The 223,284-nt window shown below is 74.6% G+C and carries 232 protein-coding genes, 2 tRNA genes and 2 pseudogenes (1 of these 236 running past the window's edge); 139 read left to right on the top strand and 97 right to left on the bottom strand.

The window, feature by feature from the left end; genetic code table 11:
- Positions 1-265: 265 nt before the first annotated feature.
- The 4 genes from KPL60_RS23975 to KPL60_RS23960 all read left to right on the top strand — a co-directional run bounded on the left by KPL60_RS23975 (position 266) and on the right by KPL60_RS23960 (position 5,142).
- Positions 266-1,255, top strand: coding sequence for a 4-(cytidine 5'-diphospho)-2-C-methyl-D-erythritol kinase (locus tag KPL60_RS23975; protein ID WP_062400202.1), 990 nt, complete (start codon positions 266-268; stop codon positions 1,253-1,255).
- 23 nt (positions 1,256-1,278) lie between these two features.
- Positions 1,279-3,081 carry an ABC-F family ATP-binding cassette domain-containing protein gene (locus tag KPL60_RS23970; RefSeq protein ID WP_226355143.1) on the top strand — a complete coding sequence of 601 codons (1,803 nt, stop codon included), beginning with the start codon at positions 1,279-1,281 and terminating at the stop codon, positions 3,079-3,081.
- Between the two features lie 277 nt (positions 3,082-3,358).
- Positions 3,359-4,318 carry an ATP-binding cassette domain-containing protein gene (locus KPL60_RS23965; protein ID WP_226367273.1) on the top strand — a complete coding sequence of 320 codons (960 nt, stop codon included), beginning with the start codon at positions 3,359-3,361 and terminating at the stop codon, positions 4,316-4,318.
- Complete coding sequence (locus KPL60_RS23960) at positions 4,315-5,142, top strand: ABC transporter permease (protein WP_226355145.1); 828 nt, start codon at positions 4,315-4,317, stop codon at positions 5,140-5,142. The genes KPL60_RS23965 and KPL60_RS23960 overlap by 4 nt, the downstream gene beginning before the upstream one ends.
- Positions 5,143-5,163: 21 nt before the next feature.
- On the opposite strand, the gene KPL60_RS23955 is transcribed toward KPL60_RS23960, so the two are convergent.
- The 3 genes from KPL60_RS23955 to KPL60_RS23945 are packed head-to-tail and all read right to left on the bottom strand — an operon-like array spanning position 5,164 to position 10,527.
- Positions 5,164-8,256, bottom strand: a complete 3,093-nt coding sequence (locus tag KPL60_RS23955; protein ID WP_226367272.1) for a BTAD domain-containing putative transcriptional regulator — start codon at positions 8,254-8,256, stop codon at positions 5,164-5,166.
- A 49-nt stretch (positions 8,257-8,305) separates the two neighbouring features.
- Positions 8,306-9,130 (bottom strand): LLM class F420-dependent oxidoreductase, encoded by an 825-nt coding sequence (locus tag KPL60_RS23950; protein ID WP_226367271.1) that lies wholly within the window; start codon positions 9,128-9,130, stop codon positions 8,306-8,308.
- A 29-nt stretch (positions 9,131-9,159) separates the two neighbouring features.
- Positions 9,160-10,527, bottom strand: coding sequence for a dipeptidase (locus tag KPL60_RS23945; protein WP_226367270.1), 1,368 nt, complete (start codon positions 10,525-10,527; stop codon positions 9,160-9,162).
- A gap of 89 nt (positions 10,528-10,616) precedes the next feature.
- On the opposite strand from KPL60_RS23945, the gene KPL60_RS23940 reads away from it, so the two are divergent.
- Positions 10,617-12,299, top strand: coding sequence for a fatty acyl-AMP ligase (locus KPL60_RS23940; RefSeq protein ID WP_226355149.1), 1,683 nt, complete (start codon positions 10,617-10,619; stop codon positions 12,297-12,299).
- Positions 12,300-12,360: 61 nt separating this feature from the next.
- Here the strand turns inward: KPL60_RS23940 and pth are convergent, their stop codons facing one another.
- The 5 genes from pth to KPL60_RS23915 form a co-directional block, all read right to left on the bottom strand.
- Positions 12,361-12,954, bottom strand: a complete 594-nt coding sequence (gene pth / locus KPL60_RS23935; RefSeq protein ID WP_226355150.1) for an aminoacyl-tRNA hydrolase — start codon at positions 12,952-12,954, stop codon at positions 12,361-12,363.
- Complete coding sequence (locus KPL60_RS23930; protein WP_226367269.1) at positions 12,951-13,649, bottom strand: 50S ribosomal protein L25/general stress protein Ctc; 699 nt, start codon at positions 13,647-13,649, stop codon at positions 12,951-12,953. The genes pth and KPL60_RS23930 overlap by 4 nt, the downstream gene beginning before the upstream one ends.
- A 184-nt stretch (positions 13,650-13,833) precedes the next feature.
- A complete protein-coding gene (gene fmdA / locus KPL60_RS23925; protein WP_178374498.1) occupies positions 13,834-15,087 on the bottom strand; it encodes a formamidase in 1,254 nt (417 codons plus the stop codon).
- Positions 15,088-15,176: 89 nt separating this feature from the next.
- Positions 15,177-15,461: a zinc ribbon domain-containing protein gene (locus KPL60_RS23920; RefSeq protein ID WP_226355152.1), complete on the bottom strand. Its 285-nt coding sequence runs from the start codon at positions 15,459-15,461 to the stop codon at positions 15,177-15,179.
- A 97-nt stretch (positions 15,462-15,558) separates the two neighbouring features.
- Positions 15,559-16,656, bottom strand: a complete 1,098-nt coding sequence (locus KPL60_RS23915; RefSeq protein WP_226367268.1) for a substrate-binding domain-containing protein — start codon at positions 16,654-16,656, stop codon at positions 15,559-15,561.
- Between the two features lie 72 nt (positions 16,657-16,728).
- Here KPL60_RS23915 and KPL60_RS23910 point away from each other — a divergent pair, with 72 nt between their 5' ends.
- On the top strand, positions 16,729-17,214 hold the full coding sequence (locus KPL60_RS23910) for a MarR family winged helix-turn-helix transcriptional regulator (protein ID WP_226367267.1): 486 nt from the start codon (positions 16,729-16,731) through the stop codon (positions 17,212-17,214).
- Positions 17,215-17,276: 62 nt separating this feature from the next.
- Here the strand turns inward: KPL60_RS23910 and KPL60_RS23905 are convergent, their stop codons facing one another.
- Both KPL60_RS23905 and glmU read right to left on the bottom strand, forming a co-directional pair.
- Positions 17,277-18,257 carry a ribose-phosphate diphosphokinase gene (locus tag KPL60_RS23905; protein WP_226367266.1) on the bottom strand — a complete coding sequence of 327 codons (981 nt, stop codon included), beginning with the start codon at positions 18,255-18,257 and terminating at the stop codon, positions 17,277-17,279.
- Complete coding sequence (gene glmU / locus KPL60_RS23900; RefSeq protein WP_374228746.1) at positions 18,254-19,738, bottom strand: bifunctional UDP-N-acetylglucosamine diphosphorylase/glucosamine-1-phosphate N-acetyltransferase GlmU; 1,485 nt, start codon at positions 19,736-19,738, stop codon at positions 18,254-18,256. Before glmU ends, KPL60_RS23905 begins: the two co-directional genes overlap by 4 nt.
- A 344-nt stretch (positions 19,739-20,082) precedes the next feature.
- Here glmU and KPL60_RS23895 point away from each other — a divergent pair, with 344 nt between their 5' ends.
- Both KPL60_RS23895 and KPL60_RS23890 read left to right on the top strand, forming a co-directional pair.
- Positions 20,083-20,604, top strand: coding sequence for a L,D-transpeptidase (locus tag KPL60_RS23895; protein ID WP_226367264.1), 522 nt, complete (start codon positions 20,083-20,085; stop codon positions 20,602-20,604).
- 102 nt (positions 20,605-20,706) lie between these two features.
- Positions 20,707-21,150 (top strand): OsmC family peroxiredoxin, encoded by a 444-nt coding sequence (locus tag KPL60_RS23890; RefSeq protein ID WP_062400233.1) that lies wholly within the window; start codon positions 20,707-20,709, stop codon positions 21,148-21,150.
- 60 nt (positions 21,151-21,210) lie between these two features.
- Here KPL60_RS23890 and KPL60_RS23885 read toward each other — a convergent pair whose 3' ends face one another.
- Entirely contained in the window at positions 21,211-22,170 is a 960-nt protein-coding gene (locus KPL60_RS23885; RefSeq protein ID WP_226367263.1) for a Dyp-type peroxidase, read from the bottom strand.
- Positions 22,171-22,358: 188 nt separating this feature from the next.
- On the opposite strand from KPL60_RS23885, the gene KPL60_RS23880 reads away from it, so the two are divergent.
- Positions 22,359-23,387, top strand: coding sequence for an ABC transporter substrate-binding protein (locus KPL60_RS23880; protein WP_226367262.1), 1,029 nt, complete (start codon positions 22,359-22,361; stop codon positions 23,385-23,387).
- Positions 23,388-23,507: 120 nt separating this feature from the next.
- On the opposite strand, the gene KPL60_RS23875 is transcribed toward KPL60_RS23880, so the two are convergent.
- Positions 23,508-23,789: a DUF4287 domain-containing protein gene (locus KPL60_RS23875; protein WP_178374492.1), complete on the bottom strand. Its 282-nt coding sequence runs from the start codon at positions 23,787-23,789 to the stop codon at positions 23,508-23,510.
- A 440-nt stretch (positions 23,790-24,229) separates the two neighbouring features.
- Positions 24,230-24,300, bottom strand: a tRNA-Gln gene (locus KPL60_RS23870).
- Positions 24,301-24,462: 162 nt separating this feature from the next.
- On the opposite strand from KPL60_RS23870, the gene KPL60_RS23865 reads away from it, so the two are divergent.
- The 5 genes from KPL60_RS23865 (at position 24,463) to KPL60_RS23845 (ending at position 28,680) form a co-directional block, all read left to right on the top strand.
- Positions 24,463-25,737, top strand: coding sequence for a class I SAM-dependent methyltransferase (locus KPL60_RS23865; RefSeq protein ID WP_226367261.1), 1,275 nt, complete (start codon positions 24,463-24,465; stop codon positions 25,735-25,737).
- Between the two features lies 1 nt (position 25,738).
- The gene (locus KPL60_RS23860; RefSeq protein WP_062400264.1) at positions 25,739-26,578 is read left to right on the top strand and encodes a sugar phosphate nucleotidyltransferase; all 840 of its coding nucleotides are present in this window, start codon (positions 25,739-25,741) and stop codon (positions 26,576-26,578) included.
- Between the two features lie 28 nt (positions 26,579-26,606).
- On the top strand, positions 26,607-27,281 hold the full coding sequence (locus KPL60_RS23855; RefSeq protein ID WP_062400266.1) for a PIG-L deacetylase family protein: 675 nt from the start codon (positions 26,607-26,609) through the stop codon (positions 27,279-27,281).
- Between the two features lie 31 nt (positions 27,282-27,312).
- Positions 27,313-28,338 carry an NAD(P)-dependent oxidoreductase gene (locus tag KPL60_RS23850; protein WP_226367260.1) on the top strand — a complete coding sequence of 342 codons (1,026 nt, stop codon included), beginning with the start codon at positions 27,313-27,315 and terminating at the stop codon, positions 28,336-28,338.
- A gap of 72 nt (positions 28,339-28,410) precedes the next feature.
- Positions 28,411-28,680: a DUF2277 domain-containing protein gene (locus KPL60_RS23845; protein WP_226355181.1), complete on the top strand. Its 270-nt coding sequence runs from the start codon at positions 28,411-28,413 to the stop codon at positions 28,678-28,680.
- Positions 28,681-28,690: 10 nt separating this feature from the next.
- On the opposite strand, the gene KPL60_RS23840 is transcribed toward KPL60_RS23845, so the two are convergent.
- Genes KPL60_RS23840 through KPL60_RS23830 form a run of 3 tightly spaced genes read right to left on the bottom strand, consistent with a single transcriptional unit; the run spans position 28,691 to position 30,839 of the window.
- Positions 28,691-29,107, bottom strand: coding sequence for a RidA family protein (locus tag KPL60_RS23840; RefSeq protein WP_226355182.1), 417 nt, complete (start codon positions 29,105-29,107; stop codon positions 28,691-28,693).
- The gene (locus tag KPL60_RS23835) at positions 29,104-29,868 is read right to left on the bottom strand and encodes an IclR family transcriptional regulator (protein WP_226355183.1); all 765 of its coding nucleotides are present in this window, start codon (positions 29,866-29,868) and stop codon (positions 29,104-29,106) included. The genes KPL60_RS23840 and KPL60_RS23835 overlap by 4 nt, the downstream gene beginning before the upstream one ends.
- The gene (locus tag KPL60_RS23830; RefSeq protein ID WP_226367259.1) at positions 29,865-30,839 is read right to left on the bottom strand and encodes a sugar kinase; all 975 of its coding nucleotides are present in this window, start codon (positions 30,837-30,839) and stop codon (positions 29,865-29,867) included. The genes KPL60_RS23835 and KPL60_RS23830 overlap by 4 nt, the downstream gene beginning before the upstream one ends.
- A gap of 120 nt (positions 30,840-30,959) precedes the next feature.
- Between KPL60_RS23830 and KPL60_RS23825 the strand changes: the two genes are divergently transcribed.
- From KPL60_RS23825 to KPL60_RS23815, 3 genes are read left to right on the top strand one after another with little or no spacing between them, the layout of a single operon-like run.
- Positions 30,960-32,207 carry an alanine racemase gene (locus tag KPL60_RS23825; RefSeq protein WP_226367258.1) on the top strand — a complete coding sequence of 416 codons (1,248 nt, stop codon included), beginning with the start codon at positions 30,960-30,962 and terminating at the stop codon, positions 32,205-32,207.
- A complete protein-coding gene (locus tag KPL60_RS23820; RefSeq protein WP_226367257.1) occupies positions 32,207-33,838 on the top strand; it encodes an amidohydrolase family protein in 1,632 nt (543 codons plus the stop codon). The genes KPL60_RS23825 and KPL60_RS23820 overlap by 1 nt, the downstream gene beginning before the upstream one ends.
- Positions 33,835-35,343, top strand: coding sequence for a GntP family permease (locus tag KPL60_RS23815; RefSeq protein ID WP_226355187.1), 1,509 nt, complete (start codon positions 33,835-33,837; stop codon positions 35,341-35,343). The genes KPL60_RS23820 and KPL60_RS23815 overlap by 4 nt, the downstream gene beginning before the upstream one ends.
- On the opposite strand, the gene KPL60_RS23810 is transcribed toward KPL60_RS23815, so the two are convergent.
- The 4 genes from KPL60_RS23810 to KPL60_RS23795 all read right to left on the bottom strand — a co-directional run bounded on the left by KPL60_RS23810 (position 35,340) and on the right by KPL60_RS23795 (position 37,840).
- Positions 35,340-35,645: a nitrile hydratase accessory protein gene (locus tag KPL60_RS23810; protein ID WP_226355188.1), complete on the bottom strand. Its 306-nt coding sequence runs from the start codon at positions 35,643-35,645 to the stop codon at positions 35,340-35,342. The two genes, KPL60_RS23815 and KPL60_RS23810, sit on opposite strands and share 4 nt — an antisense overlap.
- The gene (nthB, locus tag KPL60_RS23805) at positions 35,632-36,291 is read right to left on the bottom strand and encodes a nitrile hydratase subunit beta (protein WP_226355189.1); all 660 of its coding nucleotides are present in this window, start codon (positions 36,289-36,291) and stop codon (positions 35,632-35,634) included. The genes KPL60_RS23810 and nthB overlap by 14 nt, the downstream gene beginning before the upstream one ends.
- Positions 36,288-36,869 carry a nitrile hydratase subunit alpha gene (gene nthA, locus KPL60_RS23800; RefSeq protein WP_226367256.1) on the bottom strand — a complete coding sequence of 194 codons (582 nt, stop codon included), beginning with the start codon at positions 36,867-36,869 and terminating at the stop codon, positions 36,288-36,290. The genes nthB and nthA overlap by 4 nt, the downstream gene beginning before the upstream one ends.
- Before the next feature lie 89 nt (positions 36,870-36,958).
- On the bottom strand, positions 36,959-37,840 hold the full coding sequence (locus tag KPL60_RS23795) for a hypothetical protein (RefSeq protein WP_226355191.1): 882 nt from the start codon (positions 37,838-37,840) through the stop codon (positions 36,959-36,961).
- Between the two features lie 188 nt (positions 37,841-38,028).
- Between KPL60_RS23795 and KPL60_RS23790 the strand changes: the two genes are divergently transcribed.
- Positions 38,029-38,853 carry a siderophore-interacting protein gene (locus tag KPL60_RS23790; RefSeq protein ID WP_226367255.1) on the top strand — a complete coding sequence of 275 codons (825 nt, stop codon included), beginning with the start codon at positions 38,029-38,031 and terminating at the stop codon, positions 38,851-38,853.
- Positions 38,854-38,860: 7 nt separating this feature from the next.
- Here KPL60_RS23790 and KPL60_RS23785 read toward each other — a convergent pair whose 3' ends face one another.
- Positions 38,861-39,607, bottom strand: coding sequence for an SDR family oxidoreductase (locus KPL60_RS23785; protein WP_226367254.1), 747 nt, complete (start codon positions 39,605-39,607; stop codon positions 38,861-38,863).
- 71 nt (positions 39,608-39,678) lie between these two features.
- Between KPL60_RS23785 and KPL60_RS23780 the strand changes: the two genes are divergently transcribed.
- From KPL60_RS23780 to KPL60_RS23750, 7 genes are all read left to right on the top strand, one after another.
- Positions 39,679-40,299: a TetR/AcrR family transcriptional regulator gene (locus KPL60_RS23780; protein ID WP_226367253.1), complete on the top strand. Its 621-nt coding sequence runs from the start codon at positions 39,679-39,681 to the stop codon at positions 40,297-40,299.
- A 207-nt stretch (positions 40,300-40,506) separates the two neighbouring features.
- Positions 40,507-44,151 (top strand): transcription-repair coupling factor, encoded by a 3,645-nt coding sequence (gene mfd, locus KPL60_RS23775; protein WP_226367292.1) that lies wholly within the window; start codon positions 40,507-40,509, stop codon positions 44,149-44,151.
- A 263-nt stretch (positions 44,152-44,414) separates the two neighbouring features.
- On the top strand, positions 44,415-45,602 hold the full coding sequence (locus KPL60_RS23770; RefSeq protein ID WP_226367252.1) for a type III PLP-dependent enzyme: 1,188 nt from the start codon (positions 44,415-44,417) through the stop codon (positions 45,600-45,602).
- Positions 45,599-49,168 (top strand): S41 family peptidase, encoded by a 3,570-nt coding sequence (locus KPL60_RS23765; RefSeq protein ID WP_226367251.1) that lies wholly within the window; start codon positions 45,599-45,601, stop codon positions 49,166-49,168. Before KPL60_RS23770 ends, KPL60_RS23765 begins: the two co-directional genes overlap by 4 nt.
- 13 nt (positions 49,169-49,181) lie before the next feature.
- Positions 49,182-50,105, top strand: coding sequence for a SurA N-terminal domain-containing protein (locus KPL60_RS23760; RefSeq protein ID WP_226367250.1), 924 nt, complete (start codon positions 49,182-49,184; stop codon positions 50,103-50,105).
- Positions 50,105-51,031 (top strand): MazG family protein, encoded by a 927-nt coding sequence (locus KPL60_RS23755; protein WP_226367249.1) that lies wholly within the window; start codon positions 50,105-50,107, stop codon positions 51,029-51,031. The genes KPL60_RS23760 and KPL60_RS23755 overlap by 1 nt, the downstream gene beginning before the upstream one ends.
- Positions 51,032-51,073: 42 nt before the next feature.
- Positions 51,074-51,811, top strand: a complete 738-nt coding sequence (locus tag KPL60_RS23750; RefSeq protein ID WP_226355199.1) for a lytic transglycosylase domain-containing protein — start codon at positions 51,074-51,076, stop codon at positions 51,809-51,811.
- Between the two features lie 12 nt (positions 51,812-51,823).
- On the opposite strand, the gene efeB is transcribed toward KPL60_RS23750, so the two are convergent.
- The 4 genes from efeB to KPL60_RS23730 all read right to left on the bottom strand — a co-directional run bounded on the left by efeB (position 51,824) and on the right by KPL60_RS23730 (position 55,617).
- Entirely contained in the window at positions 51,824-53,059 is a 1,236-nt protein-coding gene (efeB, locus tag KPL60_RS23745; protein WP_226355200.1) for an iron uptake transporter deferrochelatase/peroxidase subunit, read from the bottom strand.
- Entirely contained in the window at positions 53,056-54,204 is a 1,149-nt protein-coding gene (efeO, locus tag KPL60_RS23740) for an iron uptake system protein EfeO (protein WP_226367248.1), read from the bottom strand. The genes efeB and efeO overlap by 4 nt, the downstream gene beginning before the upstream one ends.
- Positions 54,205-54,248: 44 nt before the next feature.
- Complete coding sequence (gene efeU, locus KPL60_RS23735; protein WP_226367247.1) at positions 54,249-55,073, bottom strand: iron uptake transporter permease EfeU; 825 nt, start codon at positions 55,071-55,073, stop codon at positions 54,249-54,251.
- Between the two features lie 133 nt (positions 55,074-55,206).
- Complete coding sequence (locus KPL60_RS23730; protein ID WP_226367246.1) at positions 55,207-55,617, bottom strand: tetratricopeptide repeat protein; 411 nt, start codon at positions 55,615-55,617, stop codon at positions 55,207-55,209.
- 153 nt (positions 55,618-55,770) lie between these two features.
- On the opposite strand from KPL60_RS23730, the gene eno reads away from it, so the two are divergent.
- The 3 genes from eno to KPL60_RS23715 all read left to right on the top strand — a co-directional run bounded on the left by eno (position 55,771) and on the right by KPL60_RS23715 (position 58,364).
- Positions 55,771-57,066, top strand: a complete 1,296-nt coding sequence (gene eno / locus KPL60_RS23725; RefSeq protein WP_226355203.1) for a phosphopyruvate hydratase — start codon at positions 55,771-55,773, stop codon at positions 57,064-57,066.
- Between the two features lie 256 nt (positions 57,067-57,322).
- Positions 57,323-57,835 carry a septum formation initiator family protein gene (locus tag KPL60_RS23720; RefSeq protein WP_226367245.1) on the top strand — a complete coding sequence of 171 codons (513 nt, stop codon included), beginning with the start codon at positions 57,323-57,325 and terminating at the stop codon, positions 57,833-57,835.
- A 4-nt stretch (positions 57,836-57,839) separates the two neighbouring features.
- Positions 57,840-58,364 carry a DUF501 domain-containing protein gene (locus KPL60_RS23715; RefSeq protein ID WP_374203831.1) on the top strand — a complete coding sequence of 175 codons (525 nt, stop codon included), beginning with the start codon at positions 57,840-57,842 and terminating at the stop codon, positions 58,362-58,364.
- On the opposite strand, the gene KPL60_RS23710 is transcribed toward KPL60_RS23715, so the two are convergent.
- A complete protein-coding gene (locus tag KPL60_RS23710) occupies positions 58,361-58,951 on the bottom strand; it encodes a TetR/AcrR family transcriptional regulator (RefSeq protein WP_226367244.1) in 591 nt (196 codons plus the stop codon). The two genes, KPL60_RS23715 and KPL60_RS23710, sit on opposite strands and share 4 nt — an antisense overlap.
- Positions 58,952-59,025: 74 nt before the next feature.
- Between KPL60_RS23710 and KPL60_RS23705 the strand changes: the two genes are divergently transcribed.
- Complete coding sequence (locus KPL60_RS23705) at positions 59,026-59,997, top strand: zinc-binding dehydrogenase (protein ID WP_226367243.1); 972 nt, start codon at positions 59,026-59,028, stop codon at positions 59,995-59,997.
- Between the two features lie 12 nt (positions 59,998-60,009).
- On the opposite strand, the gene KPL60_RS23700 is transcribed toward KPL60_RS23705, so the two are convergent.
- The gene (locus KPL60_RS23700; protein ID WP_226367242.1) at positions 60,010-61,647 is read right to left on the bottom strand and encodes an acyl-CoA dehydrogenase family protein; all 1,638 of its coding nucleotides are present in this window, start codon (positions 61,645-61,647) and stop codon (positions 60,010-60,012) included.
- 87 nt (positions 61,648-61,734) lie between these two features.
- Here KPL60_RS23700 and KPL60_RS23695 point away from each other — a divergent pair, with 87 nt between their 5' ends.
- Both KPL60_RS23695 and KPL60_RS23690 read left to right on the top strand, forming a co-directional pair.
- Positions 61,735-62,688, top strand: a complete 954-nt coding sequence (locus KPL60_RS23695; RefSeq protein WP_226367241.1) for a Ppx/GppA phosphatase family protein — start codon at positions 61,735-61,737, stop codon at positions 62,686-62,688.
- Positions 62,685-63,401 (top strand): uracil-DNA glycosylase, encoded by a 717-nt coding sequence (locus KPL60_RS23690; protein WP_226367240.1) that lies wholly within the window; start codon positions 62,685-62,687, stop codon positions 63,399-63,401. The genes KPL60_RS23695 and KPL60_RS23690 overlap by 4 nt, the downstream gene beginning before the upstream one ends.
- Positions 63,402-63,606: 205 nt before the next feature.
- On the opposite strand, the gene KPL60_RS23685 is transcribed toward KPL60_RS23690, so the two are convergent.
- A complete protein-coding gene (locus KPL60_RS23685) occupies positions 63,607-64,425 on the bottom strand; it encodes a class I SAM-dependent methyltransferase (RefSeq protein ID WP_226355209.1) in 819 nt (272 codons plus the stop codon).
- Positions 64,426-64,458: 33 nt separating this feature from the next.
- On the opposite strand from KPL60_RS23685, the gene KPL60_RS23680 reads away from it, so the two are divergent.
- Both KPL60_RS23680 and KPL60_RS23675 read left to right on the top strand, forming a co-directional pair.
- Positions 64,459-64,532, top strand: a tRNA-Leu gene (locus KPL60_RS23680).
- Between the two features lie 322 nt (positions 64,533-64,854).
- On the top strand, positions 64,855-65,340 hold the full coding sequence (locus KPL60_RS23675) for a DUF3291 domain-containing protein (RefSeq protein WP_226367239.1): 486 nt from the start codon (positions 64,855-64,857) through the stop codon (positions 65,338-65,340).
- Positions 65,341-65,639: 299 nt separating this feature from the next.
- Here the strand turns inward: KPL60_RS23675 and KPL60_RS23670 are convergent, their stop codons facing one another.
- Both KPL60_RS23670 and KPL60_RS35210 read right to left on the bottom strand, forming a co-directional pair.
- On the bottom strand, positions 65,640-66,059 hold the full coding sequence (locus KPL60_RS23670; RefSeq protein ID WP_226367238.1) for a VOC family protein: 420 nt from the start codon (positions 66,057-66,059) through the stop codon (positions 65,640-65,642).
- A gap of 244 nt (positions 66,060-66,303) precedes the next feature.
- Positions 66,304-66,690, bottom strand: coding sequence for a DUF4345 domain-containing protein (locus KPL60_RS35210; RefSeq protein ID WP_226367291.1), 387 nt, complete (start codon positions 66,688-66,690; stop codon positions 66,304-66,306).
- Positions 66,691-66,908: 218 nt separating this feature from the next.
- On the opposite strand from KPL60_RS35210, the gene KPL60_RS23660 reads away from it, so the two are divergent.
- Genes KPL60_RS23660 through KPL60_RS34850 form a run of 3 tightly spaced genes read left to right on the top strand, consistent with a single transcriptional unit; the run spans position 66,909 to position 68,505 of the window.
- On the top strand, positions 66,909-67,208 hold the full coding sequence (locus tag KPL60_RS23660; RefSeq protein WP_226355213.1) for a DUF1905 domain-containing protein: 300 nt from the start codon (positions 66,909-66,911) through the stop codon (positions 67,206-67,208).
- Positions 67,205-67,645 (top strand): pyridoxamine 5'-phosphate oxidase family protein, encoded by a 441-nt coding sequence (locus KPL60_RS23655; protein WP_226367237.1) that lies wholly within the window; start codon positions 67,205-67,207, stop codon positions 67,643-67,645. Before KPL60_RS23660 ends, KPL60_RS23655 begins: the two co-directional genes overlap by 4 nt.
- A 59-nt stretch (positions 67,646-67,704) precedes the next feature.
- Complete coding sequence (locus KPL60_RS34850) at positions 67,705-68,505, top strand: methylenetetrahydrofolate reductase (RefSeq protein WP_226367236.1); 801 nt, start codon at positions 67,705-67,707, stop codon at positions 68,503-68,505.
- 238 nt (positions 68,506-68,743) lie between these two features.
- Here KPL60_RS34850 and KPL60_RS23645 read toward each other — a convergent pair whose 3' ends face one another.
- On the bottom strand, positions 68,744-69,499 hold the full coding sequence (locus tag KPL60_RS23645; protein ID WP_226367235.1) for a class I SAM-dependent methyltransferase: 756 nt from the start codon (positions 69,497-69,499) through the stop codon (positions 68,744-68,746).
- A gap of 79 nt (positions 69,500-69,578) precedes the next feature.
- Complete coding sequence (locus tag KPL60_RS23640; RefSeq protein ID WP_226367234.1) at positions 69,579-70,346, bottom strand: maleylpyruvate isomerase family mycothiol-dependent enzyme; 768 nt, start codon at positions 70,344-70,346, stop codon at positions 69,579-69,581.
- A gap of 179 nt (positions 70,347-70,525) precedes the next feature.
- Here KPL60_RS23640 and KPL60_RS23635 point away from each other — a divergent pair, with 179 nt between their 5' ends.
- The 3 genes from KPL60_RS23635 (at position 70,526) to KPL60_RS23625 (ending at position 72,392) form a co-directional block, all read left to right on the top strand.
- Positions 70,526-71,164 carry a dihydrofolate reductase family protein gene (locus KPL60_RS23635; protein ID WP_226367233.1) on the top strand — a complete coding sequence of 213 codons (639 nt, stop codon included), beginning with the start codon at positions 70,526-70,528 and terminating at the stop codon, positions 71,162-71,164.
- Positions 71,165-71,169: 5 nt separating this feature from the next.
- Positions 71,170-71,724 (top strand): dihydrofolate reductase family protein, encoded by a 555-nt coding sequence (locus KPL60_RS23630; RefSeq protein WP_226367232.1) that lies wholly within the window; start codon positions 71,170-71,172, stop codon positions 71,722-71,724.
- An 83-nt stretch (positions 71,725-71,807) separates the two neighbouring features.
- Positions 71,808-72,392 (top strand): cadmium resistance transporter, encoded by a 585-nt coding sequence (locus KPL60_RS23625; RefSeq protein WP_226355220.1) that lies wholly within the window; start codon positions 71,808-71,810, stop codon positions 72,390-72,392.
- 6 nt (positions 72,393-72,398) lie between these two features.
- Here KPL60_RS23625 and KPL60_RS23620 read toward each other — a convergent pair whose 3' ends face one another.
- Complete coding sequence (locus KPL60_RS23620) at positions 72,399-73,598, bottom strand: FAD-dependent monooxygenase (RefSeq protein WP_226367231.1); 1,200 nt, start codon at positions 73,596-73,598, stop codon at positions 72,399-72,401.
- 81 nt (positions 73,599-73,679) lie between these two features.
- On the opposite strand from KPL60_RS23620, the gene KPL60_RS23615 reads away from it, so the two are divergent.
- Positions 73,680-74,144: a MarR family winged helix-turn-helix transcriptional regulator gene (locus tag KPL60_RS23615; RefSeq protein WP_226355222.1), complete on the top strand. Its 465-nt coding sequence runs from the start codon at positions 73,680-73,682 to the stop codon at positions 74,142-74,144.
- A gap of 63 nt (positions 74,145-74,207) precedes the next feature.
- Here the strand turns inward: KPL60_RS23615 and KPL60_RS23610 are convergent, their stop codons facing one another.
- On the bottom strand, positions 74,208-74,492 hold the full coding sequence (locus tag KPL60_RS23610) for a putative quinol monooxygenase (RefSeq protein ID WP_226355223.1): 285 nt from the start codon (positions 74,490-74,492) through the stop codon (positions 74,208-74,210).
- A 64-nt stretch (positions 74,493-74,556) separates the two neighbouring features.
- Complete coding sequence (locus tag KPL60_RS23605) at positions 74,557-75,057, bottom strand: putative immunity protein (RefSeq protein ID WP_226367230.1); 501 nt, start codon at positions 75,055-75,057, stop codon at positions 74,557-74,559.
- A 45-nt stretch (positions 75,058-75,102) separates the two neighbouring features.
- Between KPL60_RS23605 and KPL60_RS23600 the strand changes: the two genes are divergently transcribed.
- Entirely contained in the window at positions 75,103-75,720 is a 618-nt protein-coding gene (locus KPL60_RS23600) for a GyrI-like domain-containing protein (protein WP_226367229.1), read from the top strand.
- 67 nt (positions 75,721-75,787) lie between these two features.
- Here KPL60_RS23600 and KPL60_RS23595 read toward each other — a convergent pair whose 3' ends face one another.
- Complete coding sequence (locus KPL60_RS23595) at positions 75,788-76,282, bottom strand: hypothetical protein (RefSeq protein WP_226367228.1); 495 nt, start codon at positions 76,280-76,282, stop codon at positions 75,788-75,790.
- Between the two features lie 8 nt (positions 76,283-76,290).
- Positions 76,291-76,890 (bottom strand): TetR/AcrR family transcriptional regulator, encoded by a 600-nt coding sequence (locus KPL60_RS23590; RefSeq protein ID WP_226367227.1) that lies wholly within the window; start codon positions 76,888-76,890, stop codon positions 76,291-76,293.
- 85 nt (positions 76,891-76,975) lie between these two features.
- On the opposite strand from KPL60_RS23590, the gene KPL60_RS23585 reads away from it, so the two are divergent.
- On the top strand, positions 76,976-77,182 hold the full coding sequence (locus KPL60_RS23585; RefSeq protein ID WP_226367226.1) for a hypothetical protein: 207 nt from the start codon (positions 76,976-76,978) through the stop codon (positions 77,180-77,182).
- Positions 77,183-77,187: 5 nt separating this feature from the next.
- On the opposite strand, the gene KPL60_RS23580 is transcribed toward KPL60_RS23585, so the two are convergent.
- Positions 77,188-77,541 (bottom strand): VOC family protein, encoded by a 354-nt coding sequence (locus KPL60_RS23580; RefSeq protein ID WP_226367225.1) that lies wholly within the window; start codon positions 77,539-77,541, stop codon positions 77,188-77,190.
- Between the two features lie 29 nt (positions 77,542-77,570).
- Between KPL60_RS23580 and KPL60_RS23575 the strand changes: the two genes are divergently transcribed.
- The gene (locus KPL60_RS23575) at positions 77,571-78,128 is read left to right on the top strand and encodes a GrpB family protein (RefSeq protein ID WP_226367224.1); all 558 of its coding nucleotides are present in this window, start codon (positions 77,571-77,573) and stop codon (positions 78,126-78,128) included.
- A gap of 9 nt (positions 78,129-78,137) precedes the next feature.
- Here the strand turns inward: KPL60_RS23575 and prcB are convergent, their stop codons facing one another.
- Complete coding sequence (gene prcB / locus KPL60_RS23570) at positions 78,138-78,929, bottom strand: proteasome subunit beta (RefSeq protein ID WP_226367223.1); 792 nt, start codon at positions 78,927-78,929, stop codon at positions 78,138-78,140.
- Positions 78,930-79,103: 174 nt separating this feature from the next.
- On the opposite strand from prcB, the pseudogene KPL60_RS35205 reads away from it, so the two are divergent.
- A pseudogene (locus tag KPL60_RS35205) lies at positions 79,104-79,466 on the top strand (nitronate monooxygenase); the annotation flags it as partial.
- A gap of 85 nt (positions 79,467-79,551) precedes the next feature.
- The gene (locus KPL60_RS34015; protein ID WP_255656479.1) at positions 79,552-80,082 is read left to right on the top strand and encodes a nitronate monooxygenase; all 531 of its coding nucleotides are present in this window, start codon (positions 79,552-79,554) and stop codon (positions 80,080-80,082) included.
- Positions 80,083-80,089: 7 nt separating this feature from the next.
- Here KPL60_RS34015 and KPL60_RS23560 read toward each other — a convergent pair whose 3' ends face one another.
- On the bottom strand, positions 80,090-80,335 hold the full coding sequence (locus tag KPL60_RS23560) for a DUF397 domain-containing protein (RefSeq protein ID WP_226367222.1): 246 nt from the start codon (positions 80,333-80,335) through the stop codon (positions 80,090-80,092).
- 174 nt (positions 80,336-80,509) lie between these two features.
- Between KPL60_RS23560 and KPL60_RS23555 the strand changes: the two genes are divergently transcribed.
- A complete protein-coding gene (locus KPL60_RS23555) occupies positions 80,510-80,806 on the top strand; it encodes a hypothetical protein (RefSeq protein ID WP_226367221.1) in 297 nt (98 codons plus the stop codon).
- 26 nt (positions 80,807-80,832) lie between these two features.
- Here KPL60_RS23555 and KPL60_RS23550 read toward each other — a convergent pair whose 3' ends face one another.
- Positions 80,833-81,057: a hypothetical protein gene (locus KPL60_RS23550; RefSeq protein ID WP_062400338.1), complete on the bottom strand. Its 225-nt coding sequence runs from the start codon at positions 81,055-81,057 to the stop codon at positions 80,833-80,835.
- A gap of 191 nt (positions 81,058-81,248) precedes the next feature.
- On the opposite strand from KPL60_RS23550, the gene KPL60_RS23545 reads away from it, so the two are divergent.
- From KPL60_RS23545 to KPL60_RS23535, 3 genes are all read left to right on the top strand, one after another.
- Positions 81,249-81,539: a hypothetical protein gene (locus KPL60_RS23545; RefSeq protein ID WP_226367220.1), complete on the top strand. Its 291-nt coding sequence runs from the start codon at positions 81,249-81,251 to the stop codon at positions 81,537-81,539.
- A gap of 156 nt (positions 81,540-81,695) precedes the next feature.
- Positions 81,696-82,517, top strand: a complete 822-nt coding sequence (locus tag KPL60_RS23540; protein WP_226367219.1) for a Bax inhibitor-1/YccA family protein — start codon at positions 81,696-81,698, stop codon at positions 82,515-82,517.
- A gap of 146 nt (positions 82,518-82,663) precedes the next feature.
- Positions 82,664-83,107, top strand: a complete 444-nt coding sequence (locus KPL60_RS23535) for a hypothetical protein (protein ID WP_226367218.1) — start codon at positions 82,664-82,666, stop codon at positions 83,105-83,107.
- Between the two features lie 63 nt (positions 83,108-83,170).
- On the opposite strand, the gene KPL60_RS23530 is transcribed toward KPL60_RS23535, so the two are convergent.
- Complete coding sequence (locus KPL60_RS23530; protein WP_226367217.1) at positions 83,171-84,391, bottom strand: acetyl-CoA C-acetyltransferase; 1,221 nt, start codon at positions 84,389-84,391, stop codon at positions 83,171-83,173.
- A gap of 112 nt (positions 84,392-84,503) precedes the next feature.
- On the opposite strand from KPL60_RS23530, the gene KPL60_RS23525 reads away from it, so the two are divergent.
- The 3 genes from KPL60_RS23525 to KPL60_RS23515 are packed head-to-tail and all read left to right on the top strand — an operon-like array spanning position 84,504 to position 87,539.
- On the top strand, positions 84,504-84,965 hold the full coding sequence (locus KPL60_RS23525) for a pyridoxamine 5'-phosphate oxidase family protein (RefSeq protein ID WP_226355236.1): 462 nt from the start codon (positions 84,504-84,506) through the stop codon (positions 84,963-84,965).
- 19 nt (positions 84,966-84,984) lie between these two features.
- Positions 84,985-86,355: a cystathionine beta-synthase gene (locus tag KPL60_RS23520; RefSeq protein WP_226367216.1), complete on the top strand. Its 1,371-nt coding sequence runs from the start codon at positions 84,985-84,987 to the stop codon at positions 86,353-86,355.
- Positions 86,356-86,393: 38 nt separating this feature from the next.
- The gene (locus KPL60_RS23515; protein ID WP_226367215.1) at positions 86,394-87,539 is read left to right on the top strand and encodes a cystathionine gamma-synthase; all 1,146 of its coding nucleotides are present in this window, start codon (positions 86,394-86,396) and stop codon (positions 87,537-87,539) included.
- Between the two features lie 15 nt (positions 87,540-87,554).
- Here the strand turns inward: KPL60_RS23515 and KPL60_RS23510 are convergent, their stop codons facing one another.
- Positions 87,555-87,782 carry a hypothetical protein gene (locus KPL60_RS23510; RefSeq protein ID WP_073577681.1) on the bottom strand — a complete coding sequence of 76 codons (228 nt, stop codon included), beginning with the start codon at positions 87,780-87,782 and terminating at the stop codon, positions 87,555-87,557.
- Positions 87,783-87,873: 91 nt separating this feature from the next.
- On the opposite strand from KPL60_RS23510, the gene ilvA reads away from it, so the two are divergent.
- Positions 87,874-89,097: a threonine ammonia-lyase gene (gene ilvA / locus KPL60_RS23505; RefSeq protein WP_226355239.1), complete on the top strand. Its 1,224-nt coding sequence runs from the start codon at positions 87,874-87,876 to the stop codon at positions 89,095-89,097.
- 124 nt (positions 89,098-89,221) lie between these two features.
- Here the strand turns inward: ilvA and greA are convergent, their stop codons facing one another.
- Positions 89,222-89,710 carry a transcription elongation factor GreA gene (greA, locus tag KPL60_RS23500; RefSeq protein WP_174525543.1) on the bottom strand — a complete coding sequence of 163 codons (489 nt, stop codon included), beginning with the start codon at positions 89,708-89,710 and terminating at the stop codon, positions 89,222-89,224.
- A 473-nt stretch (positions 89,711-90,183) separates the two neighbouring features.
- On the opposite strand from greA, the gene mca reads away from it, so the two are divergent.
- Both mca and KPL60_RS23490 read left to right on the top strand, forming a co-directional pair.
- Positions 90,184-91,134: a mycothiol conjugate amidase Mca gene (gene mca, locus KPL60_RS23495; protein ID WP_374228741.1), complete on the top strand. Its 951-nt coding sequence runs from the start codon at positions 90,184-90,186 to the stop codon at positions 91,132-91,134.
- Positions 91,135-91,226: 92 nt separating this feature from the next.
- Positions 91,227-91,538, top strand: coding sequence for a hypothetical protein (locus KPL60_RS23490; protein WP_083658998.1), 312 nt, complete (start codon positions 91,227-91,229; stop codon positions 91,536-91,538).
- Positions 91,539-91,563: 25 nt separating this feature from the next.
- On the opposite strand, the gene KPL60_RS23485 is transcribed toward KPL60_RS23490, so the two are convergent.
- A complete protein-coding gene (locus KPL60_RS23485; protein WP_226367289.1) occupies positions 91,564-92,190 on the bottom strand; it encodes a hemolysin III family protein in 627 nt (208 codons plus the stop codon).
- Between the two features lie 116 nt (positions 92,191-92,306).
- Here KPL60_RS23485 and KPL60_RS23480 point away from each other — a divergent pair, with 116 nt between their 5' ends.
- Positions 92,307-93,077 carry an isoprenyl transferase gene (locus KPL60_RS23480; protein ID WP_208818822.1) on the top strand — a complete coding sequence of 257 codons (771 nt, stop codon included), beginning with the start codon at positions 92,307-92,309 and terminating at the stop codon, positions 93,075-93,077.
- 134 nt (positions 93,078-93,211) lie between these two features.
- Here KPL60_RS23480 and KPL60_RS23475 read toward each other — a convergent pair whose 3' ends face one another.
- Positions 93,212-93,643 carry a hypothetical protein gene (locus tag KPL60_RS23475; RefSeq protein ID WP_226355240.1) on the bottom strand — a complete coding sequence of 144 codons (432 nt, stop codon included), beginning with the start codon at positions 93,641-93,643 and terminating at the stop codon, positions 93,212-93,214.
- A gap of 1,056 nt (positions 93,644-94,699) precedes the next feature.
- Complete coding sequence (locus tag KPL60_RS23470) at positions 94,700-95,149, bottom strand: hypothetical protein (RefSeq protein ID WP_226367214.1); 450 nt, start codon at positions 95,147-95,149, stop codon at positions 94,700-94,702.
- Positions 95,150-95,480: 331 nt separating this feature from the next.
- Between KPL60_RS23470 and KPL60_RS23465 the strand changes: the two genes are divergently transcribed.
- Positions 95,481-96,734 carry a DUF885 domain-containing protein gene (locus KPL60_RS23465; protein ID WP_226367213.1) on the top strand — a complete coding sequence of 418 codons (1,254 nt, stop codon included), beginning with the start codon at positions 95,481-95,483 and terminating at the stop codon, positions 96,732-96,734.
- A gap of 454 nt (positions 96,735-97,188) precedes the next feature.
- Entirely contained in the window at positions 97,189-98,469 is a 1,281-nt protein-coding gene (locus KPL60_RS23460; protein ID WP_062400360.1) for a PhoH family protein, read from the top strand.
- Between the two features lie 48 nt (positions 98,470-98,517).
- Here the strand turns inward: KPL60_RS23460 and KPL60_RS23455 are convergent, their stop codons facing one another.
- Both KPL60_RS23455 and KPL60_RS23450 read right to left on the bottom strand, forming a co-directional pair.
- Positions 98,518-99,342 (bottom strand): class II aldolase/adducin family protein, encoded by an 825-nt coding sequence (locus KPL60_RS23455; RefSeq protein WP_226355242.1) that lies wholly within the window; start codon positions 99,340-99,342, stop codon positions 98,518-98,520.
- 43 nt (positions 99,343-99,385) lie between these two features.
- Positions 99,386-100,831: a GuaB1 family IMP dehydrogenase-related protein gene (locus KPL60_RS23450; protein WP_226367212.1), complete on the bottom strand. Its 1,446-nt coding sequence runs from the start codon at positions 100,829-100,831 to the stop codon at positions 99,386-99,388.
- Between the two features lie 90 nt (positions 100,832-100,921).
- Between KPL60_RS23450 and KPL60_RS23445 the strand changes: the two genes are divergently transcribed.
- Complete coding sequence (locus tag KPL60_RS23445) at positions 100,922-101,698, top strand: UTRA domain-containing protein (protein WP_226367211.1); 777 nt, start codon at positions 100,922-100,924, stop codon at positions 101,696-101,698.
- Here the strand turns inward: KPL60_RS23445 and KPL60_RS23440 are convergent.
- The 4 genes from KPL60_RS23440 to glpX all read right to left on the bottom strand — a co-directional run bounded on the left by KPL60_RS23440 (position 101,629) and on the right by glpX (position 107,013).
- On the bottom strand, positions 101,629-103,158 hold the full coding sequence (locus KPL60_RS23440) for an ATP-dependent DNA ligase (RefSeq protein ID WP_226367210.1): 1,530 nt from the start codon (positions 103,156-103,158) through the stop codon (positions 101,629-101,631). The genes KPL60_RS23445 and KPL60_RS23440 overlap by 70 nt on opposite strands.
- 45 nt (positions 103,159-103,203) lie before the next feature.
- Complete coding sequence (locus KPL60_RS23435; RefSeq protein ID WP_226367209.1) at positions 103,204-104,433, bottom strand: EAL domain-containing protein; 1,230 nt, start codon at positions 104,431-104,433, stop codon at positions 103,204-103,206.
- A gap of 138 nt (positions 104,434-104,571) precedes the next feature.
- Entirely contained in the window at positions 104,572-105,972 is a 1,401-nt protein-coding gene (locus tag KPL60_RS23430) for a class II fumarate hydratase (RefSeq protein ID WP_226367208.1), read from the bottom strand.
- A gap of 54 nt (positions 105,973-106,026) precedes the next feature.
- Positions 106,027-107,013, bottom strand: coding sequence for a class II fructose-bisphosphatase (gene glpX, locus KPL60_RS23425; RefSeq protein ID WP_226356644.1), 987 nt, complete (start codon positions 107,011-107,013; stop codon positions 106,027-106,029).
- 217 nt (positions 107,014-107,230) lie between these two features.
- Here glpX and KPL60_RS34845 point away from each other — a divergent pair, with 217 nt between their 5' ends.
- The 3 genes and pseudogenes from KPL60_RS34845 to KPL60_RS23410 all read left to right on the top strand — a co-directional run bounded on the left by KPL60_RS34845 (position 107,231) and on the right by KPL60_RS23410 (position 109,222).
- The gene (locus tag KPL60_RS34845) at positions 107,231-108,169 is read left to right on the top strand and encodes a DUF4245 family protein (RefSeq protein ID WP_226367207.1); all 939 of its coding nucleotides are present in this window, start codon (positions 107,231-107,233) and stop codon (positions 108,167-108,169) included.
- Positions 108,170-108,270: 101 nt separating this feature from the next.
- Positions 108,271-108,387, top strand: a pseudogene (locus KPL60_RS35200) (hypothetical protein); the annotation flags it as partial.
- Between the two features lie 283 nt (positions 108,388-108,670).
- Positions 108,671-109,222, top strand: coding sequence for a hypothetical protein (locus tag KPL60_RS23410; RefSeq protein ID WP_226367294.1), 552 nt, complete (start codon positions 108,671-108,673; stop codon positions 109,220-109,222).
- A 72-nt stretch (positions 109,223-109,294) separates the two neighbouring features.
- On the opposite strand, the gene KPL60_RS23405 is transcribed toward KPL60_RS23410, so the two are convergent.
- From KPL60_RS23405 to KPL60_RS23395, 3 genes are read right to left on the bottom strand one after another with little or no spacing between them, the layout of a single operon-like run.
- Complete coding sequence (locus KPL60_RS23405; RefSeq protein WP_100879661.1) at positions 109,295-109,519, bottom strand: exodeoxyribonuclease VII small subunit; 225 nt, start codon at positions 109,517-109,519, stop codon at positions 109,295-109,297.
- Entirely contained in the window at positions 109,519-110,757 is a 1,239-nt protein-coding gene (gene xseA / locus KPL60_RS23400; RefSeq protein ID WP_226355250.1) for an exodeoxyribonuclease VII large subunit, read from the bottom strand. The genes KPL60_RS23405 and xseA overlap by 1 nt, the downstream gene beginning before the upstream one ends.
- The gene (locus tag KPL60_RS23395; RefSeq protein WP_062400380.1) at positions 110,754-111,368 is read right to left on the bottom strand and encodes a lipid droplet-associated protein; all 615 of its coding nucleotides are present in this window, start codon (positions 111,366-111,368) and stop codon (positions 110,754-110,756) included. The genes xseA and KPL60_RS23395 overlap by 4 nt, the downstream gene beginning before the upstream one ends.
- Positions 111,369-111,481: 113 nt before the next feature.
- Here KPL60_RS23395 and KPL60_RS23390 point away from each other — a divergent pair, with 113 nt between their 5' ends.
- On the top strand, positions 111,482-112,459 hold the full coding sequence (locus KPL60_RS23390; RefSeq protein ID WP_226367206.1) for a 4-hydroxy-3-methylbut-2-enyl diphosphate reductase: 978 nt from the start codon (positions 111,482-111,484) through the stop codon (positions 112,457-112,459).
- Between the two features lie 67 nt (positions 112,460-112,526).
- Here KPL60_RS23390 and KPL60_RS23385 read toward each other — a convergent pair whose 3' ends face one another.
- The 3 genes from KPL60_RS23385 to KPL60_RS23375 all read right to left on the bottom strand — a co-directional run bounded on the left by KPL60_RS23385 (position 112,527) and on the right by KPL60_RS23375 (position 115,740).
- Entirely contained in the window at positions 112,527-113,075 is a 549-nt protein-coding gene (locus KPL60_RS23385; protein WP_226355253.1) for a L,D-transpeptidase, read from the bottom strand.
- A 192-nt stretch (positions 113,076-113,267) separates the two neighbouring features.
- The gene (locus KPL60_RS23380; RefSeq protein WP_226367205.1) at positions 113,268-114,140 is read right to left on the bottom strand and encodes a DUF6542 domain-containing protein; all 873 of its coding nucleotides are present in this window, start codon (positions 114,138-114,140) and stop codon (positions 113,268-113,270) included.
- A 4-nt stretch (positions 114,141-114,144) separates the two neighbouring features.
- Complete coding sequence (locus KPL60_RS23375; protein ID WP_226367204.1) at positions 114,145-115,740, bottom strand: DNA recombination protein RmuC; 1,596 nt, start codon at positions 115,738-115,740, stop codon at positions 114,145-114,147.
- Positions 115,741-115,992: 252 nt separating this feature from the next.
- On the opposite strand from KPL60_RS23375, the gene KPL60_RS23370 reads away from it, so the two are divergent.
- Positions 115,993-116,529: a hypothetical protein gene (locus KPL60_RS23370; RefSeq protein WP_226367203.1), complete on the top strand. Its 537-nt coding sequence runs from the start codon at positions 115,993-115,995 to the stop codon at positions 116,527-116,529.
- A 71-nt stretch (positions 116,530-116,600) separates the two neighbouring features.
- On the opposite strand, the gene KPL60_RS23365 is transcribed toward KPL60_RS23370, so the two are convergent.
- The 3 genes from KPL60_RS23365 to KPL60_RS23355 all read right to left on the bottom strand — a co-directional run bounded on the left by KPL60_RS23365 (position 116,601) and on the right by KPL60_RS23355 (position 119,095).
- Positions 116,601-117,098, bottom strand: a complete 498-nt coding sequence (locus tag KPL60_RS23365; protein WP_226355257.1) for a methylated-DNA--[protein]-cysteine S-methyltransferase — start codon at positions 117,096-117,098, stop codon at positions 116,601-116,603.
- A complete protein-coding gene (locus tag KPL60_RS23360) occupies positions 117,095-118,588 on the bottom strand; it encodes an AlkA N-terminal domain-containing protein (protein WP_226355258.1) in 1,494 nt (497 codons plus the stop codon). Before KPL60_RS23360 ends, KPL60_RS23365 begins: the two co-directional genes overlap by 4 nt.
- Positions 118,589-118,657: 69 nt before the next feature.
- Positions 118,658-119,095 carry a hypothetical protein gene (locus KPL60_RS23355; RefSeq protein WP_226355259.1) on the bottom strand — a complete coding sequence of 146 codons (438 nt, stop codon included), beginning with the start codon at positions 119,093-119,095 and terminating at the stop codon, positions 118,658-118,660.
- Positions 119,096-119,275: 180 nt separating this feature from the next.
- Between KPL60_RS23355 and KPL60_RS23350 the strand changes: the two genes are divergently transcribed.
- From KPL60_RS23350 to KPL60_RS23325, 6 genes are all read left to right on the top strand, one after another.
- Positions 119,276-120,790 carry a cell wall metabolism sensor histidine kinase WalK gene (locus KPL60_RS23350; protein WP_226367202.1) on the top strand — a complete coding sequence of 505 codons (1,515 nt, stop codon included), beginning with the start codon at positions 119,276-119,278 and terminating at the stop codon, positions 120,788-120,790.
- Complete coding sequence (locus KPL60_RS23345) at positions 120,787-121,458, top strand: response regulator transcription factor (RefSeq protein ID WP_073577707.1); 672 nt, start codon at positions 120,787-120,789, stop codon at positions 121,456-121,458. The genes KPL60_RS23350 and KPL60_RS23345 overlap by 4 nt, the downstream gene beginning before the upstream one ends.
- A 25-nt stretch (positions 121,459-121,483) precedes the next feature.
- On the top strand, positions 121,484-122,557 hold the full coding sequence (gene ychF / locus KPL60_RS23340) for a redox-regulated ATPase YchF (RefSeq protein ID WP_226367201.1): 1,074 nt from the start codon (positions 121,484-121,486) through the stop codon (positions 122,555-122,557).
- A gap of 145 nt (positions 122,558-122,702) precedes the next feature.
- On the top strand, positions 122,703-123,152 hold the full coding sequence (locus tag KPL60_RS23335; RefSeq protein ID WP_226367200.1) for a hypothetical protein: 450 nt from the start codon (positions 122,703-122,705) through the stop codon (positions 123,150-123,152).
- Between the two features lie 50 nt (positions 123,153-123,202).
- Entirely contained in the window at positions 123,203-123,532 is a 330-nt protein-coding gene (locus tag KPL60_RS23330) for a hypothetical protein (RefSeq protein ID WP_226355269.1), read from the top strand.
- A 156-nt stretch (positions 123,533-123,688) separates the two neighbouring features.
- Complete coding sequence (locus tag KPL60_RS23325; protein ID WP_226367199.1) at positions 123,689-124,126, top strand: BLUF domain-containing protein; 438 nt, start codon at positions 123,689-123,691, stop codon at positions 124,124-124,126.
- A gap of 6 nt (positions 124,127-124,132) precedes the next feature.
- On the opposite strand, the gene KPL60_RS23320 is transcribed toward KPL60_RS23325, so the two are convergent.
- Positions 124,133-124,594 (bottom strand): nuclear transport factor 2 family protein, encoded by a 462-nt coding sequence (locus tag KPL60_RS23320; protein WP_226367198.1) that lies wholly within the window; start codon positions 124,592-124,594, stop codon positions 124,133-124,135.
- Positions 124,595-124,684: 90 nt separating this feature from the next.
- On the opposite strand from KPL60_RS23320, the gene KPL60_RS23315 reads away from it, so the two are divergent.
- A complete protein-coding gene (locus KPL60_RS23315) occupies positions 124,685-125,245 on the top strand; it encodes a TetR/AcrR family transcriptional regulator (RefSeq protein ID WP_226367197.1) in 561 nt (186 codons plus the stop codon).
- Between the two features lie 7 nt (positions 125,246-125,252).
- On the opposite strand, the gene KPL60_RS23310 is transcribed toward KPL60_RS23315, so the two are convergent.
- Complete coding sequence (locus KPL60_RS23310; protein WP_226355273.1) at positions 125,253-126,086, bottom strand: MarR family transcriptional regulator; 834 nt, start codon at positions 126,084-126,086, stop codon at positions 125,253-125,255.
- A gap of 37 nt (positions 126,087-126,123) precedes the next feature.
- Positions 126,124-126,936, bottom strand: a complete 813-nt coding sequence (locus tag KPL60_RS23305; protein WP_226367196.1) for a MerR family transcriptional regulator — start codon at positions 126,934-126,936, stop codon at positions 126,124-126,126.
- 49 nt (positions 126,937-126,985) lie between these two features.
- On the opposite strand from KPL60_RS23305, the gene KPL60_RS23300 reads away from it, so the two are divergent.
- Positions 126,986-127,759, top strand: coding sequence for an SDR family oxidoreductase (locus KPL60_RS23300; protein ID WP_226355275.1), 774 nt, complete (start codon positions 126,986-126,988; stop codon positions 127,757-127,759).
- A gap of 25 nt (positions 127,760-127,784) precedes the next feature.
- Positions 127,785-128,105: a nuclear transport factor 2 family protein gene (locus KPL60_RS23295; protein ID WP_226355276.1), complete on the top strand. Its 321-nt coding sequence runs from the start codon at positions 127,785-127,787 to the stop codon at positions 128,103-128,105.
- On the opposite strand, the gene KPL60_RS23290 is transcribed toward KPL60_RS23295, so the two are convergent.
- Together KPL60_RS23290 and KPL60_RS23285 are read right to left on the bottom strand one after the other, a co-directional pair.
- Complete coding sequence (locus tag KPL60_RS23290) at positions 128,053-128,925, bottom strand: chromosome condensation regulator (RefSeq protein ID WP_226367195.1); 873 nt, start codon at positions 128,923-128,925, stop codon at positions 128,053-128,055. The genes KPL60_RS23295 and KPL60_RS23290 overlap by 53 nt on opposite strands.
- 22 nt (positions 128,926-128,947) lie before the next feature.
- Positions 128,948-129,406 carry a GNAT family N-acetyltransferase gene (locus KPL60_RS23285; RefSeq protein WP_226367194.1) on the bottom strand — a complete coding sequence of 153 codons (459 nt, stop codon included), beginning with the start codon at positions 129,404-129,406 and terminating at the stop codon, positions 128,948-128,950.
- Positions 129,407-129,491: 85 nt separating this feature from the next.
- On the opposite strand from KPL60_RS23285, the gene KPL60_RS23280 reads away from it, so the two are divergent.
- Together KPL60_RS23280 and KPL60_RS23275 are read left to right on the top strand one after the other, a co-directional pair.
- On the top strand, positions 129,492-129,989 hold the full coding sequence (locus KPL60_RS23280) for an RDD family protein (RefSeq protein WP_226355279.1): 498 nt from the start codon (positions 129,492-129,494) through the stop codon (positions 129,987-129,989).
- 572 nt (positions 129,990-130,561) lie between these two features.
- On the top strand, positions 130,562-131,191 hold the full coding sequence (locus KPL60_RS23275) for a hypothetical protein (protein WP_226367193.1): 630 nt from the start codon (positions 130,562-130,564) through the stop codon (positions 131,189-131,191).
- An 88-nt stretch (positions 131,192-131,279) separates the two neighbouring features.
- Here the strand turns inward: KPL60_RS23275 and KPL60_RS23270 are convergent, their stop codons facing one another.
- The 3 genes from KPL60_RS23270 to KPL60_RS23260 all read right to left on the bottom strand — a co-directional run bounded on the left by KPL60_RS23270 (position 131,280) and on the right by KPL60_RS23260 (position 132,705).
- Positions 131,280-131,837 (bottom strand): TetR/AcrR family transcriptional regulator, encoded by a 558-nt coding sequence (locus KPL60_RS23270; protein ID WP_226355281.1) that lies wholly within the window; start codon positions 131,835-131,837, stop codon positions 131,280-131,282.
- A gap of 61 nt (positions 131,838-131,898) precedes the next feature.
- Positions 131,899-132,501, bottom strand: a complete 603-nt coding sequence (locus KPL60_RS23265; protein ID WP_226355282.1) for a thermonuclease family protein — start codon at positions 132,499-132,501, stop codon at positions 131,899-131,901.
- A gap of 48 nt (positions 132,502-132,549) precedes the next feature.
- Positions 132,550-132,705 carry a hypothetical protein gene (locus KPL60_RS23260; protein WP_226367192.1) on the bottom strand — a complete coding sequence of 52 codons (156 nt, stop codon included), beginning with the start codon at positions 132,703-132,705 and terminating at the stop codon, positions 132,550-132,552.
- 140 nt (positions 132,706-132,845) lie between these two features.
- Here KPL60_RS23260 and KPL60_RS23255 point away from each other — a divergent pair, with 140 nt between their 5' ends.
- From KPL60_RS23255 to KPL60_RS23245, 3 genes are read left to right on the top strand one after another with little or no spacing between them, the layout of a single operon-like run.
- Positions 132,846-133,337: a GNAT family N-acetyltransferase gene (locus KPL60_RS23255; protein ID WP_226367191.1), complete on the top strand. Its 492-nt coding sequence runs from the start codon at positions 132,846-132,848 to the stop codon at positions 133,335-133,337.
- Positions 133,331-133,819 (top strand): GNAT family N-acetyltransferase, encoded by a 489-nt coding sequence (locus tag KPL60_RS23250; RefSeq protein ID WP_226367190.1) that lies wholly within the window; start codon positions 133,331-133,333, stop codon positions 133,817-133,819. Before KPL60_RS23255 ends, KPL60_RS23250 begins: the two co-directional genes overlap by 7 nt.
- A gap of 47 nt (positions 133,820-133,866) precedes the next feature.
- Positions 133,867-134,286: a hypothetical protein gene (locus KPL60_RS23245; protein ID WP_226355285.1), complete on the top strand. Its 420-nt coding sequence runs from the start codon at positions 133,867-133,869 to the stop codon at positions 134,284-134,286.
- An 11-nt stretch (positions 134,287-134,297) separates the two neighbouring features.
- Here the strand turns inward: KPL60_RS23245 and KPL60_RS23240 are convergent, their stop codons facing one another.
- Positions 134,298-135,368 (bottom strand): 3-deoxy-7-phosphoheptulonate synthase, encoded by a 1,071-nt coding sequence (locus tag KPL60_RS23240; protein WP_226367189.1) that lies wholly within the window; start codon positions 135,366-135,368, stop codon positions 134,298-134,300.
- A gap of 200 nt (positions 135,369-135,568) precedes the next feature.
- Here KPL60_RS23240 and KPL60_RS23235 point away from each other — a divergent pair, with 200 nt between their 5' ends.
- On the top strand, positions 135,569-136,366 hold the full coding sequence (locus tag KPL60_RS23235; RefSeq protein WP_226367188.1) for a carbon-nitrogen hydrolase family protein: 798 nt from the start codon (positions 135,569-135,571) through the stop codon (positions 136,364-136,366).
- 43 nt (positions 136,367-136,409) lie between these two features.
- Here KPL60_RS23235 and KPL60_RS23230 read toward each other — a convergent pair whose 3' ends face one another.
- From KPL60_RS23230 to KPL60_RS23220, 3 genes are all read right to left on the bottom strand, one after another.
- On the bottom strand, positions 136,410-136,709 hold the full coding sequence (locus KPL60_RS23230) for a 4a-hydroxytetrahydrobiopterin dehydratase (RefSeq protein ID WP_062400425.1): 300 nt from the start codon (positions 136,707-136,709) through the stop codon (positions 136,410-136,412).
- Positions 136,710-136,814: 105 nt separating this feature from the next.
- Positions 136,815-137,594: an ABC transporter permease gene (locus KPL60_RS23225; RefSeq protein WP_226367187.1), complete on the bottom strand. Its 780-nt coding sequence runs from the start codon at positions 137,592-137,594 to the stop codon at positions 136,815-136,817.
- Between the two features lie 155 nt (positions 137,595-137,749).
- Complete coding sequence (locus KPL60_RS23220) at positions 137,750-138,745, bottom strand: ABC transporter ATP-binding protein (protein WP_374228740.1); 996 nt, start codon at positions 138,743-138,745, stop codon at positions 137,750-137,752.
- Positions 138,746-138,840: 95 nt separating this feature from the next.
- On the opposite strand from KPL60_RS23220, the gene KPL60_RS34315 reads away from it, so the two are divergent.
- Positions 138,841-139,668 carry an NUDIX domain-containing protein gene (locus KPL60_RS34315; RefSeq protein ID WP_308016816.1) on the top strand — a complete coding sequence of 276 codons (828 nt, stop codon included), beginning with the start codon at positions 138,841-138,843 and terminating at the stop codon, positions 139,666-139,668.
- Positions 139,669-139,746: 78 nt separating this feature from the next.
- Complete coding sequence (locus KPL60_RS23210; protein ID WP_226367186.1) at positions 139,747-140,739, top strand: hypothetical protein; 993 nt, start codon at positions 139,747-139,749, stop codon at positions 140,737-140,739.
- 255 nt (positions 140,740-140,994) lie between these two features.
- Here KPL60_RS23210 and KPL60_RS23205 read toward each other — a convergent pair whose 3' ends face one another.
- Positions 140,995-141,144: a hypothetical protein gene (locus KPL60_RS23205; protein WP_020626377.1), complete on the bottom strand. Its 150-nt coding sequence runs from the start codon at positions 141,142-141,144 to the stop codon at positions 140,995-140,997.
- Between the two features lie 124 nt (positions 141,145-141,268).
- Here KPL60_RS23205 and typA point away from each other — a divergent pair, with 124 nt between their 5' ends.
- The 10 genes from typA to KPL60_RS23150 all read left to right on the top strand — a co-directional run bounded on the left by typA (position 141,269) and on the right by KPL60_RS23150 (position 154,541).
- Complete coding sequence (gene typA, locus KPL60_RS23200; RefSeq protein ID WP_226356647.1) at positions 141,269-143,164, top strand: translational GTPase TypA; 1,896 nt, start codon at positions 141,269-141,271, stop codon at positions 143,162-143,164.
- Positions 143,165-143,316: 152 nt separating this feature from the next.
- Entirely contained in the window at positions 143,317-145,176 is a 1,860-nt protein-coding gene (locus KPL60_RS23195) for an ABC transporter family substrate-binding protein (RefSeq protein ID WP_226355290.1), read from the top strand.
- A 319-nt stretch (positions 145,177-145,495) separates the two neighbouring features.
- Positions 145,496-147,199: an ABC transporter substrate-binding protein gene (locus KPL60_RS23190; protein WP_226367185.1), complete on the top strand. Its 1,704-nt coding sequence runs from the start codon at positions 145,496-145,498 to the stop codon at positions 147,197-147,199.
- Positions 147,200-147,285: 86 nt separating this feature from the next.
- Complete coding sequence (locus KPL60_RS23185; RefSeq protein ID WP_062400435.1) at positions 147,286-148,218, top strand: ABC transporter permease; 933 nt, start codon at positions 147,286-147,288, stop codon at positions 148,216-148,218.
- 21 nt (positions 148,219-148,239) lie between these two features.
- Positions 148,240-149,214 carry an ABC transporter permease gene (locus KPL60_RS23180; RefSeq protein WP_060713202.1) on the top strand — a complete coding sequence of 325 codons (975 nt, stop codon included), beginning with the start codon at positions 148,240-148,242 and terminating at the stop codon, positions 149,212-149,214.
- 3 nt (positions 149,215-149,217) lie between these two features.
- Positions 149,218-151,296 (top strand): dipeptide ABC transporter ATP-binding protein, encoded by a 2,079-nt coding sequence (locus KPL60_RS34310; RefSeq protein ID WP_308016815.1) that lies wholly within the window; start codon positions 149,218-149,220, stop codon positions 151,294-151,296.
- Positions 151,297-151,363: 67 nt separating this feature from the next.
- Positions 151,364-152,479: a tRNA (adenosine(37)-N6)-threonylcarbamoyltransferase complex transferase subunit TsaD gene (gene tsaD, locus KPL60_RS23165; protein WP_226367184.1), complete on the top strand. Its 1,116-nt coding sequence runs from the start codon at positions 151,364-151,366 to the stop codon at positions 152,477-152,479.
- A 9-nt stretch (positions 152,480-152,488) separates the two neighbouring features.
- A complete protein-coding gene (gene mshB / locus KPL60_RS23160; RefSeq protein WP_226367183.1) occupies positions 152,489-153,376 on the top strand; it encodes an N-acetyl-1-D-myo-inositol-2-amino-2-deoxy-alpha-D-glucopyranoside deacetylase in 888 nt (295 codons plus the stop codon).
- Entirely contained in the window at positions 153,373-153,765 is a 393-nt protein-coding gene (locus KPL60_RS23155) for a hypothetical protein (protein ID WP_226367182.1), read from the top strand. The genes mshB and KPL60_RS23155 overlap by 4 nt, the downstream gene beginning before the upstream one ends.
- Positions 153,762-154,541 carry a hypothetical protein gene (locus KPL60_RS23150; protein WP_226367181.1) on the top strand — a complete coding sequence of 260 codons (780 nt, stop codon included), beginning with the start codon at positions 153,762-153,764 and terminating at the stop codon, positions 154,539-154,541. Before KPL60_RS23155 ends, KPL60_RS23150 begins: the two co-directional genes overlap by 4 nt.
- Positions 154,542-154,557: 16 nt before the next feature.
- On the opposite strand, the gene KPL60_RS34840 is transcribed toward KPL60_RS23150, so the two are convergent.
- Positions 154,558-155,556 carry a GNAT family N-acetyltransferase gene (locus KPL60_RS34840; protein WP_226367180.1) on the bottom strand — a complete coding sequence of 333 codons (999 nt, stop codon included), beginning with the start codon at positions 155,554-155,556 and terminating at the stop codon, positions 154,558-154,560.
- Positions 155,557-155,672: 116 nt separating this feature from the next.
- Between KPL60_RS34840 and fdxA the strand changes: the two genes are divergently transcribed.
- From fdxA to KPL60_RS23130, 3 genes are all read left to right on the top strand, one after another.
- Complete coding sequence (fdxA, locus tag KPL60_RS23140; protein ID WP_020626080.1) at positions 155,673-155,999, top strand: ferredoxin; 327 nt, start codon at positions 155,673-155,675, stop codon at positions 155,997-155,999.
- Complete coding sequence (gene dapC / locus KPL60_RS23135) at positions 155,996-157,099, top strand: succinyldiaminopimelate transaminase (RefSeq protein WP_226367179.1); 1,104 nt, start codon at positions 155,996-155,998, stop codon at positions 157,097-157,099. Before fdxA ends, dapC begins: the two co-directional genes overlap by 4 nt.
- Positions 157,100-157,205: 106 nt before the next feature.
- Positions 157,206-158,471, top strand: coding sequence for a CynX/NimT family MFS transporter (locus KPL60_RS23130; RefSeq protein ID WP_226367178.1), 1,266 nt, complete (start codon positions 157,206-157,208; stop codon positions 158,469-158,471).
- Positions 158,472-158,483: 12 nt separating this feature from the next.
- On the opposite strand, the gene KPL60_RS23125 is transcribed toward KPL60_RS23130, so the two are convergent.
- From KPL60_RS23125 to KPL60_RS23115, 3 genes are all read right to left on the bottom strand, one after another.
- Positions 158,484-159,452 carry a CHAD domain-containing protein gene (locus KPL60_RS23125; RefSeq protein WP_226367177.1) on the bottom strand — a complete coding sequence of 323 codons (969 nt, stop codon included), beginning with the start codon at positions 159,450-159,452 and terminating at the stop codon, positions 158,484-158,486.
- 63 nt (positions 159,453-159,515) lie between these two features.
- Positions 159,516-160,451 (bottom strand): 2,3,4,5-tetrahydropyridine-2,6-dicarboxylate N-succinyltransferase, encoded by a 936-nt coding sequence (dapD, locus tag KPL60_RS23120; protein WP_226367176.1) that lies wholly within the window; start codon positions 160,449-160,451, stop codon positions 159,516-159,518.
- An 11-nt stretch (positions 160,452-160,462) separates the two neighbouring features.
- Positions 160,463-161,167: a helix-turn-helix transcriptional regulator gene (locus tag KPL60_RS23115; RefSeq protein ID WP_226367175.1), complete on the bottom strand. Its 705-nt coding sequence runs from the start codon at positions 161,165-161,167 to the stop codon at positions 160,463-160,465.
- Between the two features lie 472 nt (positions 161,168-161,639).
- Between KPL60_RS23115 and dapE the strand changes: the two genes are divergently transcribed.
- The 8 genes from dapE (at position 161,640) to KPL60_RS23075 (ending at position 167,123) form a co-directional block, all read left to right on the top strand.
- Positions 161,640-162,713 carry a succinyl-diaminopimelate desuccinylase gene (gene dapE, locus KPL60_RS23110; RefSeq protein ID WP_226367287.1) on the top strand — a complete coding sequence of 358 codons (1,074 nt, stop codon included), beginning with the start codon at positions 161,640-161,642 and terminating at the stop codon, positions 162,711-162,713.
- A 103-nt stretch (positions 162,714-162,816) separates the two neighbouring features.
- Positions 162,817-163,599, top strand: coding sequence for a TIGR00730 family Rossman fold protein (locus tag KPL60_RS23105; protein WP_226355302.1), 783 nt, complete (start codon positions 162,817-162,819; stop codon positions 163,597-163,599).
- Positions 163,599-164,195, top strand: coding sequence for a TIGR00730 family Rossman fold protein (locus KPL60_RS23100; RefSeq protein ID WP_226355303.1), 597 nt, complete (start codon positions 163,599-163,601; stop codon positions 164,193-164,195). The genes KPL60_RS23105 and KPL60_RS23100 overlap by 1 nt, the downstream gene beginning before the upstream one ends.
- A 4-nt stretch (positions 164,196-164,199) precedes the next feature.
- Positions 164,200-165,201, top strand: a complete 1,002-nt coding sequence (locus KPL60_RS23095; RefSeq protein WP_226367174.1) for a glucosyl-3-phosphoglycerate synthase — start codon at positions 164,200-164,202, stop codon at positions 165,199-165,201.
- 35 nt (positions 165,202-165,236) lie between these two features.
- Complete coding sequence (locus tag KPL60_RS23090) at positions 165,237-165,599, top strand: DivIVA domain-containing protein (RefSeq protein WP_226367173.1); 363 nt, start codon at positions 165,237-165,239, stop codon at positions 165,597-165,599.
- On the top strand, positions 165,574-166,161 hold the full coding sequence (locus tag KPL60_RS23085; RefSeq protein WP_308016813.1) for an SRPBCC family protein: 588 nt from the start codon (positions 165,574-165,576) through the stop codon (positions 166,159-166,161). Before KPL60_RS23090 ends, KPL60_RS23085 begins: the two co-directional genes overlap by 26 nt.
- Positions 166,158-166,784 carry a DNA-3-methyladenine glycosylase I gene (locus KPL60_RS23080; protein WP_226367172.1) on the top strand — a complete coding sequence of 209 codons (627 nt, stop codon included), beginning with the start codon at positions 166,158-166,160 and terminating at the stop codon, positions 166,782-166,784. The genes KPL60_RS23085 and KPL60_RS23080 overlap by 4 nt, the downstream gene beginning before the upstream one ends.
- 171 nt (positions 166,785-166,955) lie before the next feature.
- Entirely contained in the window at positions 166,956-167,123 is a 168-nt protein-coding gene (locus tag KPL60_RS23075) for a DUF3117 domain-containing protein (protein WP_010241564.1), read from the top strand.
- Between the two features lie 82 nt (positions 167,124-167,205).
- On the opposite strand, the gene glgA is transcribed toward KPL60_RS23075, so the two are convergent.
- Positions 167,206-168,369 carry a glycogen synthase gene (gene glgA, locus KPL60_RS23070; RefSeq protein ID WP_226355307.1) on the bottom strand — a complete coding sequence of 388 codons (1,164 nt, stop codon included), beginning with the start codon at positions 168,367-168,369 and terminating at the stop codon, positions 167,206-167,208.
- A gap of 137 nt (positions 168,370-168,506) precedes the next feature.
- Between glgA and glgC the strand changes: the two genes are divergently transcribed.
- Positions 168,507-169,742 carry a glucose-1-phosphate adenylyltransferase gene (gene glgC, locus KPL60_RS23065; protein ID WP_208819300.1) on the top strand — a complete coding sequence of 412 codons (1,236 nt, stop codon included), beginning with the start codon at positions 168,507-168,509 and terminating at the stop codon, positions 169,740-169,742.
- A 21-nt stretch (positions 169,743-169,763) separates the two neighbouring features.
- Here the strand turns inward: glgC and KPL60_RS23060 are convergent, their stop codons facing one another.
- Positions 169,764-170,396, bottom strand: coding sequence for an O-methyltransferase (locus tag KPL60_RS23060; protein ID WP_226355308.1), 633 nt, complete (start codon positions 170,394-170,396; stop codon positions 169,764-169,766).
- 165 nt (positions 170,397-170,561) lie between these two features.
- Between KPL60_RS23060 and sigE the strand changes: the two genes are divergently transcribed.
- The 4 genes from sigE to tatB all read left to right on the top strand — a co-directional run bounded on the left by sigE (position 170,562) and on the right by tatB (position 174,009).
- On the top strand, positions 170,562-171,203 hold the full coding sequence (gene sigE, locus KPL60_RS23055) for an RNA polymerase sigma factor SigE (RefSeq protein WP_062400471.1): 642 nt from the start codon (positions 170,562-170,564) through the stop codon (positions 171,201-171,203).
- On the top strand, positions 171,200-171,850 hold the full coding sequence (locus KPL60_RS23050) for an anti-sigma factor (protein ID WP_226355309.1): 651 nt from the start codon (positions 171,200-171,202) through the stop codon (positions 171,848-171,850). Before sigE ends, KPL60_RS23050 begins: the two co-directional genes overlap by 4 nt.
- Before the next feature lie 119 nt (positions 171,851-171,969).
- On the top strand, positions 171,970-173,547 hold the full coding sequence (locus KPL60_RS23045; protein WP_226367171.1) for a S1C family serine protease: 1,578 nt from the start codon (positions 171,970-171,972) through the stop codon (positions 173,545-173,547).
- Between the two features lie 18 nt (positions 173,548-173,565).
- Entirely contained in the window at positions 173,566-174,009 is a 444-nt protein-coding gene (gene tatB, locus KPL60_RS23040) for a Sec-independent protein translocase protein TatB (RefSeq protein ID WP_226367170.1), read from the top strand.
- A gap of 75 nt (positions 174,010-174,084) precedes the next feature.
- On the opposite strand, the gene KPL60_RS23035 is transcribed toward tatB, so the two are convergent.
- Positions 174,085-175,488, bottom strand: a complete 1,404-nt coding sequence (locus tag KPL60_RS23035) for an amidase (RefSeq protein ID WP_226367169.1) — start codon at positions 175,486-175,488, stop codon at positions 174,085-174,087.
- A 5-nt stretch (positions 175,489-175,493) separates the two neighbouring features.
- Positions 175,494-176,480 (bottom strand): D-2-hydroxyacid dehydrogenase, encoded by a 987-nt coding sequence (locus KPL60_RS23030; RefSeq protein ID WP_226367168.1) that lies wholly within the window; start codon positions 176,478-176,480, stop codon positions 175,494-175,496.
- A gap of 96 nt (positions 176,481-176,576) precedes the next feature.
- Between KPL60_RS23030 and KPL60_RS23025 the strand changes: the two genes are divergently transcribed.
- From KPL60_RS23025 to KPL60_RS23005, 5 genes are all read left to right on the top strand, one after another.
- A complete protein-coding gene (locus tag KPL60_RS23025; RefSeq protein ID WP_226367167.1) occupies positions 176,577-177,074 on the top strand; it encodes a DUF3830 family protein in 498 nt (165 codons plus the stop codon).
- A gap of 40 nt (positions 177,075-177,114) precedes the next feature.
- On the top strand, positions 177,115-177,843 hold the full coding sequence (locus tag KPL60_RS23020; protein WP_226367166.1) for a maleate cis-trans isomerase: 729 nt from the start codon (positions 177,115-177,117) through the stop codon (positions 177,841-177,843).
- A gap of 9 nt (positions 177,844-177,852) precedes the next feature.
- On the top strand, positions 177,853-178,524 hold the full coding sequence (locus tag KPL60_RS23015) for a GntR family transcriptional regulator (RefSeq protein WP_255656450.1): 672 nt from the start codon (positions 177,853-177,855) through the stop codon (positions 178,522-178,524).
- A 63-nt stretch (positions 178,525-178,587) separates the two neighbouring features.
- On the top strand, positions 178,588-179,517 hold the full coding sequence (locus KPL60_RS23010; RefSeq protein ID WP_226367165.1) for an AEC family transporter: 930 nt from the start codon (positions 178,588-178,590) through the stop codon (positions 179,515-179,517).
- A gap of 418 nt (positions 179,518-179,935) precedes the next feature.
- Positions 179,936-181,192 (top strand): aspartate aminotransferase family protein, encoded by a 1,257-nt coding sequence (locus KPL60_RS23005; RefSeq protein WP_208819275.1) that lies wholly within the window; start codon positions 179,936-179,938, stop codon positions 181,190-181,192.
- A 73-nt stretch (positions 181,193-181,265) separates the two neighbouring features.
- On the opposite strand, the gene KPL60_RS23000 is transcribed toward KPL60_RS23005, so the two are convergent.
- Positions 181,266-182,414, bottom strand: a complete 1,149-nt coding sequence (locus tag KPL60_RS23000) for an Mrp/NBP35 family ATP-binding protein (RefSeq protein WP_062400483.1) — start codon at positions 182,412-182,414, stop codon at positions 181,266-181,268.
- A gap of 133 nt (positions 182,415-182,547) precedes the next feature.
- Between KPL60_RS23000 and KPL60_RS22995 the strand changes: the two genes are divergently transcribed.
- The gene (locus KPL60_RS22995; RefSeq protein WP_226367164.1) at positions 182,548-183,030 is read left to right on the top strand and encodes a MarR family winged helix-turn-helix transcriptional regulator; all 483 of its coding nucleotides are present in this window, start codon (positions 182,548-182,550) and stop codon (positions 183,028-183,030) included.
- A 14-nt stretch (positions 183,031-183,044) separates the two neighbouring features.
- On the opposite strand, the gene KPL60_RS22990 is transcribed toward KPL60_RS22995, so the two are convergent.
- A complete protein-coding gene (locus KPL60_RS22990; RefSeq protein ID WP_226367163.1) occupies positions 183,045-183,584 on the bottom strand; it encodes a DUF1003 domain-containing protein in 540 nt (179 codons plus the stop codon).
- The gene (locus KPL60_RS22985) at positions 183,577-184,893 is read right to left on the bottom strand and encodes a magnesium transporter MgtE N-terminal domain-containing protein (RefSeq protein WP_226367162.1); all 1,317 of its coding nucleotides are present in this window, start codon (positions 184,891-184,893) and stop codon (positions 183,577-183,579) included. The genes KPL60_RS22990 and KPL60_RS22985 overlap by 8 nt, the downstream gene beginning before the upstream one ends.
- Before the next feature lie 66 nt (positions 184,894-184,959).
- Between KPL60_RS22985 and KPL60_RS22980 the strand changes: the two genes are divergently transcribed.
- The 7 genes from KPL60_RS22980 to KPL60_RS22950 all read left to right on the top strand — a co-directional run bounded on the left by KPL60_RS22980 (position 184,960) and on the right by KPL60_RS22950 (position 193,109).
- On the top strand, positions 184,960-185,886 hold the full coding sequence (locus KPL60_RS22980; protein ID WP_226367161.1) for a PhzF family phenazine biosynthesis protein: 927 nt from the start codon (positions 184,960-184,962) through the stop codon (positions 185,884-185,886).
- A gap of 165 nt (positions 185,887-186,051) precedes the next feature.
- The gene (locus tag KPL60_RS22975; RefSeq protein ID WP_226367160.1) at positions 186,052-187,011 is read left to right on the top strand and encodes a CoA ester lyase; all 960 of its coding nucleotides are present in this window, start codon (positions 186,052-186,054) and stop codon (positions 187,009-187,011) included.
- A 77-nt stretch (positions 187,012-187,088) separates the two neighbouring features.
- Positions 187,089-188,282 (top strand): acyl-CoA dehydrogenase family protein, encoded by a 1,194-nt coding sequence (locus tag KPL60_RS22970; RefSeq protein WP_226355324.1) that lies wholly within the window; start codon positions 187,089-187,091, stop codon positions 188,280-188,282.
- Between the two features lie 166 nt (positions 188,283-188,448).
- Positions 188,449-188,970, top strand: coding sequence for a general stress protein (locus KPL60_RS22965; protein WP_062400497.1), 522 nt, complete (start codon positions 188,449-188,451; stop codon positions 188,968-188,970).
- A gap of 146 nt (positions 188,971-189,116) precedes the next feature.
- Complete coding sequence (locus KPL60_RS22960; protein WP_226367159.1) at positions 189,117-191,354, top strand: carbon starvation CstA family protein; 2,238 nt, start codon at positions 189,117-189,119, stop codon at positions 191,352-191,354.
- Positions 191,312-191,566, top strand: coding sequence for a YbdD/YjiX family protein (locus KPL60_RS22955; RefSeq protein ID WP_226367158.1), 255 nt, complete (start codon positions 191,312-191,314; stop codon positions 191,564-191,566). Before KPL60_RS22960 ends, KPL60_RS22955 begins: the two co-directional genes overlap by 43 nt.
- Before the next feature lie 154 nt (positions 191,567-191,720).
- A complete protein-coding gene (locus KPL60_RS22950; RefSeq protein ID WP_226367157.1) occupies positions 191,721-193,109 on the top strand; it encodes a methyltransferase domain-containing protein in 1,389 nt (462 codons plus the stop codon).
- A 60-nt stretch (positions 193,110-193,169) separates the two neighbouring features.
- On the opposite strand, the gene corA is transcribed toward KPL60_RS22950, so the two are convergent.
- Positions 193,170-194,276 carry a magnesium/cobalt transporter CorA gene (corA, locus tag KPL60_RS22945; protein WP_226367156.1) on the bottom strand — a complete coding sequence of 369 codons (1,107 nt, stop codon included), beginning with the start codon at positions 194,274-194,276 and terminating at the stop codon, positions 193,170-193,172.
- Positions 194,277-194,639: 363 nt separating this feature from the next.
- Between corA and KPL60_RS22940 the strand changes: the two genes are divergently transcribed.
- Positions 194,640-195,143, top strand: coding sequence for a MaoC family dehydratase (locus KPL60_RS22940; protein ID WP_226355328.1), 504 nt, complete (start codon positions 194,640-194,642; stop codon positions 195,141-195,143).
- 109 nt (positions 195,144-195,252) lie between these two features.
- On the opposite strand, the gene KPL60_RS22935 is transcribed toward KPL60_RS22940, so the two are convergent.
- Complete coding sequence (locus KPL60_RS22935; RefSeq protein ID WP_226367155.1) at positions 195,253-195,657, bottom strand: NUDIX hydrolase; 405 nt, start codon at positions 195,655-195,657, stop codon at positions 195,253-195,255.
- Positions 195,658-195,766: 109 nt separating this feature from the next.
- Between KPL60_RS22935 and KPL60_RS22930 the strand changes: the two genes are divergently transcribed.
- The 11 genes from KPL60_RS22930 to KPL60_RS22880 all read left to right on the top strand — a co-directional run bounded on the left by KPL60_RS22930 (position 195,767) and on the right by KPL60_RS22880 (position 206,816).
- Positions 195,767-195,919, top strand: a complete 153-nt coding sequence (locus tag KPL60_RS22930) for a hypothetical protein (RefSeq protein ID WP_167379107.1) — start codon at positions 195,767-195,769, stop codon at positions 195,917-195,919.
- A 4-nt stretch (positions 195,920-195,923) separates the two neighbouring features.
- Positions 195,924-196,481: a PH domain-containing protein gene (locus KPL60_RS22925; RefSeq protein ID WP_226355330.1), complete on the top strand. Its 558-nt coding sequence runs from the start codon at positions 195,924-195,926 to the stop codon at positions 196,479-196,481.
- Positions 196,482-196,691: 210 nt separating this feature from the next.
- Positions 196,692-198,251, top strand: coding sequence for an ABC transporter substrate-binding protein (locus KPL60_RS22920; RefSeq protein ID WP_226367154.1), 1,560 nt, complete (start codon positions 196,692-196,694; stop codon positions 198,249-198,251).
- Entirely contained in the window at positions 198,248-199,195 is a 948-nt protein-coding gene (locus KPL60_RS22915; RefSeq protein ID WP_226367153.1) for an ABC transporter permease, read from the top strand. The genes KPL60_RS22920 and KPL60_RS22915 overlap by 4 nt, the downstream gene beginning before the upstream one ends.
- Complete coding sequence (locus KPL60_RS22910) at positions 199,192-200,013, top strand: ABC transporter permease (RefSeq protein ID WP_226355333.1); 822 nt, start codon at positions 199,192-199,194, stop codon at positions 200,011-200,013. Before KPL60_RS22915 ends, KPL60_RS22910 begins: the two co-directional genes overlap by 4 nt.
- A complete protein-coding gene (locus tag KPL60_RS34835) occupies positions 200,010-201,665 on the top strand; it encodes an ABC transporter ATP-binding protein (RefSeq protein ID WP_226367152.1) in 1,656 nt (551 codons plus the stop codon). Before KPL60_RS22910 ends, KPL60_RS34835 begins: the two co-directional genes overlap by 4 nt.
- Entirely contained in the window at positions 201,662-203,644 is a 1,983-nt protein-coding gene (locus tag KPL60_RS22900; RefSeq protein ID WP_226367151.1) for a CocE/NonD family hydrolase, read from the top strand. The genes KPL60_RS34835 and KPL60_RS22900 overlap by 4 nt, the downstream gene beginning before the upstream one ends.
- Positions 203,641-204,252: a TetR/AcrR family transcriptional regulator gene (locus KPL60_RS22895; protein ID WP_226367150.1), complete on the top strand. Its 612-nt coding sequence runs from the start codon at positions 203,641-203,643 to the stop codon at positions 204,250-204,252. Before KPL60_RS22900 ends, KPL60_RS22895 begins: the two co-directional genes overlap by 4 nt.
- A 50-nt stretch (positions 204,253-204,302) precedes the next feature.
- A complete protein-coding gene (locus tag KPL60_RS22890) occupies positions 204,303-205,190 on the top strand; it encodes a PHP domain-containing protein (protein ID WP_226367149.1) in 888 nt (295 codons plus the stop codon).
- Positions 205,191-205,248: 58 nt separating this feature from the next.
- Positions 205,249-206,130 (top strand): PD-(D/E)XK nuclease family protein, encoded by an 882-nt coding sequence (locus KPL60_RS22885; protein ID WP_178374327.1) that lies wholly within the window; start codon positions 205,249-205,251, stop codon positions 206,128-206,130.
- Entirely contained in the window at positions 206,127-206,816 is a 690-nt protein-coding gene (locus KPL60_RS22880; protein WP_226367148.1) for a hypothetical protein, read from the top strand. The genes KPL60_RS22885 and KPL60_RS22880 overlap by 4 nt, the downstream gene beginning before the upstream one ends.
- 4 nt (positions 206,817-206,820) lie before the next feature.
- On the opposite strand, the gene KPL60_RS22875 is transcribed toward KPL60_RS22880, so the two are convergent.
- The 4 genes from KPL60_RS22875 to KPL60_RS22860 form a co-directional block, all read right to left on the bottom strand.
- Entirely contained in the window at positions 206,821-208,155 is a 1,335-nt protein-coding gene (locus tag KPL60_RS22875) for an NAD(P)/FAD-dependent oxidoreductase (protein WP_226367147.1), read from the bottom strand.
- A gap of 93 nt (positions 208,156-208,248) precedes the next feature.
- Complete coding sequence (locus KPL60_RS22870; protein ID WP_178374324.1) at positions 208,249-208,866, bottom strand: PadR family transcriptional regulator; 618 nt, start codon at positions 208,864-208,866, stop codon at positions 208,249-208,251.
- A 45-nt stretch (positions 208,867-208,911) separates the two neighbouring features.
- Positions 208,912-210,165, bottom strand: coding sequence for a hypothetical protein (locus tag KPL60_RS22865; RefSeq protein ID WP_226367146.1), 1,254 nt, complete (start codon positions 210,163-210,165; stop codon positions 208,912-208,914).
- Between the two features lie 8 nt (positions 210,166-210,173).
- On the bottom strand, positions 210,174-211,838 hold the full coding sequence (locus tag KPL60_RS22860; protein ID WP_374228739.1) for a DEAD/DEAH box helicase: 1,665 nt from the start codon (positions 211,836-211,838) through the stop codon (positions 210,174-210,176).
- Positions 211,839-212,293: 455 nt separating this feature from the next.
- Between KPL60_RS22860 and KPL60_RS22855 the strand changes: the two genes are divergently transcribed.
- Both KPL60_RS22855 and KPL60_RS22850 read left to right on the top strand, forming a co-directional pair.
- The gene (locus tag KPL60_RS22855; protein ID WP_226355341.1) at positions 212,294-212,950 is read left to right on the top strand and encodes a ferritin-like fold-containing protein; all 657 of its coding nucleotides are present in this window, start codon (positions 212,294-212,296) and stop codon (positions 212,948-212,950) included.
- Positions 212,951-213,055: 105 nt separating this feature from the next.
- Positions 213,056-213,286: a DUF3107 domain-containing protein gene (locus KPL60_RS22850; protein WP_020625913.1), complete on the top strand. Its 231-nt coding sequence runs from the start codon at positions 213,056-213,058 to the stop codon at positions 213,284-213,286.
- A 78-nt stretch (positions 213,287-213,364) separates the two neighbouring features.
- Here KPL60_RS22850 and KPL60_RS22845 read toward each other — a convergent pair whose 3' ends face one another.
- Positions 213,365-213,688, bottom strand: coding sequence for a DUF4873 domain-containing protein (locus KPL60_RS22845; protein WP_226367145.1), 324 nt, complete (start codon positions 213,686-213,688; stop codon positions 213,365-213,367).
- Positions 213,685-214,383 carry a TetR family transcriptional regulator gene (locus tag KPL60_RS22840; RefSeq protein WP_226355342.1) on the bottom strand — a complete coding sequence of 233 codons (699 nt, stop codon included), beginning with the start codon at positions 214,381-214,383 and terminating at the stop codon, positions 213,685-213,687. The genes KPL60_RS22845 and KPL60_RS22840 overlap by 4 nt, the downstream gene beginning before the upstream one ends.
- Before the next feature lie 93 nt (positions 214,384-214,476).
- Between KPL60_RS22840 and KPL60_RS22835 the strand changes: the two genes are divergently transcribed.
- Together KPL60_RS22835 and KPL60_RS22830 are read left to right on the top strand one after the other, a co-directional pair.
- Entirely contained in the window at positions 214,477-215,391 is a 915-nt protein-coding gene (locus KPL60_RS22835; protein ID WP_226355343.1) for a diiron oxygenase, read from the top strand.
- Positions 215,392-215,405: 14 nt separating this feature from the next.
- On the top strand, positions 215,406-216,317 hold the full coding sequence (locus tag KPL60_RS22830; RefSeq protein ID WP_226355344.1) for an alpha/beta fold hydrolase: 912 nt from the start codon (positions 215,406-215,408) through the stop codon (positions 216,315-216,317).
- A 30-nt stretch (positions 216,318-216,347) separates the two neighbouring features.
- Here KPL60_RS22830 and KPL60_RS22825 read toward each other — a convergent pair whose 3' ends face one another.
- The 3 genes from KPL60_RS22825 to KPL60_RS22815 form a co-directional block, all read right to left on the bottom strand.
- The gene (locus tag KPL60_RS22825) at positions 216,348-216,974 is read right to left on the bottom strand and encodes a TetR/AcrR family transcriptional regulator (RefSeq protein WP_062400521.1); all 627 of its coding nucleotides are present in this window, start codon (positions 216,972-216,974) and stop codon (positions 216,348-216,350) included.
- Between the two features lie 102 nt (positions 216,975-217,076).
- Positions 217,077-218,876, bottom strand: coding sequence for an HAD family hydrolase (locus KPL60_RS22820; protein WP_226367144.1), 1,800 nt, complete (start codon positions 218,874-218,876; stop codon positions 217,077-217,079).
- Between the two features lie 6 nt (positions 218,877-218,882).
- Positions 218,883-219,857, bottom strand: a complete 975-nt coding sequence (locus KPL60_RS22815; protein WP_226355346.1) for a hypothetical protein — start codon at positions 219,855-219,857, stop codon at positions 218,883-218,885.
- 125 nt (positions 219,858-219,982) lie between these two features.
- Between KPL60_RS22815 and KPL60_RS22810 the strand changes: the two genes are divergently transcribed.
- From KPL60_RS22810 to KPL60_RS22800, 3 genes are all read left to right on the top strand, one after another.
- Positions 219,983-221,005 (top strand): alpha/beta fold hydrolase, encoded by a 1,023-nt coding sequence (locus KPL60_RS22810; RefSeq protein WP_226355347.1) that lies wholly within the window; start codon positions 219,983-219,985, stop codon positions 221,003-221,005.
- A gap of 61 nt (positions 221,006-221,066) precedes the next feature.
- A complete protein-coding gene (gene moeZ, locus KPL60_RS22805) occupies positions 221,067-222,239 on the top strand; it encodes an adenylyltransferase/sulfurtransferase MoeZ (protein WP_178374315.1) in 1,173 nt (390 codons plus the stop codon).
- 229 nt (positions 222,240-222,468) lie between these two features.
- Positions 222,469-223,284: the 5' end (the start) of a hypothetical protein gene (locus tag KPL60_RS22800; protein WP_226367293.1), read on the top strand. It continues 1,332 nt past the right edge of the window; the window shows 816 of its 2,148 coding nt (coding positions 1-816); it begins with the start codon at positions 222,469-222,471; its stop codon lies beyond the right edge, outside the window.

Raw genomic sequence — 223,284 nt, 5'->3', positions numbered from 1 at the left:
CGGGGGAGGGGCAGCCCGGGGAGGTCCAGCCCCGGGGGGAAGGCCAGCCCGGGAAGGTCCAGCCCGGGGGAGAGCCTGCCCCGGAGGAAGGTCGGCCCGGGGAGGGGCAGTCGCGGGGGAGGGTGAGCCCCGGGTGGGGTCGAGGGGCCCGGGCGGCGGGGCGCCCCGGGCAGGTGAGTCCGGGAAGCCGGCCCGGCCGGTGAGCCCGGCCACCCCGGATGCCGGGCGGCGGCGGCCCGTCCCGCGCTGCCCGTAGGGTTGAGCGGTGCTGTCCGCCGTGCCGCGACCGGTCACCGTCCGGGTTCCCGCGAAGATCAACCTGCACCTCGCCGTGGGCGGGGTGCGGCCGGACGGCTTCCACGACCTCGTCACGGTGTTCCACGCCGTCAGCCTGTTCGACGAGATCTCCGTCGAGCAGGCCCAGGAGCCCGCGCTGGAGGTGCACGGCGACGGCGTCGCCGAGGTGCCGCTGGACGCCACCAACCTGGCCTGGCGGGCGGTCGAGCTGCTCGCGGAGAAGGCCGGGCGTGCCCCGGACGTGCGGGTGACCCTGCGCAAGGGCATCCCGGTCGCGGGCGGCATGGCGGGCGGCTCCGCGGACGCGGCGGGCACGCTCGTCGCGCTGTCCTCGCTGTGGCGGCTGGAGCTGGGCCGCGACGAGCTGTCCGAGCTGGCCGCCGAGCTCGGATCCGACGTCACGTTCGGCCTGCACGGCGGTACCGCGCTCGGCACCGGCCGCGGCGAGAAGATCATCCCCGTGCTCGCCCGGCACCGGCTGCACTGGGTGATCGCGCTGGCCCGCGGCGGGCTGTCCACGCCGGCGGTGTTCTCCGAGCTGGACCGGCTGCGCGGCGACGGCCCGATCGCCGAGCGGCCGGTCGAGCCCGTCCTGGAGGCACTGTCCTCGGGGGACCCGCGCCGGCTCGCGCTCAACCTGGGCAACGACCTGCAGGTGGCCGCCGTCTCGATGGCCCCGGACCTGCGCCGCACCCTGCGCGCCGGGGTCAACTCCGGCGCGCTCGCCGGGCTGGTGTCCGGGTCCGGGCCGACCTGCGCGTTCCTGTGCGCCGACGCCGACTCCGCCGTCGAGGTCGCGACCGAGCTCGCCGGGATGGGGGTGTGCCGGACGGTGCGGGTCGCCCACGGCCCGGCCGGCGGCGCCCGCATCGTCGACACCTCCGAGACCGGCGGCGACCACCCCCCCGACCGCGGCGGTCCCTCGAGCTCCGGCTCGTGGCCCCCGGTCCGTGCCTGACCTTCCCGACGGTGGAGACGTAGTTGCCCGAGAACCTGCTCAACCTGGAGAACGTCACCGCGCACGTGCCCGGTGACGCCAGCCGCGTCCTGCTCGACGGTGTCTCGCTCGGTGTCGAACGCGGCGACCGGATCGGCGTCGTCGGCCTCAACGGCGGCGGGAAGTCGACCCTCCTCGACGTGATCACCGGCGACCGGCCCGTCGAGGGCGGCCGGGTCAGCCGCCTCGGGGGCCTGCGGATGGCGCACCTGGTGCAGCACGACCGCTTCCCGGCCGGGTCGACGGTGCGCGACATCGTCCTCGCCGAGTACGGCGCCGACCACGAGTGGGCCGCCGACGCCCGGGTCCGCGACGTCCTCGACGGGCTCGCCATCTCCGACATCGAGCGCCCCACCGACGGCCTGTCCGGCGGCGAGAAGCGCCGGGTCGCGCTCGCCGCGGCGTTGATCGGGGAGCTCGACCTCGTCGTCCTCGACGAGCCCACCAACCACCTCGACGTCGAGGGCATCGGCTGGCTCGCGACGCACCTGACGGCGCGGCGGATCGCACTCGTCGTCGTCACCCACGACCGCTGGTTCCTCGACACCGTCTGCACCCGGACCTGGGAGGTCGCGAACGGGCGCGTCGAGTCCTACACCGGCGGCTACGCCGACTGGGTTTACGCCCGCGCCGAGCGCGGCAGGCAGGCCGACGCCGCCGAGCAGCGCCGCCGCAACCTGGCCCGCAAGGAGCTGGCCTGGCTGCGCCGCGGCCCGCCCGCCCGGACCTCGAAGCCCCGCTACCGGATCGAGGCCGCGGAGGCCCTGATCGCCGACGTGCCCGCGCCGCGCGACACCGTCGAGCTGATGGCGTTCGCGACCAACCGGCTCGGGCGCACCGTGCTGGAGCTGGAGGACGCGACCGTCTCCGTCGCCGGGCGCACCCTGCTCGACGGCGTGACCTGGCGGCTCGGCCCGGGCGACCGGGTCGGCATCGTCGGGATCAACGGCTCCGGCAAGACGACGCTGCTGCGTGCCCTGTCCGGGGAACGCGCGCTCGACTCGGGCAAGCGCGTCCAGGGCAGCACCGTGAAGATGGCGCAGCTGTCGCAGGAGCTCGTCGACCTGCCCGCCGAGATGCGCGTGCTGGAGGCCACCGAGGCCGTCGCCAAGTACGTGCGGTTCGGCAAGCAGGAGATGACCGCGTCGCAGGTGCTGGAGCGGCTCGGGTTCCCCGCGGCCCGCCAGTGGACCCCGGTCGGACGCCTGTCCGGTGGCGAGCGCAGGCGACTGCAGCTGACCCGGCTGCTGATGGACGAGCCGAACGTCCTGCTGCTCGACGAGCCCACCAACGACCTGGACGTCGACACCCTCGCCGGGCTCGAGGACCTCCTCGACGGCTGGCCGGGCACCCTGGTGGTCGTCAGCCACGACCGGTACCTCACCGAGCGGGTCTGCGACCAGGTCGTCGCCCTGTTCGGCGACGGGCACCTCACCCACCTGCCCGGCGGGATCGGCGAGTACCTGACCCGCCGTGCCGCCACCGGCCACGGCCCCGCCGGGGCCGCCCCGACCGCTCCGGTACCGGCCGGGGCGCCCGTCGCACAGGCGGCCGGGCCGAAGGCGAGCGCCGCGGAGCAGCGGGCCGCCCGCAAGGACGCCCAGCGCCTGGAACGACGGATGGGGCAGCTCACCGCGCAGGAGGAGAAGCTGCACGCCCGGCTCGCCGAGGCCGCCACCGAGCCCGGCCGGCTGATGGAGCTGGACCGGGAGCTGAAGGCCGTCGTCGCCGAGCGCGAGAGCGTCGAGCTGGAGTGGCTCGAGGCCGCCGAGCGCGCCGAGGGATGAGGGGTCTCTCCTACCCAGGTAGGAGAGACCCCGGGTAAGAGATCAGTAGTTCGACCGATCCGCGGCCCCCGGGTGCGCGGATACCGTCGTACTCGCGTCACGGCGGGCTGGGGAGCCTCGCCGGGGCGCGGGGGGAGAGACGGGCCGGTTCCGTCGCCACAGTCGGGGGGTGGCGACGGGACCGGGCTCGTGGCGGTGAGTCCGCCGCCCGCGGCTGTCACCGCGGTGCCAGCGCCGTACCAGGGCCGTGTCAGCGCCCGGGCGCACGCTCATCGGCATGAACACTCCCGCTATCGAGGTCGACGGCCTGGTCCGGACCTTCGGTGACGTCCGCGCCGTCGACGGGATCTCCTTCTCCGCCGGGCGCGGACAGGTCCTCGGGCTGCTCGGCCCCAACGGCTCCGGCAAGACGACGACCGTCCGCATGCTGGCCACGCTGCTCCCGCCCTCGGCGGGCCGGGCCGCGGTGCTCGGCCGCGACGTCGTCGGCGACGGCGCCGGGGTCCGCTCCCTGATCGGCCTCACCGGCCAGTACGCCGCCGTCGACGAGGCCCTGACCGGCCGCGACAACCTGTACCTGATCGGCAGGCTGCTCGACCTGCCGCGCCCGGCCGCGCGGGCCCGCGCCGTCGAGCTGATCGACCGCTTCGGGCTCACCGACGCCGCCGGGCGCCGCGCCGGCACCTACTCCGGCGGCATGCGCCGGCGGCTCGACCTGGCCGCGAGCCTCGTCGGGCGCCCCGAGGTGCTGTTCCTCGACGAGCCCACCACCGGGCTGGACCCGCTGCACCGCAACGAGGTGTGGGAGGCCGTGCGGCGGCTCGCCGAGGACGGCGTCACCGTCCTGCTCACCACCCAGTACCTGGAGGAGGCCGACCAGCTCGCGCACGACCTCGTCGTCCTGGACCGGGGGCGGGTCATCGCCTCGGGCACGGCCGCGCAGCTGAAGTCCCGGGCCGGCGGGCGACGCCTGCACGTGCGCCCCGAGCTGCCGCGCGAGGCGCCGCTGGTCGCCGCCGTCGTCGCGCAGGAGGCCGGCGCCGAGCCGACGGTCGAGCCGTCCGGGGAGGTCACCGCGGCCGTCGCCGACCACGGCGCGCTGCGTCGCACCGAGGACCGGCTGGTGGCCGAGGGCGTCGCCGTCGCCGAGATCGGTCTGCGGCTCCCCAGCCTCGACGACGTCTTCCTCTCCCTCACCGGCCACGCGGCCGAGACCACCTCCGGAGGCCCCCGATGACCGCCACCCTCGAGACCCCGCCCACCACCCCGCGCTCCGGCCGGGCGGCCGGCTCCGCCCCGCTGCTGCCCTCGACGGTGCGGCACGGGCTGTCGCTGGCCCGCCGCGGGATCGTGAAGACGATCCACTCGCCGGAGGCGCTGATCGACGTCACGCTGCAGCCGGTCATCTTCCTGCTGCTGTTCGTCTACGTCTTCGGCGGCGCGATCGCCGGCAACAGCACGGAGTACCTGCACTACGCCCTGCCCGGCGTCCTGCTCCAGACGGTCGTGTTCGCCTCCGCGGGCACCGGCGTGGGCCTGGCCGAGGACCTCAAGACCGGGATCTTCGACCGCTTCCGCAGCCTGCCGATCTCCCGCGCGGCCCCGCTGGTCGGCGCGATCGGCGCGGACCTCGTCCGCTACGTGACCTCCGGCGTGATCATGCTGGTGTTCGGGTTCGCGCTCGGCTACCGGACCCCGGCGGGTCCGTTCGGGATCCTCGCCGCGTTCGGGCTGGTCGTCGCGTTCGCGTTCGGCCTGTGCTGGGTGTTCACCGCGCTCGCGATGGTCGTGAAGCAGCCCCGCTCGGTGCAGGGACTGTCCGCGCTGATCATGCTGCCGCTGACGTTCGCCAGCTCGGTGTTCGTCCCGACGCAGACGATGCCCGGCTGGCTGCAGGGCTTCGTCGCGGTCAACCCGGTCTCGCGGACCGCGGACGCCGTGCGTGCCCTGCTCGACGGCGCGCCGGCGGGTGGTGCGGCGACGGTGTCGCTGCTGACGTCCGCGGGCCTTGTCGTGGTCTTCGCGCCGCTGGCCGTCGCGCTCTACCGCCGCCGCACCTGAGGGCGCGCGGAGGTCCGGCGCTCACGGTGTAGGGGGCGCGTCCCGGGGGAGGGCCCGGCCACGGTCGACCGCAGCGTCGGCCGCGGCCGGGCCCAGCCGTGCGCGGACCCCCTCCAGCGTCGCGACGACCTCGGGCAGACCCAGGTGCAGCGCCCCCCGGCGGGCCAGGGCGACGCCGAGCAGCTCACCGGCCCGCTCCGCGTCCCCCGCGTCCAGCGCCCACCGTGCGGAGGTCTCGGCGACCAGGCCGAGGATCGGCCCGTCCTCGCTGGCGACGGCGGACCGCCCGGCCTGCTCCAGCCGTTCGCGGGCGTCGTCGGGACGTCCGAGGGCGAGCAGCGCGGCCGCGATGAGCGCGTGCGTCGACGCCTCCCGCTGCAGCCGTCCGGGGCCGGGCCGGGCCGGCACGTCGGACTCCTGGAGCAGGTCCAGGGCCTCCTGCGGCTTCCCGAGCCGCAGCTCGACGTCGGCCCGGCCCCACCGCAGGCCGAAGTCCGCACGGGGGTCGTCGACGATGTCCTGGTCGAAGGCCAGGCGGAGGTGCTCGCGGGCCTCGGTCTCGTCGCCGTCGCGGGCGGCGAGCCGGGCGAGCTGCAGGTGGAACTGGGGGACGTCGTCGGCGTTGCCCAGCTCGGCGGACAGCGCGACCGCCTCGGTCCAGGCCCGGCGGGCGGCGTCGGTGTCCCCGGCGTAGTCCTCCAGCTCACCGAGTGCGAACGTCGTCATCCCGAGCCCGAAGCGGTCCCCGGTCCGGGCGAACAGCTCGTGCGCGGCCCGCAGCCGGACCCGCTGCACGTCGAGGTCGCCGGTGTTCTCGGCGTACGCGGCGATGATCTGCGACGCCGTCGCCCGCAGCCACGGCTCGCCGTCGCCGTCGGCGATGGCCACGAGCGCGGAGCGGTCACCGTCACCGAACAGCAGGCCCGTGGGCCGGGCGAGCTCGACCACCGGGTGCCGCGGCTCGGGCAGCTCCGGCCACAGCGCGACGACGGCGGCGAGCTCCGCCTGCGCCGCACCCGGCTCGTCGCCGAACCCGATGTGGACCGTCGCCCGGATCGTGCGGGCGAACGCGACCGCGGCGGCCGGCGCGTCCGCCGGGACCGTCGCGACCCGGTCGGACCAGCGCTTCAGCGACCCGAGGTCGCCGCGGACCATCCAGCTCCAGCCCAGTGCCGCGAACAGCCGGTGCGCCCGGGGACCGTCGCCGGCGTCGCCGGCGTCGACGGCGCGGTCCAGCGCGCGGACGGCCTCGCCCTCCACCCGCCGGACGACGGCGAGCTGGTCGAGCTGGTCCCCGGTGCGCAGCCGCGGCTCCCCGGGTTCCAGCACCGCGAGCAGGTGGTCGGCGTGTGCCGCGGTCACGGCGTCGTGGTCCGGCGCGTCGGCCAGCCGTGCGGCCGCGTACTCGCGGATGGTCTCCAGCATCCGGTAGCGGGTCGCACCGTCCTCGGCGCCGTCGACCGGGACGACCAGCGACTTCTCGACCAGCGCCGGGAGCAGGTCGAACGCGTCGTCGCCGCAGACGGCCTCGACGGTGCGGGCGTCGACGGGACCGGCGAACACCCCGAACCGGGTTGCGAGCGCCCGTTCGGCGGGGGAGAGCAGGTCCCAGCTCCAGTCGACGACGGCCCGCAGCGTCTGGTGGCGGGGCAGCGCGGTCCGGGCACCGGTCACCAGCAGCCGGAAGCGGTCGGCGAGCCGGTCGGCGATCTCGGCCGGGGTCATGCTCCGCACCCGGGCCGCCGCGAGCTCGATCGGCAGCGGCTGACCGTCGAGCCGACGGCAGATCTCGGCGACGGCCCGGGCGTGGGCGGCCGGGTCGAGGTCCGGCCGGACGGCGACGGCGCGTTCGGCGAACAGCCGCGTCGCCTGCGCCGGGTCCAGCGACCCCAGCGGGTGCAGGACCTCGCCCGGCACACCGAGGGGCTCCCGGCTGGTCGCCAGCACCCGCAGCCCGGGCAGCCGGGCGAGCAGGTCGTGGACGAGGTCCGCGACGTCGTCGACCAGGTGCTCGCAGTTGTCCAGCAGCAGCACCAGCTCGCGGCCGGTCAGCGCCGACACCAGCCGTGCCCTGGCGTCCGGACCACCGCGGTCCGCGACCGACAGCTCCGGCCCGCCGACGGCGTGCAGCGCGGCCGGGACCACCTGGTCGCCGCCGGTCAGCGCGGCCAGCTCGACCACGGCGACGGCCGTACCGACGTCGCGCACCGCCTCCTGCGACAGCCGGGTCTTCCCGGCCCCGCCCGGCCCGACCACGGTGACCAGCCGCGTCGAGCCGAGCAGCGCCCGTACCCGGTCCAGGTCCTTCTCGCGGCCGACGAACGAGGTCAGCGCCACCGGCCGGGTCCGCTCCGGCGGCGGCCCCGGCCGCCGTGCGGCGACCACGGTCGCGGGCGGGTCGTCGCGCAGCAGCTCGGTGCGGGTCCGCAGCAGCTCCGGGCCCGGATCGACGCCGAGCTCCTCGGCCAGTGCGGTCCGGGTCCGGTCGAGCACGGCCAGCGCGTCGGCCCGCCGACCGGTCGCGTGCAGCCCGCGGGCCAGCGCGACGGCCGTGGTCTCCCGCAGCGGCTGCTCGGCCAGGATCGCGGTGAGGACGTCCAGGCCCGCAGCGGGCAGCCCCGCCGCGAGACCGCGCGCGGCCAGTTCCTCGGCGGCGTCGGCGCGGGCGTCGGACAGCCGGGTCGCGGCGGGCGCGGCGAACGCCAGTCCGTTGAGCCCGCCCAGCGGCGGGCCGTGCCACAGGTCGAGGGCCTCGGTGAGCAGGGCGCGGGCGCGGTCGTCGTCCGGGTCGGCCGCCGCGGTCCGGCGCAGTGCGGCGAACCGCAGCGCGTCGACCTCGTCCGGGTCGACGGCCAGCAGGTAGCCGCCGGTGGCCGACCGCACCCGGTCGGCACCGATCGCGCGGCGCAGCCGGGTGGCGAGGGACTGGAGCGCGTTCGCCGTCGACGGCGGGTCGTCACCCCACAGCGCGTCGACCAGCGTCGCGGTGTCGACCGGGTGCCCGGCGTCGAGCGCGAGCCGGGCGAGCAGACCCCGCACCCGGGCGCCGGCGGGCAGCAGCTCGCGCCCGCCGGCGTCGGTGAGGGAGACGGGGCCGAGCAGCCGGATCGACATCACCGGCCATTCTGCCCCGCAACGGCCACCGGTTTCCGGCCGACCGAGGTCAGCTCGACCGCCGGACCACCTGCGCCAGCTCGTCGAGTTTCGTCAGGGTCTCGGACTCCGGCAGGGTCGGCAGCAGGAACGTGACCCGCTCGACGCCGACCTCGGCGTAGCCGGCGACGACGTCGGGGTCCGGCTTCCCGCCGAACACCGTGGTCGGCACGTCCGGCTTGCCCCGCTCGGCGAGGTCGTCGCGGACGCGGCGGATCTCGTCGTAGGAGGTGTGCGAGCGCGGGAGCCAGCCGTCGCGGACCTCGGCGAGCCGGTTCAGTGCGGCCTCGCTCTCCCCGCCCAGGTAGATCGGCGGGGTGCGGACCGGCTTGGGCCAGGAGAAGGACCGCTCGACGTCGAGGTGCTTGCCGTGGAACTCGGCCTCGTCCTCGCTCCACAGTGCCCGCAGCGCGTGCAGTTGCTCGGTCATGAGCGGCCCGCGGGTCCTCGGGTCGACGCCGTGGTTGCGCATCTCCTCGCGGTTCCACCCCGCGCCGACGCCGAACAGCAGCCGCCCGCCGGACACCAGGTCGAGGCTCGCGGTCTGCTTGGCGGTGTGGATGACGTCGCGCTGCGGCAGGAGCACGATCCCGGTGCCCAGCAGCAGGTCCGTGGTCGTCCCCGCCATCGCGGTGAGCGCGACGAACGGGTCGAGGGTGCGGTAGTAGACCCGCGGGAGGTCGCCCCCGCCGGGGTAGGGCGACTCCCGGCTGGTCGGGATGTGCGAGTGCTCGGCGAGGAACACCGAGTCGAAACCGCGTTCCTCCAGCGCCCGGCCCAGCGGCCCGGGACGGATGCCCTCGTCGGTCACGAACGTTGCGATGCCGAACTTCATGACCGGCGGGTACCCGTCGGGCCGGACCGTCACGCCCGGCCGGCGAGCCGGTCCAGCAGCAGTGCCTCCGCGAGCACCCCGCGCCCGAACATGCCCAGGTGCAGGCTCTCGTCGATGCCGTGCCAGCGGCTGGCCGGGTCCCCGACCCCGGTGACCAGCACCGCCGCGCCCGGGAAGGTCCGCGCGAACTCCGCGATGAACGGGATCGAACCGCCGATGCCGGTCTCGACGGCGTCGTTGCCGTAGGCGGCGGAGAACGCGGCGCGGGCGTGGTCGTAGACCTCGCCGGCCGAGGACAGGCTGAACGGCTCGGCGACGCCGTGGCCGGGCGTCACCGACACGTGCGCGCCCCACGGGACGTTGCCCTCCAGGTGCTCCGCGAGAGCGCGCTGGGCCTCGCGGGCGTCCTGGCCGGGAGCCAGCCGCATGCTGACCATCGCGCGGGCGCGGGGGAGCAGCACGTTCGAGGCCTCGGCGACCTTCGGCGCGTCGATCCCCAGCACCGCGACGGCGGGCGCGTGGTTGGTCCGGTCCGGGATCGAGCCGGTGCCGAGCAGCTCGACGCCGTCGAGCAGGCCCGCGTCGGAGCGGTAGGTGGCCTCGTCCGGGTCGGGCGCGTCGGAGCTGCCGCGCACCAGGCCGGGGACGGCGACCTCGCCCTTGTCGTCGTGCAGGGTGGCCAGGGTGCGGCACAGCGCGGTCAGCGCGTCCCCGATCGGGCCGCCGTAGACCCCGGAGTGCACCGGACGCTCCAGCATCGACACCTCGATGACGACGTCGACCAGGCCGCGCAGGCTGGTGGTCAGCGCCGGGACGTCGACGGCCGGGTTGGCGGCGTCGGCGATCACGATGACGTCGGCGGAGAGCTTCTCGCGGTGCTCGGCCAGGAGCGCGGTCAGCGTGGGGGAACCGGACTCCTCCTCGCCCTCGATGAACAGCACGACCCCGACCGGCGGCCGTCCCTCGTAGGCGCGGAGCACGGCGAGGTGGGTCATGACGCCGGCCTTGTCGTCGGCGGCGCCACGGCCGTAGAGCCGCCCGTCGCGCTCGGTCGGCTCGAACGGCGGGCTGGTCCACGCGTCGTCGCCGCCGGTGGGCTGGACGTCGTGGTGGGCGTAGAGCATGACCGTCGGCATGCCCTCGGGTGCGGGCCAGTGCGCGACGACGGCCGGGGCCCCGCCGTCGGCGGAGATGATCTCGACCGAGGCGGCACCCGCGTCACGGGCCAGCGTCGCGACGGCGTCCGCGGAGCGGCGGGTGTCCTCGGCGTGTGCCGGGTCGGCCCAGATGCTCGGGATGCGGACCAGCGCCTCGAGGTCCGTGCGCGCGCCCGGGAGGACGGCGTCGACGGCGGCGGAGAGCGCTGCGGGAGCGGGGTCGGTGTGCGGCTCGGCCATGCGTTCGGATGCTACGCGCGCCCGGCGCGGTCGCACCGGTCGCCGATCGTGCCGCCCCGCACGGGCGGTTCGTCGCTACATTCGGGCCCATGTCCCGATTCCTGGCGACGTTGCTGGAGTCCGCGACCGTTCCCCACGGGCTCGCCCGTGGGATGACGACGGGGGAGCCGCGCGATCCCGTGCGGCGTTCCTGGGCGGAGGTGCACGAGACGGCCCGCGGGATCGCGGACGCCCTGCGACGCCCCGGCGACGACGGCGGCCCGGCCCTGCCGTTCGGCGGCGCCGTCGGGGTGCTGGCCGGGGAGCCCGCGGCGATCGCCCCGGCCGCGCAGGCGGTGTGGCTGTGCGGCGGCAGCGTGACGATGCTGCACCAGCCGACCCCGCGCACCGACCTGGCCGAGTGGGCCGCCGACACGGTCACGACGCTGACGATGGTCGACGCCGCGATGGTGCTGCTCGGCCCGCCCTTCGACGCCCTCGCCCCGGTCCTGACCGAGCGCGGTGTCCCGTTCCGGATGCTCGACTCGCTGACCGGTGACCCGGCCGCGTTCGTCGCGGACGCCGCCGTCGCCGACGAGGGCGACACCGCGTTGCTGCAGCTCACGAGCGGTTCCACCGCGGCCCCGAAGGCGGTGCGGATCACCCACGCGAACCTGCACGCCAACATCGGGGCGATGGTGACCGCGTCCGCTCTGGACGTCGCGACCGACCGGATGGTGTCGTGGCTGCCGCTGTTCCACGACATGGGGATGGTCGGGTTCCTGACCGTCCCGATGACGGTCGGGCTGGACCTGGTCACCGTCACCCCCGCGGACTTCCTGGGCCGCCCGCGGCTGTGGGCCGAGCTGATCTCGAAGTACGGGGGCACCGTCACCGCGGCCCCGAACTTCGCCTACGCCGTGCTGGCCCGCCAGCTCGCCCGGGTCGACGACGGCGCTCTCGACCTGTCCTCGCTGCGGCTGGCGCTCAACGGCGCCGAGCCGGTGGACCCGGCGGCCGTCGCGGCGTTCACCGACGCCGGCGCCCGCTTCGGGCTGCGACCGGAGTCGGTCCTGTGTGCCTACGGGATGGCCGAGACCGCGCTCGGGGTGTCCTTCGCGCCCGTCCACACCGGGCTGAAGGTGGACCGGGTCGACGCCGAGTCCCTGGAGGCGCACCGGCGCGCCGAGCACGCGGGCACCGGTCCGGTGCGGGAGTTCCCCGAGCTGGGACCCCCGCTGCCCGGGATCGAGGTGAAGGTCGTCGGCAGCGGTGGTCGCGTGCTGGGCCCCCGGGAGGTCGGGGTGCTGCACCTGCGCGGCGACGCCGTGACGCCCGGCTACCTCACCGTCGACGGCCCGGTGTCCACCCAGGACCGCGACGGCTGGTTCGACACCGGCGACGAGGGCTACCTGACCCCCGACGGCGCCGTCGTCGTGTGCGGACGCACCAAGGACGTGATCATCATGGGTGGGCGCAACATCTACCCGACCGACATCGAGCGTGCCGCCGGTGCGGTCGAGGGCGTGCGCGCGGGCAACGTCGTCGCGGTCCGGATCCCGGCAGGCGACGGGCGGCACCGGGAGTCGTTCGCCGTCGCCGTCGAGGCGAAGGGGGCCGACGGCCCCGAGGCGGTGCGTGCCATCCGCGACGACGTGATCCGCCGTGTCGTCTCCGCGGTGGGGGTGCGGCCGGCCGAGGTCGCGGTGCTGGCGCCGGGGAGCCTGCCGAAGACGCCGTCGGGGAAGCTGCGCCGCGCCGCGACGGCGGACCTGCTCACCGCCCGCCGCTGACCCGGACGCACGGGAGCCCCGGTCCCTGTGGAGGGACCGGGGCTCCCGTGGACGACGGGGCTCAGCCCGACAGCGGGTGGAACCGGTTCTGCGCCGGCTCCAGGCCCTCGGACAGCAGGGCCTCGGCGGCGTCCGCGGCGAGGTCCAGACCGAAGTCGAGCTCCTTGTTCTCCACGCCGGAGAACCGCTTGAGCACGTAGTCCGCCGGGTCCTGACGACCCGGCGGCCGGCCGATGCCGAACCGCACGCGCAGGTAGTCCTTCGTGCCCAGCGCCTTGCTGATCGAGCGCAGGCCGTTGTGCCCGCCCTCGCCACCGCCGCGCTTGAGGCGGACCACGCCGAAGTCGAGGTCCAGCTCGTCGTGGACGACGATCACCTCGGTCGGCGGGATCGAGAAGTACTGCACGAGCCCGGCCACCGGGCCGCCCGAGAGGTTCATGTACGTCCGGGGGACGGCCACGGTCACCGGGCGACCGGCGAGCCGGCCCTGCGCGATGTCGGAGTTCGACCGCTTGTGCGCGGAGAACCGGCCGGCGCCGGCCCGCGTCGCCAGCAGTGCGGCGACGCGGGTACCGACGTTGTGCCGGGTGCCCTCGTAGTCCGGACCCGGGTTCCCGAGTCCGACGACGAGGGCCGGCCCCGGCACGGGGCTCACTTGTCGGAGGACTCGGAGTCGCCCTCGGAGTCCGCGGAACCCTCGGCGGAGTCGCCCTCGGCCTCGGCCTCGGCGGCCTGCTCCTCGTCGGACGGCTCCTCGACCACACCGGCGCCCTCGGCGTCGACCTCGGCCTCGAGGTCCTCCTCGGTCGGGGCCGGGACGACCTGCACGACGAGGTACTCCTCGTCGGTGCGCAGCTCGACGCCACCGGGGAGCCTGAGGTCCTTGGCGAAGTACTGGGTGCCGATCTCCGCGTCCTCGATGGAGACCTCGATGTTCTCCGGGATGTTCAGCACGTCGGCCTCGACCAGGACGGTGTTGAGGTCCTGGGTGACCAGCGAGCCGGGGACGGCCTCGCCGGTGACGACGACGTCGAGCTCGACCTCGACCTTCTCGCCACGCTTGATGACGAGCAGGTCGACGTGCTCGATGTAGGGGCGCAGCGGGTGCACGACCACGGTCTTGGTCAGCGCGAGCTGCGGGGTGCTGCCGTCGACGTCGAGCTCCAGCACGGCGTTGCGGCCCTGCTCGCGGACGACCGCGGCGAACTGCAGCGACGGCAGCGACAGGTGGACGGGGTCGGTCCCGTGGCCGTAGAGGACGGCGGGGATCTTGCCGGCGCGACGGGTGCGACGGGCGGCGCCCTTGCCGAACTCGGTCCGGGTCTCGGCGGGAATGCGGGTCTGGGCCACGGGAACTGCTCCTCGAACTGTCTGCGGTGGAAGGCGCGCGCGGCGAGGAGCCGACCGGGATCGGCCCACGTCGATCACGGCGGGTCAAGGTGCACCCGCCCTCGCCGCGGAGATGCCGAGAAGAGTACGCCAGGCCCGTGGCCGTCCCGGGGCCAGCCCCCGGGACGACCGCGGAACCCGCTGGTCAGGCCGCCGAGTGGGGGACGCCCTGGCCCGGGTCGATGCGGTGCGGGCCGTTCTTGCCCGGCTTGACGTCGAAGTCGAAGATCCCGGTCGGCAGGTAGACCGTCGAGCACGAGTTCGGGATGTCGACCACGCCGGACAGCCTGCCCTCGATCGGCGCCGCCCCGAGGATCATGTAGGCCTGGATCGGGGAGTAGCCGAAGTTCGTCAGGTAGTCGATCGCGTGCAGGCAGGCCCGCTGGTACGACAGGTGCGAGTCGAGGTAGCGCTGCTCGCCGTCGAGGGTGACCGAGGTGCCGGAGAACGCGATCCACTCGCTGTACTGCGGGTCGGTGTTGCCCGGCACGAAGATCGCGTTCTCGGAGACGCCGTAGGTCGCCATGCCGCCCTTGATGACGTCGACGTGCAGGTCGATGAACCCGCCCATCTCGATCGCGCCGCAGAAGGTGATCTCGCCGTCGCCCTGGGAGAAGTGCAGGTCGCCCATCGACAGGTTCGCGCCGTCGACGAACACCGGGTAGAAGACCCGGCTGCCCTTCGTGAGGTTCTTGATGTCCTGGTTGCCGCCGTTCTCCCGGGGCGGTGCGGTGCGCGCGGCCTCCGCGGCGGCCCGGTCGAAGTCGGCGCCGGTCAGCGAGCCGAGGATCGCCGAGTCCGGGTTCGGCGGCAGGGCCAGCGGCGGCACCCGCTCCGGGTCGGTGTCGATCAGCGCCTGCTCGCGGGCGTTCCAGCGGCCGAGCAGCTCGGGCGACGGCGCCGTCCCCATCAGCCCGGGGTGGACGATCCCGGTGAACGACACCCCCGGGACGTGCCGGGAGGTGGCCGTCCCGCCCTGGAAGTCCCAGATGACCTTGTAGGCGTCGGGGAACTGCTCGGTGAGGAAGCCGCCGCCGTTGCGGGTGGCGAACACGCCGGTGTAGCCCCAGCCCTGCCCGGCCAGCGGGCCGGAGTCCTCCTGCGGGATCGGCCCGACGTCGAGGATGTCGACGATCAGCAGGTCACCCGGCTGCGCCCCCTCGACGGCGATCGGCCCGGACAGCACGTGCACCCCGGCGAGCGGGGCGTTCAGGATGTCGTCGGCGGAGTCGTCGTTGTGGATGGCGCCGTCGAACCACTCGCGGCAGTCGACCCGGAACGTGTCCCCGGGCTTGACGTGGACCTGCGCCGGGATGTCGGGGTGCCACCGGTTGTGGCCGGTCAGCTGCTGGTCGGTGAAGGTCTTGGTGCTGTCGAGGGGGAAGACGTTCCTGGGCATCGGACACTCCCGGGGTCGGTGCGGACGCGGGCGGGGCGGACGGGGTGCAGCGGTCGGTGCGGCGGTCGGTGAGGCGCGGGGCGCCGCGGTCAGGGACGCGGCAGACCGCGGGTGGCGGGGTGCAGCGGCGGCCCGCCGGGGCGCAGCGGGCGCGGCGGCGGCGCGGAGACGACCTGCGGCTCGTGGGCGGTGGCCGTGGTGCGGTCGATCAGGGCCATCCGGCCGCGGTCGGCGAGGCCGACCATCGGTGCGGTGATGACGCGCGGGGACTGCTCCCCGCAGGTGGGGCAGCGCGCCGTCGCGGGGGCGCTGCCGATCGGGTGCCGTTCCTCGACGGGGCCGTCGGCCCCGCACCGGTAGACGTAGAGCGCCACGGTCGTACCTCCCGGCACGCCGGGCGACCCGACATGCATCCGAGGAAATATTTTCCTGGGAAAGTACGACCGACGGGCCGGGGTGTCAACGGACCCGTCAGAGTTGCTGGACGACGTCCCAGGCCACCCCGTCGGCGACGGCGAGGAACACCTGCTGGCGCAGGTGCCGCCCGTGCACCTCGACGGTCCCGCGCGGGCTCTCGTAGGCCAGCCCCTCGGCCACCGCGGTCATCGCCGGGACCTCGGGCGACCCGGCCCGGCGCATGAGCTCGGTCAGCAGCCGGACGCCCTCGTAGCAGGACTCGCCGAGGCTGTTGAGCACCGGCGCGTCCGGGCCGAAGCGGTGGGCGTGCGCGGCCGCGAAGTCCAGCCCCGACGCCGTGCCCAGGTCCTCGAAGTAGCCGGCCGAGGTGAGCAGGCCGCGGGTGTTCTCCGGGCCCGAGGCGAGCAGCACGTTCTCCTCGATCAGCGAGCTGAACCGCAGGATCTCCCGGTCCAGCCCGAGGGCGCAGAACGCCCGGTTGAACTCGACGGCGTCGTTGCCGATCAGCAGCATCAGGACGGCGTCGCAGCCGCTCGCCTCGACCCGGTGCAGCACGCGCGAGAAGTCCTCGGTGCCCAGCGGCACGTACATCTCGTCGCAGACCGTCCCGCCGATCCGGCGCAGGTGCTCGGTCGCGACCTGCGCGGACCTGCGCGGCCACACGTAGTCGTCGCCGACGATCGTCCAGCGGCGCACCCCGGCGGCCTCGGCGAACCAGCTCAGCGACGGGCCCAGCTGCAGGTCCGGGGTCTCCCCGGTCAGGAACAGCCCCGGTCGCTGCTCACCGCCCTCGTACAGGGCGGTGTAGGCGTAGGGCACCCGCCCGCGGATCCGGGGCGCGACGGCCTCGCGGACCGCTGAGATGTGCCAGCCGGTGACCGCGTCCACGGCCCCGGCGCTGACCAGCGCGTCGAGCTCCGCGGCGACGACGGCGGGTGGCGCGCCGCCGTCGACCGGCACCAGGTTCAGCTCCCGGCCGAGCACCCCGCCCGCGGCGTTGACCTCCTCGGCGGCCAGCGTCGCGCAGGTCTCGCAGGACGGGCCGAAGATGCCCGCCGGACCCTGCAGCGGGACGACCAGCGCCACGTTGAGCATCTCGCTCCCGCGCGCCGGCACCGCCGTCGCGCGCCCGGGGTCCGGGAACGGAGTCATGCAGGTGACGCTATCCATCGTGGCGTCGCCCACCTAGCGTCTCGTCGGAAAACGTCCGGTTACGATGCGCTCATGTCGGAGCCCGCGGAGCACGTGCGGCCGTCCGGGGACGAGTCGCTGCGCCTGCTCTGCGCGGTGGGCCGGACCCTGGACCAGGAGCTCGACGAGGCCCTGCGCGGCTGCGGGTCCGACGTCGACCAGTGGCGGGTGCTCGGCCTGCTCGCCTCGCGCGGCGGCTGCACGATGAGCGTGGTCGCCGAGCACGCGCTGCTGCTGGCGCCGCGGGCGACCAAGCTCGTGGACCGGATGACCGCGGCGAACCTCGTGCACCGCAGGCCCGACGTCGTCGACCGGCGCCGGGTGCTCGTCGTCGCCACCGAGCGGGGCCGCGCGGCACTCGCGGAGTGGGACGCCGCGGCGGCCGGGGTGCTGGACCGCTACCGGGACCTGCTGGGCACCGACGCCGCCCTGTTCGACGACGTGCTGCGCCGGCTGCAGGACGCGACCGGGCGGGCCGGGGCGCCGGGTCTGGCCGGGCTCGCCACGACCGAGGGCTGAGGCGGAACGACCGACGGCGCCCCACCCGCGGGTGGAGCGCCGTCGGCGGACGTGCGGAGTGCTCAGGCGTTGCCGTCGAACAGGCTCGTGACCGAGCCGTCCTCGAACACCTGGTGGATCGCCTCGGCCAGCAGCGGGGCGATCGGCAGCACGGTCATGCTGTCGAACCGCTTCTCGGCCGGGATCGGCAGCGAGTCGGTGAAGATGACCTCCGACGCGCCGCAGTTCGCGAGGCGCTCGGTGGCCGGGCCGGACAGCACGCCGTGGGTGGCGGCCACGATCACGTCCGAGGCGCCCTCCTTGAGTAGCACCTCGACCGCCTTCGCGACGGTGCCACCGGTGTCGATCATGTCGTCGATGACCACGCAGCAGCGGCCCTCGATCTCACCGACCACCCGGTTCGCGACGGCCTCGTTCGGCTTGAGCGGGTCCCGGGTCTTGTGGATGAACGCCAGCGGGGTTCCGCCGAGGGTCTCGGCCCAGCGCTCGGCCAGGCGCACCCGTCCGGAGTCGGGGGAGACGACGGCGAAGTTCCCGTCCGGCCGGGTGCTCTTGATGTGCTGGGCGAGCACCGGCAGCGCGAACAGGTGGTCGACGGGGCCGTCGAAGAAGCCCTGGATCTGCGACGTGTGCAGGTCCAGGGTCAGGATCCGGTCGGCGCCGGCGGTCTTGAACATGTCCGCGACGAGGCGGGCCGAGATGGGCTCGCGGCCGCGGTGCTTCTTGTCCTGACGGGCGTAGCCCCAGAACGGCATGACCGCGGTGATCCGCTTGGCCGACCCGCGCTTGAGCGCGTCGACCATGATCAGCTGCTCCATGATCGCGTCGTTGATCGGGGCGGAGTGCGCCTGGATCACGAACGCGTCGCTCCCGCGGACCGACTCCTCGAAGCGGCAGAAGATCTCACCGTTCGCGAAGGAGTAGGCGGACTGCGGGGTGACCGTGACGTCGAGCTCCTTCGCCACGTGCTCGGCGAGCTCCGGGTGCGCCCTCCCCGAGAACAGCATCATGTTCTTCTTGGGAGTGCCTGCGATCGCGCTCACCGTGCGGTGCCTCCTCGGCTGAGGTCTCTCGGGTCTGTCGTTCCGGCGGAGGTGGTGTGACCTGCGCCGTCGCTGCTGGTCGTGCCGTTCGTGGACGGGTCGCTGCCCGCCCGCTGTGCCGCCTCGGCGGCGGGGGTGCCGGGCCGCTTGCGCGGCACCCACCCCTCGATGGTGCGCTGTGCTCCACCCGACACCGCGAGCGCCCCCGGCGGGACGTCCTCGCGGAGCACGGTCCCGGCGCCGGTGTAGGCGCCGTCCCCGACCGTGACCGGGGCGATGAACATGGTGTCCGACCCCGTCTTCACGTGGGATCCGATGACGGTCCGCTGCTTGCGGACACCGTCGTAGTTGACGAACACCGACGAGGCGCCGATGTTGCTCATCTCGCCGATCGTCGCGTCCCCGACGTAGGTCAGGTGCGGGACCTTGGTGCCCGCGCCGATGTCGGAGTTCTTGACCTCGACGAACGTGCCGATCTTGCCGCGCTCGCCGAGGACGGCGCCCGGGCGCAGGTAGGCGAACGGCCCGACCGACGCGCCGGGCCCGATCCGGGACTCCGACCCGTGGGTGCGGACGACGCTCGCGCCGGCCCCGACGACGGTGTCGGTCAGCGTGGTGTCGGGCCCGATCACCGCGGCCTCGTCGACCTCGCACACTCCGTGCAGCTGGGTGCCGGGGTGCAGGACGACGTCGCGCGCGAGCCGCACGTCGACGTCGACCCGGGTGGTGGCGGGGTCGACCACGGTGACCCCGGCCAGCATCCACTCCCGCAGCACGCGGCGGTTCAGCTCCGCGCCGAGCTCGGCGAGCTGGACGCGGTCGTTCACGCCGCGCACGCGCCACTCGTCGTCGCAGCGGACGGCGTGCACCGTCCGGTCCGCGGCGACAGCGGCGGCGACCAGGTCGGTGAGGTAGAGCTCCTGCTGGGCGTTGTGCGCGGCCAGGCCCGCGATGCCCGCGCGCAGGAACGCGGCGTCGAAGGCGTAGACGCCGGAGTTGACCTCCGCGATGGCCCGCTGCTCCGGTGTCGCGTCGGTCTGCTCGACGATCCCGGTGACGGCACCGTCGGCGGTGCGCACGATCCGGCCGTAGCCGGTGGGGTCGGCGACCTCGCAGGTCAGCAGGGTGACCGCGGCGCCGTGGTCGGCATGCTCGGTGACCAGCGCGGACAGGGTCGCGGTGTCGAGCAGCGGGACGTCGCCGTAGGTGACCAGGACGGTGCCGGTCAGGTCCGCGGGGAGCGGGGTGAGGCCGCTGCGGACCGCGTCGCCGGTGCCGAGGCGCTGCTCCTGGACGGCGGTGGTGGCGGTGCGCCCGAGGGCGGCGGAGATGCCGTCGACGGCCTGCTCCACCCGCTCGCGCTCGTGTCCGACGACGACCACGAGGTGCTCGGGGGCGGTACCGGCCAGTGCGTGCACCGCGTGGCCGAGCATGCTGCGCCCGCCCAGCTCGTGGAGCACCTTCGGCGTCGACGACCGCATCCGCGAACCCGCGCCCGCCGCGAGGACGATGCCGGCCGCGACCGTCGCCGTTCCGGGTGCCGGTCGGTCACCGGTGCCGGCCCGGTCGGGTTCGGGCATGTTCGGTTCCTCCTGCCGGACTCGCCGCCCGTGCCGGGCGGAGGACGCGGGACGCGCCGTGCCGGTACGGCATCGTACGGGGACGGCCCCGGGTGACCCGGCGGGCCCGTCACGCCCGCGGTGACGTCGCCGTAAACCCAAGATCAACCCTTCGGGTGGTAACCGGTCGGGTACCGGACTCGTTCCACCGTTCAGACGACGGTGACCGGCCGGCCACCGTCCGTGATGCCGATGAGCGGAGTGCGATGACGCGCGAGGTCGAGGGACGCCGTCGGCGGCCCCGGGTGATGACGGTCCTGGCCACGGTGGTGGCCCTGGTGCTGGCCGGGCTGACCGCCGGGATGATCGGGACCGCGTCCGCGGCGCCGACGGAGTCCGACCGGGGCGGTCCGGGGCGCGCCGAGGGCACGCCCTGCTCGGCGGCCGCGCGCGCCTGCGTCGACCTCGCGAACAGCACGGCGTGGCTGATCCGCGACGGGAAGATCGAGGCCGGGCCGGTCCCGGCGTCGTTCGGGAAGAAGGGCCAGCGCACCCCGGCCGGCGTCTTCCAGGTCCAGTGGAAGAACAAGGACCACCGCAGCGCGGAGTTCAACAACGCACCGATGCCGTTCGCGGTCTTCTTCGCCCCCGGCGGCATCGCCTTCCACGAGGGCAACACCGAGACCGAGTCCGCGGGCTGTGTCCGGCTGTCCCGCGCGAACGCCGAGCGCTGGTTCAACTCGCTGCAGGTCGGCGACCGGGTCGAGGTCACCAACATCCCGCAGTGACCGGCGGCGTTTCGCGGTCCGGGGTGGCGGGAACGTCCGGGACGGACAAGACTGCCGAGTGATCGGTTGTGCAAAATCGGTCCCCACGACACGGAGGTAACGATGCCCACGCGCAGCGCCCGCACCGCATGGAACGGCTCTCTGGAGCAGGGATCCGGCCAGGTCGAGCTGTCCAGCTCCAAGGTCGGTACCTACGAGGTCAGCTTCCCCAAGCGCGCCGCGGACGACGCCGGTGGCACCACCAGCCCGGAGGAGCTCATCGCCGCGGCGCACTCCGCCTGCTACGCGATGCAGCTCTCGGCGAACATCGCCGAGGCGGGCGGGACCCCCGAGGCCCTCGACGTCTCGGCCGACGTCTCCCTCGGCCCGGACAAGGACAACGGCGGCTTCAAGCTGACCGGCATCACGCTGAAGGTCCGCGGTGAGGTCACCGGACTCGACGCCGACGGCTTCGCCAAGGCCGCGGAGGCCGCCAAGGCCGGCTGCCCCGTGTCGAAGGCGCTGACCGGCGTCGAGATCACGCTGGACGCCGCGCTGGAGAGCTGAGACCCGCACGTCGCGACGCCCCCGACCGGATCCCGGTCGGGGGCGTCGTCGTGTCCGGGGTCAGCCGTCGAGCCCGTCCAGTACCGACCGCGACGGCACGAAGAACGTGCAGCCCGTCGTCGGGGTCGAGTAGTCGAGGATGCGGTCGTGCAACGGCGGCGGGTCGCCGACGAACATCCGCCGCAGCATCGTCTCGACCACCCACAGGTGCCGGCTGTAACCGATGAAGTAGGTGCCGTACTCGCCCCGTCCCGGCGCGGCGAACGGCATGTTGTCCCGCAGGATGTCGTGCTCGACGCCGTCGTCGTCGGTGATCGTGCACAGCGTCTTGTGCGACTTCTGGCCCTCCTCGGCGTCCGGCAGCTCCACCCCGTCGAACTTGGTCCGCCCGACGATCTCCTCCTGGGTGGCCACGCTCTGTCCGCGCCAGGCGGCCATGTCGTGCAGATACCGCTGCACGACGACGTAGCTGCCGCCGGCGTGTGCCGGGTCCTCCTCGCCGACCAGGGTCGCGGCCGGGAGGCCCGCCCCGTCCGGGTTGGCCGTCCCGTCGGCGAAGTCGAGCAGGTCCCGGCCGTGCCGGTAGCGGAAGCCGGCGGTCTCGTCGACGGTGGTGACGGTGTCGCCGAAGGCCTCCAGCAGCATCATCTCGAACCGCACGATCAGATCCGTGGTGTCCGCCCGCAGGTGGTAGAGCAGGTCCCCCTCGGTGGCGACGGCGGTGTGGCTCGCGCCGGTGATCTCGCGGAACGGTGCGAGCTCGCGCGGCGGCGGCCCGCCGACGACCCGTTCCCACACCCGGTGCCCGATCCCGACGGTGCAGTGGAACGCCGCGCCGTCGGCGCCGATGCGGACGTTCTTGACGAGGTCGGAGGTCGCGGCGAGCGTCGACCGGACCCTGGCGTCGGAGTCCGGACCGTCGCCCACGCGGAGGACGAGGAAGGCAGCCGCGGCGGTGAGCGGGGCGGTGACGTCCTGGGGCTCCGGTGGTGGGACTGCGCGTTCGGTCGCGTGGGTCACGCCGCCGGAGCGTAGCGACCCCGTGGCCACGGTGGGGCCGTGACGATCCCGCCCTCCCGGCACCGCGGCATCGTCCTGTTCGGCCCCGGTCCGGACATGACCGGCGCGATCGGACGTTCGGCCCTGTCGCGCGACCGCCGTCCGTGTCACGATCACGAGATCAGGCAAGGCTTACCTATGGAGCTGACATGGCGACGGATCTCCTCCTCCCGATCGACGACGACCTGAACCGTCGGGCGTTCGTGGCCGGCTCCGCCGCCTTCCTCGGCCTGCTGGCGGCCGGCTGCGGTCCGGCGTCCCCGGCCCCGGTCGACGCCGGCGCCGGGCAGAGGTCCGTCCCGCACGCGTTCGGCACGACCGAGATCACCGGTGTCCCCGGACGGGTCGTGACACTCGGCTGGGGGCCGTCCGAGGCGGCGCTGGCGGTCGGCGTCGTCCCGGTCGCCGTCCCGCAGGGCCGGGACAACGGGGGCGACGGATCCGGACTGCACCCCTGGACCGCCGAGTACCTGCGGACGCACGACCTCCCGCGGCCGGCGGTGCTGTCCTCCGGCGCCGCCGACGAGCCGGCGCCCGAGGAGATCGCGGCGCTGCGTCCCGACCTGATCCTGGCCACCGAGGCCGGCCTCACCGCGCAGCAGTACGCGGTGCTCTCGCAGATCGCGCCGACCGTCGCGCACCCCGGGGAGGCGTGGGCGACGCCCTGGCGCGACGTCATCCGGATCTCCGGGAACGCGCTCGGCCGGCCGGCGGAGAGCGATCGTGTCCTCGCCGCGCTCGACGACCGGACGCGTGCGGCGGCCCTCGCCCACCCCGAGTTCGTCGGCCTGACGATCACCGCCGCCACGACCTACGAGGGTGCGCTGATCGTGTACACCGCGTCCGAGCCGCGCGCGCAGCTGCTCGCCCAGCTCGGGTTCGTCGTCGACTCCTACGGCGCGACCGAGAACGAGCTGGACATGAGCTTCGAGGAGGCGGGCCGGATCGACTCGGACGTGGTGCTGATGTACCACGCCACCGAGGCCGAGCGCCGCGAGTTCGAGGCCGGGCCGGTCCCCGAGCTGGTGCCACAGTTCGGCCGCGGGAAGGTGGCCTCCGTCGTCGGGGCCGCGAACGTCGCCGCCGTCTCGCCGCCGACCGCGCTGTCCTGGCCCTGGACGATCGACGCCTTCACCGCGGCGCTGTCGACGGCCGCGGTGGCGGCCGGGGCGCGCTGACCGGGGCGGTCGTCCCGCCGTCCGCGCCGGCCGGCGCCCGGGCTCCGGGGCGATCACCGGCGTCGAGATCATGCCGGCCGCCGCGTCGGGCGCTCTCTCCGGAACCCGCCGCCGGTCGGATCAGCGGTTCGCGATGCCGTCCAGGCGTAGCTCCGCCGACTCGTCGCGATGGGTTCCGGTCGTGCCGACGTGCTTGTCGCTGATCGCGGTGCCGTTGCGCACGACGTGCGCCAGCGCCATCGCGTGCCCGCGGCCGAGGTCGTAGTCGGTCTTCAGCCACTCGACGATCTCGCCGGCCTTCGTCTCGGGGCCGAAGCCCTGAGCGGTCGCCTCGGCGACCAGCTCCGCCGGGATCTTGCCGGTCTTCTTCTCGATGGCGTCGAGGTAGGCCTGAAACGACATGTGTCCATCCGTCCGGTCGGGGTGTTCTCATCCGTCGGACCGTCTGCCCGGTCGGAACTCATCGGTGCCGGTCCGGCCCGTCCCGCTGGAGCAGCCGATCTCCACCCTCGCCGGGGAACCCGGCGACGTCGATGCGTACATGCGGGCGCTCGAACGCCGCGTCGCGAGTGTGGGCGCAGTCCCACCGGTAGCTCGGTCCGGGCGCGGACGGACACCCGCTTCCCCGGCGGCTGATGAGTAGTCGCTCGGTGTGGAGGGGCGTGGCACGGCCGTGACCGTCTCTCGGGCGACGCCGTAGCGCTCGGCCAGGTCGGGCGGTGACGGCAGCTTCTCCCGCCGTGAACTTCCTCGCGCATGGACGGCCTGTCACCGGATGTCAGGAGCGGTGTGCGGTCCGGACGGGGAGACGCTGCCGTGCCGTTTCGCATGTCAGCGGCTTGCTCCGCCGCCAGGATTCGAACCTGGACCATCGGAACCAAAATCCGAGGTGCTGCCGTTACACCACGGCGGATCGTGGGGCCTGGTCATCGTGACACGTCGGCGACGCCGTCCTCGCAGCGCACCCGCCCTGCGCGCCGGCGGGGGATGACCGGGATCACGGACAAACGCCCACGAAAGGGTGATCCGCACCCCGGGCGCGGCGGATCCCCGTCGGGTTGACACACTCCCGTGCGTGCTGAACACGGATGCTTCCGGGACGACGTCGTCGATCGGGTCCGGAACCGCGTTGACGTGCCGTCTCTGTGGCACGACCGACCTGCGCAGCTTCTGCGACCTGGGCGCCACGCCGCCCTGCGAGCTGTTCCTCACCGAGCAGACGGCACAGCAACCCGAGCAGACCTTCCCGCTGCACGTGCGGGTGTGCAACTCGTGTCTGCTCGCCCAGCTGCCGCCGGAGATCAGCCCGGAGGAGACGTTCGAGGAGTACGCCTACTTCTCCTCGTTCAGCTCGTCCTGGGTGGACCACGCGCGCCGTTTCGTCGACGCGGCGGCCGAGCGCGCCGGGCTGGACACGGGTTCGTTCGTCGTCGAGGTCGCCTCGAACGACGGCTACCTGCTCCAGCACGTCGTCGCGAAGGGCATCCGCTGCCTCGGCGTCGAGCCGAGCGTGAACGTCGGCGAGGCCGCCCGAGAGAAGGGCGTCCCGACGCTGACCGCGTTCCTCACCCCGGAGACCGGCGCCCGGGTGCGCGCCGAGCACGGCCCGGCCGACCTGGTCTGCGGCAACAACGTGTTCGCCCACATCCCCGACGTCGTCGGCTTCGCGCAGGGCCTGCGCGCCATGGTCGCCGACGACGGCTGGGTCTCCATCGAGGTCCAGCACCTGCTCACGCTCGTCGAGCGCAAGCAGTTCGACACGATCTACCACGAGCACTTCCAGTACTACACGCTGCTCACCGGGCAGCGGGCGCTCGCCGCGGGCGGGCTGGCCCTGGTCGACGTCGAGCTGCTCGACACCCACGGCGGCTCGATCCGCATGTGGGCGCGGCCGGCCGACGTCGCCGGTGAGCCGAGCGCGACGGTCCGCGAGGTCCTGGCCGCCGAGGCGGCCGCCGGGCTGCACACGCCCGAGGGGCACGACGGGTTCGCCGAGGCCGTCTCCACCATCCGCGACGACCTGGTGGCGTTCCTCATCGACGCCCGCCGGCAGGGGAAGCGCGTGGTCGGCTACGGCGCCCCGGGCAAGGGGAACACCCTGCTGAACTACTGCGGCATCCGGCCCGACCTGCTCGAGTACACGGTGGACCGGAACCCGTACAAGCACGGGCGGCTAACGCCGGGCACCCGAATCCCGATCTTCGCTCCGGAGCGGATCGCGCAGGACCGCCCCGACCACGTGTTGATCCTGCCCTGGAACCTGCGCACCGAGCTGACCGAGCAGCTGTCCTACGTCCGCGAGTGGGGCGGCACGCTGGTCTTCCCGATCCCGTCGCTCGAGGTGGTCTGACGTGAAGGTCGTCCTGTTCTGCGGTGGTTACGGCATGCGGATGCGCGATGGTGCGTCCGACCTCCCGAAGCCGATGCACCCGGTGGGGCCGCGCCCGCTGATCTGGCACGTGATGCGCTACTACGCCCACTTCGGCCACAAGGACTTCGTCCTGTGCCTGGGCTACGGCGCGCACCACATCAAGAACTACTTCCTCAACTACGACGAGACCGAGTCCAACGACTTCGTGCTGCACCAGGGCGAGGTCGAGCTCATGGGCAGCGACATCAAGGACTGGAACATCACGTTCGTCCACACCGGTCTGGACTCGCCGATCGGTGAGCGTCTGCGCCGGGTGAAGGCGCTGGTCAAGGACGACGAGATGTTCCACGCGAACTACGCCGACGTCCTCACCGACGCCCCGCTGGACAGGATGGTCGAGCAGTTCGCCGGCACCGACGCCGTCGGGCAGCTGATGGCGGTGCCGCCGCAGTCGGCGTTCCACTGCGTCGACGTCGACGACAACGGCAGGCTCGAGTCGATCACCACGCTGCAGGAGATGCCGATCTGGGAGAACGGCGGCTATCTCATGTTCCGGCCGGAGATCTTCGACTTCCTCGAGAAGGACTGCGACCTGATCGCCGACGCCGCCGCCCCGCTGGCGCGCAAGGGGCGCATGTCGGCCTACCGGCACCGCGGTTTCTGGCAGCCTGCGGACACCGTCAAGGAGCGCAACGCGCTGGAGGCGGCCTACCAGAGCGGCGCGCGACCGTGGATGCTCTGGGAGTCCCACGAGACCGACCAGGACCCGCTGCAGGCCGCGATCGCCGAGATGCACCGCAGCAGCCACCAGCGCGACTAGGCCGCGATTCCGGGGGGAACGAGAGACCGTGCTGAACCTGTTGCCCGAGCGGCTGGACCGCATCCTGCTGCTCGGCGCCCACTGTGACGACATCCCGATCGGGGCCGGCGGGATGCTCCTGGAGCTGTGCCGCGCCTATCCGGGGGTGCAGGTCACCGCGCTGGTCCTCACCGGGGCGGGGTCGCTGCGCGAGGAGGAGGAGCGGGCCGCGCTGGCCGCGTTCACCCCCGGCGCGCACCTCGACGTCGTCGTCATGGACCTGCCCGACGGCCGCGTCCCGCAGCACTGGGAGCGGGCGAAGATGGCGCTGGAGGACCTGCGCAGCCGCAGCGAGCCGGACCTGGTGATCGGCCCGTCGCCGCACGACGCCCACCAGGACCACCGGACGCTGTCGCAGATGATCCCGACCGCGTTCCGCGACCACCTGACGCTCGGCTACGAGATCCTCAAGTGGGAGGGCGACCTCGCCCAGCCGACGGTCTTCCTGCCGCTGTCCGAGCCGGTGCTCACCGAGAAGATCGCCAAGCTCAACGAGCACTACGGCAGCCAGCGCGACCGGACCTGGTTCGACGACGAGACCTTCCGCGGCCTGGCCCGCGTGCGCGGCGTGCAGTGCCACGCCCGCTACGCCGAGGGCTTCCACGTCCAGAAGCTGACACTGTCCGCAGCGCCGATGGTCGGTTCCGAGCCGAACGGCTTCTGACCCCGCACACACCGCCGAGAAAGGGATATTCATGCGCGTACTGCTCACCGGGCACCAGGGCTACCTCGGGACCGTGATGGCGCCGTTGCTGGCAGCCGCGGGTCACGAGGTCACCGGCCTGGACTCCGGGCTGTTCGCGGACTGCGTGCTGGGTTCGTTGGACACCCCGGACGTCGACGGGATGGCGACCGACCTGCGGGACGTCACCGTCGACCAGCTGGCCGGGTTCGACGCCGTCGTGCACATGGCGGCGCTGTCGAACGACCCGCTGGGCTTGCTGGCCCCGGAGATCACCTACGACATCAACCACCATGCGTCGACCCGGCTGGCCCGGCTGTCGAAGGAGGCCGGTGTCGGCCGCTTCGTCTACGCCTCCACCTGCTCGGTGTACGGCGCCCAGTCCGGCGACGACCTCGTCGACGAGGACGCCCCGCTCAAGCCGGTCACCCCGTACGCGATCTCGAAGGTCCGCGTCGAGGACGACCTCGCCGAGCTCGCCGACGCCGACTTCGTGCCGGTCTCGATGCGCAACGCGACCGCGTTCGGGTTCTCGCCGCGGCTGCGCGCCGACATCGTGCTGAACAACCTGGTCGGCCGGGCGATCCTCACCAACGAGGTCACCGTGCTGTCCGACGGCACCCCGTGGCGTCCGCTCGCGCACGCCGAGGACATCGCCGGTGCGGTCGTCGCGGCGCTGGGCGCCCCGGCGGACGTCGTCCGGGCGCGGGCCTACAACGTGGGCACCGAGAAGAACAACCGGACCGTCGCCGAGATCGCGCAGGCCGTGATCGACGCCGTCCCCGGCTCGACGCTGAACATCACCGGTGAGGCCGGCAACGACCCGCGCTCCTACCGGGTCGACTTCGCCCGGGCCCGCAAGGAGCTCGGCTTCGAGGCGTCCTGGACGATCCCGGCCGGTGCCGAGCAGCTCGCCACCGAGTACCGGAACCGCGGCCTCACCCAGGACGCGTTCGACAACTCCTTCACCCGCCTCGCCGTGCTGAACCGCAGGCAGGCGGCGGGCGAGCTCGACGGGTCCATGCACGTCGTCCAGTAGTTCGCACTCGGTCGACGGCCCGTCCCGCGCTACGGTCGCGGGGCGGGCCGTCGTCGTATCCAGGGGGTGCCCATGTGCCGCAACATCCGGACGCTGCACAACTTCGAGCCGCCGGCCACGACCGACGAGGTGGACGCCGCGGCGCTGCAGTACGTCCGCAAGATCGCCGGGGCGGCGAAGCCGTCGCAGGCCAACGCCGAGGTGTTCGAGAAGGCCGTCGCCGCCGTCGCCGAGGCGACCCGGGAGCTGCTCGACGGGCTGACCACGACCGCCCCGCCGAAGGACCGGGAGGTGGAGGCGGCGAAGGCGCGGGCGCGGGCGGAGCTGCGCTACGCCCGCTGACCGTGCGGGGTCAGGACGCCGGGGCGGCCAGGGCGTCGATCTCCACCAGCATCTCGGCGTGGGGGAGCCCCACGAACACGGTGGTGCGGGCGGGGAGCGCGGCACCCTCGGGGACGTGGCGGGACACGAACTCGCCGTAGGCGTCGTTCATCGCGGAGAAGTGCTCCCGCTCGGTGAGGTAGACGCGGAACATCAGGACGTCGCCGACCGAGGCGCCGCCCGCCTCCAGGATCGCGCGGACGTTCTCCAGGGTCCGCAGCGTCTGGGCGTGCACGTCGCCCGGGGCGATGTAGGTCTTCGTCGCCGGGTCCATCGGGCCCTGCCCGGAGACCTGCAGCAGGCCGCCCTTGCGCACGCCCTGGCTGAAGGTGTGCGCGGGGGCGGGCGCGTCGGTGGTGGTCACGGTGCCGTTGGCGGCGGTGGTCATGCGGGGGGATCCTCTCGGGTCGGGCGCCAGCCGAGGTCGCGGGAGATCGTCCCGACGACGGCCAGCAGTGACGGGACCAGCTCCATCAGCTGGTCGTAGCCGGCGACGATGGTCGGCACGGACACCGACACCGCCGCGACGGCGGTTCCGGCCGGTCCGCGGACCGGCGCCCCGATGCAGTTGATCGAGGCCTCGTTCTCCTCGCGGTCCTGGGCCCAGCCCTGCTCGCGCACCCGGGCGAGCTCGGCCAGGTAGGCGTCGCGGTCGGTGATCGTGTGCGGGGTGCGGGCGAGGAAGTCGACGTCGTCGAGCACCCGGTTCCGCTCGGCCGCGGGCAGATCGGCGAGCAGCACCTTCCCGGCGGCGGTGGAGTGCACGGGTCCGCGCAGCCCGACCCGCGACGCCATGCGCACGTTGTCGAGCGACTCCAGCTTGTCGATGTAGACGATCTCGCCGTCGTCGCGCTCGGACAGGTGCACGGTGTGGCCGTGGGCCCGGTTGAACGCGTGCAGGTGCGGTGCGGCGACCGTGCGCACCTCGCGCTGGTCCAGCCCGCGCGAGGACAGCTCGAACAGCCGCGAGCCGAGCCGGTAGCGGTGGTGGTCGTCGCGGTGCACGAAGTGCTCGTCGGCCAGGGTGCGCAGCAGCCGCAGGACGGTCGTCTTGTGCACCTCGAGCGCCGTGGCGAGCTCGTCGAGCGACGCCGGGCCCTCCCCGAGGACCACCAGGATCCGCAGCGCCTTCGTCAGGCTGGTGCTCACACGGCCTCCCGGTCGGCGCTCACGCGCAGGGTCGCCCAGGCGTCGTCGTCGAGGTCGAGCAGGTGCTCGGGCAGCGGTGCGGCGGAATCGCCGGGGACGACGAGCACCGCGGCGGCACCGAGGTGGCCCCGGCGCAGGCAGCGGCCCACGTCCTCGCCGCGGACCAGGCCGGTGAGCAGCCCGGCGGCGAACGCGTCGCCCGCCCCGACCGGCTCGACGACGTCGACGACCAGCGCCGCGCGCTCAGTGACCGCGCCGTCTCGGTGCACGGCCAGTGCGCGCCGGGCGCCGTCCTTGACCACGAGCAGCTCCGGGCCGGGCAGCAGCGCGCGCAGCCGGGCCGGGTCGTCGGTGCCGAACACCCGTCGCGCCTCGTCCGCGCCGACGAGCACGACGTCGGCCCGGTCGGCCAGCGCGGCCACCGGGGCCGGGTCGCCGTCGGGCCACATCTGCTCGCGCCAGTTCACGTCGAACACGACCCGGTACCGGCGGGGACGGGCCAGCAGCGCGGCCAGCGCCGCCGCGCAGGACGCCGACACGGCCGCGGTGATCCCGCCGACGTGCACCCAGTCCGCGACGGCGATCCGGTCGCGTACCGCGGGCACCTCCAGCAGCTCGGGCCCGGCCGCCGAGGCCGCCGACCCGGACCGCCGGTAGGTCATGAGGGTGCCGCCGTCGGGCGCGGGGGACTTGGCGTAGCGGCCGGTCGGGAGGTCCGGGTCGACGCCGATCCCGCCGGTGTCGACCCCGGCGGCGGCGAGCGTGTGCTGCACGAGGGCGCCGTGCCGGTCGTCGCCGAGACGCCCGACCCACGCCACCGCGACGCCGGCCGCGGCCAGGTCGAGCGCGACGTTCACCTCGGCACCCGCGGCGTGCGCGGGTGCCCGCGGGTCGTCGACGGCGGCCGCGTCGGGGACCAGGGCGAGGGCCTCACCGAAGCACACCACGGCGCTGCGGCCCGGGGTTTCCACTGCTGGGTTCTCCTCCGCCGTCGTTGACCGATCTGTCGCGGCGATGCTAGAACAGCCGCACCGAAATACGCAACCAGCGCTGCAAAATACGCAATGCACCTGTTCAGAGGGGACAAAGGGATGCTCCGGTACGCGTCGCTCGGCGCCGAACGGCCCGGCCCGTACGCCAAGTCGGTCCCGCCGCTGCCCGGCACGGTCGACGAGTGGCTCGCCGGCGGGCCGCGGCTGTCGGACCTGGCCACACCCGTCCTCACCCTCGACCGGGCGGCCCTGCACGCCAACGCCGAGCGGATGGCCGGCTGGTGTGCCGTGCACGGCGTCGACCTCGCTCCGCACGGCAAGACGACGATGGCCCCCGCGCTGTGGGACCTGCAGCTGCGCCACGGCGCCTGGGGGATCACCGTCGCGACGCCGTGGCAGGCGCGGATCGCGATCGACGCCGGCGTGCGACGGGTGCTGCTGGCCAACGCACTCGTCGACCCGGCCGGGGTGCGCGCCGTCGCCGCCGCCCGCGACGCCGACCCGGACCTGGAGGTCCTCAGCTGGGTCGACTCGGTCGACGCCGTCGCCGCGATGACCGCCGCGGCGGGGTCCCCGGCGCGGCCGCTCGCCGTCGCCGTCGAGCTGGGGGCGCCCGGCGGGCGGACCGGTGCGCGGACCCTCGACGAGGCCGGGCGGGTGGCCGCGGCCGTCGTCGCGAGCCCGGCGCTCGTGCTGGCCGGGGTCGGCGGCTACGAGGGCGCGCTCGCGCACGACCCGTCGGCGGAGTCGCTGGCGACCGTCCGCGCCTACCTCGACGACCTCGCCGAGCTGCACCGGCGGCTCACCCCGTCCTACGGGACCGACGAGATCGTGGTCACCGCGGGCGGCAGCGCCTACTTCGACCAGGTCGTCGCCGCGCTGGCCGGGCTCGCCGACGCGCGCACCCGCGTCGTGCTGCGCTCGGGCGCCTACCTCGTCCACGACGACGGCTTCTACCGCGGCATCTCCCCGCTGGCCCGCGACGACGAGCAGCGCCCGTTCCGCTCGGCCATGCACGTGACCGCCCGGGTGGTGTCGACCCCCGAGCCCGGCCTGGCGCTGCTCGACGCGGGCAAGCGCGACGTCCCGTTCGACGAGGGGCTGCCCGAGCCGCAGCGGATCGCCGACGACCTCGGGGCGCCCTCGCGGCCGCTGACCGGCACCGTCACCGCCGTCAACGACCAGCACGCGTTCCTGCGCACCGGGGAACCGGTCCGGATCGGGCAGGTCGTCCGGCTCGGGCTCTCGCACCCGTGCACCGCGTTCGACAAGTGGCGCTGGATCCCGGTGCTGGACGGCACGGACCCCGACCCGCAGGTCGTCGAGCTCGTCCGGACGTTCTTCTGATGGGCACGCTGCTGCGCGGCGGCACCGTCGTCGACGGGACCGGCGGGCCCCGGTACACCGCGGACGTGCTCGTCGAGGACGAGCGGATCGCCGCGGTCGGGCCGGATGCGGCCGGGCGGGCCGAGCGGGTCGTCGACGTGGACGGGATGGTCGTCGCCCCCGGGTTCGTCGACATGCACGCCCACTCCGACCTGCGCCTGCTCACCGAGCCCGCGCACCTCGCGAAGGTCTCCCAGGGCGTGACGACCGAGGTCCTCGGCCAGGACGGGCTGTCCTACGCCCCCGTCGACGACGCCGTCCTGCCTGTGCTGCGCCGCGCGATCGCCGGCTGGAACGGCGACCCCGGCGCGGACTTCTTCACCTGGCGCACCGTCGCCGAGTACCTGGACCGGCTCGACGGGGACATCGCCGGCAACGCCGCCTACCTCGTCCCGAACGGCACCGTCCGCGCGCTGATCTGCGGCTGGGACGACCGCCCCGCCACGCAGGCGGAGATCGCCCGGATGGCCGACGTCGTCCGCACCGGCATGGACCAGGGCGCGGTCGGTCTCTCGGCCGGGCTCACCTACACCCCCGGCATGTACGCCGACGGCGCCGAGCTCGCCGCGCTGTGTGCCGCGGTGGGGGAGCGGGGCGGCTTCTTCTCCCCGCACCACCGCAGCTACGGCGCGGGCGCGCTGGAGGCCTACGCCGAGATGGTCGACGTCGCCGAGCGGTCCGGGTGCGCGCTGCACCTGGCCCACGCCACGCTCAACTTCGGCCCCAACAAGGGCCGGGCCGGGGAGCTGATCACGCTGCTCGACGCGGCCGTCGCCCGCGGCGTCGACATCACCCTCGACACCTACCCGTACCTGCCGGGTGCGACGACGCTGTCGGCGATCCTGCCCAGCTGGTGCCAGTCCGGCGGCCTCGACGCGGCCCGCGAGCGGCTGCGCGACCCGGCCGCACTCGCCCGGATCCGCGAGGACCTGGAGGTCCACGGCTCCGACGGCTGCCACGGCGTCGTCGCCGAGTGGGAGACGATCGAGATCAGCGGGGTCACGAACCCCGAGCTCGCCGGGCTGGTCGGGCGCACGGTCGCCGACATCGCGGGCGCGACCGGAGCGGATCCGTTCGACACCTGCGTGGACATCCTGCTCCGCGACGACTTCGGGACCGGCATCCTGCAGCACGTCGGGCACGAGGAGAACGTCCGCGCGATCATGCGCCACCCGCGGCACACCGGCGGCAGCGACGGCCTGCTCGTCGGCGCGAAGCCGCACCCGCGGGCCTGGGGGACCTTCCCCCGCTACCTCGGCCACTACTGCCGCGAGCTCGGGCTGTTCTCCCTGGAGGAGTGCGTCCACCACCTCACCGGACGCGCCGCCGACCGGCTCCGCCTGGCCGACCGCGGCCGCGTCCGGCCGGGCCTGGCCGCCGACCTGGTCATGTTCGACCCGGACACCGTCACCGACACCGCCACCTTCGCCGAGCCCACCCAGCAGGCGGCCGGCATCCCGTACGTCCTGGTCAACGGGGCCTTCGCGGTCGACGGCGGGGAGCGCACCGACGTGCTCGCCGGCCGCGCGCTGCGCCGCCGGGCCGACGGCCGGACCGCACCGGGCACCCACCCCACCGGAGGACGACGATGACCTTCCTCGACTGGCTGCAGAACGACACGGCCGGCCTGCTCACCCTCGCCGCCGTCAGCGTCGCGCTGCTGCTGCTGATGATCATGCGGCTGCGCCTGGAGCCGTTCATCGCGCTGATCGTCACCGGCGTGCTGGTCGCGCTGGTCGCGGGCGTGTCGGTCACCGACCTCGTCGGCACCCCGATCAAGGCGTCGGACTCGCTGTTCGAGACCGGGTTCGCCGGGATCCTCGGCCACATCGCCCCGATCATCGGGCTGGGCACCGTGCTCGGCGCGATCATGGAGCGCTCCGGCGGCGCGGACGCCCTGACCGAACGGCTGCTCCGGCTGTTCGGGCCGAAGGGCGCACCGCTCGCGATGGGCGTCACCGGGCTGGTGCTCGGCATCCCGGTGTTCTTCGACATCGGCATCTTCGTGCTCGCGCCGCTGGTCTACGTGGCCGCGCGCCGCGGCGGCCGCTCGCTGGTGCTCTACGCGATGCCGATGCTCGCCGGGCTGTCGATGACCCACGCGTTCCTGCCGCCGCACCCCGGACCGGTCACCGCGGGCGGGCTGCTCGGCGTCGGCATGGGCTGGGTGATCGCGATGGGCCTGCTCTGCGGCATCCCCGCCTGGCTGGTCAGCGGCGTCTGGTGGGGCTCGTTCATCGGGCGGCGGATCCAGGTCGGCGTCCCCGAGGACCTGCCCGGCGGGGCCGCCCCGGCCGCGGCCCCCGGCCCGGCCGGTCCCGCGCGCGACACCGGCGACGGCGACGGCGACACGAGCGGCGGCGGGACGGGCGGTGTCCGCACCGCGGAGACGGCCGGCCCGCAGACCGCGGTCGCGGTGGCCGCGCCCCCGTCGGTCGCGCTCATCTCCTCGATCATCGCGGTCCCGCTGGTGCTCATCCTCGCCGCGACCGTCGCGGGGGTGACGCTGCCCGAGGGCACGGTGCTCCGCGACGTGCTCGTGCTCCTCGGCACCCCGGCCATCGCGCTGACGCTGTCGGTGCTGCTCGCGCTGTACCTGCTCGGCATCCGGCGCGGGACGTCGATGGCCGAGCTCGGCCGGATCTCCGGCGAGTCGCTGCGCCCGGTCGGGATGATCCTGCTCGTCGTCGGGGCGGGGGCGTTCTTCGGCAAGGTCCTGCAGACCACCGGCGTCGGCGACGCACTGGCCGGCTCGATGACCGCGATCGGGCTGCCGGTGATCGCCTCGGCGTACCTGATCAGCGCGGCGCTGCGGATCGCCCAGGGCTCGGCGACCGTCGCCATCGTGACGACGGCGGGCATCATCGGCCCGACCGTCGCCGCGGGCGGCTACAGCCAGCCGCAGCTCGCGCTGATCGTCGTCGCCGTGTCGGCCGGGTCGATCATCGCCAGCCACGTCAACGACGGCGGGTTCTGGATCGTCGCCAAGTACTTCAACATGACGGTGAAGCAGACCCTGATGACCTGGACGGTGCTGGAGACGATCCTGTCCGTCGTCGGGTTCGCCGCGGCCGCGCTGGTGTGGGCCTTCGTCTAGGAGCGCAGCGGGTCGGCGTCGAGCGTGACCGGCGCGCCGTGCGGGGTCGCGACGGCGGCACGCAGCCAGGCGCCGGTCCGCTCCTCGACCGAGCCGCGGTCGGCGACGCCGAGCCCGTCGAGCAGGTGCTCCAGCGCGGCGAGCCAGGCGTCCCAGTAGTCCAGGCCGGTGTCCAGCTCGGCGCCCAGGGTCTCGGCGAACTCCTGCCGGTCCAGCGTCCCGGTGTCCTGCAGGGCCACGGCCAGCGCGAACGCGCTCGCCTGCCACGGCTCGTCGAAGACCGGGCCGTCAGGCGGGCTCAAGGTAGGACTCCCAGGCGTCGACGGAGACGGTCGTGGTCGGGTCGGCGTCCGGGCCCCACAGCTCGGGGCCGGTGAAGACCACGGTGTAGAGCGGCTCCGGGCACTCGCCGTGGCCGTGCGCGCGGGCGTCGGGCAGCACGTGGGTCCCGCGGTGGGTCTCGACGGTCCCGCAGCGGCCGCGGACGTAGCGGGGGAGGCGGGTGTGCCCGCGGGGGTGCATCACCCGGGCGCGCACGCGGTCGCCGGGGGCGAACCGGGGCGGGCCGGTGTCGTCGCGCTCGGTGGGGGCGCCGGTGGCCAGCACCCGGGCGGCGGCGTCGGCGTCCAGCGCGGCCGGGGCATCGGAGCGCGGGCGCAGGGAGCGCCCGGCGTCGAGCTCGTCGGCGCCGACCAGGCCGTGGGTGACCAGCAGCTTCTCGGTCGCCGCGAGCCAGATCTCGTAGTAGGTCAGGGTCAGGTAGACCGGCGGCGGGAGCGACTCGCGGGCGTGCCGGGACTCGTCGATCGACCAGCCGCCCGGGCGGGCCGCGGCAAGGGTCAGCGCCAGCACCAGCGGCTCCCAGCCCGCGTGGAACCGGACGTCCTCCGGCTCGGGCTCGACCGGCCCGAAGCCCATCGCGCCGCCGAGGTCGTGCGCGCCGTTCACGCCGACACCAGCCGGGTGCCGATCATGGCGTCGCGGGAGACGATCGCGGCGAGCTCGTCGGTGGACCAGCCGTCGGTGCCGGGCGGGCGCTGCGGGACGACCAGGTAGCGCAGCTCGGAGGTGGAGTCGTGCACCCGGATGGCGACGTCGTCGTCGAGCACGGTCCCGAAGTCGGCGAGCACGCCGCGCGGGTCCAGCACCGCCCGCGACCGGTAGGCCGGCGACTTGTACCAGACCGGGGGCAGACCCAGGACCGGCCACGGGTAGCAGGAGCACAGCGTGCAGACGACGAGGTGGTGCTCGCCCGGTGAGTTGAACACCGCGGCGAGGTGCTCGCCGCCGCGCCCGCCGTAGCCGAGCTCGGCCACCGCCGCGGTCGCGTCGTCGGCGAGCCGGGCCGCGAAGTCCGGGTCGGTCCAGGACCGGGCGACGACGTGCGCGCCGTTCCGCGGGCCGACCCGGTGCTGGTAGGTCTCGATGATCTCGTCGAGCGCGGCCGGGTCGACGTAGCCCTTCTCGACCAGGATCGACTCGAGCGCCCGCACGCGGGCGTCCACCGGTCGCAGCTCACCGCTCATCGGGACGACGCTAGCCAGGCGGGGCCGGGGCGTCGAGAGCACGACGGTCCGGCACCTCGCGGTACCGGGCCGTCGGGAGAGCGGCGGGCTCAGGCGTTCGTGAGTGCGTCCTCGAACTCCTCGGCCTTCAGCGGGGCGAGGTCGGAGACCCGCAGGAAGTCGCCCAGCGTGGTGCCGGTCGCGCCCGAGTCGACGTTGCGCGGGCCGCGGCCGGCCCGGACGTCGTCGAGGTTGATCGTGCGCAGGTCGTAGGAGAACCGGGTGACGTCGGAGGTGTTCGGCGCCGACGCGTGCAGGTGGTTCGACGAGAACATGAACACGTCACCGGACTGCCCGGCGATCCGGATCTCGCCGCGGGACTCGAAGTCCTCCAGCGGGAGCGGGTGCGGACGGGTGTCGGTGGTCTTCTCACCGGCGGCCGCGGTGCGGTGCTTGGCGACCCACTCGTCGTAGTCGTACTGGTTCGAGCCGTTCTTCACGGGACGGTCGAAGTAGTCGGTGTACATGCTCATGACGTTGTCGCCGACGACGTCGAACACCGGGGTCCAGTAGTTCACGAGCTGCTGCGGGTGGCCATACCACATGTCGCGGTGCGCCTTGTAGTTGTAGGACACACCGGCGGTGAGGAACTGGTCGGCCGGGATCACGCGCAGCCGCGGGATGTCGAAGTAGGTGCGCTCGGGGTCGACGCCGAAGTCGACGGCGAACTGCTGGCAGAGCGCCTTGGTCCGGTCGCCGTTGGTGAACTCGCGCTTGAGCGGCTCGACGCGGCGGACGAACTCGTCGACGTCCATCTCGTACTGGGCCCGCTCCGGGTCCAGGCCCTCGAAGGCCTGACCGATCAGGTCCTTGGCGTGGTCGGCGAGGGCGTTCGCGCCGCCGATCCCGCTGTAGAGGTGGAAGTCGCCCCGGAACAGGGACTCGCGGCGCGCGTCGTCGTCGATCCGGCGGTTGAGGTAGACCGTGATCACCGCTTGCTCCTCCGTGCTGGCTCGGGGGCGGAACCCGCCTGACGCCTGTCGACGCTAGCGCACACGATCGGGTGACCCTCTACGATGCGACGTAGTAGTCGCGCCGTGTGACACCGTGTCCGGAAGATCCGTTTGGTGTGGTCCGCTCCGTCGTGGTTAGCTGAGCCTCACCTATGGAGGAGGCGGCGATGTCGGTCGTGACCGAGGACCGGACGGCGGTCCGTGTGGTGGGTCTGCAGCGGCTCTCGGACGTCTTCGTCCGGGCCGAGCTCGAGGGGGAGGGGCTCGCCGGTCTCGGCCTGCCGGGCGTCCCCGACGAGGCCTGCGTCTTCCACTTCCCGCTGCCCGACGGCGGCCGCGACGACCACGGTCGCTGGTACACCCTGCGCGAGGTCAGCCCCTGCCGCACCCGCGCGTCCATCGACCTGGTCTGTCACCCCGGCGGGGTCGGCGCGGGCTGGGCCCGGCGGGCCTGCGTCGGTGACGAGATCGAGGTCTCGCACTCGAACAGCTGGTTCAAGCGCCCGGCCGGCGTCGGCTGGCAGATCCTCGTCGGCGACGCGGCCGCGCTCCCGGCGCTCGCCCGGATCGTCACCGAGACCCCCGAGGGCATCGACACCGAGGTCGTCCTGGAGATCGACGAGGTCCCGGCCGACTTCCCCGCGCGGGCGCGGGTCCGCCGCGAGCCCGCGAGCGAGACCGGCAGCCGGCTGGGGGAGATCGTCGCCGGGCTGGTGCTGCCGGACGGGCCCGGCTACGTCTACGTGGGCGGTGAGGCGTCCGCGACCCGCGCCGCCCGCAAGCACCTGCGCCACGAGCGCGGCCTGCCGCCCGGCGCCTACGGCGTGCTCGGCTACTGGCGTCGTGACGCCGACACCTTCCGTCGCACCTGGCAGGCCAACCAGGAGCGCTTCGAGAAGGCCTACGCCGACGCGGCCGCCGCCGCCGGGGGCGACGACGAACGGATGCTCGACCTCTACGAGGCGACCCTGGAGCGCGACGGGCTGCTCTGAGCCGGGCTCACGCCTGCGCCGTCGGCCGGACGACGACCTGGTTCACGTCGACCCCGGCGGGCTGTTCGAGCGCGAACGTCACGGCGCGGGCGAGCGCGGCCGGGTCCAGGGCCATCTCGTCGCGTCGCGCCCGGTAGTCCGCGCGCAGCCGCTCGTCGCCGATGCCCTCGACGAAGTCGGTTGCCACGAACCCGGGCGAGATCTCGGTGACCCGCAGCGCCGGCCCCGCCTCCTGGCGCAGTCCCTCGCAGAGCGTCCGGACGGCGTTCTTGGTGGCGGCGTAGACGACCTGGCCGGGGACGACGCGCAGCCCCGCGGTCGAGACGACCACGACCAGGTGGCCCGCCTGCTGGGCGCGGAAGACCGGCAGTGCCGCGGCGAGCCCGTAGAGGACGCCGCGCAGGTTGACGTCGATCATCTCCTCCCACTCGTCGACCCGCAGCTCGTCGAGCGGGCGGACCCGGCCCACGCCCGCGTTCGCCACGAGCACGTCGAGCCGGTCGAACTCGGCCCGCGCGCGGTCGACCAGTGCCATGTGCGCGGCCCGGTCGCGCACGTCCATCGGCACCGTGACCGCGGTCCCGCCCGCGGCGCGCACGCGCTCGGCGACGGCCTCCAGGCGGTCCGCCCGGCGGGCCCCCAGGACCAGGTGTGCCCCGCGGGCGCCGAGCTCGACCGCGGTGGCCGCGCCGATGCCCCCGCTCGCGCCGGTGACGGCGACGACCCTGCCGGTGATGGTGTCCTGCGTGTCCACGGTGTCCCCCGTCTTGAAGTGATAACCCACTTACACGCTAATGTGATAGGTTCATCACGGCAAGGAGGGGCATGGCCCGGCGCGCGACGTTCCATCACGGTGACCTGGCCGGTGCCCTGGTGCGGGAGGGCGTCGGCCTGCTCGCCGAGGTCGGCCTGCGGGGGTTCTCGGTCGCGACGCTGGCCCGCAGGCTGGGGGTGAGCACGGCCGCGCCCTACCGGCACTTCGCCGACCGCGACCGGCTGCTGGCCGCGGTCGTGACCCTGGCCGCCGGGGAGCTGGCCGACGCGATGGAGGCGGCGGCCGGACGGGCCGGTGACGACCCGGTCGCGCGGCTCGCCGTCGCGGGCGGTGCCTACGCCCGGTTCCTCGCCGACCGCCGGGTGGGGCTCGACCTCGTCTACGGGGCCGAGCTCCGGGCGCTGGGCGACCGGGAGCTCGCGGCCGTGGGGCGCCGGATCGTCGACGTCCTGCTCGGGCCGGCCCTGGAGCTCACCGACCCGGTCGCCGCGGTGCCCCTGATGGAACGGGTGGTCGCGGTCGCCCACGGCTACGGGGCGCTGGACGCGGACGGCTTCCTCGCCGACGCCCGGGTCGGGGGCGGCGGGACCGCCGAGCGTGCGGAGGCCGCGGTCGCGGCCGTCGTCCGCGGCACGGCCGGGACGTCCCCGTCCCCGGCGGGCGGCCCGTGAGGCGGGCGGGCCCGGACGTGCCGCGGCACACGGACGCCTCGGTCGGCGCCCGCGTGGGCCAGGCGTAAACTCGGAGGCCGGCACCCCGACCGGGTCGGGAGCCCTACCGCGACCCGGGCAGGGGTCTGTCCCGCCCGCGGCCGGCCCCCGTCGCCGCGCGCACCGCCAGCCCACCTCCACCGAGGAGCCAGCGCCGTCGTGGCCATCCTGTCCGGTCTGCTCACCTCCGCCCTGTCCGACGCCGGTCTCCGTGCCGCCGTCGACGCCGCCCGTGCCGCGGACACCCGCGCCGGTGAGACCCCTACCGTGCAGGTCGAGGGCCCCTCCGCGGTGCGCCCGCTGCTCGCCGCCGGGCTCGCCGAGACCTCCACGGTGCTCGCCGTGACCGCCACCGACCGGGAGGCGGAGGACCTCGCGGCCGCGGTGTCGGACCTGCTCGGCCACGGCGAGGCGCTCGATTCCGCCGCCGACACCGTGCACGACTGCGCGGGCGCGCCGGTCGTCGTACTGCCGAGCTGGGAGACGCTGCCGCACGAGAAGCTGTCCCCGCGCCCGGACACCGTCGCCCGCCGGCTGACGATCTTCCACCGGCTCTCCTCGGCGGAGACCGCCCCGCGGGTGGTCGTGACCGCGGCGCGCAGCCTGATCCAGCCGGTCGCGCCCGGGCTGGGCACGCTCGCCCCGGTGACGCTGGCCGTCGGCGAGGAGTACGACTTCGAGCAGCTCCTGGTGCGGCTGGTCGAGCTGGCCTACAGCCGCGCCGAGATGGTCACCACCCGCGGCGAGTTCGCCGTGCGCGGCGGCATCCTCGACATCTTCCCGCCGACCGCCGAGCACCCGGTGCGCGTCGAGTTCTGGGGCGACGAGGTCTCCGAGGTGCGGTCGTTCTCCGTCGCCGACCAGCGCTCGGTCGGCGAGGTCACGCGGATCGACGTGCCGCCGTGCCGCGAGCTGCTGCTCACCACCCCGGTGCGCGAGCGGGCCGGTGAGCTGGCCCTGGAGCAGCCCGAGACCGCGGGCCTCAACCGCAACCCGCTGCGCGAGCTGCTGGAGAAGCTGTCCGAGGGCATCCCCGGTGAGGGCATGGAGTCGCTGATCCCGGCGCTGGTCGGTGGGGAGATGCAGACGCTCACCGACCTGCTCCCGGACGGGACGCGGGTGCTGCTCGCCGACCCCGAGCGCATCCGGACCCGCTGCGCGGACCTCGTGCGCACCGGGCAGGAGTTCCTGGAGGCGTCCTGGCTGGCGTCCGGCTCCGGCGGCGAGGCCCCGATCGACGTCTCCGGGTCGGCCTACCGCGACCTGCGCGTCACGCTGGACCACGCGACGGCGACCGGTCGCCCCGTGGTCTCGCTGTCGCCGCTGCTGTCGGGCGCCGACGACGTCGTCGTGGCGGGTGTGCACGAGATCGAGCCCTACCGGGGCGACACCGACCGCGCGCTGACCGACCTGCGCGCGCACGTCGCCACCGGCGGCGCCGCGGTGCTCGTGCTGGCCGGGCAGGGCACCGCCGACCGCTCGCTGGAGCAGCTGCGCGAGGCCGAGGTCCCCGCCTCCGCCGTCCCGGTGCTCACCGACGCCCCGGAGAAGGGGATCGTCACCGTCACCTGCGGGCGCGTGCTGAACGGGTTCACCGCGCCGGAGGTCGGGCTGGTCGTCGTCTCCGAGGCCGACCTGACCGGCAGCCGCGCCGGGCTCGACACCGCGCCGCGCAAGACCACCCCGCGCAAGCGCAACGCCGTCGACCTGGCCGTGCTGCAGCCCGGCGACTTCGTCGTCCACAACCAGCACGGCATCGGGCGCTTCATCGAGATGAAGGAACGCACCGTCCAGGGCGCCACCCGCGAGTACCTGGTGCTGGAGTACGCCAGCTCCAAGCGCGGCCAGCCCGCCGACCGGCTGTTCGTGCCGACCGACGCCCTCGACGAGATCAGCCGCTACGTGGGCGGCGAGCAGCCCGCCGTCAACAAGCTCGGCGGCGGGGACTGGGCCAAGACCAAGAGCCGCGCCCGCAAGGCGGTCAAGGACATCGCGGCCGGCCTGGTGCAGCTCTACGCGGCGCGCCAGGCCTCGCCGGGGCACGCGTTCGGCGCGGACACCCCGTGGCAGCGCGAGCTCGAGGACGCCTTCCCCTACACCGAGACCCCCGACCAGCTCTCCGCGATCGACGAGGTCAAGCGGGACATGGAGCGTCCGGTCCCGACGGACCGCGTCATCTCCGGCGACGTCGGGTTCGGCAAGACCGAGATCGCGGTGCGGGCGGCGTTCAAGGCGGTGCAGGACGGCAAGCAGGTCGCCGTCCTCGTCCCGACGACGCTGCTCGCCACCCAGCACCTGTCGACGTTCTCCGAGCGGATGCGCCAGTTCCCGGTGACCGTGCGCGGGCTGTCGCGGTTCACCGACCCGGCCGAGGCGCGCGAGACGATCGAGAAGCTCGCCGACGGCACCGTCGACGTCGTCGTCGGGACGCACCGGCTGCTCCAGACCGGCATCCGCTACAAGGACCTCGGCCTGGTGATCGTCGACGAGGAGCAGCGCTTCGGCGTCGAGCACAAGGAGCACATCACCGCGCTCCGGGCGCACGTCGACGTGCTCACCCTGTCCGCGACGCCGATCCCGCGGACCCTGGAGATGAGCCTCGCCGGCATCCGCGAGATGTCGGCGATCACCACCCCGCCCGAGGAGCGGCACCCGACCCTGACCTACGTCGGCGCCTACGACGACAAGCAGGTCGCCGCCGCCCTGCGCCGCGAGCTGCTGCGCGACGGCCAGGTGTTCTACGTGCACAACCGGGTCAGCTCGATCGACCGGGCGGCCAAGAAGATCCAGGACCTCGTCCCCGAGGCGCGGGTCGCCGTCGCGCACGGGCAGATGAACGAGGACCTGCTGGAGCGGACCGTCAGCGCGTTCTGGCACCGCGAGTTCGATGTGCTGGTCTGCACCACGATCGTCGAGAACGGCCTGGACATCTCCAACGCCAACACCCTGATCGTCGAGCGCTCCGACACCCTGGGCCTGTCCCAGCTCCACCAGCTGCGCGGCCGGGTCGGGCGTGGTCGCGACCGCGGCTACGCCTACTTCCTGTTCCCGGCGGAGCACCCGCTCACCGAGACCGCGCACGACCGGCTCGCCACCATCGCCCAGCACTCCGAGCTCGGTTCCGGCGCGGCCGTCGCGATGAAGGACCTGGAGATCCGCGGCGCGGGCAACATCCTCGGCGCCGAGCAGTCCGGCCACATCGCCGGCGTCGGGTTCGACCTCTACATCCGCCTGGTCGGGGAGGCCGTCGCGGCGTTCCGCAAGCAGGCGGGCGGGGAGATCGGGGCCGAGCCGGAGGAGCTGCAGGAGGTCCGGGTCGACCTGCCGGTCGACGCGCACGTCCCGCACGACTACGTCGACGGCGAGCGGCTGCGCCTGGAGGTCTACCGCAAGATCGCCGAGGCGCCGGACGACGCCGCGCTCACCGCGATCGTCGAGGAGCTGACCGACCGCTACGGCGAGCCCCCGACCCCGGTGCGCAACCTGCTGGAGGTCGCCCGGTTCCGCCAGCTCTGCCGCCGCCTCGGCATCCGCGAGGTCGCCTCGGCGGGCACCCAGCTGCGGATCGGGCCGATGCAGCTGCCCGACTCCGCCCAGCTGCGGCTGCGCCGGCTCTACCCGAAGGCGCAGTACAAGGCGGCCGCGCAGGTCGTCACGGTGCCCAAGCCGGTGGCGGGCGGGCGGATCGGCGGCGCCGCGATGCGCGACGTCGAGCTGCTCGGCTGGTGCGCGGAGCTGCTGCTGCAGATCGTGCCGACCTCCACCCCGGTGCACAGCTCCGCCTCGTCTGACGCGGCCCCGACGCGGCGTTGACGCCGCGTTGATGAACACCGGGTGCTGCACGGAGGAACATCGGGTGTCGGCGTCCGTGCCGTTTCCGGGACGGAACGGGACGGACGCCGGCGAACCGGTCGCCGGAGTTGTCGGGATCAATCGCGCGACGTGGGTTCCCGTTTCTCCCGGTGATCCACGGCACCGCACGGACGTGATCCACACTGTTTTACGATCGGATCGACGGCATCCGAGATCGCCGTTTCCATCGTGAACTCCCCGTTTCCGGGAAAGAGGTGTGTCCGATGTCCGATCGCCGGCCCGTCTCCACCGATTCCGCCGAACTCTGCACTCCGTGCCTGGTGCTGGACCTGGACGCCGTCCGGGAACGGTACGCTGAATTCGGACGCGCACTTCCCGGCGCGGAACTGTTCTATGCGGTCAAGGCGAATCCGGCCCCGCGACTCGTCGCATTCCTGGTCGGCCTCGGCGCGCGATTCGACGTCGCCAGCCGGCCGGAGCTGGAACTGTGCCTGGCGGCCGGCGCGCGGCCCGCGGACATCTCCTACGGCAGCACCGTGAAGAAGGAACGCGACATCGCGTTCGCGCACCGCAGCGGGGTCCGCCGGTTCGCCGTCGACTCGGCCGCCGAGCTGGCCAAGATCGCGCGCTGCGCGCCGGGGGCGGAGGTGGTCGTCCGGGTCACCTGCACCGGCGCGGGCTCCTGCTTCCCGCTGGACCGCAAGTTCGGGTGCTCGCCGGCCGCGGCCGCGTCGCTGCTCCTCGACGCCGACGCGGCCGGGCTGCGCGCCGCGGGCGTGTCGTTCCACGTCGGCTCCCAGCAGCTCGACCCGGGGGCGTGGCGGGCCGGGATCGCCGACGCCGCGGAGGTGTTCCGCCGGGTCCGCGCCCGCGGGCTGCGACCCGACCTGCTCGACCTCGGCGGCGGCTTCCCCGCGCACTACGACGCGCAGGTCCGCCCGCTGTCGGACTACGGCGACGCGATCCGGGACGCGGTCGCCGCGGAGTTCGGCGACGACCGGCCGGAGCTGATGATCGAACCGGGCCGGGGCCTCGTCGCCGACGCGGGGACGCTCTACAGCGAGGTCGTGCTCGTGTCCGACCGGGACGGTGACGCCGGTCCGCGCTGGGTCTACCTCGACGTCGGCCGCTTCGGCGGGCTCGCCGAGACCGAGGGCGAGCTGGTCCGTTACCCGATCCGCACCGCGCACGACGACGGCCCCCGCTCCCCGGTCGTGCTGGCCGGGCCGACCTGCGACAGCGCCGACGTGCTCTACCGCAGGCACCCCTACCTGCTCCCCGACGACCTGTGCGCCGGTGACGTGGTCCGGCTGCTGCACACCGGTGCCTACACCGCCAGCTACTCCTCGGTGGGCTTCAACGGCTTCGCGCCGCTGCGCTGCGTCTGCACCGGGGACCCCGCCGCGGGCGGGTCCGGAATGTCGGTGCGTGCGGCTAACGTCGCCGTGTGAGCTTCCTGCGCCATCCCCATCTGTCGGGTGACACGCTCGTCCTGGTCGCGGAGGACGACCTGTGGACGGCTCCGGTCGAGGGCGGGCGGGCCCACCGCCTGACCGCGGACGGGGTGCCCGTCACCGCACCGCGCTTCTCGCCCGACGGCGGGTCCATCGCCTTCGCGTCCCGGCGCGACGGCGCGCCCGAGGTGTACCGGGTCGACGCCGAGGGTGGCACGCCCGCCCGGCTCACCTGGTGGGGCGAGGCGCCGACCCGCGCCGCGGGCTGGACCCCCGACGGCGCGGTGGTCGCGCTGTCCGCGCACGGGGACGCGACCTCACGGCTGTGGGCGTACGCGGTCCCGGCGACCGGCGGGGCACCGCGGCTGCTCCCGCACGGCACGCTCTCCGCGCTCGCCCACCAGCCCGGCGGACCCGCCGTGCTCACCCAGGTCGAGGGCGGGCGCGACGCGGCCCACTGGAAGCGCTACCGCGGTGGGCGCGCCGGCCGGCTGTGGCTCGACGCCGCCGGGACGGGGGAGTTCACCCGGGTCCTCGCCGATCTGGCCGGGCAGCTGGAGTGCCCCATGATCGTCGACGACGGGTCGGGCCCGCGGCTGGCGTTCGTCTCCGACCACGAGGGCTGGGGGAACGTCTACTCCGTCCCGCTCACCGACCCCGGCACCGACCTGCGCCGGCACACCGACCACGGCTCCGGCGGCGGCACCGACTTCTACGCCCGGCACGCGAGCACCGACGGGCGCCGGGTGGTCTACGAGTCGGCCGGGGAGATCTTCCTGCTCGACGACCTGTCCGCCGCCTCGCAGCCGCGCCGGATCGACGTCCGGCCCGGCGGGCCGCGGCGCGCCCGCGAGCCGTTCCGCGCGTCGCTGCCCACCGACCTCGGCCCGGTCCGGCCCGACCGCACCGGCCGCGCGAGCGTCGTGTCGGTGCGCGGCACCGTGCACCGCCTCACCCACCGCGACGGTCCCGCCCGCGCGCTGCTCGCCGAGCCCGGCGTGCGGGCCCGGCTCGCGCACCCGCTCGGCACGCACCGCGCCGTGTGGGTGGACGACGCGACCGGTGAGGATGCCGTGGTCGTGGCTCCGCTCGACCCGTACGCCCCGGCCGCCCCGGAGCGGGCGCGGTACGCCGCGGGCGGCATCGGGCGGGTCCTGGAGCTGGCCCCGGCACCGGACGGCTCCGCCGTCGCGCTCACCACGCACGACGGCAGGCTGATGGTGCTGCACACCGGCGCCGACCCCGCACCGGACCCGGCGCCCGGCCCCGACGACCGGCCCGACGACGGCGTGGTCGACGAGGCCGTCCCGGCCCGGGCAGTGGGGGAGCTGCGCGAGCTGCACCGCGGCACCGCGGGCGAGCCCTCCGACGTGTCCTGGTCACCGGACTCGGCCTGGCTGGCCTGGTGCGACCCGGCCCCCGAGGGGCTGTCGCGGATCGTGCTCACCCGGGTCGCCGACGGCGAGCACACCGAGGTCACCCCGGCCCGCTTCCACGACAGCGACCCGGTCTTCACCGCCGACGGCAGGCACCTGGCGTTCCTGTCCCGGCGGGTGTTCGACCCCAGCTACGACGAGCACTCCTTCGACCTGACCTTCGGCACCGGCTGGAAGCCGTTCCTGGTGCCGCTGGCCGCGCGGACGCCGTCGCCGTTCGGGGCGGGGCCGGACGGCCGCCCGGTGGACCCGGCCGACGAGGGCCCGGACGACCCGCCCGCCACCCCGCCGACGCCCCCGGCCCCGCCGGAGCCCGGCGACGAGCCCGAGCCGACCGGTGACGGGGCCGCCGACGGTGCGGGACGCGTGGTGGCCGCGGCGACCGGGGCCGGGGCGCAGGCCCGGGGCGGGGCGCGCGGCGGCCGTCGCCGGTCCGGGCGGGACGCCGACGAGGCACCGCCGGAGGTCGTCGTCGACGTCGAGGGGCTGGCCGACCGGGTCGTCGGCGTGCCGGTCGAGGCCGCCCGCTACACCCGGCTCGCCGCGGTCCGGGGCGGCCTGGTGTGGCTGCGGCTGCCCGGCGGCACCGGCGTGCTCGGCGACAGCCTCCCCGACGACGACGCCGAGCCCGACCGCGCCGTGCTGGAGCGGTTCGACCTGGCCCGGCGCACGGTCACCGTCGTCGCCGACCCGGCGTCGTCGTTCGCCGTGAGCGGCGACGGCACCCGGCTCGTCGTCCGGGACCGGGGCACGGTGCGGCTGCTGCGCGCCGACCGCGGCCACGCCACCGCCCCGGAGGACGACGCGGGCGGCGACGAGTTCACGATCGACACCCGCCGGCTCGTGGTCACCGTCGACCCGGTCGCGGAGTGGCGGCAGATGTACGACGAGACCGCCCGCCTCATGCGCGACCACTTCTGGGTCGAGGACATGGCCGGCGTGGACTGGGCCGCCGAGACCGCCCGGTACCGGCCGCTGGTCGACCGGGCCGGGAGCCACGACGACCTGCTCGACGTGCTGTGGGAGCTGCACGGCGAGCTCGGCACCTCGCACGCCTACGTCATGGGCGGCCGCGCCGGCGGCGACCCGACCGGGCGCCCCGGCCTGCTCGGCGCGGACCTGGAACCCGACCCCGGCGGCGGCCCGGGACGGCGGGTCCGCCGCGTCCTGCCGCCGGAGACCTCCGCGCCCGCCGCGCGCAGCCCGCTGTCCGGGCCGGGCGTCGACGTGCGGGCCGGGGACGTGCTGCTGGAGGTGAACGGACGCCCGCTCGACCCGCACTGGGGTGTCGCACCCCTGCTCGTCGCGACGGCCGGGAGCACCGTGGAGCTCACCGTGCGCTCCGGCCCCGACCGGTCCGATGCGGGCACCGTCCGCCGCGTCGCGGTGCGCCCGCTGCACTCCGAGGACGAGCTGCGCTACCAGGACCGGGTGGCCCGGCTGCGGGCCGAGGTCGCCGAGCGTTCCGGCGGGCGGCTCGGCTACCTGCACGTGCCGGACATGATGGGCTACGGCTGGGCCCAGCTGCACCGCGACCTCGCCCGCGAGACCGCGAAGGACGGCCTGCTGCTCGACGTGCGCGGCAATCGCGGCGGGCACACCTCGCAGCTGGTGGTGGAAAAGCTCGCCCGCCGCGTCATCGGGTGGGACCTGCCCCGCCACGGCGCACCCGCCACCTACCCCGAGCAGGCGCCGCGCGGGCCGGTGGTGACCCTGGCCGACGAGCGCTCCGGCTCCGACGGCGACATCGTCACCGCCGCCATCAAGCGGCTCGGGGTCGGCCCGGTCGTCGGGACCCGCACCTGGGGCGGGGTGATCGGCATCGACAGCCGCTACCGGCTCGTCGACGGCACCCTGGTCACCCAGCCCCGCTACGCCACCTGGTTCGACGACGTCGGCTGGACGATGGAGAACCACGGCGTCGACCCCGACGTGGAGGTGGTCGTGACCCCGCAGGACCGGGCGGCCGGACGGGACCCGCAGCTGGACCGGGCGATCGCGATCGCCCTGGCCCGGCTCGACGAGCACCCGCCCGCGCGGCCGCCGGACCTCGCGGGGCGGCCGTCGGCGGCCCGGCCCGCACTACCGGGTCGGCCGGGCGGGGGAGATCGGCACCACATCGCGTGAGAGGCTGACCGCCGTGCGCACTCGCAGGATCACCGCCGCCCTGCTGATCGTCGGGGCCGTCGCTGTCACCGGGGCCGGCTGCGGCACCGGACCGAGCCGGCTCGACTCCGCCGCGATCGTCGGCGAGACGTCGATCCCGCTCGCCACCGTGCAGCCCGCGATCACCTCGGTGCTCACCCGGCCCGGGCTGGTCGACGGTCTCAAGGCCCAGGGCGGGTCCGAGGCCGACATCGGGCGGGCCGTGGTGTCCCAGCTGGTGATCCGCGACCTGATCGGCCTGACCGCCCCGGAGCAGGGCGTCACCGTGTCCGACCAGCAGGTCGCCGCGGCGATCGCCCAGCAGGGCGGCGAGCAGGCGGTGCAGGAGTCGTCGCTGGCGGTCGGCGGTGCGCAGGCCGCCACCCGGGACGAGCTGACCCTGTCCGAGCTCGCCCGCCGCGAGCTTCCGCGGCTGTCGGTGACCGCGGACGTCGCGGTCGCCCAGGACCGGGCACAGGCCACCACGCTGGCCCGTGAGGTCGCCGCAGGCGGGCAGCGGGCCGAGGCGGCGCTGGCCGGTGCCGGCACCACCCAGCGCGGGCTCGCGATCCGCCCGGCCGAGACCCCGCAGGCCGCGCTCACCCCGCTGATCGGGATCCCGGCCGGCTGGGTCGCGGCGTTCCCGCTGGGCAGCGGCCAGGGCTGGGTCGTGGTCCGGGTGACCAAGCGCGACCTCGGCGCCCCCGCCCCGGGTGACGCGGTCGGCCAGCTGGACCAGCGCTCGCTGTCCGAGGCCGGGATCCGCATGCTCACCCCCACCGCGCTGCGCACCGGGGTGCAGCTCAACCCCCGCTACGGCGAGTGGGACCCGATCCAGATGCTCGCCGTGCCGACCGCCGAGGACGCCTCCGTGGTGTTCCCGGTCGCCGCGGGCAACCCGACCCCGCCCGCCCCCTGATGGCCGCGACGGTCGTCGTCTGCCCCCGGCGCGGGGCCGCACTCCCGGCCGCGGCGCTGCCGCTGCTGCGCTCCGCGACCGACGTGCTCGCCGTGCCCGGCCTCGACGCCGGCGCCGCCGCCGGTGCCCTCGACTGGACCGGCACCGACCCCGCCGAGCTCGCCGACGGCACGGTGCTGCTGGTCCCGGCGGGCCACCCCGCCGCCGCGCACCCCGGTGCGGTGCCGCCGCCCACCGGGCACGCGGTGCTCGACGCCGTCGCGGTGATGGACCGGCTGCGCTCGCCCGGCGGCTGCCCGTGGGACGCCGAGCAGACCCACACCTCGCTGCTGCGCTACCTCGTCGAGGAGTGCTACGAGCTCTACCAGTCCATCGAGGACGGTGACCGCACCGAGCTGCGCGAGGAGCTCGGCGACGTCCTGCTGCAGGTGCTGTTCCACGCCCGCGTCGCCACCGAGCACGACGGCGCCCCGTTCGGGATCGACGAGGTCGCGACCGGGCTGGTCGACAAGCTCGTCGGCCGCCACCCGCACGTGTTCGCCGCGGGGGAGCAGGTCGCCACCGCCGCCGACCAGGACCGCCGCTGGGACGAGCTCAAGCGCGCCGAGAAGCAGCGCGAGTCCAGCGTCGACGGCATCGCGACGGTCCAGCCGGCCGTCGCGCTCGCCGCGAAGCTGACCTCCCGCACCGCGAAGGCGGGGCTGCCCGCGGACCTGCTGCCCGCCGACGACGGCGCCGGCGCGGCGCTGTTCCGGCTGGCCGCGGCCGCACAGCTCGGCGGTGGTGACCCGGAGGCCGCGCTCCGCACGGCCGCCCGCGAGTTCGAGGCGCGGGTGCGGTCGGCGGAGAAGGCCGCCGCCGCGGACGGGCTCGACCCGCACACGCTGACCGCCGAGGACTGGCGCCGCTACTGGGACGGTCCCTGACCCCCACCCCGATCGGGTGATACCCGCCGGTAACGTGTGAGCGTGCGCACCCAGTCGCTGCTCGCGGCCATCGGCGGCATCCTGGCCCTGATCGTGCTCGTCTCGCTGGCGACCGGCCCGGACTTCGGGCCGTCGCTGCCCCGGACCCCGGTCGACCGGCAGTCCGCCCCGCCCGCGTCCGCGCCGCTGCCCGCGGGCACCGACGTCGTCGCGTGGGCCCGGGCGACCGCGGCCGAGGCCGACATCCCCGAGCGGACCCTGCAGGCCTACGCCAACGCCGAGCTGCGCCAGCGCGAGCGCACCCCGGACTGCCGGCTGAGCTGGGCGACGCTGGCCGGGGTCGGGCGGATCGAGTCCCGGCACGCGACCTTCCGCGGCGCCGAGCCCGGCCCGGACGGCCGCGTCGACCCGCCGATCATCGGCATCCCGCTGGACGGCACCGGCGGCACCCGCCGGGTGGCCGACACCGACGGCGGCCGCCTCGACGGCGACCCGGTGCTGGACCGCGCGGTCGGGCCGATGCAGTTCCTGCCCGGGACCTGGGCGCGCTACGGCGCGGACGGCAACGGCGACGGCGTCGCCGACCCCCAGCAGGTCGACGACGCCGCGCTCGCCGCGGCCGGGTACCTGTGCGCGAACGGGCGTGACGTCGCCGACGCCGACGACTGGTGGCGCGGGGTGCTCGCCTACAACGCCTCGGGCGACTACGCCCGCGACGTGTGGGCCGCCGCCGCGGACTACGCGCAGCGCACCGCCGCCCCCGCGCCGCCCGCCCCCTGACCCGGCCCGGGGTCAGGCGAGCAGTGCGCGGCCCCAGTGGTCGTCGCCCTCGGCGAGACCGGGCGGGACCGCGAACAGCGCCGAGCCGTTGTGCTCCAGGTACTCGCTGAGCGCGTCGGAGCGGGCCAGCCTGCGCTGCATCGGCACGTACTGGCGCTGCGGGTCGCGCACGAACGCCACGAAGAACAGCCCGGCGTCGAGGTGCCCGTGCCCGTCGGAGCCGTCGACGAAGTTGTAGCCGCGCCGCAGGATCCGCACCCCGCCGTTCTCCTGCTCGGAGGCGAGCCGGATGTGGGCGTCGTCGGCGATCACCGGGCCGGACGCGTCGGTCGCGGCCAGGTCGGCGGTGTCGAACTCGGCCTTCCCGGTCAGCGGTGCGCCCTCGCCCTTGTCCCGGCCGATGGTCCGCTGCTGGTCGTCGAGGTTGGACCGGTCCCAGTTCTCGATGTGCATCCGGATCCGGCGGGCCACCAGGTAGGAGCCGCCGCGCAGCCACTCCGGTCCCTCGTCGCCGACCCACACGTGCCGGTCCAGCAGGTCCGGCTCCTCGGCCTTGAGGTTGTTGGTGCCGTCCTTGAACCCGAACAGGTTGCGCGGGGTCGCCTGCCCGGTCGACGTCGACGACGTACGCCCGAACCCCAGCTGCGACCAGCGCACCTCGGTCACCCCGAAGCCCTCGCGGACGAGGTTGCGCACGGCGTGCACGGCCACCTGCGGGTCGTCGGCGCAGGCCTGGATGCACAGGTCCCCGCCGGAGCGGGCCGGGTCGAGCTGGTCGCCCTGGAAGCGGGGCAGCGTGGTGAGCGCGGCCGGGCGCCGGTCGGTGATGCCGAGCTTGTCGAAGAACGCCGGTCCGACACCGAAGGTCAGCGTCAGCGACGCCGCGGGCAGCCCGAGCGCCTCCCCGGTGTCGGCCGGGGCGGTGTAGCGGTTGGCGGGCAGTGCGCCGCCGTCGGCGGTCTCCTGGCCGGCCGTCATCCGCTCGGCCGACGCCGTCCAGCGCGCGAGCAGGTCGCGCACGGCGGCCCGGTCGGTGCTGGTCAGGTCGAGCGCGACGAAGTGCAGCCGGTCCTGGGCGGGGGTGACGATCCCGGCCTGGCGGTCGCCGCGGAACGCGACGGTGCCGTCGCCGGAGGCGGCCGCGTCGCCGGAGAGGCCGTACCCGGCGGCGACGCCCGCCCCGGCCAGTGCCACACCGGCACCGGTCAGGCCGAACAGTCGTCGCCGGGAGACGTGCAGCGGGCTCATGCGGTGACGGTGCCCGCGACCTTGCTGACCGGCTCGGCCAGCGCGTCGACGGCCGCCGCCATCTTCTTCGTGTCGTCCGGGGTCAGCTGGGTGTAGAGCTTGTAGCCGTCGCCGACGCGGTAGCCCTGGAGGAGCGTGTCGACGGCCTCGAAGCGCTGGTCGAGCACCGGGCCGAGCGTCGGGTCCTTCTGGTCGATCACCGGGCGCAGTGCGGCGACGGCGGCCTGCGAGCCCTCCACGTTGGCCTGGAAGTCCCAGAGGTCGGTGTGGGAGTAGCGGTCCTCCTCGCCGGTGATCTTGCCGGTGGCGACCTCGTCGAGCAGGCTCTTGGCGCCGTTGGCGAGCTCGGCCGGGGTGAGCTTCAGGCCGGGGATGCGGCCCTGGAGGTCCTTGGCGTCGGTGACCAGGGTGGCGGCGACCTGCGGGGAGTCGGCCTTGAGACCGTCGACCCAGAGGTCCTTCTCGAGCCGGTGGAACCCGGTCCAGGCGACGCCGGGGTCGCGCTCGTCGTCCTCACGGCCGTCGAGCTTCGGGTCGAGGTCGCCGAAGGACTCGGCGATGGGCTCGATCCGCTCGTAGTAGGTGCGGGCGACGGGGAACAGCGACTTGGCCTTCGCGACGTCGCGGGCCGAGACGGCGGCGGCGAACTCGGAGCTCTTGGTGACCAGCGCGTCGGACTGGGAGGACACGTAGCGCAGGTAGCCGGCGGTGGCGGCGGCGAGCTCGGCGTTGGTGTCGGTGGCGCGCTGCGCGGAGCCGGTCACGGTGAACGGGGCGCGGATGCCGTCGCCGGACATGCCCGGCTTGCAGGCGGTGGTGTAGGTGCCGCCGTCGGGGACCTCGACGATCAGGTCGCGGGACAGCCCGGGGCCGATGTTCTCGACCTCGCCCATGATCCGGTCACCGGTGGCGTAGAGGTAGAACTCGGTGACCTTGCTGCCGGCGTTGGTGATCCGGAACGTCATGTTCCCGGCGGCGGCCTCGGTGGCCGAGACCTCGCAGGCGGTGTCGGTGGCGTTGACCGTGATCGGGCCGCCGCCGCCCGGGCCCTGCGCCGTGGGAGCGGTCGAGGTGCAGCCGGCCAGCAGTGCGGCGGCGACGGTGAGCGACGCCAGGCCTGCGGCCGTGCGCGTGACGGGGGACATCGTGCGTTCTCCTAGAGGGGTCGACACCGTGGGCGGTGCGGGGTTCAGGCGTCGGCGGTGGCCGGGGCGCGACGGCGGGCCGGGCGCAGGAACAGCGCCAGGACCACCACGACGTAGACCGACCAGACGACCGCCTCGAGCACGGTCGTCTGCGGTGAGAAGTTGAAGATCCCCTTGAGCAGGGTGCCGTACCAGGAGTCGGCGGGGATCACGTCGCTGACGTCGAAGGCGAGTGTGGTCAGCCCCGGCAGGATCCCGGCCTCCTGCAGGTCGTGGACGCCGTAGGCGAGGATCCCGGCGGCCACGAAGATCAGCAGGAAGCCGGTGACGGTGAAGAACCGCCCCAGGTTGATCTTCAGCGCGCCGCGGTAGATCGCGTACGCGAGAGCGACGGCGATCGCGATGCCGATCAGGAACCCGACCAGCGGTCCGGCGGTCTCGCCCGCGGCCTGTGCGGCGGCGAAGAAGAAGATCGCGGTCTCCAGGCCCTCGCGGCCCACGGCGAGCGCCGCCATCACGACGACGGCCCACGGCCCCATCGACACGGCCCGGTCCAGGGCGCCCTCCAGCTCCCGGGACAGGGTCCGGCCGTGCGAGCGCATCCAGAAGATCATCCAGGTGACGAAGCCGACCGCGATGATCGAGAGCGAGCCGCCGAGTGCCTCCTGGGCCTCGAAGGTCAGCGCCTGCTGCGTGAGCGTCAGCCCGAGCGTGACGCCGACGCTGACCGCGACGGCGAGCGCGACGCCCGCCCACACCCGCGGCAGCTCCGAGCGTCGCCCGGTACGGACCAGGAAGGCCACCAGGATCGCCACGACCAGCGCGGCCTCGAGTCCTTCACGCAGCCCGATGAGCGCGTTCCCCAGCATGCGACCTCCTGCAGCCCAGTCACCGGTGGCAGTCGCCAGGTGAGGGTGAGCTGCCGGGCGGGAAGGCTAACCTCACCCGATCGGGCGGGGAAGTGTCGCGGGGCATTCGCCCCGGAAGATCCGTTTTCGCAGATCAGGGACGGTCGGGCGCGAGCGCGATGCGGGCCCGCACCTCGCCCAGCGCCTCCTGGTACTCCGGGCGCGGATCCATCGCCGAGGCGATCTTCAGCTGCGTCTCGGCCTCGCCGAGCCTGCCCTGACGCTGCAGTGTCTTGCCGAGTGCGAAGCGCGCGTAGTGGTCGGCCGGATCCATCTCGACGACCCGGACGAACGCCGCCTCGGCCTTCCGCAGCTGCGCCGAGTCGAGGTAGGCGCGGCTGGCGAGCAGGTGCACCGAGGCGTCGCCGGGCTCGTCCGGACCGTGTGCATCGAGGACGGGGCGGAGCGCGTCGAGCGCCTCGAGCGGGCGGTGCCGGGAGAGCAGCCGGTCGGCACGGCGGAACGCCGCGACCGGGTCCTGGTGGTTCGCACGGGGACTGCTCATGGTCACTCTTACGTTAGGTGCGATCCGGGCGGGATGCGAGGTCTTGACAGACCGCCGGTGCGGAGCAGGGTGACGCAAGCGTCCCCCGCCGGGGGCCCACCGGTGACTACGCTGACGCACCGGACGACACCCGCGATCAGAACAGGAGTCACGGTGGCGGTCATCGAGCAGGTCGGGGCACGCGAGATCCTCGATTCCCGGGGCAATCCCACGGTGGAGGTCGAGGTCGCGCTGGACGACGGCACGCTGGCGCGTGCCGCGGTCCCGTCGGGCGCCTCGACCGGCGAACACGAGGCCGTCGAGCTGCGGGACGGCGACAAGAACCGCTACGGCGGCAAGGGCGTCGAGAAGGCCGTCGCGGCCGTCCTCGACGAGATCGGGCCGGAGCTCGTCGGCGTCGAGGCGGTGGACCAGCGACTGGTCGACCAGCGCCTCGTCGACCTCGACGGCACCCCGGACAAGTCGAAGTTCGGCGCGAACGCCCTGCTGGGCGTGTCGCTGGCCGTCGCGAAGGCCGGGGCGGAGTCCTCGGGCCTGGAGCTGTTCCGCTACGTCGGCGGCTCCAACGCGCACGTCCTGCCGGTCCCGATGATGAACATCCTCAACGGTGGTGCGCACGCCGACACCTCCGTCGACGTGCAGGAGTTCATGGTCGCGCCGATCGGCGCGGAGACCTTCCGCGAGGCGCTGCGCTGGGGCGCGGAGGTCTACCACGCGCTCAAGTCGGAGCTGAAGGACAAGGGCCTGTCGACCGGCCTCGGCGACGAGGGCGGTTTCGCCCCCGACGTCAAGGGCGGCACCCGCGGGGCGCTCGACCTGATCGCCGCCGCCGTGCAGCGCGCCGGCTACACCCTGGGCACCGACGTCGTGCTGGCGCTCGACGTCGCGGCGACCGAGTTCCACGAGGCCGGCAAGTACTCCTTCGAGGGCAAGAAGATCACCGCGGACAAGCTGTCCGAGGTGTGGGCCGAGCTGGTCGACTCCTACCCGCTGGTGTCCATCGAGGACCCGCTGGACGAGAACGACTGGGACGGCTGGGTCGGCCTCACCGAGGCCATCGGCGACAAGGTGCAGCTCGTCGGCGACGACCTGTTCGTCACCAACCCGGAGCGGCTCGAGGACGGCATCGCCCGTGGCGCCGCGAACGCGCTGCTGGTGAAGGTCAACCAGATCGGCACCCTGTCCGAGACCCTCGATGCGGTGACGATGGCGCACAACGCGGGGTACCGCTGCATGATGAGCCACCGTTCCGGGGAGACCGAGGACGTCACCATCGCGGACCTCGCCGTCGCGACCGGCTGCGGTCAGATCAAGACCGGCGCCCCGGCGCGGTCCGAGCGGGTGGCGAAGTACAACCAGCTGCTGCGCATCGAGGAGCTGCTCGGTGACGCCGCCCGCTACAACGGCGAGCTGGCGTTCCCGCGCTACCAGGTGCCCGGCCAGAGCTGACGCTCCGGTCGTTCCCCCGTCGGTGACTAGGTGCCGCCCGGATCGTCTGCGGACGGTCCGGCGCGGCACCCCCACCGGTGCCCGATCGGGCGGCATGCTGGACGGGTCGCCACGGAGCGGCACGGGCGGCACTGACGGGTGAGGGAACCCGGGACGGACGGGAGGGTGCATGGCGGACCGTCGGGGACGTGGACGGGACGCTCGTGCGCGCACGACCGGCACGGGGCGTGGCCGTGCCGCGGCCAAGCCGCGGACCATGACCGCACGCTCGGCGCGGGCCCCCGCGTCGACGGGCGGCTCCGGCGCGCGGTCGCGGCCGGCCGGACCGCAGGGCGCCCGGCCCCGTCTGACCCGCGCCCGGTCCCGCGCCGGCGAGGTCGTCGCCCGCACGACCGGGCTGCTGGGCCTGTCGTCGACCAAGCGGGCCGCCATCCTGGCCATCGTGGTCTGCGCGCTCGCGCTGACCGTCGCGGTGCCGCTGCACAACTTCGTCGCCCAGCGCCAGGAGCTGGCCGACGTCTCCGACCGGCAGCAGGCGCTGGAGGCCGACGTGGCGCGGCTGTCCTCCGACCGCGCCCGGCTCTCGGACCCGGCTGAGGTCGAGGCCCAGGCCCGGTCCCGGCTCGGGATGGTCCAGCCGGGGGAGACCCCCTACGTCGTGCAGTTCCCGGCCCCGCCGGCGCCGGTCGTCGAGGACGGCCAGGCCGAGCCCGGCGTGCCCTGGTTCCACACCCTCTGGAACGACGTCACGGGCGACCCGCGACGATGAGGGCGTGAGCAGCACTCGTTCCCGTCCGCCCGGTCTGGAGCCGGGCCCGGTCGCCCAGGCCGACCTCGACGCCGTCGCCGACCAGCTCGGCCGCGCCCCGCGCGGGGTCCTCGCGGTCGCCTACCGCTGCCCGTCCGGGCACCCGGCGGTCGTGCAGACCGCGCCGCGGCTGCCCGACGGCACCCCGTTCCCGACGTTGTACTACCTGACCTGCGCCCGGCTGGCGTCGCGGATCGGGACCCTCGAGGCCGAGGGCCGGATGCGGGAGATGGAGGAGCGGCTGGCCGTCGACGACGAGCTGGCCGCCGCCTACCGCCGCGCCCACGAGACCTACCTCGCCGAGCGCGACGCCATCGAGCCGCTCGCCACGCACCCCGACGTCACGGCCGGGGGCATGCCGGACCGGGTCAAGTGCCTGCACGTGCACGTCGCACACGCCCTCGCCGCCGGGTCCGGGGTGAACCCGTTCGGCGACGAGGCCCTCGACGAGATCGGGGAGTGGTGGCGGTCCGGGCCGCCCTGCTCCTAGACCGGCTGCCCACGGTCCCGCCCGGCACGGAACGCGTCGACCGCGAGCCGGGCGAAGCGTTCCGCATCGCGTCCGCGGCTCGCCTCCGGTGCCGCGGCGAGACCGCGCCCGGCCCGCAGGACCAGGATCAGGTCGTCGACGGTGAAGTCGGGGCGCAGCGCGCCGCAGGCCCGCGCACGTGACGCGAGCCCGTCGATCATGCGCAGCAGCTCCCGCTGGTGGCCGGCGAGGAGGTCGCGGGCGGGCTCCGCGGCGGTGAACGCGTCGACGAAGCCCCGGTTCCGCACGTTCAGGGCGACGAGCCGGTGCACGACCGTGCGGAAGCCGCGCCACGGATCGTCGTCGGCGACCCCGTCGACGACGATCCGCCGGCACTCCTGCATCTCCTCGGCGAACGCCTCCCGGACCAGGTCGTCCCGGGTGGGGAAGCGGCGGTACAGCGTGGCCGGGCCGACACCGGCCCGCCGGGCGACCGCGCGCATCCCGACGTCGAGCCCGTCCTCGGCGAACAGGACGCGGGCCGCGGCGAGGATCCGGTCACGGTTGTCCTGCGCGTCGGCCCGTAGCCGAGTCGGCTCGCGATCCATCTCTCTCACTTCCACTAAGTGGACGGGTGCGTCCACTACCGTCGGAAGGGTACGCGACCAGGGAGGACCCGGAGATGCAGGCGGTCAGGATCGGCGAGTTCGGTGCCCCGGACGGGCTGGAGGTGGTCGAGGTCCCGGTGCCGCGACCCGGTGCGGGTCAGGTCCTCGTCCGGGCCGAGGCGATCGGCGTCGGAGGTGTGGACGCGGTGATCCGGCGGGGTCTGCTCGGCACCGGGTTCCCGGTGGGGATGGTGCCGGGCAGCGAGGTGGCGGGAGTGGTGACCGCGACCGGGGAGGGGGTCGACCCGACGTGGACGGGCCGCCGGGTCTGGGCCTTCACCGGTACCGGCGGTGCCTATGCCGAGCAGGTCCTCGCGGCGGTCGGCGACGTGGTCGCCCTGCCGGACGGTCTGACGGCGGCCCGCGCGGTGACCCTCGGGAGCGCGGGCCCCGTGGCGCACTTCGCCCTGGCCCACGCCCACCACGCGCCCGGCGAGAGCGTCCTGGTCCGCGGTGCGGCGGGAAGCATCGGCATCGCGACGGTGGAGCTCGCCGTGCAGGGCGGTGCGGGCGAGGTGGCAGTGACGACCTCGTCCGCGGAACGGGGGCGTCGACTGCGCGAGCTCGGGGCGACCCGGGTCCTCGACCGGTCCGGCGCGGGCGGGACGGACCGCTACGACGTGATCATCGACGTGGTCGGGGGCCCGGACGTCCCGGCGTTCCTGGACCGGCTGGCTCCGAACGGGCGGCTCGTCCTCGTCGGTGCGGTCGCCGGGTTCCCGCCCGCCGACGTGGGGTCGGCGTTGATCCGGGCGTTCCAGCAGTCGCGCTCGTTCGCCACCTTCAGCCTGGACACCGTCCCCCACCCGCGACGCGACGCGGTCCGCGCCGACCAGTTCGACGCGGCGGTCCGGGGCGGGCTCAGCACCGTCGTCGACGACGTACTGCCGCTGCGGGCCGCGGTGGAGGCGCACCGCCGGATGGACGCGGGGACCGTCTTCGGGCGGCTCGTGCTCGTGCCCGGCGACGGCCCCGCGACGGCCTGACCGCCCGGTCGGTCAGGGCGTCGCCCGCTCCAGCAGCACCCCGACGCTGTCCTTGCCCGGCCGGGTCCCGGCGGTGCGCAGCGGCCCGTCGGCGTCGAGCCGGGTCGCGAGGAAGACGTCCGCGACGGCCGTCGGGGCGTGGCGGACCAGCAGCGACCCCTGCAGGGCCAGCGCGGCCAGCTCCGCGAGACGGCGGGCCCGGCGTTCCTCCGGCGCGGCCAGCTCGGCGCGCAGCGCGGTGACCGTCGCGTCCAGCCGCGGGTCGGCTCCCGCGGCGAGGTCGATCTCGGCGAGCAGTGCCTCGACGGCGTGCGGCTCGCGGGCGATGGCGCGCAGCGCGTCGAGCGCGGTGACGTTGCCAGAGCCCTCCCAGATCGAGTTCAGCGGCGCCTCCCGGTAGAGCCGGGGCAGGTCGGACTCCTCGACGTAGCCGTTGCCGCCCAGGCACTCCAGTGCCTCGGCGACGACGGTCGAGGTCCGCTTGCACACCAGGTACTTCGACACGGGCAGGGCCAGGCGCAGCAGCGCCGTCTCACCCCGGTCGACGGCGCCGGCCAGCCGCAGCGCCAGGACGGTCGCTGCCTCGGTCTCGGCGGCGAGCTCGGCGAGGACCTCCCGCATCAGGGGCTGGTCGGCGAGCCGCGCCCCGAACGCGGACCGGTGCGCGACGTGGTGCGCGGCCTCGGTGACCGCGGCCCGCGCGGTCGCCGCGGAGCCCAGCACGCAGTCCAGCCGGGTCATCGAGACCATCTCGATGATCGTCCGGACGCCGCGGCCCTCGTCGCCGACCCGCCAGCCGACCGCGCCCGCGTACTCGATCTCCGACGACGCGTTGGACCGGTTGCCGAGCTTGTCCTTGAGCCGCTGCAGCCGGATCGCGTTGCGGGTGCCGTCGGGCAGCACCCGGGGCAGGACGAGGCAGGTCAGCCCGCCGGGGGCCTGGGCGAGGGTGAGGAACAGGTCGTTCATCGGGGCACTGGTGAACCACTTGTGCCCGGTGAGGCGGTAGCTGCCGTCGGGCTGCGGGGTGGCGACGGTGGTGCCGGCGCGGACGTCGGAGCCGCCCTGCTTCTCGGTCATCGACATGCCCGCGAGGAGGCCGTCCTTGCCGGCCGGGACGGCGAGGCCGGGCGCGTAGCGGCGGGCGGTCAGGCCGGGCTCGTAGGCGGCCGCCAGCTCGGGCGCGTGCCGCAGCGCCGGCACCGACGCGTAGGTCATCGAGATCGGGCACAGGTGACCCTGCTCCACCTGCGAGGTCAGGTAGAAGCCCGCGGCCCGGGTGACGTGCGCACCGGTGCCGGGCGCCGCGGCCCACGGGGCGGCGGCCACGCCGTGCTCGACGCTCGTGCGCATCAGCGCGTGCCACGACGGGTGGAAGGTCACCTCGTCGACGCGGTGTCCGGTGCGGTCGTGGGTGCGCAGCTCGGGCTCGTGGACGTTGGCGGCGCGGGCGTGCTCGCGGTGCTCCGCCGTCCCGATCTCGCCGGCGAGCGCCCGCAGCGACGCCGGGTCGCCCCCCTCGCGTCCGATGGCCTCGACGACGGCCGGGTCCGCGGAGAGCAGGTCGCCGTCGGCCCGGGGCGGGACCTGGTTCAGGACCTGGTGCGTGCCGAGGTCGGACACCGGGGCGGGGGTGTGCGTCGTCGCCATTACCGGAGGGTAACCCCGGCGTGCGACCGATCCCAGGCGTTCCGGCTACGGTTCGGACCGACCGTCGTCGTACCCGAAGGAGTGCCGATGTCGCGGGTTGCCGCCATCGACTGCGGAACGAACTCGATCCGGCTGCTCGTCGCCGATGTCACCGAGGCCTTCGACGGCCAGAAGGAGCTGCGCGACCTGCACCGCGAGATGCGGATCGTGCGGCTCGGCAAGGGTGTCGACGCGACCGGCCGGCTCGACCCGGAGGCGCTGGAGCGGACCCGCGTGGCGCTGGTCGACTACGCCGTCGCCGCCCGCCGCAAGGGAGCCGAGCGGATCCGGATGGTGGCGACGTCGGCGACCCGGGACGCGTCGAACCGCGAGGACTTCTTCGCGATGGTCCGCGACACCCTGGGCGTCGAGGCGGAGATCATCTCCGGCGACGAGGAGGCGCGGCTGTCGTTCGTCGGCGCCGTGGGCGACCTCGACCCCGACGACGGCCCGTTCGTGGTGACCGACGTCGGCGGCGGGTCCACCGAGGTCGTCGTGGGAGAGCTGCGCGACGGGGCCGCCGTGGTGACCGCGGCGAAGTCGGTCGACATGGGGTCGGTGCGGCTGACCGAGCGCTGCCTGCCCTCGGACCCGCCGTCGCACGCCGAGATCGACTCCGCGCGCGCGGTCGCCGCCGAGGTGCTGGCCGAGGCGTTCGCGTCGGTGCCGGTCGAGACCGCGGCGACCTGGGTCGGGGTGGCCGGGACGATCACCTCGCTGTCCGGGATCGCCCAGGAGCTGCCCGTCTACGACCGCGAGCAGGTGCACGGCTCGACGCTGACCCGCGAGGACCTGCACCGGGTCGCGGACCTGCTGATCCGGTCGTCGCGGTCGGAACGGGAGAAGCACGGCTCGCTGCACCCGGGCCGCGTCGACGTCATCGGTGCCGGGGCGCTGGTCGTGCAGGCCCTGGCCGACGAGCTGCACGCGCGCGCCGGGATCGACCGCGTCGTCGTCTCCGAGCACGACATCCTCGACGGGATCGCGCGATCGATCGCATGACCCTGGCGGTCCTGGACCAGCGGATCTCCGAGTGCCGGGCATGTCCGCGGCTGGTCGAGTGGCGCGAGCAGGTGGCCCGGGAGAAGCGGGCCGCGTTCCGCGACGAGACCTACTGGGGACGCCCGGTGCCCGGCTTCGGCCCGCCCGACGCGCGGATGCTGATCGTCGGGCTGGCTCCCGCCGCGCACGGCGCCAACCGGACCGGGCGCATGTTCACCGGCGACCGCAGCGGCGACGTGCTCTACGCCGCCCTGCACGCCGTCGGGCTGGCGTCGCAGCCGACCGCCTCCCACATCGGCGACGGCCTGGAGCTCCACGGGGTCCGGATCACCGCGCCCGTGCACTGCGCGCCGCCGGCGAACAAGCCGACCCCGGCCGAGCGCGACGCCTGCCGGAGCTGGCTGGAGCAGGAGCTCGACCTGCTCGCGCCGACGGTCCGCGGGGTCATGGTGCTCGGCGGCTTCGGGTGGCAGGCGCTGCTGCCGGTGCTCGCCGGCGCGGGGTGGACGGTCCCGCGGCCGGCCCCGAAGTTCGGGCACGGGGCGTCGGTGACGCTGGCCCCGGCCCGGCCCGACCGGGAGCCGCTGGAGCTGTTCGGCTGCTACCACGTGAGCCAGCAGAACACCTTCACCGGACGGCTGACCCCGGCCATGGTCGAGCAGGTCCTGGCGGACACCGCGCGGGCCGCGGGATTGTCGCCGACCCGACGATGAACACCATCGCCGCTGGTCGGGGCCTCTTCCGGCGTGGCTTTGCTCTGCTCACCTCTACGCAACACCCTCCGCCGCGACGCCCCGGCCCCCCGGGGCGCGTCGCGTCTCCCGCGCCGATGCCGTCGCCGAGATGCAGCTCAGCGGGGTTCCGGTACGGGTCGTCGCCCGCTGAGCTGCATCTCGCCGGGTGTCCCGGTCCCGGGACTCAGCCGGTGGTGAAGCGGTGCAGGCGCATCGCGTCCTGCATGGCGGGGACGTGCCCGGCCGCCGACAACAGCGGGCGCAGCCACACCCGCGGCTCGCGCAGGGACACCTCGTCGTAGATCGAGATGTCGTCGCGCTCGGTCAGCGACGGGTGCCGGTGCGCGAACTCCGCGGGGTTCCACGACCACCGGAACTCGGTACCGACGGCGCGGAACGTCGGCGTCCAGCGCGAGGCACGCACCGTCCACGGGGCGACGGCGTCGAACGCCAGCGTCACCGCGGGGGTGCCGGACACGACCCGGTCGACGGTCGCGTGCACGGCCTCCGCCGGGACGTACATGAACAGCCCCTCGGCGACGACCAGCGTCGGCAGCGTCGGGTCGACGGCGGACCACCAGCCGTCGTCGGTGACGGAGCCGGAGACCTGCTCGATGCTGTCGGGGAGGTCGTAGAGCCGGCGTCGGACCTCCATCACCTCGGGCTGGTCGACGTCGACCCAGCGGCACGTCGACGGCACCCCGACCCGCAACGGCCTGCTGTCCAGTCCGCAGCCCAGGTGCAGGACCTGCCCGGCGGGCTCGGCGGCGAGGAACTCCCGCGTCCAGCCGTCGAGGATCGCGGCGCGGCACACGATGGTCGAGACGTCGCCGGTGAACTGCCAGAGGCCGTGGACGTCGTGCTCGATGCGGTCCCAGACGGGCTCCGCCCACGGGTCGCCCAGGATCGGACGGCGGGACCGGGCGTCCAGGCGTCGCATGTAGAGGGTCATCAGCAGGGTCGCCGCGGCGCCCCGGAGGTCGACCTTCTCGGTGCTCGGCATGAGTCCTTCCCGCCCTGGCTACGCTGTCGCGGCGCCCCCGTAGCCCAACGGCAGAGGCAGGCCCCTTAAAAGGGTCACCGGTGTGGGTTCGACTCCCACCGGGGGCACCCGTTCCGACCGCGACTTTACGCCTCTGACCAGCGTGTTCGCCCGTCGAGGTCGTGATCTGGCTGTCCGGCTGTGACCGGCGGGAACCGGTGCCCACCGGGTGGCCGTCTCGACTAGGTGTCGACGTTTCAGTCACGGCCGGTCTCGCCGACCGCCCGGTGCTTCGACCCGCGTTCCTCACGACGGCGGCCGGTGTCGATTCAGGCCGGCCTCCGGCGGCGCGCGGGCCGACCACGCAGGCCCCCAGCAGTAGGGAGACGTCCGATCAGAGGGCGAATCCGCCTGACCCGATCACGCCTCCGTGAGTCGTACGCTGCGAGGATGCCTGAACTCGCACAGGCCAACGTCGCCAGTCTGCGCGCGCCACTCGACGACCCCAGGATGCGCGGATTCCTGACCGCGCTCGCGCCGATCCACCACCTCGCCGAGCACAGCGACGGTTTCCTCTGGCGCCTCCGGACAGGCGACGATCACGGTCTCTGCGTGATCCGCGACGGCACCGGCCCGGCCTTCCTCAACCTCTCGGTCTGGCGCGACTACCGATCGCTGCACCAGTTCGTCTACCGCAGCCGGCATGGAGACCTCCTGCGTCAACGGGACCGCTGGTTCGACACGACCCGACAGCCGTCCACGGTCCTGTGGTGGGTGACCACCGGAGAGCGACCCACCGCGGATGACGCAACACGTCGACTCCGTCACCTTCGGACGTACGGACCTACGGCACGAGCGTTCTCCCTACGGCGCCAGTTCACTGCTTCCGGTGCACCGGTTGCATCCCCTCGATCGCGATCATCCACGCCGCGGTGACGGCCACGAAGGCGCCTGCAGCGTCGCTTCGCGATGGTTCGCCACTCTTGTCCCTGTCACCGAGGAGCGATGCGGCCAGGACGAGGGAATCGGAGAGGAACGGCCGAATCACGAGATCGCGCCGCTGCTACGTGACCCGGTACGGAACAGCTGCCGCTTGACGCGCCCGTCGAGGAGCATCAGCGCAGGTCGGCGGCGCGATCACGGTCCAGCACGTAGGACCTGCGCGACGAACTGCCGACCCGGAGGAATGAGAAGGCCTGATTGTCCGGCCTTGCTGCGACGGCGCTGTGTCCCTGTCATCCATGGTCGTCGGACGAGCAGGGCCGACGCGACCCGACGCGTTGTCCCACGTCGATGCGGTTGCCGTCCGGGTCGCAGAAGACGAATCCACGCAGTCCGTAGTCAGCGTCACGCAGCCGCTTGATGATCCGCACTCCGTTGCTCGTCAGATGCTCGTAGAAGCCGGCTGCGTCCGCGACCATCATGTGCGCGACGTTGTGAATACCGGGCCGATGCCCTGTGGCGAGCGTCAGGTGCAGTTCAGCCTCGTCGCGCCGCACGATGACGAACCCGGTGGGGTCGCCGTTGGTGAACGTCACGGTCATGCCGAGGGTCTCGCTGTAGAAGCGAACTGCCCGGTCCACGTCTGCGACGGGGAGGGTTGCGGCGATTCGACCGAATTGACCGAAGGGTGCTTCTTTCATGTTCGGCTCCATGCAAGGGGCGGCAACTCGGGGCGGTGCCCGTTACAACCTGGATCCTCGACGCAGTGGCCTGTAGCCGCACCCTATCCGATCCGCCCTGGCTCACAGCCGGTCAGCCAGGTGTTGTCGAGCTTCGTGTCGAATGCGTTCCGAAGCCGGTGTGCACTCCGAGTCTCGACATCCATGTCGCCGGTCGGATGCGATCACGGGTCCAAGATCCGCGGGTCCACAGCCGCAGGCGCTCGGAGCGAGTGGGCTACTCGGACTTCTGTCGTGCGAGGAGAAGCGCCGGCGGAGTCAGAAGCTCGATCACGGTCAGTGCCTGGAACAGCGGATGGGGTCGTCCGCTCCGTCGGGCAGCGGCAAGGCGGGCGAGCCCGCCTACGAACGTCGCAGCGGCGACGCCGCGGACGACGGCCGTGCTCGGGTTCGGTTCCCGCGCCGCGGCGAGCATCGCGATCCCTGAACCGCCCCACCATGTCGCGTAGAAGCGCAACACGCTGTCCGTGCTCGCGGTCGCGGTACCGCCGCCCGGGATCGCGCGTGTGCCCCTGGCGACAACGGCTCCAGCGGTGCCGATCGCAACGCTTCCGGACCCCGCGAGCAGGCCTCGAACGATCCCACGTGCGGTAGACGCCTTCACGAGCTGCACACTTCCTCAGCTGACGGCGCGCACGCAAGATCGATCCGGCCCTCTGGACAGCGATGACCCCGCCGATGTCGAGATGATGTCGTCCGACGGTGCAGGTGCCGGCTTCCGGGGTGGGAGCCGCCTCCGATGATTCCTCGGCCCCGTGCCGGTCTCCCTCATCGTCCAGGTCGGGCAGACCCGCGGACAGCTATCCCGACAAGGAGACCCCGATGAGCGATCCCGTCGCCCCCCACGCCCTCGACCACACGTTCACCGCCACGCTCGAGAAGAGCGACGCACCGGGCGGGTGGGTCTACCTGCGCACCGACTGGTCGGCGGAGTTCTTCGCCACCCGCGGCCTGGTCAAGGTCCGGGGCACCATCGACGGCCACCCGTTCCAGAGCTCCTTCATGGCGCTCGGCGACGGGACGCACAAGCTGCCCGTGACCGCGGCGGTGCGGACGGCGATCGGCAAGCAGGCCGGGGACACCGTCACCGTCCACCTCGACGAGCGTCTGGGCCGTCGGTGACCTCCGTCGTGGCCACCGTCGGTTCCTGCACTCGCGATACTCCGGGGATGGACGAGCTGGACGCGACGGTCCGACGTCGACTGCAGAGCGACGAGATCGCATGGCTGACGACAGTGCGTCCCGACGGAACCCCTCATGTCACGCCCGTGTGGTTCGTCGTCGATCGTTCGACCTGGTGGGTCGGCTGCAACGCGACGTCGGTGAAGGTCAGGAACTGTCGCACGCAGCCGGCGGTCGCCCTGGCCCTCGACGGTGGTCGGGCACCCGTGGTGGCGGAGGGCGTCGCCACCGTCCTGACGTGCGGCTTCCCGGCCGGTGTCGTCGCCCTGTTCGACCGGAAGTACGGGTGGGACGTCGAGGCCGACGACGGCTCAGGACCCCGTGCCCTCATCGAGGTGGCCGCCACCCGGTGGCTGTTCCGGGGGACGGCCCGGTAGCGGTGTGTCGCGGCGTCGCTCGCTCCGGTTCCCGGTGACCCGGGCCCTATCGTCGGACCGTGACCGACGGATTCCGCATCATCTGCGAGATCGAGCCGCCGACCAGGCCCGACCTGACGCACGCCCGTCACCAGATCGGCGTCCTGACCCCGGTGTCGGATGCGTTCCTGATCCCCGACAACCACATCGGTCGCGCCACGGTGTCGAGCATCGCGGTGGCCAACGAGGTCCGGGCCATGGGCGGGACCAGCATCGCCTGCGTGAACTCCCGCGACCGCAACCTGCTCGGCTTCCGCCGGGATCTCCTGACCGCTGCCGCCTACGGCGTGGACCAGTTCCTGTTCGTGCAGGGTGACAAGCCGTCGGTCGGAGCCCGCACCGGGGAGCTGACCGTGCGGGCCATGATCGAGGAAGCGCGTGCGGCCACCGACCAGGAGCCGTTCGCCGGGATCGCACCCTTCCGCCTCGGGGTGACCGCCGGTCATCGTCGCCGGATGGCGTCCTGGAAGCAGGGAGCCGACTTCGTGTTCGTCCAGGTCGGCTACTCGGTCGAGGCGTTCCTGCGGTGGCGCGAGGACAACCCGACCGACCTGCCCGTCTACGCCGGCGTCATGGTCCTGGCGAGTGCCGGGATGGCGACGAGGCTGCGGGCGTCCATCCCCGACATCGAGATCCCGGACGAGCTGGTCGACCGCGTCGCGCACGGTCCGTCCGCAGGGGTCGACGCGGCGTGCGAGCAGATCCGGGCGCTGCGTGACACGGGAGCGTTCGCCGGAGTGCACCTCGTCCCCGTCAGCCGGTTCCGTGAGGTGTCGGCGTCGCTCGAACGCGAGCTCCGGAGCGGCCCGGCTTCCGCGTGACCGCGTCGGCCGAGGCCCCGGCCGCCGATGCCGGCCCCGGTCGAGCAGGTCGGTGTCCCCCCGGCCGCCGGTGTCGACCGCCGCGAGCGTCCGGAGCGTCGTGCCGACGGCCGGGTCTCCCACGAGGGTGCGCCACCCGGCGACCTCCCGGCGGAATGCGGTGGCCGACAGGGCCGGCAACCGCCGTGCCCGGGCGCCGCGTGACACGGGAGCGTCGGCCGGGCCCCGGGCCGCCCGCTCACCGCGTCGCGACGATGAGCCGGTAGCCCACGTCGAGGTGCTCCAGCCCGTCGAGGTCCGCGTGGCGTTCCTGCCACCGTCCCGTGTCGAGGTCGTCGGAGAGTCGGGCCAGTGCGGGCCCGACGACGTCGCGGGGGAGGCCGGCGAGTCCCGAGGCCGCGGCTCGGACGGCGGGGTCGAGGTAGGCGTGTGGACGTTTCCAGTGCGCCGCGAGCAGGCCGTCGACGCAGTCGGCGGGCACCGGGACGGGAACGGTCTCGATCGTGGCGCCGTGCCGCCGGAGAAGCCGTGTGACCGTGTCCAGGCAGGCCAGGTGCCGTTCACGGTGACCGATCTCGGGGAGGTAGTCCGCCACCAGCCAGAAGGTGCGTGCGAACAGGACCGGGTCCCAGGTCAGCACGACCTGCCGCCGCGCGATGCGCACGAGCTCGGCGACGCCCGCCGCCGGGTCCCGCCAGTGGTGCGTGGTGAGTACCGCCAGCGCGGCGTAGGCCGCGTCGTCCCGGACGGGCAGCGCCTCGGCCGACGCGAGCACCGCGGGCGCGGCGCCGGCGGGTCGCTGGGCGAGCATCGTGGCGGACGGGTCGATCGCCAGCACGGTGCCGGGCTGCTCGTAGGAACCGGCGCCCGCACCGACGTCGACGACACGCCGGCACCCGCGCAACGCCTCCCGGATGTGGCGGTCGATGTGCGGGTCGGTGCGGCGCTGCAGGGCGTAGCCGGTCCCGAGAACGGCGTACGGATCCGTGCTCACCGTCGACCACCTCCCGTTCCGTCGGGCCCGGCATCGCGCTCGTGTCGTCGACGCGGAAGGGACGCGGCGACGGGGCGCCTCAGCCCCAGGTGCGCACCACCGACAGCGCCGCCTCCGCGTCCGGCCCCTGCCCGGCCAGCGCCGTCGCGGACGGCTCCACCCGGCGCGCCGCGACCAGGCAGAAGTCGAGTGCGGGCCCGCGGATCGCGGTCGGGGCGTCCTCGGGACCGAAGGTCCAGGTGTCGCCGCCGTCGGGGGCGGTGAGCTCGAGCCGTACCGACTCGGGCGGGATCGCGGGACGCCCGGCCTGCGAGGACACGAAGGGCAGCGTCCGCCAGGCCAGACGGGCGACGTGCCAGAGCTGGTCGCCGTCGTGCGCGGTCGTGCCCAGGGCGTTCGCGACGTCGCGGGTGTGGATCCAGCACTCGACGATCCGCGTCGTCGCGAGGGTGCGGGCGGGCAGGTCGCCGAAGATCCACGGAAGCCGGTCGCGCGGGTCCCGGACGAGGAAGAACTCCCGGAGCGCGCCGGACGACGCGCGCCAGCGGGCCAGCAGCTGCTCCGGCGGGGCCCCGCGCTCGTGGGCGACCATGCGGTCCACCGTGTCGTCGGTCGTCCCACCCGGCGCCGGCGGGCCGCCCGCCATCCGGGCCGCCGCGGCCGCGTTGCCCTCGGTCGGTCCGGCCATCACCCACTCGTCGGCCTGGGCCAGGTGCAGGACGACGTCGGCGACCGTCCATCCCGGACAGTCCGGGGCCGGCCGGTCCCACCGGTCCGGCGTCAACGGGGTGAGCAGCTCGTCGAGGACGCGGTGCTGCTCGGCCAGTCCGGCCACGACGGTGTCCACGATGCGCTCCCTCTCGGTCGTCCGGGCATCGGCCCGTGCCGGACCGCGCCCCACCCCTCGACGACGAGCCGGTCCCGGACGACGCTAGCCAGCAGCCGGACCCGCGTCGACCGATGAGTTCCGCCGCCCCCGGCGGTCCACCGTCGCGACGCGGTCCGCGCGTTCACCGAGGAGGCCCCATGCCCCGCACCCGGGTGCACAACCTGTTCATCTCCCTCGACGGCTACGCCGCCGGCGACCACGTGACCCTCGACGCCCCGATCGGCGACGCCGGGCGGCTCTTCGCCGGGTTCGACGGGCGGTTCATCCACGGGATCGGCGGGGTGGACGCCCCCGTCACCCTGGACCGCGCCCTGACCAGCACGTGGGCCCAGGGCATCGGCGCCGAGATCATGGGGCGGCGCAAGTTCGGTCCGCAGACCGGCCCCTGGACCGACGACGGCTGGCAGGGCTGGTGGGACGACGAGCCCCCGTTCCACACCCCGGTGTTCGTCATGACCCACCACCCGCGGCCGCCGATCGAGTTCGCGAACGGGACGAGCTTCCACTTCGTCGACGGGTCGGCGCAGGAGGTGCTGACGGTCGCGCAGGAGGCGGCGGGCGACCTGGACGTCCGGCTCGGCGGGGGACCCTCGACGATCCGGCAGTTCCTCGACGCCGACCTGGTCGACGTCATGCACGTGGTGATCCTGCCGATCGTGCTGGGGCGTGGGGTGTCGCCGTGGGAGGGGCTGACCGGCGTCGAGGACCGGTTCACCGTCGAGTCGGTCGCCTCGCCGAGCGGGCGCATCCACCAGTTCTGGAACCGGAAGGTCTGACACCCGTGGGACTCCTCAGCTACTCCATGAGCATGTCCCTCGACGGCTTCGTCGAGGACCCCACCGGCAGCATCGCCTTCGGCGACCCCGACGAGGAGGTGCACCGGCTGTCCAACGACCAGACCCGGGCGACGTCGGTGTTCCTGTTCGGCCGCAACCTCTACGACATCATGGAGGACTTCTGGACCGCCCCCGAGCGGGCCGAGGGCCACCCCGTGGAGGCGGAGTTCGCGCAGCTCTACACCGCGATCCCGCGGGTGGTGTTCTCCGACTCGCTGACCTCCGTCGCGCCCGGGTGCCGTCTCGTCCGCCGCGCCGACGCCCGGGCGGAGGTGGCCCGGCTGAAGGAGGAGACCGACGGCGAGCTGGCCGTGGGCGGGCCCGGGCTGGCCGCGTCGCTGCTGGACCTGATCGACGAGTTCCGCCCGCGGGTGGTGCCGGTCGTCCTCGGCGGCGGGAAGCGGTACCTGCCGCTCGGTGCGGACCTGCGGCTGCGACTGGTCGAGCAGCGCGTCTTCGACGGCGGGACCGTGCACCTGCGCTACCAGCGCGTCCGCTGACCCGGGCCGGATCCGGTCGCGGCACCGGACAGGGCGTCCCGGAGACTCCTACCGTCCTCGTCGCCGCCACTCGGGAGCCGTCCGTGATCGCCCAGGCGGCAGCCGTGTTCGCGGCCACCAACGTCGACGACCTCCTCGTCCTGGCACTGTTCTTCGCCCGGGTCGCCGACGGGCGCCGGGGCGTGGCGGCCGTCGTCGCCGGGCAGTACCTCGGGTTCGCCGGGATCCTCGCCGCCTCCGTGGCGGGTGCGCTGGTCGCCGGGCTGCTCCCCGAGCAGGCCCTGCCCTACCTCGGTCTGGTGCCGCTGCTGCTCGGCCTGCGCGCCGCCCGGGCGGCGTGGCGCGAGCACCACGACCCCGACGACGAGTCCGGGCCCGGGGGCGGCCGGGTCGGCGTCGCGACCGTCGCACTGGTGACCCTCGCGAACGGCGGCGACAACCTCGGCGTCTACGTCCCGCTGTTCGCCACCGCGGGGACGGCCGGGATCGTCACCCACGTCGTCGTGTTCCTCGTGCTCGTCGGGGTGTGGTGCGCCCTCGGCCGGTTCCTCGCGACACGGCCGCCGGTCGCGCGGGCCCTGGCCCGGTGGGGGCACGTGGTGCTGCCCGTCGTCCTCGTCGGGATCGGGGTGCTGATCCTCGTCGAGGGCGGGGCGTTCGGGCTCTGAGCCCGGTCAGGCCACGCGGGCCGGCGCCGGCGACCCGTACCGCGCGGGCAGCGTGATCGTGTCGGCGGGCGGTGCGGCCAGCCGCTCCACCAGCGGCTGCAGCGGCGCCGACGCGGCCACCCGCAGCACCGCCCGCTGGGTCGCGAGTCCCAGTCGGCTGCTCGGGTTGGCGGCGCGGAGCTGGGTGGCCGTGACACCCTGGGCCTTCATCGCGAAGGGCCGCACGACCTGCTCGTAGCGGGCCAGGGCGGACCGGTGGTCGGAGCCGTCCGCGAGCTCCGCGGCCAGCACGTAGGCGCCGGTCAGAGCCAGGCTGGTGCCGGTGCCGAACGGCCCGGTGGACCACGCGGCGTCGCCGAGGAGGACCACCCGCCCGGCGCTCCAGCTCCGCGCGTGCACCCGGGCGATCGCGTCCATGTAGTACGGCGCGTCGAGTGCGTCGAGCACGCGCGAGGTCTGCCAGCCCGCGTCGGCGAAGGTGCGGCGCAGGACGGCCGTCCGGGACTCCGGGGCGAGCGCCTCCAGCCCGCGCACCCCGCTGAGGAAGGTCAGGGCGGCGCGGGTGGTGCCGCGGTCGTCGGGACGCAGGCTCACGCCGCGGGAGCCGGTGGCGTTGAGGACGGTCCACCAGCGGTCGTCGTCGGCCGTGCGGGGGATGGTCAGGTAGGCCGCGTAGAGGCCGAGCTCCTCCAGGACGACGTCGTCGAACACCAGGTCACGGGTGCGGGACCGGGTGCCGTCGGCGACGACGAGGACGTCGGCCTCGACGGTGCCGCCGCGCTCCAGCGTGGCGGTGACCCCCTCGGTGTCCTGCCGGACGTCGACGATGCGGTCGCCGAAGCGGTAGTCCGTGCCGGTGCGGGTGCGGTCGTGCAGCAGCCGCGCGAGCGTGCCGCGCAGGATCTCGGCCTCCGCGGTCAGACCGCGGGTGTCGTCGCGGCCCGCGGCGAACTCAGCGACCGGGCGGCCTGTGTCGTCGACGAAGCGGGTGCCCTCCTCGCGGGTGCCGGCGGCGAGGATCTCCTCCTCCAGCCCCATCCGGCGGACGACCTCGCGGGCGGTGCCGCGGACGTCGACGTTCTGGCCGTCCTCGCGGAGCTCGGTGGCCCGCTCGACGACGGTCGTGCGCCAGCCGCGGGCGTGCAGCTGGTGGGCCAGCGCCGGGCCGGCGATACCGGCTCCGGAGATCAGGGCGTGCGGGCTCATCGGGTCTCCCTCGGCGTCGTATAAGTAGAGAAACTAGCGACTAGATGGACTGGCGGCAAGTCGAGTGGTGTACTCACCCGCATGGCCGATGGTGTGCAGACGGGTCCGGACGACCTCTCGGAGCTGGGTGAGGTGACCCTCGCGGTCCGCGACCTGGTCGCCGCGACCCAGCAGCTGGCGGGCCGGACGGCCCAGGCCACCGGGCAGAACGTCACCGACATGACCGCGGTCGGCCTGCTCGTCCAGTTCGGGCCGATGGGGGTGGTCGAGCTGGGCAACCGGCTGGGGATCCGGTCGGCGTCCGCGACGGCGCTGGTCGACCGGCTCGAACGCGCCGGGCACGCCGAGCGCGTCCGCGACCGCGTCGACCGGCGACGGGTGGCCATCACCGCCACCGACGCCGCCCGCCGGGCCAACCTCGAGGCCTGGATCCCGCTTGTGCGCCGGATGGACGAGGTCTGCCGGGACCTGTCGCCCGCGGAGGCCGACGTCGTCGTGCGGTTCCTGCGCCGGCTCGCGACGACCGTCGACGGGAGCGTGCCCTGACCCGGGACGCCGGAGGCGTTCGCGAAGGCCGCACCCGCCGGGGTCGCCCGCGGCGCGTGAGCGTCAGGCGTCGCCGACGGAGGAGATGGCGTAGCGCCGCACGTCCGCGCCCAGGATCCGGGCCGCGGTGTCCCCGTCCGGCCCGGAGCCGCGGAACGCGAGCAGCTCCTCCTCCGACGCCCAGCGCTCGTAGACGTTCACCCGCGCCGGGTCCAGGGTGTCCGCGGTCAGGGCGAAGTCCAGGCAGCCCGGGGCCGAGCGCGCGAGCGCGACCGCCCGCGTCCCCTCGGCGACGAGGGCGTCCCGGTCGGCAGGGTCGGTGAGCAGGTGGCCCGCGACGATCAGCATGCAGGAGGGACCGCCGCGCGGCCCCGGACTCATCGGTCGCGCAGCGCGTCGTCCAGTGCGGTGGTCAGCGCGGCGACGCGGCTGCTGCCGGCCGCCGCGCGCGGGTAGCGGCACAGGACGTCGACCAGCTCCGGTGTCGCGCGCCGCCGCCCACGCCGTCGAGCTGCGCGTCGCCGCTGCGGGGCGCGTCGCCGTCGGCCAGTTCGACGGCGTGGGCGGCGTGCGCGGCCGCGCGCAGGATGTGGCCGACCTGGGTGGCCTTCGCCAGCGGGTGCAGGTAGGCGGACGCGGCGGCGTCCGCGGCGGCCAGCGCGGCGTGCCTGCCGGCCGGGGTGCGGGCCTCCTTCGCCGCCCGCGCCGCGTCGACGGCGGTCACCCGCTGCAGCCGCGACCGCTCGGCGCCGTCGGCGAAGGCCCACGCCGCGTCGAGCGCCGCGCGGGGGCGGCCGTCGTCGGGCCCGTCGAACAGGGGGAGGGCCTCGGCGGCGCACTCCGCGGCGAACCGGGTCACGACCCGCAGGTCGGCCATGGTGAGGGTGACGTCCCCCGGTCCGATCCGTGCCACCGCAGCACCTTCCCGTACCGCGCGCACCTCCGCCAGGATGGGGTCGTGCCGACGACGGTGGACCTCAAGCGCGAGCTGTCCTGCTACGCCGCGCGCCGCGACACCCCCGAGCTGGTCGACGTCCCCGACCTGCGGTTCCTCATGATCGACGGTCACGGCGACCCGAACACGCCCGTCTACACGGCGGCGGTCGAGGCGCTGTACCCGGTCGCCTACACCTGCAAGTTCGCCAGCAGGCGCGAGCTCGGGCGCGACCACGTCGTGATGCCCCTGGAGGGGCTCTGGTGGGCCGAGGACATGGACTCCTTCACCCTGTCCCGGGACAAGACCCGCTGGTCGTGGACCATGATGATCATGATCCCGGACTGGGTGCCCGAGGCGATGGTCGACGACGCCGTCGCCACCGTCCGGCGGAAGAAGGCGCCGGAACGGATCGACGACGTCCGGTTCGCGCCGCTGTCGGAGGGCCGCTGCGTGCAGGCCCTGCACGTCGGCCCCTACGACGACGAGGCCCCGCTCCTGCACCGCATCCACACCGAGTTCATCCCGGAGCACGGGCTGCGCATGACCGGCCGCCACCACGAGATCTACCTCGGCGACCCGCGCCGGACCGCCCCGGAGAAGCTGCGCACCATCCTGCGCCAGCCCGTCGCCGACGCGTGATCACCGGTTGTGGAGCGGAGCGTTCGCGAGGCGGTCGCTGCGCTCCACAACCGGTGATCACGGGCGCTCAGGCCGGGCGGTACCGGTAGCGCGCCAGGTAGACGCAGTACCCGACGATCCCGGCGACGAGCAGCGCCAGCACCACCCAGACCGGTCCGACCGGCAGCCGCGGCGGATCGGTGCGGGTGGCGTACACCGCCGTCACCGGGACCACGGTGAGCAGGAACAGCGTCGCGCCGAAGGTCCGGCCCATGTCCTCGGCGAGCATGTGGCGCAGCCGTCCGACCCGCTGCGGCCGCATCCAGTAGTCGCGGTGCGGCACCGACACCCGCGCCAGCGGGCCCGTCGCGACCAGGCGGTAGAGCCCGGCACCGATCCCGGCGACGAGCAGCCCGAACAGGGTGCCGAGCGTCAGGAACCAGGCGCGGCTGCCGAACGCGGTCGGCACGCCCGTGAGGTCGAAGTGCAGCGGTACCCCGTCCTCGGGCAGCTCGCCGGCCGCCCACACCAGGGCGAACGCGTAGAACACCGAACCGGCGAGGAGCGGGAACCAGGGGCGCACCGCCCGGATCATTCCGGGTCGCCGGCCGGTCCGCGCGCCGTGGCGGGGGCGAGCCGGTCGAGCATCGCGGCCAGGGTCCGCCGGGCGCGGTCGACGGGGGCGCCGTGCAGCGCGACCTCCGTGCTGAGCCCGGCCGTCAGGGCGAGCAGGGCGTGCGCGTCGGTGTCGGGGTCGGACGACCCGGCGTCGGCGACGACCCGGACGGCGAGGGCGCGGATCTCGTCGTCGCCGTCGGTGAGGATCGCCCGCGCGCGCTCGTCGACCTCACGGGTGGCGAAGGCGGCGTGGATGCGCAGCGCGTCGCGGGTCCGCGGGTGCTCACCGAGCAGCTCGTCGAGGATCGTGGCGAGGACGGTCCGGTCGCCGCCGCCCACGGCCCGGGCCCTGGCCTCGATCCTCTCCTCCATCTGCCGGTGCGACCGGTCCAGGGCGTGCAGCAGCAGTGCGTCCTTGCTGGCGAAGTAGTGCTGGACGCGGCCCATCGAGATGCCGGCCTCGGCCGCGACCGAGCGCAGTGAGACCGCCTCGGTGCCCGACCGCGCGACGAGCGCGAGCACGGCGTCGGCGATCTCGGAGCGTCGGGCGTCGTGGTCGACGGAGCGGGGCACGGCGCCACCGTAGCAATGCGGTCGCATTGACAGAGTGCGCCGGAGGCTGTTGCAATGCGAGTGCATCGTAACCCAGGGAGGGCATGTGAAGACGGCACAGAACGTCGCCGGGTTCCTCGGGGTGGTCCTCGGCGTGATCCCGCTGCTGCAGTACCTGGTCACCGGCCGGATCGGCCTGTGGTCCTTGGTGGTCGGCGACGCGCCGGCGCTGCCGTGGGCCTACCCCGCGGTCCTGCTCGTGGCCGCCGTGATCGTGGTCGTGGTGGCGGACCGGCGGGAGAAGGCGGGCTGACCCGGTCAGTCCTGCCGCGGCGAGCCGTAGCGCAGCAGGTTGTTGTCCGGGTCGTGGTGCGCGCCCTCGCGCAGCCCGTAGGAGGTGTCGACCGGTGCCACCTCGCGGCCGCCGGCCACGGCGGACCAGCGGGTGTGGAGCGCGTCGGCGTCGTCGACGTGCAGGTAGGCGCAACCCGCGGTGCGGGCCGGGTCGTGGTCGGGCAGCACCGAGACGTGAAGTTCGACGCCGCCGAGGACGGCGAAGCCGTAACCGTCGTCGTAGCGCTCGACGGTGAACCCGAGCGCCCGGTAGCGGTCCAGCCACCGGTCGAGATCGGTGGTGGCGAAGACCGGGGCGACCGAGCGCAGCGTGGACACCGAGGCAGTCTGCCCGCATGCTCGCCGCCGTGACCAGACGCCACGACGAGCTGAACCGGGCACTCGTGCAGGGGATGCGTCCGGTCGTCGTCGAGCTCGCCGAGCCCGACCCGGCCTGGCCCGCCGCCTTCGACGCGGCGGCGGCCCGGCTGCGTGCGGCGCTGGGGGAGCGGGCCCACCGGATCGAGCACATCGGATCCACCGCGGTGCCGGGGCTCGCGGCGAAGCCGGTGATCGACGTCGTCGTGGCGCTCGACGATCCCGACGACGAGGCGGCCTACCTGTCCGACCTGCTCGCCGACGGCTACGACCTGCGGGTCCGCGAGCCCGGGCACCGCTGCCTGCGCGGCGCCGTCGGGGACCTGCCGGTGAACCTGCACTGCTACGCACAGGGCAGCCCGGAGATCACCCGCTACCTGGTGTTCCGCGACCGGCTCCGCGCCCACGACGACGAGCGGGCGCGCTACGAGGCGCACAAGCGCGGCCTCGCCGGACGGGAGTGGGCCGACATGAACCTCTACGCCGACGCCAAGGGTCCGGTCGTCGAGGAGATCATCGGTCGGGCCGGCGGCCCGCCCCGGCCCTGACCCGCCGGATCAGCCGCCGGGACGCTCCGCCCGCTCGGCGAGCATCCGCTCGGTCGCCGCCCGGACCTCGTCGACGCCGATCTCCTCGACGCCGTCGGCGGTCACCGTGATCAGGTTCGGGAAGATCGCCCGGGTGAGGTCGGGGCCCGAGGTGGCGGTGTCGTCGTCGGCGGCGTCCCACAGCGCGTTGACCGCGAGCGCGATCGCGCCGGCCCGGTCGACGCCCGGATCGTGCCGCTTCTTCAGCGACGCCTCGGCGAACTGCGAGCCGGACCCGATGCCGACGTAGCCGGACCGGGCGCGCTTGATGCTGCCGGTCGGGTCGTAGGTGACGATGCGGACCGGGTCGGGGTCGGTCGGGTCGTAGCCGACGAACAGCGGGAGCGCGACGAAGCCCTGCATCGCCGCGCCCAGGTTCTCCCGCACGATGCTCGACAGCCTGCGGACCTTGCCGTCCTGGCTGATCGGCGCGCCCTCGACCTTCTCGTACTGCTCCACCTCGGCCGCGAACATCTTCAGCATCTGCAGCGCGTGCCCGACCGACCCGGCGAACCCGGCGGCGGAGGTGTCGTCGATCCCGACGACCTTCACCAGGTCCTTCTGGGCGATGAGGTTGCCGGAGGTGGCGCGCCGGTCACCGGCGAGCAGGACACCGTCGGCCCAGGTCAGGGCGATGATCGTGGTGCCGTGCGGGACGTCCAGGTCGGCGGGGACCCGCTGGGCGGGGTCGCGCGGGAGGTGCGAGGGCAGCAGCTCCGGGGCGTGGGCACGCAGCTGCTCGAGGAACGAGGGTCCGGTCATGAGGGGGAGCGGGCTCCTTCGCACTGCGGGGCGGGGACGGGGCCGATCCTTCCCGTCCGCGGCGCCCCGGTCCACCCGCGGTGCAATGGCACACTCAGGGCGGTGAGCGCACGGAGCCGGGCCGAGTCCTTCTGCACACGCCACGGGCTGCGGGTGCCCGTCCTGGAGGCCCCGATGGCCGGGGCCTGCCCACCGGAGCTGGCGGCCGCGGTGGCCGCGGCGGGCGGCATGGGTGCCGCGGGCGTCGTGAACGACACCCCGGAGGCGATCGCCGACTGGGCCGCCCGCTTCCGCGCGCTCGCCGGGACCGCGCCGTTCCAGCTCAACCTGTGGATCCCCGACCCGCCGGCCGACGACGACGTGGGCCTGCAGACCGCCTACCTCGACAGCCTGGGCGGCACACCCGCACCGGCCGGCGGCACCGGACCGTCGTTCTCCGACCAGCTCGCCGCCGTCCTGGCGGCCCGGCCCGCGGCCGTCTCGACGATCATGGGGCTGTTCACGGCCGAGCAGGTCGCCGCGGTGCACGGTGCGGGCTGCGCCTGGTTCGCGACGGTCACGACCCGCGCCGAGGCCCTCGCGGCGGAGCGGGCGGGGGGCGGACGCCGTCGTCGTGCAGGGCATGGAGGCCGGCGGGCACCGCGGGACCACCGACCCCGCCGACGCCGAGGCCGTCTCGGTCGGGCTGCTCGCGCTCGTCCCGTGGGTGGCCGACGCCGTCGGTGTCCCGGTGGTCGCCGCCGGCGCGATCGGCGACGGCCGGGCCCTGGCCGCCGCGCTCACCCTCGGCGCGAGCGCGGTGCAGGTGGGGACGGCGCTGCTGCGCAGCCCCGAGGCCGGGATCGACGACGGCTGGTCCGCCCGGCTCGACGGCCTCGACCCCACCGGCACGACGACCACCCGTGCCTACACCGGCCGGCTGGCCCGCGGCGTCGCCACCGACTACGTCCGCGCCTGGACCGTGCCGGGCGCCCCGGCCCCGGCGCCCTACCCCCATCAGCGACGCCTGGTGGCCCGCTACCGCGCGGGTGAGCCCGGCGCGGTCGACCGGGTCAACCACTGGGCCGGGCAGGCCGCCGGACGTGCGACGACCGACCCGGCGTCCGAGGTCGTCGCCCGGCTGTGGCGCGAGGCGGACCCGCTGCTGCCCTGAGCCCGGCTCAGTCGCGGAAGGGGTCGACCATGTCGTCGAACTCGCCCTTCTTGGCGCCGTCGACGAACGCGGAGATCTCGGCCGGGGTGTAGACGAGCACCGGGCCCTCGGGGTCGCGGGCGTTGCGGACGGCGACCTGGCCGTCGTCCAGGACGGCGAACTCCACGTTCTGCCCGTCGGTGGCCCCGCCGGCCGGGCGGCGCCACGTCACGGGGCCGAGATCTGCTGCGCGCGTGCCGTTCGGGTGGGACATGGAGGGCCTCCGGATGTGTCCGCTGCGTCCGTTTGACTGCGGAGAGTGTCGAAAGACTGTGCAGGCGATCTTGCATCCGCACGTGTCATCCGTGACGATGGAACGACCGACACGCTGAGGGGGTCCGAGAATGCGCCGGTCGACGCACGGATCTGCCGTCGGGTGGATGTCGTCGTGACCGCCGGACGGACGAACGAGGCCGGCGGACCCGATGTCCTCACGGTGACGTCCGTTCTCGACGGTCGTGCACACAAGGTGACCGACGCGGAACTCTGTGCACCGCACTCGATGCGGACCGGCCGGTACGCGGCGCTGTGCGGCCACCTGGTGTCCCCGGCCCCGCTGATCGACGTCGCCGGGACCCCGTGCGCCCGCTGCGTGCAGCTCGACCCGACGCCACCGGCGGAGGAGACGTCGCGGCGTCCCGCCCGCCGGCGCGGCTGGGGCCTGCGCCGGGTCCTGCCGGCCTGAGTCGTCCGGTACCGGAGCGGGACCCGTCAGCGGGCGAGCCGCTCCGGGTCGGTCTGCTCGTGGCGGCGCAGCGGTCCCCGGGTGCGCCGCTCCAGGTAGCGGCGGCCGGAGCGGGTCAGCTTGCTGAGGGTGTTGGGGCCGCGGCGTCGCTCGACCGCGTCGCCGATCTTGCCCAGGAGCCAGGCCAGCAGCGGTGCACCGACCGCCAGGAGCAGCCACACGCGCAGGTGCCGGGAGAGCAGGGCCCACATGTCCGGACCGTCCTTTCACTGGGGGCGACGGAGGTGTCGTCGCCGGAGGCGCCGACAGTAGTGCGGCCCGCCCGGGTGCGCCCGCTGCGAGGTGACGGCCCGTGACCGACCCGCCACGGGATCGTTGTACGACGCGAGGGTGGGTCCGGCTGCCCCCGGCCGGGCGCCCGCTTCTGCGAGGAGGTACGCCCGTGTTCGTTCCGGGTTCCGGCAGCGTGGTGGTCGTCGCCGTCGCGCTGCTCGTCGTCGTCGCCCTGGTCAGTCCCGCGAGCCGTCGTGCCGCGGTGGCCGCGCTCGGCTCGGTCGGACGCTGGCCCGCGCTGATCCGCGCCGAGATGCGCGGTGACGCGCCGCTGTCCGACGGGCGTGCCGACACCGCCGACGACCGTCGCTTCGACACCACGCCCGAGATGCCGGCGGTGCGTGCCGAACCGCTGCCGCCGACGTCGACGTTCCCGCAGGTGAGACACCCGGGACGGTGATCGTCGCCCGTTGTGGGAGACGGGGCTGACGCCGGAGGCCCCGGACGCGGTAGATTTTCTTTTACCAGCGGGAACCCCCGGCGCTCCCTCGGCGTTGCACACGTGTGAGGGCCTGCCAGAGGTGGGCCCCGCACACGTCCGTCGAGGAGGATCCAGGTGCGCTCCACGAGCAACCCGGCGTTCCGCAACCTGCCCACACAGCAGCAGGGCGGCTACGCCACGTTCGACCGCTCGGGTGGCGGCATGATGGGCGGGGGCGCCGCGATGGCCGGCTCCCAGTCGTCCTACGTCGACCCGACCCAGGCCACCCAGGACACGGGCCGGCCGATCACGGTCGACGACGTCGTCCAGAAGACCGCCATCAGCGCTGCCCTGGCTCTGGTCGCGGGCACCCTGACCGTGCTGTCGGGGCTGTACATCCTGGCGCTGCCCGCGTTCATCGTCGGGTTCGTCGTGTCCCTGATCGTCATCTTCAGGCAGAAGCCCAGCGCCGTCCTGACGCTGCTCTACTCCGGCTCGATGGGTGTCGCCCTCGGCGGCATCACCGGGTTCATGCAGATGGACCCGAACCTCCGGGGCATCGGCGTCCAGGCCGTGATCGGCACCGCCGGTGTGTTCTTCGGGATGCTGGTCGTCTACAAGACCGGTGCCGTCCGGGTCACCCCGCGGTTCACCAAGTGGATGATGGGCGCGCTGATCGGCGTCGTCGTCCTCATGCTGGCGAACCTGGTGGCTGGCTTCTTCACCGACGGCGGCCTCGGCCTCCGTGACGGCGGCCCGCTGGCCATCCTGTTCTCGGTCGTCGTGATCGGTGTGGCGGCGTTCAGCCTGCTGCTCGACTTCGACGCCGCGGACAACGCGGTCAAGGCCGGTGTCCCGGCGAAGTACTCCTGGTACCTCGCGTTCGGGCTCATGACCACCATCGTCTGGCTCTACATCGAGATCCTGCGCCTGCTGAGCTACCTGCGCCAGGACTGACCGGTCACCCACGACCCGGCCCGTGAGGGCCGGGTGCGGCCGGAATCGCCCCCTCCGGTCGCGCGCGCCGCGGACACCTCCGGTGTCCGCGGCGTCGTCGTGTCCGGGGGTGGCCCGGCGGGGCCGGGAGTCGTAGCGTCGGTGACGTGCCCGGGAACGACCCGGTCGTCACCGGGATCGCCATCCTCCTGGGGATCGCGTTCGGGCCCGCGGTGCTGGTGGGGCTGCTGGTGCGCCTGCCCCGCCTGGTGCGCTGGGTCGCCGCGCGACACCGCCGCCCGGCTCCGCCGCGCCCGATCGGGCCGCCGCTGGAACGGCTCGTCGCCGACCTGCGCCGCCTCGACCGGCTGCGCCGCGGGCCGCAGCCGGCCACCCGCGTCCGGCGCCTGGCGCTGCTGGCCGCCTACGACGACGTCCTGCTCGACGTCTGTCGGGCCGTCGGCGTCGAGGACCCGCCGCTGCGCGCCCACGTCGAGGCGGGCGGGACCCAGGGCGCGCTCGACGCCGACCGGGAGTTCGCCCGGCTGCGGACCGAGGCCGAGATCGAGGCCACCGGCGTGCGCATCGACCCGCCCGGCCACGCGGCCTGACCCCGTGACGCCGACGGGCCGGCCCGCGCGAGGCGGACCGGCCCGTTCGTGGGACGCCGTGGGTCAGGCGAGGTTCTCGATCACCAGCGCCATGCCCTGGCCGCCGCCGACGCACATCGTCTCGAGCCCGTAGCGGCCGCCGGTGCTGCGCAGGCCGTTCATCAGGGTCGTCGTGATGCGGGCGCCAGTCATGCCGAACGGGTGGCCCAGCGCGATCGCGCCGCCGTGCACGTTCAGCTTGGCCTCGTCGATGCCCAGGTCGCGGGCGCTGGGCAGCACCTGCGCGGCGAAGGCCTCGTTGATCTCGACCAGGTCGATGTCGTCGATCGTGAGCCCGGCGCGGTGCAGCGCCTGCTGGGAGGCCTCGACCGGGCCGTAGCCCATGATCTCCGGCGACAGCCCCGTGACACCGGTCGAGACGACCCGGGCCAGCGGCGTGACGCCGAGCTGCTCGGCCTTCGTGTCGGACATGATCACCAGGGCGGCGGCGCCGTCGTTGAGCGGGCACGCGTTGCCGGCGGTGATCCGGCCGTCCGGGCGGAAGACCGGCTTGAGCTGCGAGATCTTGTCGTAGGTGGTGCCGGGGCGGGGGCCGTCGTCGGTGTCGACGACCGTGCCGTCGGGCAGCGTCACCGGGGTGATCTCGCGCGCGAAGAAGCCGTCGGCGATGGCCTTCTCCGCGCGGTTCTGCGACTGCACCGCGAAGCGGTCCATGTCCTCGCGGGACACGTCCTTGTACCGGGCCAGGTTCTCCGCGGTCTGCCCCATGGAGATGTAGGCGTCCGGCAGGAGGCTCTGGTCACGCGGGTCGGTCCAGCTCTCGGCGCCCTTCTCCGCGGTCCCGGCGGTGCGGGCCTCGGCGTCGGCGAACAGCGGGTTGTGCGTGTCCGGCCAGGAGTCCGACGTGCCGCGGGAGAAGCGGGAGACGGTCTCGACACCGGCGGAGACGAACACGTCGCCCTCACCGGCCTTGATCGCGTGCAGCGCCATCCGGGTCGTCTGCAGCGACGACGAGCAGTACCGGGTGATGGTGGTGCCGGGCAGCGAGTCGTAGCCGAGCTGGATCGCGACGATCCGGGCCAGGTTGTTGCCCTGCTCCCCGCCGGGCAGGCCGCAGCCGAGCATCAGGTCGTCGATCTCGGCCGGGTCCAGCTGCGGGACCTGGCCCAGGGCGGCGCGGACCATCTGTACGGTCAGGTCGTCCGGGCGCATCCCGGCCAGGGAGCCCTTGTTGGCGCGGCCGATCGGGGACCGGGCCGCGGCGACGATCACGGCTTCGGGCATGGGACGTCCTCCTCCATCGCAGGTACCTCTCCATCAGACCCTACTCGTCGGTAACCGATGATCGGGAGACGGCGTGACGAAACCGTCAGGGGTCCGCGGCATGCTCTGGTCCATGACGTCGTGGGGAGACTTCCGGCGGGCCGAGCCCGCGTTCGCCGACCTGTCCGAGCGGATCCTGCGGCGAGGGATCGCGCTCGTGATCGCGACGCTGCGCGCCGACGGGTCACCGCGCGTCTCCGGGATCGAGGTGGTCCTGGACGACGCCGGCGGTGACACCGAGCTCTCCTTCGGGTCGATGCCGGGCGCCCGGAAGGGCTCCGACCTGCGGCGGGACCCGCGGTTCGCGCTGCACGCCGCACCGGCCGACCAGTCCGGCGGCGACCTCGGGGACGGCGACCTGAAGGTGTCCGGCCGGGCGGTGCTGCAGGGCCCGCTGTCCGGGCCGGTCACCGGGGACGCGTTCCGCGTCGATCTCACCGAGGTCGTCTGGACCGGGCTGAACGACGAGCGGAACCGTCTCGTGGTGCGCTGGTGGACCCCCGGTGGCGGGATGCACGAGGTCTCGCGCGAGTGAGCGGTGCGAGGATGCGTGCATGCGCTACGTCGAGCACGTCGTCGACCTGGTCGGGAACACGCCCCTCGTCCGGCTGGGAGCGACGGCCGAGGGCATCGCCCCGCCGGTCCTGGCCAAGGTCGAGTACCTGAACCCCGGTGGATCGGTGAAGGACCGCATCGCCCTGCGGATGGTCGAGGCCGCCGAGGCCTCCGGTGAGCTGCGCCCGGGCGGCACGATCGTCGAGCCGACCTCGGGCAACACCGGGGTCGGGCTGGCGATGGTCGCCCAGCGCAAGGGCTACCACTGCGTCTTCGTGTGCCCGGACAAGGTCGGGGAGGACAAGCGCAACGTCCTCAAGGCCTACGGCGCGGAGGTCGTGGTGTGCCCGACGGCGGTCGACCCCGAGCACCCCGACTCCTACTACCAGACCTCCGACCGGCTGGTCCGGGAGATCGAGGGCGCCTGGAAGCCCAACCAGTACGCGAACCCGGCCAACCCCGAGTCGCACTACCACTCGACCGGCCCGGAGATCTGGGAGCAGACCGAGGGCCGGATCACCCACTTCGTGGCGGGGATCGGCACCGGCGGCACCATCTCGGGCATCGGGCGGTACCTCAAGGAGAAGTCGGACGGCGCCGTGCGGATCATCGGCGCAGACCCGGAGGGCTCGGTCTACTCCGGCGGCACCGGGCGCCCCTACCTGGTCGAGGGCGTCGGCGAGGACTTCTGGCCGACCACCTACGACCGCGACGTCTGCGACGAGATCGTCGCCGTCTCCGACGCCGACTCCTTCGAGATGACCCGCCGCCTCGCCCGCGAGGAGGCGCTGCTCGTCGGCGGTTCCTGCGGGATGGCGACCGTCGCCGCCCTGCGGGTGGCCGCGACGCTGCCCGCGGACGCGGTGGTCGTCGTGCTGCTGCCCGACGGTGGCCGCGGCTACCTCGGCAAGGTCTTCAACGACCGCTGGATGGCCAGCTACGGCTTCCTCCCGCCGTCGCAGGGCGCGACCATCGGCGACGTGCTGCGGCGCAAGGACGGCGCGCTGCCCGCGCTGGTGCACGCCCACCCCAACGAGACCGTCGCCGACGCCGCGCTCTACCTGCGCGAGTTCGGTGTCTCCCAGATGCCGGTGGTCAAGGCGGAGCCGCCGGTCATGGCGGCCGAGGTCGCCGGGTCGGTCAGCGAGCGCGACCTGCTCGACGCGCTGTTCACCGGGCGGGCCAAGCTCTCGGACCGGCTCGAGGACCACATGTCCGAGCCGCTGCCGACCCTCGGCGCCGGCGAGTCGGTGCAGGACGCGATGGAGGCCTTCGCCAAGGCCGACGCCGCGCTGGTGCTGGAGGACGGCAAGCCCGCGGGCGTCGTCACCCGGTCCGACGTGATCGCCTTCCTCGGCGGCAACGCCTGATCCGGCCCGCACGGGCGCCGGGAGTAGCCTCGGCGCCCATGCAGGGCTTCTCCACGCGCGCGATCCACGCCGGCCAGGTCCCGGACCCGACGACCGGCGCGGTCACGACGTCGATCCACACCAGCTCGACCTACGCCCAGGACGGCGTCGGCGGGACCCGCGGGGGGTACGAGTACTCCCGCAGCGCCAACCCGACCCGGACCGTGCTGCAGGACCAGCTCGCCGCCCTGGAGGGCGGCCGGCACGCGCACGCGTTCGGCTCCGGGATGGGGGCGACGGACACGCTGCTGCGGATCCTGCTCAAGCCCGGTGACCACCTGGTCATCCCGCACGACGCATACGGCGGCACGTTCCGGCTGGTCGACAAGGTGCTGTCCGGGTTCGGCGTCGAGCACACCCCGGTCGACCTCGCCGACCACGACGCCCTGCGCGCGGCGCTGCGGCCCACGACCAGGGTCGTGTGGTGCGAGACCCCGACCAACCCGCTGCTCGGCATCGCCGACATCGCGGCGCTGGCCGGGGTGGCGCACGAGGCGGGCGCGCGGCTCGTCGTCGACAACACCTTCGCCTCGCCGTACCTGCAGACGCCGCTGGCGCTGGGCGCCGACGTCGTCGTGCACTCCACGACCAAGTACGTCGGCGGCCACTCCGACGTCGTCGGCGGTGCATTGGTCACCGACGACGACGCGCTGTCCGAGCAGATCGCGTTCGTCCAGAACTCCACCGGCTCGGTGCCCGGCCCGTTCGACGCGTGGCTGACCCTGCGCGGCGCGAAGACCCTCGCGGTGCGCATGGAGCGCCACTGCGACAACGCCGAGCGCGTCGCCGAGATGCTCTCCGCGCACCCCGCGGTGGCCTCGGTGCTCTACCCGGGCCTGCCCGGGCACCCCGGTCACGAGGTCGCGGCCAAGCAGATGCGCCGGTTCGGCGGGATGGTGTCGTTCCTCGCCGCGGGCGGGCGCGACGCGGCGCTGCGGATCTGCGCGGGCACCCGGCTGTTCACCCTCGCCGAGTCGCTGGGCGGGGTCGAGTCGCTGATCGAGCACCCGGGCGAGATGACCCACGCCTCGACCGCGGGGTCGATGCTCGAGGTGCCGGACTCGCTGGTCCGGCTGTCGGTCGGCATCGAGGACGCCGACGACCTGCTCGACGACCTGCGGGCCGCGCTCGACGCGGTCCGGTAGCGGCGCCGGGCGGGCTCAGCTGCGCGACTGCTCCGGCGACGGCGCGGGGGGCTGGACCACCGGCGGCGGCGGGATGACCAGGTCACCCGGGTCCACGCAGCCGCCGACCAGCGACCACGTGCCGTCGCCGCGGGCCTCGTAGCGGCCCGGGTCGGCGCAGCCCGCGTCGTGCACGGTCGCCACCGCGAGCGCGGCCAGTCCGGCGGCCAGCAGCAGCGGTGCTGTCGTGCGCAGACGCGTCATTCGCGAGTCCCTCCCGACACCGGGCGCGCAGGAGACGTCACGCCCGGTGAGACATCGGCGAGGTTACCCGGGGCGGTGCGAGACTGCCGGGATGGCCGCCCCCGTCATCCCCCCGGTCACCGCCGACGACGTGCTCTCCGCCCGCGAACTGCTCTCCGGCGTCGTGCGCACCACGCCCGTCGCCGGTGCCCGCGCCCTGTCCGACCTGACCGGTACCCCGGTCCGGCTGAAGTGCGAGAACCTGCAGCGCACCGGCTCGTTCAAGATCCGCGGTGCCTACACCCGCATCGCCCGCCTCTCCGACGACGAGCGCGCAGGCGGCGTCGTCGCGGCGTCGGCGGGCAACCACGCCCAGGGCGTCGCGCTCGCCGCACGGCTGCTGGGCGTGCGCGCCACCGTGTACATGCCCGAGCGGGCGGCGCTGCCCAAGGTCGACGCGACCCGCGGCTACGGCGCCGAGGTCGTGCTCACCGGCCGCACCGTCGACGAGGCCGTCACGGCCGCCACCGCGGCCGCCGAACGGTCGGGTGCGGTGTTCGTGCACCCCTTCGACCACCCCGACATCATCGCCGGTCAGGGCACCGTCGGCTGCGAGATCCTCGACCAGGTCCCCGACGCCGGCACCGTGCTGATCTCCGCGGGCGGCGGTGGGCTGCTCGGCGGGACCGCGGCGGTCCTGCGCGCCGCCCGCCCGGACATCCGGATCGTCGGGGTGCAGGCCGCGGGTGCCGCGGCCTGGCCGTCGTCGCTGGCGGCGGGTGAGCCGATGCCGGTCGGCGGGATGCGCACGATGGCCGACGGGATCGCCGTCGGACGCCCGGGCGACGTGACGTTCGCTCAGGTCAGCAGCCTGATCGACGAGATGGTCACGGTGTCGGAGGACGCGTTGTCCGCGGCGCTGCTGCACTGCCTGGAACGGGCGAAGATGCTCGTCGAGCCGGCCGGTGCCGCGTCCGTCGCCGCACTGATGGAGCAGCCCGACCGCTGGCCGGGACCGGTCGTGTGCGTGCTGTCCGGCGGCAACGTCGACCCGCTCGTGCTGCTGCAGGTCATCCGGCACGGGCTGGTCGCCTCGTCCCGCTACCTCACCCTGCACCTGCGGATGCCCGACCGCCCCGGCGCGCTCGCAGAGCTCCTTGCCCGGGTCGGTCGGCTCGGGGCCAACGTCACCGACGTCGCGCACTCGCGGATCAGCGGCGCGCTCGCGGTGGGGGAGGTCGACGTCGAGCTCAGTGTGGAGACGCGGGGGCCCGAGCACCGCGACGCCATCGTCGCCGACCTGCGCGAGGCCGGGCACGCCGTCGCCACGCCCTGACCCGCCCTGGCCCGCTGCGACCGCCCTGACCCGTTCGGAGACCGGCTCCGACCGGCTCCGACCGGCTCCGACACGCGAACGGGCCCGGCCGACCGGCCGGGCCCGTTCCGCGGGTGGTCGTGGGTCAGCCGGTGAAGGCCTCCACCGACACCAGCGTCACCTTCATGGTTCCGCCGTCGGGCAGCTGGTACTCGCGGGTGTCACCCGGCTTCGCGCCGAGCAGCGCCGCGCCGAGCGGGGAGTTCGGGGAGATGACCTGCAGGTCGCCGTGGCTGCCCTCCTCGCGGGAGCCGAGCAGGACCTTCTCGGTCTCGTCGTCGTCCTCGTAGCGGATCTCGAGGACGGTGCCGGGGGAGGCCTCGTCGGAGCTGGACGGCGCGGTGCCGACCTGGGCGGTGCGCAGCAGCTCCTGCAGCTGACGGATCCGGGCCTCCTGCTGGCCCTGCTCCTCGCGCGCCGCGTGGTAGCCGCCGTTCTCCTTGAGGTCGCCCTCCTCGCGGCGGGCGTTGATCTCCGCGGCGATGACGGGCCGGTTCTCGATCAACCCGTCCAGCTCGGCCTTCAGCCGGTCGTAGGCGTCCTGGGTCAGCCAGGTGGCCTGGGTGTCCGTCACCGTCATCAACTCCTCCAGGAAAACAGGACGTGTCACCGCCGGGACGCCTGGCGCCCGGCGGGCACACGGGGGTGGCGGCTCCGAGCGGCACGCCCCGAGTAAGGAAAAACACGACCCGCCTGCGGGTCGTGTGGGGCTCACCTTACCACGGAGCGTGCCGCTCATCGCAGCCTTTCGGTGAACGGGCGCGCGTACCGGATAGTTCCCTGTCGAGGAATATTCGCAGGTAACGGGGTTGTCGACGGCCACACCGCCGCCCCGGCCGCGGCGGCGTCAACCGTCCGTCGCAGACAGGCGCCCCGGCGGGAACAGATGGTGCGGGTGACGGCGTTGCCGATGCCGGAGCCCGTGCTCGGCGCGGTTCCTGTCGGTCCCCTCTGCCAGGATCGTCCCTGAGCACGACCTCGCCGCCCGCCGCCGGCAGACCACCGGTGCGGGACCCGAGTCCGGTGACCGTGGAGGAACCCGCCCCGATGGCTACGCAGTACACCCCGTCCGCCCCGCGCCCGGTCCAGCCGCCGGCGCCCGGCGAGCGTCCCCGGTTGATGACGGTGCACGCCCACCCCGACGACGAGTCGTCGAAGGGCGCGGCGACCACCGCCCGGTACGTCGACGAGGGTCACGAGGTCATGGTCGTGACCTGCACCGGCGGTGAGCGGGGCAGCATCCTGAACCCCGCGATGGACCGGCCGGACGTCCTGGAGAACATGACCGCGGTCCGCAACGCCGAGATGGCCCGCGCCGCCGAGATCCTCGGCGTGCAGCACGTCTGGCTCGGCTTCGTCGACTCCGGCCTGCCCGAGGGCGACCCGAAGCCCCCGCTGCCCGAGGGCTGCTTCGCCCTGGGTGACGTCGAGGAGCAGACCGCGGCGCTGGTGAAGGTCATCCGCGAGTTCCGCCCGCACGTGGTCGTCACCTACGACGAGAACGGCGGGTACCCGCACCCGGACCACATCCGCACCCACGTCATCTCGATGGCGGCCTGGGAGGCCGCGGGCGACCCGGCACGCTTCCCCGAGGCCGGGGCCCCGTGGCAGCCGATGAAGCTGTACTACGGCCACGGCTTCTCCAAGGCCCGGCTGGAGGCCTTCCACAACGCGATCGTCGAGTCCGGCCAGGAGTCGCCGTACGCGGAGTGGCTGGAGAACTGGAAGAGCGACCGGCCCGACCCCGGCACCCGGGTGACCACCAAGGTCCCGTGCTCGGACTGGTTCGGCCGGCGCGACGACGCGCTGCGCGCACACGCCACCCAGATCGACCCGGACAGCAGGTTCTTCTTCACCCCGCTCGAGGTGCAGGCCCGGGTGTGGCCCACCGAGGACTACGAGCTGGTCCAGTCCCTGGTCGACACCGAGGTCCCGGAGGACGACCTGTTCGCCGGCATCCCCGTCGAGGTCGGCGGGGAGCGCCGTCGCGCCGGATGAGGGCGCGCGGGCTCCGCGGGTAGCCTGGTCACCGGCCCCTCCCGCAGCTGCGGGGTGGTGCCGGTGATCCGGGAACCGGAGTACGGAGGCGCGTGGCGGTGCAGGTCGAGAACGTGACGGCTGTGGTGAACCAGGTCGTGACGGGCCTGCTCGTCCCGATGCAGGACCGGCCCCCGCCCCCCGGGCAGCTGCCCGAGTTCGGCAACGCGGCTCCCGCCGGGCTGGCGATCGTGCTGCTCCTGCTGCTCGCGACGGTCTTCCTCATCCGCAACATGAGCAAGCGGATCACCCGGCTCCCGGAGTCCTTCGACGGTGAGGACACCGCGGAGGGCGGATCCGACCCGGCCGGCACCGCATCCGGGACCGCGACCGACCGCGGCGAGCCGGGACCGGCCCGCTCCTGAGCCGCCGACCCGCGGACGCAGCGGGTCAGCGCAGCAGCACCAGCCAGATCGCGACGTGGTGGCAGGCCCAGGCCAGCACCGTCGCGGCGTGGAAGAACTCGTGGTAGCCGAACGTCGCGGGCCACGGGTCGGGCCGTCGTAGCGCGTACATGACCGCGCCGACGGTGTAGAGGGCCCCGCCGGCGAGCAGCAGCACGAGCGCGGCCACGCCACCGCCGGCCAGCAGCCCGGGCAGCACGAACACCGCGACCCAGCCGAGCGCGACGTAGATCGGCACCCCGACCCAGGCCGGCGCGGTCGGCCACGCGAGCTTGAGCGCGACCCCGGCGAGCGCCCCGCCCCAGACGACGGCGAGCACCCAGGTGGCGGTCGCCGCGGGGAGCGCCAGCACCGAGACCGGCGTGTAGGTGCCCGCGATGAACAGGAAGATCATCGAGTGGTCGAGGCGCTTCATCAGCCGTCGCCGGGCCGGGTCGACCCAGGTGTGCCGGTGGTACAGCGCACTGATCCCGAACAGGCCGAACGTGGTCAGCGTGTAGACGGCCGTGGCCGCGGCCGCGGAGGCCCCGACGAGCGCCCCCGCGACACTGATGAGCGCGGCGCACGCGAACACGGAACCGACGAGGCTCCACAGGTGCAGCCAGCCCCGCATACGGGGCTTGAGCGGGGCGGACGGGGCGATACTCACGCACCCCGACGTTACGGGTCGCGACGGCGGGGGTCCCGTCCGGCGGACGAACGCCACACCCGGGACTAGGCTCCCTGTACGTGGCCCTCCGAGACCTGCTCTACACGGTGTATGAGCGCAGGATCCTGCGTCAGATCGCGGGGGCCGAGCAGCCCAGGCACGTGGCGCTCATCCTCGACGGCAACCGCCGCTGGGCGCGGGAGGCCGGTCTGGCCGACCCCGCGGAGGGGCACCGTGCCGGCGCGGCGAAGATCGCCGAGATGCTCGGCTGGTGCTCCGAGGCGGGCGTCGAGGTCGTCACGGTGTTCCTGCTGTCCACCGACAACCTGGACACCCGCTCCCCGGAGGAGCTCAAGGACCTCCTGGAGATCATCGCCGGGGTCGTCGACGACCTCTCCGGCCCGGACACCCCGTGGCGGCTGCGGGTGGTCGGCGCGATGGAGCTGCTGCCGAGCAGCCTGGCCGACCGGCTGACCGCGGCGGTCGCCCGTACCAGCGACCGCGGGGGCATCCAGCTGAACGTCGCCGTCGGCTACGGCGGCCGCCAGGAGATCGCCGACGCCGTCCGCAAGATGCTGCTGACCCAGGCGGAGGCGGGACGGACGATCGAGGAGCTCGCGGAGTCGCTCGACGTCGACCACATCGCGGAGCACCTCTACACCTCCGGACAGCCCGACCCGGACCTCGTCATCCGGACCAGCGGCGAGCAACGGCTGTCGGGGTTCCTGCTGTGGCAGTCGGCCCATTCGGAGTTCTGGTTCTGCGAGGCCTACTGGCCTGAGTTCCGCCGCGTCGATTTCCTGCGGGCACTGCGCGACTTCGGCGCACGGCACCGACGTTTCGGCGGATGAACTCAGATCGACCGTAACCTCCGGCCGACTCGCTCGTTATATAGGCCCTGAAAACGGAGATCGCGGTCCCTGGAAACGGCAAAGACCCCGGGAGCGGACTCCCGGGGCCTTCCGCGCGTCGGTGACGCGAGGTCTTACTTGCCACCGCCGTGGTGCTTGCCACCGTCGATGTCGACCTTGTCGCCGTTGTCGGCGGCGTTGGTGCAGTCGACGCTGTTGTCCGACTTGACGCCCGACTTGTTGTACGCCTCGCTGAACAGACCGCCCAGGGCACCCTGGACCAGGCTGTTGCCGTTGAGGGCGGTCCCGCAGGCCTGCGGCGAGACGTTGATGTTGTTGTTGGACAGGTTCACCAGGCCGGCGCTGTTCTTCTGCGCGACGCCCTCGGAGTCCTCGACGGTCGAGGCCTTGGCCTTGTTGCCGCTGAAGTAGCTCTCGTGGGACTTGGTGTTACCGCTGTCCTTGATGTAGGTGTCGCCGCCGTGCTCACCCGCGAACGCGAGCGGGCTCAGCGCGACGAGCGACGCGGCGCCGGCCGCGGCAACGATTCCAGCCTTCTTCAGCACAGTCCGTCTCCTGTTAGTCGGAGAGCGCGCCCGACCAAGGTGCGCAACTCTCAGTACCTGTCGACGCTCGAACCAGGGAGCCCGCATCGACTGCGTGTCAATCTAACGGACGCTTTCGCGCTCGACAATCTGACCCTGCGTAATTCTTCGGGGGAGTCGGCGAACCATTCGTGTACCTGGGGATTCGTCACCGCAATCGCAGCGCGGTCGGCGTGGCGTGCGGGCGTGTCGGCGCTGCGGCGGTCGGGGCAGCGGGGTGGGAGCCGTTCGGGGGAGGCGTGCGGCCGGTGTCGACGGCACCCGGGAACCGGCTGTGCGGCCCGCCGCGCGGGTGGGCATCGCCTTCACGGGTTCGGCGCCGGCCGGGACGGTCGAGCGGGGTGGGCCTCGGAGGTGGGCCTCAGAGGTGGGCCGCGCCGGAGCGGGGCGCAGGTCGGCGGGCGAACCCGAGGTGCCGCAGGTGCCGAACCGGTGTGGGCGACCCGGTTCGGCTCCTGGTCCGGCCGCATGATCACCGGTTGTGGAGTCAGGCGTCCGCGACGCGGACGTTCCGCTCCACAACCGGCGATCATGGGGGCGTCCGACGTCCGGCGTCTCGTACGAGGTCGTGAGCGCCGGACGTAGCGCGGACGGGCCGGGACGGCGGCGGTCGACGCGGGGGCGGTCGGCCGCGGGGGGCCGTCGGGCGGCCGGGGCAGTCGGGGCGCCGGAGGTGGCCGGGCGCGAGGCCGCTGGGACGCCGGGCGACCCGATCTGTCGCGACCGACGGCCGCAGGGCGGCTGAGCGGCAGTCGCGTGCGAGGACGCTGGGAAGTCGGACGGCCTCACGGCCGCCGGCGTGAAGGAGGTCGGGCGGCAGGAGGGCCGCCGGGCGCGGGTGTCGCCGGGTGGTAGCGCGGCCGGGGGGCGAGGACAGCCGGGCACGAGGGGAGACGGGCTTCGTGCACGGAGCGTGGTCGCGCAGCCAAGGAATCGGAGTAGCGCCCGCAGGTCTCGACACGACGGGGTGAGCACGTCCGCCGGGGGTCGGAAAACGGTGACCCGACGGAATCCCGGTCACTCGGGAGTGGACTCGGGTCGGAACGCGAGAATGCCCCGGAGCAGAAGCTCCGGGGCATTCTCAGATCTGCAAGGAGATCGGCCGATCGAGTCGCCGGCGCCGGCCTCCTGGCCGCAGTTGTCCGACTGGTCGGTCGTCGAGTCGCCCGACTTGGCCTGGGCCTTGCCCAGGATGCCCAGGGCGCCGGTGACGCCGTTGAGGGCGGAGGCGTCCTCGACCGGGACCTGCACGCCCAGCACGTTGACCGGGACGTTGTTGTTGCAGGCCTGGATCGGCACGTTGACGTTGTTGCCGTTCAGGCCGGCGATGAGGCCCTTGGCGTCCTTGTCGATGACGTTCTCGGCACCGTGGTGGTGGCCGCCCTTGTGGCCGTGGTCGCCGTCCTTGTCGCCGGCGAAGGCGAGCGGGGACAGGGCGAGCAGGGACGCGGCGGAGGCCGCAACCACGATTCCAGCCTTCTTCAGCACAGTTTTCTCCTGTTGAGTCTCGAGTCCGCCCGAAGCCGGTCTCACGCGTGCCGGCACGCTGACGAGGGGGAGCCCGTACCGACTGCGAGAAAAGCTACCGCTGTTATTCCTGCGAAACAAATCTCGTGACCCTATCGAGGTACACTTTCACTGACGGTTCCGATACTCCCCAAATAGGTTGTTCCGGTCCCGTGCGACCGAGCTGTCGCGGACACGGATCGTGCACCCTGCGTGGTCGGGTACGTCCGAACGGACGCGTCACCGGCGGCCCTCGCCGTCGTTCCGCTCCGAGCCCGCCTACGCTCCGGGGATGGACCTGCTGCACGCGACGGCGGAGCTCGCGTCGCGGGTGGACCGGCTGCGGCCGGGTGTGCTGGACGGGCCGCCGCCGTACCCGTCGATCGCCCGGCGGGTGGCCGCGGAGCCGGTCCAGGACCCGGCGGCGCTGGTCGTCACGGCCGGGCGGCTGCGTGCGGAGGTCGCGGCGGCGGGGCTCCCGGACGGTCGTCGCCGGTACCTGGACGCGCTCCTGGTCGCGCTGCGGTGCCGGGCCCGGCTGCTCGCCGGCGAGGACGTCGGCTACGTCGAGCAGGTCCGCGACCTGTTCGGGGTGCTCCCGCGCCGCAGCGAGCCGGACGAGCTGCACGAGGCGCACCGCAGACTGGCGACGGTGCTGCCCGGGCGCGGCCCACTGGCCGCCCGGATGCGGGACCACCGGGCCGCCGACGTCCTCCCGGCGGAACGACTGGCCGGTGCGGTCACCGCCGTCGTCGCCGAGCTGCGTCGCCGCACCCGCGACACGCTGGGGCTCCCGGACGGCGAGCACGCCGACGTCGACCTCGTCGGCGCCCGCCCCTGGACGGCATTCACCTGCTACCGCGGCGGCCTGCGCAGCCGGATCTCGGTCGCGACGACGGGCCGGGTGCGGGCCGGGTCGCTGCTGCCGCTGCTCGCCCACGAGGCCTATCCCGGCCACCACCTGCAGTACTGCCGGGCCGAGGTCGCATCGGCGCGGTACCCGGAGCTGGCACTGCGGCTGGTCCACAGCCCGCAGGGGCTGGTCGCGGAGGGAGCGGCGGAGGCCGCCGTCGCCGTGGTGCCCGGCCCCGGCTGGGGCGCGGTCGCCGAACGCGTCCTCGCGGGCGCGGGCGTGCACCTCGACGGCCCGGCGGCCGAGCGGATCGAACGGGAGCTGGACCTGCTCGGCCGGGTCCGGCTCGACGCCGCCCTCATGCGTCACGTCGACGGCGCCGGCCCCGACGCGGTGCTCGCCCACCTGTCGCGCTGGCTGCTGGTCGACGACGACCGGGCGCGGCGCATGCTCGACTTCCTCGACCACCCCCAGTGGCGCACCTACCCGGTCACCTACGCCGAGGGCGGCCCGCTCGTGCGCGCCCGGCTCGCCACCGACCCGGAGGGCCCCGCCGCCGCGCTGGCGACGCTGCTCGACACCCCGGTCCTGCCGTCGGATCTGGTCACCGACGGTGGCGCCGCGCCCGGTCCGGAACGCGGTGGACCGCCCCCCGCCGCGGTCGGAGTACTCCGTCCGCCGCGCCTCGGCTGAGCCGAACGGCTCGCCACCGAACGAGGTGCTGATACCCGATCCGACGTCGGACGGTACCGATCACACGATGAACGGCGCGTTACGACTGTTCCATCAGGGGTCAACGTAGGGATCCGACGGAGAGTTGCTATTGACCGCACGAGGGTGACCACTAGTAGCGTCCATGACGACGGGCTGTACCCGATGCGGCCCGTTCGGGAGGCCCTGGAGTGGTGTCACACGCACCCGAGAGGGCCGGCACCCGGCCCTTGCGGGCGTGCCGGCCGGAGGACCGCCATGGTCCCTCCGCGTCGTCGCGGCCCGCACCGGGGCCGGCCGGCCCGACGCAGAGCAGGCGCGGTGCCGCGCCTGCGAGGGAGCACCCGTGACCGATCGTCGTCCCGCCCTCACCGACCCGACCTCCGCACCCCAGGGGTCCGTCGGGGACGCACCGGCAGGTACCACCCGCTGCTATGTGCTCGACACGTCCGTGCTGCTGTCCGACCCCTGGTCGCTGCAGCGTTTCGACGAGCACCAGGTCGTCCTGCCGCTCGTCGTCATCAGTGAGCTGGAGGCCAAGCGTCACCACCCCGAACTGGGCTGGTTCGCCCGGACCGCGCTGCGCCAGCTCGACGAGCTGCGCGTCAAGCACGGCCGTCTCGACGCACCCGTGCCGATCGGCGAGTCCGGCGGCACGTTGCACGTCGAGCTGAACCACTCCGACCCCACGGTCCTGCCGGCCGGGTTCCGCACCGACTCGAACGACTCGCGGATCCTGGCCTGCGCGCTGAACCTCAAGGCGGACCCGGCCGCGCCGGCGGACGTCACGCTGGTCACCAAGGACATGCCGTTGCGGGTCAAGGCCGCCGCGGTCGGTCTGGATGCCGACGAGTACCACGGCCAGGACGTGCTGTTCTCCGGCTGGACCGGGATGACCGACCTGGAGGTGACCCCCGAGGACGTCGACGCGTTGTTCCGCGACGGCGTCATCGACCACGACGAGGCCCGCGACCTGCCCTGCAACACGGGGTTGCGGCTGGTCGGGGCGTCGAACGCGCTCGGGCGGGTCACCGCGGACAAGCGGGTCAAGCTGGTGCGCGGGGACCGGGAGGCGTTCGGGCTGCACGGCCGTTCGGCCGAGCAGCGGATCGCGCTGGACCTCCTGCTGGACAACGAGGTCGGGATCGTCTCCCTCGGCGGCCGCGCCGGGACGGGCAAGTCGGCGCTCGCGCTGTGCGCCGGTCTGGAGGCGGTGCTGGAACGACGCCAGCACCGCAAGATCGTCGTCTTCCGGCCGCTCTACGCCGTCGGCGGGCAGGACCTCGGCTACCTGCCCGGCAGCGAGGTCGAGAAGATGCAGCCCTGGGCGCAGGCCGTCTTCGACACCCTGGGCGCGATGGTCAGCCAGGACGTCATCGACGAGGTCATCGCCCGCGGGCTGCTGGAGGTCCTGCCGCTGACCCACATCCGCGGCCGCTCGCTGCACGACACCTTCGTGATCGTCGACGAGGCGCAGTCGCTGGAGCGCAACGTGCTGCTCACGGTGCTGTCCCGGCTCGGGACGGCGTCGCGCGTCGTGCTCACCCACGACGTCGCGCAGCGCGACAACCTGCGCGTCGGGCGGCACGACGGCGTCAACGCCGTCATCGAGAAGCTCAAGGGCCACCCGCTGTTCGCGCACGTCACGCTGACCCGCAGCGAGCGCTCGCCGATCGCCGCGCTGGTCACGGAGATGCTGGAGGGACCCAACTCCTGAGGTGCCGGGCCCGGCCCCCGTCCGCAGCCGCGGACGGGGGCCGTGTGCTCAGTCGAACAGGTCCGGGTCGGTACGGACGACCTCGTCCCACAGCGGCTGGTAGGAGAACCAGCCGGCGTAGGGGGTACCGGTCTGCTCGGCGGTGAACCGCGCGTTGGCGTGGTCGACGAGCGTCGGCGTCCCCGCGGCCTCGGCGAGCAGCTGCGCCTGGCAGTTGCGCTCGGTCGAGATGAACCACCAGGCGGCCTCGGCGACGGTCTCACCGACGGAGAAGATCCCGTGGTTCTGGTGGAACACCATCTTCCGGTCGGTCAGGCCGCGGGCCAGCGCCCGGCCCGCCTCCGGGTCGAGCACGACCGCGCCCGCGCCCTCGTGGACGACGCCGTGGTTCTCGTAGAGGGCGCAGGCGTCCTGGGTGATGGGGTCCAGCGGGCGGCCCAGCGACGACCACGCCTTGCCGTACACCGAGTGGGCGTGGGCGGCCGCGACGACGTGCGGGTGCTCGGCGTGCACGGCCGAGTGGATGACGAACCCGGCCTGGTTCACCGGGCGGTTCCCGTGCCGGACCGTGCCGTGGTGGTCGACCATGATCAGGTCCGAGACCCGGATGTGCCGGAAGCTCATGCCGAACGGGTTGACCCAGAACATCTCCGGGTCCTCCGGGTCGCGCACGGTGATGTGCCCGGCGATGCCCTCGCCGAAGCCGAACCGGCCGAAGATCCGGAACGCGCCGGCGAGCTGCTGCTTGCGGTGCAGCCGCTCCTCGGCGGAGGTGGCGAACGTCGGTGGCGTGGGCAGACCGCCGGTACCACCGCCGCCGAGGGCGGCGGTACCGGAGCTGCTGGTGGTGGTGTCCTGCGTGGGGGCGGCCATGACCCGACCGTGCGCCGGATCACGCCCCGGGTCAAGCGGTGGCTCAGAGGCCGTGCGGGGTGCCCTCGGTGAACCCGGCGGTGGTCTGTACCCCGACGACGGAGCGCTCGTGCAGCTCGTCGACCGAGCGCGCGCCCGCGTAGGTGCACGCCGAGCGGACGCCCGAGCAGATCTCGTCGAGCACGTCCTCCACGCCCGGCCGGTCCGGGTCCAGCCGCTGGCGCGAGGACGAGATGCCCTCCTCGAACAGTGACTTGCGGGCCCGGTCGAACGCGTTGTCCCCGCGGGTGCGGGCGCTGACCGCGCGCTTGGACGCCATCCCGAACGACTCCTTGTACGCGCGGCCGTGCTCGTCGCGCAGCAGGTCGCCGGGGGACTCGTAGGTGCCCGCCAGCCAGGAGCCGATCATCACCGAGGCCGCGCCCGCGGCGAGGGCGAGTGCGACGTCGCGCGGGTGGCGCACCCCGCCGTCGGCCCAGACGACGGCGCCGCGCTCGCGGGCCGCGGCGGCGCACTCGGCGACCGCGGAGAACTGCGGGCGCCCGACGCCGGTCATCATCCGGGTCGTGCACATGGCGCCGGGGCCGACGCCGACCTTGACGATGTCGGCGCCCGCGTCGACCAGGTCGGCGACGCCCTCGGCGGTGACCACGTTGCCGGCGGCGACCGGGACCGCGGCCCCGGCCTGGTCGACCACACGGCGGACCGCGCCGAGCGCGTCGAGCATCTTCTCCTGGTGGCCGTGCGCGGTGTCGACGACGAGCACGTCCACACCGGCGTCGAGCAGGGCCTTCGCCTTCACCGCGACGTCGCCGTTGATGCCGATCGCGGCCGCGGTGCGCAGCCGGCCCGCGCCGTCGAGGGCGGGGGAGTAGATCCCGGCCCGGATCGCGCCGAGCGGGGTGAGCAGGCCCGCGAGACGGCCGTCGCCGTCGAGGCCGAGCGCCACAGCCTTCCGACCGGCGTCGAGCCGCTCGAACACATCCCGCGGCTCGGTGCCCAGCGGCAGCGCCAGCGGGTCGGGGTCGAGGACGTCGGCGAGCCGGGTGAAGCGGTCCACCCCCGCGCAGTGCGCCTCGGACACGGTCCCGACCGGGCGGCCGCCGTCGTCGACGACCACGACGGCGTCGTGGGCCCGCTTGGGCAGCAGGTTCAGCGCGTCGGCCACCGCGTCGGAGGTGCGCAGCACCAGCGGGGTGTCCCACACCGGGTGCCGGGACTTGATCCAGGTCACGATCTCCGCGACGGCGTCGGTCGCCACGTCCTGCGGCAGCACCGTCAGGGCGCCGCGGCGGGCGAGGGTCTCGGCCATCCGGCGGCCGGCGACGGCGGTCATGTTCGCCGCGACGACCGGCACCGTGGCCCCGGAGCGGTCCGGGGCGGTGAGGTCCACGTCGAACCGGGACGTCACCGTGGAACGGCGCGGGACGAGGAAGACGTCGTCGTAGGTCAGGTCGTGCTCGGGCCGGCGGTCGTCGAGGAAGCGCACGATGTCGGGATGCTACGCCCCGGGGCGTTGTCACGCGTCCGTCATGTGAGGGGAACCGCCGGGCAACCCCGTGTGCCTACCGTCGGGTACATGCCGGTGCCGTCGCCGTCCCACCACGTGCGGGCGTCCGACGCGCGCCGGCTCCGGGACCTGCTGCGCATCGCCGTCGCCGGGCGCGCGCGCCCCGGGGACCTGCTGCCCGGTGAGGACGAGCTGATGGTGCGCCACGGTGTGCCGCGCAGCGCCGTCCGCGCCGCGCTGGGGCTGCTCCGCGAGGAGGGGCTGCTGCGGCCCGGGCCGACCGCGCACCGGATCGTCGCCCGCCCGCACTACCCCGGCCGGACCGCCGTCACGGGCACGGGCACCCGGGTCCCGCGCTACCTCGAACGCACCGGGATCGCCGCGCCCGACGTGCTCGCCGACTGGCTCGGCGTCCCCGTCGGCACGCCGTGCCTGCGCACCGAGTGCGTCTCGGCGACGGCCGGCGGCGGCGCGGTGCTGGAGACCCACTACTTGGCCACCGAGGCCGCGGCGCTGCTGCTCGCGGTGCCCGGGACCGGCCCGTTCGACCGGCAGCTCGCCGACGCCGGGCTGCGTCCCGCGCGGGCCGGCACCCGGTCCGGCCCGGTGCCCGCCGACCCCGACTCGGCGGCGCTGCTCGGCGTCGCCGCCGGTGCCCCGCTGCTGGGGGCCGAACGCACCCTGACCGGCGACGACGGCCGGGTCCTCGCCGTCAGCGTGCTGCGCGCCGACCCGGCAGGCACGGTCCCGGTGGCCCGCGACGGCGCCGCGGCCGCTCAGCCCGACAGCAGCGCCCGCACCGCCTCCAGCGAGTCGGCCTCGGCCGGGGTCTTGTCCGGGCGGTAGCGCAGCACCCGGGCGAAGCGCAGCGCGACCCCGCCCGGGTAGCGGGTGCTGCGTTGCGCGCCGTCGAGTGCGATCTCGACGACGAGCTCGGGCCGCAGGTGCACCACGCCGGGCTCGCGCGCCGTCTCGTACTCCGGGAAGGTCGCGGTCTGCCAGGCCAGCAGCTCGTCGGTCATCCCCTTGAACGTCTTGCCGACCATCACCGGCTCCCCGCCGTCCGGGTCGCGGGCGCCGAGGTGGATGTTCGACAGCGACCCGGTCCGCCGCCCGTAGCCCCACTCGGCGCCCAGCACCACCAGGTCCAGGGTGTGCACCGGCTTCACCTTCTGCCAGGCCTTGCCGCGCCGCCCGGCCGCGTACGGCGCGGCCAGGTCCTTCACGACGACGCCCTCGTGCCCCGCCGACAGCGCCTCGGAGAGGACCGCGGCCGCCTGTTCCGGCGACGGCCGCCGCACCCCCGGCATCCGCAGCGCGGCGTGGGTGTCCGCGGCGAGCAGCCCGGCGAGCGCGTCGAGCCGGACCTCGGCGGGCTCGTCGACCAGGTCGCGGCCGTCGAGGTGGAGCAGGTCGAAGAAGAACGGCGACAGCAGGACGTCCGGTACCCGCTCCTCGGTGCCGAATCGGCTCATCGTGTCCTGGAACGGGCGGGGGCGGCCGTCGTCGTCGAGGGCGAGGGTCTCGCCGTCGAGCACCGCGGTGTCGCACGGCAGCCCGCGCACCAGCTCCACCAGCTCGGGCACCCCGTCGGTGATCTCGCGCAGCGTGCGCGTCCACACCCGCACCTCGTCGCCGCGGCGGTGCACCTGGATGCGGGCGCCGTCGAGCTTGTGCTCGACGGTGACGTCGGTGCCGAGCCCGGCCAGCGCGGCGTCGAGCGAGTCGCCGGGGGAGGCGAGCATCGGCCGGATCGGCCTGCCCACCTCCAGCCCGATCGCGGCGAGCGCGTCCTGTCCGCCGGTCAGCGCGGTGGCCGCGGTCTCCGGCAGCCGGCCGGACAGCATGAACGCGCGGCGCACCGCGGGCGCGGGTGCCTCGGAGGCGGCGGCGACGGCGTCCACCATCAGCCCCTCGAGGGCGCCCTGGCGCAGCTCGCCGGTGAGCAGGCGGTGCAGGAAGCGCTGCTCCTCGGTGGTCGCGGCGCCGTACAGCTCGGTGAGCAGCTCGCGGCGCCGGGCCGCCGAGCCGGTCCCCGCGGTGCCGGCCAGCTCGTCGAGCAGTGCGTCGACCCGCTCCACCGTCAGCGACGGCTCCGCCGCGGCCGGCACGTCGACGCCCGACAGGGTCCGCCAGCCGGTCCCGATCCGGCCCTGCCGGGGGACCCCGGACAGCCAGGCGACGACCGGCACGACCTCGGCCGGCGCGGCGGTGCGCAGCAGCCCGGCGAGCGCGGCGGTCTTCTCCTTGCGCGCGCGGGTCGCCCCGACCGCGGCCGAAGTGGTGACGACGTCGGTGAACAGCACGGGGTCAGTGAAGCAGCGACCCCCGACAGTTCGCGCGTCGTCGGATCAGGCGGTGCGCGCGGCCTGCGGTACCGGGACGGGGCGCGGGCCGGACGCGGCGGGCGGCAGGATCGCGCGGCGCCACAGCTCGGCGACCGGGACGACCCCGCGGCAGGTGCCGTCCGGTGCGACGACGACCAGGTCGTCGTAGCCGCGGGCCGGGTCGCCGGACAGACCGATCTCCATCGCGCGGTGCAGCGGGGTCCGCTCGTCGACGGTGCGCGGCGGGTCCGCCAGCTCGGCCGCCGGCTTCTCGGCCCACAGCGCGTGCCCGAACCTGCCGGCCAGCTGGAGCAGGACGCGGCTGCGGTCGAGGTAGCCGACCGGCCGGTGCGCCCGGTCGACCAGGACGATCCCGGCCGAGTCGGGGCGGGCGCGCAGCGCCTCGCGGGCGGTGTCGCCGACGGCGTCGTCGGGCAGGGTCACGGCCGGCACGGCGAGCCCGCGCACCGGGGGACCGGCCGGCCGGGGCGCCGCGGGGCGCTCGGGGGCGGGCGGCGCGGACCCGGTCGTGAACGGCTGCGGCGCCGCGCTCAGCAGGCCGAGCAGCTCCGCGCGGGTGGCGGGGTCGGCCTCGGGGGCGGCGCGCGTCCCGCCCAGCAGCGGGCCCTGGGCGAACGCGACGCCGATCGTGAACAGCGCGGCCAGCCTGCCCGCGTCGTGGACGCCCGTCGCGGCGACCGGCGCCCCGGCCGTGCGGGAGACCTCGATGACCGCGCGGACGGCGGCACCGGTGCCCGCGTCGAGCACCCCGCCGCAGAGGTCGGGCTCCAGCTTCACCACGTCCGGCCGGACGGCGGCCACCACCTCGGGACCGAACGCGCGCCCGGCCCCGTCGAGCCCGATCCGGAAGCCCCACCGCCGCAGCTCGGCCAGCGCCGGGACGAGGTGCTCGGCCGGCGCGGCGGCGGCGATCGGCGGACCCACCTCCAGCAGCGGGGCGACCGGGTCGGTGGCGTCGCCGAGCATGGCGCGCAGCCGGCCGCGTGCGTGCAGGACGGTGTCCGCGGCGACGTCGACCTGGATCGGGACCGTCCCGCCGTACGCGCGGGCCGACGCGACCGCGGAGACCGCGGTGCCGGCGTCGAGCTCGGCGATCCGGCGGGCGTCCCAGCCGCGGTCGCGGGCCACCACGGCCACCGCGTCGTGCGGGCGGCGCGGCACGACCTCGACCCCGGCGACGCGGCCGGTGCGCAGATCGTGCACGGGGACGTACGCGAAGCGCTGGTCGGGCATGGGTGAGTCCGTTCGAGTGACAGTGATCGACTGACGCACACACGGTGTCACGTCGATGTGGACCGAACGGGGACGCGGAGGTGAACAGCGGATGGACTGACCCGGTGCGCCCGGCCGGTGACCGGGCGCAGCCGGGGGTCAGGAGCGCTTCTCGCCGCGGGTCATCGCCAGCACGTCCAGGGCGCGGTCCAGCTCGGCCTCGGTGAGCGTCCCGTTCGCCACGTGCCCGCGCTCGATCACGACCTCGCGGATCGTCCGGCGCTCCGTCAGTGCCTGCTTCGCGATGGCCGCCGCCTCCTCGTAGCCGATCCTGGAGTTGAGCGGGGTGACGATCGACGGCGAGGACTCGGCGTACTCGCGGGTGCGCTCGAGGTCGGCCTCCATCCCGTCGACGACCTTGTCGGCGAGCAGCCGCGCCGCGTTCGCGATCAGGCGGGCGGACTCCAGCACGTTGCGCGCCATCACCGGCATCATCACGTTCAGCTCCAGGTTGCCCTGGCTGCCGGAGAAGCCGACCGTGGCGTCGTTGCCCATGACCTGCCCGCAGACCATCATCGTGGCCTCGCAGATCACCGGGTTGACCTTGCCCGGCATGATCGAGCTGCCCGGCTGCAGGTCCGGCAGGTGGATCTCGGCCAGCCCGGTGCGCGGACCGGACGACAGCCAGCGCAGGTCGTTGGCGATCTTGTAGAGCGACACGGCGACGGTGCGCAGCGCGCCGGAGGCCTCGACCAGGCCGTCGCGGGAGCCCTGGGCCTCGATGTGGTCGGTGGCCTCGGCGAGCTGCTCCAGGCCGGTCGCCTCGCGCAGCTTCGCGACCACGGCGGCGCCGAACCCGTCCGGAGCGTTGAGCCCGGTGCCGACCGCGGTCCCGCCGATCGGCAGGACGGCGAGGCGGGGGAGCGCGTCGCGGACGCGGTCGGCGCCGTAGCCGGCCTGGCTGGCCCAGCCGCCGGCCTCCTGGCCGAGGGTGATCGGGACGGCGTCCATGAGGTGGGTGCGGCCGGCCTTCACGACCTCCGACCAGTCCGCCGCGCGGCGGCGCAGCGCGGCCTCGAGGTGCTGCAGCGCCGGGACGACCTCGGTCGCCAGCGCCTCGGTGGCGGCGAGGTGGATGGTCGTCGGGAAGACGTCGTTCGACGACTGCGAGGCGTTGACGTGGTCGTTCGGGTGCACGTCGGTGCCGGCGCGGGCGGCCAGCGAGGCGATCACCTCGTTGGCGTTCATGTTCGACGACGTGCCCGAGCCCGTCTGGAAGACGTCGACCGGGAAGTGGTCGTCGTGCCCGCCCGCGGCCACCTCGTCGGCGGCCGCGGCGATCGCGCGGGCCCGGTCGTCGTCCAGTACGCCCAGCTCGCCGTTCACCCGGGCCGCGGCCGCCTTGACCAGGCCGAGTGCGCGGATCTGGGCGCGCTCCAGGCCGCGGCCCGAGATCGGGAAGTTCTCCACCGCGCGCTGGGTCTGGGCCCGCCACAACGCGTCGGCGGGGACCCGGACCTCGCCCATGGTGTCGTGCTCGATGCGGAAGTCCTCGCTCATGGGCGAAGGTCTACTCCTCCACGACCCGTCCCGCAGTGTTAAGTGAGCCTAACCTCACGGCAGCGGCGGGGCCTCGCCCTCGACGCCGTCGAAGTCGACGGAGGAGAACTCGCGCAGCTTGGTGAGACGGTGGTAGCCGTCGATCAGCCGGACGGTGCCGGACTTCGACCGCATCACGATCGACTGGGTGGTCGCGCCGCCACCCCGGTAGTGGACGCCGCGCAGCAGCGGGCCGTCGGTGATGCCGGTGGCGCAGAAGAAGACGTTCTCGCCGCGCACGAGCTCGGCGGTGGTCAGGACCTTGTCGAGGTCGTGGCCCGCGGCGAGGGCCTTCTCGCGCTCGGCGTCGTCCTTGGGCCACAGCCGGCCCTGGATCTCGCCGCCCATGCACTTCAGCGCGGCCGCGGTGATGATCCCCTCCGGGGTGCCGCCGACGCCGTAGAGCATGTCCACGCCCGAGGTGGGACGCGCGGCGGCGATGGCACCGGCGACGTCGCCGTCGGAGATGAAGGCGATGCGGGCTCCGGCCTCGCGGATCTCGGTGACGATCTGCTCGTGGCGGGGGCGGTCGAGCACGCAGACGGTGACGTCGGCGACGTCGATCTCCTTGGCCCGCGCGACCCGGCGGATGTTCTCCGCGACCGGTGCGGTGATGTCGATGACGTCCGCGGCCTCCGGCCCGACCGCGATCTTCTCCATGTAGAAGACGGCGGACGGGTCGAACATGGCGTCCCGCTCGGCGACGGCGAGCACGGCCAGCGCGTTGGGCATGCCCTTGGCCATCAGCGTGGTGCCGTCGATGGGGTCGACGGCGACGTCGCAGAACGGGCCCTCGCCGTTCCCGACCTCCTCGCCGTTGAACAGCATCGGGGCCTCGTCCTTCTCGCCCTCGCCGATGACGACGACGCCGCGCATCGACACCGAGGAGATGAGCTGGCGCATGGCGTCGACGGCGGCACCGTCACCGCCGTTCTTGTCGCCCTTGCCGACCCAGCGGCCCGCGGCCATCGCGGCGGCCTCGGTGACCCGGACCAGCTCCATCGCCAGGTTGCGGTCGGGCGCCTCACGACGGCGGGGGGTGGCGGGGCTGGCGGGCTGGCTCACGGATACGTCTCCATTCACGGGCGGCGTGCTCGTCGGCGACGTCCCCTCGTCCGGGTTCCCACGGGCGTACGGGGAGGCGCCCGGCGATCCTCGCACGCGGGACGCCGGGGGAGCAGTGATGAGCGACCGACGCCATGCCTGGGACGATGGACACGTGAGCGCACGACCTGACCCGGGAACGCCGTCGCCGGACTCCTCGGAGCCCGCCGGGCCCCCGGCTGTCCCGGACCCGGCCGAGACCTCCGGTACCGCCGGGGCCGCCGACCGGGACGCGTCCCCCGGTGGGGCGGCCTCCGCCGGTCGGGCTGCGGCCGACGAACCGGGCCCGGGCCCGGTTCCGGCGTCGGACCCGGCGTCGGCTCCGGGCGCTCGCCCCGACGCGGGTCCGGCCCCGGCCGAGACCCCGGCCGTCGCCGCGGCTCCCGCGGGTGCGGCCCGGTCCGGGAGGCCGCAGCCGCCTCCGGTGACCCGCCGGATCCCCGAGGCCGGTCCGCAGGCGATGCACAAGCCCGGGCGCGGCGACACGTCGGTGCGCGACCTGATCTGGGCCTGCCTGATCCTCGTCCCGGTCGCCCTGCTGATCTTCTCGGTCGGCGGGTCCTGCTCGTTCTCGCCCGGCACCCCGGCCGAGGACGCCGCGTCGGCCCCCACCGTCGACGCCCCGGCCCGGATCGCCGAGTACGCCCGCGGCTCGACCTTCCCGCTGCGGCTGCCGGATGTCCCGTTCCGGGTCAACTCGACCGACCGCGGCCCGGTGGAGGGCGGCGGCACCGCCGTGCGCATCGGCTTCGTCACCCCCGACGCGGACTTCCTGAGCCTGGTCCAGACCGACGGCACGGTCGAGGGGGTCCTCGCCACCGAGTCCGGTTCCGCGGGCCGCGGCGACGGCCCGCCGACGATGCGCGGCACCGTGCAGGCGGGCGGCCTGACCTGGGAGGTCTACGGCGCCGAGGGCGGCGAGCCCTTCCGGATCGCGACGTTGCCCGGCCGGCCGGAGGTCCGCGTCCTGGTGACGGGGTCCGCGTCGGACGAGCAGTTCACCACCCTGGCCACCGCCCTGACGACCGCCCGCGTCTACCCGCCCGGGTCCTGAGGACCGGTCCCACACGGGTTGTGGTTGTCCACATCGCGGGGAGTTGTCCACAGGGGCCCGGGTGGGGCCGGCGGACGGGGTGTGGCGGGCAGGGTCGGGGCATGGACCTCCTGCCCGGTACGACGCCCGTGCGGCGCTCGGAGCTGATCGCCGCGGGGATGAGCGAGGCCGAGATCCGGCAGGCCCTGGGCGCGGGGGAGATCGTGCGGGTCTGCCGCGGGATGTACCGCGGTGCCGTACTGCCCGGGGCGGTGACGGGACCCGGCGGGCGCGGGGAGGAGCTCGTCACCGCGCACGAGCGCGCCGTGCGCGGTGTGCTGCGTCGGCTCGACTCGCCCGCCGTCGTCAGCCACGTCTCCGCCGCGGTCGTGCACGGCGCCGAGACCTGGGACGTGCCGCTGGACCGCGTGCACGTCACGCGGTCGGTGCCGACCGGCGCCCGCAGGGGGGCACGACCTCGTCCTCCACGCGCTGCCCCTCGACCCCGCGGAGACGGTCCGGGTGCGCGGGCTCCCGGTCACCAGCCCCGCCCGCACCGTCGTCGACGTCGCCAGGACGGTGCCGTTCGGGCAGGCGGTCGTCGTCGCGGACGCTCTCGCCCGGCGACACGCGCTCGGGACCGCGGAGCTCCTGACCGCGGCCCGCCCGGACCGCCGTCGCCGGGGGACGGCGGCCGCGGTGCGCGTCGCCCGGTTCGCCGACGGGCGCGCCGCGGGCCCCGGCGAGTCGCGCAGCCGGGTCCTGTTCCACACCGCCGGACTCCCCGCACCCGACCTGCAGCGCGAGGTGCGTGACCCCGCCGGCCGGTGGCTCGCGACGGTCGACTTCTGGTGGGACGGCTGTCCACCCGTCGTCGGGGAGTTCGACGGCGAGATCAAGTACGGGCGTCTGCTCCCACCGGGGAGGACGGCGGGCCAGGTGATCACCGAGGAGAAGATCCGCGAGGACCGGCTCCGCGACCTGGGACTGCACGTCGTCCGGTGGACCTGGCGTGACCTGGACGACCCCGCCGCCCTCCTGACCCGCCTCCGGACCAGGCTGCCGACCCGATGACCTCCCACACCGGATCCGGCGTCCCACACCGGATCGGGACCCGTGTGGGACGCCGGATCCCGTGCGGGAGGCTCAGGCCTCGTCGTCGGACTCGGCGTCGGCCAGCTTCTCCTCGATGCGGGTGCGGGCGCCGGCGAGCTGGGCGTCGCAGCGCTTGGCCAGGGCCTCGCCGCGCTCCCACAGCGCGACGGACTCGTCCAGGCCGAGGCCGCCGACCTCCAGCGCGCGCACGACCTCCACGAGCTCGTCGCGGGCCTTCTCGTAGCCCAGGGTCTCCACTGCCGGTCGGTCGCTCATCAGGTCTCCGGGTCGGGGGTGGTGGTCACGGTGGCGGCGACGGCGCCGTCGGCGACCCGGATCCGCAGGCCGGTGCCGGCGGGCGCGTCGGCGACCGACCGCAGCAGCGGGGGCACGTCGTCGTCGGTGCGGTCGGCGAGCTGCACGATCGCGTAGCCGCGGGCCAGGGTCGCGGTCGGGCCGAGCGCGGCGAGCCGGGCACCCAGGTGCTCCAGCTCCGACGACGACCGGTCCAGCCGGCGCAGCACCGCGCGGTGGGCGGCGGCGCGGGCGTCGGCGATCTCGCCCTCCCGGGAGGTGACCATGCGCAGCGGGTCGGCCAGCACCGGCCGTCGTCGCAGGTCGTCGAGGCGGTGCTGCTCGCGGTCGACCCAGCCGTGCAGCGCGCGGCGGGCCCGGTCGCGCAGCCCGGAGATCCGCGCGGTCTCCTCGGCGAGGTCGGGCACCAGGCTGCGTCCGGCCTCGGTGGGGGTGGAGCAGCGCACGTCGGCGACGTGGTCGACCAGCGGGGTGTCCGGCTCGTGCCCGATGGCCGACACGACCGGGGTCCGGCAGGCGGCGACGGCGCGGCACAGCGTCTCGTCGGAGAAGGGCAGCAGGTCCTCGACGCTGCCGCCACCGCGGGCGAGCACGATGACCTCGACGTCCGGATCCCGGTCGAGGGCCCGCAGCGCGCCGACGACCTGCTCCACGGCGAGCCCGCCCTGCACGGCGACGTTCTCGATCCGGAACCGCACCGCGGGCCAGCGGGAGGTCGCGTTGCGGACGACGTCGTGCTCGGCCGCCGAGTCGCGCCCGGTGACCAGGCCGATGGTGTGCGGGAGCAGCGGCGGGCGCCGCTTGAGGGCCGGGTCGAACAGCCCCTCGGCGGCGAGCAGCCTGCGCAGCCGCTCGATGCGGGCCAGCAGCTCGCCGAGCCCGACCGCGCGGATCCGGTCGACGCGCAGCGACAGCGTGCCGCGCCCCAGGTAGAACGACGGCTTGCCGTGCACGATCACCCGGCTGCCCTCGGTCACGGCGCCGCCGGCGTCGCGCACCAGCGACGACGGCGCCGTCAGCTGCAGGGAGATGTCGGCGGCCGGGTCACGCAGGGTCAGGAACGCGGTCCCGGAGCGGGCGTTGACCTGGGCGAGCTGGCCCTCGACCCACACCGCGCCGAGCCGGTCGACCCACTCGGCGATCTTGCGGGCGACCGTGCGGACCGGCCACGGGTCCTCCTCGGAGGTCGTGGCGCTCAACGGTTCTCGGACACCGTCGCGATCCGGTTCGTCAGCATCGTGACGTACGGCGGCCGGTTCTCGTGTGCGGTCTCCCAGGCGAGGAGGTCCGCGAGGTCGTCGAGGCTCAGCGTGCGGAGCTTGCCGCGCAGCTGGGGCACGGTCATCGTCGGGTACTCGGGCAGCACGGCGGGCGCGGTCGCACTCGCCTCGGCCCGGTTCGACGCCGACGCCGGACGCGGCGACGCGGGCGACCGGTCGATCGGGATGCCGGTGCGGGCGGGCCGCAGCGACGACACGGTGCCGTTGCGCCCGGCCGGGGGAGCGGCGGGCGGCAGCGGCGGGGCGATCGGCTCCGGGTCGGGCAGCGAGAGGTCGGCGCCGTCGGCCAGGTCGTCGTCGAAGGTCGCCCAGCTGGGGATGTCGTCGGCGGGGCGCAGGGTGCCGAGCGCGCGGTCGCCCTTGATCGCCAGCTCGGTGATCCGCTGCTGGAGCCGCATGGACACCTGCAGCGCCTGGCTGACCGCGGTCACCGGCAGCTCGACGGCGTGCCGCGGCAGTTCTCGGGCCTGCTCGACGGCGGTCACGACGAGGCCGGCGGCGATCCGCACGGGGAACGGCAGCGGAGACATGCACGCCATTGTCCCCTGATCCGCGGCCGCCTGTCGCGCCGGGCGCGCCGGGACCCGGTCGGGCCGGTCACGTACGGCTGCCCGCTCCCGGACCGGTCCGTACCCTGGGGGCCATGTCCGGTTCTGCCAAGCAGGTCCTGCTCGCCAAGCCCCGCGGCTACTGCGCGGGCGTCGACCGTGCCGTCGAGGCGGTGGAGCAGGCGCTCGACCAGTACGGCGCCCCCGTGTACGTCCGCAAGGAGATCGTGCACAACAAGCACGTGGTGGAGACGCTGCGCGAGCGCGGCGCGATCTTCGTCGACGAGGCGTCGGAGGTCCCGGAGGGCGCGCACGTCGTGTTCTCCGCGCACGGCGTCTCGCCCGCGGTCCGCGACGAGGCCAAGGGCCGGAACCTGCAGACCATCGACGCGACCTGCCCGCTGGTGACCAAGGTCCACCAGGAGGCGAAGCGGTTCGCCCGCGAGGACTACGACATCCTGCTCGTCGGGCACGCCGGGCACGAGGAGGTCGAGGGGACCTCCGGTGAGGCGCCCGAGCACATCCAGCTCGTCGAGTCCGCCGCCGACGTCGACTCCGTGACCGTCCGCGACCCCGAGCGGGTCGTGTGGCTGTCGCAGACCACGCTGAGCGTCGACGAGACGATGGACACCGTCCGTGCGCTGCGCGAGCGGTTCCCGAAGCTGCAGAACCCGCCGTCGGACGACATCTGCTACGCCACGCAGAACCGCCAGGTCGCGGTGAAGACGATGGCGCCGCGCTGCGACCTCGTGCTGGTCGTCGGGTCGCGGAACTCGTCGAACTCGGTGCGCCTGGTCGAGGTCGCGTTGGGCGCCGGGGCCGGTGCCTCGTACCTGATCGACTACGCCCGCGAGATCGACGAGTCCTGGCTCGACGGCGTCACGACGGTCGGGATCACCAGCGGCGCGTCGGTCCCGGAGATCCTGGTGCAGGGTGTCGTGGAGTACCTCGCCGAGCGTGGCTTCGGCTCGGTCGAGGAGGTCGACACCGCCGAGGAGACGCTGACCTTCTCGCTGCCCCGCGAGCTGCGCCCGCCGCGCGGCCGGTCGCTGGGCCTGACCCCGGTGAACTGACCCGCGGCACACACGACGGAGGCCCCGGACCGACTCGGTCCGGGGCCTCACGTGTGTACGGGGGCGGTCAGCCCGCGGCGCGGTCCGCCTGGACCTGCTTCGCCGACACGACCTGCACCTGGTCGCCGATCTGCAGGGTGTCGAACCAGAGCTTCGCGTTCTCCGGGGTGAGCCGGACGCAGCCCGCCGACGGGGTGTCGGTACGGCCCTCGTGGAAGGCGATGCCGCCGTCCTGGAAGAACACCGCCCACGGCATCGGGGCGGGCTCGCCGTTGGTCATCGTGTACTCGCCGCTCTTGTGCAGCTGCTCCTTGCGGTAGACCCGCAGGGAGTGGCCGACCGGGGTCTCCTTGCCCGGGCCGCCGATGGCGACCGGGACGGGCCCGTGGGTGACCTTCCCGTCGGTGAGCAGCCAGGAGCGCTGGGTGTCCAGGTCGACGCAGGCGCGGGCCGTGACGGTGCACGGGGTGCCCTCGACGAGCGGCTGGTCCCGGAAGGCCTGCGCGGCCGGGGTCCCGGCGATCGCGGTGCCGACGCCGATCAGCGCGACGGCCGCGGTGACCAGCGCGACGACGATCGCGGGTCGCGTCCTGCGGGGGCTGCGGGTGGTCGACATGGCTCTCCAGTGGTTCCGGCGTGCGTCGGGGAGCGGCGGGGTCACGCCGTGCCCCCGATGGGAAGACGCTCGGGAGGGCAGTGGGTTGCTCCCATTGTCCGATCCGTCGTCACCCGGGCGGTCTGCGGGGTACGTTCCGGCCGTCCACCTGGGCGGATGCGTCCGGACGGCCGTGGCTGCGCCGGACGGCCGTCAGCGGGTGTCGCGGCGTGTCCGGCCGGTCGCGCCGCGTGTCGACCCGCGGTCGGGCTCGGAGCGGGAGGAGCCGGCGCGCGAGGAGCCGGAGCGCGCGGTCCCGGTGGAGCGTGCCGCCGAGCCGGTGCGGGAGACCCCGGTGCCGGTGGACCCGGTACGCCCGGTGGACCCGGTGCGGGCCGTGTCGCGGCGGGCGGAACCGGTCGGGGCCGAGCCGGTGCGGGCGGTACCGGTCGTCGAGCCGGTGCGGGCGGTGCCGGTCGTGCGGGACCGGGCCGCGGTCGTCGTCGAGGTGCCCGCTCCGCGCGGTGCCCGGGTCCGTCCGCCGGGGCCGTCGGGGTCGTACCCGCCCGGGTCGCGGCCCAGGCGCTGCCGCAGCCGGCCGACGGCGTCGTCCGGGCCGAGCCGCTGACGCAGAACGCGCAGACCGGCGACGAGCAGCACGACCAGCGTGGTCACCGCCATCGCCGGGAACGCGTTGATCAGCGGGGCCCCCGCCATGAGCAGGCTCTGCGCCGTGCCACCGCCGGACGGGGCGCCGATCAGCACCGCGACCAGCGGCACGACGACGGCGAGCAGCAGCGGCGGCTGCACGGCCGGCAGGAACAGGCTGCGCCGGCGGACCCAGGACACCGCGAGCACGCAGCCGAGCAGGTAGCAGACCTCGAACACCCGGCCGACGGTGCCGATCCGCAGCAGGTCCACCAGGACCCCGAGGGCGGTGGTGCCGACGGCCAGACCGGTGGCCGCGAGCGGCGGGACACCGAGGACCGGGGGGAGCAGGGACCGCTCACGCACCGGCCAGCCACCGCGCGCGGGGGCGGGCCCCCGGCCGGGCCGGCGGGCCGAGCTCGATCGGGCCGTGGTCACCCGGTCAGCCTAACCCCTCCCGCCACGGTGTCCCGGCCGCCTCGTCGCGTGCCGTGTCGCCGTCGCCGAACGTGCCCGGATGTGCGCCGTCGGGTCGGCCACCGCCGGATCGGGTGCCGTCCGACCGGTTGTGGTCGGGCCGCCCGAGGTCCTCCAGGGACACCAGCGAGTCCCCGGCGGAGGCGACCAGCTCGGGCGCGGAGACGCCGCGCGGGGTCCGGTCGACCGTCGCGGGCGTCCCCAGCTCGGTGTCGGACACCTGCAGCTCGGTGAACTTCCGGGCGCTCACCAGGACCCGCGCCTCCAGCGAGGAGACGGTCCGGTTGTAGCTGTCCACCACCGCGTCCAGGCTGCGGCCGAGCTTCGCGACGTGCGTGCCCATCGTCGCGAGGCGCCCGTGCAGCTCCCGCCCGAGCCGGTGCACCTGGGCGGCGTTGCGGGCCAGGGCCTCCTGCTTCCAGCCGTAGGCGACGGTGCGCAGCAGCGCGACGAGGGTGGTCGGCGTCGAGAGCACGACGTTGCGGCCGAAGGCGTACTCCAGCAGCCCCGGGTCCGAGCGCAACGCCGCCTCCAGGAACGGGTCGCCCGGCACGAACAGCACCACGAACTCCGGTGTCGGCTCGAACGACTCCCAGTAGGCCTTGGCCGAGAGCTGGTCCACGTGGGTGCGCAGCTGCCGGGCGTGCGCCGCGAGCCGCTCGGTGTGCACGTCCGGGTCCGAGGCCTCGACCGCCTGCAGGTAGGCCGCGAACGGCACCTTCGCGTCGACGACGACCTGCTTGCCGCCCGCGAGCCGGACCAGCATGTCCGGGCGGACCCCGCCGTCCTCCCCGGCGGCGGACACCTGGGTGGAGAAGTCGCAGTGCTCGAGCATCCCGGCCATCTCCGCGACCCGCTGCAGCTGCATCTCGCCCCACCGGCCCCGCACCTGCGGCGCCCGCAGCGCGTTGACCAGCGCCTTCGTCTCGGTGCCGAGCTTGTCCGAGCTCGCCGCCATCGCCCTGACCTGCTCGCGGAGCCCGGCGTAGGCGGACTCGCGCTCCTTCTCCACCGTCCGCAGCTGTCCCTCGACCCGGCCCAGCGCCGCCGAGACCGGGTCGAGCAGCTGCTCGACGGCCTTCGCGCGGGCGGCCTGGTCGCCGTCGGCCTTCGCCGCGAGCGCGGCGGTCGCCTCCTTGAGCCTGCTCTCCGCCAGCGCCACGAACGCCTCGTTGTTGCGGGCCAGCGCGTCCTGCGACAGCGTGGCGAAGGAGTCCTTCAGCTCGGCCTCGCGGCGCACCGTCGCGGCCTCGGCCCCGGCCCGGGCCTCCCGCTCGGCGCGCAGCGCTGCGGTGGCCCCCGCGGCGTCGGACTCGGCCCGCCGGGCGCGGATCGTCGCGTCGTCGAGGGACTCGTGCAGCTCCTCGACCCGTTCGAGCAGCGCGGCGCGCTCGGCGCGCAGGCCCGCCGCGTCGGCCCGGGTGGTGGCGGCGGTGTTCGCGGCGGCCCGGGCCGCCTCGGCCGCCTCGGCCCGGAACCGGGCGGCGGCCACCGACCAGACCACGGCGGCGGCGACCGCCGCACCTAGCAGCGATCCGAGGAGCAGGCTGAGGACGTCCACCCCCGCAGCGTGCACCGCACCCCTGACAGTTCCGCGTCGCCGCAGCTCAGCGGCGTGTCCGGAGCCGGGTGTTTCGTACGGGCACGCACGGGGGACGGCCGTCGGCCGGCCGGGTTGCCCCGGCGAGGCGGATGCCACGCCGGGCGAACCGGTTCGCGATGCACACGTCTTTCCCGGTGTCGGACCTTCGGGGGGCCGACGGTCCGGGCCGGGGGGCCCGGGCGCACCGCGAGAGTGAGAGAGGTACCTGTGATGACCACCCGACTCGCCCGCACCATCGGCCGTACGGCCGCCACGACCACCGCCGCCCTGGCGGTCGCCGCCGCGGCCGTGCTCGTCCCGGCCGGGGTCGCCTCGGCCGCACCCGCGACGCCGGCGGGGGACCCGGCGCCCAGCGCCTGCCGCCCGGCGAACCAGCAGGCGACCATCCACCCGGCCCCGGGCAGCGCCGGGCACCGCCACTACACGGTCGTGCTCAGCGCGGCCCCGGGCACGTCGCCGTGCCTGCTGTCCGGATCGCCGTCGGACCTGGTGTTCAGCCTGAACGGCTCGCCGCGCGCCTCCGAGGTCGCGGTGCCCTACGGCGACCAGACCCGCGCAGTCGAGTTCGGGCCGGGCGAGCCCGTGCAGTTCGACGTGCAGGTCCGCGACTCCGCCGGGCCCGCCCGGGCGAACGAGCTGGAGTTCTCGCTGCACGGTCCCGGCGGTGACATCCCGGGCAGCTTCCTGGCCCGGGGACCGATCGGCGTCGACGCCGGCATCCAGGTCGGCCCGGTCACCGAGCGCTGACCCGGGGCGCCGCCCCGGACCACCGGCCACGCGGCGGCCGCGGTGCGCGATCCGCGGCCGCCGCGGCGGTCTCAGACCGCCTCGTGCTCCAGCAGCCACCGCTTCACGGCCAGGCCGTAGCGGAACCCGCCCAGGCTCCCGTCGGTGCGCAGCACCCGGTGGCACGGGACGAACAGCGCCGCCGCGTTGAACGCGCAGGCGCCCGCCGCGGCCCGCACCGCCGCGGGGCGGCCGGTCTTCTCGGCGTAGCCGGTGTAGGTGACCGGCGCCCCCGCGGGGACGGTCCGCAACACGTCCCACGCCAGCTCCCGGTAGGGGCCGGACCGCTGGCGGACGGGCACGTCGTCGATCACCGACAGGTCGCCGCCGTGGTAGCGCTCGACCGCCTCGCCGACCGTGCCGAGATCGCCCTCGACCACGGTCGCCGGGGCCAGCGAGCGGTGCACCAGGGCGAGCAGCTCGTCGACCGAGGCGGTCCAGCCGGAGGCGAGGACGTGTCCGTCGTCGTCGACGACGGCGGTGAACGGCCCGGCCGGGGTGTCCTGTGTGGACCACGTTGCGGTACTCATGCGCTCCTCCGAGGAGTGGTGGTGGCGGCGGACGTCGCGGCCCGCCAGAGATGGGTGGCGGCGTAGGACCGCCAGGGGGCCCAGGCGTGGGCGCGCGCGGTCAGCGCCGCCTCGTCGCCGGGCAGTCCGAGCGCCTCGGCGCCGCGGCGTACCGCGAGGTCGGAGGCGAGCAGCTCGTCGGGATCGCCCAGGACCCGCATGGCCAGGTAGCCGGCGCTCCACGGACCGATCCCGGGCAGCGCGCACAGCTCGGCGCGCAGCCCGTCCGGGTCGCGCCCGGGGTCGAGGGCGAGGGTGCCGTCGGCGAGTGCGGCACACAGCCCCCGCAGCGACGACGCCCGCCGCGCCGGCCCGGCGATGTCGGCGTCGGCGAGGGTCTCCGGCCCGGGGAACAGCAGGTGCGGCCCGTCGTCGTCGCGCAGCTCGGCGGGCAGCGGCGTCCCGTGCACGGCCGCGAGACGGGCCGCGGCGGTGCGGGCGGCGGCGACCGACACCTGCTGGCCCAGCACCGTCCGCACCGCCGTCTCGGCCGGGTCGACGGTGCCCGCCAGCCGGATCCCGGGCGTCGCGGCGACCAGCGGGGCGAGTGCCTCGTCGGCGCCCAGCACGGCGTCGACGGCGAGCGGGTCGGCGTCGAGGTCGAGCAGCCGGCGCAGCCGGGACACCGCGGGCCCGACGTCCCGCGGGTCGGACGCCCGCAGCGTCGCCACCACGGCCCCGGCCCGCGCGGTCAGGTCCAGCGCGACGACGGCGGGTCCGTGCGGCAGCCGCAGCGTGCGCCGGTAGGTGCCGCCGGTGACGGTCTCGACGCCGTCGACGGCGCGGGCCGCGAGGTGGTCGAGCAGGCCGTGCGGGTCGAACGGGGACCGGTAGGGCAGCCGCAGGACCAGCGCACCCGGCGGGCCGGGCTCACGGGTCCGCGACCGGCGGGCGGCCTCGGCGCGCAGCTGCGAGGGCGGGACGCCGTAGACGGCGCGGACGGTGTCGTTGAACTGGCGGACGCTGCCGAACCCGGCGGCGAACGCGACGTCGGCCAGCCCGAGCGGGGTGGTCTCGACCAGGATGCGGGCGGTGTGCGCGCGCTGCGCGCGGGCCAGGGCCAGCGGCCCGGCGCCCACCTCGGAGGTGAGGATCCGGCCGAGCTGGCGGGGCGAGTAGCCCAGCCGCGACGCGAGCCCGGGGACCCCGTCGCGCTCGACGACGCCGTCGGCGATCAGGCGCATGGCCCGCCCGGCGGCGTCCGCGCGCAGGTTCCACTCCGGCGAGCCGGGGACGGCGTCGGGCAGGCACCGCCGGCAGGCCCGGTAGCCCGCGGTCTGCGCGGCGGCCGCGGTCCGCAGGAACTCGACGTTGCGCGAGCGCGGAGGCGGTACCGGGCAGGACGGGCGGCAGTAGATGCCGGTGGTCCGCACGGCCGTGACGAACTGGCCGTCGAACCGTGCGTCCTTGGCGGCGACGGCGCGGTAACAGGAGTCGTGGTCGAGCAGCACGGCACCGACGATGCCACTCCGCAGCCGCCGTCACTGGCGGGAATCGGTCACCGGTGTCCGGGGTCCGGTCTACGGGCAGAGCGCGCCCGACACCCATCCCTGCTGGCAGGCGAAGCGGACCTCCTCCTCGCGCGAGGCGTCCCGGTCGGGGACCCCCGACGGGCGCTCGCGGGTCCGCTCCGGGGTGGTGCGCGGCGGGTCGGCCGGGGCCGTGGTCGCGACGGGGGCGGGCTCGACCGGCTCGGGGGCCGCCGTCTCCCGCTCCCGGGTGACGCCGCCGGTGTCGTCGCGCACGACGGGTGCGCTCCCGCCCGACGGAGCCGGTGCCGGGGCCGGGACGAGCGGCGGGGGAGCGGGTGCCGGCGGGGCGGGCGCGGCCGGCGGTGCCGGGGGCAACGCGGGCTCCTCCTGGCCGGCCGCGGTCAGCGACACCGCGGACACGGTCCCGGCGGTGGTCAGGACCGCGACCCCCGCGGTCAGCAGGGCGTGCATTCCGGGCAGGCGCACGACGTCCCCCTCGGTCTCGGTCGTCGAAGCTCGGCCCGGACGGATGTGGTGCACGGCCGTCCGGGTGATGGGAGCGGTTCGACGATGGCTGTGCGTCACCTGTGCGTCGTGCGACGGAGTATGCCTTACGCCTAACGGAGCAACGACGGCGACTGACGGTGATCGTCCGCGGTGGGTGTCGTGTCCTGGCACCGGGGCGGGTACGGGATCATGGTCGTCGGCACGGACGAACTGGAGGCGATCATCGCGACCGAGGCCGTCGAGTCCGGCCCCGGGCCCCGTCGCGCCGGGCGGGCGACCGCGGCCCGCACCCGCATCGTCGGGTGGGTCCTGCTGCTCGTGCTGGCCTCGCTGGGCGTCGTCACGCTGCTGACCTGGATGCTGCTGATCGACGAGACCGACCGCCGGATCGACGGCGCGCTGAACTCCGAGATCGCCGAGTTCGCCCGCGTCACCGAGACCGGCGTCAACCCGACGACCGGCCAGCCGTACTCCTCGGTCGACGAGATCCTGCGGTCGGTGATCGCCGCCAACGTGGCACGGCCGAACGAGAAGTTCCTCGGCTACCTCGACGGGCGCTTCCGCTGGGAGTCCCGGCGGACCAGCCCGCGGGTGCTGCTGCGCGAGGACCCGGCGTTCGCCGCGCTGGTCGCCGACGTCCGCCGTCCCACCCGCGGCTCCTACCTCAGCTCGGCGGGCGAGGTGCGCTGGTCGGCGCTGCCGGTCGGGCTCGCCGGCGACCCGCAGCGCGGCGTCATCGTGATCGGCTACTTCACCGAGCGCGAGCACGACTTCGCCCACGAGGCCGCGCGGCTGATGGGGCTGGTCGGCTTCGGCACGGCGCTGCTGTCCGCGGTCGGGGCGTGGCTGGTGGCCGGGCGCATCCTGCGGCCGCTGCGCGACGTCGCCGCGACCGCCCGCACCATCACCGGGCGGGACCTGTCGCGCCGGGTGCCGCAGCGCGCCCGGGCCCGCGACGAGATCGCCGAGCTGGCCACCACGCTGAACGCGATGCTCGACCGGGTGCAGAGCGGGATGGTGTCCCAGCGGCGGTTCGTCGACGACGCCGGGCACGAGCTGCGCACCCCGATCACCATCGTCCGGGGGCACCTCGGGGTGCTCGACCCGCGCGACCCCGACGACGTCGCCGAGACCGTCGCCCTGGTCGACGACGAGCTGGAGCGCATGAACCGGCTGGTGTCGGAGATGCTCGCGCTGACCCGGGCCGAGCAGCCGTCGCTGCTGCGGACCGAGACCGTCGACGTCGGCGTGCTGACCCGGGAGCTGTTCGAGAAGCTGACCGGCCTCGCCGACCGGGACTGGCGGCTGGAGTCGGTGGCCGCGGTGTGGTGCCGGATGGACCCGCAGCGGATCACCCAGGCGGTCGTCGCGCTGGCCGACAACGCGACCCGGTTCACCGGCGACGGCGACCGGATCGCGCTCGGCTCGGAGGCGGTCGACGGGCGGGTGCGGATCTGGGTGGCCGACTCCGGACCGGGCGTCGCACCCCAGGACCGGCACCGGGTGTTCCGGCGCTTCGCGCGCGGCGACGACGCGCCCCGCTCCGACGGCGCCGGTCTCGGGCTGTCCATCGTCGAGGCCATCGCGACGACGCACGGCGGCCGCGTGCTGCTCGAGAGCACACCCGGGCACGGGGCGACCTTCACGCTGGACCTGCCGAGGAGCGAGACGTGAGCAGCCGGATCCTGGTGGCCGAGGACGAGCCGCGCATCGCGTCGTTCGTGAAGAAGGGCCTGGTCGGGGCCGGGTTCGAGGTCACGGTCGTCGCCGACGGGGCCGGTGTGCACGACCACGCCGTGACCGGTGGGTTCGACCTGCTGGTGCTCGACATCGGGCTGCCCGGGATGGACGGCTTCGAGGTCCTGCGCCGGCTGCGGGCGGCGGGCAGCGCCGTCCCGGTGATCATCCTGACCGCGCGCGACAGCGTGCACGACACCGTCGCCGGGCTGACCGGCGGCGCCGACGACTACATGGCCAAGCCGTTCCGGTTCGAGGAGCTGGTGGCCCGGATCCGGCTGCGGCTGGAGCGCGCCCGCCCCGTCCCGGACCCGGACGTGCTGACCTTCCACGGGCTCGAGCTCGACCCCCGTACCCGGCACGTGAGTGTGCACGGCCGGACCGTCGAGCTGTCGGCGCGCGAGTGCGCGCTGGCCGAGACGTTCCTGCGTCACCCGGGCCAGGTGCTGTCCCGCGACCAGCTGCTCCGGCTGGTGTGGGGGCCCGCCGAGTCGGGGGCGTCGTCCAACGTCGTGGACGTCTACGTCCGCTACCTGCGCCGCAAGCTCGGCGCCGGCTGGATCGCGACCGTGCGCGGCGCGGGCTACCGGCTCGAACCGGGCTGAACGGACCCGACTACCCTGGTCGTCCGTGTCCCTCACCCTCGGCATCGTCGGCCTGCCCAACGTCGGCAAGTCGACCCTGTTCAACGCGCTGACCCGCAACGACGTGCTCGCCGCGAACTACCCGTTCGCGACGATCGAGCCCAACGTCGGCGTCGTCCCGCTCCCCGACGCGCGCCTGGGGAAGCTGGCCGAGATCTTCTCGTCGGAGAAGATCATCCCGGCGTCGGTGTCCTTCGTCGACATCGCCGGCATCGTCAAGGGCGCGTCCGAGGGCGCGGGCCTGGGCAACAAGTTCCTCGCGAACATCCGTGAGTCCGACGCGATCTGCCAGGTCGTGCGCGTCTTCGACGACCCGGACGTGGTGCACGTCGACGGCCGCATCGACGCCGCGAGCGACATCGAGACGATCGCGACCGAGCTGGTCCTGGCCGACCTGCAGACGCTGGAGAAGGCGATCCCGCGGCTGGAGAAGGAGGCCCGCACGCAGAAGGACCGCAAGCCGGTCCTGGACGCCGCGCACGCCGCCGTCGCGATCCTCAACGAGGGCCGGACGCTGTTCCAGGCGAAGGCCGACACCGAGCTGCTGCGCGAGCTGACCCTGCTCACCACGAAGCCGTTCCTCTACGTCTTCAACGCCGACGAGGCCGTCCTCACCGACGACGCCCGGCGCAAGGAGCTCACCGAGCTCGTCGCCCCCGCCCAGGCGGTGTTCCTCGACGCCAAGGTCGAGGCCGAGCTGCTGGAGCTCGACGACGAGTCCGCCGCCGAGCTCCTGGAGTCGATCGGGCAGGACGAGCCGGGCCTGGCCCAGCTGGCCCGCGCCGGGTTCTCCACCCTCGGGCTGCAGACCTACCTGACCGCCGGGCCCAAGGAGTCGCGGGCCTGGACGATCCCGCAGGGCGCCACCGCGCCGCAGGCGGCCGGGGTCATCCACACCGACTTCGAGCGGGGCTTCATCAAGGCCGAGATCGTCTCGTTCGACGACCTGGTCGCCGCGGGGTCGATGAACGCCGCGAAGGCCGCGGGCAAGGTGCGGATGGAGGGGAAGGACTACGTCATGCACGACGGCGACGTGGTCGAGTTCCGCTTCAACGTCTGAGCCACGGCGGTCCCGCCCGTCGTCCCTCATCAGAAGGGGTGACGATCCGGCGTACACGCTGACCGTCGTCGCGCCACCCACGACACTGTGGGCCGGCCCCGGGGGGCGGGGCCGGCGTGACCGGGGCGGGGGAACGACGATGGGCATGGGCCGCTTCGCCGTGGCGGCCGTCGTCGCCGCCGTCTTCGCCACCAGCGCGTGCGCCGCCGCGTCGGGCGCCGAGCGGGCCACCACTCCGGCACCCGCGGCCGTCTCGGTGTCCGCGCCGTTCGCACCCGCCGCCGGGGTGCTGCCCCGGGCCGGGGTGGGCTCGTCCGTGCCGGTTGCGGCGGTGGACGGCGCGATCGTCGCGGCCCGCCGGGCGATGGACCGGGCCGCGGCCGCCGAGGTGCGGGCGGCGGAGGAGAGCCGGGCGAGGGCGTCCGGCGACGACTGCGCGGCACGGGCGATGGCGGCCGGCCGGTTCGACCCGTCGTGCTCGGCCTACCAGGGGTACCTCGACCCGGGCACGTCCGCGGGCCGGGCGCCGACCAGCGGCGAGACCCAGATGCAGTACCTGTGCGAGCGGGGCCTGGCGCCCCGGGGCGACTGCTGACCCGTCGCGGCACGGACGGCGCCGGTCGCCCGCGGCTACCCTGGCGGAACGTGAACCTCCTCCAGCGCATGGCCCGGGTCGTCAACACCGTCGTCACGCCGCTCGCGCGCTCCGGCCGCCTCGGCGCGATGACGGAGATCAGCTACGCCGGCCGCCGCTCCGGCACCGAGTTCCGGCTCCCCGTGGCCTTCCGGCCCGAGGGCGACGGCGGCGTCATCCGCGTCGAGCTGCCGGACCGCAAGAACTGGTGGCGCAACTTCACCGGCGAGGGCGCGCCGCTGCGGGTCCGGGTCGACGGTGCGGAACGGCCGGGCCACGGTGTGGCGGTGCGGGACGGACGGCAGGTCCGGGTGGACGTCCGGTTCGACGGGGCCCACTGACGGTCGATCTTCCGACAGGCTGTCTCATATCGCGACGCCGGAGTGTGTCCCACGCCACTACCGTCGGATCATCCGTGACGATCACCCGGGGTCCGGGCTCGTGACGGTTCCGCGCCCGACCCGGTGACGCGGCCCGACCGACACGGGGGAAGCCACATGGCCGAGCAGGTCCACCGGTTGATCTACCGCAGCCACAGCACCGTGCCCCGCGACCGCCGCGACGAGGTCCTCGCCGAGATCTTCGACGTGGCCCGGTCGAAGAACAAGAAGGCCGGTGTCACCGGGGCGCTGCTGATCTCCGACAACTGGTTCGTCCAGACCCTGGAGGGCGACGAGGCCGTGGTCACCCGGCTGTTCGAGACGATCAGGGAGGACGACCGGCACACCGATGTGGCGGTCGTCGAGTCGACGACGGCGGAGTCGCGGGTGTTCTCCCGCTGGTCGATGGCCCGCATCTCCCCGATCGGGCGCTCGGACATCCCGCTGCACGACGTCGACGGCCGCATCCGGCCCGCCGCGCCGGACCGGCCCGGGCGGGAGCAGCAGGACCTGCTCACGCGGATGCGGAACACCATCGGCGCGGACTCGGTCTGACCCGGCTCACCGCAGCGGGATGTCGACACCCCGCTCGGACTCGGGGCGCGGACCGTGGATCCGCCGCTCCGCCTCGGTGATCGGGACGTCGTTGATGCTGGCCTCGCGCCGCCGCATGAGTCCCAGCTCGTCGAACTCCCACAGCTCGTTGCCGTAGCTGCGCCACCACCGGCCGTCGGCGTCGCGGGACTCGTACTGGAACCGGACGGCGATGCGGTTGTCGTCGAACGCCCAGAGGCTCTTGCGCAGCGCGTAGTCCTGCTCGCGCTGCCACTTCGCCGTCAGCAGCTCGACGATCTCCTGCCGGCCGGTGGCGAAGGTGTCGCGGTTGCGCCACACCGAGTCCGGTGTGTACGCGCCCGCGACGCGCTCCGGGTCCCGGGTGTTCCAGGCGTCCTCGGCGGCCTGCACCTTCTGGCGCGCGGTCTCCGCGGTGAACGGCGGGTAGGGCGGACGGCCTTCGGCCACGGCTGCCTCCTCGGTCAGTCGAGAACGAGCGTTCTCGATCTGCTCCGGTAACGTAGGGAACGATCGTTCTCGATGTCAAGGAGGTCATCGGTGCCCGCGGCCATCACCGAGGAACAGGCCCGTCTCGACCGGGACGGCCTGCTGGACGCAGCGGAGCTGCTGTTCTACGAGCGCGGCATCCGGGCCGTCGGGATGGACCAGGTCAGGTCGGCGTCGGGGCTCCCGCTCAAGCGGATCTACCGCGACTTCGCGACGAAGGAGGACCTCGTCGTCGCGGTGCTCCGCCGGCGCGACGAGCGCTGGCGGGGCGACCTGGCGGCGTACGTGACCCGGGTCGGGGACCCGCGGCGTCGGCTGCTCGCCGTCTTCGACTGGCTGGGGGAGTGGTTCGCCCGGCCCGGGTTCCGCGGCTGCGCGTGGATCAACGCCTACGGCGAGCTCGGCAGCACCTCGGAGCCGGTGCTGCGCGAGGTGCGCAGCCACAAGGAGCTGTTCCACCGGCAGCTCGGGGAGTGGGCGTCGGCGGCCGGGGTGGACCCCGTCGAGCCGGTCTGCCTGCTCGCCGAGGGGGCGATGGTGACCGCGGCGATCGGCGGGAGCCCGGATCCGGCGCGGCAGGCGCGGGCGGCGGTGGCGGCGCTGCTGCCCTGACCGGCGGTCACTGCGACCAGGCCGCCGTCATCACCGTGGACAGCGGCTCCAGCTCCGCGACCAGCTCGTCGAGCTCCGCGTCGGACAGGGCCGCGTACGGCGGCGCGGCGAGCTCGTCGGTCAGCGCCTCGACGCGTGCCTTGACCTCCCGGCCCGCGTCGGTGAGCCACCCGTCGTCGTCGACCAGGCCGCGGCGCCGCAGCCCGGCCATGACCTCGGCCAGCCGGGCCGCCGGCAGGTGGTGCACCCGCCCGAACGTCTCCGGCGGGTGGATGCCCATGTCCAGCGCGGACAGCAGGTGGGCCTCGGTGCCACCGACCCGCTCGGTGAGCAGGGCGGTGACGTGCCCGTCGCCGCGGTGCTCGCGCAGCGTCGTCGCGGACTGCCACAGCCGGGTCAGCGGGTCGCCGGGGACCTCCAGGGTGCGCATGCCCGCGTACATCACCCGGCCCTCGGTGGGGGCGCTCGTCGCGGCGGTGGTGAGCAGGTCGGCGGCCCGGGCCACGCCGGGCGAGCCGGACAGCTCGGCGCCGAGGATCCGGCGCAGCGCCGCGACGCTGCCCCGTCGCCACGCGGCGAAGGACTCCTCCGGCGGGACCGTCGCCCAGGCGCTCGGGATGTGCCGGGCGGCCTCGCCGTCGGCGAAGCTGTAGAACGCCGCGTGCACGACCTCGGCCGGGACCCGGCCCAGCGGCGCGGCCCGGCTCGCGAAGTAGCCGTCCCAGTAGGTGCGGTGGCCGAGCGCGGCCAGCTCCTCGTTCGGCTCGTCGGCGAGGTAGGTGGCCAGGCAGATCGGCTCGGTCAGCCCGAACATGCGGCGTGCGGTGTGTGCGGAGGACATGACCGGTACGACCGGGCGGGCGTCCGGAACTGATCGGTCACCCGGGCCGGGTGGTGAACACCGGCCAGCCGATCTCGGTGCGCCACGCGGCGGCGTCGCCGGTGTCGCGGGGCCCGACGAGGTAGGTCTCGTGCACCGGCCCGTCGACGCGCAGCGCGTGCTCGGTCAGGTGGGCGCCCAGGGTGCCGTAGGTGACGTCGATGTCGTCGTGCGCGCCGTGGTGCACGGTCAGCGCGAGCTCCCGGGCGGGCAGCTCCAGCGGCGCCACACGGCCCGCGCGCACGGGCCGGTCGGTCGGGACGAACACCGTCATCCGTCCGGCGCCGTGGGTGAACAGCGCGTTGTCGTAGTGCCCGCCGGGCGGGCCGGCCGGACGGGCGCCCGCGGCGGCGACGGCCGCGTCGATCTCGGCCATCGCCGCGGCGTACCAGCGGAGCACGTCGTCGCCGTCGACGTGGCCGGTGACGGCGGTGACGGTGCGGGCCGGCTCGTCGCGGAACACCACCTCGGGGCGCGGCGCGGGCGCGAGCAGGCGCTGCAGGGACCCGACGGCCTCGGTGGTGGCGGCCAGGCGCCGCTCCAGCCGGGCGAGGTGCTCGGTGAGCAGCGCGGCCCGCCGGTCGACGTCGGCGCCCAGCAGCGCGACGATGTCGCGGACCGGCATGTCGAGGTCCCGGAAGCGGCGGACGACCTGGGCCCGGGGGATCTGCGCCGCCGCGTAGTAGCGGTAGCCGGTGTGCCGGTCGACGTGCTCGGGTTCGAGCAGGCCCACGTCGTGGTAGTGGCGCAGGGTCTTCACGCTCAGGTGGGTCACGGTGGCGAACTCGCCGATCGAGAGCAACGCGGTCACGGTCACGGAGTCTGGACCCTCCGGCAGGGGGAGACGCCACGGTCGGGCCATGACCGAACGGAACGAGGACCTCGACGGGCGTCGCGTGGTCGTGACCGGGGCGACCGGCGCGACCGGGGGCGCGGTGCTGACCCGGCTCCGCGACGCCGGGGCGGCCGTGCTCGGGGTCGCCCGCAGACCGACCGACCCCGCCGACACGGTGGCGGCCGACCTCACCGACCCGGGCGGGGCCGCGCGGGTCGCGGCCGAGGTGGCGCGGCGGTGGGGCCGGGCCGACGGCGTCGTCCACGTCGTCGGCGGGTCGCACGCCGCCCCCGGCGGCTTCGCCGCGCTCGACGACACCACCTGGTACGACGAGCTGGAGCTCAACCTGCTGACCGCGGTGCGGCTCGACCGCGCGCTGGTCCCGGCGATGGTCGCGGCGGGCCGGGGCGCGGTGGTGCACGTCGCCTCGATCCAGCGGGAGATGCCGCTGCCCGACGCCACGCTCGGCTACGCGGCGGCGAAGGCCGCGCTCACCGTCTACAGCAAGGGCCTGGCCACCGAGGTCGGCCCGCACGGGGTCCGGGTCAACACCGTCTCGCCCGGCTTCATCGCCACGCCGGCCGCCGACGCGCTGGTCACCCGGCTCGCCGAGGGTCTCGACGGCGACCGCGACGCCGCGCTGGGCCGGCTCATGGACTCGCTCGGCGGCATCCCGCTCGGCCGTCCGGCCCGCCCGGACGAGGTCGCCGAGCTCGTCGCGTTCCTGGTGGGCGACCGCGCGTCGGCGATCACCGGGGCCGACCACCGCATCGACGGCGGCACCGTCCGCACCGTCTGACACTGCACACACCCAGGAGGAACCGATGGACACCACCGCACTCGTCGACCGCTACTTCGCCCGGGCCGCCGCCCCCGACCTCGACGCCTACACCGCGCTGTTCACCCCGGACGCCGTCGCCGAGGACGAGGGACACACCTACCGGGGCACCGCGGCCTTGCGGGCCTGGCGGGCCGACGTGCCGCCGGTGACCTGCACCGTCGTCGACGTCGCGCCGGCCGGCGGGGCGACCCGGGCGACGGCCGACGTCGCCGGGGACTTCCCGGGCAGCCCGGTCCGGCTGGCGTTCGACCTCACCTTCCGCGGTGAGCTGATCGCGCACCTGGCGATCCACCCGGTGGGGTGACGGCGAGGGTCCAGCCGTCGACGTCGCAGCGGCCGCCGGAGCCCTCGCCCGCGGCGACGACGGTCCCGTCGGCCCGCAGTCCGAGCGTGTGCGCCGACCCGGCGGCGACGGCCACCACGTCCCGCCAGGTCCCGACGGCGCACTGCCCGAGGTCGTCGTCCCCGGCGGCGAGGACCGTCCCGTCCGCGCGCAGCCCCACCGTGTGACCGCTGCCGGCGGACACCGCGACGACGTCGTGCCATCCCGCGACGTCGCCGCCGCCCCGCCCGGTCGTCACGACCGTGCCGTCGGCCCGCAGCCCCACGGTGTGCAGGTACCCGGCGGACACCACGACCAGGTCGTGCCATCCGCCGACCGCGCACTGGCCGTACCGGTCGTTGCCGGTCGCGACCGCGGTGCCGTCGTCGCACAGCCCGACGGAGTGCCAGTCGCCGCAGCTCAGGGCCCGGATCCCGCGCCAGCCGGCCACCGCGCACGCACCCTCGGCGGCGCGGCCCGCGGCGAGCACGGTGCCGTCGGCGCGCAGACCCAGCGTGCGGCGCCACCCCGCGGCGACCGCGACGACCCCGCGCCAGCCGGCGACGGCGCACTCGCCGTCGTCGTCGCGGCCGGTGGCCAGGACCGTGCCGTCGGCGCGCAGCCCGACGGTGTGCGCGCGGCCGGTGTTGCGCGCGGTGTGGACGTTCCCCACCGCGACGGCGACGACGCCGGTCCAGCCGTCGACGGCGCACTCACCGGCGCGGCCGTCCCCGACCGCGACGACGGTCCCGTCGGCCCGCAGCCCGGCCGAGTGCCGCCGGCCCGCGGCGAGGACGCCCATGCCGCCATGATGCACGGCCGGCTCAGCCCAGCCGGCCGTGCACGGCGTCGTCGTCGACGGTCACGTCCGCCCCCAGCCCGCGCAGCACCGCGACCGCCGCGGTGTTGCCCGGGGTCGTCTCCGCGACGACCGGGCCGTCGGCGCGTGCCACGAGCATCCGCAGCACCGCCCCGCCGACCCCGCGGCCCCGCCACGGCCGGGCCAGCCAGAGCCCGGCCTCCTCGCCGTCCTCGACCGGTTCCAGCCGCGCCGCCCCGGCCACCTCCCCGTCGACGACGACGGCCCAGGTCCGCTCCACCGGCACCTCCGCCGCGACCGACCGCTCCCGGTGGAACGCGACGAACGCCGCGCGTCGCCGCGTCGTCCACCCGGGCGGACCGGGCACCGGCGGCATCACCTCGAGCGGGTCCGCCCCGGCGGCCGCCGTGTCGCACAGCGCCGCCAGCAGGGGCTCGTCGAGGCGCCTCAGTCCGATGTGCACCCGCCCAGGATCGCGGTCACCCGTCCGGTGCGACACCGGGTTTCCGGCCTGCGACGGGCCGGAGGCGCTGCCACCCTCACCGACCATGACCGTCGCGGGCGAGGCGTCCTCCGACACCCGGGTGTCGGTGCGGCGCGTCTTCCAGCTGTGTTTCGACGTGTTCGTCGCGTCGCTGGTGCTGTCCCTGCTGTGGTGGCTGATCACCTGGCTGCTGCCGGCGGGCCGGTTCCGGTACGAGGGCGAGGCCACCATGGTGCAGCTGCCCCACCTGGTGGCCGACGCCGGCGGCTGGTACTCGGTGGTCGCGGTCCTCGCGGCGCCGCTCGCGCTGTTCCTGGTGTTCGTCCTCGTCCCGGTGCGGACCGGCCGGACGCCGATGATGGCGCTGTTCGGGCTGCGGATCCGGCGCGCCGACGGCGGCCCGGTCTCGGGTGCGCAGCACCTCGTGCGCGCGCTGCTGCTGGTCCTCGACACCGCGTTCGGCGGGCTGCTGGGCCTCGTCGTGATGCTCTGCTCGCGGCGCCGGCAGCGGATCGGGGACCACCTGGCGGGCACCGTCGTCGTCCGTGCGGCGTCCGGGTGACCCCTCCCGAGGAGTGATCTGCACCGACAGCGTTACTCCGGACGGACCACGTCGTTGACCATCGTGAGGGACCGCGCCGGCGTGCGACAGCCTGGTGCGAAGTGCTGTCCAGTCCCGTGCCGTGCCGCCGTTCGGCGATCGATACACACCCGACGGCCGCACCCCGCGCGACGAACGGTCGAGTCCGGTCGCGCCGTACGGCCCATTCCCGCAGGTGGTCGCGGGTGTCGAGGGGCTACCGGGTGGGTCCGGTGGTGACTCCGGGAGCTAGAGACGCCCGTTCTGCCCCGTCGTTGCGCGGCTGTGATCCATCCCACTTCCCGGGGCCTTTCTGTAACGATCGGCGAGCTGTCGATCTTCTACGGAGAGTAGCTAAACGACACCTGACGGATAGCACTGTGTGTAGTTGATCAGCGGCGAACGGTCGGTCCGGGCGCACAGAAACAGGCATAACGCCGCTCGAACGAGGGGGTGCTCTCGCTTCGGTGATCGGCGTCCGTACGTTCTGCGGCACCGGCCAGTGACGGAGTGTCAGTGCGACGGCCGGATCACATCGCCACAGAAGGAGTGCCATGAACGCCCCCGAGACGACCCCCGCCCGTCGTAACGCCCGGCGGATCGCCACCGCCGGCGTCCTGTCCGTCCCGCTGGTCCTGGGCTCGGCCGGAATGGCCTTCGCCGGTGACTACGGCGACGGCGGCAAGCACCACGACAAGGGCCGCGACTGCGCGCCGTCGTCCGCCTCGCAGAAGGGTGGCCTGCTCGGCCTCGACGCGGCCGTCGACCCGCAGCTGAACATCGGCGGCATCCTGAACCAGGGTGCGGTCTCCCAGCACACCACCAAGCTCGACCGGTCCAACTCCGGCATCGTGCAGAGCGGCTGCGGCGCGGGCGACGCCGTGCAGGTCGACGACCTGGTCGGGCTGGGCCTGGACGTCAGCCCGTCGGCCAACATCGGCGGCATCCTGAACTCCGGCCCGGTGCAGCAGTCGACCACCACCGTCGACGACTCCAACAGCGGGATCCTGCAGTCCGGCGGCAAGCACGGCGGTGGCGGGCACGCCTCGCAGCGCGGCGGCCTGATCGACGTCGCGGCCACCGTCAACCCGTCGATCAACATCGGCGGCCTGCTGTCCAGCGGCCCGGTGTCGCAGTCCACCACCACGGTCGACCAGAGCAACTCCGGCATCGTCCAGGGCTGAGCTCCGCGGGACACCCGCGAGGCGCGTACCGCCCGGGCCGCTTGACCCGGCCCGGGCGGTACGGCCGACCGGTCCCTCCGAGCGGAGCTCAGAAGTCCCGGCGGACCAGCATCCGCCACGCCCACCCGGCCGCGACGTCGGGTGGGGGCAGCGGGTCGCGTTCCAGCCAGCTGGCCGCGACCCCGAGCAGTGTCCAGGTCAGGCCGGCGGCGAACACGTCCAGCGGCATGCCGAACGCGTCCTCGGAGATCCCCAGCCGCACCGTCGTGTCGGCGACGACCGACTGCATCCGCCGGCGCATCCCGGCCGCGGCGTCCGGCGCCGCGGCACCGCCGAGCGCCTGCCGGTACAACGGGGCGTGCTCGGCCAGATGGATGAACCAGCGCAGCAGCGCCGCGGGCGGCTCGGGCCCGATGTCGTCCATCGACAGGTCCGAAAGGTCCGCCCCGGCGTCCGCCGCCCGGTTGGCGAGCGCGTCGGCCAGCAGCATCTCCTTGTCGGTGTAGTGCTGGTAGAAGCTGCTGCGGTTCACCGACGCGTGCTCCGCGACGTCGGCGATCGTGATCGACTCGAGGGTGCGCTCCCTGGCCAGCGCGAGCAGCGCGTCCTGGAGACGTCGTCGCGTGCGCACCGCCCGGGGATCCACGCTCACCATTCTGCCGAACGGGTGACACCCGGTTGCGGCGGCCCACCGCGTCGCCGTCCGGTCAGGACGTCCGGTTGCACGGCGGCCCCCACATGCCGGCCCGCCGGTCCTGCGCGATGCGCTGCCCGGCCTCGAAGCCCGGCCGGTAGCGGCCCTGCCCCGGTCCCACCCAGCCCGCGACGAGCGCCGCGTCGGTGTAGGACTGCTGCGTCCCGACCACGAGGTACGCGGGCCACGTCGGGGCGTCCGCCGCCGGAGCGGGCAGCGTCGGGTCCGGCACCAGCGTGACCTCCTGGCCGTCGAGGAACCCCTGGGCGAACCGCTGCGCGTCGGCCCGCGCGCACGGCGGCGTCGACGCGGTGTCCACGCCGATCACCGACACCGTCACCGGACGGCCCCCGACGTCCACCACGACCGTCGCCGGGTCCACGACCCGCTGCACCCGCCCGTACAGCGTCGGGGGGCCGGTGAGCGGGCCGAGCGCGGCCGCCGCCCCCTGCTCGCCGGCCACGGCCGGCTCGTCGGTCATCCGGCCGATCGTCAGCCCCCCGACGACCCCGAGGACGACCAGCGCCAGCACGGTCAGCATCGCGATCGTGCGGCGTCGGCCGGAGGACCAGGCGGACAGGCGCGTCCGGGCGCGGTGGCGCGGTTCGGGCAGCATGACTGGAGTTCGTACCGAATCGGGCGTCCGGTTGCCTCTCGGGCGGGATCAGGGACATCCGGCCGCGGTCCAGGCCGCGGAACAGCCGGTGCCCGCGGAGGCGGGCCCGGCGATCCCGGTCCCGAACAGGGCGAGCGCGAGGACGGCGCCGGCCAGCAGCAGACGGGGTCCGGTGGGACGGGTGCGGCGGCGCGGCGCGGTCATGCCGGTCCTCTCGCCGGACAGCGGGCCGATGTTGCGCCGTCCGGACCAACCTCATCAGGATTGTCGATCGCCGGACACGCGGCGGGACCGCTCCGGCGCGCTGCTAGGTTCGGCGCCTCCGTCCGTCCGGGAGGCCATGCGTGATCACCGTCCGGGAGCTGGGGCCCGACGACTGGGAGACCTGGCGCGACCTGCGCCTCGCCGCCCTGGCCGAGGCACCCGACGCGTTCCACAGCCGGCTCACCGACTGGCTCGGCGCGGGGGAGCAGGAGTGGCGCGACCGGTTGGCCGCGCCCGGCCGGTACCTGGTGGTCGAGGTCGGCGGCCGCCCCGCCGGGCAGGTCGTGGCCGTCCCGCCGGACGGCGACGGCGTCGCCGACCTCATCGCCCTGTGGGTCGCCCCGCACGCGCGCGGGGGCGACGCCGCGACCGCGCTCGTCGACGCGGTCCTCGACCGCGCCGCCGGGTGGGGCGCGCGGACGCTGGCACTGCACGTGGTGATCGGCAACGACCGCGCCGCGGCCTTCTACCGGCGGCTCGGGTTCGTCGACCGGGGCGTCGTCGAGCGGCCCGACGGCATCAGCGAGACCCGGATGGACCGGCCCGTCGGCCGTCCGGCCCCGCGGTGCTGACCGTCCGGCCCGCGGCACCCTCCGACGACCCCGGGCTGACCCGGATCGACGCCCTGACCTGGACCGCGGAGGTCAGCCCGGCCCAGCCGCGGCCCGAACCGTTCCTCGACCGGACCCCGGTCGGGGACGTGCTCGTCGCCGACGACGACGGCGCCGTGGCCGGGTACGTGATCGTCGGGGCCGCTCCGCCCGCGATCCCGGCGCACGACCACGTCCGCTACATCGGGGGTCTGGCGGTGCACCCCGGGCACACCGGCCGCGGCGTCGGCCGCGCGCTGGTCGACGCCGCGGTGGCCCGCGCCCGCGACAGCGGCGGCAGCAAGGTCACGCTGCGGGTCCTCGGCCCGAACACCCGGGCCCGGGAGCTGTACCGCCGCTGCGGCTTCGTCGAGGAGGGCGTGCTGCGCGCCGAGTTCGTGGTCGACGGGGTCGCCGTCGACGACGTCCTGATGGCCAGGCACCTCGCTCCGCCGGGCGGCTGAGCTGCGGCGACGCGGAACTGTCGGGGGTCGGTCGTAGCGTCGCCGCCATGACCACCGCCCCGCCGTCGCCCCCGGCCTCGCCACCCGTCCCGGCCCGGGTGGCGGCCGCGCTGCGCGCCTCCTGGAGCCGCGACACGTGCGACGTCGCGGACGTCACCGACTGGACCCCGGACCGTCCGTCGCGGGGCCAGTGCGGGGCGACGGCCCTGGTCCTGCACGACCTGTTCGGCGGTGACCTGCTGCTGGCCGAGGTGTGGCACGCCGACGGCCGGCTGCAGGGCTACCACTGGTGGAACCGGCTGCCCGGCGGCGCCGAGGTGGACCTCACCCGGGACCAGTTCGGCCCGGGGGAGACGGTCCACCCGCCCCGGGTGGTCGTGCGCCCGGAGGGCCCGCCGCGGCGCTGCCGCGCGCAGTACGAGCTGCTGCGCCGCAGGGTCCTCGACCGGCTGGACGGCCCGGGGTGAGCGGCCCGGGCTCAGCGGCGGCCGCGGCGCACGGCGTCGGCGAGCGTGCCCAGCAGCTCGTCGGTGGTGCCCCAGGACATGCAGGCGTCGGTCACCGAGCGGCCGCGGACCATGTCCGGGCCCAGCTCCTGGCGTCCCGCCTCCAGGAAGCTCTCCATCATCAGCCCGGTGACGGCGCGCTCGCCGCCCGCGATCCGCTCGGCCAGCTCCGCGACGACGCCGGCCTGCCGCACGTGGTCCTTGCCGCTGTTGCCGTGGCTGGCGTCGACGACGACCCGCTCCGGCAGGCCCGCCGCACGCAGCCCGTCGACGGTCGCGGTGATGTCGGCGGCCGAGTAGTTCGGGGTGGCCCCGCCGCGCAGGATGACGTGGGTGTCCGGGTTGCCGGTGGTGGTGACCAGGCCGGCGAGCCCGTCGGCGTTCACCCCCATGAACACGTGCGACGCCGCGGCCGCGCGCATCCCGTCGATCGCGGCGCGGATGTCGCCGTCGGTGGCGTTCTTGATCCCGACCGGCATCGACAGGCCGCTGACCAGCTGGCGGTGCACCTGGCTCTCCGCGGTGCGGGCGCCGATCGAGCCCCAGGTGACCACGTCGGCGATGTACTGCGGGGTGATCGGGTCGAGAAACTCGCAGCCGACCGGCAGCCCGAGCGCGGAGATGTCGAGCAGCAGCTTGCGCGCGGTGCGCAGCCCGCGGTTCACGTCGAAGGTGCCGTCCAGGCCCGGGTCGTTGATCAGGCCCTTCCAGCCGACGGTCGTGCGCGGCTTCTCGAAGTAGGTGCGCATGACCACGCACAGCTCGCCGGACAGCTCCTCGGCACGGGCGGCGAGGCGGTGGGCGTAGTCCAGGGCGGCGTCCGGGTCGTGCACCGAGCACGGCCCGACGACGACGAGCAGCCGGTCGTCGTCGCCGTCGAGGACGTCGGTGACCGCGGCGCGGCCGCGGGTGACGGTCTCGGCGACCCGGGGGTCGCAGGGCAGGTCGTGCCGCAGCAGCGCGGGCGAGATCAGCGGGCTGATCCGCTCGATGCGGCGGTCGTCGGTCGGGGCGACCTGCAGGGGGGTGGTGCTCGCACTCATCGGAGACGGTGGTCCTTACCCGGCGGACCGCCCCGGATCACCTCGACCGAGCCGGTCTGGAATGCCGGCTCGAGGGGATGGAGGTCAGCGCGCTACGGCACCTGCCAGCCCATCCCGGGCCGGCCGGCGAAACCAGTAGTACGCGTTCAGCACGCGGCGACCGTACCCCACGCCGACGGCAGGCGTGGTACCACCGGCACATGCGGATCGCCCTCGCCCAGATCGTGTCCACCCCGGATCCCGAGGAGAACCTCGCCGAGGTGGAGCGCCGCACCCGCGCGGCCGCCGACGCCGGTGCGCAGCTCGTGCTGTTCCCCGAGGCCACCATGTGCTGTTTCGGGGTCGCGCTCGGCCCGGTCGCGCAGCCGCTGGACGGACCGTGGGCGACGCGGGTCCGTGAGGTCGCCGCGGCGGCCGGGGCCACCGTCGTCGCGGGGATGTTCACCCCGTCCGGGGACGGCCGGGTCCGCAACACGCTGCTCGCCACCGGCGGCGGTGTCGACACCCACTACGACAAGATCCACATGTTCGACGCCTTCGGCTTCGCCGAGTCCGACACCGTCGAGCCCGGCACCGAGCCGGTCGTGGTCGGGGTGGGCGGCGACGAGCCGGTCACGGTCGGCCTGTCCACCTGCTACGACGTACGCTTCCCCGGCCTGTACCAGCGCCTCGCCGACGACGGCGCCACCGTGCTGCTGGTCCCCGCCTCCTGGGGCGCGGGCCCGGGCAAGCGCGAGCAGTGGGAGCTGCTGGTGCGGGCCCGTGCGCTGGACACGGGCTCGTTCGTCGTCGCGTGCGACCAGGCCGACCCGACGACGGTCGGCCGCGAGCACGGCAAGGCGCCGACCGGGATCGGCTACAGCCTGGTCGCCGGCCCGCGCGGCGAGGTCGTCGACGCACTCGGCGCCGAGCCGGGGCTGCTCGTGGTCGACGTGGACCCGGCGGCGGCCACGACCGTGCGCGAGCAGATCCCGGTGCTGGCCAACCGGCGGTTCTGAGCCGCGTCCGGCCGTGACCGGTGCGGCGGCCGCCCGGGGCGGCTCAGCCGCCCGCGGTGCTGAGGCGGTCGGAGATCTGCGCGGCGAGGTCGACGTCCTTCGCGGTCAGTCCGCCCTCGGAGTGCGTGGACAGCCGGAACGTCAGCGTGGCGTAGCGGATGTCGATGTCCGGGTGGTGGTCGGCGGCCTCGGCGTCCTCGGCGACCCGGTCCACCACCGCGATCGCGGCCTCGAAGTCGGGCAGGGTGGCGGTGCGGACGATGGAGTCGCCGTCGCGGTCCCAACCGGGCAGCTTCTGCAGGGCGTCGGCGATCTCGGCGTCGGTCAGCGTCGGGGTGGGCATCGCCCCATCGTGGCGCAGACGGCGCACCCCGTCGCGGTGGAGGGTGTCCGAATCCTCCCGGTGGAGCAGCCCGCTCCCGGTGCGGCGGCGGCCGGTCGGGAGCGCTCAGCCGTCGCGGCGGGTCAGGGCGAAGACCACGACACCCGCCCCGGCGACGGCGAAGCCGGCCGCCCGCGCCGTGGTCGCCCACAGGGCCGACGGGTCGGCGGGGACCGCGAGGATCCCGGCCAGGACCTCGTGCCAGTGCCCGGACGGCAGGACCGGCGCGACCGGCTCCCACAGCACGGTCGCCAGCGGCGCGACGGTCAGCGCGGCCAGACCGGTCGCGACCACCCCGGCGGGTCGCCGGACCAGCGCCGACATCGCCAGCAGCAGCATCCCGAGGCCGCACAGCTGCACCGCGGCCCATCCGGTGAGCACCAGGGCCCGGGCCACGGTGGCGCCCGCCCCGAACGGGCCCGCACCCAGGGCGAGCCCGCCGCAGACCAGGGCGGAGACGACCGTCGTCGCCGCGGCGAGCAGCGAGGTCACCGCGACCGCGGCGGCCTTGAGCCCGAGCAGCCGTCCCGGGCCGACGGGGGACAGCCGCAACGCGTCGAGGGTGCCGCGGGCCCGCTCCGCGGCGAACGCGTCGGCGGCCACGAGCACGACGGGCATCCCGAGCGCGAACGCCGCGGGTTCGGACAGCGCGACCGTCAGGGTCCCGAGGGCGAAGGACAGGCGGCCGGCGTCGGTGGCGAGCGCGATCGTCGCCAGCAGCGGCACCAGCGCGGCCGCCGCGAGGACGACCGCGGTGCGCGGACGCAGCAGGGCCAGCTCCAGCTCCGAGCGGAGCAGCCGGCCGAAGGGCGCCGAGGTGGGGCGGCGTGCCGCGCGGCCGGCCATCGGTCCGGAGCGCGGGCGGGTGGAGCTCGCGGACCGCACCCGTGCCGGTGCCTCCGCGGGGGACGACCCGGTCCGGGGGAGGGGCCCGGCGGCCCAGTCGTCGTCGGGCCGGGAAGCCGCAGTGCCCCAGGTGTGCTCGGGACGCACGCCCGCGCTCACCGTCCCGCTCCGTACCCGGCACCCGCCGGGGCCGGTTCCTCGGTGAGCCGGGCGAAGAACTCCTCCAGCCGGGCGGCGGGCCGCGTCACCCCGTGCACGGCGACACCCGCGTGCACCAGCGTCGCGACGACGTCCGGCGCGGCGGGTCCGGCCGGCACGAACACCCGGTCCCGGGCTCCCGGCTCGGCGTCGATGCCCCGGGCCAGCAGGGCCGCGACGGCGCGCTCGCCGTCCGGCGTCGTCACCACCAGCGCCGACGGGTCGGAGTCGACGAGCTCGTCGAGCGGGCCGGCGCACAGCAGGCGCCCGGCCCGGAGCACCGCGACGTGGCTGCAGGTCGCCTCGATCTCCCCGAGCAGGTGCGAGCTGACGATCACCGTCGCGCCCGCGGCGTTCATCTCCGCGATCAGCCGGCGCACCTCGCGGGTGCCCGCCGGGTCCAGCCCGTCGGTCGGCTCGTCGAGCACGACCAGACGTCGCCGGGTCAGCAGCGGCACGGCCAGACCGAGGCGCCGCCGCATCCCCGAGGAGTACTCGCCGGCGCGGCGGTCGGCCGCCTCGGCGAGCCCGACCCGGCGCAGCACGGCGTCGACGGCGGCCGGGATCCGTGCCGAGTCCAGCAGCGGTTCGGCGGCCGCGGCCCGCAGGAGGTTCTGCCGGCCGGTGCGGTGCGGGTGCAGCGCGGGCGCGTCGACCAGGGCTCCGACGTGCGGCAGCACCTCCGACGCGCGGTACGGCAGCCGCCGTCCGAGCAGCTCGACCTCGCCGTCGGTGGGGGCGAGCAGCCCGAGCAGCATCCGCATCAGCGTCGTCTTGCCCGCGCCGTTGGGGCCGAGCAGCCCGAGGACCGCGCCCATCGGCACGTCGAGGTCCACCCCGTCGACCGCGCGCACCGCGCCGAAACCGCGGGACAGGCCGATCGCGCGCACGGCCGGTGGGCGGGGCGCGACGGGCGGCTCGGGGGAGTCGGCGGGGGCGGACGTCCGGTACACGGGACCCAGCGTGACCGTGCGGCGCCGCGAGCGGGCCGTTTCGGCGAGATCGGTCGGCCCGGCCGGGTGCGGGCCCGGCTGCGAGGATCAGCGGTGTGCCGGTGCTGAGCCTGGACCATCATGTGGACGGACCGCCCCGACTCGTCGCGGGGGTGCTGCGCGAATCCGTCCCCTCGGCCCGCGCGGTCGCGCGGGTGGGAGCCCGGTTCACCGCACCGTCGGCGCTGCTCGTGGCCGGGGACGAGATCCGGGTCGCGCTGCCCGGCGGGTTCCCGGCCTGCCGGACCCGGATCACCCGCGCCGGGGCCGACGGGTTGTGGTCGGAGCTGGCGGCGGGTCCCGCGGCGGTGCTGCGGCACTCGACCCGGGTCACGCCCGCGGACGGCGGCGGCAGCCACGTCCACGACGAGCTCACCTGGGAGCCGCCCCTCGGCGTACTCGGCCGCCTCTCCGACCCGGTGCTGCGCCACTACGGGGAGCGGCTGCTCCGGGCCCGCCGCGACGTGCTCGCCGAGCGGGTCGCGGAGCTGGGCCGGGCCGGGGTGGTCGTGGGGGCGGCGATCGTCCGCGACGGCAGGCTGCTCGTCGCCCAGCGCTCCTACCCGGCCGAGCTGGCCGGACGCTGGGAGCTGCCCGGCGGCGGCGTCGAGGACGGCGAGAGCGAGCAGCAGGCGCTGGTCCGGGAGTGCGCCGAGGAGCTGGGCGCCCGGGTGGTGGTCGGGGAGCGGCTGGGCACCGACCTGCCGATCGGGCGACGGGTGCTGCGGATCCACACCGCCCGGCCGGCGGCCGGCTCCCCGGAGCCGGAGGCCCGCGAGCACCGGGCGCTGCGCTGGGTGGGGCCGCACGAGGTGGCGGCCCTGGGCTGGCTCGACGCCGACCGGGCCGTCGTCGCCGAGCTGGTGGACCTGCTGCGGACCTGACGCGCGGTCCCCGGTGCCGCAACGACGATCACCGCCGGTTCGGTGGAACCGATCCGGGCCGGGCGTCGTCCAAGCCGCATGAACCGGAACGCCACCGCCCCCGTCCCGTCCGTCCTCCCGCCCGCCGCACACGGGGCGGCCCGCCGCCGCACGTCGCGCGGCACCGACCCGCTCGCCCGGCTCGTCGCCGCGCAGGACGGCCTGGTCACCCGGGCCCAGGCGCTGGCCCACGGCCTGTCCACCGACCAGGTCGACCGCAGGCTCGCCGCACGGCGCTGGATCCCCGTGCACCCCCGCGTGTACCGGCACGCCGCCCACCCGCCGAGCGAGCGGTCCCGGGTCCGCGCCGCCGCGCTCTGGGCGGGGGAGGACGCCGTGCTGACCGGCGCCGCCGCGGCCTGGTGGTGGGGGCTGCTCCCGTCCGCACCCGCGGTCGTCACGGTCACCGTGCCGCGCCGGCGGGCTCCGCGGCCGCGGGCGGGGGTCCTCGTCCGGCGCCGCGACCTGGACCCGCGCGACCTCGTCACCCACGACGGGACGGTCGTCGCCCGGCCCGCGGCCGCGGTGCTGGAGGCCGCGGCCGACCCGTCCGTACCCGGGGAGGCGCTGCTCGACCACGTGCTCACCACGGGTTCCGTCGGTGCGGCCGAGCTGATCGAGGCGCACGCCCGCAACCTCGGGGCGCACGGGTCGGGCCCGGTCGGCCGGATGCTGGCCGGGGCGTCGCGCCGGGTCGCCGTCCGGGCCCGGCACGGGCTGCGCGCGCTGCTCGCCCAGCGGGGGGTGCGGGCCTGGCGCACCGACGTCACCGTGGCCGGGGTGCTGCTCGACCTCGCGTTCCCCGCGGCCCGGCTGGCCGTCGAGGTGCACGACCCGGTCGACGCCGGGACCGGATCCGACGGCTGCGGCCCCGCGTGGCGGCGGGCCGTGCTGCGCCGGCACGGGTGGCGGACGCTCGTCGTCGGACCGGCGGAGCTCCGGTGCCCCGACGAGCTCCTGGACCGCCTCCGCGAGGCCGTGACCGGGCACCCGGCGGGGCCCGGCGGTGCCGCGGGGCGGGCCGCGGGGTGAACGACCGGCGAACGCCACCACACACGGTGTCACCGGACCACTCGGACGACTGTGATTCCGGCCATGCCGGCACCGTGCGCCGGACGCGTCGTCGCAGCGCACGGGGTGATCATGAAGGCCGGTCCGGGGTCCGGGCGCACCAAGACCCGGACCTGCCGGACGACGTCGACCGGCCTGCCGCCGTCCTACCGGACCGGCGGTGCGCACGCAACCCGAAGCGCGACGTCGTCGCAGGTCAGCGGGTCATACGTCCGTTCAGTAGATGCGCGCGATCTTGATCGCGCGGGTGAGTGCCTTACCGCTCAGATCGTCCGCACCCGCCTTGCGCAGCCGCAGTGCGACGACCGGACAGCTCTTGCACCGCTTCGGCTTGGACCGGCAGCACTTCTTCTTGACCTTGCCCATGATGAGGTCAGGCTAACCTGCGCCCGGGGCAGGGTGAAGGACTTGCAGCGGATACCGTTGAGGTGTGACCATCCCTCGTTCCGCCTCGGCCCTCGACGCTCGTTCCTCGCTCGAGAGCGACGCCGTGCCCGATCGGGCCGGCCGACCCGAGCTGCGCAACGTCGCGATCGTCGCGCACGTCGACCACGGCAAGACCACGCTCGTGGACGCGATGCTCCGCCAGTCCGGCGCCTTCGCCGAGCGCGCCGAGCTCGTCGACCGGGTCATGGACTCCAACGACCTGGAGCGCGAGAAGGGCATCACCATTCTCGCCAAGCACACGGCGGTGAACTGGCACGGCACGACGATCAACGTCGTCGACACCCCCGGCCACGCCGACTTCGGCGGTGAGGTCGAGCGCGGCCTGTCCATGGTCGACGGCGTGGTGCTGCTCGTCGACGCCTCCGAGGGTCCGCTGCCGCAGACCCGCTTCGTGCTCCGCAAGACCCTGACCGCCGGCCTGCCCGTCATGCTCGTGGTCAACAAGACCGACCGCGGCGACGCCCGGATCGCCGAGGTCGTCGACGAGTCCCTCGAGCTGCTGCTGGAGCTGGCCGACGAGCTGGAGCTCGACGAGTCGGTCACCGCGCACCTGCTCGACCTCCCGGTCGTCTACGCCTCCGGGCGCGCGGGCAAGGCCTCCCGCATCCGGCCCGCCGACGGCGAGCTGCCGGACTCCGACGACCTCGAGCCGCTCATCGAGACCCTGCTCGACGTCGTCCCGCCGCCCGCCGACGACATCGACGCCCCGCTGCAGGCGCACGTCACCAACCTCGACGCCTCCAGCTTCCTCGGCCGTATCGCGCTCTGCCGCGTCCGCGCCGGCGTGCTGCGCCGCGGCCAGCAGGTCGCGTGGTGCCGCGAGGACGGCACCACCCCGCGCGTCAAGATCACCGAGCTGCTGCGCACCGAGGCGCTGACCCGCGTCCCCGCCGACGAGGCGCGCGCCGGTGACCTGGTCGCCGTCGCGGGCATCGCCGAGGTCACCATCGGCGACACCCTCGCCGACCCGGAGTCCCCGGTCGCGCTGCCGCGCATCCACGTCGACGAGCCCGCCATCTCGATGACGATCGGCACCAACACCTCGCCGCTGGCCGGCCGCGACCCGCACCCGGGCAAGAAGCTGACCGCCCGCCTGGTGAAGGGCCGGCTCGACGCCGAGCTGGTCGGCAACGTGTCCATCCGCGTGCTGCCGACCGAGCGCCCCGACGCCTGGGAGGTCCAGGGCCGTGGTGAGCTCGCGCTGGCGATCCTGGTCGAGACCATGCGCCGCGAGGGCTTCGAGCTGACCGTCGGCCGTCCGCAGGTGGTCACCAAGACCGTCGACGGCAAGCTGCACGAGCCGTTCGAGCAGCTGTCGGTGGACGTGCCCGAGGACAGCCTCGGCGCCGTCACCCAGCTGCTCGCCGCCCGCAAGGGCGAGATGGGCGACATGGTGCACGGCGACGGCCGGGTCCGGATGGAGTTCCGCGTCCCGTCCCGCGGCCTGATCGGCTTCCGCACCGAGTTCCTGACGATCACCCGCGGCGCGGGCATCGCCAGCCACGTCTTCGACGGCTACGGCCCCTGGGTCGGCGAGATCCGCACCCGGAACAAGGGCTCGCTGATCTCGGACCGTTCCGGGCCCGTCACCCCGTACGCGATCGACCAGCTCGCCGACCGCGGCACGCTGTTCGTCGGGCCGACCACGCTGGTCTACGGCGGGATGGTCGTCGGGGAGTACACCCGCAACGAGGACCTCGAGGTCAACATCACCCGTGAGAAGAAGCTGACCAACATCCGCTCGTCGACCTCCGACGTGCTGGTCAAGCTGATCCCGCCGACGATCCTGAGCCTCGAGCAGTCGCTGGAGTTCTGTGCGACCGACGAGTGCGTCGAGATCACCCCGGAGAACGTCCGGATCCGCAAGATCGAGCTGGACCCGAACCTGCGGGCCCGTGCCCGGTCCCGCGCGAAGGCCGCGGCCAACGCCACGAAGTGACCCGTACGGCCCGTGCGCTGCGGTGTTGCGTATCGGTGAGCAGAGCAAAGCCTCGCCGACACACCGCCCCGCTGCGTATCGGTGAGCAGAGCGGAGGCGCCCGCCGGACCCCGTCCGGCGGGCGTGCCCGCCCCGGTGGGGATACTGCGGACGTGAGAGCACGTCGACGCTTCCGGGCGCTCCCGGCGCTCCTGCTGGTCGCCCTGCTGGCGCTGACGGGCTGCGCGGCGGACCCGCAGCCGGCACCCCCGCCGGAGACGAACCGCCCGACCGAGCCGGTCACCGCCCCCACCCGGGTGGTGGTCGGCGTCGACGACCTCGGGCCCGGGTTCAACCCGCACCTGCGGTCGGACCAGTCGGCGGTCACCACGGCGATCGCGTCGATGACGCTGCCGTCGGTGTTCCGGCCCGACGACCGCGGCGTGCCGCAGCTCGACACGACCGTCGCCACGTCCGCGACGGTCACCTCGCAGAGCCCGTTCACCGTCAGCTACGAGCTCAACCGCGACGCCGGGTGGTCCACCGGCGCCCCGATCGCCGCTGAGGACTTCGTCTACCTCTGGCAGCAGATGCGCAGCCGGCCCAACACGATCGGCGCCGCGGGCTACCGCGAGATCACCGACGTGCGCTCGCGTGCCGCGGGCAAGGCCGTCGACGTCGTGTTCCGCGAGCCCTACCCGCACTGGCGGGAGCTGTTCGGCAACCTGCTGCCCGCGCACCTGCTCAAGGACGCGCCGGGCGGCTGGACCGCCCCGTTCGCCAACGGGGTGCCCGCCTCGGGCGGCCCGTTCCGGCTGATGCAGGTCGACCGCCTCCGCGGCGAGGTCCTGCTCGCCCGCAACGACCCGTACTGGGCGACCGCCGCGGTCGTCGACGAGATCATCCTGCGCCGCATCCCGGCGAACTCCCTGCCGACGGCGCTGGAGAGCCAGGGCGTCGACCTCGCCCTGCCCGACGCCCGGCCGGAGATCACCCAGGCCCTCGACGTCCTGGCCCGGGGCCCCAAGCCGCCGACGGTGCAGCGCGGGCCGCGCCCGGCCGTCGAACAGCTGGAGTTCCGCACCACCGACGGCCCGCTGGCCGACCCCCGGGTCCGCGAGGGCATCGCGGCGCTGCTGGACCGCGACGCGATCCGCGAGCGCGTCAACCCCGACGCTGTGGCCGTGAACGCCTTCGGCGCCGCCCCGTCGGACCCCGGCTACGCGCCGACCGCCCCCGCCGGTGCCCCCGGCCGGCCCGATGCGGCGGCGGCCGCGGCCGCGTTCACCGAGGCGGGCTACGTCCGTGGTCAGGACGGCCGGTGGACCCTCGGCGGGCGCCCGCTCGGCGTGGTCATCGGCGCCGGGGCCGAGCGGACCGAGGACGTGAACGTCGCCCGCGTCGTGGCCGAGCAGCTCAAGGCCGGCGGCATCGGCGCGACGATCGTCGCCCCGTCGGCACCGGACCTGCTGACCGACCCGAGCGTCGCCCCGACGACGCCGACCCCGACCACCACCCCCGCCCCGGGCGCGGGCCCGGTCCCCGGCGGCAGCGCCGCACCGGTCACCACGCCCCCGGCGGCCCCGACCACGACGACCGCCGCCCCGACGACGTCCGGTTCCCCCGACTCCGGGACCCCGGTCGCCGTCGACGTGCTCGTCGCCCCCCGTGCCGCCTACGGCGCGATCGGGCCGCGACTGGACTCCGACTACGGCTGCCCCGCGGACGCGGTGCCCGGCGAGCTGCCGGGCGTGGCCTGCTTCCCCGCGCTGCAGCCGCTGCTCGACGAGCTGCTGGTCGCCGACAGCCCGGACCCGGCCGTCGTCGCCGAGGCCGAGCGGGTGCTGTGGCGCCAGCTGCCCGCGCTGCCCCTGTACCAGGCGCAGGGTCTGGTCATCAGCAACCCGCAGACCGACGCGGCCACCCGGGTCACGCCCGGCCCGATCGAGACCGGCCCGATGTCGGGCGCCCGGACCTGGGCCGAGCCGGAGGGCTCGGGCGAGCGCCCGACCGGCGACGACGACCCGAACTGACACCGACGGACGCGTCCGTTCGGACGCACTCCGCTGCTGCACGGTGACGGCGAGTGGTACGTAAGTACCAACTGTGTTGCGGCGTGCATCGAGGGCTGTGCGACGCAACGGTCCCGTTGTTACTGTCCGGTTCGGCTGCGAGCCCGTTACGCCGTTCAATGGTCACCGTTTCGCCACGATCGGCGTCGGACCTCGCTGCTGGAGGGCCGCGATTCCTAGCGTGCCTCCCGACGGGCCCCGGCACACATCCGGTGGTCCGTCGCGTCCCGGACGGGTGCGACAACGGCGTGCACCCACGACATCTCGAGAGGCACGGCAGATGAGGGGAAGAAGGGCGGCCGCCTCGGCCATCGCCCTGACCGCGGTCGTGGGGCTCGTCCTCACCGGCTGCAGCCAGCAGAGCAACACGGGGGGCAGCGGCAACACCGCCGCCGGGTTCGAGGAGACCCCTGACCAGCCGGAGGTGCCCGGCAAGCCGGGCGGCACGTTCCGGCTGGCGATCACCGAGCCGACCGCGATCGACCCGTACAACACCCAGGAGTCCGAGGGCACCCTCGTGAACCGGGCGCTGTTCACGGGCCTGATCCGGGTCAAGCCCAACGGCGACGTCTACGACGGCGTGGCCTCCAAGTGGACGCCCAACCAGAACTGCACGCAGTGGGTGTTCGACCTCAAGCCGGACCAGAAGTTCTCCAACGGCGAGGCGCTGAACTCCACCTCGTTCAAGCGGGGCTGGGAGCGCACCGCGGCCAAGGCCTCGGCGTCGGAGGTCTCGTACCACCTGGACGAGGTCCAGGGCTACGACCAGATCCAGGCCGGGACCGCCAACGCGCTGTCCGGCGTGGACGCGACGAACCCGGACCAGCTCAAGGTCACGCTGTCCAAGCCCGACTGCGAGTTCGAGCTGCGGACCTACCACCCGGCGCTGAGCCCGGTCCCCTCGACCGCGGGCGCGGCGGACAACAAGACCTACAACGACCTGCCGGTCGGCAACGGCCCGTTCAAGATGGACGGCCCCTGGCAGCACGACCGCGGCATCCGGCTGGTCCGCAACGACGCCTACACCGCGGGGACCAAGGCGAACCTCGACTCCGTCGAGATCACCATCGTCCCGTCCGGTGAGGGCGGCGGCGTGACCGCCGAGTACAACGGCTTCCAGAACGGTCAGTTCGACTGGGCGCGCATGCCCACCCCGGTCCTGAACCAGGCCAAGTCGACCTACGAGCCCCAGGGCAAGTGGCTGAACAAGAAGACCAACGGCAACAACTACCTGCTGGTCTCGGTCACCACCAAGCCGCTGAACAGCGCGGACGCCCGCAAGGCCGTCTCGATGGCGATCGACCGCAACGCGATCGTGCAGGGCGTGCTGCAGAACTCGACCTCGCCGGCCGACGCGCTCATCCCGCCGAACTTCCCGGACGCCTACACCCCTGGCGTCTGCACCGCGTGCACCTACAACCCGGACGAGGCGAAGCGGCTCGCGCAGCAGGCCGGTCTCACCCCCGGCACCGAGGTGAAGCTGCAGTACAACACCGGTGCCGGTCACGAGGAGTGGACCGCGGCGGTCAAGCAGCAGCTCGAGCAGAACCTCGGGCTGAAGGTCACCTACACCGGTGTGCCGTTCCGTGACCTGCTCGACAACGAGCAGCAGCCCGAGGCCTCCGGCCTCTGGCGCGCGGCGTGGAGCGCGGACTACCCGACCCCGGGCAACTACCTGTTCCCGCTGCTGGCCACCCAGTCGATCGGTGCCACCTCGCCGAGCGAGCCGGCCCAGGGCGACAACCGCGGCCGCTACTCCAACCCGGAGTTCGACAAGCTGCTCGCGCAGGCCGCGCAGACCCAGGACGAGGCGGCCCGCAACGACCTCTACAAGCGGGCCGAGAAGATCGCCATCGGCGACGACCTCGCGCTGATCCCGCTCTGGTTCCGCCAGCAGTCCCGCCTGGTCAACACCGAGAAGTTCGGCAACGTGAACATGGACTTCTCCGAGGACCCGACGTTCGACACGATCACCCTCAAGTGACGTCCCGCTGACGCGGCCCGCGTCCCGGTGACCCCGGGACGCGGGCCGTCGTGCGGCGTTCCCACCACACGAAAGTCCGTGCTTCCATGGGCAGATTCATCCTTCGGCGGCTGCTCCAGGGGATCCTGGTCGTCGTCGTCACCGCGTTCCTGATCTTCATCGCGACGTTCTCGCTCGGCGACCCCTTCGCCTCCACCGGGGAGAAGGTCGTCCCGCCCGAGGTCGCCGCGATCAACCGCGCCAAGTTCGGTCTCGACCAGCCGCTGCCGGTCCAGTTCGTGAACTACCTCGGCAACATGGTCACCGGCGACTTCGGTCTCGACTTCGACCAGCGGCGCCCGGTCTCCCAGCTGCTCGCCGAGACCGTCCCGAACACGATCCTGCTCGCCGTCGTCGCGCTGCTGTTCCTCGTCCTGTTCGGGGTGACGGCCGGCGTGATCGCCGCGGTGCGCCGCTACTCGTTCTGGGACGTGTTCGTCACCGTCGTCTCCACCATCGGCATCGGTGTCCCGGTGTTCGTCGTCGCGATCTTCCTGGTCGCGAACGTCTCCGGGGTCGGGCCGTTCCCGCCGGTACCGCGCAGCTTCCTGGAGGAGGTGCCCTGGTACTGGGACGTGATCCTGCCCGCGTTCACCCTCGCGATCATCGAGTCGGCGTTCGTCGCCCGGCTGATGCGGGGGTCGATGCTGGAGGTCCTGCAGGCCGACTACATCCGCACCGCACGCGCCAAGGGGCTGTCCGAGCGGACGGTCATCGGCAGGCACGCCATGCGGACGTCGCTGCTGCCCGTCGTCACGTTCGTCGGGCTCACCCTGGGCACCTACATCGGCGGCGCGATCGTCACCGAGACGGTGTTCCAGTACAACGGCGCCGGATTCCTGCTGGCCCGCGCGATCACGAACAACAACGCGCCGGTCATCATGGCGGTGGTCGTCTACAGCGTGGTGGCCTACGTGCTGCTCTCCATGCTCGTCGACATCCTCTACGCCTACCTCGACCCGCGCATCCGCCTGAGCTGACTGAGTGAGGCGATCCCTCGCATGAACCCACCACCCACCCCCGGCGCGCCGGCCACCGATCCGGCCGCCGCGCTCGGACTGCCGGGCGGCGACCCCGCCGAGGCCGTCACGCCGGCGCCCGACGGTTCCCGTCGCGCGCGGTCCAACGGCCAGTTCGCCGAGATCTGGCGGCGCTACCGCCGCAACAAGCTCGCGATGGCCGGGCTGATCATCGTCGCGTTCGAGATCGTCATGGCGATCATCTCGCCGTTCTCGACGCCCTACGACCCGTTCGAGCAGAACCTGCTCAACACGCTGCAGCCGCCGTCGTCGGCGCACTTCTTCGGCACCGACGTCCTCGGCCGCGACCTGTACTCCGGGATCATCTACGGCGTCCGGCTGGCGATGATCGTCGGTCTGTCCGTGGTCTTCTTCTCCCTCGTCCTCGGCCTGACGCTCGGTGCGCTCGCCGGGTTCAAGGGCGGCGCCTGGGACGCGGTCATCGCCCGGATCATCGACATCTTCCTCGCGTTCCCGCCGCTGGTGGGCGCGCTGGTGATCGTCCGTGCGGTCGGCGGCGGGACGCTGCCGGTCGTCATCGCACTCGTCGCACTGGGCTGGATGACGACCGCCCGGCTGATGCGCGGCCAGGTGCTGGCCCTGCGGGAGGCCGAGTACGTCGAGGCGGCCCGTTCGATCGGGGCGGGCACCCGGCGGATCCTGACCCGGCACATCCTGCCCAACGCCGTGGCGCCGGTGCTCGTGTACTCGTTCACCTCGATCGGCGTGGTCGTCGTCGCGATGGCGACCCTGTCCTACCTCGGTGTCGGCGTCCCGCCGGACGTCCCCGAGTGGGGCCGGTTGATCTCGCAGGCGTCCCAGTACCTGTCGGTGCCGGGCAAGAGCTTCCTGTGGATCTTCCCGTCCGCCGCCATCGCGATCACCACGCTGGGCTTCGCGTTCGTGGCCGACGGCCTGCGCGACGCCCTCGACCCCAAGCTGCGCGGGAGGAACTGACCCGTGACCGAGAACCGAAGCGAGCACATGCTCGAGGTCCGCGACCTGCGGGTGCACTTCTCCACCGACGCCGGTGTGGTCAAGGCCGTCGACGGCGTCAGCTGGCACGTCGACCGGGGCGAGACCCTGGCGATCGTCGGCGAGTCCGGCTCCGGCAAGTCGGTGTCGGCGATGAGCCTGATGGGCCTCGTCCCGACCCCGCCGGCGACGTTCCCCAGCGGTGAGGTGCTGCTGGAGGGCCGCTCGCTGCTGACGATGTCGGAGTCCGAGCAGCGCAAGCTGCGCGGCAAGGACATCGCGATGATCTTCCAGGACCCGCTGACCGCGCTGAACCCGGTCTACAAGGTGGGCGACCAGATCGCCGAGATGATCCGGGCGCACGACCGGCAGGCCGGCAAGGTCACCGCCCGCCGCCGCGCCGTCGACCTGCTCGGCGAGGTCGGCATCCCGAACCCGGCCGCGCGGGCGTCGCAGTACCCGCACGAGTTCTCCGGCGGGATGCGCCAGCGCGCGATGATCGCGATGGCGCTCGCGAACGACCCGAAGGTCCTGCTGGCCGACGAGCCGACCACCGCGCTCGACGTCACGGTGCAGGCCCAGATCATGAACCTGCTCGAGAAGCTCCAGGAGCAGCGCGAGACGGCGATCGTCCTGATCACCCACGACCTGGGCCTGGTCGCGGCGCACGCCGACCGGATCATGGTCATGTACGCGGGCAGGGTCGTCGAGACCGGGACCAACGACGAGATCTTCGCCGAGCCGCGGCACGCCTACACCTACGGGCTGCTGTCGTCGCTGGCGCGGATGGACCAGGCCCGGCCGGAGAAGCTGGAGCCGATCCCCGGGCAGCCGCCGAACCTCGCGCACGTCCCGTCGGGCTGCGCGTTCCACCCGCGCTGCCGGTTCGCCACGTCGTCCTGCGCGGAGAAGACCCCGGAGCTGGTCCAGCTCACCGACCGGCCCGGTCACCTGCACGCCTGCCTGCACTCCGACGAGGTCGGCGAGGCCGCCGCCACGCCGCGCGAGCCGGTCGTGCCGGGGTCCGAGGCGCACGTCGCGGAGACGGCGACCGGCGAGCCGATGCTGCGCACCGCGGGGCTGACCAAGTCGTTCCCGATCCGCTCCGGTGTGCTGTTCCAGCGCACCGTCGGTGTGGTGCAGGCCGTCGACGGCATCGACCTGGAGATCCCCGAGGGGCAGACGCTGTCGCTGGTCGGAGAGTCCGGCTGCGGCAAGTCGACCGCGGCCCGGGCGATCCTGCGGCTGCACGAGCCCACCGCCGGCAGTGTGCACATCAACGGCCGCGACGTGACCGCGCTCGGGCAGTCCGAGCTGCGCTCGGCCCGGGAGGACATGCAGATCGTCTTCCAGGACCCGTACGCGTCGCTGAACCCGCGCATGACGGTCCGGTCGATCCTGTCGGAGAAGTACGAGCTGCTCGGCGGCGAGCTCACCGACTCCACGATCCCGGAGCTGCTCGAGACCGTGGGGCTCTCGGCCGAGTACGCCGAGCGCTACCCGCACGAGTTCTCCGGCGGGCAGCGCCAGCGCGTCGGCATCGCCAGGGCGATCGCGCTCAACCCGAAGTTCGTGGTGCTCGACGAGCCCGTCTCGGCCCTGGACGTGTCCATCCAGGCCCAGGTGCTCAACCTGCTCGAGCAGCTGCAGCGCGACTTCGGCCTGACCTACCTGTTCATCGCCCACGACCTGTCGGTGGTGCGCCACATCTCCGACCGCGTCGCGGTGATGTACCTGGGCAACGTCGTCGAGGTCGCCGACCGCGACGACCTGTTCGACCGGCCGCAGCACCCCTACACCCAGGCGCTGATCTCGGCGGTGCCCGTCCCGGACCCGGAGGTCGAGCGGGTGCGGGAGCGGATCGTGCTGACGGGGGACGTGCCCAACCCGGCCGACCCGCCGTCGGGCTGCCGGTTCCGCACCCGGTGCTGGAAGCACCTGGAGCTGTCCGACGCCGACAAGGCGCGCTGCATTGACGAGAAGCCGGTCCTGGAGATCGCGTCCGGCCCGGGGCACCGGGTGGCCTGCCACTTCGCCGAGGAGCGCGCGCTGCTGCGGACCTGACCGAGCACGACCCGTCCGAGCAGGACCCCACGGCCACGACACGCCACCCGGTGCGAAACTGGGTGGCGTGTCGCTGGTTCTGGGGATCGAGACGTCGTGCGACGAGACCGGTGCCGGTCTCGTCCGGGACGGGGTGCTGCTCGGGGAGGGGCTGGCGTCGTCGGCGGACGAGCACGCCCGTTTCGGCGGTGTGGTCCCGGAGGTCGCGGCCCGCGCCCACGTGAGCGCGGTGACGCCGATGGTGCGCGCCGCCGTCGAGGCGGCCGGGGTGTCGCTGTCCGACGTCGACGCCGTCGCCGTCACCGCGGGGCCGGGGCTGTCGCCCGCGCTGCACGTCGGCGTCGCGGCGGCCAAGGCGTACGCGGCGGCGCTGGACGTGCCGCTCTACGGGGTGCACCACCTGGCCGGGCACGCCGCCGTCGACGTCCTGGAGCACGGGCCGCTGCCCGACCGCTGCGTCTGCCTGATCGTCTCCGGCGGGCACACCTCGCTGCTGGCGCTGGGCGACCTGGCCCGCGACCCCGTCGAGCACCTCGGCGACACCGTCGACGACGCGGCGGGGGAGGCCTTCGACAAGGTCGCCCGGCTGCTGGGGCTGCCCTACCCGGGAGGTCCGTCGGTCTCGAGGGCCGCACTCGACGGCGACCCGGCCGCGATCGCGTTCCCGCGCCCGATGACCGGCCCGCGCGACGCCGCGTTCGGCTTCTCCTTCTCCGGGCTCAAGACCGCCGTGGCCCGGCACGTCGAGGCCGCCCAGGACGCGGGCCGCGCCGTCCCGGTCCCGGACGTCGCCGCGTCGTTCCAGATGGCCGTCGTCGACGTCCTGGTCCGCAAGGCGCTGCGGGCGTGCGCCGAGCGCGGCGCGGACACCCTGCTCATGGTCGGCGGGGTCGCGGCGAACCGGGTGCTGCGCACCGAGATGGAGCGCGCCTGCGCGGGTGCCGGGATCACCCTGCGGGTGCCCGTGCCCCGGCTGTGCACCGACAACGGCGCGATGATCGCGGCCCTGGGCGACCTGCTGGTCCGCGACGGCGTCGAACCCGCGGGGCTGGCCGGGACCGCTGTCCCGACCGTCCCGCTGACCGGCGCGACGATCACGTTCCCCCCGGCGACGGGGGAGGCGGCGGAGTTCCCGCTGCCCGTCGTCCCCCACGCCGCGGCGGGGTCGATCATCGCCCCGTAGGCTCCCGGCGTGCCTGCTCGTCGCCTCCTGCTCGTCCACGCCCACCCGGACGACGAGACCCTGACCACCGGCGGGACCATCGCCCGCTACACCGCCGACCCCGACTGCGAGGTCACCGTGGTGACCTGCACCCTCGGTGAGGAGGGCGAGGTGATCGGTCCGGAGCTGGCCGAGCTCGCCCCGGACCGCGGTGACCAGCTCGGCGGCTACCGCATCCGCGAGCTCGACGCCGCGCTGGCCGCCCTCGGCGGGCCCCGGCACCGCTGGCTCGGCGGCCCCGGGCGCTGGCGCGACTCCGGCATGGTGCTGGCCGGGCACGGCACCCGCGCCGCGCTCCCGCCGGAGCTGCACCCGCGGGCGTTCGCCGCCCCGGAGCCGTTCGGCACCCAGCTCGCGCAGCTGCTGGAGATCATCGACGAGGTCCGCCCGCAGGTGCTGGTCTCCTACGCCTCCGACGGCAGCTACGGCCATCCCGACCACGTCCGCGCGCACGAGCTGGTCGTCGCCGCGGCGGGGGCGCGCCCGGACGTCGTCGCCAAGCTGTACTTCGCGGTGCGGTCGAGCGCGCTGCTCGACGACGGGCTCACCGAGCTGCTCTCCGCGCTCGGCGGGGACCCGGACCGCACCGGGCTGCGCTGGCCGGAGCCCGACGAGCACCCCGGCCACGACGCCGCCGCCGTCACCACCCGGGTCGACGTCGACGCCCACGACGACGAGCGGGTCGCGGCGATGCGGGCGCACGCCACCCAGATCGACGTCCGCGGCGGCGACGGCTGGGTCGCGTTCGCGATGAGCAACGGCATCGTCCAGCCGCTGCTGGGGGTCGAGGAGTACGTGCTCGCCGGCGCGCCGCCCGGCACGACGGAGTCGGATCTGTTCGAGGGGGTCGACGGGTGAGCGACGTGACGAGGCTCCCGCTCGCGCTGGTGCTGCTGGTGATCTCGCTGCTGCTGGTGGCCTTCGAGCTGATGTTCCAGATGCTCTACATCGGGCCGGTCCCGGTGCCGCTGGGCACGGTGATCGTGGTCGTCTCGCTGCCGTGGCTGATCCACACCACGGCCACCGAGATCCTCCCGACTCCGGCGGGTGCGGCCGCCCCGCTGGTCGTGTGGTTCGCGGCGGTGCTCGTGCTCGGCTTCTTCGGCCCGGGCGGGGACCTCCTGCTCCCGGTGAACTGGGAGTCGCTGCTGCTGCTCGTCGCCGGTGCCGTCACCGGCGTCGTGTCGTTCCGCAGGGCGCTCGACCGGCTGGCGGACAGCCGCGACACCCGGAGGGTGACCCGATGACGATCTCCGACGACGACCTGGTGCGGGTCCTGCGCCCGTTCGTGCGGGCCACCCGGCCGGTGCTCGAGGGGCTGCGCGAGTCCGACCCGTTCGGCCTGCGGGCCCGGGTGACGCCCGGCTCGGACCGTCCGGAGGACGCGACCGACGAGGAACGCTCGCTCGCCGACAAGATCCTCGACGCGCTGGCGTCGGTGAAGGTCCCCGGCACCTCGGCCTGGGCGGCGATGGACGTCCCCGCCCGCACCGACTGGTGGGTCTACCGGGTCGGCCGGTTCACTACGCTGATCGCCGCGATCCCCGGCCTGGGCGGGGCACTGGCCCGCACCCTGCCGGTGTCCGACGCCGTCGGCGCGGCGGGCGAGGGGTTACTGCTCGTCGCGATCGCGGGCGAGCACGGCGTCCGCTCGGAGGACCGGCTCGTCGAGCTGCTGGCGTCGGTGCTGTTCCAGCGCGAGCTCGACCTCGCCGCCCGGGAACTCACCGCGGCCGAGGACGCCGACGCCGACGCCCGCGCCGAGGAGCTCACCGGTGATCTCGCCGGCGACGGCAAGCGGGCCACGCTCAAGCGCGTCGGCAGCGCCGTGTGGCGTCTCGGACGGGCCCTGTGGGGCGTCGAGGACGAGCTCGACAAGCGTCCGCACGGCCGCTTCTACCACCAGTGGCTCGGGCTGCTGCCGGTCGTCGGCGTCGTCGGGAAGTACCTGGGGGAGTGGTCGGGGCTCAAGCGCGCCGCCAAGCAGGCCCGCGCCTGGCTGCTCCGCCGCGGGTTCGCCTGAGCCCCTGACCCTCCGGTCAGGCCGGATCCGGGGGAACCAGGTAGTGGTAGCGGTGGTGGTCGGTCCAGCCGGTGCCGCGGTAGAGGGCGAGCGCGGCGGTGTTGTCGTCGGCGACGTCGAGCATCCCGTGCCGCGCCCCGTGCGCCGCGCCCCAGGACAGCGCCTGTCCGGTGAGCCGGGCCGCGAGACCGCCGCGCCGCGCGGCCGGGACGACCCACAGCCGTGACACGTAGACGTGGGAGTCGACGACGGCGGCGCGCACCGACGCGACCGGCGTCCCGTCGGCGTCCCGGAGCGTGCCGAACCCGACCTCGACGGGGTCCGTGCTCGTCGCTGTGCTCTGCTCCCCGGGACGCAGCACCCCGGTCAGCACCGCCCACGCGGGCGCGCCGGGCCCGGGCTCCGGCTCGCCCTGGGCGGCCCACCAGTCCGGTCCGGGCGTCGCGGGCCACGGCGGCGCCGGGCCGTCGGACGCGGCGCGGGTGACGAGCACGGTGCAGGTCCCCGGGCTGTCGGCCCGCACCCAGCCCGCCTCGGCCACCCGGTTCGACCAGGGCGCGTCCACCGGGGCCTGCACCGCCGGGGCGATGCCGTGCCGCCCGGCGAACTCCCGCACGCGTTCCAGGGCGTGGTCGACCGGCATCCCCGGGTCCCCGAGGGCGAGCGCGGAGTTCGCCCGCCGCGTCCAGCCGCCGGCCGCGCGCAGCAGCCAGCCGCCCAGCTCCTCGACGACCGGTGCCGGCCAGGCCGCCGCCCGTACGCGTTCCAGCCGGTCCACCGCCGCGCGGGACGCCCGCCGGGCCGGGGCGGGCGGCACCTCCCGGACGGCGACGACAGCGTCGCGCCGCACCCGGACCGGCCCCGACCGGGTGTGGACGACGACGGCGTCGGGCCCGTCGGGCTCCAGCTCACCGACCGCGTCGGTCAGTCCGGGGCCCGGTGCGCCCTCCGGCGCGATGCGGTGGCGCAGGGCCACCCGCCGTCCTGCCAGCTCGTCGAGCATGAAGCCGACCACCTCACTCCTGCCCCGCCGGGGGGCGCGGGTTAACCTGCGGGCGTCCCAGTTTGACCGGGCGCCCCGCCACCACATGATCTCCGGGTGCCCGCTGCTCCGAGTGGAGGACCACCGAAGTGACCTACGTGATCGCCGAACCCTGCGTCGACCTGCTCGACAAGGCGTGTATCGAGGAATGCCCGGTGGACTGCATCTACGAGGGTGGACGGATGCTCTACATCCACCCCGACGAGTGCGTCGACTGCGGTGCGTGCGAGCCGGTCTGCCCCGTCGAGGCCATCTACTACGAGGACGACGTCCCCGACCAGTGGGCCGCCTACACCAAGGCCAATGTGGACTTCTTCGACGAGCTGGGCTCGCCCGGCGGCGCCTCGAAGCTGGGCAAGGTCGACCGTGACGTGGAGCCGGCGAAGAGCCTGCCCCCGCAGGAACACGACGAGTGAGCAGGCTCGACCTCCCCGATTTCCCCTGGGACTCGCTGACCGGTGCGCGTGAGCGCGCGGCGGCGCACCCGGACGGCATCGTCGACCTGTCGGTCGGCACCCCGGTGGACCCGGTCCCCGGGGTTCTGCGCGACGCGTTGGCCGGGCCGGCCGCCGCCGAGCCCGGCTACCCGACGACGCACGGCCCGGCGTCGCTGCGCGAGGCGGTCGTCGCCTCGCTGCAGCGGCGCTTCGGCGTGTCCGGGGTCGACCCGGCCGCGGTGGTGCCCACGATCGGCTCCAAGGAGCTGGTCGCGTGGCTGCCGACGCTGCTGGGCCTCGGCGCGGGCGACACCGTCGTCATCCCGGAGCTCGCGTACCCGACCTACGAGGTCGGGGCGCGGCTGGCGGGGGCCGGGCACGTCCGTTCCGACGGCCTCACCGCCGCGGGCCCGGCCCGGGTCCGGCTGGTGTGGCTGAACTCGCCGTCGAACCCGACCGGCCGGGTCCTGCCGGTCGAGCACCTGCGCAAGGTCGTGACCTGGGCACGGGAGCGGGGCGCCGTCGTCGCCTCCGACGAGTGCTACCTCGGCCTGCCCGGCGACGCCGACCCGGCGCCGCGGTCGGTGCTGCACCCCGACGTCTGCGACGGCGACACCACCGGGCTGCTGGCGGTCCACTCGCTGTCGAAGGTGTCGAACCTGGCCGGGTACCGCGCCGGGTTCGTCGCGGGGGACCCGGCGCTGGTGTCGGGGCTGCTGGAGGTCCGCAAGCACGCCGGCATGATCGTGCCGCGCCCGGTGCAGGCCGCGCTGGAGGCGGCCGTCTCCGACGACGCCCACGTCGCCGAGCAGGCCGCCCGCTACGACGCCCGTCGTACCCGTCTGCGGGCCGGGCTGGAGAAGGCCGGGCTGACGATCGAGCACTCGCAGGCCGGGCTCTACCTGTGGGCGAGCGCGGACGAGCCGTGCCGCGAGACCGTGGACCGGCTCGCCGGCCTGGGGATCCTCGTCGCTCCCGGCGAGTTCTACGGTCCCGCGGGCGCCCGGCACGTCCGGGTCGGGCTGACCGCGCCGGACGAGCGGATCGACGCCGCGGTCGAGCGGCTCGGCGCGGCCTGAACCCCACGGTCGTTGCGATGAGCAAGGACCCCGGGAGAGGATCGGCCCGGTAGCGACGACGCCGGCGCAGCGATCCGGTGAACCCGGCAGGCGAAGGAGCCGTCGAATGCAGGCACCGCGTCCCGGCGGTCCGGGTGCGCCCCGTGACGCCGGGCCCGAGGCCCCCGCGGCCCGGTCCCGGCCGGTCGTCCGGCCCGCGCTGGTCCTGCTCGGGGTGCTCGCGCTCGCGGTCAACCTGCGGGCCGGGCTCGCCGGGTACCCGCCGCTGCTGGAGACCGCGCGGGCCGACCTCGGGATCGGGGCGGGCGCGGCCGGGCTGGTGCAGGCCGGTGCGGTGCTGATGATGTCGGCGGGCTCGTTCGGCGCCGCCGCCGTCGCCGCCCGGGTCGGTCGTGAGCGGCTGCTCGGTGTCGCCGTCGCGACGATCGGGGTGGGCAGCCTGCTGCGGTCGGTCGTGGCGCTGCCCGCGCTCGTCGGCGGCTCGGTGCTGGTCGGGCTCGGCATCGGGGTGTCAGGGGTGCTGCTCACCGGGGTGGTGAAGGAGCACCTGGCCGAGCGGGCGGGCGCGGTGACCGGCGCCTACGTCGTCTCGATGATGATCGGTGCGACGGTCGCCTCCGCCGTCGCGGTGCCCCTGGCCGTCGCCCTGGGCGGTTGGTCCTTCTCGCTCGCGGTGTGGGCCGTGCCCGCGGTGCTCGCCGTCGCGGTGTGGGCGCCGGTCGCGAGCCGCATCGGTCACGCCCGTCCCTCCGCGGGCGCCCCGGGAGCGGCCGACGACGGCCCGTCGGTCGCCGAGGAGGTCCGGGTCCGTCACGACCCGTTCGCCCGCCGCATCGCCTGCTACCTGGCGGGCTCGTCGACGATCTTCTACGGCTGGCTGACCTGGCTGTCCCCGTTCTACGAGTCGCAGGGCTGGTCACCGCAGGCGGCCGGGCTGCTCCTCGCGGCGTGGAGCATCGCCCAGATCCCCGCGGCCCTGCTGTTCCCGGCCGCGGCCGAGCGCCGACGCCGGTGGCGGTTCTGGGCGGCGCTGACCGTGGTCAGCTCGGCCGCCGGGACGCTCGGGGTGCTGCTGGCCCCCGCACCGGGGACGCCGCTGCCGTGGCTGTGGGCGGTCCTGATCGGCATCGGCGTCGGCGCCGGGTTCCCGCTGGGGCTGACGGTGATCGCGTGGCGGACGCCGACCCCGGCCCGCAGCGCCGCCGTGAGCGGCTTCGGCCTCGGGATCGGCTACTTCTCGGCCGGGATCGGGCCGCTGGTGATGGGTGTGGTCATCGACTCCGCCGGGTTCCCGCCCGCGATCGGGCTGCTCCTGATCGGCGCCGTGCTGCAGGGCGTCGCCGTGGTCCGGATCGGGGACCGCCCGCGCTGAGCGGGCGCCGTCTCAGAGCGCCTCGGCCTGCTCGGCCAGGTGCTCCCACGCGGCCCACCACTGGTCGCGCAGCGCCTCGGCGCGGGCCCGCTCGCGCTCGACCAGCCGGCCGCCGACGAAGACCTCGTGGGCGTCGGGGCCGGGGCCCAGCTCGTCGAGCAGGGCGCGGATGCGGTGCTCGGCGACGCAGGCGTCCTGGTGGTCGCCCAGGACCTCCTGCAGCCCGGCGGCGGCCTTGAGCATCCGGCGGACCTGGCGGGCGTCGTCGGTGCGGGACCCGTTCTCGTCGCGCATCGCCGGCTCGACGAGCTCACCGGTGTAGCGCAGCCGCTTGGTGCGGATCCGCAGGTCGTGCAGGGTCATGTCGGGCGGGTTCGGCCCGGCCCGGCGCACCGCCTTGACGAGCTTGCGGGTCTCGGCCCGGACCAGCTCGATCAGCTCGGGGCGCGCGACCTCCTCCGGCGGCTCCGGCAGCGGAGCGGAGACGGCCTCGACCAGCGAGCGACGCAGTGCCGCGTGCCGGTCGGAGTCGAGCTCGTCGAGCATCTCGGCCCGCGCACCGACCCGCTCGGCCTCCAGCACCGCGACCAGCCGCTCACCGGCGGCCAGCTCGGCCGACGGCAGCGTGGCCACCTCACCGCGGAGGCGGTCGATCATCACGTCGAGATCGCGCACCGGGCCGAGCGCCCGGCCGAGCCGGCCGAGCTCGGCCCGCAGCAGGTCCGCCCAGGTGTGGTCGAGCAGGGGGCGGGCGGCCTTGAGCGCCGCCCGCATCCGCCGCACGGAGACCCGCATCTGGTGCAGGTCCTCGATCTCGGACCCGTCGCGCACACCGGGCTCGTGCCGCAGCATCGCGCGCAGCCGCTTGTCCAGCAGCGCGCGGACGTGCGCCACCGCCGGGTCCTGCGGTCCCGCGGTCAGCGGCTCACCGAGGTCCGCGGCGCCGTAGAGGTTCCCCGGAGGCTGCGCAGCCCCGTCCATACCCACCATGTCCCTGCCGTCCTGCTTCTGTGGGTCGTTCCGCCGCGAACCGCTGCCGGGCCGTCAGTTGGCGTGCAGCGCGGCGTTGAGGGCGATGCCGTCGCCGGTGCGGGCCAGCGCCTCGACCGCGCCGGACACGGAGTTGCGGCGCAGCAGCAGCCCGTTCTGGCCGGACAGCTCGCGCGCCGCGGTGGTGCTGCCGTCGGGCAGCGTGACCTTGGTGCCCGCGGTGAGGTAGAGACCGGCCTCGACCACGCAGTCGTCGCCGAGGGAGATGCCCAGGCCCGCGTTCGCGCCGAGCAGGCAGCGGCGGCCGATCGAGATGACCTCCTTGCCGCCACCGGACAGCGTCCCCATGATCGAGGCGCCGCCGCCGACGTCCGAGCCGTCCCCGACGACGACACCGGCGGAGATCCGGCCCTCGACCATCGACGCACCGAGGGTGCCGGCGTTGAAGTTGACGAAGCCCTCGTGCATGACGGTCGTGCCCTCGGCGAGGTGCGCGCCGAGCCGGACGCGGTCGGCGTCACCGACGCGGACGCCGGCGGGGATCACGTAGTCGACCATCCGCGGGAACTTGTCGACGTGGGTGACGGTCACCGGGCCGCGGCCGCGCAGCTTCGCCCGGGTGAGCTCGAACCCGGGCACCGGGCACGGGCCGTGGTTGGTCCAGACGACGTTGGTGAGCAGCCCGAACTGGCCCTCGAGGTTCACCTGGTGCGGCTGGACGAGGCGGTGGCTGAGCAGGTGCAGCCTCAGGTAGACGTCGGCGGCGTCGGCGGGCGCGTCGGCCAGCGAGGCGATCTCGGTGCGCACGACCTCGGTGCGGACCCCCCGCAGCTCGTCGGTCCCGACGAGGGGCGCCAGGTCGACGGCGTCGTCGGACGCGCCCCCGGCCAGCACCGGCGCCGGGTACCAGACGTCGAGGACGGTGCCGTCGGTCGTGACCGTGGCCAGGCCGGTTCCGGAAGCGCCTTCGCGGCGGTACTCGGTGCTCACGGGCCCCGAACCTACCGTCCCGCCGTCGCCCACGGCGCGCCGCGGTGGGTGCGCCGGGACACGTCCTCATGATCGGCTGCCCGTACCGAGAGCAGCAGGGCCGCAGCCTGCAGATAGCGGAGCACCGCGGTCGGCGCGAACGGCGGCGGTAGTGGGTCGGGCAGCCGACCACACGCCCGGCACCGGGCCTGCATCAGCATCCAGTGCTCGATGGTCGGCGGTGGTGGCACGGTGCGGAACTGCGCGACCCGCACCTCCCACACGCTGCGCCGACGCATCGCGTCGCGCAGCGGCCGATCCCGGTGGAACGTCTCCGGCGGTCGGGCGCAGCCGTACCGGTCGCCCCACCACTCGCCGGGCAGCGGGTCGAGGATCACGTCCAGATGCGACGGGAACCTGCGCCCCGCCCCGTCCCGCAGCTCACCCGGCGGGTCCTCCATCGGCGGCACCCGCCGGTTCTCCGCGTCGACGACGACCAGCCGCAGCCCCGCGACCGACAGGATCGCGGCCAGCGTGTCCAGCGCCGGCGCGAGCGACCGGCTCTCGATCCGGGCGATCGTCGAGGGCGCCAGCCCCGTCCGTTCCGCGAGCTCCCGCTGCGACAGGTCCGCGCTGCGCCGCACCCGCCGGACCAGGCCGGACAGATCCGGGACGACGACGTCGACAGGCGCCGGCGGCGGCTCCGCGGGCAACCGGTCGCCCTCGATGATGTCCATGCACCGACCCTGCGTCCGCGAGCCCGGAATGCACCGGTGACCTGCGAACCTGTGGACAACTCGCACACTTGTGGACACCCGGGCCGTCGCCGGTGCCGGTGATGATCGAGACGGCGGGCCCGCGGCCCGAGCGGCCGTCCGGGAGGTGGCCGTCCGTGCGTCGCTTTGCTCTGCTCACCGATACGCAGCGGGGAGGCCCGGGGACGCCCCCAGGAGGCGAACGGAGCCCGTTCAGGCCCCGACCCTGCCCGGTTCCGGGGCCGACGGGAGGGGCGTGAGAAGTGCCTGTGGGCCCGTGCTGCGTATCGGTGAGCAGAGCAAAGCGACGACCAAGGAGCCACCCCCGGCGCCGCGGCACCGGGCCGGGACGTCGATCCGGCGCCACGGGGCGGTCCGGGGTGCCCGGGGACGGCCGGGTCGCGGGGGAGGGGCGCCCGGGCGGGTCGGTAGCGTCGGGCCGGTGACGACGACGCTGCCCGCGCTGGACCTCACGTCCGACCCGGTGACCCTGACCGCCGCGATGGTCGACATCGCCAGTGTGTCCGGGGACGAGCAGCGCCTCGCCGACGCGCTCGAGGCCGCGCTGCGGACCCAGGCACCGCACCTGGAGGTGCTGCGGTCCGGTGACGCGGTGCTCGCGCGCACCGATCTGGGGCGTCCGCATCGCGTGCTGCTGGCCGGGCACATCGACACCGTGCCGATCGCGGACAACGTGCCGTCGCGCCGCGCCGACGGGATCGTGCACGGCTGCGGCACCTCGGACATGAAGTCCGGCGACGCCGTCTTCGCGCACCTCGCGGCCACGCTGGCCGAGCCGCGCCACGACCTCACCCTGGTCTTCTACGACTGCGAGGAGATCGAGGCGGAGCGCAACGGGCTCGGCCGCATCGAGCGCGAGCACCGGGATTGGCTCGACGCCGACCTCGCGATCCTCGGCGAGCCCACCGACGGCACCCTCGAGGCCGGCTGCCAGGGCACCCTCCGCGTCGAGCTGCGGACCTCGGGACGACGCTCGCACTCGGCGCGGTCGTGGCTGGGGGACAACGCGATCCACCGGGCCGGGGAGATCCTGTCGCGGCTGGCGGCGTACCGGCCGCGGTGGGTGGACATCGACGGCTGCGAGTACCGCGAGGGTCTGCAGGCCGTGCGGATCGGCGGCGGGGTCGCGGGCAACGTCGTCCCCGACGAGTGCGTCGTCACCGTGAACTTCCGGTTCGCCCCGGACCGGTCCGCCGAGCAGGCCGTCGAGCACGTCCGGGAGGTGTTCGACGGGTTCCCGCTCGTCGTCACCGACCTCTCGCCGGGTGCGCTGCCGGGCCTGTCCGCGCCAGCGGCCGCGGAGTTCGTCGCCGCGACCGGGGCCGTGCCGCGGGCGAAGTACGGCTGGACCGACGTCTCCCGCTTCGCCGCGCTGGGTATCCCGGCGGTCAACTACGGGCCCGGCGACCCGAACCTCGCCCACACCCGCGAGGAGCACGTCGCCGAGGACGCGATCACCGCCTGCACCGCGGTGCTGCGCCGCTACCTCGCGGGCCACCCCGCCTGACCGGAGCCGGCCGGCCGGGCCCGCGCCGACGACAGCGCCGACGACAGCGCCGACGACCCCACCGGCGGGGCCGGGTCGTCGCCGCCCGAATACCGTGATCGCCATGGCCGACGAGAACGCCGATCCCCGGACGCTGCACGAGAAGCAGCCCGAGAAGCAGCGTGGCCCGGTGGTGCTGCGCGGCGAACGCAGCATCGAGCCGACCACCACCGACCAGCGGCTGCTCGACTCGCGTGGCCCGGCCGACTGGGTGCACACCGACCCGTGGCGGGTGCTGCGGATCCAGGCCGAGTTCGTCGAGGGGTTCGGGATGCTCGCCGAGCTCCCGCGCGCGGCGACCGTGTTCGGCTCGGCCCGCACGCAGGGCGGCTCCCCGGAGTACGAGCTGGGCCGCGAGCTCGGGGCGCGGCTCGCCGGAGCCGGGTTCGCCGTGATCACCGGGGGCGGCCCGGGCGCGATGGAGGCCGCGAACCGCGGTGCCTCCGAGGCGGGCGGGCTCTCGGTCGGGCTCGGCATCGAGCTGCCGTTCGAGCAGGGCCTGAACCCGTGGGTCGACCTCGGGATCAACTTCCGCTACTTCTTCGCCCGCAAGACGATGTTCGTGAAGTACTCGCAGGCGTTCGTCTGCCTGCCCGGCGGGTTCGGCACGCTCGACGAGCTGTTCGAGGCGCTCGTCCTGGTGCAGACCAAGAAGGTCACCAAGTTCCCGGTCGTCCTGCTCGGCAGCGACTACTGGGGCGGCCTCTACGACTGGATCGCCAAGACCGTCCTCGCCGACGGCAAGATCGGCGAGAAGGACCTCGACCTGCTGCACGTCACCGACGACATCGACGACGCCGTCGACGTGGTCAACGAGGCCTACCACGCCTGGGAGGAGACGCACTGATGGCCGGTCCGGAGCCCGGGTTCGCCGTCTGCGTCTACTGCGCCAGCTCCGACGGCGTCGCCCCGCACTACCTCGACCTCGCCCGGGAGGTCGGCCGTGCGGTCGCCGCCCGCGGCTGGACGCTGGTGTCCGGCGGGGGCCGCAAGTCGATGATGGGTGCGGTCGCGGCCGGCGCCCGGGACGCCGGCGGCCGCACCGTCGGGGTCATCCCGCGGTCCATGGTCGAGCGCGAGTGGGCCGACCACGACAGCGACGAGCTGCTCGTCGTCGAGAGCATGCGCGAGCGCAAGCAGCAGATGGAGGACCGCGCCGACGCGTTCCTCGCGCTGCCCGGCGGCATCGGGACCTGCGAGGAGCTGTTCGAGGTCTGGACGGCCGGGTCGCTCGGCCTGCACGGCAAGCCGGTCGTGCTGCTCGACCCCGACGGCCACTGGGACGGCCTCGTCGACTGGGTCGCCGGCCTCGCCGACCGCGGGTTCGCCTCGCGGGCCCCGATCGAGCGGCTGCGCCAGGTCCGCGGCGACGACTCCGCTCCGGCCGACCCCGCCGGGCTGGCCGGCGCGGCGCTCGACGAGTGCGCCCGTCCGCTCACCTGAGCCCGTGACCCTCTCCGCCCGGCTCGCCGCCCGCAAGGACGGCCGTCGCATCGCCGTCGTCCTGCCCGCCCTGGACGAGGAGGCGACGGTCGGTCCGCTCGTCGCGGGGCTGACCCGGCTGTGCGAGGGCCCGTCCCCGCTGGTCGACGACCTCGTCGTCCTCGACTCCGGGAGCACCGACCGCACCGCGGAGTGCGCCGCCGCGGCCGGGGCACGGGTGCTCGGCCGCGAGCGGGCGGTGCCCGGCGTCCCGGTGCTGCCGGGCAAGGGTGAGGCGATGTGGCGCGCCGTCGTCGCCCTGGGGAACGGGCCGCGCCCGGCCGACCTGGTCTGCTTCGTCGACGCCGACCTCGTCGACCCGCACCCCGAGCTCGTCGAACGGCTCCTCGCGCCGCTGCTCACCCGGCCCGGGACCGCGCTGGTCAAGGGCTACCACCGGCGCCCGCTCACCGGCCCCGGTGGTGCCGGCGGCCCCGACGACGCGAGCGGGCACGAGGGCGGCCGCGTCACCGAGCTGCTCGCCCGCCCCCTGCTCGCCGCGCTCCGCCCCGGGCTGCGGCACGTCCGCCAGCCCATCGGGGGTGAGTACGCCGCCACCCGCGAGCTGCTCGACCGGCTCCCGTTCGCGACCGGCTACGGCGTCGACATCGGCCTGCTGCTCGACACCGACGCCGACACCGTCGTCGGCGGGACCGCGGCCATCGCGCAGGCCGACCTCGGCGTGCGCCGGCACCGCAACCGCCCGCTGCACGAGCTCGGCCGCACCTCCCGCGAGGTCCTCGCCACGGCCCTGGCCCGCTGCGGGGTCGAGGACTCCGGCGCCGGGCTCACCGCGTTCCTCCCCGACGACGTCCTCCCCGGCCACGTCCGCACCGGGCACGGCGCGGAGACGGGATGGCGCACCGAGACCCGTCCGTTGCGCCAGGTGGACCGGCCCCCACCAGGCCGGGTGCGCGACGGAGGGTCCGCCGAGCCGGTGGTCGCACCCGCCGCCCGCGTGGGGTGAGACCCGTCGTCGGACCGGCGTGATGAGATGGCGGCATGGGGACCGCCCTCGCGTACGTGCTCGTCCTGGCCGGCGTCGCCGCGCTGGTCTTCGTGTTGGCGGCCGCGGTCTTCGGCCGCGGGGAGGAACTCGCCCCGCTCGCCCCGGACGCGACACCCACCCGGCTGCCCGCCCGCGATGTCTCCGGAACCGACGTCCGTGACCTGCGTTTCCAGCAGGTGCTGCGCGGATACCGGATGGCTGAGGTGGACTGGGCACTCGACCGGCTGGCCGGCGAGCTGGACCGGGTCCGGACCGACCGGCACGAGCTGGCCGACCGGGTGGCCCGGTTGGAGGCGACGATCGCGCGGATGCGCGCCGAGGAGGACCCGGGTGACGAGCAACGACGGCAGTGGTGACGGCGGTACCGCAGGCAGGAGCGGCGACGGCCGCGACGGCGGGGTCGGCGACCGCACCCCGGGCGTGCGGCCGGTCGGTGGCGGCCGGGTGGAGCTGACGGTCCCGGTCGACGTCAACGTGCCCGCCGACGTCCTGTGGGAGGTCGTCTCCGACCTCGAGGGCCAGTCGGACTGGATGCTCGGCACGACCGTCGAGATCACCGCGGGCGACGGCCGCTCGGTCGGCACCGAGCTGCGCGCGGTCACCGGGGTCGGGCCGCTCGGCGTCGCCGACACGATGAGGGTCACCGAGTGGACCGAACCGCCCGCCGGTGCGACGGGGGAGCGGCGGATCGTCGTCACCCACACCGGCACCGTGATCCGCGGCGACGGCGTGTTCGCCGTCGTCGGACTGGGCCCGGCGCGGTCGCGGTTCCTGTGGACCGAGCTGCTCGACCTGCCGCTCGGTGCGCTCGGCCGGTTCGGCTGGCCGCTGGTGCGCCCCGCGTTCCGGGCCGGGGTCGCGCACTCGCTGCGCGGGATGGCCGAGCGGACCGAGGACCGCTACCGGGCCGGCCGGTGACATCGCCCGATCCCGCGGCCCACGACGACCGCCCCCGCTGCGACTGGGCGCTCTCGGCACCGGACTACGTCGCCTACCACGACGACGAGTGGGGCCGCCCCGTCCACGGCACCGCGGCCTGGTTCGAGCGCATGAGCCTGGAGGGGTTCCAGTCCGGCCTGTCCTGGATCGTCGTGCTGCGCAAGCGTCCGGCGTTCCGCGAGGTCTTCGCCGGCTTCGACCCGGACACGGTCGCCCGCTTCGGCGACGACGACGTGACCCGCCTCCTCGGCGACGCCCGGATCGTGCGCAACCGGATGAAGATCGAGGCCACGATCTCCAACGCCCGCGCCGTGCTCGACCTCCTCGACGCCGGTGACGACCTCGGTGCGTTCCTCGCCTCCTACGCGCCCGACCCGGCCGACCACCCGCGCCCGGCACGGCTGTCCGACGTCCCCGGCTCCACGCCCGCGTCGACGGCGCTGTCCATGGCGCTCAAGAAGCGCGGCTTCCGGTTCGTCGGTCCCACCACCTGCTATGCGCTCATGCAGGCGACCGGTCTGGTCGACGACCACGTCGCGTACTGCTGGCGTGCCGGGGCCGCCCCGGAGGACCCGCGGGGGACCGGACCGGGGTCGCCGTAGCGTCGCCGGGCCGTTGCGCTGCGTGAACGCCGCGGGTATCGCTGCCGAGCCGTGATCGCCTCGGTTGCACCTCGACGCCGGTGATGGGGGACAATGTGGTCCCACGGTCGGCGCGTGCCCCGAGCGCGCACCGGGGAACGACAGTTGTGGATGTTGACGGAGGACGGACGAATGGCCGCGATGAAGCCCCGCACCGGCGACGGGCCCATGGAAGTCACCAAGGAGGGCCGGGGCATCGTGATGCGCGTCCCGCTCGAGGGTGGCGGGCGTCTCGTCGTCGAGATGACCCCGGACGAGGCCACCGACCTCAGTGAGGCGCTGAAGTCGACCGTCGGCTGACGGCCGACCGAACGGACACGACACGGCGGGGCCGGGGAACCGGTCCCGCCGTCGTCGTACCCGGGGGGCCCGGCGACGGGCCTCAGGTCACCGACTCGTAGATCTCCAGCGTCCGCCGGGCCATCTCGGCCCAGGCGAACTCGGCGACCGCGCGCTCCCGGCCCCGCTCGCCCATCGTCGCGGCCCGCCGCGGGTCCGCGACCAGTGCGTTGACCCCCTCCGCCAGCGCCGCCTCGAACGCGGCGGTGTCGGCCGGGTCGTAGTGCGCGAGCAGGCCGGTCACGCCGTCGTCGACGACCTCCGGGATCCCGCCGACGTCGGAGGCGACCACGGCCGTGCCGCAGGCCATCGCCTCCAGGTTCACGATGCCCAGCGGCTCGTAGACCGACGGGCACACGAACACCGTCGCCGCCGACAGCAGCTGGCGGACCTCGGCGGTGGCGAGCATCCGCTGGATCCACACGACGCCGTCGCGCGAGGCGGACAGCTCCGCCACCGCCCGCTCGGTCTCGGCCGCGATCTCCTTCGTGTCCGGGGCGCCCGCACACAGCACGACCTGCGCCGACGGGTCGAACCGGTGCGCCGCCGCGACCAGGTGCCCGAGGCCCTTCTGCCGGGTGATCCGGCCGACGAACACCACGAGCGGCCGGTCCGGGTCGACGCCGTGGGCGAGCAGCGCGTCGCGCGCCGGGTCGGGCGCGTAGAACTGCGTGTCGATGCCGTTGTGCACCACGTGCACCAGGTCCGGGTCGATCGCCGGGTAGGCGTTCAGCACGTCGCGGCGCATGCCGTGGGAGACCGCGATGACGGCGTCCGCCGCCTCGTAGGCGGTCCGCTCCACCCACGACGACAGCCGGTACCCGCCGCCGAGCTGCTCGGCCTTCCACGGCCGCAGCGGCTCCAGCGAGTGCGCGGTCACCACGTGCGGGCGTCCGTGCAGCAGGCCGCCGATGTGGCCCGCCATGTTGGCGTACCAGGTGTGGGAGTGCAGCACGTCACAGCGCTCCAGCTCGGCGGCCATCGACAGGTCCACCCCGAGCGTGGTCAGCGCGGCGTTCGCCCCGTCCGGCAGCGGCGGCGCGGAGTGCGCGCGGGCGTCGGCCGGTGTGTCGCTGCCCGGTTCGGCGAAGCAGTGCACGTCGACGTCGACGAGCTCCCGTAGGGCGGGGACGAGATGTCCCACGTGGACTCCGGCGCCGCCGTAGACGGCGGGCGGGTATTCACGGGTGAGAAGGCCGACGCGCACGGGCCGGGACGCTACCGGGGCGGGCGGACGCGGCGCGAGGAGTCCGCCGGGCGGTCGCTGCGTCCGATCCGGTCCGACCCTGCCCGGCGGGGCCGGACGTATGGCCCCGCCACCGGGCGCCCACTAGTGTTCACGCCATGCGACCGACCGCGTCCGGACGTCTTCCCGGAAGGGTTCTCGGCATCGTGCTGGCCGGTGGCGAGGGGAAGCGGCTCTGGCCGCTCACCGCGGACCGTGCCAAGCCCGCCGTCCCGTTCGGTGGCAACTACCGGCTCATCGACTTCGTGCTGTCCAACCTCGTGAACTGCGGGATGGACCGGCTGTGCGTGCTGACCCAGTACAAGTCGCACTCGCTGGACCGGCACATCTCGACGACGTGGCGGCTGTCGTCGGTGCTCGACCAGTACATCACCACCGTCCCGGCCCAGCAGCGGCTCGGCAGGCGCTGGTACACCGGCTCGGCGGACGCGATCTTCCAGAGCCTCAACCTGGTCTACGACGACCAGCCCGAGTACATCGCCGTGTTCGGCGCCGACCACGTCTACCGGATGGACCCGGCGCAGATGATCGCCCAGCACGCCGAGTCCGGCGCGGGCGTCACCGTCGCGGGGATCCGGGTGCCGCGGGCCGAGGCGAAGGCGTTCGGCTGCATCGCCTCCGACGAGACCGGCCGCATCACCGAGTTCCTCGAGAAGCCGTCCGACCCGCCGCACGTGCCGGACGACCCCGAGGTGACCTTCGCCTCGATGGGCAACTACGTGTTCACCACCGAGGCCCTGCTCGACGCGCTGAAGGCCGACGCGGCGAACGCCGACTCCGACCACGACATGGGCGGGGACATCATCCCGGCGCTGGTCGCCAAGGGTGACGCGCACGTCTACGACTTCGCCGACAACGTCGTCCCCGGCGCCACCGAGCGCGACGCCGGCTACTGGCGCGACGTCGGGACCATCGACGCCTACTACGACGCGCACACCGACCTCGTCTCGGTGCACCCGATCTTCAACCTCTACAACCAGCGCTGGCCGATCCGCACCGCGGTGCCCGCGCTGCCGCCGGCGAAGTTCGTCGAGGGCGGCATCGCGCAGGACTCGATCGTCGGCGCGGGCACGATCATCTCCGGGGCGATCGTGCGCCGGTCGGTGATCAGCCCGAACGTGTCGGTGTCGGGCGGCGCGGAGGTTTCGGACTCGGTCGTGCTGCCGGGTGCCCGGATCGGCCGGGGCGCGGTGGTGCGGCGGGCGATCCTCGACAAGAACGTCGTCGTCCCCGACGGCGCACTGATCGGCGTCGACCTGAACCTGGACCGCAGCCGCTACACCGTCTCCAACGGCGGCGTCGTCGTCCTGGGCAAGGGCGTCACCGCGCAGTAGCGCTCACCCGGGGTGCCGAGGTCACCTGCGGACGGCGCAGAGCATCCCGTCCGCGACCGGCAGCAGCGCCGACAGCAGGCGCTCGTCGTCGCGGACCAGGGCGGCGGTCTCGCGCAGCGCGGCCGTGCCCGGGCCGTGCGCGGCACCGGGCTCGGCGACCCGGCCGCCGTCGAGCACACCCTCCAGCACCAGCACCCCGCCGGGGCGCAGCAGCCGGATCGCCTCGGCCAGGTAGCCGGGGTACTCGGCGGGGACGGCGTCGGCGACGACGAGGTCGTAGCCGCCGTCGGTCAGCCGCGGCAGCACCTCCAGCGCCATCCCGTTGATCAGCCGCGCGCGCCCGGGCCCGTACCCGGCGGCGAGGAAGGTGCGCCGGGCCGAGCGCTGCAGCTCCGGGTCGACGTCGATGGTGGTCAGCGTCCCGTCGCCGGCCATGCCGCGCAGCAGGTACAGCCCGCTCACCCCGGCCCCGGTCCCGATCTCGACGACGGCCCGCGCGGAGATCGTCGCGGCCAGCACCGACAGCGCCGCCCCGCCCGCCGCGGAGATGGGGTGCGCGCCCGCCGCCGTGCCCAGTGCGCGGGCCTCGCCGCACGCGTCGTCCTCGGCGAGGTAGCCCTCGGCGTACGCGGCCGCCCCCGCGGGTGTGCTCATGGAACAAGATTATCGCCGGAGCCCCGCGGGACGATTTCACAGACTTCTCTCAGACGGGTTTCACATCCTCCTCATGGGTGGCGGGCAGTCTGTGCTGCAACGAACGAAGTCTCGCGGCCGATCGACACCACGACACGGTCGCGACCCACGGAGGTGCCCGCCCCGATGTCCGCCCCTCGCGCAACCGACGACGCCCCGTTCCGGGACGCCGCCGCCGGTACCCGCCCCGGTGAGGGTGCCGACTGGACCCCGCCCACCTGGGACGAGGTCGTCCGGGAGCACGCCGACCGCGTCTACCGCCTCGCCTACCGCCTGTCCGGCAACCAGCACGACGCCGAGGACCTCACCCAGGAGACCTTCATCCGGGTGTTCCGGTCCCTGGCGTCCTACAAGCCGGGCACCTTCGAGGGCTGGCTGCACCGCATCACCACGAACCTGTTCCTCGACATGGTCCGCCGCCGCGCCCGGCTGCGGATGGAGGGCCTGCCCGAGGACACCGACCGTCTCCCGGGCGGCGGCCCCGAGCCCGAGACCGTGTTCGCGATCAACCACCTCGACCCGCACCTGCAGGCCGCGCTGGACGAGCTGCCCCCGGACTTCCGGGTCGCCGTCGTCCTGTGCGACGTCGAGGGCCTGTCCTACGAGGAGATCGGCGCCACCCTCGGGGTGAAGCTCGGCACCGTCCGCAGCCGCATCCACCGGGGCCGGACCGCGCTGCGGGCGTCGCTGGAGCGGCACCGTGCGGCCGCGGCGGAGGAGCAGGCGGTGGCATCCGACCGCGGTCCGGTGGCAGAGTTGGTTCCGTGACCGAGCGACGGCGTTTCCAGGTCGTCCCCCCGGACTGGGGGACGACCCACCTGACGCTCGAGGCGGTCGTCGCCTTCGTGGACGACGAGCTGGCCGCCGGTCCGCACGACCGCGCCACCCGCCACCTCGAGCGCTGCCCCGACTGCGCGGTGGAGGTCGCCGAGCAGCGGCGGGCCCGCACCGCACTGCGCGGTGCCGACGCCCCCACGCTGCCGCCGTCACTGATGTCGACGCTGCGCGCGATCCCGCAGGACACCGAGCTGCCCCCGCCGCCGGCGGGCCTGTCGCTCACCCCGGACGGCCAGCTCGTGTCGGTGCTGCGCCCGGCGCCGGTCGAGGGCGACCACGGCCGTCGCGCCAGCCGGTCGCGACGGGTGCGTCTGGGCACCGGCGCCGCCGTGTCCGGGCTGGCGCTCGGCGCGCTCGCGTTCGGTCTGCCCGCCGCCACGACCGGCACCCCGACCGGGCCGACCGTGCCCGGCCCGGGTGCCGCGGCCGTCGCCCGGTTCGCGGCCACCCCGGTGCCCGCCTCGTCGCGGCGGACGGCCCTCCCGGCCGCCACCACGGTGGGCTCGACCGGGGCGCCGCTGTCGCCGACGACCTCGGCCACGCCGACCGGTGACGCCGACATCTCCCCGACGCCCTGACGCGTCACCGATACACCGACTTCACCGCCCGCCGGGCAGGCTGTGCGGGTGTACTGGGTGGACGCCGTGCCGGCTGATCGATCGTCGGGAGCAGTCTCCCCGGGCTCCGGGGTGACCCGGTGAGCGACGACCGCGGCGCCCGCCCGGACGGCGCGGCCGACCCGGAGGCCCCCGGCTCCGCCCCGCCGCGGCTGCGCCCCCGCCCGCTGGACCGCCCCGCGACCGACCCCGGCGAACAGGCCGCGTTCGGCCGCCCGGACGGCGTCGGCAGCTCGTTCGCGCCGCCGTCGTCGCACCTCGGGTCGAACGGGTCGCTGCCGACGGTGCCCCCGCCGACCGCCGCGGTCGCCCGCGCATTCGGCCGCCCGGACCGTGCCCCGGACGGCGACCCCGCCGGTGGTCTGCAGCGTCCGCCCGGTGCCTCGGGCGACGCGCTGCGCGGGGGTGAGCAGAGCGCCGAGCAGGACCCGTTCTGGCCCGGCGGCTCGACCGGCGACCCGTGGCGCGACCCGGGCACGCCGGTCGTCGCCGCCCCACCCCCCGGCGACGGCGACGACCCCGGTGAGGGTCCCCGGCCCGACGGGCCCCGGCTCAGCGTCCGCGAGGTCCTGTTCGGCAAGCGGGTGCAGCCGCGCGCGCTGGCGCTGCTCGGCGTGCTCGCGCTCGTCGTCGGTGCGGCGGGCGGCCTGGTCGGGCACTGGACCGCCGCCGCGGCGGGCGCCCTGACCAGCCCCGGAGCGGTGCTGAGCGCGACCGAGCCCGCCCGGGAACGGCCGCCCGGCTCGGTGTCGGAGGTCGCCTCGCGGGTGCTGCCCGCGGTCGTCTCGCTGGAGGTGACCGTCGGCAACCAGGCGGGCAACGGCTCCGGCGTCGTGATCGACCCCGCGGGCTACGTGCTCACCAACGACCACGTCGTCGCGCCGGCGACCGGACCCGGCCAGGGCACCATCGAGGCCCTGTTCTCCGACGGCTCCCGCGTCCCGGCCACCGTGGTCGGCGCGGACCCGATGACCGACCTCGCGGTGGTCAAGGTGCCCGTCGCGAACCCGACGGTCGCCGCGATCGGCCGCTCCGGCGAGCTCGCCGTCGGCGACGCGGTGATCGCGATCGGGTCGCCGTTCGGCCTGGCGGGCACGGTGACGACGGGGATCGTGTCGGCCGTCGACCGCCCGGTGCGGCTCGACCCCGAGGGCAGTGCGGGCGACGCGGTGATCGACGCCGTGCAGACCGACGCCGCGATCAACCCCGGCAACTCCGGCGGCCCGCTGGTGGACGCGACCGGCGCCGTCGTCGGCATCAACACCGCGATCCGCAGCGCGGGCAGCGCCGAGTCCGGGGCCCAGGGCGGCTCGATCGGCCTGGGCTTCGCCATCCCGATCGACGACGCCCGCGCCATCGCCGAGGAGCTCATCCGCACCGGCCGCGTGGCGCACGCCGACCTCGGCGTCAACGCCCGCTCGGTCACCGACGGCGCCACCGACGGCGCCCAGGTGCAGAACGTCGTCGCCGGGGGACCGGCGGCCGCGGCCGGGATCGCCGACGGCGACGTCGTCGTCGACGTCGCCGGGCGCCCCATCGCCAGTGCCGACGAGCTCGTCGTCGCCGTCCGCGAACACGCCCCCGGCGAGCAGGTCCCGGTCGGTCTCATCCGTCAGGGACGACCGCTCACCGTGACCGTCACACTCGGGCAGCGCTGAGACCCGTACGCTGGCGCTGTGTTCGAGAACATCGGCATGCCGGAGATCCTCGTCCTGGTCGTGGCGGGGCTCTTCATCCTGGGCCCGGAACGGCTGCCCGAGGCCGCGGCCTGGGTCGGTCGCGCGGTCCGCCAGATCAAGGAGTTCGCGAGCGGCGCCCAGAACCACCTGAAGAAGGAGCTGGGCCCCGAGTTCGACCAGATCCAGCAGCCGCTCAACGACCTGCGCAGCCTGCGCTCGCTCAACCCGCGGACCGCGATCACCCGGAGCCTGTTCTCCGACGACGTCACCACCCCGCCGGTCAAGCCCAACGGGTTCGCCCCGGGCCCGGCCGGCAGCGCGGCCACCGCCGGCGCCGCCGCCCTGGGCGGGGCCGCGGCGAGCACCCCGCCCCCGGTCCGAGCGCCGCAGCCGCCGCTGGCCGCGGACGAACGTCCCCCGGTGGACCCGGACGCGACCTGATCCGGCCCCTCCTCCGTACGACGACGGTGCCGCACCCGGCTCGGGTGCGGCGCCGTCGTCGTGGGCGGGGCCGGGTCAGCCCAGCAGCGGCGGGCGGCGCAGGTGGTGCGTGGTCGCGCGCTGGTAGGCGTGCGCGGCGGCCAGCACCGTGGCGTCGGCGTGCCGCGGCCCGACGACCTGCAGCCCCACCGGCAGCCCGGCGGAGGTGAAGCCGCACGGCACCGACGTCGCGGGCTGCTGGGTCATGTTGAACGGGTAGGTGAACGGCGTCCACGACGTCCAGCGCGGGTCGTGCCAGCCCTCGGGGACCTCCCGGCCGCCCTCGAACGCGGTGATCGGCAGCGTCGGGGTGAGCAGCAGGTCGTACTCGGAGTGGAAGGCGCCCATCAGCGTCCCCAGCTCGTTGCGCACGGCCATCGCGCCCAGGTAGTCCAGCGCCGACACCCCGGCGCCCTGCTCGGCGATCTCCACCAGCGCCGGGTCCATGGCCTTCCTGGCCTCGGCGCCGATCGGCTCCAGGGACTTCGCGGCCGCGGCGAACCAGAGCGTGTGGAACGGCTCGATCGGGTCGGCGAAGCCGGGGTCGGCGTTCTCGACGGTCGCGCCGAGCTCACGGGCGAACACCGCGACCGCCTCGGCGACCAGCGCCGCCACCTCCGGGTCGACGTCGACGAACCCGAGGGTGGGGGAGAACGCGATCCGCAGGCCCTGCGCGCCCCCGGCGAGCCGCTCGACGGCGGACTCGCGGGGCACGTCGAACACCCACGGGTCGCGGGTGTCGGGCTGGGCGACGACGTCGTGGAGCAGCGCGGCGTCGTCGACGGTGCGGGTCATCGGGCCGACGTGGGCCAGCGTCCCGAACGCCGAGCCCGGGTAGTGCGCGATGCGGCCGTAGGTCGGCTTGTGCGCGACGGTGCCGGTGAACGCGGCCGGGATGCGGACCGAGCCGCCCGCGTCGGTGCCCAGCGACAGCGGGCCCATCCCCAGCCCGACCGCCGACGCCGAGCCACCGGACGAGCCGCCGGCCGTCCTCGTCGGGTCCCACGGGTTGGTCGTGACGCCGGTCAGCGGAGAGTCGGTCACGCCCTTCCACGCCAGCTCGGGCGTGGTGTTCTTCCCGATCAGCACCGCACCCGCGGCACGGACCCTGGCCACCGGCGGGCCGTCGACCTCGAACGGCCCGTCCGGTGAGGTCGTCGTCGAGCCGCGGCGGGTGGGCCACCCGATCGTCAGGAGCATGTCCTTGATCGAGGTGGGGACGCCGTCGAGCGGCCCGACCGGCTCCCCGGCCTGCCAGCGCGCCTCGGAGTCCTTCGCCTGCGACAGCGCCGAGTCGGCGTCGACCAGGCAGAACGCGTTCACCGCGCCGTCGTGCGCCTCGATCCGGTCCAGCGCGTCCCGGGTGGCCTGCACCGGCGAGATCTCGCCGCTGCGGTAGCCCGCCAGCAGCTCGGTCGCGCTGAGGTCTGCAGTCGTCACAGCAGTCACACCTTTCCTGCGGATGAGCTCACGTACCCGCGTTCGGGGTCCACGACGTTGCGCAGCTCCCGGCCGTCCCGGAAGCGCGCGAGGTTGTCGGCGAACAGCTCGACGAGCATGTCCTTCCAGCCGACGACGTCACCGGACATGTGCGGGGAGAGGAGCACGTGCTCCATCGCCCACAGTGGCGAGGTCGCGGGCAGCGGCTCGACCTCGAACACGTCCAGCGCGGCGCCGGCGAGCCGCCCGGTCGCGAGCGCGTCGGTCAGGTCGTCCTGCACGACGAGCGCGCCCCGGCCGACGTTGACGACCCGCGCCCGCTCGGGCAGCAGGGCGATCGTCCCGGCGTGCAGCATCCCGCGGGTCGCGTCGGTCAGCGGGGCGGCGAGCACCAGGTGGTCGGTGTCGGGCAGCAGGCCGGGCAGCTCGTCGAAGGCGTGCACGCCGTCGGCGGCGCGCCGGCCGACCAGCCGCACCCGCATCCCGACCGCGCCCAGCAGGTCGGCGACGGCGCGCCCGATCGGCCCGCTCCCGACGACCGTCGCGACCTTCCCGGCGACGGTCTCGGTCTCGCGGTGGCGCCAGGTCCGCTCCCGCTGCAGCGCGAGTGAGCGGGCGGTGTCCTTGGCGAACGCGATCACCGCGCCGAGCACGAACTCGGCGATCGGGCGGTCGAACACCCCGCGCGAGTTCGTCAGCGTCGCACCCGAGGCGAGCAGGGCGGGAAAGGCGACCCGGTCGACGCCGGCGCTGGCGGTGTGCACCCAGCGCAGCGCGGAGGTGTCGGTGGCGTCCCAGACGTCCTTGACGGCGTCGGAGGTGAAGTCCCAGGTGAGCAGCACGTCGCTGCCGGGCAGGACGGCGGCGAGCTCGCCGGCGTCGGCGGCGAAGCGGAGACGTGCGTCACCGGCGTGCCGCTCGAGGCCGGGCGGGGTCTCCCCGCCGTGCAGTACGGCGACGGTGATGAGGTCCTGACCAGCGGAAACCGGCAACGGGAGATCCTGTCGGTAGGGAGGTCGGGCGGCGTTGACACGCTAGGAAGCGCACCTACGATTGTCAACAATCCGCGTATCGGACAGGGGGATCGGATGACGAAGCTGATCAGGATCGAGCTCGCGAAGCGTGGCGTCGCGTGCACCGCGAGGCTGCTGGAGGCCGAGGCGCCGCGCACCGCCGCGGCGGTCTGGGAGGCGCTGGCGGACGGCCCGCAGGGTGGCGACGCGCAGCACGCCAGGTACGCCCGCAACGAGGTCTACACGATCGTCCCGCGGTTCGGCCCGCGGATCGGGCAGGAGAACCCGACGGTCACGCCCATCCCGGGCGACGTCTGCTACTTCGACTTCCACGGCGGGATGCTCGACAGCGCGTTCAAGGACGACCAGGGCATCGACGCCGCCGAGGGCGGGATCGACCTCGCGATCTTCTACGGGCGCAACAACCTGCTGCTCAACGGCGACGTCGGCTGGGTGCCGGGCAACGTGTTCGCCACCATCGTCGACGGGCTCGACGCGATGGCGACCGCCTGTCACGACGTGTGGCGCGCGGGCAGCGTGGGGGAGCGGCTCGTCTACTCGCGGGCGTCGTGACCCTTGCGGTGACCCCGGCCTCTGTAGGATTGTCGACAACATGAGCACGGTCGGATTCCTCTACCCGGGTTTCTCCGCCGAGGACGACTACCCGCGCGCCGAGAAGCTGCTGACCGACGGCAGCCGGCTCGCCCTCGTCCACACCGAGATGCCCGAGGACGCCCACCGCGAGGACGCGCTGCTCGCCATCGGCGGCGACGAGGTCCTCGCCGACGGCGCGCGCCGGGTCGCCGCGGAGGCGGGCCCGCTGGACGCGGTCGTCTGGGCCTGCACCTCGGGGTCGTTCATCTTCGGCCCCGAGGGCGCCGCCCGGCAGGTCGCGGCGCTGGAAAGGGTGTCGGGGGTGCCGACGTCGAGCACGTCGTTCGCCTTCGTCGACGCCTGCCGGCGGCTCGGGATCCGCTCGGTGGCGGTCGGGGCGACCTACCCGCCGGACGTCGCCGGCGCCTTCGTGCACTTCCTGACCCACCACGACATCTCCGTGCACACGCTGTCCGCCCGCGACATCATCACCGCCGCCGAGGTCGGGACGTTGCCGCCGGAGACCGTGCTGGAGTTCGCCGCCGCGGTGGCCTCGGACGCCCCTGGCGCCGACGCGGTGCTGCTGCCCGACACCGCGCTGCACACCGTGGACATGCTCGACGCGCTGGACGCACGCGTGGGCAGGCCGGTGCTGACCGCGAACCAGGTGAGCATCTGGCAGGGCCTGCGTCTGGCCGGGGCCGACGTCGACCGTCCCGGCCTGGGGACACTGTTCCGGAGAGGGTGAGTCGTGGGCCTGGACGTCTCGGAGCTCGAGCCGGTGAGCCGGCGCTCCACCGCGGAGATCGTCGCCGACCGGATCCGTGCGGCGATCATGCGAGGCACGTTCGCGCCGGGCACCCAGCTCGGCGAGGTGGACCTCGCGAACCGGCTGGGGGTGAGCCGCGGCCCGCTGCGCGAGGCGATGCAGCGCCTCGTCGCCGAGGGGCTGCTGCGCAGCGAACGCCACCGCGGCCTGTTCGTGCGCGAGCTCGGGCCCGACGACGTCCGTGACGTCTACCTGGCCCGCACCGCCGTCGAGCGGGCCGCGGCGCTCAAGGTGCTGGAGGGTGACCGGGCGGCCGCCGTCGTCGCGCTGGAGATCCCGCTCGGGGTGATGGCCGCCGCGGCCGATGCGGGCGACGCCGTGGCCCTCGCCGACGCCGACCACGACTTCCACGCCGCGCTCGTCGCCGCGTCGGGGAGCCCACGGCTGCGCCGGATGACCGAGGGTCTGCTCGTCGAGACCCGGATGTGTCTCGCCGCGTTCCAGCAGACCGCCCCGCCCGCCCGGGCGCTGCTCGCCGAGCACGAACGGCTGCGCGACGCCCTGCGCGACGGCCGCACCGAGCTGCTGCTCGACCGGCTGGCCGCCCACATGGACGACGCCGTCACCCGCATCCTCGCCGCGATGCCCGGGGCGGCCTGAGCGCCTGTGAACCGCACCGCCGGACACCCCGGGGACTAGTTCGCATACGTAACATGACGGCACGTGGTGGGCGTCCTCGAAGGTTTCCTGGTCATCGGCGTCGTCGTGGTCGTCGGGTACGTCCTCGGCCGCGGAGGCCTGCTCGGTGACCAGGGCTCGAAGGTCCTCGCACGCACCGCCTTCTTCGTCGCGACGCCCGCGCTGCTGTTCACGACGCTCAGCCGTTCGGACGTCGGCGCCGTCCTGTCCTCGGGGCTGGTCGTCACCGCGCTCACCAGCACCCTGGCCTGCCTGCTGTTCGTGCCGGTCGCGCTGCTGCGCCGCCGCCCGGCCGGCGAGGTCGTCGTCGGGTCGATGGCGTCCGGCTACGTCAACGCGGGCAACCTCGGCATCCCGATCGCGGCCTACGTGCTCGGCGACTCCGCCGCCGTCGCCCCGGTGCTGCTGTTCCAGCTCGCGATCCTGACCCCGCTGTTCACGACCCTGATGGACGTCCTCCCCGGCGACGGCCGCGGCGAGCGCCCCGGGTGGGTCCGGGTCGCACTCGCCCCGCTGCGCAACCCGATCGCGATCGCCACCGCCGCCGGGCTGACCGTCTCCGCGACGGGCGTCGTGCTGCCGGAGCCGGTGACCGCCCCGGTCGAGCTGCTCGCCGACCTCGCGGTGCCCGCCATGCTGCTCGCGTTCGGCATCTCCCTGCACGGCGCCCGCCGCCCCGGGACGGGGGAGACCGCGGGCTCGGTGTGGACCGCCGTGCTGATCAAGAACGTGCTGCACCCGCTGATCGCCTGGGCCTTCGCCGCGGGGGTGCTCGGCCTGACCGGCCCGGCGCTGCTCGCCGCTGTGGTGCTGGCCGCCCTGCCCACCGCGCAGAACGTCTTCGGCTACGCCGTGCGCTACGACCGCGCCGTCCCGCTGGCCCGCGACGTGGCGCTGGCCTCGACCGTCGTCGCCGTCCCGGTGTTGCTGGTGATCGCCGCCCTGCTGACCTGACCAGCGTTTTCCTCGTCGCGACGTCCGGCACGAGGGGGTCCTCCGCTCGTCCCTTTGCTCTGCTCACCGATACGCAGCACCGGCCCCACACCGGCCCCGCGCCGGCGCCGGGCGGCTCCACGGCGCGCCGACCACCCGCGTCGCGCCTGCGCCGAGATGCAGCCCACCGGGCGGTGGAGATCGACAACTCCCGCTGAGCTGCATCTCGACGCCGCCGACGCCTGTCCGCGCGTCCGCGCGGGCCCGTCCGGGGCCCCGGCGCCGGGGCGGTCCGGGCGCGTGCTGCGTATCGGTGAGCAGAGCAAAGGCGGGCCCGACCGACCCTTGCCCGGACCCACTCGCCCGTGTTTCCCTAGGATTGTCGACAACTCGACAACCCGAGACGCACCACCCTCGACGCATCAGGAGCTGCGAACCCATGGCACAGCTGTCCCCGCTGCTCAAGCAGGCCACCCCGGTCCAGGCCGCCCGCGGTGAGGGCGTCTACCTGTACGACACCGACGGGCGCCGCCACCTCGACTTCACCGCCGGCATCGGCGTCACCTCCACCGGGCACTGCCACCCGACGGTCGTCGCGGCGGCGCAGGAGCAGGTGGCCACGCTGATCCACGGCCAGTACACGACCGTCATGCACCAGCCGCTGCTGACGCTGGTCGAGCGGATGGGCGACGTGCTGCCCGAGGGCATCGACTCGGTGTTCTTCACCAACTCCGGTTCCGAGGCCGTCGAGGCGTCGGTGCGGCTGGCCCGCCAGGCCACCGGCCGGCAGCTGATCGTCGCGTTCGACGGCGGCTTCCACGGCCGCACCATGGGTGCCGCGGCGCTCACCACCTCCGGGGCGAAGATCCGGGCCGGGATCGCCCCGATGATGGGCGGGGTCGCGTTCGCGCCCTTCCCCTACGCCTACCGCTACGGCTGGTCCGAGGAGCAGGCCGTCGCGTTCGCCCTGTCCGAGCTCGACCGGCAGCTGGCGAGCACCGCGCCGGCGTCCGACGTCGCCGCGTTCATCGTCGAGCCGGTGCTCGGCGAGGGCGGCTACGTCCCGACCCCGCCCGCGTTCCTGCACGGGCTGCGCGAGCGCGCCGACCGCCACGGCATCCTGCTGATCGCCGACGAGGTCCAGACCGGCTACGGCCGCACCGGGAAGTTCTGGGGCCACCAGCACGCCGAGGGCCTCACCCCGGACATCATCGTCACCGCCAAGGGGCTCGCGTCCGGCTTCCCGCTCTCGGCCATCGCCGCGCCGAAGGCCCTCATGGAGAAGGCGTGGCCCGGCTCGCAGGGCGGCACCTACGGCGGCAACGCCGTCGCCTGCGCCGCCGCGCTCGCCACGCTCGAGGTCGTGCAGGGCGAGGGCCTGGTCGAGAACGCCCGCGTGCAGGGCGAGAAGCTCCTCGCCGGCGTCCGGGACGCCGCGCAGGGCATCGCCGCCATCGGCGACGTCCGCGGCCGGGGCCTGATGGTCGGCATCGAGTTCGTCGACGCCGACGGCAAGCCCGACGGCGCCACCGCCGCGAAGGTGCACGCCGCGGCCGCCGCGCAGGGCCTGCTCCTGCTGACCTGCGGCGTGTACGGCAACGTCGTCCGGATGATCCCGGCGCTCGTCGTGACCGCCGAGCAGGTCGACGAGGGCCTGGCGCTCTGGACCAAGGCGCTGAACGACGCGCTGTCCTGAGATCCGCCCCGGGGGAACGGACGAGGCCCCGCACACCGGCCGGTGTGCGGGGCCTCGTCGTCGGAGGTGCGGGTCAGCGCCCGACGGGGGAGATGTTCAAGCTCATCCCGGCCAGACCGCGGGCCTTCACGGTCAGCTTCTCCGCGATGGCGTCGAGGGCCTGCGCCGCGGCCGACTCGGGCTTGCCGAGCACGATCGGGGTGCCGGCGTCGCCGCCCTCGCGCAGCGCGACGTCGAGCGGGATCTGGCCCAGCAGCGGCACCGTGGTGCCGACCGTGCGGCTCAGCGAGTCCGCGACGATCTGCCCGCCGCCGGAGCCGAAGATCTCGTTGCGCGAGCCGTCGGGCATCTCCATCCAGGACATGTTCTCCACGACCCCGGCCAGGCGCTGGCGGGTCTGGGTGGAGATCGACCCGGCCCGCTCGGCGACCTCGGCGGCGGCCTGCTGCGGTGTGGTGACGACCAGCAGCTCGGCGTTCGGCACGAGCTGGGCGGTGGAGATGGCGACGTCGCCGGTGCCCGGGGGCAGGTCGAGCAGCAGCACGTCCAGGTCGCCCCAGAACACGTCGGCGAGGAACTGCTGCAGCGCGCGGTGCAGCATCGGGCCACGCCAGACGACCGGGGTGTTGCCGTCGGTGAACATGCCGATCGAGATGACCTTCACGCCGTGCGACTGCGGCGGCATGATCATGTTCTCGATCTTGGTGGGCCGGTCCGCGGCGCCGATCATGCGCGGGACCGAGTGGCCGTAGATGTCGGCGTCGACCACGCCGACCTTCATCCCGCGCCGGGCCATGGCCGCGGCCAGGTTGACGGTGACGGAGGACTTGCCGACGCCGCCCTTGCCGGACGCCACGCAGAACACGCGGGTCAGCGAGCCGGGCTGGGCGAAGGGGATGACGGGCTCGTCGGCGTCGCCGCGCAGCGAACGGCGCAGCTCGGTGCGCTGCTCGTCGCTCATCACGTCGAGCTCGACCTCGACCCGCTCGACGCCGGGGACCTTCGAGACCGCCTCGGTGACGCGGGAGGTGATCGTCTCGCGCATCGGGCAGCCCGCGACGGTCAGGTAGACCCCGACGTGGGCGAGGCCGTCGGCGGAGACGTCGACGCTCTTGACCATCCCCAGCTCGGTGATCGGCTTGTGGATCTCCGGGTCCTCGACGGTGCCGAGGGCTGCGCGCACGGCCTCGACGACGGTGCTGGTGCTGCCGGTGACGGACATGGGCTCCTACGACCTCTTTCCTCTCGCGTCACCCCATGCTACGTGGGTGGTTCCGGGGGCTCCGGGTCACCGGCGGTGTCGCCCGGCACGTCCGCGCTGACGAGGTGGTGCGGGTTTCTCTAGCATCCCTGCGATGGACGAGACGAGCGGCACCCCGACGCGCGAGCACCCGGCGCGCCGCCGCGTGGTCCCGACCCCGGCCGAGCTCGCGTCCTGGCGCAGCTTCCTGCGCGCGCACGCGGGCATCACCAAACAGCTCGAGACCGAGCTGGAGGGCGAGCAGCAGCTGTCCCTGGCCGCCTACGACGTGCTGGTCCAGCTGTCCGAGGCGCCCGACCACCGGCTGCGGATGACCGAGCTGGCCGACGCCGTGCTGCTCTCCCGCTCCGGGGTCACCCGGCTCGTCGACCGGCTGGAAAGGGTCGGGCTCGTCGCCCGGGCCAAGGTCGCCGACGACGGCCGCGGGGTCACCGCCCGGCTCACCGACACCGGTTACGACCGCCTGCGCACCGCCGCGGTCACCCACCTGCGCGGGGTCCGCGCGCACTTCGTCGAGCGGCTCGACGCCGACGACCTCGCCGCGCTCGAGCGCATCATGGGCCGCCTGGTCCCCTGAGCGCTCCCGAGCGCTCAGCGCTCCTTCTTGCGCATCTTCTTCCGGGCACCCGGCTCGACCGGGACCTCCTCGCCGCGGCTGCGGGCCACCGCGTCGTCGAGCCGGTCACCCAGCTTCTCCAGCTCGCCGCGCAGGTAGTCCCGGCTCGCGGTCTCCCCGACGGCCAGGCGCAGCGCCGCCAGCTCCCGGGCGAGGAACTCGGTGTCGGCCTTCGTCCGCTCGGCGCGGCGCCGGTCCTCGTCCAGCGCGATCCGGTCCCGGTCGTCCTGCCGGTTCTGGGCCAGCAGGATCAGCGGTGCGGCGTACGCGGCCTGGGTGGAGAACGCCAGGTTGAGCAGGATGAACGGGTACGGGTCCCACTGGATCGACCAGGCGACCATGTTCAGCGCGATCCACACGACGACGATCACCGTCTGGATCGCGAGGAAGCGGCCCGTCCCGAGGAACCGGGCGATCCGCTCGGAGAAGCGGGCGAAGCCGTCCGGGTCCACCTCGAACCGCCGACGCCCGACGCGCGGCTGGTCCAGCCGCCGTCCGATCCCGGGCTCAGGCACCGTGCACCTCCCCGTCGTGCGTGCGGTCGCCGGCGCCGTTCGCGGCCCGCACCGCGCCGCCGTGCACCTCGCCCGGGGCGAGGTCGCGGTCGCGCCAGCCCTGCGGCAGCAGGTGGTCCAGCACGTCGTCGACGGTGACCGCGCCCAGCAGGTGGTCCTCGGCGTCGACGACCGGGCCCGCCACCAGGTTGTAGCTGGCGAAGTAGCGGGTCACCTCGCCGAGCCCGGCCTCGGGCCCCAGCTGCGGCAGGTCGGCGTCGACCATGCCCGCGACCAGCTCGAACGGCGCCGCCCGCAGCAGCTGCTGGGCGTGCACGCAGCCCAGGTAGCGCCCGGTCGGGGTCGCGGTGGGCGGGCGGACGACGAACACCATCGACGCCAGCGCCGGGGGCACCTCCGGGTTGCGCACCCGGGCGAGCGCCTCGGCGACGGTCACGTCCGGCCCCAGCGTGATCGGCTCCGGGGTCATCAGGCCGCCCGCGGTGTCCCACTCGTAGCGCAGCAGGCGGCGCACGGGCTCGGACTCGTCGGGCTCCATGAGCTCCAGCAGCCGGCCGGCCTCGTCGTCGTCGAGCTCGCCGAGCAGGTCCGCCGCGTCGTCCGGGCTCATCGCCTCCAGGACGTCGGCGGCACGGTCGTCGTCGAGGTAGCCGAGCAGCTCGCGCTGGTCGGACTCGGACAGCTCCTCGAACACGTCGGCGAGCCGCTCGTCGTCCAGGGCGTCGACGACGTGGCGCTGCCGGTCGTCGGGCAGCCGCGACAGCGCCGCGGCGACGTCGGCCGGGCGCATCGAGTCGAACACCGCGAGCAGCCGGTCCGCGCCCTGCGCGGCGGCGACGTCGAGCCCGGACACGGCCTCCCAGCCGTACACCTCGACCCGCGGCCTGCGCGCCAGCCGGGTCCGCCGAAACCGCAGCGCCACCTTGGTGATCACCCAGTCCCGGGTCCGGCTCGGCTCGACCGCGACGTCGACGACCGAGCCCTCGGTCCCGCCCTCGCGCACCGTCGCGGGGGAGTTCAGCAGCTGCCCGAGCACGAGGGTCTCGTTGGGACGCTGGTCGAACGAGCGCAGGTTCACCGAGCCGCTGGCCAGCGTCACTGCGGTCGGCGCGATGTCGGCGACCCGCAGCATCGGCACGAAGATGCTGCGCCGTGCGGACAGGTCCACGACCAGGCCCAGCACCCGCGGTGGATGACTGTCCACGCGCAGCGACACCACGATGTCGCGGACCTTGCCGATCCGCTCGCCGTCCGGGCCGTAGACGGCCAGGCCGGCCATCCGCGCGACGAACACCCGTACCGAGGCCATGGCGCCGAGACTAGAACCCCCGGCGGTACCGCGGCCGCCCCGACCGTGTGACTAGGCTCGCCCGCCGTGAACGAGCCGCAGCACGATCCCGGCCAGGACCCCGAACCCCTCCGCTTCGACATCGTCGACGTGTTCACCGACCGTCCCTACGCCGGTAACCCGCTGGCCGTCGTGCACGGCGCCGAGGCGCTGTCCACGGCCCGGATGCAGGCGATCGCGCGGGAGTTCAACCTGTCGGAGACGACCTTCCCGCTGGCCCCGACCGGCGACGGCGAGGGCGGTGCGGACTACCGGGTGCGGATCTTCACCCCGCTCTCCGAGCTCGCCTTCGCCGGGCACCCCAGTGTCGGCACGGCCTGGGTGCTGGCCCGCGACGGCGTCATCGGCGAGGGCGACCGCGTGCAGGAGTGCGGCGCCGGGCTGCTGCCCGTGCGGGTCGACGACACCGGCGCCCGGGTGTGGGGCGGCACGCCGTCGGTCGGCGCCGAGCTGAACGCCGTCCGCCTCGCCGCCGCGCTCGGCCTCGGCCCCGACGACGTCGACGGCGCCGCCGTGCCGGGTGTGGCCGGGGCCGGGACCGACTTCGCGATCCTGCTCGTCGTCGCCGGCGCGGTCGCCCGCGCGGTGCCCGACCCCGCGGCGCTGGCCGCCGCGGTCGCCGACAGCGGCGCGACCGGGCTGCTCGTCGCCGCCGTCGACGCCACCGCCGAGCGGGTCCACGCCCGCATGTTCGGCATCGGGATCGGGGTTCCCGAGGACCCGGCGACGGGCTCGGCCGCCGTCGCGCTCGGGATCTTCCTCGCCGACCGCGGTCTGGTCACCGACGACGGCGAGCACTCCTTCGTCGTGACCCAGGGGGTGGAGATGGGCCGTCCGTCCACGTTGTACGCCGGCGTCCGCACCGAGGGCGGCCGGGCCGTCGGGAGCTGGGTCGGCGGGACCGTCGTCGCGGTGGCCAGGGGCTCCCTGACCCCACCTCCCGAACAGGGGTGACCGACGGGTAACCCCACCTGACCACCGGCGGGTGAGAAACCAATCACCTGGACGGGGCGCCGCGGCCGTCGTCGTGCCAGCATCAGTCCCCAGCCCGAGCGCCCGTGTCGTGACGACGTCGTCGCCGCGACGCGGGCGAGGACGATCTCGACGAGGAGCCCGCCTGTGAGCACCACCCTCCGCGCCCGCCGGTCCTGCCTGGCCGTGCCCGGATCGAGCCAGAAGTTCATCGACAAGGCTCGCACGCTGAACTCCGACCAGGTCTTCCTGGACCTGGAGGACGCCTGCGCCCCGCTGGCCAAGCCGGGTGCCCGGACGACCATCGTCGAGGCGCTGAACGAGGGCGGCTGGGGCGAGAAGATCCGCGTCGTCCGGGTGAACGACTGGACCACCGAGTGGACCTACCGCGACGTCGTCGAGGTCGTCGAGGGCGCCGGCGCCAACCTCGACGCGATCATGCTGCCGAAGGTGCAGACCCCCGAGCAGGTCGTCGCGCTGGACCTGCTGCTGACCCAGATCGAGAAGACCAACGGTCTCGAGGTGGGGAAGATCGGCATCGAGGCGCAGATCGAGAACGCGCTGGGCCTGACCAACGTCAACGCCATCGCCACCGCGTCGCCGCGGGTCGAGACGATCATCTTCGGCCCGGCCGACTTCATGGCCTCGATCAACATGAAGTCCCTGGTCGTTGGCGAGCAGCCCCCCGGCTACGACGTGGGCGACGCCTACCACCACATCCTCATGTCGATCCTGATGGCGGCCCGCGCGCACGACAAGCAGGCCATCGACGGGCCGTACCTGCAGATCAAGGACATCGACGGGTTCCGCCGGGTCGCCGGCAGCTCCGCGGCCCTGGGCTTCGACGGCAAGTGGGTCCTGCACCCCGGCCAGATCGACGCCGCCAACGAGACCTTCTCCCCGGCGCAGAGCGACTACGACCACGCCGAGAACATCCTCGACGCCTACGAGTACTTCACCTCCGAGGCCGGCGGGAAGCGCGGCGCGGCGATGATCGGTGACGAGATGATCGACGAGGCCAGCCGCAAGATGGCGCTGGTGATCTCGGGCAAGGGCCGGGCCGCGGGCATGACCCGCACCGACAAGTGGACCCCGCCGGAGGCGTGAGAGCAGCGTGCGGAACGAACCGCAGCGCTGAGTCCCGCCCCGCCCGCCCCGACCGCAGCCGTTCAGGAGGAACACCCATGGCCCGGCTCGCCCAGACCGCCGGTCTGACCGACATCCAGACCGAGATCCTGTCCACCGTCCGCAGCTTCGTGGACAAGGAGATCATCCCGCACGCGACGGCCCTGGAGCACGCGGACACCTACCCGCAGGACATCGTCGACGGGATGAAGGAGATGGGGCTGTTCGGCCTCATGATCCCGGAGGAGTACGGCGGCCTCGGCGAGTCGCTGCTCACCTACGCCCTGGTCGTGGAGGAGATCGCCCGCGGCTGGATGAGCGTCTCCGGCGTGATCAACACCCACTTCATCGTGGCGTACATGCTCCGCCAGCACGGCACGCAGGCGCAGAAGGAGAAGTACCTGCCGCGGATGGCCACGGGCGAGACCCGCGGCTCGTTCTCGATGTCCGAGCCGGACCTCGGCTCCGACGTGGCGGCGATCAAGACCCGCGCGAAGCAGGACGGCGACGACTACGTCATCGACGGCGCCAAGATGTGGCTGACCAACGGTGGCACGTCGAACCTGACCGCGGTGCTGGTGAAGACCGACGAGGGCGCCGAGCGCCCGCACCAGAACCTGACGACCTTCCTCGTCGAGAAGCCCACCGGCTACGGCGAGGTCGCTCCCGGCCTCGTCGTCCCGGGCAAGATCGACAAGATGGGTTACAAGGGGGTCGACACCACCGAGCTGGTGTTCAAGGGCCACCGGATCTCCGGTGAGCAGATCCTCGGCGGGGAGCGCGGCAAGGGCTTCGCGCACATGATGGACGGCGTCGAGGTCGGCCGCGTGAACGTCGCCGCCCGTGCCTGCGGCATCGCGATCCGGGCCTTCGAGCTGGGCGTCGAGTACGCCCAGCAGCGCTCGACCTTCGGCAAGCCGATCGTCCAGCACCAGGCGATCGCGTTCAAGATCGCCGAGATGGCGACCAAGGTCGAGGCCGCGCACCTGATGATGGTCAACGCCGCACGGCTGAAGGACCGCGGCGAGCGCAACGACGTTGAGGCCGGCATGGCCAAGATGCTCGCCTCGGAGTACTGCAAGGAGGTCACCGAGGAGGCGTTCCGCATCCACGGCGGCTACGGCTACTCCAAGGAGTACGAGATCGAGCGCCTCATGCGCGAGGCGCCGTTCCTGCTCATCGGCGAGGGCACCTCGGAGATCCAGAAGACGATCATCTCCCGGGGTCTGCTGCGCGACTACAAGCTGCGCTGACCGCACCCGCGGCCACGGCCCCGTACCCCGTCCCGGGGTGCGGGGCCGTGTCGTCCGGTCGGTGGGGTGTGACCTGCGGCTCCGCGACTAGTGTTCGGGGCACGTCGCGGTCCGGTCGAACGTTGCACCGACGACGAGACAGGACATCTTCTACGAGGAGCACGCCATGACCAACCCCTTCGGCGGCCAGACTCGTCCGGCTCCGGGCCTGCCGCAGCTGCCCACTCCGCCGACCGGGTGGCCGGTGGGCTCCTACGCCACCTACGAGGAGGCGCAGCGGGCCGTCGACCACCTCGCCGACTCCGACTTCCCGGTCGCCGACGTGACGATCGTCGGCGTCGACCTGATGCTCGTCGAGCGGGTCATCGCCCGCCTGACCTGGGGCCGGGTGCTCGCCTCCGGCGCGGCGCAGGGCGCCTGGCTGGGTCTGTTCGTCGGTGTCCTGCTGTTCGTGTTCTCCCCGGACGGCAACTTCCTGCCCATCGTCGTCGGCCTGGTGTCCGGCGCGGTGTTCTTCATGGCCTTCGCCGCGGTCAGCTACAGCGCGAGCAAGGGTCGCCGGGACTTCCAGTCCGCCAGCCAGATGGTGGCGGGCCGCTACGACGTCCTGTGCGAGCCGCGCAACGCCGAGCGGGCCCGCGAGATGCTGGCCAAGCTGGCGATGGGCGGCCCCGGCGGGGGCTTCTGACCGGCTCCCTGCCCGCCCGCACGACCCCGCGGCCGTCGTCACCCGACCGGGTGGCGGCGGCCGTCGTGCGTCGGCAAGCGGACATCTGTTCCCACACGGCACACCGCCTCCTATAGTTCGCGCGTCGGACATATCGGAGGGGCGCGATGACACAGGTGTCGGGCGGACCGGCGGAGCGTGAGCTCCCGCCGGCGGCGGTGGACGAGGAGGTGCTCCTCGCCGAACAGCGGACGTGGACACCGTTGAAGATCGCGGTGTGGGCGGGCATCGCCCTGCTGGGCGGTCTGGCGTGGGTGATGCTCGCGCTGGTGCGCGGGGAGACGGTCAACGCGATCTGGTTCGTGTTCGCCGCGGTGAGCACCTACGCGATCGCGTACCGGTTCTACTCCCGCTACATCGAGAACAAGCTGCTGCGCCCGGACGACCGGCGCGCCACCCCGGCCGAGTACAAGGAGAACGGCCAGGACTTCCTGCCGACCGACCGGCGGGTCCTCTACGGCCACCACTTCGCCGCGATCGCCGGTGCCGGTCCGCTGGTCGGACCGGTCCTGGCCGCGCAGATGGGGTACCTGCCCGGCACGATCTGGATTATCGTCGGCGTCATCGTCGCCGGCGCGGTCCAGGACTACCTGGTGCTGTTCTTCTCGATGCGCCGTGGCGGCCGCTCGCTGGGCCAGATGGCCCGTGAGGAGCTCGGCCGGGTCGGCGGGATCGCGGCGATCATCGCGACCCTCGCCATCATGATCATCCTGATCGCGGTGCTCACGCTGGTCGTGGTGAACGCGCTCGGGGAGAGCCCGTGGGGCGTCTTCTCGGTGGCGCTGACCATCCCGATCGCCCTGTTCATGGGTGTCTACCTGCGGTACCTGCGGCCCGGGAAGGTCTCCGAGGTCTCCTGGATCGGCTTCGTGCTGCTGATCGGCGCGATCGTCGCCGGCGGCTGGGTCTCCGAGACCGGCTGGGGCCAGGCGCTGTTCACCCTGGACCGGACGACCATCGCCTGGGGCGTGATCGTCTACGGCTTCGTGGCCGCGGTGCTCCCGGTCTGGCTGCTGCTCGCCCCGCGCGACTACCTGTCGACGTTCATGAAGATCGGCACGATCGTGCTGCTCGCGGTGGCGATCATCGTCGTCCGCCCCGAGCTCGCGGCGCCCGCGTTCAGCGAATTCGCCGGCCGGGACGACGGCCCCGTCGTCGCCGGGTCGCTGTTCCCGTTCCTGTTCGTGACGATCGCCTGCGGCGCGCTGTCCGGCTTCCACGCCCTGATCTCCTCGGGCACCACGCCCAAGCTGGTCGAGAAGGAGCGCCAGACCCGGTTCATCGGCTACGGCGGCATGCTCATGGAGTCCTTCGTGGCGATCATGGCGCTGGTCGCGGCGCTGTCGATCGACCGCGGGCTCTACTTCGCGATGAACGTCCCCGCGTCGCTGACCGAGGGCACCGTCGAGGGCGCGGCCGCATTCGTGAACTCGCTCGGCCTGATGAACGTCAACGTCACCCCCGACCAGCTCGCGACGACCGCGGCGCTGGTCGGCGAGGAGTCGATCGTCTCCCGCACCGGGGGTGCGCCGACGCTGGCGGTCGGCCTGGCGAACATCATGCAGCAGTTCATCGGCGGGCCCGGGATGATGAGCTTCTGGTACCACTTCGCGATCATGTTCGAGGCGCTGTTCATCCTCACCGCCGTCGACGCCGGCACCCGGGTGGCGCGCTTCATGCTGCAGGACGCGATCGGCACCGTCGCCCCGAAGTTCAAGGACACCTCGTGGCGGCCGGCCGCCTGGATCTGCACCGGGCTGATGGTCGGTGCCTGGGGCGCGATCCTGCTGATGGGCGTGACCGACCCGCTGGGCGGGATCAACACGCTCTTCCCGCTGTTCGGCATCGCGAACCAGCTGCTGGCGGCGATCGCGCTCGCGGTCTGCCTGGCGATCGCGGCCCGGCGCGGGCACGTGCGCTACCTGTGGATCATCGTCGTGCCGCTGGCGTTCGCCGCCGTCGTGACGGTCACGGCGTCGATGTACAAGATCTTCTCCTCGAACCCGAAGATCGGGTACTGGGCGCAGCACTTCGCCTTCCGGGAGGCCATCGCGGCCGGGGAGACGAGCTTCGGCACCGCGGGCACCCCGCAGGCGATGGCGGCCGTCGTCCGCAACACCTTCGTCCAGGGCACGCTGTCGATCCTGTTCGTGACGCTCGCGATCGTCGCCGCGGTCCTGGCCGCCTGGAGGTCGATCTCGATGGGCGGTCGCCCGGACAACGAGGAGGAGCCGGTGCCCTCGCGGCTCTACGCCCCGGCCGGCCTGGTCGCGACCCCGGCGGAGAAGGAGCTGGAGAAGCAGTGGACCGAGACGGTCGGCACCCCGGCCCGGTCGGGGCACTGACCGTGGCGGCACCGACCGTGGCGGCCACGACGCTGGCCCGGCTGCGGGCGCTGCACGGCTGGTGGCGCGGGGTGATCGGGGCGGACCTGTACGACCGCTACCTCGACCACCACCGTCGCAGCGGGCACGACCACCCGCCGATGACCGAGCGGGAGTACTGGCGGGCCCGCACCGCGTACCAGGAGAGCAACCCGCAGGGCCGCTGCTGCTGAGGCGGCACCCCGCCTCCGGCCGGACCCGCTGCGCCGCACGGGTGGCCGGGGCTCCACGTTCGGCCCAGCGCGCCCTCCCGGGTGGGTGTCACACCCCACCGGGGAGGGCGCGTCGGGTTCCGGACACGGGCCGCTGCGGGCAGGATCAGGCCCCGTGAGCGGCGAGGCGTGGCAGGAGAGCGACCAGATCCGCCCGGCCACGGTGCACCGTGCCTACGGGCGGGGTGCCGCGGGCTTCGACGCCTTCGTCGCGACCCTGCCCGGCTACCGCACCCACCTGCGGGTGTCGGCGTCGCGGATGGGCCTGGGCGACGGCCACGGTCTGCGTCTGCTCGACGCCGGCTGCGGCACCGGGGTGTCCACCGAGGCGCTGCTGACCAGCGTCGGGGGTGCCGAGGTGGTCGCGGTCGACGCGTCCGCGGAGATGCTCGCCGTCGCCCGGAAGAAGAACTGGTCGCCCCGGGTGACGTTCGTGCACTCCCGGCTGGAGACCCTCGCCGAGGCCGGCGTCGAGGGCCCGTTCGACGGGATCCTCGCGTCCTTCCTGGTGTCCAACCTGCCCGACGCCGAGCACGGCCTGCGCCGGCTGCTGAGCCTGCTCGCGCCCGGCGCCCCGCTGGCGGTGCACGACTACGCCGTCGGCGGCCGGAGCCGGATGCGCTGGACGACGGCGAACTGGACCTGGATGCTCCCGATGGCCTCGCTGCGCTGGGGGGCCGCGGACCTCGCCCGCTACCGGGCCAGGCGGATCGCGACGGCCGGTGGGCCCGAGCAGATGGTGCACCGGATGGAACGGGCCGGCTTCGACGACGTCCGCGTCCAGACCGTCGGCGGGGTCCAGCAGCACCTCGTGCACACGTTCCTGGGACGGCGCCCCGACGAGCCCGACGTGGTGGGGGAGCGCCAGGAACGCCGCGCCCGCCGCTCGGCCATCGCCGCCGCGGGGTGGCGGCCCCTCCGGGACGAGCCCGCCCCGGCTCCCGAGGACACGACCGAGCCCGTCGACGAGGGCGGCCCCGAGGACCCCGGCTACGCCGAGACGCTCCCGGAGCAGGTGCTCGAGGGCGACGGGGTCGAGGTGGGGGAGGGCGACGCCGACGTCGCCGCGGACCCGGACCCGTCCGGTGCGCCGGGTGGCCGCGATGCCGGTGTCCCCGCCGCGATCGACCCCGACCGGGGTGTGCCCGGTGCGGTGGACGACCCCGCCCCCGCCGAGGACGACGACCCGGACACGCGCCCGCGCGGCCACGCCGTCGCCCGGGCGCTGCGGTACGGGCTGCCGGGCTCCCGTCCCGACCCCTCCGACCCCGGCGCAGCCGAATCCGACCCCGGCGCAGCCGGACCCGACCCCGACGCTGCCGAGCCCGGACCTGCCGGACCCGGCGCCACGGGCCCCCGGCGCCCCACACCCGGCCCCCGCCCGCGTCGCCCGGTCGGGCTCCGGCGCCCCGGCCCCCCGCGGCCGCGCCCCGGGGACGCGCCCCCGCCCGCCGGGGACGACGACGAGCCGCCGACCCCGCCGACGGGCACCCGCCGGGTCTGACCGGCGGGACCGACCCCGTCGACGGGCACCCGCCGGGTCCGACCGGCGGGCGTCCCGGGGCTACAGCCAGCCGTTGCGGCGGAAGTTGCGGTACAGCAGCCCGCACAGCGTCGCGATGACGATCAGGACCATCGGGTAGCCGAAGTCCCAGTGCAGCTCGGGCATCGAGTCGAAGTTCATGCCGTAGACGCCGGCGATCATCGTCGGCACCGAGATCAGGCCCGCGTAGGCGGTGATCTTCCGCATGTCGTTGTTCTGCCGCATGCTGATCTTCGCGAGGACCGCGTCGACCAGGGTGGTCAGCAGCTCGTTGAAGCCGGCCACCTGCTCGGCGACGCCACCGAGGTGGTCGTCGACGTCGCGGAAGTACGACCGCACGTCGTGCGGGACCAGCGCGCTGTAGCCCTCGGCGAGCTTGCGCATCGGTCCGACCAGCGGCATCACCGCACGGCGCAGGTCGAGGATCTCGCGCTTCATGACGTAGATCTGCTCGGGGTTCATCGTCGAGCGCGGCGAGAACACCTCGGCCTCGACGGCGTCGATGTCGTCCTCGATCTGCCCGCAGACCTCGATGTAGGAGTCGACGACGTGGTCGGCGATCGCGTGCAGCACCGCGGCCGGGCCGAGGGACAGCTGCTCCGGGTCGTCCTCGAGCCGTCGCCGGACCTCCCGCAGGCCGGTGTGGCGGCCGTGCCGGACGGTCACGACGAAGTCGCGCCCGAGGAAGGCCATGACCTCACCGGTCTCGACGATCTCGTTCGACGTCGTCGGGTCGGCGTGCCCGACGTAGCGGACGGTCTTGAGCACCATGAACAGCGTGTCGTCGTAGCGCTCGAGCTTGGGGCGGTTGTGCGCGTGCACCGCGTCCTCGACGGCGAGCTCGTGCAGCCCGTAGGTCTCGGCGACGCCGGAGATCTGCTCCTCGTCCGGCTCGTGCAGCCCGATCCAGACGAAGCCCTCACCGCGCTCGCGGACCTCGGCGATCGCCTCGTCGTGGGTCCAGCGGCCGGGGAGCCGGTGGCCGTCGACGTAGACGGCGCAGTCGACGACGTAGGCGGACAGCGGGACACGCAGCCGGACGGGCGGGCTCGCGGCGGCCCGCGCCGCGGCGCGCTCGGCGCGGCGGGACGGGCGGATGGTGGGGCGGAGCTGGGAGAGCGAGGGCATCACGAGGACCACCTCCGGGCGTGCCGGTGCGGCTCGGGGGCGAGCGGCACCGGGGAACGGTGCGACCGCGCAGGGCGGCCGCCGGGCCGGAACTCGCCTCCCGCCGGGATCAGCCCGTGACGTACTCCGGAGCCGTGTGCAGCGGGAGGCGGCACCTACTGCTCGCCGGTGTCTGGGACTCGGACACCGCACTCACCTCCCTGCTGTTCGGCGGACGTCCTGTGTCTCGTCCGTGCGCCCGTGGACGTCACTGTGATGTGACATCCCCGACCGCGCACGTGTGAGCCGGACCGCCCTTCCTCGCGCGGGCCACCGGATAGATTACTCCCGCAACGAATCGACAGCGTGATGGGAGCGTGAACGGTGCAGTTCGGGCGCTACTACGAGGAGTTCGAGGTCGGTGCCGTCTACAAGCACTGGCCCGGCAAGACGGTCACCGAGTACGACGACCACCTGTTCTGCCTCCTCACCATGAACCACCACCCGCTGCACATGGATGCGCACTACGCGGAGGAGACGACCGACTTCGGCAAGAACGTCGTGGTCGGCAACTACATCTACTCGCTGCTGCTGGGGATGTCCGTCGCCGACGTCTCCGGCAAGGCGATCGCCAACCTCGAGGTCGAGTCGCTCAAGCACACGAAGCCGACCTTCCACGGCGACACGATCTACGGCGAGACCACGGTCCTCGACAAGACCGAGTCGAAGTCGAAGGACGACCGCGGCGTCGTCTACGTCGAGACGATCGGCTACAAGCAGGACGGCACCGTCGTGTGCACCTTCCGCCGCAAGGTCATGGTGCCCAAGCGGTCCTACGGCGACAGCCGCGGAGGGGAGCAGCCCGGCCGCCCCACGCCGCAGGTCTGACCCGCGGCACACCACGCCGACACCGGCCCCCGACTCCGTCCCGGAGCGGGGGCCGTCGTGTGTCACCCACACGCATACCGCGGGGCCGGACGGGCACCCGCCGTGGCGGTCAGGTCCGGGGCAGGCAGTCCCAGCCGCCGAGGGTCTCGGTGAGGCCCTCGACGACGGCCAGCGCCGCGTAGTCCGCACGGTCGACGAACCGGGCGTCGGTGGCGTCGTCGCCGGCCCGCGGGGTGCCGTCGCCGGGCGCGAGGGTGCAGACGTAGTCGGCGATCCGGTACGGGCCGCGGAGGACGACCCCGGCCAGGCGCCCGGGGACGACCGTCAGACCGGTCTCCTCGGCGAGCTCGCGGACCACGGCCTCGTGCTCGCTCTCGCCCGCCTCGACCCGGCCGCCGGGGACCGACCAGAGCCCCCGACCAGGCTCGTTCGCCCTGCGGACGAGCAGCAATCGTCCGTCCGGGTCGAACACGATTCCACCCACGCAGGCGACGTGTCGGCTACTGTCGGTCATCCGGAACGACGGTACGCTGCTCGGGTGCCGGTACCGGGGCCAGTCGGCCCTCCGGTACCAATGACATGTCTGTGTGTCCGACACACCGAGAAACGGGTGGGCAGGGAACGTGAAGAAGATCCTGATCCTGGTAGCGGTGGCGCTGGGGATCTTCCTGGTGATCACCAATCCCAATGGTGCAGCCGGTTCGGTCTCGAACGTGGGCAACATCCTCTACGACGCGGCGCAGTCCGTCTCGACCTTCGTCACCAACCTGATCTGAGCCCGTGCTCGCGCCCCGGGAGATCGACGAGTATCTGCTCCCCACGGAGCGGCGCGTCATCCGTGTGCGCCAGCACTGGGCGGTGATGGTCAAGCACATCTGGCAGACGGCGCTGTTCATCATCGTGGTGATCGGTGTCGAGCAGCTGCTCGACCGGCCCGGGATCGACCCGGTGCTGGACGTCGTGATCGACAACCTGGCGTTCTACCTGGTCGTCGTCGCGGTCCTGCGCTACACGGCGCTGTCGATCCTGTGGTGGATCGAGCGGATCGTGATCACCGACAAGCGGGTGATGATCGCCCAGGGGATCATCGTGCACAACGTCGGCATGATGCCCCTGGGCAAGGTCACCGACCTGACGTTCCAGCGTTCGCTGTCCGGGCGCATGCTCGGCTACGGGACGATGGTCGTCGAGTCCGCGGGCCAGATCCAGGCGCTGAACCGCATCGACTACATGCCGCGCCCCGAGGAGATCTACGAGGCGCTCTCCGAGCTGGTCTTCGGGGAGAAGGGCAAGACCCGCGCGACCGGCATGCTCGCCAAACCGCGCTGGCGGCGCTGACCCGCCGCCACCTCCCCCGGGAGCGCCGCACCGGCGCCCCGGAACGGCCGTCCCGACGCGGGGCCGCGCACCGTGCGCGGCCCCGCGTCGTCGTGTGCGCGCCCGGCGTCCGGGGTGCGGTCGCGGGCCCGGGGCACTTGACGTACGCCGGCAGCGCCTTATCGTTCACGGAACGAATCAATCGTTCAGTGAACGAGAAGGGGTGGGCGCGTGCCGGTGACACTGACCCGCCGGGCCGCCCTGCGCGGCGGACTGGCCGGGCTGGGACTGGCCGGGCTCGGTGCCGCGGGGCTCACCGGCTGCGGCGGCGCCCCCGCGACGACGGCGATCCCGGAGGCGGGACCGGCCGGACCGGCCCGTCGCGGCGGGCGGATGGTCATCGCCCGGCCGCCCGCGTCCGGGGCCGAGACACTGGACCCCGCGAGCTCGCTGTCGGCCTACGAGTACCTCGGCGCGCTCTACGACCGGCTCGTCGTGCTCGACGACACCGGAGCCGCCGTCCCGGGGCTCGCCGAGTCCTGGGAGTCGACCCCGGACGCGCGCACCTGGCGGTTCCGGCTGCGCCGCGGCGTCACCTTCCACCACGGGCGCGAGCTCACCGCCGCCGACGCCGTCCACACGCTGCGGCGGATCCTGGACCCGGCGACGTCGTCGCCGATGGCCGGGGTGTTCGCCGGGCTGCTGGAGCCGGCCGGGCTGTCGGCCCCGGACCGGTACACGCTGCAGGTCGCGCTGGCCAAGCCCGCGGCCGAGCTCCCGTCGCTGCTGTCGGGCTACCAGTGCGGGGTGCTGCCGGCGTCGGGGGAGATCGGGGTCGGCACCGGCCCGTTCGTGCTCGGCGGGTTCACCCCGGCCGGGCGCGGCAGCGTCACCGCCCACGAGGACCACTGGGCGGGCCGCCCGCACCTCGACGAGATCGCGTTCGCCTCCGTCGCCGACGCCCAGGCCCGCACCAACGCGCTGCTGGCCGGGCAGGTGCACCTGCTCATGCAGACCAACCTCGACACCGCCACCGCCCGGGTGGTGGCGTCCTCACCGCGCACCACGGTGGCGCGCTCGCGCAACGCCCAGTGGTACACGGTCCCGATGCTCGCGACGGCCGCGCCGTTCACCGACCCCGCGGTCCGCGACGCCGTCCGGCTGGCCTACGACCCGCAGGCCGTGCTGGACACCGCGGCGCGCGACGCCGGCGTCGTCGGCGGGGACAACCCGGTCCCGCCCGAACAGCGGGACTGGGTCTCGACGCTGCGCCCGCGCGACCCCGACCGGGCCCGGTCGCTGCTGCGCCGCGCCGGTGCCGAGGGACTGGAGCTCGACGTCTACACCTCGGCCTACGACCCGCTGTTCACCCCGGTCGCGGTCGCCTTCGCCGACTCCCTCGCCGACGCCGGGATCCGCGCCCGGCTGGTCACCGCCCCGGCCGACTCCTACTACACCCAGGTGTGGATGACCCGCCCGCTGTGCGTGTCGTACTGGTTCACCGGCCGCCCGATCGACCAGCTGCTCAACCAGATCTTCCGGTCCGGGTCGTCGTACAACGAGTCCGACTGGGCCGACCCCCGGTTCGACGCGATGCTCGACGCCGCCCGGGCCGAGACCGACGCCGCCCGCCGTCGCACGCTCTACCAGGACGCCCAGCGCTACGTCGCCACCCACGGCTCCGCGCTCACCCCGATGTTCGCCGACCGCCTGGTCGGCATGTCCCGCGACGTCCGCGGCTACCGCGAGCACGGGTTCGAGTTCGACTACCGCGGGCTGGGGTTCGCATGACCGCCTACGTGCTGCGCCGGCTCGGCGTCTCGGTGCTGACCCTGCTGCTGGCCTCGGTGCTGGTCTTCGTCGCGCTCCAGGCCCTGCCGGGGGACCTCGCCACCCAGCTGCTCGGCCGCGACGCGACGCCCGACGCGGTCGCGGCGCTGCGCGAGCAGCTCGGCCTCGACCGGCCCGCCTGGGAGCGCTACCTCGGCTGGCTGGGCGCCGCGCTCACCGGTGACCTCGGGACGTCGCTGGTCAGCGGGGACCCGGTCACGGCCGACCTGGCCGTGCACCTGCGCAACACCCTGCTCGTCGCCGGGCCCGCGGTGCTCGTCGGCATCCCGCTCGCGGTGGCGCTCGGCGTCGTCGCGGGGCTGTACCGCGACCGCGCGCCGGACCTGGTGATCTCCACGATCTGCCTGGTCGGGATGAGCGTGCCGGAGTTCGTCGTCGCGACCGTGCTGGTGCTGCTGCTCGCGATCACGGTCCCGCTCGCGCCCGCCGTCGTGCTGGACGGGCCGACCGCACCCGTCGCCGACCTGGCCGGGGCGATCTGGCTGCCCGCGATCGCGCTCACCACGGTCATGGCCGCCTACATCGTGCGGATGGCCCGGGCCGGGGTGATCGACACGATGGGCTCGGAGTTCGTCACGACCGCGAGGCTCAAGGGCGTGCCGCGCGGCCGGATCGTCCTCGCCCACGTCCTGCCCTCGGCGCTGCTGCCGACGCTCAACGTCATCGCGGTGAACCTGGCCTGGCTGATCGGAGGAGCCGTCGTGGTCGAGGCGGTGTTCAACTACCCGGGCGTCGGGACGCTGATGCTGCGCGCGGTGCAGAACCGCGACGTCCCGACCCTGCAGGCGGTCGCCGTGCTCGGCGCGGTCGTCTACGTCGTGGTCAACCTGGCCGCCGACCTCGCGGCGATGGCGCTGGACCCGCGGCTGCGGAGCACCCGGTGAGCCGGGCGCCGCTGCTCGTCGGGGTCGCGCTGGTCGGGCTGCACCTGGTGCTCGCCCTGGCCGCGCCGCTGCTGTCGCCGTACTCGCCGGTCGTCAGCGACCCGGCGGCGGCGCTGCAGGATCCGTCCTGGGCGCACTGGGCGGGCACCGACGCCTACGGCCGCGACGTGCTGGCCCGGGTCCTGTACGGCGGCCGGTACGCGCTCGCCGTGTCGGTCGCCGCGACCGTCGCCGCGGTCGGGCTCGGCACCCTGCTCGGCTGCCTGGTCGCCCTGCGCGGCGGGTGGCTCGACGACGCGGTCATGCGCGTCCTGGACGCGGTGCTGGCGGTCCCGCCGGTGCTGGCGCTGCTCGTGGTGGTGTCCGTCCTCGGCGCCGGCCCGGCGGTCGTCGTGCTCGCGGTGACCGTCACCTACGCCCCGGCGGTGGTCCGCGTCGTGCGTGCCGCCGCGATGTCGGTGGTCCGGCTCGACTTCGTCGCCGCGGCCCGGATGCGCGGCGAGCGCACCGGCTCGGTGCTGGTCCGCGAGGTCCTGCCGAACGTCGTCGGGGTCGTCGCGGTGGAGTTCGCGCTGCGCGCGTCCTGGGTGGTGCTGCTGATCAGCTCGCTGTCGTTCCTCGGGTTCGGGGCCGCGCCCCCGACGCCGGACTGGGGGCTCATGGTCGCCGAGAACCGCACCGCCGTCACCGTCGTGCCGTGGAGCGTGCTCGCCCCGATCCTCGCGCTGGCCACGCTGGTCATCGGGCTGAACCTGGCCGCGGACGGGCTGGCGAACCGGTGGGGCGTCGACCGGATGACCGCGGGGGCCCGCCGGTGAGCGCCCCGGTCGCCCGGGTCTCCGGTCTCGGGATCGCCTACCGGGCGGGCCGGGCCGATGTGCCCGTCGTGCGCGGGGTGTCCTTCGCCGTCGAGCCGGGGTGCACCCTCGGCCTGGTCGGGGAGTCCGGGAGCGGCAAGTCCACCGTCGCCGCGGCGCTGCTCGGCCACCTGCGCCGCGGGTCGCGGATCACCGCGGGCACCGTCGCGCTGCACGGCGAGGACGTGTTCGCCGCGGGCCCGCGACGGGTGCGCGCGCTGCGCCGCGGGACCGTCGCGATGGTCGCGCAGAACTCCGGGGCGGTGCTGACGCCGTCGATGCGGATCGGCGTCCAGCTCGCCGAGGCGCTGCCCGAGGGGACCGGCGACCGGGACACCCGGGTCGCGGAGCTGCTCGACCGCGTCCGGCTCGACCCCGCCCTGGCGCCGCGGTACCCGCACCAGCTCTCCGGCGGGCAGCAGCAGCGGGTCTCGATCGCCATGGCCGTCGCGGCCCGGCCGGACCTGCTCGTGCTCGACGAGCCGACGACCGGGCTGGACGTGCTCACCCAGGAGGAGGTGCTGCGGCTGCTGGCCGAGCTCGCCGAGGCCGACGGCCTGGCGAGCGTGCTGGTCAGCCACGACCTCGGCGTCGTGCGGCGGATGGCCGACGAGGTGCTGGTCCTGCGCGACGGGGAGCCCGTCGAGCAGCGCCCGGCGCCGGAGCTGTTCGCCGACCCGCGCACCGCCTACACCCGTCGGCTGCTCGCCTCGGTGCCGCGGCTGACCGACACCGGGCTCGCCGAGGTCGGCGAGGACGGCACCCGCACCGTCCGCGACCGGGCCGCCGGCGCGCCAGCGGGCGACCGCCCGGTCGCGGTGCAGGTCGACGGCGCCCGGATCACCTACGGCGGCACCGTCGCCGTGGAGGACGTGTCGTTCACCGTGCGCCGCGGCGAGGTCCTGGCGATCGTCGGGGAGTCGGGCAGCGGCAAGTCCACCCTGGCCCGGGCGCTGGCCGGCCTCGTCATCCCGGCCGGCGGGACGCTGCGGCTGTGCACCCCGGACGGCGCCCCGGCCGGCGACCTGTCCCGCCCCGCCGGACGGCGGCCGGTCGAGGTCCGCCGGGCCCTGCAGATGGCCTTCCAGAGCGCCGACACCGCGCTGAACCCGCGCCGCACCGTCGGCTCGTCACTGGCCCGGCCGGTCCGGCTGTTCGGCACGGCGACCGGGCGCGCGGGCGTCGCCCGCCGGGTCGCCGAGCTGGTCGCCGACGTGCGGCTCGACGCGTCGTTCGCCGGGCGGCTCCCGGCGCAGCTCTCGGGCGGGCAGCGCCAGCGGGTGGGGATCGCCCGCGCGCTGGCCGGGGACCCGGCCGTCGTCGTCGCGGACGAGGTGACCACCGCGCTCGACGTGTCGGTGCAGGCCTCGGTGCTGGCGCTGCTCGACGACCTGCGCCGCGAGCGCGACCTCGCCGTGCTGCTGATCAGCCACGACCTCGCCGTGGTGCGCGGCCTCGCCGACCGGGTGCTGGTGCTGAGGCACGGCCGGGTCGTCGAGCACGGGCCGACCGCCGAGGTCTTCGCCGACCCGCAGCACCCCTACACCCGCGAGCTGCTCACCGCCGCCCGCTACACCGATCTCGGCAGTCCTGAGGAGACCCCCGCACCATGAGGTACCGCGACGCGTTCCCGCGCCGCACCGAGACCGTCGACGCCTGGATCCCCACCCGCGACGGCACCCGGCTGCACGCCCGCATCCAGCTCCCGGTCGACGCCCTCGACGACCCGGTGCCCGCCCTGCTGGAGTACCTGCCCTACCGCAAGGACGACTGGACCGCGCCCCGCGACGCCGCCCGCCACCCCTGGTACGCCGGGCACGGCTACGCCTCGGTGCGCGTCGACGTCCGGGGCACCGGCGACTCCGAGGGGCTGCTGCTCGACGAGTACACCCCGGCCGAGCTGGCCGACGGCGTCGACGTCGTGGAGTGGCTGGCCGCGCAGCCCTGGTGCACCGGCCGGGTCGGGATGTTCGGGATCTCCTGGGGCGGGTTCAACGCCCTGCAGGTCGCCGCGCTCGCCCCCGACGCGCTCCAGGCGGTCGTCACCGTCTGCTCCACCGACGACCGCTACGACAACGACGTGCACTACACCGGCGGCGCCGTGCTCGGCATCGACATGGCGGGCTGGTCGGGCACGATGCTGGCGTTCACCGCCCGGCCGCCGGACCCGGCCGTCGTCGGGGAGCGGTGGCTGCCGATGTGGCGCGAGCGCCTGGAGGCGGCCGAACCGTTCCTGCACCACTGGCTGGCCCACCCCGAGCGCGACGACTACTGGCGGCACGGCTCGGTCTGCGAGGACCCCTCGGCGATCCGGGCCGCGGTGCTCGCCGTCGGCGGATGGAACGACCCGTACCGCGACACCGTGCTCCGCCTGCTGTCCACACTGGACGCACCGGTGCGCGGGATCGTCGGCCCGTGGGCGCACCGCTACCCCGACATCGAGCTGCCGCCCGGCCCCGCGATCGGGTTCCTGCAGGAGACGCTGCGCTGGTGGGACCGCTGGCTCAAGGACGAGCCCACCGGCGTCGAGGACGACCCGCCGCTGCGGGCGTGGATCCAGGAACCGGTCCGGCCCGCCACCACCTACCCCGAGCGCCCCGGGCGGTGGGTCGGCGCCCCGGCCGTCGGGGAGACCGTCCGTGAGCTGGTGCTGGGCAGCGGGAGCGAGCCGGTCGTCGTCGCCGCGCCGGACCACACCGGGATCGACGCCGGGCGCTACTTCCCCTTCGGCAACCCCACCGACCTGCCGCCCGACCAGCGCGCCGAGGACGGCCGCTCGGTCTGCTTCGACCTCGGCCCGCTGCCCGAGCGCGTCGAGATCCTCGGCAGGCCGGTGGTGCGGCTGCACCTGGACGCCGACCGGCCCGCGGCCGCCGTCGTCGTCCGGCTGTGCACCGTGGACGACGACGGCGCGTCCACACTGGTCACCCGGGGCGTGCTGAACCTGACCCGCCGCCACGGCCGCGACCGCACCGTGCCGTGGACCCCGGGCGTCCCCGAGACGGTCGAGGTGCCGCTGATGGCGACCGGCTCGGCCGTCCCCGCCGGCGGGCGGCTGCGGGTCGCGGTCTCGCAGACGTACTGGCCGTGGGTGTGGCCGCACCCCGAGCCGGTACGCCTGACGGTCGTACCCGGCCGGAGCTCGCTGACCCTGCCGCTGAACACCGGCACCGACCTCCCGGCGACGACGTTCGGCCCGCCCGAGCAGGCGCCGCCACTGCCGGTGACGACCACCCCGCCGCCGGACCGTCCCGAACGCGAGGTCCTCCACGACGTCGGTACCGGCACCTGGGAGCTGCGCGTCGACCCCCGCTACGGCGGCTCGCGCACCTTCCCCGACGGCCTGTCCTACGCCGAGGACACCCGCGAGACCTACCGGATCACCGACGGCGACCCGCTCTCGGCGCGCGCCGAGTCGGCCTGGACGATCGCGATCGGCCGCGGCGACTGGCGGACCGACGTCGAGACCCGCTCGGTGCTCACCGCGACCGCCACCGACTTCGTCGCCGACAGCTCGCTGGTCGCGCGGCACGGCGACGAGATCGTCGCCGAGCGACGCTGGCACCGCACGATCCCGCGGCGGGGCGCATGAGCGCCCGGCCCGCGCGGCGCCGCCAGCCCACCGAGGTCCGGCGCGCGATGGTGCTCGAGGCGGTCCCGGCCCTGGTCGCCGAACGCGGCGTGCGCGGCACCGGCATCCGGGACATCGCCGCCGCGGCCGGGGTGTCGGTCGGGACGCTGACCTACCACTTCTCCGGGGTCCGGGAGATCCTCGCCGAGTCCCTCGCCGTGCAGCTCGCCGCCTACTACGACCCGCTGCGCGAGCGGGCCGCGGCGCTGGCCCCGCGCGACGGCCTGGACCTGCTGCTCGCCGCCTCGCTCGACGAGGAGACCCGGCCGCACTGGCGGCTGTGGTTCGAGTGCTGGCAGGACGGCGTGTGGGACGACGAACGGTCCCAGCACGAGCGCTACACCGGCTGGCACACCGTCCTGCGGGACCTGGTCCTCGCCGGGGTCGCCGACGGCTCGCTGCGCTGCGCGGACCCCGACGGCACCGCGGCCCGGCTCGTCGCGCTGGTCGACGGGCTGGCCCTGCAACGGCTGCGCGGGGTGCCCCCGATGTCGTCGGAACAGGCGGTCGCGCACGTCCGGACCGCGCTGGCCGACTGGACCGGGTCGTCCCGCCCGACGGGGGAGTAGGCGCCCCGTCCCGGGGTGCGCCGGTGGTGCGCGGGGCTAGGGTCGGGCGCGTGTCCGTCATCGACCTGCACGCCCACTCCACCGCGTCCGACGGCACCGACTCCCCGGCCGGGCTGGTCCGGGCGGCCGGCGCCGCGGGGCTCGACGTCGTCGCGATCACCGACCACGACACCACCGCCGGGTGGACCGAGGCGGGGGCCGCGCTGCCGGCCGGTCTCGCGCTGGTGCGCGGCGCGGAGTTCTCCTGCCTGAGCCCGACCGGCCGCACGGGCGAGCCGCGCTGCTCGGTGCACCTGCTCGGCTACCTGTTCGACCCGGAGCACGCCGCGATCGTCGCGGAGCAGGAGCGGCTCCGGTCCGAGCGCGTGCAGCGGCTGGAGACCATGATCGGACGGATGGCCGCCGACGGGTACCCGGTCGACGTCGACACCGTGTTCGCGCACCTGCCCGAGGGCGGCAGCGCGGGCCGGCCGCACCTGGCCCGCGCGCTCGTCGCGGCCGGCGTCGTCGGGTCGGTCGACGAGGCCTTCGCCGAGCTGCTGCACAACGACAGCCCCTACTACGTGCCGCGGGCCGACACCCGGGTCGAGACGGCCGTCGAGATGATCGTCGCGGCGGGCGGGGTCGCGGTGTTCGCGCACCCACTGGCCCGCAGGCGCGGTGTGGTCGTGGAGCCGTCGGTGCTCGTGGACCTCGTCGGCTGGGGGCTGGGCGGGATCGAGGTCGACCACCCGAACCACGCCCCGGCCGACCGCGAGCTGCTGCGCGGGATCACCGCCGAGCACGGCCTGCTCGCGACCGGCTCCAGCGACTACCACGGCACGAACAAGACGACCCCGCTCGCCGAGGAGACGACCGACCCGGAGGTCTACGCGGCGCTGACCGAACGGGCCACCGGCGTCCCCGTGCTGCACGGCGGATCCGGCGGCACCGCGTGACGGTGCGTCGCCGGGAGTGATCGACGGTCGGTGACCGTCCGGGAGTACCGTGGCGCCCATGGCCCGGACCACCGCTCCCGCCACCGGGACCCCGGACGGTCAGCTCGGCCTGGACCTGCTCGACCCCGGCTTCGGTGCGACCGCGCTGCACCGGGTCACCCCGGCCCGGCTCGACACCTGGGACGCCTGCCCGCGCCGCTACCGGATGCTGCACGTCGACCGGCCGGCCCCGCCGCGGGGCGGCGGGTTCGCCCACACCACGCTCGGTGCGGTGGTGCACCTGGCGCTGCGGTCGCTGGCGGCCCTGCCCGCCGAGCGGCGCACCCCGGAGCAGGCCGCGTCCCTGGTGGACCGGCACTGGACCGGCGAGGGGTTCGCCGACGACGCCCAGGCCGCCCGGTACCGCGAGCGCGCCCGGGACTGGCTGGCCGCCGCCGTCGACGGCCCGGCCGGGCGGGACGAGCCGCTCGCCGTCGAACGGTGGGTGCGGGCCCCCGCCGGGCCGCTGCTGGTCGAGGGCCGGGTCGACAGGATCGACGCGCGCGACGGCGAGGCCGTCGTCGTCGACTTCAAGACCGGGCGCCGGGTGCCGACCGCGGCCGACGCCGCGGACTCCCGGCAGCTCGCGCTCTACGCCGTCGCCACCGCCTCGGTGTTCCGCCGCCCCTGCCGCACGGTCGAGCTGCACCACGTGCCGACCGGGACCGTCGCCGCGCACACCCACGACCAGGCCTCCCTCGACCGGCACGTCGCCGCGGCCGCGGAGTCCGCCGACGCCGCCGCCGGGGCGACGACCGCGCTGGCCGACGGCGGCGACGCCGACACGCTCTTCCCGGCCCGCACCGGTGCGCACTGCGGGACCTGCGCGGTCCGCCGGAACTGCGCTCCGGGCCGCGCCGCCGTCCCGGAGCCGCGACCGTGGGACCTGCTCGCCCCGTGACCGCCGACCCGCAGTTCCCCGGCCCGCCGCCCCGCGGCCGCCCCCCGCTCCCGCCCCGCCCGCCGGGCGCGCCCGCCCCGTACCGCGCCGGGCCGTCGCACGGCCGCCCGCACCCCGGCCCCGACGGCTACGGCCCCCGCCCGCCGGTCCCGCCGTCCGGCCCGCCCGGGCGCCGCGGCGGCGTCGGGCCCCCGGCGGGTCCGCGGCCCACCGAGGCCCTGCCCGAGTCCCGCCGCGCACCGCGCCGCGGCGACGCCGGGTCGCGCCGCGGGCTGTCCTCCGGCGCGGGCGAGCCGCCGCGCGCCGACGAGCACCCCGCCGCCCGCGCGCCCGGCCGGCGGGCCGACCGCCGCCGCGCCGAGGAGGGCGAGCGGCGGGCACGGCGCCGCACCCCCGGACCCGACGTCGACGGCGCCGGGGCCCGGCTGCTGCGCGGCCTGGCCGGGGTGCTCGCCGGCGGGCTGGTCGTGCTCGCGCTCGGGCTGGTCGTCGTGGAGTGGGTGGCCGGGAACAGCGGGGTCCCCGGGCCCGGCTCCGGCGCGATCGTCGCGCACGTCGGGGCGGCGGTCGTCGCCGTCGTCGGCCAGGTCGTCGCGGACCGGCGGCGGGACCGCACCGGGCTGCTCGCCGCGCTCGGGGTGGTCGTGACGGCGTCGTTGGTGCTCGGGTTCGGCTGGTTCCTGTAGCCGCTCAGGCGCGCTCGGAGTCCCTGACGCGCTGCATGCCGCGGGCCAGCCGCCGGCGCAGCGCGGGGACCCGGTTCACCAGGCGCAGCCCGGTCCGCTGCGCGGCGGTCCCCAGCGCCCGCGCGACCGGGCCGCGGTCGGAGTCGTCGTGCATCTGCTGCAGCGACTCGCGCACCGCGACGGCCGAGTAGCGGCGCATCTCCGCCTCGTAGCCGCCGACGGCGGTGCGCAGGTCGAGGCCGCCGTCGTGCACCCGGACCAGGCGTTCGCCCAGCTCACGGGCATCGCGCAGGGCGGTGTTGGCGCCGGCGCCGCGGCCGGGGGTCATGGTGTGCGCGGCGTCGCCGAGCAGCGTGACCGGGCCGGGCTCCCAGTGCGGCAGCGGGTTGGAGGTGCGGATGTCGATCCACAACGCCGACGCCGGGTCCGACCGGTCGAGCAGCGCGCGCCAGCGCGGGTCCCAGTCCGCGGTGACCTGCTGCGCCAGGGTGAGCAGAGCGGAGCCGTCCGCGGACACCGCCCGCCCGCCCGGCAGCACGGTGTGCGAGACGGTGACGCCCCACGAGACGAAGTCGTCCGTCGGGTCCCCGGCCAGCCCGGGCCAGCCGCGCAGCGCCGCGGCGCGGGCCGGGTCGGTCCCGGGGCGCGGGACGCGGTCGGCGTCCCAGGGCATCCGCATGACGTGGGTGATCCCCATCGTCCCGGTGCGGCCGAACACCAGGGCCATGCCGTCGGCGCCGGGCAGCAGCGCGGTCGTGGCGGCGTCGAGCGGGGCGCGGCCGCCGATCGCGACGAGCCCGGTGGAGGTGTGGCCCGCACCGGGCAGGAACCGTGCGCGGACCCGGGAGTGCGCGCCGTCGGCGCCCACGAGCAGGTCGCCGGTGACCGTGTCCCCGTCCCCGGTGCGGACGAGGACGGTGCCGTCGTCGCGCACCTCGTGGTCGACGTACGGGCTGCCCCAGCGCACCGTGTCCCCGATGCCGGTCAGCAGCACCCGGCGCAGCGTGGTGCGGCTGACGTTGAACTCCTCGGCCCCGCCGCCGGGCATCTCGGCGAACGGCAGCGACAGCAGCTCGCGGTACTGCTCGGTGCACATCAGCAGCCGGTCGTACGACGCGGCCGTGGTCGCCTCGAACACCGCGTACAGCTCCGCGGGCAGGCAGGCCCGCAGGGCCCGGGAGCCGTCGGGGGAGATCCCGACCCGGTAGCCGCGCAGCCCGGCCGGCCGCGGGTCGGTGTCGCGTTCCAGGACGACGACCTGCGCCCCGGCCCGGTGCAGTCGCTGGGCCAGGCACAGGCCGCCGGTACCGGCACCGGCGACGATCACTCGGACGGACATGGTGGACCTCCGTGTCGGAGCAGGGCGGATCGCGGCCGGTCGCGGACGCGACGGCCGTGCGTGCGGTGCGGCCGGGACGCGCCCGGCGCCCGGTCAGGGGCGGTCGGGCGGTGCGGTGCCGCTGCGCGCGGCGGCCAGGCGCAGCAGCTCCTCGCGGTTCCAGGTGAGGCGGCCGGAGCGGACGTCGTCGACGAGCGCGGCGACCCAGGAGGTCTCGGCCTCCAGCATCGCGATGGTGTACCCGAGCTCGACGAGCACGACCCACGGCAGCAGGCCCGCGACCGCGTCGTGGCTCGCCCGGGCGCCGGCCAGCCGTCGTCGCAGGGTGCCGAGGCGGATCTCCACGGCCGCGGCGGCGTCGGCCGGGGTGAGCTGGGGCAGGTGCGCGAGGCCGACGACGAACTCGGGGAACTCCGGCCGCGGCACGGCCAGCATCTCCCGGGTCCACTCCTCGGCGGTCTCGCGGCCCGCGTCGGTGACCGCGTACAGGGTGCGTTCCGGGCGGGCGGTCTCCCGCTCGGTGGTGTGCTCGACGATCAGGCCGTCGCGCGCGAGACGGTCGATCGTCTTGTAGAGCTGTGACCGCTGCCCGACGTTGACCACGTCGTCCTTGCCCCGCTCGCGGACGAGCTGCTGCACCCGGTAGGGGTGCATGGGCTCCTCGGTGAGCAGGGACAGCACGGCGAGGGCCAGGCCGGACCGCTGTGTCATGGTGTCGACGATACTAGTGTCGAAGACACTATGGCAACGGTCGGCTCAGCCGGCGGGCCCCAGCACGACGAGCTCGTCGCCGCGCAGCTCGACCAGCAGGGCGCCCTGGGCGGCGAGCAGGACCGGCGCGGTGACCGGGCCGCGGTCCACCGGCAGAGTCCGGGCGACGACGCCGGTGGCCGGGTCGACGTCGGCGATCCCGCCGGGGACGGGCACGAGCAGCCGGTCGCCGTAGCGGGTCCCGGGGCCGAGGGTGCCGGGCAGGCTCCAGCGCGGCTGGAGGCTGCGGGTGTCCAGCGCGACGGTCGCGCCGCCGGTCCACCAGTAGCGGCGCTGGTCGTCGGCGGTGGTGCGGGCGACGCCGTCGGCGGGGGTGGCGACCGTCGCGCCCGCGTCGACCGGGAACTCGCCGATGCTGCGCCCGGACCGGTCGTAGAGGGCCAGGCGGGGTGCACCCGGGAGCAGGACGGCGACGCGCTCGGACGACGCGGCGACCACCTGGGCGCCGTCGGTCCCGGTGACCGACGACGAGTCGAACGCGGGCCGGTCACCCTCGGTCCCGCTGGGACGCAGCACCGTCAGCCGCTCGGACGGCTCACCGGGGCAGCGCTCCAGGATCGCGGCGCGGTCCTCGGCGGCGGCGAAGGAGCGGAACGTGCACCCCGACCGCGGCTGCGAGCCGGGCTCCTCCAGCGCGCGCACCGTGCCGTACTCGGCGGTGCGGACCAGGTCGGAGCGGAAGGTCTCGACGTAGTCCTGGCCGGTCGCGAGCACCGGGTCCTGGCCGATCAGCCGGGTGCCGGGCCGGGCGTCGAGGGTCCGGGCCGGTCCACGGGCCCCGGAGTCGGGCTGGAGCGTGGACAGCTCGGAGCAGTACTCGTCGTTGCGGTAGAGCGCGAGCACGCGGCCGTCGGCGAACCCGGTGGTGCACAGCGGCAGGTCACGCTCGTAGCTCCAGCGCTCGGCGCCCGTGCGGGCGTCGTGCCCGGATACCCGCGACCCCTCGGCGACGACGACGCCGTCCCCGACCGCCAGCGGCACCGGCGTGTCCGGGCTGGCCGCCCGCCACAGCTCGGTGAACCCGGCCGGGACCGGGCCGACCGGCGGCGGCGGGGTGGGCGCGGTCGCGGCCGTCACCGACTCGGTGTGCGCGGCCGGGCTCTGCACGGCGTAGAGCACCGCGACCCCGGCGACCAGCAGCACGAGCACCGCGGCGACCAGTCGGTCGCCGCGGTGTCGTCGTTCGGCGGGGACGCCCGGGAGCGGGAGCCGGTCCCGCAGGGGTCGGCCGCGCAGCACGCGTGGTGTCAGCTGGCGGCCGCGTCGGCCCCGTCGGCGGACTCGCCGCCGCCGGGTCCGCGCCGCGACCCGCCGCGGCGACGACGGCGGCGCGGCTTGGCCGCCCCGCCCTCGGCCGACGCGCCGGCGTCCGGCCCGTTCTGCGGGGCGCCCTCGGCGGAGCCCGCGGAGGCGGCACCCTCGGCGGGGGCCGAGGCGCCCGCCTCGACCGCGACCCCGCCGCGGGTCCGGGACCGGGAGCGGTTGCGCCGCGGGCGGCGACCGCCCTCGTCGCCGTCGCCGTCGCGGCTGCCCTCGCGGCCGCCGCCGTCGCGCCCGGCGCCGTCACGACGGCTGCCGCGCGGCTTGCGGGCGCCCTGGTGGTCGCCCTCGGAGTCGATGTACTCGGCGTCGAGCCCGGCGCGGGTGCGCGCGGACAGCGGGAGCCGCCCGGACGCCGTCGTCGGGATGTCGAGGTCGGTGAACAGGTGGTCCGAGGTCGAGTAGGTCTCGACCGGCTCGTCGATGCCCAGCGACAGGTCGTCGGAGATCATCTTCCAGCGCGGGGTCTCGTCCCAGTCCACCAGCGTGACCGCGACGCCCTCGCGCCCGGCGCGGCCGGTGCGGCCGATCCGGTGCACGTAGGTCTTCGCGTCCTCGGGGCACTGGTAGTTGATGACGTGGGTGACGCCGGTGACGTCGATGCCGCGGGCCGCGACGTCGGTCGCGACCAGCACGTCGACCTTCTCCGCGCGGAACGCGCGCAGCGCCTGCTCACGGGCGCCCTGGCCGAGGTCACCGTGCACCGCGGCGGCGGCGAAGCCGCGCTCGGCGAGGTCGTCGGCGACCCGCTGGGCGGTCCGCTTGGTCCGGGTGAAGATCATCGTCAGGCCGCGGTCCTTGGCCTGCAGGGCCCGGGTGACCAGCTCGACCTTGTCCATCGCGTGCGCGCGGTAGACGAGCTGCTTGGTCCGCTCGTGGATGGAGCCCTGGTCGGCCTCCTCCGCGCGGATGTGCGTCGGGCGGGTCAGGAACGCCCGGGACAGCTGCACGATCGGGCCCGGCATGGTCGCCGAGAACAGCATCGTGTGCCGCTCCTCGGGGAGCATGCGCAGGATCCGCTCGACGTCGGGCAGGAAGCCCAGGTCCAGCATCTCGTCGGCCTCGTCGAGGACGAGCGCCTTGACCCGGCCGAGGACCAGGTGGCGCTGCTCGGCGAGGTCGAGCAGCCGGCCCGGGGTGCCGACGATGACGTCGACGCCCTTGCGCAGGGCCTCCAGCTGCGGCTCGTAGGCACGGCCGCCGTAGATGGCGACGACGCGCACGCCCAGGTTCTTGCCCGCGGCGGCGATGTCCCGGGCGACCTGCACGCACAGCTCGCGGGTCGGGACGACGACGAGCGCCTGCGGGACGTCCTTGGTGCGGTCGGCGGCCTCGCCCTCGGCGGTGGCCGCGGCACGCTCACCGGGCGGGGTGATCCGCTGCAGCAGCGGGACGCCGAAGCCCAGCGTCTTGCCGGTGCCGGTGCGGGCCTGGCCGATGACGTCCTCGCCGGCGAGCGCCAGCGGGAGGGTGAGCTCCTGGATCGCGAACGTGCGCACGATGTCGTTCTCCGCGAGCGCGGAGACGATCTCGGGCCGGACGCCGAGCTCGGCGAAGGTCGGGGGGAGCTTCTCGCCGCCGGGGTTGGTCACGCCGAGCGGGGTCTCGCTGGGGGTGATGCCGGTGGGCAGGAAGCCCGGGTCGGCCTCGGGGGTGTCGGTGCTGTCGACTCGGGACAGTGTGATCGCCTCTCTCCGCGCACAGGAGCCGTGGCGTGGCTCGTCGACCGGCCCCGGGCCGTCGGGGACGGTCCGGGCGGGAGAGCCGCCGAGGCGCTGCGCGCACCAGTTCGGGTGCGGGTCCCGGTGAGACGTGCTCGGCCGTGTCGGCCGCTCGTCCCGTTACCCGGTCCCCGCGCGGTGGGCGCGTCCGCATGGAGTCCCATGAGCCCGAAATCCGGTGACGCGCTGCCCGCATGGTACCCGCCGCGGCGCCCGAACACGACGGCGCGGCCGTCGCCGGGTGTGGTGAGTTGTCTCGCCCCGTGGCCGGGGCGGCCGTCGCGGGCCGCCCGGCGGGCCCGTACGGCCCGGTTAGGGTGATGGTCATGACCACTGGAGGCGACGCGCCGACGGCCGCGACCGTGGAGCTGCTCGGCGTGCTGGCCTACGGCGAGCTGTCGGCGTTCGACCGGCTCGCCGAGGACGCCCGGGCCGCGCCGACGCTGGCCGGCCGCGCGCAGCTGTCGACGATGGCGGCCGCCGAGATCGGCCACTTCCGCCTCATCGAGGACCACCTGGGCCGCAGCGGGATCGCCGTCGCCGACGCGATGGCGCCGTTCGTCGCGCTGATCGACAGCTACCACGCCTCGACCGCCCCGCGGAGCTGGCTGGAGTCGCTGGTCAAGGCCTACCTCGGCGACGGTCTCGGCGCCGACTTCTACCGCGAGGTCGCGGGCTGGGTGGACCCCGGCACCGGCGACCTGGTGCAGCGGGTGCTCGCCGACACCGGGCACTCCGCCTTCGCCGAGCGCGAGGTGCGGGCCGCCTGCGCCGCCAACCCGGCGCAGCGCGACCGGCTGGCCCTGTGGGGCAGGCGGCTGCTCGGCGAGGCCGTCACCCACGCCCAGCGGGTCGTCGCCGAGCGCGACGAGCTGGCCGAGTTCATCGTGCTCGGCTCGGGGGAGAAGGGCGGCGTGGCCGGGCTCATCCGGACGGTGCAGACCGCGCACGGCCGCCGGATGGGCAGGCTCGGACTCTCCTGAGCCCCGGCCCGGCTGTCCGCTCCCGGCTCGCCGATGCTCCGGCCCGATCTGGACTAGCCTGGCGCGGGCAAGGTGATCAGAAGTGACGGATCGGGAGGACCACCGGTGAAGGTCAAGATCGGCATCGCGGAGACCCCGCGGGAGCTCGTGGTGTCCAGCGACCGCACGCCGGACGAGGTGGCCCAGCTCGTGAGCGGGGCGATGAAGTCCGACGACGGGCTGCTGGACCTCACCGACGACGAGGGCCGTCGCTACGTCGTCCCGGTCGCGCGCATCTCGTACGTGGAGATCGGCCCGTCCGAGGAGCGCCGGGTCGGGTTCGGCCTCAGCGGCTGAGCGCACACGGAGTCGTCCGGGCCCGGTACCCGTCCGCGGGACCGGGCCCGACGCGTGTCCGGGGCCGGTGGGCGCGGGTCAGTCGGTCTCGGGCGGGGGCGGCCCGTCCAGCGCGAACGGCGGCCTGCCCGTGCCGGTGATCCGGAACCGGTCCCACACGTCCGGCTCGGACAGCGTGCCGACGGCCGCGTGCCCGGGCGTCCGGACCTCGGCGGTCCCGCCGCGGCTGCCGAGCAGCGCGGTGAGCCGGGGGTGCGCGGCGACCCGGCCGGACCAGTGCAGCCTGCCGTCGAAGGGCTCGTGCCGGGCGTCGAGCAGCACCTCGACGTCGACGGTCTCCCCGTCGAGCACCAGGGCGGCGGGGCCGCGGTAGCCCTCGTCGTGATCGTGGTCGCCGCTCACCGGTCGCCCCCGGAGGCGTCGGGCACCTGCGGCTCGGGGACCAGCCGCAGGATGTCGGCGTTCGCGGTGGGGGAGTCGATCCCGGCGACGCCGGCGATCCCGCCCCAGATCAGCGCGGACAGGTAGTTGGTGAGCGCGTCGCGGCTCATCGTCCGGCGTTCCAGCCACCACTCGCCCGCGGTCTGGACCATCCCGATGATCCCGTGCGCCCACGCCTCGGCGCCGCCGGAGTCGCGGCCCTCGGCGCGCAGCCGCTCCCCGAACAGGGTAGTGAGCAGGGCGCCGATCTGGCCGCGGACGTCCTGGGCGATCTCCGCGCCCGGCACCGGCTCGGCCGGGTTCGCGACGACGAACCGGTACAGCTGGGGCTCGTCCTCGATCATCCCGAGGTAGGCGTCGATGACGGCGGCGACGTGCTCGATCGGCTCGGCCTCGATCGCCAGCACCGGGTAGATCCGCTGCAGCAGCATGTCCGCGGCGTGCTCGCTGACGGCCCGCTGCAGGTCGGCGCGGTCGGCGAAGTGCCGGTAGAGCACCGGCTTGGTGATGCCGGCCGCGGCCGCGATCTGGGCGACCGAGACCCCCGGACCGTGCTCGCGGATCGCCTCGACGGCGGCGGAGACCATCTCGGTCCGCCGTTCCTCCCGTCGGCGGCTGCGCGCGTCCGGCTTGACATCCCTCGTGTCCTGGGGCACGTTACCAGTGGTAACCGTTACCGGCGGTAACAGCAAGGGTTCCGGGTGTGGAACCCGCCACCACAGGACCCTCCCAGCAGGAAGGCGCGACCGATGAGCGCTCCCGCCCGCACCGGCAGCAAGACCAATCTCGCCGACCGCGAGGACACCGCCCGACGGCTGCTCAAGAGCTCGGTCACGACCTCCTACGACCCGTCGATCGACATCGACTGGGACGCCCCGCTGGTCGAGGGCAGGTACGGCATCGTCCCCGAGCGCGTGTCGCTCTACGGCACGCCGCTGTGGGACGGCCTCACCGAGGAGCAGCGGATCACGCTGTCGGTGCACGAGTTCTGCAGCGTCGCCCGGATCGGGCTGTGGTTCGAGATGATCCTCATGCAGATGCTGCTGCGCTACGCCTACGACCGCGACCCGCGTCGCGCGCACATCCAGTACGCGCTGGTCGAGATCGCCGACGAGTGCCGGCACTCGATGATGTTCGCCAAGGCCACCGAGCGCTACGGCGTGCCGGACTACGCCCCGCGCCGGCTCACCCACGAGCAGGGCCGGCTGATGAAGACCATCGGCACCGGCCCGGCGATGTTCGCCGGCACCCTCTTCGTCGAGGAGATCCTCGACCAGCTCCAGCGCGAGGGCATGCGCGACGAGCGCGTCCAGCCGCTGTCCCGCATGATCAACAAGATCCACGTCACCGAGGAGGCGCGGCACGTCCGCTACGCCCGGGAGGAGCTGCAGCGGATCATGCCGAGGACCAACCGCGCCGAGCGCGCCTGGGCCCGCTACCTCACCGCGCGGATCGCGTTCGTCGTCGCCCGCAACCTCATCCACCCCGAGGTCTACCGCAGCGTCGGGATCGCCCCGGCGGTCGGGCGGAAGGCGGCGCTGGCCAACCCGCACCACCACGAGATGCTGCGCTGGTCCTCGCGCAAGCTCGTGCCGTTCCTGCGCGAGCAGGGGATCGTCGGCGGCCCGACGGAGACCCTGTGGAAGCGCGCCCACCTGATCTGAGGAGGCACCCCGCGATGAGCACACGGATCGTCACCCGCGACGGGACCGGCCTGTTCGCCCGGGTCTCGGGCCCGGAGTCGGCGCCGGTCACGGTGCTGCTGGCGCACGGCTGGACCCTCGACGAGCGCTGCTGGGCCCCGGTCGCCGACGCCCTCGCCGTCGGCGCGCCCGGCGGCGGCCCCGCGCCGCGGGTGATCCGCTACGACCACCGCGCGCACGGCCGCTCCGACGACACCCCCGACGAGCTGAAGACCCTCGAGGTCCTCGCCGACGACATGGCCGAGGTGATCACCCGGCTCGCCCCGACCGGGCCGCTGGTGATCGCCGGGCACTCGATGGGCGGGATGACGGCGATGGCGCTGGCCCAGCGCCACCCCGAGCTCGTCGCGTCCCGGGTCACCGGCGTCGCGCTCGTCGCGACGGCCAGCGGTGGCCTCGGTGCGGCGGCGACGCTCGGGATGACCGGGCGGCCCGCGAAGATGTTCCTGGCCGGCAAGGACAAGGTGACCGTCAGCCCGCTGTGGACCGGGCGCCGGTCGCTGTCGACCCACCCGACCCTGCTGCGGGCCGGGCTGCAGCCGCTGCTGCTCGGCACCCGGCCGGACCGGCTCGCCGTCCGCGCGACCTGCGAGGCGATCGCCGACTGCCGCCCGACGACGGTCTCCGGGTTCACCCCGACCCTCACCACCCACGAGCGCGACGAGGCGCTGGCGGCGTTCTCGTCGCTGCCGGTGGAGATCCTCGTCGGGACCCGGGACCGGCTCACGCCGCCGCGGTTCGCCCGGCGGATCCACCGCAGCCTGCCGCGCGCCGAGCTGACCGTGTTCCCCGGCGCCGGGCACATGCTCCCGGTGGAGCGGGTCGGCGGGGTCACCGGCCGGATCGCCGCGCTGGTGCGCCGGGCCGGGGCGGAGCAGGCGGCCTGAGCCGCCCGCCCCGCCGCCGGGGCCGGGTCGTCAGATCTGGTCGAGGCCCTGCTTCGGGAACCCGGCGATGCCGCGCCAGGCCAGCGAGGCCATCAGCGCCACCGCCTCGTCGCGCGGGACCCGCTGGTCGGAGTCCAGCCAGAACTGGGCACCGACCTGGCTCAGCCCGACGAGCCCGACGGCGAGCAGCCGCGCACGGTCCTGGTCCAGCCCGGCGTCGGTGGTGACCGCGCCGGCGACCGCGTCGATGCAGCGGTCCAGCGCGCTCTCCACCAGCGCCGCGGCCTCCGGGTCGCCCCGCAGGTCGGACTCGAACACCAGGCGGTAGGCCTTGCCCTCGCCGGCGACGAAGTCGAAGTACGCCGCGACGGCGGCCTGCACGCGCTCCTTGTTGTGCTCGGTCCGCTCGATGGCGTTGGAGACCCGCTCGACGAGCTCCTCGGCGTAGGTCGTGAGCAGCGCCTGGTACAGCTCCAGCTTCCCGGGGAAGTGCTGGTACAGCACGGGCTTGGAGACGCCTGCCCGCTCGGCGATGTCGTCCATCGCGGCGGCGTGGTAGCCCTGGTCGGCGAACACGTCGCGGGCGGCCAGCAGCAGCTGGGCGCGCCGCGCACCGCGGGACAGTCGTGCGCCCCGTGGCGTGGCGGTTCCGGTCATGGGCCCCCTACCTCTCACCCGTCGTGGGAATACCCTACTAGCAGGTAACCGCGTTGACGAACGATCCGTGAACGGGCTTCTCCGCAGAAGGGTGACAACCTCTCACGATCGGCGGTGCGGGCCCCGGGCGGCGAGCCCGAGCGCACCCAGGACCGGCACGGCGGCCACCACGACCGCGGGCGTCCCCAGCACGGCGAGGACCACGCCGGCGACGGCGAGCACCACGGCCGCACGGACGTACGAGCGGACCTGAGCCCGCGCGCGGCGGGCGATCAGCAGGGCGGCGGCCACCTCCGCGGGGCGGCCACGGGCGCAGATCCTCTCCGATCCGGGTGCGGGCACCACGACCGGGTCCGGCCGCGCGTCCGGAGCGTCGTCCGGGTCGTCCGCGGACCCGGGGCCTGCCCCGTCGGCGGCGGGCCAGGGGACCAGCTCCACGGCCAGGTCGGCGGCGGCCAGGGCGGCCTCGTCGGTGGCCGGGTCGGCCGCCACCGCGACCGTGCGGCCGCGCACCCGCAGCCCGGCGACGGCCGCCGCCCGCGCCGCCGCGTCCAGCCCCGGGCGGACGGCGTCGGGGTCGGCCGGGTCGAGACCGGTCGCCGCGGCGAGGGCACGGGCGGCGCCGTCGTCGTCGGGGGTGAGCAGGACCGGCGCGACCCCGGCCGCGGCCAGCTCCGCCACCCCCGGGCGGGCCGCGGGGTGCGGCGCCCGCGGCAGCGCGAGCACGGCGCGGGCGCACCCGTCCCAGGCGACGACGAGGACGGCACGGCCCTCGGCCACCGCCCGCTCCCGCTCCACCGACAGCGGCGGGGGCACCCGGATCCCGTGCTCGGCCAGCCAGTCCGGGCCGCCGAGCAGCACGGCGTGCGCGACCACGGTCACCGTGGCGCCGCCGTCGCCCGGGCCGGGCTCCCGCAGCTCGGCCACCAGGCCGGACACCCCGAGGCCGGGCTGCTCGTCGGCCTCGGCGACGTCGGGCACCGGGCCGTCGACGGCGTCGGCCAGCGCCCGCGCCGCGACGCGCAGGTCCGACCCGCGCCGCGCGCCCGCCGCGACCGACGCGGCCAGCCGCAGCACCAGAGCCGGGTCCTCGCCCCGGCCGGGGTGCACCGTGACCGTCCCGGGGCCGGTGCCGGTCAGCACGTCCGGCCCGGCCAGCGCGACGGTGTCCACCCGGCCCACGAGCCCCGGGCCGCCCGCGGGCCCGGTCCAGCCCACCGGCTCGCGACGCCCGGGCAGCGGCGACGGCAGCCGCACCGCGTCGCCGCCCGCCCGGTCCGCGGCCCGCAGCGCCGCCGGCAGCGCGGCCAGCAGCGGCAACGGGCAGGCCCCGACCAGCACCGCGATCCCGGCCGGGACCGCGACGGGCCACGGGGTGCCGGTGCCCGCCGCGAACGCGGTCACCGCGACCGCGGCCAGCGCCGCGGGCGGGGTGAGCAGGGCGCTCCACCGGTCCGCGACGGTGCGCAGGCCCGCGCGGACCTCGTCGGCGTCCCCGTCGGCCGGGCGGCCGGTGCGCTGCACCGCGGCCGCGACGACGGTCAGCACCGCGGCGGCGCCGGGCAGCAGGACGGGCCCGGCGAGCGGGTCGGCCGGCACCGCGTCCGGACCCGCGGGCGAGACCGCCGCGACGGCCAGCACCGCGGCCGACCACCCCAGCGCGGCGAGCACGGCCGCCGCGACGCCGGTCTCGGCGGTCACCGTGCCCTCCCGCAGGCCACGCCCGGCGACGCGCAGACCCGGGCGCCCCGTCGTCGCGACGACGGCGAGGGCGACCAGCAGGGCCGCCGCCGCGCAGGGCGGGGCCCAGGCCGCGCCGGCGAGTGCCGGGCCGGCGACCGGCAGCAGCAGGGCGAGCAGGGCCGCCACCGGCGGGGCGACGGCCCGCAGGACCGGACGCAACCGCCGTCAGCTCCCCGGGGCGGTCGGGAGCGTGAACTCGCACGACCGCAGCACACCGCCGGAGCGGTAGTCGAGGAACAGCCGGTAGCTGCCCGGGGCGGGGACCGACACCGCGAACGCCACCCCGGGGCCGGACCGGTCGGTCGGGGCCGCGCCGGTGATCTCGGGACGGACCGGGAACCGGGCCAGGTCGCCCTGGCGGACCGCGGTCATCCGGCCGAACGCGCCGCCGTCGACGGGCTCGAGGTCGGTGACCGGGGTGCCGTCGCGCCCGACCGTCGCGAACAGCCGGGACTCTCCGCCGGGGACCAGGGCGCCGTCGAGACGGACCTGCTGGTCACTGCCCCCGCAGAGCCCCGCCCGGTTCTCGGTCGGGAAGGTGAAGGCGCCGTAGGTGCCGGGGACGTGCAGGTCGGTCCCGAGGTCCAGGTGCGGGCCGCCGGTCGGGGTGAACCCGGCGTAGAGCCGCCACACGCCCTGGCCGGGGAACCGGACCGGTGCCCGCCACACGCCGTCGGGGCCCTGGGTGGCGCGCAGCCGCATGTAGCCGGCGACGTCGCGGCGCAGCACGGCGACGTCCATGACCCCGGAGCCGTCGGAGGAGGCGTCGAAGCGGGTCACCGGGGCGCCGTCGGAGCCGGTCACGGTGAACGCGACCTCGGTGGGCTCGCGCCAGGGGTAGACGATCCCGACCGGGGTCAGGGTGTAGCCGGCCGCGGTGGTGAGCACGCCGCCCGCGCCGGTCGTCGCGTCGCCGGTGGCCAGGCCGGCCGCGAGGACGCCGTCGTCGCCGCGCTCGTCGCCGGGGTCGCCGCCGGCCCGCGCGTCGGCGGCCGGGGTCGCCGAGAGGGTGCCCACCGCACCGCCCGCCGTCCAGGCCGCGGTGAACACCAGCACCGACGCGGCGCCGAAACCGGCAAGCCGGGCCGCGGCCGATCCCGCGATCCGCCCCATGCCCACCTCCTCCGTCGCGTCGTCCACGGGGTACAACGTCCGGGGGGCGATCTCGTTGCGCTCCGTGGAGCGCCGGATGCGGACGGTGATCACAGCGAGACGGGGATCACCCGGCGCGGCGGGTGACGCGCACGACACGTCATGCTGGTCGGATGGTCGCCGCCCCGTCGATGTCCGTTCACCCGCCCGTCACCGTGCCCGCGCCGGTGACGGCGCCGGGTGCCGCGACGTCCCCGGGTGCGGCGGGAGCGGCGGACGCGGACCGGGCTCCGGCGGAGCGCCCGCCGTGGCCGGGCCGCGCGGTCACCTCCGGCGGGGTCACCCTGCACGTGCGCGAGACCCCCGGCTCCGGCGACGCCGACGCCGTCTACGTCCACGGGCTCGCCGGGTCGGCCACGAACTGGACCGACCTCGCCGGGCTCCTCGCGCCGCGGGCCGCCGGCCTGTCCGTCGACCTGCCCGGGTTCGGGCTGTCCGAGCCGACCGCCGTCGCCGACTTCGGCCCGGACGGCATGGCGGACGCGCTGCTGTGCTGGCTGGCCGGGCGGGACCGCCCGGTGCACCTGGTCGGCAACTCCCTCGGCGGCGTGATCGCGACGACGGTGGCGGCCCGCCGTCCCGAGCTCGTCCGCAGCCTCACCCTGGTCTCGCCCGCGGTGCCGGACCGGCGCCCCGACCCGCGACGCCTGTCGGACCCGCGGATGGCGCTGGCCATGGTGCCGCTGCTCGGGCGCGGCGCGCGGCGGGCGCTGGCCGAGGAGCCGCTGCGGGCCCGCGCCGAGCGGATCGTGAAGGTCTGCTTCGCCGACCCGCAGCGCGGCTCCGCCCGCCGGCTCGAGGAGCTGATCTCCGAGCACGAGCACCGCGCGACGCTGCCGTGGGCCGGCGCGGCCACCGACGGCGCCACCCGCGGTCTGCTCGGGCTGTGGGCCGGGCGCGAGATCTGGCGCCGGATGGCCCGGGTGCGGGTGCCGTCGCTGGTGGTGTGGGGCGAGCAGGACCGCATCGTGTCCCCGCGGCTGGCCGCGCGGACCGCGGCCACGCTGCCCGGGGCACGGCTGCTGGTGCTGCCCCGTGCCGGGCACGTCGCGCAGATCGAGCGGCCCGCGGCGGTGGCCGACGCCGTCGCCGCGCTGTGGGACGCGGTGCCGGTCGGAGCGGGTGCGGGAAGATGACGCGCACGTGGCGCGTTGAGACGCCCTGAGACCCGCACGCAACCCGCGAGGAGTGGACGAGATGGCGCTACCGCCACTGGTGGAGCCGGCAGCCGAGCTCACCAAGGACGAGGTGGAGCGGTACAGCCGCCACCTCATCATCCCCGACGTCGGGATGGACGGGCAGAAGCGCCTGAAGAACGCGAAGGTGCTCGTCGTCGGCGCGGGCGGCCTCGGCTCGCCCGCCCTGCTGTACCTGGCCGCCGCGGGCGTCGGCACCCTGGGCATCGTCGAGTTCGACGTCGTCGACGAGTCGAACCTGCAGCGTCAGGTCATCCACGGGCAGTCCGACGTGGGCCGCCCGAAGGCCGAGTCGGCCCGCGACTCGATCCGCGAGGTCAACCCCTTCGTCGACGTCCGCCTGCACAACGAGCGCCTCACCAGCGAGAACGTGCTGGACGTCTTCCGGGACTACGACCTGATCCTGGACGGCACCGACAACTTCGCCACCCGCTACCTGGTGAACGACGCGGCGGTGCTGCTCGGCAAGCCCTACGTCTGGGGCTCGATCTTCCGGTTCGAGGGCCAGGCGTCGGTCTTCTGGGAGGACGCCCCGAACGGGCAGGGCCTCAACTACCGCGACCTCTACCCCGAGCCGCCGCCGCCCGGGATGGTCCCGTCCTGCGCCGAGGGCGGCGTGCTGGGCGTGCTCTGCGCGTCGATCGGCTCGATCATGGTCAACGAGGCGATCAAGCTGCTCACCGGCATCGGTGAGCCGCTGCTCGGCCGCCTGGTGATCTACGACGCGCTCGAGACCACCTGGCGCCAGGTGAAGATCCGCAAGGACCCGGAGACGCCGAAGATCACCGAGCTGATCGACTACGAGGCGTTCTGCGGCACCGTGACGCAGGAGGCCCAGGACGCGGCCGCCGGCAGCACGATCACCGTCGGCGAGCTCAAGCAGATGATCGACGCGGGCAAGGACTTCCAGCTCATCGACGTCCGCGAGCCGCACGAGTACGAGATCGTGAAGATCCCGGGCTCGGTCCTGATCCCGAAGGACCGGATCCTGTCCGGTGCCGCGCTGTCGGAGATCGCCCAGGACAAGCCGGTCGTGCTGCACTGCAAGTCCGGCGGCCGGTCCGCCGAGGCCCTCGCCGCGCTGCACAAGGCCGGGTTCCGCGACGCCGTCCACGTCGGCGGCGGGGTGCTGTCCTGGGTCAAGCAGATCGACCCGTCGCAGCCCACCTACTGACCGGGGCCGACCCGCTCCGCCCTACACCGACGGCCGCCGTCACCGGTACACCCGGGACGGCGGCCGTCGCCGTTCCTGGTGTGGCACAGCGTGACCGCTCGTCGATCGCACACGACCGTCCGAGTGAACATCGTCCGTTCAGCCCTGTAACTCGCCCGTTGGGCGAAACATGTCGACCGATCGCCGCGACATGGGGATGCACGCGATCACTAGGTCGGGAGGACGCTCGGTGGAGGACTCGCTGCGCACATGCGCCCTGCAGGGGTGCGACGCACCGTTGGAGCCCACGGGGGACGTGTCCGGCGACCGTCCACAGCGGCGCTACTGCTCCGCCGCCCACCGGCTGGCGGCCCGGCAGGTCCGCCGCGCCGCGGCGCAGGCGGCGGGGGACCAGCGGCTCGCCGACACGCTGCCGTGGCTGCGTGAGCCCGAGGCCGTCGAGGCCGACGAGCGCGTGGCGACCGCCCGGCGGGGGACGGCGACCCGCCGTCCCGTCGTGGCGCGCCCGGCCGCGTCGGCGGGCCCGGACCGCCCCGGACCGCTGCGTGGCCCGCTGCGGCACCGGCGCACGCTGGCCCTGATCGGGGCGACGGCCGTGCTCCTCGGCGGGTACGCGCTGACGACCTCCCCGGCGGTGACCGGGGTCCCGGCGCCGCAGGACCGCACCGCCGACCAGTGGGCCGGGCAGGCCCGGATCGCGCTGGCGGCGCTCGACGACAAGCTCGGGACGCTCAACGCGAGCGAACGGACCTGGCAGGCGTCCGCGCACGAGCCGGACCGCACCCCGGCCGCGGTCGCGAAGCTGCAGCAGCAGCGCGACACCCTGCTCCAGCAGCGCGCCGCCCTGCAGTCGCAGCTGCAGGTCTACACCTCCCGGCAGGACGCCGTGGACGCGCTGGCCGCCGCCGAGCAGCAGCTCGCCGAGATGGACCGGATCGTCGCCGACCTCCCGCCGGCCACCCGCCGGACTCCCGACCAGATGGCCGCGGCCGCGTCGCTGGAGGAGCAGCGCGACCTGCGCGCCCGCAACCGCGACGCCTGCGCG

Origin of the sequence: Pseudonocardia sp. ICBG162 (genome assembly GCF_020496225.1) — a bacterium.
Taxonomy (GTDB): Bacteria; Actinomycetota; Actinomycetes; order Mycobacteriales; family Pseudonocardiaceae; genus Pseudonocardia; species Pseudonocardia alni.
This window is presented reverse-complemented; position numbering and strand designations above follow the sequence as displayed.

Excerpts from the sequence above, each read along its gene's own strand:
- KPL60_RS23965 (WP_226367273.1), top strand. The coding sequence starts at position 3,359 with ATGAACACTCCCGCTATCGAGGTCGACGGCCTGGTCCGGACCTTCGGT.
- KPL60_RS23960 (WP_226355145.1), top strand. The coding sequence starts at position 4,315 with ATGACCGCCACCCTCGAGACCCCGCCCACCACCCCGCGCTCCGGCCGG.
- KPL60_RS23955 (WP_226367272.1), bottom strand. The coding sequence starts at position 8,256 with ATGTCGATCCGGCTGCTCGGCCCCGTCTCCCTCACCGACGCCGGCGGG.
- KPL60_RS23950 (WP_226367271.1), bottom strand. The coding sequence starts at position 9,130 with ATGAAGTTCGGCATCGCAACGTTCGTGACCGACGAGGGCATCCGTCCC.
- KPL60_RS23945 (WP_226367270.1), bottom strand. The coding sequence starts at position 10,527 with ATGGCCGAGCCGCACACCGACCCCGCTCCCGCAGCGCTCTCCGCCGCC.
- KPL60_RS23940 (WP_226355149.1), top strand. The coding sequence starts at position 10,617 with ATGTCCCGATTCCTGGCGACGTTGCTGGAGTCCGCGACCGTTCCCCAC.
- fmdA (WP_178374498.1), bottom strand. The coding sequence starts at position 15,087 with ATGCCCAGGAACGTCTTCCCCCTCGACAGCACCAAGACCTTCACCGAC.
- KPL60_RS23915 (WP_226367268.1), bottom strand. The coding sequence starts at position 16,656 with ATGACTCCGTTCCCGGACCCCGGGCGCGCGACGGCGGTGCCGGCGCGC.
- KPL60_RS23910 (WP_226367267.1), top strand. The coding sequence starts at position 16,729 with ATGTCGGAGCCCGCGGAGCACGTGCGGCCGTCCGGGGACGAGTCGCTG.
- glmU (WP_374228746.1), bottom strand. The coding sequence starts at position 19,738 with ATGCGGTCGTCGACGCCGAAGGTGCTCCACGAGCTGGGCGGGCGCAGC.
- KPL60_RS23895 (WP_226367264.1), top strand. The coding sequence starts at position 20,083 with ATGACGCGCGAGGTCGAGGGACGCCGTCGGCGGCCCCGGGTGATGACG.
- KPL60_RS23890 (WP_062400233.1), top strand. The coding sequence starts at position 20,707 with ATGCCCACGCGCAGCGCCCGCACCGCATGGAACGGCTCTCTGGAGCAG.
- KPL60_RS23880 (WP_226367262.1), top strand. The coding sequence starts at position 22,359 with ATGGCGACGGATCTCCTCCTCCCGATCGACGACGACCTGAACCGTCGG.
- KPL60_RS23875 (WP_178374492.1), bottom strand. The coding sequence starts at position 23,789 with ATGTCGTTTCAGGCCTACCTCGACGCCATCGAGAAGAAGACCGGCAAG.
- KPL60_RS23850 (WP_226367260.1), top strand. The coding sequence starts at position 27,313 with ATGCGCGTACTGCTCACCGGGCACCAGGGCTACCTCGGGACCGTGATG.
- KPL60_RS23845 (WP_226355181.1), top strand. The coding sequence starts at position 28,411 with ATGTGCCGCAACATCCGGACGCTGCACAACTTCGAGCCGCCGGCCACG.
- KPL60_RS23840 (WP_226355182.1), bottom strand. The coding sequence starts at position 29,107 with ATGACCACCGCCGCCAACGGCACCGTGACCACCACCGACGCGCCCGCC.
- KPL60_RS23825 (WP_226367258.1), top strand. The coding sequence starts at position 30,960 with ATGCTCCGGTACGCGTCGCTCGGCGCCGAACGGCCCGGCCCGTACGCC.
- KPL60_RS23820 (WP_226367257.1), top strand. The coding sequence starts at position 32,207 with ATGGGCACGCTGCTGCGCGGCGGCACCGTCGTCGACGGGACCGGCGGG.
- KPL60_RS23815 (WP_226355187.1), top strand. The coding sequence starts at position 33,835 with ATGACCTTCCTCGACTGGCTGCAGAACGACACGGCCGGCCTGCTCACC.
- nthA (WP_226367256.1), bottom strand. The coding sequence starts at position 36,869 with ATGAGCGGTGAGCTGCGACCGGTGGACGCCCGCGTGCGGGCGCTCGAG.
- KPL60_RS23790 (WP_226367255.1), top strand. The coding sequence starts at position 38,029 with ATGTCGGTCGTGACCGAGGACCGGACGGCGGTCCGTGTGGTGGGTCTG.
- KPL60_RS23780 (WP_226367253.1), top strand. The coding sequence starts at position 39,679 with ATGGCCCGGCGCGCGACGTTCCATCACGGTGACCTGGCCGGTGCCCTG.
- KPL60_RS23770 (WP_226367252.1), top strand. The coding sequence starts at position 44,415 with ATGTCCGATCGCCGGCCCGTCTCCACCGATTCCGCCGAACTCTGCACT.
- KPL60_RS23755 (WP_226367249.1), top strand. The coding sequence starts at position 50,105 with ATGGCCGCGACGGTCGTCGTCTGCCCCCGGCGCGGGGCCGCACTCCCG.
- efeB (WP_226355200.1), bottom strand. The coding sequence starts at position 53,059 with ATGAGCCCGCTGCACGTCTCCCGGCGACGACTGTTCGGCCTGACCGGT.
- efeO (WP_226367248.1), bottom strand. The coding sequence starts at position 54,204 with ATGTCCCCCGTCACGCGCACGGCCGCAGGCCTGGCGTCGCTCACCGTC.
- efeU (WP_226367247.1), bottom strand. The coding sequence starts at position 55,073 with ATGCTGGGGAACGCGCTCATCGGGCTGCGTGAAGGACTCGAGGCCGCG.
- KPL60_RS23730 (WP_226367246.1), bottom strand. The coding sequence starts at position 55,617 with ATGAGCAGTCCCCGTGCGAACCACCAGGACCCGGTCGCGGCGTTCCGC.
- KPL60_RS23720 (WP_226367245.1), top strand. The coding sequence starts at position 57,323 with ATGACCGCACGCTCGGCGCGGGCCCCCGCGTCGACGGGCGGCTCCGGC.
- KPL60_RS23710 (WP_226367244.1), bottom strand. The coding sequence starts at position 58,951 with ATGGATCGCGAGCCGACTCGGCTACGGGCCGACGCGCAGGACAACCGT.
- KPL60_RS23705 (WP_226367243.1), top strand. The coding sequence starts at position 59,026 with ATGCAGGCGGTCAGGATCGGCGAGTTCGGTGCCCCGGACGGGCTGGAG.
- KPL60_RS23700 (WP_226367242.1), bottom strand. The coding sequence starts at position 61,647 with ATGGCGACGACGCACACCCCCGCCCCGGTGTCCGACCTCGGCACGCAC.
- KPL60_RS23695 (WP_226367241.1), top strand. The coding sequence starts at position 61,735 with ATGTCGCGGGTTGCCGCCATCGACTGCGGAACGAACTCGATCCGGCTG.
- KPL60_RS23690 (WP_226367240.1), top strand. The coding sequence starts at position 62,685 with ATGACCCTGGCGGTCCTGGACCAGCGGATCTCCGAGTGCCGGGCATGT.
- KPL60_RS23685 (WP_226355209.1), bottom strand. The coding sequence starts at position 64,425 with ATGCCGAGCACCGAGAAGGTCGACCTCCGGGGCGCCGCGGCGACCCTG.
- KPL60_RS23675 (WP_226367239.1), top strand. The coding sequence starts at position 64,855 with ATGCCTGAACTCGCACAGGCCAACGTCGCCAGTCTGCGCGCGCCACTC.
- KPL60_RS23670 (WP_226367238.1), bottom strand. The coding sequence starts at position 66,059 with ATGGAGCCGAACATGAAAGAAGCACCCTTCGGTCAATTCGGTCGAATC.
- KPL60_RS23660 (WP_226355213.1), top strand. The coding sequence starts at position 66,909 with ATGAGCGATCCCGTCGCCCCCCACGCCCTCGACCACACGTTCACCGCC.
- KPL60_RS23635 (WP_226367233.1), top strand. The coding sequence starts at position 70,526 with ATGCCCCGCACCCGGGTGCACAACCTGTTCATCTCCCTCGACGGCTAC.
- KPL60_RS23620 (WP_226367231.1), bottom strand. The coding sequence starts at position 73,598 with ATGAGCCCGCACGCCCTGATCTCCGGAGCCGGTATCGCCGGCCCGGCG.
- KPL60_RS23615 (WP_226355222.1), top strand. The coding sequence starts at position 73,680 with ATGGCCGATGGTGTGCAGACGGGTCCGGACGACCTCTCGGAGCTGGGT.
- KPL60_RS23610 (WP_226355223.1), bottom strand. The coding sequence starts at position 74,492 with ATGCTGATCGTCGCGGGCCACCTGCTCACCGACCCTGCCGACCGGGAC.
- prcB (WP_226367223.1), bottom strand. The coding sequence starts at position 78,929 with ATGACCGGACCCTCGTTCCTCGAGCAGCTGCGTGCCCACGCCCCGGAG.
- KPL60_RS34015 (WP_255656479.1), top strand. The coding sequence starts at position 79,552 with ATGGAGGCCGGCGGGCACCGCGGGACCACCGACCCCGCCGACGCCGAG.
- KPL60_RS23560 (WP_226367222.1), bottom strand. The coding sequence starts at position 80,335 with ATGTCCCACCCGAACGGCACGCGCGCAGCAGATCTCGGCCCCGTGACG.
- KPL60_RS23550 (WP_062400338.1), bottom strand. The coding sequence starts at position 81,057 with ATGTGGGCCCTGCTCTCCCGGCACCTGCGCGTGTGGCTGCTCCTGGCG.
- KPL60_RS23530 (WP_226367217.1), bottom strand. The coding sequence starts at position 84,391 with ATGCCCGAAGCCGTGATCGTCGCCGCGGCCCGGTCCCCGATCGGCCGC.
- KPL60_RS23525 (WP_226355236.1), top strand. The coding sequence starts at position 84,504 with ATGACGTCGTGGGGAGACTTCCGGCGGGCCGAGCCCGCGTTCGCCGAC.
- KPL60_RS23520 (WP_226367216.1), top strand. The coding sequence starts at position 84,985 with ATGCGCTACGTCGAGCACGTCGTCGACCTGGTCGGGAACACGCCCCTC.
- KPL60_RS23515 (WP_226367215.1), top strand. The coding sequence starts at position 86,394 with ATGCAGGGCTTCTCCACGCGCGCGATCCACGCCGGCCAGGTCCCGGAC.
- KPL60_RS23510 (WP_073577681.1), bottom strand. The coding sequence starts at position 87,782 with ATGACGCGTCTGCGCACGACAGCACCGCTGCTGCTGGCCGCCGGACTG.
- ilvA (WP_226355239.1), top strand. The coding sequence starts at position 87,874 with ATGGCCGCCCCCGTCATCCCCCCGGTCACCGCCGACGACGTGCTCTCC.
- mca (WP_374228741.1), top strand. The coding sequence starts at position 90,184 with ATGGCTACGCAGTACACCCCGTCCGCCCCGCGCCCGGTCCAGCCGCCG.
- KPL60_RS23485 (WP_226367289.1), bottom strand. The coding sequence starts at position 92,190 with ATGCGGGGCTGGCTGCACCTGTGGAGCCTCGTCGGTTCCGTGTTCGCG.
- KPL60_RS23465 (WP_226367213.1), top strand. The coding sequence starts at position 95,481 with ATGGACCTGCTGCACGCGACGGCGGAGCTCGCGTCGCGGGTGGACCGG.
- KPL60_RS23455 (WP_226355242.1), bottom strand. The coding sequence starts at position 99,342 with ATGGCCGCCCCCACGCAGGACACCACCACCAGCAGCTCCGGTACCGCC.
- KPL60_RS23445 (WP_226367211.1), top strand. The coding sequence starts at position 100,922 with ATGCCGGTGCCGTCGCCGTCCCACCACGTGCGGGCGTCCGACGCGCGC.
- KPL60_RS23435 (WP_226367209.1), bottom strand. The coding sequence starts at position 104,433 with ATGCCCGACCAGCGCTTCGCGTACGTCCCCGTGCACGATCTGCGCACC.
- KPL60_RS23430 (WP_226367208.1), bottom strand. The coding sequence starts at position 105,972 with ATGAGCGAGGACTTCCGCATCGAGCACGACACCATGGGCGAGGTCCGG.
- glpX (WP_226356644.1), bottom strand. The coding sequence starts at position 107,013 with ATGGAGCTGGTCCGGGTCACCGAGGCCGCCGCGATGGCCGCGGGCCGC.
- KPL60_RS23405 (WP_100879661.1), bottom strand. The coding sequence starts at position 109,519 with ATGAGCGACCGACCGGCAGTGGAGACCCTGGGCTACGAGAAGGCCCGC.
- KPL60_RS23395 (WP_062400380.1), bottom strand. The coding sequence starts at position 111,368 with ATGTCTCCGCTGCCGTTCCCCGTGCGGATCGCCGCCGGCCTCGTCGTG.
- KPL60_RS23390 (WP_226367206.1), top strand. The coding sequence starts at position 111,482 with ATGTCCGGTTCTGCCAAGCAGGTCCTGCTCGCCAAGCCCCGCGGCTAC.
- KPL60_RS23385 (WP_226355253.1), bottom strand. The coding sequence starts at position 113,075 with ATGTCGACCACCCGCAGCCCCCGCAGGACGCGACCCGCGATCGTCGTC.
- KPL60_RS23370 (WP_226367203.1), top strand. The coding sequence starts at position 115,993 with ATGACCACCCGACTCGCCCGCACCATCGGCCGTACGGCCGCCACGACC.
- KPL60_RS23365 (WP_226355257.1), bottom strand. The coding sequence starts at position 117,098 with ATGAGTACCGCAACGTGGTCCACACAGGACACCCCGGCCGGGCCGTTC.
- KPL60_RS23335 (WP_226367200.1), top strand. The coding sequence starts at position 122,703 with ATGGGCCGCTTCGCCGTGGCGGCCGTCGTCGCCGCCGTCTTCGCCACC.
- KPL60_RS23325 (WP_226367199.1), top strand. The coding sequence starts at position 123,689 with ATGGCCGAGCAGGTCCACCGGTTGATCTACCGCAGCCACAGCACCGTG.
- KPL60_RS23310 (WP_226355273.1), bottom strand. The coding sequence starts at position 126,086 with ATGTCCTCCGCACACACCGCACGCCGCATGTTCGGGCTGACCGAGCCG.
- KPL60_RS23300 (WP_226355275.1), top strand. The coding sequence starts at position 126,986 with ATGACCGAACGGAACGAGGACCTCGACGGGCGTCGCGTGGTCGTGACC.
- KPL60_RS23295 (WP_226355276.1), top strand. The coding sequence starts at position 127,785 with ATGGACACCACCGCACTCGTCGACCGCTACTTCGCCCGGGCCGCCGCC.
- KPL60_RS23290 (WP_226367195.1), bottom strand. The coding sequence starts at position 128,925 with ATGGGCGTCCTCGCCGCGGGCCGGCGGCACTCGGCCGGGCTGCGGGCC.
- KPL60_RS23280 (WP_226355279.1), top strand. The coding sequence starts at position 129,492 with ATGACCGTCGCGGGCGAGGCGTCCTCCGACACCCGGGTGTCGGTGCGG.
- KPL60_RS23275 (WP_226367193.1), top strand. The coding sequence starts at position 130,562 with ATGAACGCCCCCGAGACGACCCCCGCCCGTCGTAACGCCCGGCGGATC.
- KPL60_RS23265 (WP_226355282.1), bottom strand. The coding sequence starts at position 132,501 with ATGCTGCCCGAACCGCGCCACCGCGCCCGGACGCGCCTGTCCGCCTGG.
- KPL60_RS23260 (WP_226367192.1), bottom strand. The coding sequence starts at position 132,705 with ATGACCGCGCCGCGCCGCCGCACCCGTCCCACCGGACCCCGTCTGCTG.
- KPL60_RS23245 (WP_226355285.1), top strand. The coding sequence starts at position 133,867 with ATGACCACCGCCCCGCCGTCGCCCCCGGCCTCGCCACCCGTCCCGGCC.
- KPL60_RS23240 (WP_226367189.1), bottom strand. The coding sequence starts at position 135,368 with ATGAGTGCGAGCACCACCCCCCTGCAGGTCGCCCCGACCGACGACCGC.
- KPL60_RS23235 (WP_226367188.1), top strand. The coding sequence starts at position 135,569 with ATGCGGATCGCCCTCGCCCAGATCGTGTCCACCCCGGATCCCGAGGAG.
- KPL60_RS23230 (WP_062400425.1), bottom strand. The coding sequence starts at position 136,709 with ATGCCCACCCCGACGCTGACCGACGCCGAGATCGCCGACGCCCTGCAG.
- KPL60_RS23225 (WP_226367187.1), bottom strand. The coding sequence starts at position 137,594 with ATGGCCGGCCGCGCGGCACGCCGCCCCACCTCGGCGCCCTTCGGCCGG.
- KPL60_RS23210 (WP_226367186.1), top strand. The coding sequence starts at position 139,747 with ATGAACCGGAACGCCACCGCCCCCGTCCCGTCCGTCCTCCCGCCCGCC.
- KPL60_RS23205 (WP_020626377.1), bottom strand. The coding sequence starts at position 141,144 with ATGGGCAAGGTCAAGAAGAAGTGCTGCCGGTCCAAGCCGAAGCGGTGC.
- KPL60_RS23190 (WP_226367185.1), top strand. The coding sequence starts at position 145,496 with ATGAGGGGAAGAAGGGCGGCCGCCTCGGCCATCGCCCTGACCGCGGTC.
- KPL60_RS23185 (WP_062400435.1), top strand. The coding sequence starts at position 147,286 with ATGGGCAGATTCATCCTTCGGCGGCTGCTCCAGGGGATCCTGGTCGTC.
- KPL60_RS23180 (WP_060713202.1), top strand. The coding sequence starts at position 148,240 with ATGAACCCACCACCCACCCCCGGCGCGCCGGCCACCGATCCGGCCGCC.
- KPL60_RS23150 (WP_226367181.1), top strand. The coding sequence starts at position 153,762 with ATGACGATCTCCGACGACGACCTGGTGCGGGTCCTGCGCCCGTTCGTG.
- KPL60_RS23130 (WP_226367178.1), top strand. The coding sequence starts at position 157,206 with ATGCAGGCACCGCGTCCCGGCGGTCCGGGTGCGCCCCGTGACGCCGGG.
- KPL60_RS23125 (WP_226367177.1), bottom strand. The coding sequence starts at position 159,452 with ATGGACGGGGCTGCGCAGCCTCCGGGGAACCTCTACGGCGCCGCGGAC.
- KPL60_RS23115 (WP_226367175.1), bottom strand. The coding sequence starts at position 161,167 with ATGGACATCATCGAGGGCGACCGGTTGCCCGCGGAGCCGCCGCCGGCG.
- KPL60_RS23105 (WP_226355302.1), top strand. The coding sequence starts at position 162,817 with ATGGCCGACGAGAACGCCGATCCCCGGACGCTGCACGAGAAGCAGCCC.
- KPL60_RS23100 (WP_226355303.1), top strand. The coding sequence starts at position 163,599 with ATGGCCGGTCCGGAGCCCGGGTTCGCCGTCTGCGTCTACTGCGCCAGC.
- KPL60_RS23090 (WP_226367173.1), top strand. The coding sequence starts at position 165,237 with ATGGGGACCGCCCTCGCGTACGTGCTCGTCCTGGCCGGCGTCGCCGCG.
- KPL60_RS23075 (WP_010241564.1), top strand. The coding sequence starts at position 166,956 with ATGGCCGCGATGAAGCCCCGCACCGGCGACGGGCCCATGGAAGTCACC.
- glgC (WP_208819300.1), top strand. The coding sequence starts at position 168,507 with ATGCGACCGACCGCGTCCGGACGTCTTCCCGGAAGGGTTCTCGGCATC.
- KPL60_RS23060 (WP_226355308.1), bottom strand. The coding sequence starts at position 170,396 with ATGAGCACACCCGCGGGGGCGGCCGCGTACGCCGAGGGCTACCTCGCC.
- sigE (WP_062400471.1), top strand. The coding sequence starts at position 170,562 with ATGTCCGCCCCTCGCGCAACCGACGACGCCCCGTTCCGGGACGCCGCC.
- KPL60_RS23025 (WP_226367167.1), top strand. The coding sequence starts at position 176,577 with ATGACGAAGCTGATCAGGATCGAGCTCGCGAAGCGTGGCGTCGCGTGC.
- KPL60_RS23020 (WP_226367166.1), top strand. The coding sequence starts at position 177,115 with ATGAGCACGGTCGGATTCCTCTACCCGGGTTTCTCCGCCGAGGACGAC.
- KPL60_RS23005 (WP_208819275.1), top strand. The coding sequence starts at position 179,936 with ATGGCACAGCTGTCCCCGCTGCTCAAGCAGGCCACCCCGGTCCAGGCC.
- KPL60_RS23000 (WP_062400483.1), bottom strand. The coding sequence starts at position 182,414 with ATGTCCGTCACCGGCAGCACCAGCACCGTCGTCGAGGCCGTGCGCGCA.
- KPL60_RS22995 (WP_226367164.1), top strand. The coding sequence starts at position 182,548 with ATGGACGAGACGAGCGGCACCCCGACGCGCGAGCACCCGGCGCGCCGC.
- KPL60_RS22985 (WP_226367162.1), bottom strand. The coding sequence starts at position 184,893 with ATGGCCTCGGTACGGGTGTTCGTCGCGCGGATGGCCGGCCTGGCCGTC.
- KPL60_RS22970 (WP_226355324.1), top strand. The coding sequence starts at position 187,089 with ATGGCCCGGCTCGCCCAGACCGCCGGTCTGACCGACATCCAGACCGAG.
- KPL60_RS22965 (WP_062400497.1), top strand. The coding sequence starts at position 188,449 with ATGACCAACCCCTTCGGCGGCCAGACTCGTCCGGCTCCGGGCCTGCCG.
- KPL60_RS22960 (WP_226367159.1), top strand. The coding sequence starts at position 189,117 with ATGACACAGGTGTCGGGCGGACCGGCGGAGCGTGAGCTCCCGCCGGCG.
- corA (WP_226367156.1), bottom strand. The coding sequence starts at position 194,276 with ATGCCCTCGCTCTCCCAGCTCCGCCCCACCATCCGCCCGTCCCGCCGC.
- KPL60_RS22935 (WP_226367155.1), bottom strand. The coding sequence starts at position 195,657 with ATGACCGACAGTAGCCGACACGTCGCCTGCGTGGGTGGAATCGTGTTC.
- KPL60_RS22915 (WP_226367153.1), top strand. The coding sequence starts at position 198,248 with ATGACCGCCTACGTGCTGCGCCGGCTCGGCGTCTCGGTGCTGACCCTG.
- KPL60_RS22900 (WP_226367151.1), top strand. The coding sequence starts at position 201,662 with ATGAGGTACCGCGACGCGTTCCCGCGCCGCACCGAGACCGTCGACGCC.
- KPL60_RS22895 (WP_226367150.1), top strand. The coding sequence starts at position 203,641 with ATGAGCGCCCGGCCCGCGCGGCGCCGCCAGCCCACCGAGGTCCGGCGC.
- KPL60_RS22885 (WP_178374327.1), top strand. The coding sequence starts at position 205,249 with ATGGCCCGGACCACCGCTCCCGCCACCGGGACCCCGGACGGTCAGCTC.
- KPL60_RS22875 (WP_226367147.1), bottom strand. The coding sequence starts at position 208,155 with ATGTCCGTCCGAGTGATCGTCGCCGGTGCCGGTACCGGCGGCCTGTGC.
- KPL60_RS22870 (WP_178374324.1), bottom strand. The coding sequence starts at position 208,866 with ATGACACAGCGGTCCGGCCTGGCCCTCGCCGTGCTGTCCCTGCTCACC.
- KPL60_RS22855 (WP_226355341.1), top strand. The coding sequence starts at position 212,294 with ATGACCACTGGAGGCGACGCGCCGACGGCCGCGACCGTGGAGCTGCTC.
- KPL60_RS22835 (WP_226355343.1), top strand. The coding sequence starts at position 214,477 with ATGAGCGCTCCCGCCCGCACCGGCAGCAAGACCAATCTCGCCGACCGC.
- KPL60_RS22830 (WP_226355344.1), top strand. The coding sequence starts at position 215,406 with ATGAGCACACGGATCGTCACCCGCGACGGGACCGGCCTGTTCGCCCGG.
- KPL60_RS22825 (WP_062400521.1), bottom strand. The coding sequence starts at position 216,974 with ATGACCGGAACCGCCACGCCACGGGGCGCACGACTGTCCCGCGGTGCG.
- KPL60_RS22810 (WP_226355347.1), top strand. The coding sequence starts at position 219,983 with ATGGTCGCCGCCCCGTCGATGTCCGTTCACCCGCCCGTCACCGTGCCC.
- moeZ (WP_178374315.1), top strand. The coding sequence starts at position 221,067 with ATGGCGCTACCGCCACTGGTGGAGCCGGCAGCCGAGCTCACCAAGGAC.